This is a genomic window from Pseudomonas sp. B33.4 (assembly GCF_034555375.1).
Taxonomy (GTDB): Bacteria; Pseudomonadota; Gammaproteobacteria; order Pseudomonadales; family Pseudomonadaceae; genus Aquipseudomonas.
Genome location: NZ_CP140706.1, coordinates 5353674 through 5550000, shown reverse-complemented (window position 1 = coordinate 5550000; position 196327 = coordinate 5353674). Strand labels below are relative to the sequence as shown.

Below are 196327 nucleotides of genomic sequence, written 5' to 3'. Positions count from 1 at the left end.
CGCTGGGAATAGACCCGAAACCGGGCGATCTATCCATGGGCAGGTTGAAGGTTGGGTAACACTAACTGGAGGACCGAACCGACTACCGTTGAAAAGTTAGCGGATGACCTGTGGATCGGAGTGAAAGGCTAATCAAGCTCGGAGATAGCTGGTTCTCCTCGAAAGCTATTTAGGTAGCGCCTCATGTATCACTGTAGGGGGTAGAGCACTGTTTCGGCTAGGGGGTCATCCCGACTTACCAAACCGATGCAAACTCCGAATACCTACAAGTGCCGAGCATGGGAGACACACGGCGGGTGCTAACGTCCGTCGTGAAAAGGGAAACAACCCAGACCGTCAGCTAAGGTCCCAAAGTTATGGTTAAGTGGGAAACGATGTGGGAAGGCTTAGACAGCTAGGAGGTTGGCTTAGAAGCAGCCACCCTTTAAAGAAAGCGTAATAGCTCACTAGTCGAGTCGGCCTGCGCGGAAGATGTAACGGGGCTCAAACCATACACCGAAGCTACGGGTATCACCTTCGGGTGATGCGGTAGAGGAGCGTTCTGTAAGCCTGTGAAGGTGAGTTGAGAAGCTTGCTGGAGGTATCAGAAGTGCGAATGCTGACATGAGTAACGACAATGGGTGTGAAAAACACCCACGCCGAAAGACCAAGGTTTCCTGCGCAACGTTAATCGACGCAGGGTTAGTCGGTCCCTAAGGCGAGGCTGAAAAGCGTAGTCGATGGAAAACAGGTTAATATTCCTGTACTTCTGGTTATTGCGATGGAGGGACGGAGAAGGCTAGGCCAGCTTGGCGTTGGTTGTCCAAGTTTAAGGTGGTAGGCTGAGATCTTAGGTAAATCCGGGATCTTAAGGCCGAGAGCTGATGACGAGTGTTCTTTTAGAACACGAAGTGGTTGATGCCATGCTTCCAAGAAAAGCTTCTAAGCTTCAGGTAACCAGGAACCGTACCCCAAACCGACACAGGTGGTTGGGTAGAGAATACCAAGGCGCTTGAGAGAACTCGGGTGAAGGAACTAGGCAAAATGGCACCGTAACTTCGGGAGAAGGTGCGCCGGTGAGGGTGAAGGACTTGCTCCGTAAGCTCATGCCGGTCGAAGATACCAGGCCGCTGCGACTGTTTATTAAAAACACAGCACTCTGCAAACACGAAAGTGGACGTATAGGGTGTGACGCCTGCCCGGTGCCGGAAGGTTAATTGATGGGGTTAGCTAACGCGAAGCTCTTGATCGAAGCCCCGGTAAACGGCGGCCGTAACTATAACGGTCCTAAGGTAGCGAAATTCCTTGTCGGGTAAGTTCCGACCTGCACGAATGGCGTAACGATGGCGGCGCTGTCTCCACCCGAGACTCAGTGAAATTGAAATCGCTGTGAAGATGCAGTGTATCCGCGGCTAGACGGAAAGACCCCGTGAACCTTTACTATAGCTTTGCACTGGACTTTGAATTTGCTTGTGTAGGATAGGTGGGAGGCTTTGAAGCGTGGACGCCAGTTCGCGTGGAGCCATCCTTGAAATACCACCCTGGCAACTTTGAGGTTCTAACTCAGGTCCGTTATCCGGATCGAGGACAGTGTATGGTGGGTAGTTTGACTGGGGCGGTCTCCTCCTAAAGAGTAACGGAGGAGTACGAAGGTGCGCTCAGACCGGTCGGAAATCGGTCGTAGAGTATAAAGGCAAAAGCGCGCTTGACTGCGAGACAGACACGTCGAGCAGGTACGAAAGTAGGTCTTAGTGATCCGGTGGTTCTGTATGGAAGGGCCATCGCTCAACGGATAAAAGGTACTCCGGGGATAACAGGCTGATACCGCCCAAGAGTTCATATCGACGGCGGTGTTTGGCACCTCGATGTCGGCTCATCACATCCTGGGGCTGAAGCCGGTCCCAAGGGTATGGCTGTTCGCCATTTAAAGTGGTACGCGAGCTGGGTTTAGAACGTCGTGAGACAGTTCGGTCCCTATCTGCCGTGGACGTTTGAGATTTGAGAGGGGCTGCTCCTAGTACGAGAGGACCGGAGTGGACGAACCTCTGGTGTTCCGGTTGTCACGCCAGTGGCATTGCCGGGTAGCTATGTTCGGGAAAGATAACCGCTGAAAGCATCTAAGCGGGAAACTTGCCTCAAGATGAGATCTCACTGGAACCTTGAGTTCCCTGAAGGGCCGTCGAAGACTACGACGTTGATAGGTTGGGTGTGTAAGCGCTGTGAGGCGTTGAGCTAACCAATACTAATTGCCCGTGAGGCTTGACCATATAACACCCAAGCAATTTGCGTCGAAGAGACCAGATTGCGGTGTGTGAAGACGAAACGAACCGAAAGTTCGACTGCACCTAAAAAGGCAGCACAAGACACCGAAAGCTATCACGTACCCAATTTGCTGAAGCGAGGCCATAAGGTCACGACTCAGTACCCGAATTTCTTGACGACCATAGAGCGTTGGAACCACCTGATCCCATCCCGAACTCAGCAGTGAAACGATGCATCGCCGATGGTAGTGTGGGGTTTCCCCATGTGAGAGTAGGTCATCGTCAAGATTAAATTCCGAAACCTCAATTGCGAAAGCAGTTGGGGTTTTGTTTTGTCCGCAGGAAAGTTTTTTGCTCGCGACAGCGAACAAATTTGCACAGTTATTTTCGAATCAGAACACTAGAATAGCCCCACCTTATTCGGAGCCAGAGCTTGTATGTCAGAGTCGGTTGACGCCCCCGGGCTGTCAGATTTACCGCTGGAAGACTTGGTGGCCTGTCACGAGTGCGACCTGCTGATGCGCAAGCCCACACTTGCCCATGGCGAGAAAGCGCTCTGCCCACGCTGCGGTTACGAACTGTACGCTCACCGTCATAACGTGGTGCAGCGCAGCCTTGCCTTGGTGATTGCAGCGTTATTGTTGTACATCCCGGCAAACTTTTTGCCCATCATGCAGCTCAATATCCTCGGGCAGTCTTCGCAGGACACGGTCTGGAGTGGCGTGCTCGGTCTGTTCAACACCGACATGCAAGGCGTGTCGATTGTCGTCTTCCTGTGCAGCATGGCCATACCGTTGCTCAAGCTGCTGTGCCAGTTGTTCGTTTTACTGACGATTCGTTTCAACGTCGGCCGCAGCTACGGTCTGCTGCTCTATCGCATCTACCACCACCTCAAAGACTGGGGAATGCTTGAGGTCTACCTCATGGGCGTACTGGTGGCGATCGTCAAACTGGCGGACATGGCCGCCATTGCCGTAGGTCTGGGCCTAGCGTGCTTCATCGGTTTGTTATTGGTGCAGGTCTGGCTGGAAGTGGTGATGTCACCGCACCAGATCTGGCAGGCGTTATCAGGAGAGGACGCTCATGCGGGCGATTGATGCGGGCATTCTGGTGTGTACCGAATGTCATGAGTTGAACAAACAGGAAGCGGACGCCGACGAGCAAACCTGCACCCGCTGCGGTGCGCTGGTTCACGCTCGCCGTCCGAACAGCCTCGTACGCACCTGGGCACTGCTGATCACCGCCGCGATTATCTATATCCCGGCCAATGTCTTGCCGATCATGACTGTGAGTTCTTTGGGCCAGGGTGATCCGAGCACCATCATGTCCGGCGTGATCCAGTTGGTACAGCACGGCATGATCCCGATTGCCGCCGTGGTGTTCATTGCCAGTATCCTGGTGCCGACCTTCAAACTGGTCGGCATCGCGCTGCTGCTGTTTTCAGTGCAACGACGTCAGCCGTTGTCTGCCCGTCAGCGTATCTGGATGTACCGCTTCATCGAGTTCATTGGTCGCTGGTCGATGCTCGATATTTTTGTGATCGCCATTCTCGTGGCGGTCGTCAACTTCGGCCGGCTTGCCAGTGTCGAAGCCAATCTTGGCGCCATCGCCTTCGCCAGTGTGGTGATTCTGACGATGCTCGCTGCAGTAACTTTCGATCCCCGACTGATTTGGGATAACACGGAGTCGGACGACGACCATGACTGATTTGCCCGTAGCGAAAACCCGACCGGCCTCGAACTGGTCTGCCATTTGGGTACTGCCTCTGATCGCGCTGATCATCGGCGGCTGGCTCGGCTGGCGTGCCTATTCCGAAACCGGTATCGAAATTCAGATCCGCTTCGAGAGTGGCGAAGGCATCCAGGCCAACAAGACCGAGGTCATGTACAAAGGCATGTCGGTCGGTAAGGTCAAGGCGCTCAAGCTCGACGATGAGGGCAACTCCAAAGGCGTGATTGCCACCGTCGAGATGAATAAAGACGTTGAGCAATACCTCAAGACCAGCACGCGTTTCTGGCTGGTCAAACCAAGCGTGACCCTGGCCGGTATCACCGGTCTGGAAACCCTGGTGTCGGGTAACTACGTGGCCATCAGTCCTGGCGAAGGCGAGCCGGTGCGCAAGTTCAAGGCGCTCTCCGAAGAACCGCCGTTGTCCGACGCCAAGCCAGGTCTGCACCTGACCATCAAGGCTGATCGTCTCGGTTCACTGAGCCGAGGCAGCCCGGTGTTCTACAAGCAGATCAAGGTGGGCCAGATCAAAAGCTACGTGCTCTCGGAAGATCAAAGTACCGTCGAGCTCAAAGTCTTCATTGAGCCGACCTACGCCAAACTGGTGCGCAAACACACGCGCTTCTGGAACGCCAGCGGCATCAGCATCGACGCCAACCTGTCCGGTGTGAAAGTACGCAGCGAATCGCTGGCGAGCATCGTCGCCGGCGGCATCGCCTTCGCCACACCAGAAAACCGCAAGGACAGCCCGCCGACCGATCCGAGCCTGCCGTTCCGTCTCTATGAGGACTTCGACGCTGCCGCTGCCGGGATCCGCGTAAAGGTCAAACTCAGCGACTTCGAAGGACTGCAGGCTGGCCGCACACCGGTGATGTACAAAGGCATTCAAGTCGGCAACATGAAGGCGCTGAAGGTTGATCCTGACCTGAACAGTGCCACAGCCGAGCTCACCCTCGATCCATTGGCTGAGGACTATCTGGTCGATGGCACGCAGTTCTGGGTAGTCAAACCGTCGATTTCTCTGGCGGGGATCACCGGTCTGGAAGCTTTGGTGAAAGGTAACTACATCGCCGTACGCCCGGGCGATAAAGGTGCGGCACCGAAACGCGAATTCGAGGCCCGACCAAAGGCGCCGCCGCTGGATCTGCGCTCACCGGGCTTGCACCTGGTGCTGTTCACCGATGTCCTCGGCTCAATCGATGTCGGCAGTCCAATTCTGTACAAACAGGTCAAGGTCGGTTCGGTGCAGAGCTATCAGTTCTCCAAGACCAAGAAGCAATTGGTCATTGGCGTGCACATCGATAAGGAATACGAAAACCTGGTCAACGCCTCGACGCGTTTCTGGAATGTCAGTGGCATCACGTTGACCGGCGGACTGACCGGTGGCATTCAGGTGAAAAGTGAGTCGCTGCAGACCCTGATGGCCGGTGGTATCGCCTTCGAGACACCGCAAGCCAAGGCGCCGCTGCAGAAACGTATTCCGCGTTTCCGCCTGTTCGCCAACCATGATGAGGCGAATCAGAAAGGCGCGGTGGTTACGATCAAAGTCGATCGCGCTGATGGTCTGCGTAGTGGCACCCCGGTGCGCTTCAAGGGACTGGATGTCGGCAAGATTGAAAGTGTCGATCTGACTGACGATCTGCAATCGGTCATCCTCACGGCGCGCATCACCGAAGTGCCAGAGAAGATCGCCCGAGTCGGCAGTCAGTTCTGGGTGGTCAAACCGGAGCTGGGCCTGATCAAAACTGCCAATCTGGAAACCCTGGTGACCGGGCAGTACATCGAAGTGCAACCGGCGGCCAAGAACCTTGGCCCGCAGAAGAACTTCGTTGCCCTGGCCAACGCGCCGGAAGTCACCAAGCAAGAGGCGGGTCTGAGTCTGGTACTGAGCGCTGCCCGTCGTGGATCGCTGAAACCGGGTGTGCCAGTTACCTACCGCGAAATTACTGTGGGTAAGGTCACCGGTTATGAACTGGGCCAGACCGCTGATCGCGTGTTGGTGCACATTTTGATCGAGCCGAAATACGCGCCACTGGTGCGCAGTGGCAGTCGCTTCTGGAACACCAGCGGTGTCGGTTTTGATATCGGTCTGTTCAACGGGCTGACGGTGCGTACCGAGTCGTTGGAGACGGCGATTCAGGGTGGCATCGCCTTCGCCACGCCGGATGGCGAGCGCATGGGCAACCCGGCGCGTGCGGAGCAGACATTCCCGTTGTTCGACAAGTTTGAGGATGAGTGGCTGACGTGGGCGCCGAAGATTTCGCTCGGTAAGTGATTCTGTGGTGTCTGAAGTGGCGCCATCGCGAGCAGGCTCACTCCTACAGGGGAACGCATTCCAACTGTAGGAGTGAGCCTGCTCGCGATAGGGCCCGCAAAATCAACACAAATCCCAAGCCATAAAAAGGGCCGCGATCCAAACAGATCGCGGCCCTTTTTTATCTTCAGTTAACGCCGATCAAACCGCATCCAGCTCCGGTTCATCTGCTGCAACATTGACCGTAGCCTTCACCACATCATGGCGACGGATGTACTTCCAGTCCGCCTCATCAATGTAGATCCCCGCCGGGCCGCTGCCACCTTCCAGGTCGATCGCGACACTGGCGCAGACCTGCGGCTTCACACTCGCCAGAATCGGCACGAAGCCCAGTTGCAGACTGGTTTCCAGCAACGCTGCCTGGTTCTTCTCGTCGATGTCCGCTGCTTCATCGAGGTAGTACGGCAGACGCACGCGACCGGCCTGATCGCGATCCATCAAGTGCAGCAACAAATACATGTTGGTCAGCGCCTTGATGGTCATCGTCGTACCGTTGGACGCCGCACCATCGATGTCGGTGTGGATAACCGGTTGGCCGTTGACCTTGGTGATCTCGAACGCCAGCTCAAACAAGTCCTTGAGACCGAGCTGGTTGTGGTTCGCCGCCACCAACCGCGCCAGATACTCCTTGGCCTCTTCGTTCTTGTTGTCCTGCTCGGCGCTTTGGCTGAGATCGAACACCGACAGGGTTTCGCCTTCTTCGTACTGACCAGCGCTGTGGATGATCTGGTCGATGTGCTTGAGCGCTTCCTTGTTCGGCGCGAGGACGATGCGGAAGCTCTGCAGGTTGGACACCTGACGCTTGTTGATCTCGCGGTTGAACAGCGCCAGTTGATGCTCGAGGCTGTCGTAGTCGCTGCGGATGTTGCGCAGAGTCCGGGCGATGTCGGTGACCGCCGCACGACGGGCCTTGCCCAGCGTCAGCGCTTCATCGGTACGGTGCGCGTAAGCGTTGATCAGCAAGGACAGACGGCGCTCCATGTCGTCTTCGCTGTCGAACTTGGCCACGCCTTTGAGGCGCACTTGCGCGTACAGCGCTTCGATCTGGCCATCGGCGCGCAGCAGGCCTTGCCAGCTGTCCTGATAGTCGTTGAGCAGCGGCAGCAGGTTGTCCATCGAATCGTCGACCGGATCCATGAACGGCGTACCGAACGGCAGATCCGCCGGCAGCAACTGACGACGGCGCAGCGCATCGTCGAGGGTGCGTTGCTTGGCTTCCATGTCAGCGATCTGGCGGCCGACCAGTTGCAGCTTGGCCGACAGTTGCTGGACGCGCTCGGTGAAGGCGTCGCTGGAGCGCTTGAGTTCGTCCTGCGCGCCTTCCATCTGGGCCAATTGCTCGAGCTTGTCGCCTTCTTCAGCGCTCAGGGTCTGCGTGCGGCGGAAGTCCTCCAGGGCTTTCTGCGCGTCCAGCACTTGCTGGTACAGCGCTTCGGTCTGGGTCTTGCTCGCGGCGCGGTCGGCGGCTACAGCCTGCTGGGTTTTCAGTTGCTTGAGTTCTTTTTCCAGACGCTCTTTCTGGTCGCGCAACGCGGCACGGTCAGCCAGGGCTTGCAGGGCCGGCGGCTCGATGTGCGAGATGTCGATCGACAGGCCCGGCACCTCGAAGCGCTCGCCTTTGAAGCCATCGAGAATCAGCTCGACCGATTTGACCCACGCGCCGTCGTCGTCGAGGGTAATACCGTGTTCGCCCAGCGGCAGGCTGAACAGCGCGCTGTTGAACAGACGCATCAGACGCTCGACGTCCTGCTGCGAGAACTCTTCGCGCAGACGGGCGTAGCTGTTGTTGTCGGCGTGATCGAGTTGCAGTTTCACCGACTTCAGGCGTTTTTCCAGATCGCGCACGCGCTCTTCCAGATCTTCCGCGCTGAACTGACGCGATTGCGCCAGAGCACCGGCCAGTTCGTCGTGGGCGTCTTTGGCCGCGAGCAGTTGTTGCTCCAGCACTTTGACGTCATCGACCAGAGCGAAGCGATTCTTCAACACCGACAGCTCGCCGAGCCAGCGCTGGATGCCGGAAATTTCCCGCTCCAGACGCATCAGTTCCTGAGTGCCACCGCGCTGATCGTTTTGCAGACTGTCCTGCTCGCCACGGTAGTGGTCGGCCTGGATGGTCAGCTCTTCCTTGCGCGCACTGGCGTAGTCCGACCAGGTGCCGAGCAACGAGTCGAGCAGCGGAGACAGGCGATGCAGTTTGCCGCGCAGCACGTCGCGCTGTTTTACGCCGTTGGCCAAGGCTTCCACCAACGGGCCGGCAGCGACCAGCGAGTTGTAGTCCTGTTCCATCCGGCGCACGTCGCGGAAAGCTTCTTCGCACGCGGCGATGTAATCGACACTGCCGGAACGCAGGCTGTGTTCAAAGGCATCGAGGAACAACTGCTTCAACTTGGCCGCAGTGATTTCGCGCATGTGCAGCAGGTTGATAAACAACGCGCGGAAGGTCTTCAGGCTCTGTTCGCTGGTGGAGCGCAGCGGGATCAGCGTCAGGTCGAGCGGGATCGACGTGTGACCACCCACCAGCAGACGGCGCAACTCATCCGGCTTCAGTTCGTAGGCTTTCAGGCCTTCTTTCTCAAGGTTGCTGAACAGCTCTTTCTGACGCAGGCAGGTGTCGTTCTTCTGGTAATGCGCCAGGTCGAGCTTGCCGGCGTAGGCGAAGAACTGGTGACCGAAACCACCGCCCGGGCCACGACCGACCACACCAATCACGTGCGGGCCGTGCGGCAGGTTCACTTCGACGAGGATGTAGCTGGTGTCGGAAGCGAAGTAGAAGCGCCGCGATTGTTCGAGGCTGTACTTGCCGAAGCTCATGTCCGACATGCGCGCCAGAATCGGGAACTGCAAGGCGTTGATCGACGCCGATTTACCGAGGTTGTTCGCGCCGTAAACCGACAACGGTTCTTCCAGCGGGAACAGGCCGAGGCTGTAACCGGCGGTGTTCAAAAGGGCAAAGCGGCGGATGCCGTAGCGTTCCTGGCTCATGCGTCGGACTCCTGTTCTTCGGCAATGGCGCGGGCCAGTGCGTCTTCTTCGCTCTCTTCTTCAAATTCGGAGAGATCGAGCGGGTCGTCGGTTTCGAGGAATTTGGCTTCAGCCGCCTCGTCGATCAGCACCGGCGCCGGCAGCGGCAATACGCTGTGCACGCTGGCCGCCAGATCGCGATCCTGCTGCACCGACAGGCACACGTCGAGGAAACGGTGCATCGGCGGCAGGAAGCGATACACGCCGTTTTCTTCGCCGGCGAAACCGAGCTGAGTCATGCGGCGCATGATCTTTTCTTCGAGTTCTTCTACGGTCTGCACTTCGGCCTGAATAAACAGGTCGCGGTATTTCTCCAGCAGCGACGGCAGCTCTTCGCGGCCGAGACTGCCGCCATCGAGCACGGCGATCGGATCGCGGCCCTGATCGGCCAGATGCTCGACGAGAATGAAAGTGAACAGCGCCAGACGTTGCGCAGTCTTGTTCACCGCCGCAGCGGCCATGTCCGGCACAAAGTAGTAGAAACCACGGGTATCGCAGACCAGTTCAAAGCCCAGCGCCTTGAACAGCGTGCGGTACTGATCCTGGAAGTTCGACAGTTGCGCGTACAGCTCCGGGTCGCGGCGGCTGACGTGGTAACCCTTGAACAGCTCGCGGAAAATCGGCGCCAGCTGGGACAGTTCGGAAAGATCAAGATGCATTGGGGATGCTCGCAGAATTCTCGGAGGCAGAGTCGCTGGCCGAGAGCAGGGCGAAGGAGCGCAGGCTGACCTGGTGCTCGTGAGTGTGGTATTCGCGGCGTTCCAGACGCTCGCGCTTGAAGCGTTTTTCCCGCGACAGGCGCGAGAACCAGTAGAGCAATTCGTCAGTGGCGCCGTCCGGTTCCTGCTCCAGCAGCCAGGTCATCAGATCCGGCATTGGCAGAGCTTCTTCGCAACGGTCGACCATCTCGCGCACGGTGCGCGGGGCACGTGGCGCTTCGCCTTTCTGGGTCTTGTGCGCTTTCGGGAAGCGTGCCGGTTTTGGCTCGAAACGCGCCAACGCATAAACGTAGGCTTCGACCTGGCTGGCGCTGCCGAGGAAGGTGCTTTGCGGGCGGGTGAACAGTGGCATCGCCGCTTGCGGCACAGCGTCGATGCCTTTGCGGCGGATCGCCGCCAGTGCGAGTGCGGCACCACGGGTCACGGCGTTGTGCCGACGCGCTTCCTCACGCAGCGGCAGCAACAGTTCGCGGGCATGACGCAGGGTCAATTGCGCGCTGGTCTGCATTTCGAGGATGCGCGCGTGGGTGCGCAGCAGCATGTCGTCGTCAACCAGATGGCCGAGACGTTGCTGTTCGCTGAGCATCTTCAGCAGCACGGTTTCGACCTTGCGCACGCCTTGCTCGAAGGCGCCGTCGGCGTTCACCAGATCGATCATCGGCTCGACGTATTCGTCCCACGTCGCCAAGACTTCGGCGTAACGCTGACGCAGCGGAATCTGCCGGTCGCTGGTCTTCGCCCGTTCAGCGACGGCCACTAGCGCCTGTTCGTCGTTGTCGAGTTTCTTCAGCACGTCGCGCACACGCATGTCGAGCAGGCGCAACTGGCGGGCCAGGTCGTGGCCGTCACGGACTTCGAACGCGTCCTGGATGTAACCGGCCAGGCGCTCGAGGTGGCGCAGATAGGCTTCGATTTCCAGGCACAGGCCCAAGCGGTGTTCACGACGCAAGTAAGCGAGGAAGTCGTGAATCTGTGCGTTCAGCTCGAAACGGTTCGGGCTTTTTGCCACCGGAATCAGAATGTCGAGGCGAATCCACACGTCGAGCAGGCTGGTGATGTCCTGCGGCGTGCTGTCCAGTTGTTGGGCGGCCAGTTGCGTGCGCAGTTCGTTGAGGCTCAGTGTGCCTTGGTCGAAGTGCTCGCACAGTGGCTCCAGAAGTGCCCAGTGTTCAGCGAGGGCGCGCAAGACGCGCTTGGGTTCGATCATCGGAATGGCCGGCTGGTTGACGATTAAAAGCCGCGATTGTACTGCATCACGAAGGATGCGATTCACTCTCGGGACGGGCTGTCGCATTTTCCAAGGGAGCGAGCTTAGGTAAAGGCTATCGATCAACAGCAAGCGATCTTGAACGAAGGGCGGTAGAATCAGCCCACTTCAGTTATCCACAAGTGGCCGACCCTTGCTAATCGAGTCCCGCCGCCGCGCCTATTTGAACGCCATGCAGGTGGTCAACTGGCTGCCGCGCACCGAATTGCCCTTCGCCGCGCCTTCACGGCCCGAGCTGCTGGACATGCCCGAGCCCGAGGTAGAGGCTCCGGTGGCGCCTGCACCGCAGGTCGAAACGCCCGCGCAACCTGCCGTTCGTCCGGCCGAACGACCAAAGATCGAAGTGCCCCGCCCTTCGTTGGCCAGCACCCGGACCAACGCCAAACCGGCGGAAGAGGCCGACGACACGCCAGTGGTCGCCAAACCGGCACCCGTGCCGCCGCCGCGTTTCTCCCTGCAATTGCTGCGCGCCGGGCGTTGCTTGCTGCTGGTCGAGTTACCCACAGGTGAACCGTTCCAGAGCCGCGATCCGGCGTATTTGCTGCTCAAAGACATGCTGCGTGCCGCCGGTCTGCCGGATGCGCCGCAAATTGTCGGCGAGCCGGTACGTTGGCCATGGCTCAATCGCGGCACCATGGATCAAGGCCCGGAAGCGGCGCGTGACTTTGTGCAGGGTTTCCTTTCCGTGCAAATGGAAGCCGCACCGTGCGCCTGCCTGTGGCTGATTGGCCTGCCGGCGGTGCGTTTTGCCGGCGAAGCGGACGCCGAAGCGTTCAATCGTGAGTTGCAGATCGAAGGTCTGGGCTCGGCCTGGGCCATTCCCGGTCTGGAATTGTTAATGGAAGAGCCACAGCGCAAGGCCGCTGTGTGGCAAGCCATGCGTCGGCTGATGGCGCGCTGGAAAGAATCGAATGAGTGACGCTGTATCGTTCCGCCCGATGACCGAGGCGGATCTGGAAACCGTGCTGAAAATCGAGTACGCCGCTTACAGCCATCCGTGGACTCGCGGAATCTTTCTCGACGGGCTGGGCAAGTACCAGATCTGGCTGATGTTTGAAGGTGAGCAACAGGTCGGGCATGGGGTGGTGCAGATCATTCTGGATGAAGCGCATCTGCTCAACATCACGGTCAAACCGGAGAATCAAGGGCGCGGGCTGGGGCTGACGTTGCTTGAGCATCTGATGTCGCGGGCGTATGCGGCTTCGGCGCGGGAATGTTTTCTGGAAGTGCGTGACAGCAATACGGGCGCGTTCAAGCTATATGAGCGTTATGGCTTCAACGAAATTGGCCGGCGTCGGGATTATTATCCGGCAGTGGGCGGGCGTGAAGATGCCGTGGTGATGGCCTGCACCCTGGTTGACTGATGACCTGTAGGAGCTGCCGAAGGCTGCGATCTTTTGATTTTGATGTTACGACCAAGATCAAAAGATCGCAGCCTTCGGCAGCTCCTACAAGAAGGCGCGTCTATTAGCGGTTGCCATCCAGCGGATCCCGCCGCGCCAGCTCTGCCTCATCCAGGCCATTACCGCCGCCGATGTCATCCTCATCGACAATGCTCAAATCCCAATCCGCCTGATTGCCTTGGCCCGCTTCTTCGGCATCCCGCGCACCGTCTTCATGAATCAGCGTTTCCGGGCTCAAGTCATCGTCCGTCGGCTCATGATCACTGACCGAAGCCCCGGTCATACCCGCCTCACGCACCCGTTCACGCGGCATCAACTGCTCACGTTCACGTTGCGGAATCTCATCACCGATCTTCGCGCTCGGCTCGTCTTCGTCGAAATCCAGCTCATGCACCGAACCCATGCGGTCTTCGTTATCATCGATGGGTTCCGGTTGCACGGCATCGTAAGGGCGTCGTGAATCAGTCATGGCAATTCCTCATACTGTGGGCCTTACTTAGGTGGACTCACCGGGCACACGAGAATTCCAATGAAATCACTTGCGCTGGTGGCGTGACCCCGACGGGCGGTCGTCTGTCATACCAGCGCATCTTTCTTGAGGCCTTACAGCATGCACGACTTACAAGACCTGATTGATAACAACGAGCGTTGGGCTGACGCGATCACCAAGGAAGACCCGGATTTCTTCGCCAAACTGGCGCGCCAGCAAACCCCTGAATACCTGTGGATCGGTTGTTCCGACGCACGCGTACCGGCCAACGAAATCGTCGGCATGTTGCCGGGCGATCTGTTCGTACACCGCAACGTCGCCAACGTCGTACTGCACACCGACCTCAACTGTCTGTCGGTGATCCAGTACGCGGTCGACGTGCTCAAGGTCAAACATATCCTCGTCACCGGCCACTACGGCTGCGGCGGTGTGCGCGCGTCGATGCAGGACCGTCAGTTCGGTCTGATCGACGGCTGGCTGCGATCGATCCGCGATCTGTACTACGAAAAACGCGAAGAACTGGCCAAGCTGCCGACCGAAGAAGAGCAGGTTGATCGCATGTGCGAACTCAACGTGATCCAGCAAGTGGCCAATGTCGCCCACACCAGCATCATCCAGAACGCCTGGCATCGCGGGCAGAGCCTGTCGATCCACGGGTGCATTTACGGCATCAAGGATGGCCGCTGGAAAAGTCTGAACACCACCATCAGTGGGTTCGAGCAACTACCGCCGCAGTATCGTTTGCGTCCGGTTGGCGCGGTGTAACTCACCTTTCAGCGCAAGCCGGAATGCCGCCAGCGCTGCAGGAAGTGATGGCCTTCCAGGCTGGGTGGTTCGTTGTAGCCGGTGATCCAGCCTCGGCAACGCGGCGAACCGCAACCGCAGGCGAACTGATGCAGCAGTTTGTCTTCGGTGGCGGTGTAATCCATGGTCAGGCGTTCGCCGCTGTGGATATCTTTCAAAGCCCACAGCCACAATTCGCTCATGTCGAGAAACACGTTGGGATCGCAGGCGTGTTCGATCAATCCGCAAAAGCGTGGGTCATAGAGGTGAATGCCCGTCAGCAGTTGGCGGGTCTGGCGGCAGCGATAGGGCAACAGCTGGCCTGAAAACCTGCACATCCGCCGGTTTTGCAGAAACTCACTACGCGCCACGACCCCCGTTGGGGTGCAATAGGCATCCTGAACGATTTCGTAATCGCTGCTGGAGGGGAACCCGAGGCGCACGGGCAGGCCGGCGAAGGGATAAATCCCTTCGCTGTCGCGTGGTGCAGGTTGCGCCATGACGTGGGTATTCATTGCGATCCTTGTCGCCGGGAGGCGACTTTCCTTGGAGTGACGTCCTGTCATTACTGCAATGTGGTTGCTTGGATCCAATCCTCTGCTATTAGGTATAGCCGGTCTACTGTCAGATCTGACAGGCGATTTAGACGCTTTCCCGCGTCAGCCTTGGCTGACACGGGAAGGCTTCAGCGATTACAGGTGCGGGGCGGGGATTGCGGTGGCTGGCAGCGGTGCCTGCAATTGTTTCAGTTGCGCCTTGATCGGGGTGGTCGCGCACTTGGCGGTGGCTTGTTCCGGGGTCAGGTTGCGGATCGAGGTATAGAACAGCTCGCAGGTTTTGACTTTCTGCGTGACCTGCCACGTCTGCGTGCAACTGTTGAGCGTTGTCTGCGCATCGCTGCCCGGTTTACTGCCCATTCCGGCCTGCCAGCAGGCGGCGCTCAAATCCTGCCCCATGACTTTCAGACCCGCCGCATCGGCCTTGGCTTGCGCATCGTCGCCGGTGTAGCTCTTCGGGTCGGCGGCGTACCAGATGTAACTCGGGTGGTTGGAGCCCAGCACCGGCACTTTCACGCCTTCGCTCGGGCTGATGATCGCCAGCCCCAAGACATTCACGGTTGGCCCGTATTGTTGCTTGATCCAGTTACGCACCGGCGCGCCGAACGCGACCATCGGCAGCGTAGTGCCGCTGGCGGTCTGGCTGAACTGTTTGACCAGCGTGGTCTGGTAGTCCTTGAAGTAGTCATACACGCCTTCCAGATCGCTGCCGGCATTGGACGGCGCGGCAATCGGGGCGATGTCGATGATGGTTTGATAAGCAGGGGTTTGCCCGGCCGGAATGCCGTTGTCAGTCAGCAACGTCGCCCAGCGATCGGTGGTGTTGGAGCGCAGATAATCCTGTGCCTGGGTCAGCGAGTAATCCGGCGGAAAGTGCAGCAATTCGACACTTTTACGGTTTTCCAGGGCCATGCCCAGTGGCAGGAAGAGATACCAGCTATAGGCCCATTTGCCATCGGCATTGAGCTTGCTGGCGCCGGTGTAGGCCAGATCTCCTGCGTCCAGCAGCGCCGACAGCGGTTTGTCGTAATCCTTCGGCACGCCGGTGATTTCGGCGTAGAGCTGACCGTTGTCGGTTTTCACCAGCACCTTGGCATCGGCATAACCATCGCGTTGCACGCTCTGGCTCAGGTAATGGGCGACGGTCTGTTCCAGCGTCCAGTTGCGGAAGCAGATCACGCTGCAGTTGTTGGGGTAAGCGAAGAGGCGGGTCACGCGTTCGGTGCTGCCCAGTTTCAGATCGACATCGGCGTGGACGGTCGCGCTCAGCGTGAGCGCGGCGACGGCCAGTGTCAGGGCGGTTAGTCCTGCGAGTTTGAACATGCTCAGATCCTTTTCAGCGTGGGTTCCCCGCGTGTCGGGGGCGGCTCATAGTGGATCAGTCGCGTTTGCCAGAGAAGCCGTCATCGGCAGATTTTTGCGCAAACTCGCAGGGCTGGTTTTCAGGCCTGAAAATGCAGGGCGTTGGTCAAATCGCCCATGGGTTTCTGGCCCCGGGCAATCATCGCGTCGTCCCGTTGTTTGAGGCCGTCAAGGGTCTCCAACTGGAAGACACGGGTGATCAGCCGCAGGATCGACGCGGTGTCGTAGACCGTGTGATCCACCGTGCCTTTGCGCGCGAATGGCGACACCACCAGCGCCGGCACGCGTGACCCAGGACCCCAGCGGTCGCCCTTGGGCGGGGCGACGTGATCCCACCAGCCGCCGTTTTCGTCGACCGTAACGATCACTACCATGTTTTGCCATTGCGGGCTTTCGCGCAGCACTTTCAGCGCGCGGAAGATGTGCCGATCCCCGGACGCCACGTCGGCATAACCGGCGTGCATGTTCAGGTTGCCTTGGGGTTTGTAGAAACTCACCGCCGGCAACTTGCCCGCTTCGGCATCGGCGAAGAATTTGTTGCTGCTCGACTCATCGCCCAAACCGGCATCGCGCATGCGTTTATTGCGCTCTTGCGGGTTTTCCGGGCCTTGCTGCTTGAAGTAGTTGAACGGCTGGTGGTGATACTGAAAATTGGGAATCTTCGGAATGCCGCCGGAATCCTTGTATTGATCCAGCGTCGCCTGCCACGCGCCGGCGTACCAGGCCCAATCGATGTGCTTTTTCGACAGCTTGTCGCCGATGTGTTCGTGGGTCTGCGGCACCATGACGTTGGGCAGATCCGCTTTGGCGTACGCCGGGCGCTCCGGATCGCGAATCCACGTGGGCCAGTAGGGTGGGGCGAGAGTATTGACGCCGAAGCCATCCGGGGTCAGTGCACTTGGGCCGAACTGCGGCGGGCCGGTCATGGCGCTGGCCGGCGATGCGTCCAGCGGCTTGAGGCGCGGATCGGCCGGATCGTCGCTTTGCAGCGCGGCGATCTGTGATTTGGCCACCGAGTTGGCAACGTCCGGATAGAACGGCGCGGTGGCGCTGATCAGGTACTGGTGGTTGAGGAACGAGCCACCGAAGGCGCCCTGGAAGAAGTTGTCGCACAGCACGAATTCCTGCGCGACGTCCCACAGGCGCAGGGAATAACGGCTCTGGGCGTAGTGGCCCATGGTCAAGCCACCGGAGTCGGCCCAGGCGACAAAACAGTCGTTCTTGCCACCGTTGATCTGCATCTGGTTCTGATAGAACACATGCCACAAATCGCGGGTGACCAGGCCAAGTGGCAAATCTTCAGCGTTCGGGCCTTTGAGGGCGAACGGTGCGTTGGCCAGGTTTTCCTGGAACTGCGTGGCGCTGGGGTAGGTCACGCCATCGAGGGTTTGCGGGCCGATCTGCAGGATGCCACCCCAAACCGGCGGCAGGGTTTGCAGCAGCGAGCCGTCGCGATCACGTTGTTGATAGTCGGCGGGCTTGAGCGCTGCCAGCGGTTTTTCGACACCGGGGAAATCACCGAACAGGTTGTTGAAGCTGCGGTTCTCGGCGTAGATCACCACCACGGTTTTCACCTGATCGCGCAAGGCCTTGTCCAGCTCGGCGGGCGCCAGCGGGCGTTCGGTCGGTTTGCCCGGTTGATCAGCGGCGCTGCCGCATCCGGCCAGCGAGGCGCCGACACCCAGTACCGCCACGCCGCCAAGGAAGCGGCGGCGGCTGGTATCGGTCGGGTTATCGGATTCAGGTGCGTCAGTGCTGTCTGTTTCGTCTTTCATCTGTCAGCCCGTTTTGCTTAATTGTTTCAGTATGTTTCGGGCGGACGCTAGCAAGTGAATGTGACGGTTGGGTGACAGGCGGCACTGGCGCTGCATGCCTAGCCGGGCATGAGTTGACTGAGCGAAAAGCCCAGTCTGCTGGCCGCCGTGATCGCGGTCATGACCACCAGAAACAGCAATTGCAGCGGACTGAAGTGCGCCCAATGCAGCGCGGTCAGCCAAGGGCGGCGGCTGCTCAGCTCCGGATCGAGCGAACCGATACGGCGTTTGTGCACCAGCCCGATCAGCAGCGTGCCGACATAAGTGAGCGCCCCCAGCGGGCCAAGCATCAGCGAAAACAGCAGCACCATCACCCCTTGCGGTACTCCGTGGCGTATCACCAGCCAGCGCGTGTCAGGGTTCCATTTGCGCGGAATCAGGCTTTCGGTGAGCCACAGGTCCGGGACGATGACATGGGCCGAGAGCACCCACCCACCAGCTCAGTGCGAAGCGGAAAAACCATACCGGTACGCAGGCAAATATCATTGGAATGAAGATAAGGTCTGCGGAATTTCTTTTCCCAAGGCCCAGATAGATCAGGCACAGCGCCAAGGCAATCGCCGTCCATACCCGCACCCAGGTTTCGGCGGCGATGGGCCGCGGAAGGAAACGCCGCCAGTAAAAAACGTCGGCATAAGGTAATCGCGCGAGCAGCTCGGGGAAGCGCCATTTGAGCTTTTCCGACAAGTCATGGCAGGCCTGCCATTCGTTCTGGCCAAAACCGTCGATGATCTTCTTCTGCTGCAGGGGCTTGAGCGGATTGATCAGCAGATGCGCCGCTTGTACGTCGGCCGCCCAGGTGCGGTCGCTTTCAGCCTTGGCGCGCAGATTGTCATAAAAACTTTCCTGATCGCAGCGTTCGATCAGCGTGTCCCAAAGCCAGACCGGTTGCGGGTGCAGGCCTTTGCTGTGATCCCAGCCGAACAGCTGGCCGATGCGGTCAAACAGCGGCACGCTCCATTCGCTGTCATTGAGCAAGTGCAGCAGGGTTTGCTGCCATTGTTCGCGGCGATCGAAAACCTGCAGCCACGGTTGGGCGCTGTAGCGTTTGAGCACGTTGAGGAATTCGCGTTCGCTCTGACTTTCGAGCAGCGCTTGCAGGGTGTTGCGATAGTCGGACATCAAGCTCTCGGCGAGCCTGTCGCGCTGATGATCATTGATCAGGACCTCTTGCCACGGCCCCAACCATCCGAGTTGCACTACGGCCCAGTGCAGCACCGGAGCGCGCAGGTGTGGCTGTTCAAAACACAGTTGCAGCAACAGCCTTTCGACGGCCTTGGCGCAGCCTTGTTGTTGCGCCTGATCCCAACGCTCGTCGAGGTTTTCGGGCGATAGCCCCTCAAGCAGTTGCCGTGCAGCCTGCGCTTCAAGCGCATACGCCTCTGTGTCCGGGGCCGCCGTCACTGGCTCGACAGGCAAAACATCATCCTTCGCCAGCGGTGCAAAAGGCTCAGGGGCTGCCGGGTTGACGGGCGGAAAGTCGAGACCGGCAAAATCCCACGCCGGGTTTTGCGCGTGGCTGTGTTTGTTTGCCAGCGCAGCATCGAATGCCAGTGCGGCAAAGGTGCTGGATGTCGTGGCCACGGCGACGTCGTCTCCGTCGGCAGGCTCAGCGTTTTCAAGGCGCCACTGGGCAATCGCCAGCGCCTGTTCGTAGGCTTCGCGCAAGCGCTGGAACCCTTCGGCATCCTCATCGGGGCGGAAGGTTTTCAACAGGCGCGCATAGGCGCGCTTGATGTCGCGGGTTTCAGCGTCATCGTGCAGGTGCAGCACCGACCAGCAATCCATGGCCAGGCTCCTTATTGCCACGGGGTGCGATCAAGTTCGCTCAGGCGGCGGCTCAAGTCAGTGCGCACTTCGCGGATCTGGCGCTCGTCCTGAGAGTCGAGGGCGATCTGGAATTGCTTGGCCCAATCGCCCATCAGATCACGCAGATCGCCCAGGCTTTCCTGATAGAGGCGTTCCAGACGTGCAGTCAGCAGCGTATTGACCTGCTGCTCGCGTGGATGAATTTTCAGCTGTGCCAGGTTTTGCAGGCGTTGCTGGATTTCCTCGGGGGAGAGCACGCCCGGGTTGTTCTCGATGACCAGCGAATGCTGTTGCCCGGTCAGGGGAATCTTTACCTGGGCTTCCAGCAAACCGTTGTTGTCGTAGGTGAAACGCACATCGAGGGCCACTTCGCCGGCCTTGCGTTTCGGCACCTTGATGTCCAGTTCGCCGAGCGCCACGTTGTCTTTGACCAGACGGCTTTCGCCCTGAAAGATCCGCACAACCACGTGTTCCTGATTGTCGTGCAGTGTGTACACGGTTTTCACCCGACTGACCGGCACGATGCTGTTGCGCTCAATGATCGGCAGGTAATGACCGCTCTCATAATTGCGGCCGACCTGCGTGGAAGTCTCGATGCCCAGCGTGTAGGAGCAGACGTCGGTCAGCACCACTTCTTCCAGCGCGGCGGCGCGGGCCTTGAGTGCCGCCTGAATGGCCGCGCCCTGTGCCACCACCTGATCAGGATCGAGGGTGATCGACGGGAACCGGCCGAACAGCCCGGCGGCGAGTTTGCGTACCAGCGGCATGCGCGTGGTGCCGCCGACCAGCAGAATTTCGTCGAGGTCGCTGACGCGGATGCGCGCATCGCGCAGCGCCCGTTCAATCGGCGCGCGCAGGCGTTCGAGCAGCGGCATGTACAGCGTCGCCAACTGTTGCTGGGTGATGGTTTGCGTCCACTGCCGCTCACCGAGTTGCAAGCGGAATTCGGCGCTGTCGTCCTGCCCCAGCGCCTTGCGCACGCGCTCGGCCTCGCGACGCAGGGGCTGGATGACGCTGCTGCGCTCCGGGAAGTCTGCGGCCGAGCGGTGCTGGCTGATGAAGTGCTCAAGCAGTACGGTGTCGAAATCTTCGCCGCCGAGGAAGTTGTCACCGGCGCTGGCGCGCACCTCCATGACCCCTTCGAACAGCTCCAGAATCGACACGTCGAACGTGCCGCCACCAAGGTCGAAAACCAGAAACGAAGTTTCCTTGTCCCGTTGGTGCAGTCCATAGGCGAGGGCGGCGGCGGTCGGTTCGTTGATCAGCTTCTCGACCTTCAGCCCGGCCAGTTCGCCGGCGATCCGTGTAGCCTTGCGCTGGGCATCACTGAAGTAGGCCGGGACGCTGATCACGGCTTCGGTGACTGTTTCGCCAAATGCGCGCTCGACGTCTTCTTTCAGACTCTTGAGCACCAGCGCGGAGAGTTCTTCCGGGCGAAACGCCTTGTCGGCCAGATAAACTTCCGTGGCGCTGCCCATGTGGCGCTTGAACAGCGATGCGGTCAGGCGCGGATGCGTGTGCAAACGCTCACGCGCCGCCTGGCCGACCAGAATCCGGCCTTGGTCATCCAGCCCGACAACGCTCGGTGTCAGGAACTGACCCAGGGCATTGGGCACCAACTCGGTGGCATCACCACGCCAGACGGCGACCAGGCTGTTGGTGGTTCCCAGGTCAATCCCTACGATCATTGCAACGAACTCCCTTTGCGCTTGGTAAAAAAATGAAACATTTATGGGCGCGCAGAATATTACTGAGGGTGCGATGCGGTAAAGCAGGATGATGGCTCTGAGCCATTATTTGCGACAGGCAGCCCGATACAGGGCTGTTTCAGGAGCAAAGTGCGGGGCGCGGCCACATGACTGCGCCCCGTTTGGGTTTACGGCATGACCGGCGGCGTATACGCCAGTGTCGTCCCCAGCGCCCACAGCAACAGCAGCACCAGCGGCGTATGCACCAGTAACTGCACGAACGAGAAGCCGATCAGATCCCGTGCCTTCAGTCCGAGTACGCCGAGCAGTGGCAGCATGTAGAACGGGTTGATCAGGTTCGGCAGCGCTTCGGCGGCGTTGTAGATCTGCACCGCCCAGCCAAGGTGATATTGCAGATCATTGGCGACCTGCATCACGTACGGCGCTTCGATAATCCACTTGCCGCCGCCCGACGGAATGAAGAAGCCCAGTATTGCCGAGTACACGCCCATCAGCAGCGCATAGGTATCGTGGGAGGCGATGCTGACGAAGAACGTCGAGATGTGGTGCGCCAGGGTTTGCGCATCGGTGCCTTTGACCGTGGTCATCAGCGCGGCAATCGAGCCGTACAGCGGGAACTGGATCAACACGCCAGTGGTGGTCGGCACCGCACGAGCCACGGCATCGAGGAAGCTGCGCGGACGCCAGTGCAGCAGCGCGCCGAGCATGATGAACAGGAAGTTGTAGGTGTTCAGCCCGGAAATCGCGGTGATCGCCGGTTTGGTCGAAAACTCGTGGAACAGCCATCCCGCCGCCAGCAGCACCAGCACAATGATCAGCAGCGGACTGTGTTCCAGCCATTCGCCCGGTCGTGTGCGCGGTTGCAGCGGTGGCAGGTTGAAGGCCGGGTCGATGCCGCAGGCCTTGGCGTCGCGCGCCGAATTCGGCCCGGGAGCGGTGGCGTAGGCGATGATGATCGAGATCACGATCAGCGCCAGCAGCATCACACCCGACTGCCAGAGGAAAATCGTTTCGGTGAACGGAATCACCCCGGTGATCGACAGGATCGACGGCGGCAGACTGGCCGGGTTGGCTTGCAACTGTGCGGCCGACGACGACAGACCCAGCGCCCACACCGCCCCAAGGCCCAGATAGGCGGCGGCGCCGGCGGCGCGGTAATCCATTTTCAGATCGGTGCGGCGTGCCAGGGCGCGGACCAGCAAACCGCCGAACACCAGCGACAGGCCCCAGTTGAGCAGGGACGCGACCATCGAGATCAGCGCCACCCAGGCCACGGCGGAACGGCCGTTTTTCGGGATCCGCGCCAGGCGATCTATCAGTTTTACAGCGGGTGGCGAGCTGGCGACCACGTAGCCGCCGATCACCACGAAGGCCATCTGCATGGTGAACGGAATCAGGCTCCAGAACCCGTCACCGAAGGCCATCGCCGCATCGGTGGGTTTGGCGCCCATGGCCAGCGTGGCCAGGGCGACGATGATCACGGCCAGCGCAGCGAATACCCAGGAGTCGGGAAACCAGCGTTCGGCGAAACTTGAACAGCGCAGGGCAAAGCGTGCGGAGCGGCTATCTTCGATATCAACGGCCACAGGGAGTACCTCGGATTTTTTATGGTTATTGTGGTCCGCGGGTTTCCGATTTCTCCAAACATACCCTGCCTGTGGGAGCGAGCTTGCTCGCGAAGGCGGTCGGTCAGTCGACATCGATTCTGAATGTCCCGGCCTCTTCGCGAGCAAGCTCGCTCCCACAGGTTTTTCTTCGGTTGTCGGAGACAGGGACTAATCCGCTGGACAGGCTTTAACAGTAATTCAACTGCCAATGCTTTGTGAGCAGCTTTTGCAAAACCGGGACTATGGTCTAACGGGTTGTCCATCCGCGCATTTGCGTAGACCATGGGCGCCTTGGTTTTTTGCCTGTTTCCGAGTTCTTTGCCATGACTGCCCAATCCCCGGCCAAACCTGCGCCGTTCAGCCGCTCCGACTACAAGACCCTCGGCCTTGCGGCCCTTGGCGGCGCGCTGGAAATTTACGATTTCATCATCTTCGTCTTCTTCGCCCTGACCCTCAGCCAGTTGTTCTTCCCGCCGGAAATGCCCGAGTGGCTGCGCTTGCTGCAAAGCTTCGGGATTTTCGTCACCGGTTATCTGGCGCGGCCGCTGGGCGGGATTCTGATGGCGCATTTCGCCGACAGACTCGGGCGCAAGAAAGTCTTCAGCCTCAGCATCCTGATGATGGCGCTGCCGTGTCTGCTGATCGGGATCATGCCGACCTATGCGCAGATTGGTTACTTCGCGCCGCTGCTGTTGCTGGCGCTGCGCATTCTGCAAGGTGCGGCGGTCGGCGGCGAAGTGCCGAGCGCGTGGGTGTTTGTCGCCGAACACGCGCCGGCCGGCCATCGCGGTTATGCCTTGGGTTTTTTGCAGGCCGGGCTGACCTTCGGTTACTTGATCGGCGCATTGACTGCGACCTTTCTCGCGCAAGTCTTCACACCTGCTGAAATCCTCGATTACGCCTGGCGCTATCCCTTCCTGCTCGGCGGCGTATTCGGTGTGATCGGCGTCTATCTGCGTCGCTGGTTGAGCGAAACTCCGGTGTTCATGGCGATGGAAGCGCAGCGCGAGGCACGCGTTGAATTGCCGCTGCGCACGGTGCTGCGCGAGCATCGGCTGGCGATGCTGCCGGCGATGCTGCTGACTTGCGTGCTGACCTCGGCGGTGGTGGTGTTCGTCGTCATCACCCCGACCATGATGCAGAAAACCTTCGGCATGACCGCCAGCCACACCTTCGCCCTCAGCGCCTTGGGTATCGTCTTTCTCAACATCGGTTGCGTGATCGCCGGCCTGCTGGTCGACCGCATCGGCGCGTGGCGCACGGTCATGCTGTATAGCCTGCTGCTACCGCTGGGTATCGGTGTGCTTTACGGCTGCCTGATCAGCGGTGGCGAGTGGATTGGTATCGCGTACGCCATTGCCGGTCTGGCGTGCGGTGTGGTCGGTGCGGTGCCGTCGGTGATGGTCGGCCTGTTCCCGGCGCGTATTCGCGTGTCAGGCATTTCCTTTACCTACAACATCGCCTACGCCGCCTGGGCAAGCATCACACCGCTGCTGCTGATCGGTCTGATGCCGTGGAGCCCGTGGATTTGTGTGATGTTCTGCGCGGTGATGGGCATGGTCGGCATCGTCAGCGCGGCGTATTTTGGCTCGCGCACGCCGCGAGTCGGCAGCCAATCCGTGGCGCCTTGTTCCTGAAGGCGAGTTAACGGCCTCAGCGAAAACCCGCCGAGGCCGTTACGTCAGCCAGTGCCACCACAGCAACGTCCCGATCAAGCCCACCACCGAGACGATGGTTTGCAGGATCGACCAGACCCAGATCGTCTGTTTCAGCTGCAAGCCAAAATACTCGCGAACCATCCAGAAGCCGGCATCGTTAACGTGGCAGAAGAACACGGAGCCAGCGCCTATCGCCAACGCCACCAACGAACTCTGCGTTGCGGCGAGCCCCGCCATCATCGGCGCCAGAATCCCTGCCGTCGTCGTTGTGGCCACCGTCGCCGAGCCTGTGGCCTGACGCAATGCCACGGCAATCAGCCAAGCGAGCAGCAGGTACGGCATGTGCGCGCCTTCAGCGACTTTGCTGATGGTCTGACTGACGCCAGCATCCAGCAAGGTCTGCTTCAAGCCGCCGCCAGCACCGATGGTCAGCAACAGCACGGCAATCGGCGCGAGGCTTTTGCGCAGGGTGCCACCGACGTCTTCACGGGGCATGCCATTGGCCCAGCCGAGGCAGATCACCGCCGCCATCACCGCAATGCTCAACGCCACCAACGGTTCGCCGAGGAACTTCAGGCTCAGGGCGACGCTGCTTTCCGGACTCATCGCGACTTTCGCCAGGGTGCTACCGAGCATCAGCAGCACCGGCAACAGAATGATCAGCAGCGACATGCCGAAACTCGGCTGGCGCGGCGCTTTCGGCGGCGCACTGAACAAAGCGCCGAGCTCTGCCGGCTCATCGACATGCATGCGTTTCGACAGCCAGTTGCCGTACAGCGGCCCAGCCAGAATCACCGCCGGGATGGCGATACTGAAACCGAGCAACATGGTCAGCCCGAGGTCGGCATGTAACGCACTGACCGCAATCAGCGGCCCCGGGTGCGGTGGCATCAGCGCATGCAGCGTGGTCATCCCGGCCAGCGCCGGAATCGCGATTTTCAACAGCGGCTGACCCGAACGCCGGGCCATGACGAAGATGATCGGCACCATCATCACCAGACCCACTTCAAAGAACAGCGGCAGGCCAATCACCATCGCCACCAGCGCCATTACCCATGGCAGCGACTTGCCTTTGCCCAGCCCGAGCAAGGTCGAGGCAATGCGGTCGGCGGCGCCGGATTCGGCCATCAGCGCACCGAGCATCGAACCCAGCGCAATGATGATCCCCGCTTCGCCGAGAATCGCCCCGGCGCCTTTGCTGAAGGCCTTGGCCACGTCTTCGGGCGGTAAACCGGCACCGACACCGGCGATGAAAGTGCCAATCAGGATCGATAGAAACGGCGGCAGTTTGGTGGCGCTGATCAACACGATGATCGTCGCAATGGCCAGCAGGCAGCAGAGAATCAGGCGGGTGTCATGCACCATCCAGGCAGCGGTCGATAAATCCAAAACGGAACTCCTTATCGGGCGAAAACCGGCAACATGTTGTTGCAATTTATCTTGAGAATACCTGATGTGGCCGGGCCAGAGCGCTGGGGTTTGTATCCGGCTTGTGGAGGACAGAGCAGTTCGATGGCCTGTCGAGATTATTTTTGACTGACCGGTCGCAAGTGCTCTTCAGAAAAGATTTTCAAGGCCGATGGCTAGGCTGCATCCCGCTTTCTATCCTGCCCATCGGTACTTTCCCATGTTCAACAAACGCCTGAAGCAAGAGCTGGCCGCTCTTCGTGAAGAACTCTCCAGCCTCGTGCAGGTGAAGGAAAGCCTGGAAAGCGAGATGCTGGTGCTGAACCTTGAGCCCGACGGGCGCATTCAATCGGTCAACCAGAACTTCCTCACCGAGATGCTCTACAAGAGCCAGGACCTGATCGGTCGGGCGATTGAAGACATCGTCCCGGCACATGTGAAGACTGACGAATTCCATCACCGCTTCAAAAACGCCATGACGCGCGGCGAGCATTTCGCCGGTGCCGTGCGCCTGCTGCGTGGCAATGGTGAAGAAGCGTGGCTGCGTTCGATCGTGCAACCGGTGCGTTCCTCGGATGGGCGCATCAAGCACATTTCGCTGTTCGCCAGCGACCTGACTCGCACCATTGAAGCCTCCCGTGAGCACGAAAACCTGATTGGTGCGTTGGTGCGTTCGACCGCCGTGATTGAGTTCGACCTCAACGGCAATGTGCTGAACGCCAACGATCGTTTTCTCAGTGGCATGGGTTACAGCCTGGCGCAGATCAAGGGCAAACATCACCGCACGTTCTGCGCTCCGGAGGAATACAACAGCGCCGAGTATCAGAACTTCTGGCGGCGTCTGAACAACGGCGAGTTCGTCGCTGACCGCTTCAAGCGTGTCGACAGCCATGGTCGTACGGTGTGGCTGGAGGCGTCCTACAACCCGGTGGTCGATGCCAACGACAAACTGTACAAAGTGGTGAAGTTCGCCACGGTGATCACCGATCAGGTCAACCGCGAGCAAGCAGTAGCCGACGCGGCCAGCATTGCCTACAGCACTTCGCAGCAAACCGACAGCACCGCGCAACGTGGCACCACCGTGGTCACCGAGGCGGTGAACGTGATGCGTGATCTGTCGCGACACATGCAAGCTGCCGGTGAGGGTATCGAGGCACTGAACGAGCAGTCGCAGGTGATCGGCACGATCGTCAAAACCATCAGCGGGATTGCCGAGCAGACCAACCTTCTGGCGCTCAACGCTGCTATCGAGGCGGCGCGCGCCGGTGAGCAGGGCCGTGGCTTTGCGGTGGTGGCCGACGAAGTGCGGCAACTGGCCTCGCGCACCAGTCAGGCGACCGAAGAGATTGTCACCGTGGTGCGGCAGAACCAGGAAATGGCGCGCAACGCCGTGGCGCTGATGACCGACGGCAAGCTTCAGGCCGAACAAGGGCTGGCGCTGGCGGCAGAGGCGGGTACGGTGATTGTCGAGATTCAGGACGGTGCGCAGAAGGTCGTCAACGCCGTGGGCCAGTTCGCCAATCAGCTCTCCCACTGACCCGCACTAAACCCTGTAGGAGTGAGCCTGCTCGCGATAGCGGTGTATCAATCAGCACAAATGTTGAATGTCAGACCCTGATCGCGAGCAGGCTCACTCCTACAAATGTGCGTTGGCGCTACAATCGGCTTCTTTTTTCCCCGGAGCTGACTCCATGAGCGATTCCCACCGCCGCCCGGTGCCCCTGAACAAAGCCTACCGTTTGCTCAACCACGGGCCGACCGTACTGGTCAGCGCCGCCCACGATGGCCAACGCAACATCATGGCTGCCGCTTGGGCGATGCCTTTGGACTTCGAACCGCCGAAAGTCGCCGTCGTCCTCGATAAATCCACCTGGACCCGCCAGTTGCTCGAAGCGTCCGGCACTTTCGTGCTCAACGTGCCGTGCGTCAATCAGGCTGACATCGTGCAAACCGTCGGCAATACCTCGGGCCTGGAGATCACTCAAACCCAAGGGCAAGACAAGTTTCAGGCGTACGGCTTGCAGACGTTTGCCGGCGAACAAGTCCAAGCCCCTCTGCTCGACGGCTGCGTGGCCTGGCTCGAATGCCGTTTGCTCCCGGAGCCGCGCAATCACGAGCAGTACGACCTGTTTCTCGCCGAAGTCATTGCCGCCCAGGCCGATGAGCGCGTGTTCAGCGACGGGCGCTGGCATTTCGAAGGGCACGATGGTTTGCGCACCTTGCACCACGTGGCGGGCGGGCATTTCCTGAAGATTGGCGATGCGGTGGATGGCAAGACGCTAGCGGTCTGAATGACGGCTGATGGCAAAACATTGCGGGATGTTGCAAGGTAGAGGGCATCGTCGAACCAATCAGGCGCATGCCCCATGGATCTTTCCCTTTCGAGTTATCTGGCGCCGCTGCTGTCGTTGGCCCTGCTATGGACGGTGGCCGTGGTCACGCCCGGCCCGAACTTCTTCAACATCGCGCAACTGGCGGTCAGCCGTTCCCGCCGACACGGTGTCGTCGCGGCGCTCGGCGTGGCCAGCGGAACCGTGTTGTGGGGGCTGGCGGGTGGCCTGGGCATTCAGTCGCTGTTCAGCGCCGCACCAGCGCTGTACTTGAGCTTCAAGATTGCCGGTGGCTGCTACCTGATCTACCTCGGGCTCAAGCAGTTCAAGCGCAAGGCGCCGATCGTCCCTGGCACGCTCGATACCTCGGAGCAAACGTTGCTCGGCGCTTATGGCCGCGGCTTTTTGGGCAACATGACCAATCCCAAATCGGCATTGTTTGTCGCGACCATTTTCGCCACCGCCATGCCGGCTCACATCCCGCCGCTGTTGCTGGCGCTGGCAGTCATGACCATGGCGACGCTGTCGTTCAGCTGGTATTGCTGCGTGGCGCTGTTCTTCGCCAGTCGCCGGATTGCCGGTGTGTATGAGCGTTCGCGACAATGGCTGGATCGCTTCGCGGGCGGTTGCTATCTGTTGTTTGGTGCGCATCTGGTGGCTAATCGCTGAGCCATAGATCTTGGATGTGAAAGCTGTGTGGCCTCGTAGGCTTCGATAAGGCTGATCATGATGTCGAAGTGATCGCCTTCAGGAGTACCCGGTACTGGCTCGTTGTCGAAAAGTGCAGACACGTTTTTGAGCGCCGCACGATAGTCGTCTTCGTTATGAATTGGGCTTACGTTCACGGATTACTCCACTTCAAAGGAGTCCGCCTCATAGGGCAATAAGAGAGGCCAGGTTTATTCCGGGCAACGCCAGGAAATAAGAATCCGATGCCTTCACGGCATCGGATTTTTTATGCATTACGAAAACTACGTAACCGGCTGAACGTTATCCAGCGCCTGATTCACCGCCAACTCACTCAGCATGACGATTTGTGCGATACCCAGCGCGGTCTTGCGGTGCGCGGTATCCAGCACGGCGGCGAAATTGTTGAGCATCTCGGTGACCGAACCCAAGGACTCACTGGCATTGGCCTGCAGCGATTCGGTGTCGTAACCGGGTTGGCGAGGTACATGGGTTCAGCTACGCGGGCGGACGCCATGATTTGAATGGTCGGTTTGAGGTAGTGGTCGAGGGCGCGGTCGGCCGCTTCGTTGAGTTTTTTGCTGTCGATCGTTGCGTACGGGGATGTTGGGTCGGTGTTTGTTTCGGGGGGATTGGGTGTTGGTTTTTTCATGGTGTTCTCCGATCAGGATAGGAGCTGGCCGATTCGGTTTCCGAACGAATAGGTGGCAGCTGTACGCAGGTTGGAAACCCGGGGAACGGAGAACCCGGTTGACCCGAAGGTCTCCCGCGCACAGCCGCCATAACGGAGTGCACACCATGAAGGTGCGCAAGGATACGTTATGAAAGGCGCTTGTGCGCTCGGTTCTACTCGGGGTTTCCAATCCCGGTCACTGAATTGGCAGCGACGAGTACAGGCTAGAGAGCTGACGTCCGACGGACAACCTGAAAACCTTGTGGGACGGTTCTCTGTTTACCTCGCAGCTTTTAAACATCCCGATTTGAAATACGCGGTGTGCTAAGCAAAAGGCCTACCTCACGGTAAGCCTTTTCTCTTTGCGTCCTAGCCTCAATCCCCCAACGCTTCGCCTTCACGCCGTGGATCCGCGCCACCCTCCAGCGACGCCTTCCCCTGCGCATCCTTGACCCGCACGATGGCCTGGGTGCCGCTGGTCATGTCGATTTCATTCACCGCATGCCCTTTGTCTTTCAGTGCCTGAATCAGCGCCGGGCTGAATTGGCCTTGTTCCAGTTCGGTCGGGCCATTGCGGCTGCCGAAGTTGGGCAGGCTGATGGCGCTTTGCGGGTCGAGGTTCCAGTCGAGCAGGCCGACGGTGGTTTTCGCCACGTACTCGATGATTTGCGAACCGCCCGGCGAGCCGACCGTAGCGACGAATTCGCCGCTGGCGCGATCGAAGATCAGCGTTGGCGCCATCGACGAGCGCGGGCGTTTGCCGGGTTCGACGCGGTTGGCGACTTTCTGGCCGTTCTCTTCGGGGATGAACGAGAAGTCGGTCATCTGGTTGTTGAGCAGAAAACCCTGAACCATCAGGTGCGAGCCGAATGCGGCCTCGATGGTGGTGGTCATCGACACGGCGCCGCCGAGGTCATCCACCGCGACCACTTGCGAGGTGGAGATGCGCAGCGGCGAACGGTCCGGGGCGTAGGCGACCTGCACGCCCGGCGGTGTGCCCGGTTTGGCGCTGCCCATGCTGCGCTCGCCGATCAGGCTGGCGCGGCTGGCGAGATAACCCGGGTCGACCAGGCCTTTGACCGGCACCGGCACGAAGTCGGTGTCGGCGACGTATTGCGCACGGTCGGCGTAGGCCAGACGTTCGGCTTCGGCGATCAGATGCACGGCTTGCGGATCCGGTTCAATCCCGGCCGGTTTGTCGGTCTTCACCGGTTTGAGCGGCGTCAGTGACAAGCGTGGATCGCGGGTTTCCAGCGCCTGCAATGTGCCGAGAATCTGCGCCACGGCGATCCCGCCCGACGACGGTGGTGGCATGCCGCAAACCTGCCAGCGCTTGTAATCGGTGCACAGCGGCGCACGCTCCTTGGCCTGATAGCGCTGCAGATCGTTCAGCGACAGGCTGCCGGGGTTGGCGTGGCCCTGAACCTTGGCGACGATTTCTTCAGCGATCGGGCCTTTGTACAGCGCGTCCGCGCCTTCATTGGCAATGCGTTTGAGCACTGCGGCCAGCGCCGGGTTTTGCAGGCGCGTGCCGACGGCTTTGACGCTGCCATCGGCATTGAGGAAGTACTTGGCCATGTCAGGCGACTTGCGGATGACAGGATCTGATTCCAGCAGCGAGTGCAGACGCGCAGAGATCGCAAAGCCTTGCTCGGACAGTTTGATCGCAGGTTCAAATAGCTTCGCCCACGGCAGGCGACCGTGTTGTTTATGCGCCATCTCCAGCGCGCGCAACACGCCCGGCGTACCGACCGAGCGACCGCCGATCTGCGCCTGCGGGAACGACATCGGCTGGCCATCGGCACGCAAGAACAGCTTCTCGGTGGCGCCGGCCGGTGCGGTTTCGCGGCCGTCATACGTGCGCACCTGTTTACCGTCCCACAACACGATCATCGCGCCGCCACCGATCCCGGACGATTGCGGCTCAACCAGGGTCAGCACCGCTTGCATCGCAATCGCCGCATCAATCGCCGAACCGCCCTGACGCAGCATCTCCCGACCGGCTTCAGCAGCCAAGGGATTGGCAGCGGCGGCCATGTGTTTGCTGGCGTGGCGGGTTTGCAGATCGGTGCGGAAACCGGACGCAGCTTCCGGTGCCAGCGGCAAGGTCGAGGAGGGCGGGGCGTTGCACGCGGTGAGGGTCAGGGCGCTGATGATCAGCGTCAGGGCAGGCAGGCGAAAGCGGCTCAAGGGCAAGGCTGAAAACACGCGGGCTCTCCGTCCGTGGGATAAAAGTCTGAGGGACTTTATCGACCGCTCGGTCGCGACGCAAACCGGTGGGCATTTTTGTCTTTCTTTTCGGGGCGGATGTTCGCTAGGGTCAACCGCAAATCTATTGAACTGAGACAAAGCCCCTGTGGGAGCGAGCCTGCTCGCGAATGCGGCGTGTCAGGCAACCAAAATGTTGGATGCACCGCGCCTTCGCGAGCAGGCTCGCTCCCACAAATACAAAACCAACAAGAGGCCAAGAATGCACAGCGAGTTCCCCACCGAATCCAGCTACCGCGATCAACGCGAACAGTTCATCACCGCCGCCAATGCCGCCGGAGCCGCGCTCACTTCCTACGTACATCCGCGTTGCGGGCCATTCGGTGAGCCCCTGAGCACCGACGTCGCCGTGCTCGGTGATCCACAGGCCAAACGTCGGCTGGTAGCGCTCAGCGGCACGCACGGGGTCGAGGGCTATTACGGCTCGGATTGTCAGATCGATTGGCTGAAAAACTTCGTACCGGGTTCGCTGCCCAGGGATGTCGCGGTGGTCATGGTTCACCTGATCAACCCATGGGGCACCGCATGGCTGCGTCGGGTCAACGAAGACAACATCGACCTCAACCGCAATCACCTCGATTTCGCCGGACCGTTGCCGGACAACCGCGCTTACGCTGCACTGCATGAAATCTACGCCTGCACCGATTTGCACGGCCCCGAGCGCCAACGCGCCGATGCCTTGCTCGATGCACAAATCAACGAACATGGCTGGCCGGCAGTGATGTCGATTGTCGAGGGCGGTCAGCACAGTCATCCCGATGGACTGTTTTACGGTGGCCGTGCGCCGAGTTGGTCGAACCGCACGCTGCATCAAATCATCGAAACGCATCTGGCTGGCGCTGAAACCGTGATGTGTTTTGATTTGCACACCGGCGCTGGCGAATACGGCCATCCGATGTTGCTGACCATCACCCGGGCGCCTTATCCGGCACTGGCGCAAGCCCAGGCGATTTATGGCCCATGGCTTTACACGCTGCACACCGGCGCCGATACCTTGAGCGAAACCGGAGTGGCTGCGACGGCTACGGGGTACACCTCGCAGGCGTTGCTCAATGCTTTACCGGGCGTGCAGTTGATGCCGTTCGTGATCGAGTGCGGGACGTATCCGGGGCCGGATGTGCATCGGCATTTGCGCGATGACCATTGGTTGCATCTGCATGGTGATCCGCTGGATGCGACAGGGAGGGGGATCAAAGTGAATTTGTTGGAGCAGTTTTATCCGGCTGATCCGGATTGGCGGGCGATAGTGGGGCTGCGGACTCGGCAGATCTGGGCGAAGGGGTTGTTAGCTCTGTCGTGAGTAGGTCAGACATAGCCTTGTGGTGAGGAGCTTTATCCCCTCGCCACAAGTTCGGTGATCATCTCGAGGTGTAAATTAGTACTTATTGCTTAAACCCAGGCAGTCCATTCGCGGCGCGCCATTCTTTTACGGTCGCCGTTATGCCTTCAGGGGAGCATTGCGCCCCATCCTCTGGCCAATAGATCAAGTCAGTGCCCGCGGGATGTTCGGCCAGCTCACTGAAGTTATCTAACATATCCGCCAGCACTGTCTCTGACGTACCGTCCGTGTTGGATATGAATATTTGCTGCAGCAGATAAATAAATTGCTCTTCCCTATAGTCAGAAATTTTCTTGGCCAAGTTGTCACCTCTGCTAAAAATAAGTAAGTTCTTGGCGTGCTAACCCGTAATTTATCGAAGTCCTGGAAACCTGCTCAGGTCCCGGCTGTTGATCGGGCGACGCGTCTCTATGAAGCGGCGAGTTGTCAAGCACCCTTGAACCCTGGCAATCCCTGCGCCGCTCGCCAGTCTTTCACAATTCGCATTACACCCTCGGGGGAGTTATCCGCTCCAGACTCTGGATAGTAGATCAGGTCCGAACCTGCTGGGTGCTCATTGATTTTCTCGAAGTGCAACAGCAGCATGTCAGCACGATCATCGTTTTCAGCTTCTTCATCTTCTTTGGCGAGCTCTTCCAGCAGCGCGACGAACTCGCCCTCGGTGTACTCCGAAATACTGCTTTTGGTAAAAGGAGAGAGCATATTTTGCGTTCGATACCTATTGCTTGAAACCCGGAAGTCCATTGGCGGTGCGCCACTCTTTCACGGTTTCGGTGATGCCTTTCGCAGAGTCATCGGCATCCTCGGCCGGATAGAAAATCAAATCGGATCCTTCGGGATGTCCGCAAATAGAATTAAAGTGAAATACGAGTCTGCTTTCTTCCTCCTCGGTTTCATCGTTTCCCATGATGCGCTCAAGCAGCTCAATGAACTCTTGTTCCGTGTAATCCGAAAAATTCTCTCTAGTAGCCATTTCTATCTTCCCTGTGGACATTTACATCTTGCTTCGGGGTCATTAGAGCCCGGTGCTTATTGCTTGAAGCCCGGAAGTCCATTCGCTGCTCGCCACTTTTTCACGGTTTCGATGATTGCTTCGTTGGAGTTATCTGCCCCATCTTCTGGGTAGTAGATCAAGTCCGTTCCATCTGGATGTTCGGTGATGCTGCAAAAGTGATCTAACATCGGGTCAAGCACATCGTCAGAAGCATTTTTATTGGCTGTTCGAATCTCCTGCATAAAACGCAGAAATTCTGCCTCGGTGTACTCCGAAATACTGTTTTTGGTAAAAGGAGAGATCATATTTTGCGATCGATACCTATTGCTTGAAACCAGGCAGTCCGTTGGCTGCACGCCATGCTGCGACTGTACGAGCTATACCAGCGGACGACGTGTCAGCTCCGGGTTCTGGATAGTAAATAAGGTCCATCCCGCTTGGATGTCCAACAATAGAGTTGAAGTGCCGCACTAAAACATCTGCACGCTCATCAGTGGGCGCCTTATCTTCTTTTCTAATCTCGTCCACGAATTCAACGAAGTCATGTTCGGTGTAGTCCGAAAAGCTGCGCTTGATGAATGGATCGCTCATGCTGTTCCCTATTCTTGGTGTAATTCGACGTGATTTTTTGGCGTGTGGATCCGCAGGTTATCAACGTTATAGACCTCGCCGCCTTCGGATATCAGTTCCACATGGTGAATCTCGTGAGAGATCCTCTTGCCCGCCGTATCCATCAAGCGAGCTCGCGGTGCCTTCCCGTTGCGCATACGTTCCAAGCTGTCATCGCTAAACTGCCCGGCTACCGCACCATCTCTCGAGACCGCGGTCCAGAAGGCTCGTCTGAATGAATCAAAAGTAGAGTATTCGCGCCCTCTCAGTGAGTCGGCAATAGTGGTTGGGATTGGTGCGCCAGATCCAGTCCGGGCATGTTCCAACCATACCCCGGATACATCCTCACCAACCCCCGTCACCGTACCCGGCGTCAGTCTGGCCGGTTTCGAAAACACCACATACAGCGACTTAAGCCCCGTGTCCGCCGGGAACACCAGAATACAATCCTCGGCAGTAATGTCCTTGCCGGGCAGGCCTTCTATCTGGGTATCAGTGTTTTCTGGAATCGGATGAACAAGGATCGTGTTCAGTTGCTCGCCGTGTTCGGGATAAACCAGCGGCGGCATTGAACCGAGTGGCCCGCGCTGCGGCGTCCACAAAATGGTAATGCCGTTGAGCTTGGCCTCCATCGCAGTCTTGTCGGTATTCCACTCGACTTTGACAGTACGCACCGAGTCATCGCCCGAGGCGCCGGAGTGGATGCCGTAAACCTGCATGACCCCTTCGGCATCACGCCGAAACTGGAAGCGCACACGAGTGGCGGCGCGGCTCATGCGGCGCAGTTGTTCGTCGGTGTGCAGCGTGCCGTCGCCCATGCGGGTCGGCAGCATCCCGAGGACGAACACGCTGGCCGGCCCAGCAGCGCCGCGAATTGCCCAGTTGAGGCGCTGTTGCAGAATCCCGCCGCCCGCCACACGCCCCAAGGCCAGATCGGCGCCTATCGCTGTCGCGACAGCGGTGCTGGCAGAGGGCAAGAGCATGGCGCCGGCGACCATGACCTTGCCGAAGTTGCTGGCGGGTTCGGGTGCCGTACCGGCGTCCGTTCGGCACCAGTTATCCACAGTGCAGGACTTGGCGAATACCTGATCTTCGCGGGGCTTGGGCGTTGGCCATTCATCCTTTTCGACGTACACCGGCTCCGGCGGGGGAGGCGGATTCCAAGCGGCCCACGAGCCGTTCCATCTCGGACGTTCCCAAGGCCAATCTTCATCGAAGAGAGATTTGAATCGAGCCATGCCAACTCCCTGTATGGCTTTGAATCGAGCCAGGGAAGCTTGTCGGTCAATGGGGGATTCGGGCAAACCGATGGGGTGAGTTTCAGGCGGGTGGTTTTACAAAAAATCCAATTCGTACCTGAATCGGACTCGTTTCCTACAGCGCTCTCTCAGACTGTTGATTGGCGATTGGTTCAGATGAGCCAACGGTGTTTCGTGCTTGTAGTCTTTCGCTTTGGATGGAGGGCGCGTCTGAATTTTTCCTACAGATTTTTCAGGTCGACAACTTACGCGCCTTTACCTGAGGATGTTTTCTGTTGTTTTTCCAGGATGGATTTCAGATGAAAAGGATGAGTCCGTTGCCAATCAACTCTATTTTCAGTCGGCCATTGTCATGAGTGTTTCCAATGAGGATCGCGATTTTCTGGTGGCGATGGGCAGTCGCATTGCTCACTTACGCACAGTGCACGAGATCACACAGACTCGGTTTGCACGGGCTTTAGGTCTTTCCCGGCAAACCTTTCAGGGCTACGAGGAGGGCACGCGCAGCATGCCGGTCACGACGCTGGTGAAGATGGCATTTGCGCTTCGCGTGCCTGTTGAAGACCTGCTCGGCGTTCCCTCTTACACGGAGACGCCCAGACGCAGCTTGACCTCGACGTGGTATCGACGGCTGCAGTCCATCAATGAGCTTTCGAAGGTCCAGCAGAAGGTCATTGCGCAGATGCTCGACGCCCTGATCGCACAGGCAGCGACCAAAGCGAGCAACGAAGAAAAAGAAGTTTGAAGTAACCCAAAGAACGCGGAACCAAGGTGCGACAACACCCTGGCCCCGCTAACCACAAGCAGCTAAGAAGGAGCTAATCATGGCTAAAACCAATCATACGTCATCAACCCCCATCACTGAACGCCGGTTGAAAATCGCCGCTGATTTTTACCCGGTTCACACCAAGGAAAAAACCTACAGCCCCGCCAAACCGGTGCCCTGGATCAGGCTTCGCGGACTGTGGTTGAGGCAAGCGGGATTCGAGGTGAACGAGAACGTCAAAGTGCGTGTGATGAAAGGGTGTCTGGTGATTACAGCGGAATAACAGATCACCGAGACTTTTTTCGAGGCATAAAAAAACGGCCTACCTTTCGGTAAGCCGTTTTTAGTACTTGGTGGCTACACAGGGACTTGAACCCCGGACCCCAGCATTATGAATGCTATGCTCTAACCAACTGAGCTATGTAGCCAAGTGGCGCGCATTATTCCCCTGAAATGGAAAAGCGTCAAGCGTAAATTTAAAATTTTTTCTACGCTTTCAACCGTTTATCAAAATCACTGCCTCAACAGCGGCGAAGGGCAGCGTTGGAACCAGCGACTGGCCTGTTCATACGCGTGCGCCAATTGCAGGACAGCGAAGTCAGCCTGGTGCTTGCCGATGATTTGCAGCCCCATCGGTAAACCCTGCGCATTGAACCCCGCCTGGACGTTGGCGACCGGGCAACCCGATAGCGTGCCGGGGATGACCACCTCCATCCAGCGGTGATACGTGTCCATCGCCACGCCTTCGATAGACGTTGGCCACGGCTGGGTTTTATCGAACGGGAACACCTGGGCGCTTGGCAACAACAGATAGTCGTAGCGTTCGAACAACTTCGAGATTGCCCGATACCAATCGCTGCGCACCACCGAGGCCGCGAACACTTCGCTGGCCGACAGCTTCAAGCCGTTTTCCACTTCCCAGATCGCTTCCGGTTTCAACAACGCGCGTTTCTGCGGATCGGCATACGTCGCGCCCAACGATCCCGCGACCATCCAGTGCCGCAATGTCCGCCAACTGCTCCACAGCCGCTCAGGCGCGAAACCCGGCTGAACCGACTCAACGTGGCAGCCAAGGCTCTCAAAGTCGGCAAAAGTCTTCTCACACAAAGACAGCACGCCTTGCTCCATCGGCAGATAACCACCGAAGTTACCCAGCCAACCCAACCGCGTGCCTTTGAAGTCACGCTCCAGCGGTGCCGCAAACGCCTCACCGGATTCAGCAATGGACAGCGGCGCCCGCGCATCGCCCCCGGCCTGCACCGACAACAGCAACGCCGCATCCTTCACGCTGCGCGCCATCGGCCCCTCATAACCGAGCTGATCAAAAAACAGATCCGCGCTGTCATCAAACGGCACACGCCCCTGCGACGGACGAAACCCAAAGATGTTGTTAAACGCCGCCGGATTGCGCAGCGAACCCATCATGTCGCTGCCATCCGCCACCGGCACCAGATGCATCGCCAGCGCCGCCGCCGCGCCACCGCTACTGCCGCCTGCGGTTTTGCTCGGGTCATACGCGCAAGCAGTTGCACCAAACAACGGGTTGTAGCTTTGTGAACCGAGGCCGAATTCCGGGGTGTTGGTCTTGCCGATAATGATCGCCCCAGCAGCCTTGATCCGCTCGACCATGATGCCGTCGCGCTCAGGCACAAAGTCCTTGTACAGCGGCGACCCCAGCGTGGTGCGGATGCCTTGGGTCAGCGACAGATCCTTGATCGCATGAGGCAAGCCATGCATCCAGCCACGGTATTGGCCACGCGCCAGTTCGGCGTCGCGTTCATCGGCCTGAGCTAGCAGATGTTCCGGTGATTGCAGGCTGATCAACGCATTGACCAACGGGTTGAAGCGTTCGATATGGGCAAGGTAAGTCTGCATCACTTCCCGGCAGGAAACCTGACGCAGGCGGATGCGTTCGGCGAGTTCATGGGCCTGCAACAGGACCAGTTCGCTGATGTTATTAGAGTTCATTGCAAGCGGCCTTTCAGACGGCTGGAAAAGCGCCCCGCCAGTGCGACGGGGCGGTAGCGATCAACGCATCAGGTTGGTCCAGAGACGGTCAGCGAGGCGGATCGCGCCTTCGCCGCAAGTCTTGCTGAACACCACATTCGTCCCTTCGGGAATGTGCAATTCCGGGGCATCCTTGAGCGCTGCGTCGAGGAACGGTTCGACGCCTTTGATCGGGCTCTGGTGCTTGAGGAAATTCTGCGTCATCGCCGAGTTTTCCGGTTGGCTGAGGAAGGCGATGAACGCCTTGGCATTCGCCGGATTTTTGCTGCCGGCAGGGATGACCATGTTGTCGACCCAGGCCAGCACGCCTTCTTTCGGGTAGAGGTATTTCAGCGTCGGTTTCATCTCACGAGCACGCATCGACGAACCGCCCCAGAACATCGACATGTCGATTTCACCCGAGGCGAGGTTCTCGCGAATCGAGCCGGCCTTGGAGCTGTAGGTTTTCACGAATGGCTTCTGCGCCTTGAGCAGCGTCAGCACCTGCTGCATCTGTTTCGGGTCTTCGCTGCACAGCGGAATGTTCAGATAGAGGCTGGCCATGTCGACCATGTCGCTGACCGAATCGAACATGTTGATGCGCCCCTGCAACTCGGCTGGCGGCTCATACAAAACCTTGTAGCTGTCGGCCGGACCTTTGTAGCGCGCGGAATCGAGCACGACGCTGGTGGTGCCCCAGATGAACGGCACCGAATACGCGCCTTCCGGGTCCCAGCTCGGTTTTTTCAGGTTATCCACAACGCTGGCGTAGTAAGGCTCTTTGACCGGGTCGAAGCGTTCCAGCAGGTTTTCCTTGATCAGGATCGGCACGAACTGGTGCGACGGAATCGCCACGTCATAACCGGCGCCGCCCTGTTTCAGTTTCGCCAATAAGGTCTCGTTGGAATCATAGGAATCGACGGTGACTTCGATGCCGGTCTGCTTCTGGAACTTGGCAAGAATCTCCGGCGAAAAGTAGCCGCTCCAGCTCACCACGTTGAGTTTCTCGGCGGCCTGAACACTGCCCATCATCGCCAGCGGCACAGTCAGAAACAACGAAGTGCCAACGCTTTTTATCCACTTGCTCATGCTATTTCCCCACAGGTCGTAGAAGGTTCAGGCGTTCTTTTTGCCCAACAGGTAAGAGAGGCTGACGAACAGCACCGAGACGCCGAGGATCAGCGTCGACACGGCGTTGACGTCGGGTGTCACACCCATCCGTAGCAGGCCGAAAATGAAGATCGGCAGGGTGGTGGTGCCGGCCTGCGAGACCATCATCGAGATCACGAAGTTATCCAGCGAGACGATGAAGGCCAGCATCAGCCCGGAGAAAATCCCCGGCATCAGCAGCGGCAAAGTCACTTTGCGAAAGGTTCGCCATGGGCCGGCGTAGAGGTCGGCCGAGGCTTGTTCCAGCGACAGGTCCATATCGTTCAGCCGTGCACGAATCGGCAGGTAGGCGAAGGGAATGCAGAACACCGTGTGCGCGATGATCAGGTTGCCGTAGCCCAGCGACAGACCGATGGTCGAGAACAGCGCCAGCGTCGCCACACCGACGACAATTTCCGGCAACACCAGCGGCAACATGATCGCGCCCATCGACAATTGCAGGCCCTTGAACTTGGCGCCGCGCGAGGTGCCGAGGGCGGCGAGAGTGGCAATCGCGGTGGCGATCATGCTCGCGCAAACGGCGATCAACAGGCTGTTGCCGGCTGCCTGGCGCAAGGCCTGATTGGCGAACGCGGCGCGATACCAATCGAAGCTGAAACCGGTCCACACCGTCGCCGATTGATTGGCGTTGAACGAGAACACCACCAGCACCACGATCGGCGCATACAGGTACAGATAGAACAGAAAACTGAAGCCGCCGAAGCCGGGGAAGTCCTGCACACCCAGCCCTTTGCGTTTGAATAGGCCGATCATCACGCACCTCCTTTGGCGATGCGCTGGCGCTCGGCGCGCAGGGCATACACGGTCAGTACCAGCATCACCGCAGCCATCAGCACCAGCGACAGCGCTGCACCAAACGGCCAGTTACGCGCATCGCTGAACTGCCGGAAGATCAGATTGCCGAGCATCATCCGCGTGCCGCCACCGAGCAATTCCGGGGCGATCATCGCGCCCAGGCACGGTACGAAAGTGAGGATGGCGCCGGCGAGAATTCCCGGTTTGGCGATCGGTAACACCACTTTGCGTAAGGTGCGCACGCGGCCGGCGTAGAGATCCTGCGCGGCTTCGAGCAGGCGGATATCCATCTTTTCCAGCGTCGCGTAGATCGGCAACACCACGAACGGCGCGTAGGTGTAAACCAGGCCCAGCAGCACCGCGCCGTCGGTGTACAACAGCTGCAACGGTTCGTGGATCACGCCCATGCCCATCAGGCTGTTGTTGATCACACCGGTGTTACGCAGCAGCAGAATCCACGCGTAAGTGCGGATCAGCAGGTTGGCCCAGAACGGCACGGTGATCAGAAAGATCAGCAAACCGCGTCGGTGCGCTGGCTGCATCGCCAGCCACACCGCCACCGGAAAACCGATCAGCAAGGTGATGATGGTGGTCAGCGCGGCGATGCCGATCGAACGCAGGGCGATGATCAGATACGAGTCGGCAAACGCGAGGCTGTCGTCCAGTTGCCGTTCGAACAGCAGCGAGGTGTAGGCGTCGCTGCTGAAGACTTTGTTGACCCCGCCGTAGGGGTTGGCTTCCATCAGCGAATAGCCGATGACGATCAGAATCGGCACCAGCAGAAACAGGCCGATGGCGATCAGCGCCGGGCTGACCCCGAGGAAACTCTGGAAGGCCTTGCGGCGTTCCAGCGTATTGGTAATCGGTAAGACGTGCATGGCAATTCCTCCGGCTCAATCGTGCAGGACGCTGGCGCTGCCCTGGTCGAACAACAGACCGGCCTGACTGCCGACGGCAAAGCGCAGGCTCTGGTCGACGCAATTGGGCGTACGCACAGTGAGGCGCGAACCGTCGCTGAGGCTGACCTGATATTGCAGATCAGTCCCCAGATAAATCTGCGCTTCGATCCGGCACGGCAGCGCGGTTTCGGTAGCCGCTGGCACCAGATGCAGACGCTCAGGTCGCACCGACAGGCTGACGTTGGCGCCGACCTGCACATCGCTGCACGGTTGCGCCGGCAGTGGATGCCCCGCCGGCCCGGCGAACCACGCCTTCCCGTCCTCAACGCGAGTGACGGTGCCTTCGATGAAATTGGTTTCGCCGATGAAGTCAGCAACGAAGCGATTACGCGGGCGTTCGTAGATATCTTCAGGCCGCCCGACCTGTTGCACTTCGCCTTCGGAGAGCACGGCGATGCGGTCGGACATGGTCAGCGCTTCTTCCTGGTCGTGGGTGACGAAAATGAAGGTAATGCCGGTCTTGGCCTGGATGGTTTTCAACTCTTCGCGCATCGCCTGACGCAGCTTGAGATCGAGTGCCGACAGCGGCTCATCGAGCAGCAGCACTTTCGGATGCGGTGCCAAGGCGCGGGCGAGAGCGACGCGTTGCTGCTGACCGCCCGACAGTTGCGCCGGTTTGCGATTGGCGAAGCGTTCCATCTGCACCAACGCCAACATCTCGCGCACACGCTCGGCGATTTGCGCCTTGGTCAGAACTTTGCCCATTGGGTGCGATTCAAGCCCGAAGGCGAGGTTCTCGGCGATGGTCATGTGCGGGAACAGCGCGTAATGCTGGAACACCGTGTTGACCGGCCGCTGGAACGGCGGGCGATCAGCGATGTTTTCGCCGTAGAGCAGGATCTCGCCTTCGGTGGGAAATTCGAAACCGGCGATCATCCGCAGCAACGTGGTCTTGCCGCAGCCGGATGGGCCGAGAAGGGTGAAGAATTCGTTGTCGCGGATGTCCAGGTCGATGCTTTTCAGCGCCACCGGACCGGTCTGCGGATCACCGTAAACCTTGCGCACTGAGCGGATCGAGACCGCCAGCGTTTGCAGCGAATGCAGGGCATTCATGCGTTACCTCCGATTCCCCCATCGCCTGCGACTCGCTTTGCAAAGCGTTGCCGTCGGGCCATGGATATTATTTTTTTGGGCAGGATCGAGATTGCGTTCGGGTGTGAAACCAGCTGTTTTTTTGTTCTGCTGTGGCTCGATTATCAGCCAGGGCTTGCGCGGCGCGACACTTCAATTTAAACATGGCAGGTGTTAGTTAATTTAACAGCCGAAGGCGCCAGGAATCATGCCCGACCACCGTTTGCCGCCGCTCAACGCGGTGCGCGCCTTTGATGCCGCCGCCCGTTTGGGCAGCTACGTCGAAGCCTCGAAAGCCCTGCACGTGACCCAGCCCGCGATTGGCCGCCACGTGAAGTTGCTCGAGGACTGGTTGGGTATTCAACTGTTCGAGCGCACCTCACGCGGGGTCAACCTGACCCCGGCGGGGGACAAGTACCACCGCAAGATCAGCGCCGCTTTGCAGTTGATCATCGAGGCGGGCAAGGAAGCGCAGCCGAAAGATGCCGAGCGCTGGTTGCGGATCATGGTGGTGCCGGGTTTTGCCAAGCGCTGGCTAATGCCTAGGATCGAAGCGCTGCGGCATCTGCGCCCGGGATTGAAACTGGCGATCGAGCCGAACTCGACCTTCACCGAAGTGGATGGCAAAAGCGCAGATCTGGGCATCGTCTACGGTCTCGACGGGCAATATGCCGACTCACGGGAGGCGCTGATTTGTCCTCGGGTTTTCCCGATCTGCACACCGGCGTATCTGGCCAGCATCGCACCGATCAACAGCCCGGCCGATCTGGTCAGAAACGAACTGATCCACGTCGATGACGGCGAATGGTGGAACCTGTGGTTCGCCGCCCACGACCTCGATATTCATCTCAATTCCGACATGCTCTACGTCAACAACGATCACGCGCTGTCCGTGGCCGAGAGCGGGCAGGGCATCGCGCTGGCCAATGAGGTGCTGGTGCGCCATGAACTCGCCAGCGGCAAACTGGTGCGTGCGGTCGACGCTCAGGTGAAGCTTGAGAGCTATCGGGTGCTGACGCCGTCCGCCGAACTTTCGGCGGACGTGGCGTGGTTTATTCAATGGCTCAAGGCTGAGCTGGAAACGGACTTTCCTGAGGCCGTGATCAACTGAGGCGGAAACGCGCGGTGTTGTCGCTCAGCGCTTTACTGCCCTGGCTGAGGGTGTCTGCGGCAAGGTTTACCGCCCGTGCGCCTTCAAGCAAACGCACGGCCGCCTGATCGACCTGCTGAATATTGCCGCTGACTTCATCGGCGGTACTCGCTTGTTCTTCAACGGCTGTGGCGATCTGCGCGAGGGTATCGGTGACGCTCTGCACGGCGCTGGCGATTTCGCCCAGGCGTTCACCGAGACCGGTGACCGACTCGGCATCGGTTTGCGCCTGGCCGCACGCCGCTTCCATCAAGCTCACGGCTTCATTGACCGTCGCGCGCAGGCTGTCGACGGTGCCGGCGATCTGCGCTGTCGAAGATTGTGTGCGCTGTGACAGGCTGCGCACTTCATCGGCGACTACGGCGAAACCGCGACCCTGCTCACCGGCTCGCGCAGCTTCGATAGCGGCGTTGAGCGCGAGCAGATTGGTCTGTTCGGCGACGCCACGAATGGTGTCGACCACCAATTGAATCTGCTGGCCTTGCTCGCTGACCCGGCCCAGCGCTGCAGCGGTGTCGTTCAAGCGTTGATTGAGTTGTTGAATACTCGCGGTGGTGCGCAGGCTGTCGCGGCTGCTGTCGGCGGCAATGCGCCGGGTGTGTTGGGCGCTGCCGGAAGCCTGTTCGCAGCTTTGCGCCACGCCTTGCGAGGTCGCGGCCAATTGCGTAGCGGCGGCGGCGATCTGGCTGATCTGCAATTGTTGCGCTTCGACTTCGCCGAGAGCGCCACTGGAGTGTTCGTTGAGGCTGCGTACGGCGTGGCTCAGTTGTGAGGTTTCGTGATCAACGCCGAGCATGCTCGTGCGCAGTTGCACCACGGCAACGTTGAGTGCGGTGCTGATCGCCGCCAATTCATCTCGGCCCACGACGGGCACTTGCAGACTGAGGTTGCCATCGCGCAGGGCTTCGGCGAGCAGGGTGATGCCGCTGGCGCTGCGGCGGATCGAGGCTTGCAGGCAGACAAACAGATACAGCGCCGCGAGCAGCAGGCAGCCGAAAATGGCTGCGACGATAATGAACTGACGGATCGCCGAGCGGTGGTAGGCATCCAGTCGTTGGTCCAGCGACACCAGCGACTGCTGGCGCAGGGCGGCGAGGTCGGTCAGCAGGGCATCGAGGTTGCGTTCAAATTCGTCCGGTTTGAGCGTGATGCTGCCGCCGAACACGCCGTCATCCAGCACCTTCAGGCCGCTATCAAGGCGTTTCAGGCTGTCATGGTATTGGCTGGCCCAGCTCTGTTGATCTTTCGGCAGGCGTGCTTCGAGCAGCGTGGCGGTTTTGACCAGTTGCTCGCGGGCATCGCCGATGCGGCTGCGCAGATCGCGCAACTGCAAACGGCTTTGCAGGGTGAATTGGCCAGAGACGACCGAGGCCTGGCCGACCGCAGCAAGGCGTCCGACCCGTTCGATCAGGTCCGGCGCGTGTTGCGTGGATATCTGCGTGAGCAGATAGGTTTCCAGCCACGGCGCGAGGGTCAGGCGGTTGTCCATGACGATCTGCTCGCGCAACGCTTGCAGGGCGCTGAGGGCGTTGGTGAAACGGTCGTAACCGTCTGGCCACCAGCCGACGCTGCTGAGGCTTTTCGAATCCAGACTGTTCAATGCAGTTTGCAGCGCTTGATAGCGAGTGAGGGTTTCGCCTTCCGCGCCTTCGTTTTTCAACGCGTTGCCCAAATCTGTGGTGGCTTGCAGAACTGCCGGTTGCACTGCGTCAAACGCGCCCATCGCGGCGAGGGTAGCGGGCGTCGGTTGGCGATTGGTTTCGGTGGCGCGCCAACGGGCGGCGCGGTCACGTTGCGCGGCGAGCAGGTTGTCCAGCGCATCCAGCGCGAGCAACTGCCGCACGCCGGCACGTTCGCCGGAAATCAGGTTGAGTTTGTCGCGATAGTCCTGGCCGATCATCAACAGGCTGCCGGCCAACGGCAGAATGAACAGCAGAAACAACAACTGGAATTTACCTGCGAAGCCAAACCGCCCCAGCAATTTGATCCCCGGTGAAAGGAAAGCCTGCATGCCCCATGACTCCTCTGGACACCACGCACCAATGGCGTGCATCGCGGTCGTGCGACCTGGATGTTGTGCCCTGCTAAAAGGCCTCGAAAGTTCACTCTCGCCCGCTCTGTAGGCCGGCTCTGTAGCGAAACTTCCCATTGTCGGGCGCCTTTGTAAGGCGCTCGCGTTCAAGGGGAGAAGCAAGGCAAGATTCAGACCATGGCGTTGTGCAATCACGCATCCCCTGTAGGAGCTGCCGAAGGCTGCGATCTTTTGATCTGTTTTTTAACGGCAAGATCAGAAGATCGCAGCCTGCGGCAGCTCCAACATGATTCGGGTAGGTCAGTTAGTTAGCTGGCTAAGGGGATGGCGCTGACGCACTGAAAAATGGCACATTGACGCACCTGCCTGTGTGCACTCATCTGCTGTCCGGAAATTCCCATGGCTATCAGCAACGTTCAGACCGCCGCTGCCTCGGCGCCCGCTGCTCCCCAGAGCAGTCCTTTGGTGATGCGTATCATCGGCGCAGTGGCGCTGGCGCATTTGATCAACGACCTGATCCAGTCGGTTTTGCCTTCTATCTATCCGATGCTCAAGGCCAATTACGGCCTGACGTTTACTCAGGTCGGCCTGATCACCCTGACCTTTCAACTGACCGCTTCGCTGTTGCAGCCGTGGGTCGGTTATCACACCGATCGGCATCCGAAACCGTGGCTGTTGCCGGCCGGTTCGATCTGTACGCTGATCGGCATTGTGATGATGTCGATGGTCGGCAGTTTTCCGTTGATTCTGCTGGCGGCGGCGCTGATCGGTATTGGTTCCTCGACGTTCCACCCTGAAGCCTCGCGGATTGCCCGGCTGGCCTCGGGCGGACGTTTTGGTCTGGCGCAATCGACCTTCCAGGTTGGCGGCAACGCCGGTTCCGCGTTCGGCCCGTTGCTCGCGGCGGCGATCATCATTCCGTTCGGTCAGGCCAATGTGGCGTGGTTCGGTTTGTTCGCAGTGTTTGCGCTGTTCGTGCTGTACCGCATCAGCCGCTGGTATGCCCATCACTTGAATCTGTTCAAGCTCAAGGCCGGTCAGGCAGCGACTCACGGGCTGTCGAAGGGCAGGGTGACCAGTGCGTTGGTGGTGTTGGGGCTGTTGGTGTTTTCGAAGTATTTCTACATGGCCAGTCTGACCAGTTACTTCACGTTCTACCTGATCGAGAAGTTCGACCTGTCGGTGGCCAGTTCGCAGTTGCACCTGTTCCTGTTCCTCGGTGCAGTGGCGGCGGGGACGTTCTTCGGCGGGCCGATTGGCGACAAGATCGGCCGTAAAGCGGTGATCTGGTTTTCGATCCTCGGTGTGGCGCCGTTCACGTTGCTGATGCCTCACGTCGATCTGTTCTGGACCACCGTCCTCAGCGTGGTGATCGGCTTCATTCTGGCGTCGGCGTTTTCAGCGATTGTGGTGTACGCGCAGGAACTGGTGCCGGGCAATGTCGGGATGATTGCCGGGGTGTTCTTTGGTTTGATGTTCGGGTTTGGCGGGATCGGCGCTGCGCTGCTGGGGCATCTGGCGGATATTCACGGGATCGAGTACGTGTATTTCCTGTGCTCGTTCCTGCCGTTGTTTGGCGTGTTGGCGATCTTTTTGCCGCGTACCAAAAAGGCCTGATTCACACATTACCCATTGTAGGAGTGAGCCTGCTCGCGATAGCGGTGTGTCAGTCAGCACATCTGTAGCTGATAAAACGCTATCGCGAGCAGGCTCACTCCTACAGGGGATTGGTGGTGTGGCGGACAATGTCTCAGGCACAAAAAAGCCGCGTATCAAACGCGGCTTTTTCTTGGGCGTAACGCTTACACGTTGAAGCGGAAGTGCATCACGTCGCCGTCCTTGACGATGTAATCCTTGCCTTCCAGACGCCATTTACCGGCTTCTTTGGTACCGGCTTCGCCCTTGTACTGGATGAAGTCGTTGTAGGCGATCACTTCGGCGCGGATGAAGCCTTTCTCGAAGTCGGTGTGGATCACGCCAGCAGCTTGTGGTGCGGTGGCACCGACTTTGACGGTCCAGGCGCGGACTTCTTCAACACCGGCGGTGAAGTAGGTCTGCAGGTGCAGCATTTCGTAGCCAGCGCGGATCACGCGGTTCAGGCCAGGCTCTTCCAGGCCCAGAGCCTCAAGGAACATGTCCTTCTCTTCGCCGTCATCGAGTTCGGCGATTTCTGCTTCGATCTTGTTGCAGACCGGAACGACCATGGCGCCTTCTTCTTCGGCAATGGCGCGAACCACGTCCAGGTGCGGGTTGTTCTCGAAACCGTCTTCAGCGACGTTGGCGATGTACATGACCGGTTTGGTGGTCAGCAGGTGGAAGCCCTTGATCACCGCTTTTTCGTCAGCGCTCATGTTCTTCATCAGGCTGCGCGCCGGCTTGGCTTCGGTGAAGTGCGCGATCAGTTGCTCAAGCAATGCTTTCTGAACCACAGCGTCCTTGTCACCACCCTTGGCGTTACGCGCAACTTTCTGCAGTTGCTTCTCGCAGCTGTCGAGGTCGGCGAAGATCAGTTCCAGGTCGATGATTTCGATGTCGCGCTTCGGGTCAACGCTGTTGGAAACGTGGATCACGTTTTCGTCTTCGAAGCAGCGCACCACGTGAGCGATCGCGTCAGTCTCACGGATGTTGGCGAGGAACTTGTTGCCCAGGCCTTCACCTTTCGAGGCGCCGGCCACCAGGCCTGCGATGTCGACGAATTCCATGGTGGTCGGCAGGATGCGCTTCGGATTGACGATGGCCGCCAGGGCTTCCAGACGCGGATCCGGCATCGGCACGATGCCGCTGTTCGGCTCGATGGTGCAGAAGGGGAAGTTCTCGGCCGCGATACCGGATTTGGTCAGGGCGTTGAACAGGGTGGACTTGCCGACGTTAGGCAGGCCGACGATGCCGCAATTGAATCCCATGGTGTTTCCCCTCGGAGTAGAGTCAGGCCTTCTGGCTGTGCAGGTTTTTCATCGCGCGGTTCCATTCACCGGCGAGGATATCCGGCAGCACGCCGAGGGCAAAGTCGATGCTGGCATCGAGTTTTTCCTGTTCGGCGCGTGGCGCACGACCCAGGACGAAATTTGAAACCATACTGGCGACGCCCGGGTGGCCAATGCCAAGCCGCAGGCGGTAGAACGTATTCTGATTGCCCAGTTGCGCAATGATGTCGCGCAACCCGTTGTGACCGCCATGGCCGCCGCCCTGCTTGAGCTTGGCAACGCCCGGAGGCAAGTCGAGTTCGTCATGCGCCACGAGGATTTCTTCAGGCTTGATGCGGAAGAAACCGGCGAGTGCCGCCACGGCCTGGCCGCTGCGGTTCATGTAGGTGGTGGGAATCAGCAGACGAACATCCTGACCCTGGTGCGAATAGCGCCCGGTCAGGCCGAAATATTTGCGATCGGCCACAAGATTCACATTCTGTGCGTGGGCGATGCGCTCAACAAAAAGGGCCCCTGCGTTATGCCGGGTCTGGTCGTATTCAGCGCCTGGATTTCCCAGGCCAACGATCAGTTTGATGGCAGTCACGATAGGGGCCCTTCCTTTGAGTGGTGAGTAACATCGCCGCGATCAGGCAAAGCGGCGAAAGTGGACGAAAAATGCTCATTTACCATGGATGTAAACTCCGCGTTCTCGCCCGCTTTCTCGCTACGTTCCAGTCCGCGATGTTACTTGCTCACTCAGGCTAAACAGAGTGAATTACTCTGCTGCGCCTTCTTCGGTAGCTTCTGGAGCAACGCGTGGAGCGTGTACGTTTGCAACAGCTTTGTCGTCACCGTGAGCCAGTGCAACGAACTCAACGCCTTTAGGGGCTTTGATGTCGGACAGGTGGACGATTGCGCCGATTTCCAGAGCCGACAGGTCGACTTCGATGAACTCAGGCAGATCTTTCGGCAGGCAAGTTACTTCGATTTCGTTCAGGACGTGCGAGATCTCGCCGCCTTTCTTGATCGGAGCTTCTTCACCAACAAAGTGCACAGGCACGATAGCGGTCAGTTTCTGACCGGCTACGACGCGTACGAAGTCAGCGTGCAGAACGTGACCCTTGGACGGGTGACGTTGCAGAGCTTTGATGATGACGTTCTGCTTTTTGCCGCCAACGTTCAGTTCGATAACGTGGCTGTAGGCAGCTTCGTTTTCGAGCAGTTTGGCAACTTCTTTGGCCAGCATGCTGATGGATTCAGGGGCTTTTTCGCCACCGTAAACAACAGCTGGAACCAGCGCGGCGAGACGACGCAGGCGGCGGCTCGCACCTTTCCCCAGGTCGGAACGCACTTCAGCATTCAGAGTAAAATCGTTCATTTTGTATCTCCAAAATAGCCATGACCGAGTGGCGTTTGCGACCAGCGCCAAACACGGTATGGGCAAAAAAGCCCCGCCCCGGCAGGAATGCCGGGGCGGGGCGCTTTTCGTCAACGAGACATTTCGCGAAGGGCAGGGCCCTTAACGGAACATCGCGCTGATCGATTCTTCATTGCTGATGCGGCGAACCGCTTCGGCAACAACCGGTGCGATATCCAGTTGACGGATACGTGCACAGGCTTGTGCTGCAGCGGACAGCGGGATGGTGTTGGTCACCACCAGCTCGTCCAGCACGGAATTTTCGATATTCTCGATGGCCCGACCCGACAGCACAGGGTGTGTGCAGTAGGCAAAGACCTTGGCTGCGCCATGCTCTTTCAGGGCCTTTGCCGCGTGGCACAGAGTGCCGGCGGTATCGACCATGTCATCGACCAGAATACAGGTACGCCCTTCGACATCACCGATGATATGCATCACTTCAGAGTGATTGGCTTTCTCACGGCGTTTGTCGATGATCCCGAGATCCACGCCCAGAGATTTGGCAACAGCACGTGCACGCACGACGCCGCCAATGTCCGGGGAAACGATCATCAGGTTTTCGAAGCGCTGATCTTCAATGTCATCCACCAGAACCGGGGAGCCGTAGATGTTATCTACCGGAATATCGAAGAAACCCTGAATCTGGTCAGCATGCAGGTCAACCGTGAGAACACGGTCGATGCCGACTACGGTAAGCATGTCAGCAACGACTTTCGCGCTGATAGCCACACGTGCGGAACGCGGACGGCGATCCTGACGGGCATAACCAAAATAAGGAATAACAGCAGTGATACGAGTAGCCGAGGAGCGGCGGAAGGCATCAGCCATCACTACCAGTTCCATCAGGTTATCGTTGGTCGGAGCGCAAGTCGGCTGAATAATGAAAACGTCTTTACCGCGAACGTTTTCATTGATCTCGGCAGTAATTTCGCCGTCGGAGAACTTACCGACAGAGATGTCACCGAGAGGGATATGCAGCTGACGTACAACACGCCGAGCCAGATCGGGGTTAGCGTTCCCCGTAAAGACCATCATCTTGGACACGCGCAGTACCTAGAGGCTGAGGGTAACCTGGATGAGTATGGAAAATGGCAGGGGCGGCTGGATTCGAACCAACGCATGGCAGGATCAAAACCTGCTGCCTTACCGCTTGGCGACGCCCCTGTATCTGTTGCATCAAGTGCCGAGCACCTGGTTCCTTTAGAGCAGACTTTGCAGCTTGCGGTGCAACATCGAAACGTTGCTGCCTTTGGCTACAAACCCTGTAAGGGTCTCTGTCAGAAGGGCCGAGACTTTATCAGCTTCAGCTTTGCTTGGGAAGCCCCCAAACACACAACTTCCAGTTCCGGTGAGTTTTGCTTCGGTAAATTTACCTAACAAATCCAATGCGTTACGTACTTCTGGATAACGCCTTGCAACCACCGGCAAGCAGTCATTTCGACTGTTTCCCTCGGGAACGGGGCGCACTTTAATGGGCGGCGTGTTACGTGTCAACAAAGGATCGGAAAAAATTTCTGCCGTACTAACAGAGACTTGCGGCACGAGCACCAGATACCAAGGTTCTTCGGGATCCACCGGGGTTAGTTTTTCGCCCACGCCTTCGGCAAAAGCCGCATGACCACGAACGAAAACCGGCACGTCGGCACCCAGTGACAAACCCAGTGCGGCCAGACGATCTTCGTCCCAACCCAGCTGCCACAAATGATTCAGGCCGAGCAACGTCGTCGCCGCGTTCGAGCTGCCGCCACCGATACCGCCGCCCATAGGCAGCACTTTATCAATCCAGATATCGATGCCGAGCGAAGAGCCGGACTGTTGCTTAAGCATTTTCGCTGCACGCACGATCAGATTACTGTCATGCGGCACGCCGGCAAATTCGGTGTGCAACTGAATCACCCCGTCGTCACGCATGGCAAAGGTGATTTCGTCGCCGTAATCGACAAACTGAAACAGCGTCTGCAATTCGTGATAGCCGTCTTCACGGCGACCGAGAATGTGCAGCATCAGGTTGAGTTTGGCTGGCGAAGGCAGGGTCAGGCGTGCAGCGGTCATGCTTTATTGCCCCAACTTGCGCGGTTGCCAGGTCTTGATCACCAGCGTTACGTCCAGGTCAGTGCCATGCAGCTTGATGCGTTCCGGCAACCAGTAACCGTTTTGTTCGGTGTAAGCGGTGTATTCGACTTTCCAGCCATCCTGTTCCAGGTTGGCCAGACGGCTGTTGGCGTCCAGATTCAGGCGACTTTTACTGTCCGGAGCCGGCAGACCACGCACCCACCAGGCCAGATTCGACACCGGCAGTTTCCAGCCGAGCTGTTCTTCGAGCAGGGCTTCCGGGGACTGCGATTCATAGCGGCCCTGGTTGGCGACTTCCAGCGAGACCTTGCCCGGACGCCCGGTCAGGCGTGCGGCGCCACGACCCAGCGGCCCGGACAAACGGATGTCGTAGTAATCCTGACGCTGCAGCCAGAACAGCGTGCCGCTACCGGAATCTTTTGGTGCGCGGATGCCGATCTTGCCGTCGATCTGCCAGCCATCGAGGCCGGTCAGCTGTTGTTTGTTCGCGGCCCATTGTGCCGGGCTGCCGTGGCCCTCGACCGATTCGCGGGTACCAAAACCCGAGCAGCCGGCGAGCAGGGCGATGAAGCTGAAAACAATAACGTGGCGCAAAAACATGGGTTAAAGAGTCTCGGATCCGGTCAGGCGCTTGATGGTGCTGCGCAGAATGGTGCTGTCGGGCTGATCCTTGAGGAATTTGCCCCAGATTTGTTTGGCTTCGCGCTGCTTGCCCTTGGTCCACAACACTTCACCGAGGTGCGCGGCGACTTCGTGATCGGGGAAACGCTCCAGCGCCTGACGCAGATATTTCTCGGCGTCATCCAGATTGCCCATCCGGTAATTCACCCAGCCGAGGCTGTCGAGAACCGCCGGGTCTTCCGGATTGATCTGGTGCGCCTGCTCGATCAGCGCCTTGGCTTCAGCATAGCGGGTGGTGCGGTCGGACAGGGTGTAGCCCAAAGCATTGAGTGCCATGGCGTTGTCCGGATCGCGCTTGATGATCAGGCGCAGGTCTTTTTCCATCTGCGCCAGGTCATTGCGTTTTTCCGCGAGCATCGCCCGGGTGTACAGCAGATTCAGATCATCCGGGTACTGCTGCAAGGCTGTCTGCAAGACTTTCCAGGCCTTGTCGTCCTGTTTGTTGGCCGACAGGGTTTCCGATTCGATCAGATACAGCTGAATCGCGTAGTCCGGTTGCTCGTCGCGCTGGGCGGCGAGTTTGCTTTGCGCTTCAGCGGTCTTGCCGTTGTTCATCAGGATGTCGGCCTGACGCAATTGCGCCGGCAGATAATCGTTGCCCGGGCCGACCTGGGCGTACTCGATGAGTGCGCCTTGCGGGTCGCTGCGTTCTTCGGCGATGCGGCCGAGGTTCAGGTGCGCTGAATCGACGTGGCTTTCACGGGCGATCAGGTCTTCCAGATAACCCTTGGCCTCGTCCCAGGCTTTGGCTTCCAGGCAGACCAGGGCCAGCGAGTAACGCAGTTCGTCATCTTCCGGATATTGCTGAACCAGGCTGGAGAACTCGGCCTTGGCGTCGTCCATCCGGTCTTGTTCGACCAGCATGCGCGCATAAGTCAGGCGCAGACGTTTGTCGTCCGGGTACTTCTTGATGCTTTTTTGCAGCAATGGCAGCGCTTCGTCGCCACGGTTCATCACTTGCAGCAGGCGTGCACGCAGCAGAATCGGGGCGATTTCGCCTTCTTCCGGCGGATGGTCTTCGAGCAGGCTCAGTGCGGCTTTGTTGTCGCCGTCCTGTTGCAGGAGCAGGGCCTTGCCGAAAATCAGCTGACTGTTGTTCGGATGGCGCTGCAACAAACGGTCAAAACTTTTCATCAGGCCGTTGCGGGTTTCCTGATCAGTGTCAGCCGCCGACAGCGCGAGGAAGTCGAAGTGGGTGTCGCCTTTACCCTGCAGGACTTTCTCCATATAAACCATGGAGTCGTCATAGCGTCCGGCGCGGGCCAGTTGCACGGCGGCGGCGCGTTGCGCTTCGAGATCGTCCGGGGCGTTTTTCGCCCAGATCAGCGCGGTATCGAGGGCCGGTTGATCGGCGCCCAGATATTCGGCGATGCGGAAGGCGCGTTCGGAGACGCCCGGATCCTGAGTGTTGATGGCCTGGGTCACGTAGTTATCCAGGGCAATGTCGAAACGATTGCGCTGGCCGGCGAGTTCGGCGCTCAACAGGCTGAAAACGGTTTCCTCGCTGAACGAGCTGTAAACCTTGGGCTTTTCAGGTGCGGGCGTGGTGTCTTCAACCGACGGCGTACCGTCCGGCGACACGGGAGCCAAGGCCTGGCAGCCGCTGAGGAAGACAAAAGCGAGGAGCAACGCGGAAGATCTATTCATATAGGAAGAGGACGACTAACCTGCGGTCGGATCATCATGACACAAGCCTTCGGCCAAACATAACCGAGTCTCAATTGTGCCCATTATAGGGGCTGACGATTGGGACAATAGTCAGCGGTAGTTGTTCTGAATCTTTCGAAGTAGGACAATTGCCGGCTTCACGTCACCATCAGCGACCTTGAATGGCCTTCCTTGCACTCGGTATCAACCACAAGACTGCGTCAGTAGACGTCCGCGAGCGCGTGGCCTTTACTCCTGAACAGCTGGTGGAGGCCTTGCAGCAGCTCTGCCGACTGACCGACAGCCGCGAAGCTGCGATCCTCTCCACCTGCAATCGCAGTGAGCTTTATATAGAACAGGATCAGCTTTCTGCCGATATCGTGCTGCGCTGGCTGGCCGACTATCACCATTTAAGCCTCGATGAGCTGCGCGCGAGTGCTTATGTGCATGAAGATGATGCGGCAGTTCGTCACATGATGCGCGTCGCCTCCGGGCTCGACTCGCTGGTGCTGGGCGAACCGCAGATTCTCGGTCAGATGAAATCGGCCTACGCCGTGGCCCGCGAGGCCGGCACCATCGGCCCGCTGCTGGGGCGACTGTTTCAAGCGACATTCAATGCGGCCAAGCAGGTGCGCACCGACACGGCGATCGGGGAAAACCCGGTGTCGGTGGCGTTTGCCGCGGTCAGTCTGGCCAAACAGATTTTCAGTGATTTGCAGCGTAGTCAGGCGTTGCTGATCGGCGCCGGCGAGACCATTACTCTGGTTGCCCGCCATTTGCACGAGCTGGGCGTCAAGCGCATTGTCGTCGCCAACCGCACGCTGGAGCGCGCCAGTCTGCTCGCCGAGCAGTTTGGCGCTCACGCGGTGTTGCTGTCGGACATCCCGGCAGAACTGGTACGCAGCGACATCGTCATCAGCTCGACCGCCAGTCAGTTGCCAATTCTTGGCAAGGGTGCGGTGGAAAGCGCGCTGAAGCTGCGCAAGCACAAACCGATCTTCATGGTCGACATCGCCGTTCCCCGGGATATCGAGCCGGAAGTCGGCGAGCTGGACGACGTTTACCTGTACAGCGTCGATGATCTTCACGAAGTGGTTGCCGAGAACCTCAAGAGTCGTCAGGGCGCAGCCCAGGCGGCGGAAGAGATGGTCTCGGTCGGCGCCGACGATTTCATGGTGCGCCTGCGCGAGCTGGCGGCGGTCGATGTGCTCAAGGCCTATCGTCAACAGAGCGAACGCCTGCGTGATGAGGAGCTGCAAAAAGCCCTGCGCCTGCTCGCCAACGGTGGCAACGCCGAAGAGGTGCTCGGGCAACTGGCCCGTGGCCTGACCAATAAACTGTTGCATGCGCCTAGCGTGCAGCTGAAAAAGCTTTCTGCCGAAGGCCGCCTCGATGCGCTGGCCATGGCCCAGGAACTCTTTGCCCTTGAGGGCTCACCGGATAGCTTTTCGGATAAAAAACCGCAATGAAAGCGTCACTGCTCAACAAGCTGGATGTCCTCCAGGACCGTTTCGAGGAACTGACCGCGCTGCTCGGCGACGGCGAAGTCATTGCCGATCAGGCCAAATTCCGTGCTTATTCCAAGGAATACGCCGAACTCGAGCCGGTCGTGCAGGCCTATAAAAAGCTGCTCAGCGTACAAAGCGATCTTGAAGGCGCCCAGGCGCTGCTCAAGGATAGCGACCCGGACATGCGCGAAATGGCCGTGGAAGAGGTCCGCGAAGCCAAGGAATTGCTGATCACTCTGGAAGACGATCTGCAGCGCATGTTGCTGCCCAAGGATCCGAATGACGGGCGCAACGTCTATCTCGAAATCCGTGCTGGCACCGGTGGCGACGAGGCGGCGATTTTTTCCGGCGACCTGTTCCGCATGTACTCGCGTTACGCCGAACGTCGTGGCTGGCGTGTGGAGATCCTTTCGGCAAACGAAGGCGAACACGGTGGCTATAAAGAAGTCATCGCGCGCATTGAAGGCGACAATGTTTACGGCAAGCTGAAATTCGAATCCGGCGCGCACCGCGTACAGCGTGTACCCGCCACCGAATCCCAGGGCCGTATACACACGTCGGCCTGCACCGTGGCGGTGTTGCCCGAGCCGGACGAGCGCGAAGCCATCGAGATCAATCCGGCGGATTTGCGCGTCGACACTTACCGCTCCTCCGGGGCTGGTGGTCAGCACGTTAACACCACCGACTCGGCAATCCGCATCACGCACATACCGACCGGCACCGTCGTCGAGTGCCAGGAAGAACGTTCCCAGCACAAGAACCGCGCCCGGGCGATGGCCTGGCTGTCGGCCAAGCTCAACGATCAGCAAACCGCAGCGGCGGCGAATGCCATCGCCAGCGAGCGTAAATTGCTGGTCGGTTCCGGCGATCGTTCCGAGCGGATTCGCACCTACAACTATGCCCAGGGCCGGGTCACTGACCATCGCGTCAACCTGACCCTGTATTCCCTTGATGAAATTCTCGCCGGTGGCGTTGAAGCGGTGATCGAGCCGTTGCTGGCTGAATACCAGGCTGACCAGCTTGCAGCGATAGGTGAATAAATGACCATCATCGCCAGCCTGTTGCGTGCCGCCGAACTGCCGGATTCGCCCACCGCGCGTCTGGACGCCGAATTGCTCCTGGCCGCCGCGCTGGGCAAGTCGCGCAGCTTTCTGCACACCTGGCCCGAGCGCATCGTGCCGAGTGAAGCGGCGTTGACGTTTGCCGAGTACCTGCAACGTCGTCGTGGCGGTGAGCCGGTGGCCTACATTCTCGGTCAGCAGGGTTTCTGGAAACTCGATCTGGAAGTCGCGCCACACACGCTGATCCCGCGCCCGGACACCGAACTGCTGGTGGAAGCGGCGCTGGAACTGCTGCCCGCGACCCCGGCGAAAGTGCTTGACCTGGGCACTGGCAGTGGCGCGATTGCCCTGGCCTTGGCCAGCGAGCGTCCGGCATGGAAAGTCACGGCGGTGGATCGCGTGCTGGAAGCTGTGGCGCTCGCTGAACGTAATCGTCAGCGTCTGCATTTGAACAACGCCACGGTGCTGAGCAGCCATTGGTTCAGCGCGCTTGAAGGTCAGCGTTTCCAGTTGATTATCAGCAATCCGCCGTACATTGCCGCCGCCGATCCGCATCTGGTCGAGGGCGATGTGCGCTTCGAACCGGCCAGCGCGCTGGTTGCCGGTGAGGACGGGCTCGACGATCTGCGCTTGATCGTCGATCAGGCCCCGGATCATCTGGAGTCCGCTGGCTGGCTGATGCTCGAGCACGGCTATGATCAAGCCGAAGCCGTACGCGACTTGCTGCTGACGCGCGGTTTTGAAGAAGTCCACAGCCGCACCGATCTGGGCGGTCATCAACGCATCAGTCTGGGGCGCCTGCCGTGCTGAATGATCAGGAATTGCTGCGCTACAGCCGGCAGATTCTGCTGCAACACATCGACATCGACGGGCAACTGAAGCTCAAGGACAGTCGCGTGCTGATCGTCGGCCTCGGCGGTCTCGGTGCGCCGGTTGCCTTGTATCTGGCGGCGGCGGGTGTCGGTGAGTTGCACTTGGCGGATTTCGACACGGTCGATCTGACCAACCTGCAACGCCAGATCATCCATGACACCGACAGCGTCGGCATGACCAAAGTTGACTCGGCGCTCAAGCGTCTGGGTGCGATCAATCCCGAGATCCAACTGATCGCCCATCGTCAGGCGCTGGACGAGGATTCCCTCGCGGCTGCTGTGGCAGCGGTGGATCTGGTGCTCGACTGCTCCGATAATTTCTCTACGCGCGAAGCGGTCAACGCCGCGTGTGTGGCGGCGTGCAAACCGTTGGTCAGCGGTGCGGCGATTCGTCTGGAAGGGCAGTTGTCGGTGTTCGACCCGCGCCGGGCTGAAAGTCCGTGTTATCACTGTTTATACGGGCACGGCAGCGAAGCCGAACTGACCTGCAGCGAAGCGGGTGTGGTCGGGCCGCTGGTCGGTCTGGTCGGCAGTCTTCAGGCGTTGGAAGCCTTGAAAGTGTTGGTTGGTTTTGGTGAACCGCTGGTGGGCCGTTTGCTGTTGATCGATGCCCTCGGTTCGCGCTTCCGCGAGTTGCGCGTCAAGCGCGATCCGGGTTGCAGCGTCTGTGGTTCGCGCCATGCGTGAAGCGCCGATCGGCGTGTTCGACTCCGGTGTCGGCGGCTTGTCGGTGCTGGCGGAAATCCAGCGTTTGCTGCCCAATGAAACGTTGCTCTATGTCGCCGATTGCGGGCACATTCCCTACGGTGAGAAAACCCCGGAATTCATTCGTCAGCGTTGCAGCGTGATGGCTGGGTTTTTCCGTGAGCAAGGCGCCAAGGCGTTGGTGCTGGCCTGCAATACGGCCACGGTTGCCGGCGTTGCCGATTTGCGTCGCGACTTTCCCGACTGGCCGATTGTCGGTATGGAGCCTGCGGTCAAACCAGCGGCGGCTGCGACCCGCAGCGGTGTCGTCGGCGTGCTCGCGACCACCGGCACGTTGCAGAGCGCCAAGTTCGCCGCATTGCTCGATCGCTTCGCCACTGACGTGCGGGTAATCACCCAGCCATGCCCCGGCCTGGTCGAGCTGATTGAAAGCGGCGATCTGCACAGCGCCGCGTTGCGCCAACTGCTGCAAGGTTATGTCGAGCCACTGTTGGCCAGCGGTTGCGACACGATCATTTTGGGCTGCACCCACTATCCCTTTCTCAAGCCGATGCTCAGGTCGATGATCCCCGAGGACATCAGCCTGATCGATACTGGCGCAGCTGTAGCGCGGCAACTTCAGCGGCTTTTGGCGGAGCGCGATTTGCTCGCTGCCGGCCCGAACCAGGCGGTCAGATTCTGGACCAGCGCCGATCCTGCGTACTTGAAAAAAATCCTGCCGCTATTGGGCCAGAGTGCCGGCGAAGTGCAAAACTTCAGCTTGTAAAAAAATCGTGAAATAACTAAAACTTCAGCTGAACTTCTGAGCAGGCGCTAGCTTCTATAGCGAAGAGTTATCTAGAAAACCAAACGATCGTTCCGGAAAAGGAAGTTTCAACGTGAAGCGACTATTCTGCTTGGCCGCGATTGCGGCCGCACTGATGGGGCAAAGTATTACTGCGCAAGCGGCCGGTGTTGAGTTCGCGGTGGGGGCCACCAGCGATTCGACCATGACGTACCGCCTGGGCATGAATTTCGACTGGGACAAGAGCTGGCTGCAGAGCGACGTCGGTCGCCTGACCGGTTACTGGAGCGGTGCTTATACCTATTGGGAAGGTGACAAGACGTCGAGCAATAACAGCTTGTCGTTCTCGCCGGTGTTTGTTTATGAGTTTGCCGGTCAGTCGGTCAAACCGTATATCGAAGCGGGGATCGGTGTGGCGGCCTTCTCTAACACCAAGTACGAATCCAACAATCTCGGCGGCTCTTTCCAGTTTGAAGACCGCCTCGGTTTTGGTCTGCGTTTCAATGGCGGGCATGAAGTCGGGATTCGTGCGACGCACTATTCCAACGCCGGCCTGGCCAGCAGCAACGACGGTGTAGAAAGTTACTCGCTGCATTACACGATGCCGTTGTAAGCCGAACGCATAACCCCTGTAGGAGTGAGCCTGCTCGCGATAGCGGTGTGTCAGTCACACATATATTGACTGACACACCGCTATCGCGAGCAGGCTCACTCCTACATTTGTTTTGGGGTGTTCTTGGGATCAGCGGTAGGCAGTGGTGATGCCTTTGCGTTCTTCAATGCATTCCGGCGCGCCCATCTCGAACTCGCGGCAGATCAACGGCCGTTTCTCATAGATCGTGCACATCATCGTGTCGCGATCCAGCGCCGCGCACCAGCCGTCGTCCAGCCGCAGCATGACTTCGCCGCCCCACTCATCGGTATCGATAAAGCGATCTGGCACGCCGGTGTCGGTGATCAGCATCACTTCGAGCTGGCAGCAGCACGCCGCGCAGGTCGAGCAGGTGACCGCAGGCTCGGTGATTTGCTGGTGGGGTATGGTTTTCATGGCGGCAGTGTAAGGCAGTCGCCGCTGTGCGTGTGAAAGGTCTGACAGACGCTCAGTGCGCCAGCCGTCGCGCCATCGCATGCAGCAGCGGAAACAGCAGTGCCCAGAGCAGGCCGATGCCGAGCAGGGTCGGCAGTTCGCCGTAGGGAAATTGCACTCCGGCCAGTCGCCCGCCAGCGTAATACGACAACGCGCCGCCGACTGCGCCTAGTACGCTGGCCAGCCACCACGGCCGCGCGCTCCATTGCAGGCAATGGCGCAACGTGGTCGCCAGCAGCGCCCAGAGCAGCATCAACCACAGTGGAATCAGCGGCGACTGATCCTGAAATTCGAACACGCCGACACCGCGCAACAGACTGTCCACAGCGGTGCCGACAATTACCACGCTCAAAATCAAACGGCCTTCAGCCGCCCAACTGCTGATCCAGCGCAGATGGATCACCAGCACCGCCAACGCCAGCAACAACCACAAGCTGTTGCCGCTGAGTACACAGGTCAGCCAGCCGAGCTGGAACAACACGGCATTGGCGACACGCTCAAGCATCGAAGCGTCCGAGCAGCGGCGCCGTCATCGCGGCCGGTTTGGCCAGCAACAATTGCGCAGTGCCGATGGTGCGTTCGAGGAAGCCGCCCTCGCAGTAACACAGGTAAAACTCCCACAGCCGCAGGAAGTAATCGTCATAACCCAACTCGCTCAAACGACCATGGGCACGGCGAAAGTTTTCGTGCCACAGGCGCAGGGTCTTGGCGTAATGCAGGCCGAAATCTTCCATGTGCAGCAGGTTCATGTCGGTGTCGCGGCTGACCACTTCGAGCATTTTCTGCACGCAGGGCAGGGCACCGCCGGGGAAGATGTAGCGCTGGATGAAATCGACGCCGCGTTTGGCCTGCTCGTAGCGCTGCTCGCGGATGGTGATCGCCTGGATCAGCATCAGGCCGTTGCTCTTGAGCAAGTGCGCGCACTGTTTGAAGTAGGTCGGCAGGAAACGGTGACCGACTGCTTCGATCATCTCGATCGACACCAGTTTGTCGTATTCGCCAGTGAGGTCGCGGTAGTCTTTGAGCAGCAGCGTGACCCGATCCTGCAAGCCCAGTTGCTCAATGCGCTTTGCGGTAAATGCGTACTGCTCTTTCGACAGGGTCGTGGTGGTTACGCGGCAACCGTAATTTTGTGCGGCGTAGAGCGCCATGCTGCCCCAACCGGTGCCAATCTCCAGCAAATGGTCGCCGGGTTGCAGCGCGAGTTTCTGGCAGATCCGCTCCAGCTTGTTCAGCTGCGCCTGTTCGAGGCTGTCTTCGGGCGTAAGGAACTGCGCCGCCGAATACATCATGGTTGGATCGAGAAACTGCTCGAACAGATCGTTGCCGAGGTCATAGTGCGCGGCGATGTTCTTCTGCGAACCCTTGCGCGTATTGCGATTGAGCCAATGCAGGCCTTGCACCAACGGCCTACCGAGGCGGGCCAGCCCGCCCTCCATCGCATCAAGCACCTCCAGGTTACTGACGAACACGCGCACCACCGCTGTCAGATCCGGCGAACTCCAATAGCCGTGGATAAAGGCCTCACCGGCACCAATCGAACCGTTGCCGGCGACCATGCCCCAGACGGCCGAGTCGAGCACATGGATTTCCCCGAGCAAGGCACTGCCCGGCGTGCCGAACATCAGCCGTTCGCCATCCTCGACCACCATCAATTGCCCGTGTTTGAGCTGAGACAATTGACGCAATACGCCGCGACGCAGCAACGACCCGGTCAAACCGTTGGTGCTGAGCCGACTGACCGACAGGCTAGAGGATTTCATGGCGGTGCTCCTTGGGAGGCACAGTGGCGGTTTGAAAGCTGCCGTCGGCAGCCTGATGAGCAAAGATCGGTGCGCGTTTGAGCAACAGCCGCAGCGCCTGCCAGTAAATCGCCAGGGCAGTTTTCGCGGTCATCCACGGAAAGCGCCGCAAGTACCGGTGCAAGCTGCGGCGATCAAGGATTTCGCGTTGCAGATTGAGTGTCGCGTCGAACAATTTGTGCTCGCCCTGCCAGTCGGCCATGTGCACGCCGAGGGTTTGCGCGGCGGGGCTGAAGCTCATGCGGTATTCAAGATCGCGCGGCAAAAACGGTGAGACGTGAAAGGCTTTGGCCACGGCGAAGTGCTGATGAAAATCCTGCAGGTCGGCGGGCGGGCGTGCCGGTAGCACATAGTGATAACGCTCGCGCCACGGCGTGTTGGTGACTTCGCAGACGATTGCGGCGAGTTGCCCGTCCGCCTCATGGCAGTAAAAGAAACTCACCGGGTTGAACGACAACCCCCAACTGCGCGCCTGGGTCAGCAGGCAGATCGAGCCTTGCGGTTCGTGGCCGATGGCAATGCCGACCTGCTGGCGTACGGCATCGATCAGGCGTATGCCACGGCCGGTAAAGGTCTTCAGGTAGTCAGTCTCACGAAATGAAAACGGCGCAAATCGGCTGCGTCCGGCCAGCGGCGACAGTGCAAGCACCGCATCCTGTTCGCTGAGGTCGAGGTAGAGCAAACCGATCCGGTAGCGGAATTCATGGCGGCGCGGTGAGAAGCGCCGATGACCGATCCAGCCACTGTAAAGGGCGCTGTTCATAGGGTTTCCCCGAATGCGGCAGCCACGCGCAAGGCGCTGACCACACCATCCTCATGAAAACCATTGGCCCAATAGGCGCCGCAATAATGCGTGTGTTGCGCGCCATCCAGTTCGCCCCAGCGTTGCTGTGCGGCCGCCGCCGCGAGGCTGAATTGTGGGTGGGCGTAGGTGTAACGGGCGAGCACTTTGTCGGGGCTGATGCCGGCGCTCTGATTGAGGCTTACGCAGAACGTGGTGTCGCTCTGAATGCCCTGCAGAATGTTCATGTCGTAGGTGACGGCGGCGTGGGTGTGGCCGGCGCCGCTGAGCCGATAGTTCCAGCTCGCCCAGGCCAGTTTGCGTGTCGGCAGCAAACGCGTGTCGGTGTGCAGCACCACTTCATTGTCGGCGTAGGGCAGGGCACCGAGGATCGCGCGTTCGGCATCGCTCGGGACCGCCAGCAGTTGCAACGCTTGATCGCTGTGGCAGGCGAACACCACCTGATCGAAGTGTTCGAGCCCCGCCGGGCTGTGGATAACCACGCCATGCGCATCGCGATCAACCCGTGTCACCGGGCAATTGAGACGAATCCTGTCCTTGAACCCAGCTGTTAGCGGCGTGATATAGGCGCTGGAACCACCTTCGATAACTTGCCATTGCGGCCGATCGCTGACCGACAACAGCCCATGGTTCTTGAAGAACCGCACAAAAAACTGCAGCGGGAAATTGAGCATTTCCGCCATCGGCATCGACCAGATCGCCGAGCCCATCGGCACGATGTAATGCAGGATAAAGCGTTCGCCGTAACCACCAGCCTTGAGGTAGTCGTCGAGGGTGGTGTCAGCGGCGATGCGCAGTTCGACGAGGTCGCGCTGGGCTTCTTTGTTGAAGCGCAGAATGTCGCGCAACATGCCCCAGAACCCCGGCGAAAACAGATTGCTGCGCTGGGCGAAGAGGCTGTTGAGGTTGTTGCCGTTGTATTCCAGGCCCGTGTCCGGGTCGGTCACCGAGAAACTCATCTCCGTCGGCTTGAACGCCACGCCGAGCTGGCCGAGCAAGCGGATGAAGTTCGGGTAGGTCCAGTCGTTGAACACGATGAAGCCGGTGTCCACCGCATATTGGCGGCCATCGACGGTCACCGGCACAGTGTGCGTGTGGCCACCGACCCAGTCGCCCGCCTCGAACACCGTCACTTCATGGCGGCGATTGAGCAGGTAGGCGCAGGTCAGCCCGGCGATGCCGCTGCCGACGATGGCGATTTTCATGTCGGATCCGTCAGCGGAGGTGACTTGCGCACCATGCGCTTGCCGATTGCCAGTTGGACCCGTGACGGCAGTTTCGACAGCGGCCAAAGCGCGGCCATGAACAACGCCGGAAAGGCGATTTCCAATGGCCGGTCCTTGAGTTTGGCGAAAATGTGCCGCGCGGCTTTATCCACAGGCCAGCTCAAGGGCATGGGGAAATCATTTTTGGCGGTCAGCGGTGTCTCGACAAAGCCCGGGCTGACCACGGTGACTTCGATGCCTTCGTCGGCAAGATCGATGCGCAGCGATTCGAACAGGTAACGCAAACCGGCCTTCGAGGCGCCGTAGGCTTCGGCCCGTGGCAGCGGCAGATAGGTCACCGAGCTGGCCACGCCGATCAGATGCGGCGCGGTGCCTTTACGCAACAGCGGCAGGGCGGCCTCGATGCAATAACTGCTGGCGAGCAGGTTGGTGCGCACCACGTGCTCGATGATCGAAGAATCAAACTGCTTGGCATCCACGTATTCGCAGGTGCCGGCATTGAGAATTACCGAGTCCAGCGAACCCCAGTCCTCGGCGATCTGCTCGCCGATTTCGCGCACTGTCTGGCTGTTGGTCAGATCCCCCGGCACTACTAAAACCTGCCCTGGATAGCGTTGCGACAAGACTTTGAGCGGCGCGGTCTGACGGGAACTGACCGCCAGGTGTGCGCCGGTTTTCAGAATTTCCTCAGCCAGAGCCGCGCCGATGCCACTGCTGGCACCGGTCAGCCAATAACGCCGTGGAGGTGTACGACTCATCCCATTCTCCTTTTCAGCCAGGCGATGACCCGGCCCAATACTGGCAAATGTTCATACAGCAGCGCCCCGGCATCGAAATAATCCCGGTGGCGATAAACCTTGTCGTGCCACAGCAAGTGCGAGCAACCGCTGACGCGAATCACACGGCCGCCCGCCAGGCGCGGATGGCGATAACTCATGACCCAGCGCAAGTAGCCTTCGCAGTCGCCGATCTGGTCGAAACCATGAAAGTCGAAGCGCAGTTCACTGACGTTGGCGTACAACTCGCCGAAATAGTCGCGTAGCTGCGCCAGCCCCTGAACCTCGTGCAACGGGTCGGTGAAGTGAATGTCATCGCTGTACAGCTTGCCCAGGCTTTGCAGGTTGTCTTTGTTCAACGCTGAAAACTGCCGGGCGAAGCGGCGCAGGAATTCACTCATCATCGCCTCCTGAAGACGTACGCGCAGGCAGGTTCTTGAAGGCTGCCAGTGCCCGTTGGCGTGAGTCACTGAGGTTGACGATCGGCGACGGATAATCCACCGCACCGAACAAACCACCGAGGTTGGCCGGGTTGTGCAATTCTTTTTTGTTGAGGTCGGCCAGTTCCGGCAACCAGTGCTTGATGAACAGGCCTTCGCTGTCGAATTTTTCCGACTGGCTCAGTGGATTGAAGATGCGGAAATAAGGCGCCGAGTCGGTGCCGGTCGAAGAGCTCCACTGCCAGCCACCGTTGTTCGCCGCAAGATCCCCGTCGATCAGGTGACGCATGAAAAAGCGTTCGCCTTCGCGCCAGTCGATCAACAGGTTTTTCGTCAGGAACATCGCCACGACCATGCGCAGGCGATTGTGCATCCAGCCGGTTTCCAACAATTGGCGCATGGCCGCGTCAATGATCGGCAGACCGGTGCGCGCCTCTTGCCAGGCGGCGAGTTCGTCCGGCGCATCACGCCAGGCCAGCGCTTCGGTTTCCGGGCGAAAGGCGCGGTGCCGGGAGACCCGTGGATAGCCGACCAGAATATGTTTATAGAACTCGCGCCACAGCAACTCGTTGATCCAGGTGACCGCACCGACCTTGCCGCTTTCGAACTCGCCTTGATTGCTTTGCAGGGCGGCGTGCAGGCACTGGCGCGGCGAAATCACACCCGCCGCCAGATACGCCGAGAGCTGGCTGGTGCCAGGTTTGGCCGGGAAGTCGCGTTCGCTCTGGTAGTAGTCGATCTGCGCGTCGGTGAAGGTGTCGAGACGGCGCCGGGCTTCCTGTTCGCCGGCGGGCCACAGATCGCGCAGGGATTGGCTCGGTGTGGCGAAGCCTTTGACGGAGTCGGGAATCGGGTCGCTGTCGATCTGCAATGCGCTTTGTTTGCCGGGCGCCTTGATCAGGGCGGGCATCGAGCGGTGCAGACGTTCGTAACAGACTTTGCGGAACTGGCTGAACACCTTGAAATAGCTGTCGGTCTTGGTCAGCACAGTGCCGGGTTTGAACAGCAACTGGTCGAGATGGCTGTGAAAGGTGATGCCCTCGGCCTTCAGTGTTTCGGCCACCGCTGCGTCGCGACGGCTTTCGTGGACGCCGTACTCTTCGTTGACGTGCACGGCTTCGATGTTCAATTGCCGACACAGTTCGAGCAGCTCCGCCGGGGCCTGATCCCAGTGCGCTGCGGTGCGGATCAACAACGGAATGTTCAACGCGGCGAGGCTGTTGCTCAGTTCACTGAGATTGCGCAGCCAGAAATCGACCTTGCAGGGGGCGTCGTCATGTTCCAGCCACTGTTGCGGGCTCAACAGGTACACCGCGACCGTCGGGCCGCGCGCTGCGGCGGCCGCGAGGGCGGTGTTGTCATGTAGGCGCAAGTCGCTGCGCAGCCAGATCAATTGCATGTCGGAACTCACTGCGTCCATTAAATCAGCCCACGCTGAACGAGTACCTGGTGCGCCATCAGCGGATCTTCAGCCAGGAACAAATCAACAATCTCGGAAGTTCTTACGGACAACTCGGCGTGGTGGATGCATACCGTTGGTCCGACCAGCATTTTTGGGCAACTGACTCCGTTCAATAGTTTCGGCAACTGCGCAAGGTTCATGGCTTTGCTGGAATACAGCAGTACGCCACGGGCTTGCAGGTGTTCCACGGCCAGTGCCAATTCACCGGCCGGCAACGGCCAGTCCAATACTTGCACCGGGCAATCGGCGCTGCTGATCAGCCACGCGCATAGCCACAGGTGAGGTTCCAGTGGCAGGTCGGAATGATTGATCAACAACAGCGGGGCAGCATTTAACTGACGATTGTTATGGTAGATGCGTGCGCCGAATTTGCTGCGTAACCACGAGTAAAAAAACACCCGCTCCATCTGCGCGCCGAATTGGCCCTGCCAGCGCTGCTCCAGTTCAGCCAGCAGCGGCATCAGCAATTGCTCGCACAACGTGCGTGGCGGATAGAGGGCCATGGCCTGATTGACGCTGTCATCGAGGCTGCGTTCACTGAGTTGCGTGACGGCGGTCAGCAACGTCTGGCGCAAGCGTTGCCAGTCGTTTTCCACCGATTCGCTGAACGCCAGTGGCGTGTCGAGCAGTGGTTTGACCTGACTGACTGCCACGCCACGGTTGAGCCAGGTGAGGATGGTCAGAATTCGCTGCACATGTTCGGCCGAGTAGAGCCGGTGCCCCTTCGGCGTGCGTTGCGGGACCACTAGCCCGTAGCGGCGTTCCCATGCCCGCAGGGTGATGGCGTTGACGCCAGTCTGCCGCGCGACTTCGCGAATCGGCAGCCAGCCTTCGTCGAGGGCTTTTTTAAAATCAGCGCCAAGGTCTTCCTGGGCACTGCTATCGAGTTTGTCGTTCATTAGATGGCGTTTCGCAGACTGAGGTTTTCCGGGTGCGGTTGCAGGTAAACCTGTTGCGCGATGTACGGGTCCGGATGGAGGCGAAAGTGATGCTTGAGCAGCGTCAACGGCACCACCAAGGGCACAATGCCGAGGCGGTATTGGCTGATGACGTGGACCATTTCCTGTTTGTCTTCGGCGCTGATCACTTGTTTCAGATAACCGCTGATATGCAGCAGCACGTTGCAGTGGGTGCCGCGCGTGGCGCATTTTTTCAACGCCGCCATCAGTTCGCTGAAGTAGTGCGGGCCGAGTTCGGCGGGATCGCTGTGCGCCATGTTGCCGAGCAGTTTGCCCAGTGTTTTGTATTGCAGCGGGTTGTGCGCCATCAGCAAGTATTTGTAGCGCGAATGGAATTCGGTGAGCGTGCGGCGGCTCAAGCCTCGGGCGATGACTTGTTGCCATTCGCTATAGGCGAATACGCGGGTGATGAAATTCTCGCGCAACACTGGATCGTTGAGGCGACCGGCTTCTTCCACGGGCAGATCCGGATGACGGGCGCAGAACTCCTGGGCGTAGATCCCGCGTCCGCCGCCGTTCACCGGGGCGCCGTTGGCGTGGTAGACCTTGACCCGTTCCAGACCACAGGACGGCGATTGCTGCATGAAGATGTAGCCGCAGATGTCATCCAGTTCGGCGGCCATTTGCTCGCCATATTCGGCCAATGGCCGGGTGACGTTGATCGCCGGATTTACCGTGCCGATGGCTTCAGGATGTTCTGGATCACCGACGAGGCGGATCGGCTCGCGGGGAATGCCCAGGCCGATTGCGACCTCCGGACACACCGGGACGAAATCGAAATGCTCGGTGAGGGTGCGGCTGCACAGCCGAGATTCCTTGTGCCCACCGTTGTAGCGCACCTCGGCACCGAGCAGACAGGCGCTGATGGCGATTTTTGGTTTGGCTACGCAAGGATCAGACATGGGCACCTCGGATCTATACCTATACAGAGGTTTATCTCTGTACAACTTTCTTCAGCATAGATTCATGGGTGTACAAGTCAAATCATTTGTATAACTTTTTTGATTGAACGCAGTTCACTGTAGGAGTGAGCCTGCTCGCGATTGCGGTATGTCAGCAACATTGATGCTGACTGATACGACGCTATCGCGAGCAGGCTCACTCCTACAGGATCTTTATTTCCAACCTAATAACCAGTGATCCTTGTTCCTGAGGACTTGCCAATCGAGGCGTTCGGCACGCTTGGTCAGCACGGCCTGCAACTCGACTTCCAGCACTGTGCCTTCCTCGTCGCGAAACAACTCGGTCACCAGAAAATGTTTTTCACGATTCAGCGGGTGAGCTGCTGTCCATTTCGACAGCAGCAATTTACGCGGATTGATGCGGTTCATTGCAGGTGTTCGTGCAAGCGTCGCGCAGCTTCCTGGCCACTGAGCCAGGCGCCTTCGACACGCCCGGACAGGCACCAGTCGCCGCAGGCGTACAGGCCCAGATCGGCATCGGCCAGTGTGCCCCATTCGTGTCCCGTCGCCGGGCGCGCATAGAGCCAGCGGTGGGCGAGGCTGAAGCTCGGCGCGGGCATGGCGCTGTGCAGCAACTCAGCGAACGCGCCGTGCAACTGTTCGATCACCGCTTCCTTGGACAAATCAATGTGTTGCCGACTCCATGCACTGGTGGCATGCAGCACCCAAGTGTCGAGGGTGTTGTCGCGCCCCGGTTTGCTGCGGTTGCGCGCCAGCCAGTCGAGCGGGCTGTCCTGCACGAAGCAACCTTCGATGGGCGTATCCAGCGGTGTGTCGAAGGCGAGGGCGACGGCCCAGGTCGGCTCCATTTTCACTCCGGCAGCCGCTCCGGCAAGCTTCGGTGCAGCGGCCAGCAATGCCGTCGCTTGCGGTGCTGGCGTGGCGATCACCACGTGGCTGAAGGGGCCGTGGGTGAAGCCTTCGGCGTCCTGCAGGTGCCAGTGTTCCTCGCCGCGATAGACCTCGGTGATCCTGCAGGCGAAGTGCACTTCCAAGCCATCAAGCAAGCCACGGGTGATGGCGCTCATGCGCGGCGTGCCGACCCAGCGGGTCTGCTCGTCCGGCGACAGATTCAACTGTCCACCCTGATAGGTGTAGAGCTGCGGCGCCCATTCGGCGACCCAGCCCAGGCTTTGCCAGCGTTGCACTTCGGTGACGAAGCGGCGGTCGCGCGCGGTGAAATATTGCGTGCCCAGATCCAGCGAGCCAGCGTCGCTGCGCTTGCTCGACATGCGCCCGCCGCTGCCGCGACTTTTATCGAACAATTGCACGGTATGCCCGGTCTCTGTCAGAGCCTGGGCGGCGGAGAGCCCGGCGATGCCGGTGCCGATGATTGCGATAGGTACAGTCATAGGGGCCTCGTTTACCTTTCTGTACAGACTACGCCGTGGATGAAACCTGTACAATTTTGTTTTTTGGTATAACTTCTAGCGTTCTCGTTCTGACAGCTTGGCCTATGGTTAAACAATAGAGCCTGCCCGATAGAAAAGATCCCTGCTTATAAAAATAGACTAGTGATCCGGGTTAAACGCCACGCGAGGAAGATGTCATGCACATATTGCTGACCGGCGGTACTGGTTTGATAGGACGTCAGCTCTGCCGACACTGGTTGGGGCAGGGCCATCGCCTGACGGTGTGGAGCCGCAAACCGGAAAAAGTCGCGAACATCTGTGGTGCGCAGGTGCGTGGCATTGCGCGTCTGGAAGATATTGGCGAAGAGCCTGTCGACGCGATCGTCAATCTGGCCGGCGCGCCGATTGCCGATCGGCCGTGGACCCATCGACGCAAAGCGTTGCTGTGGAGCAGCCGCATCAAGCTCACCGAAACCCTGTTGGCGTGGCTCGACACCCGCACACAGAAACCGGCGCTGCTGATTTCCGGATCGGCGATCGGCTGGTATGGCGACGGCGGTGAGCGCGAGTTGACCGAAGAATCGCCGCCAGTGATCGACGACTTCGCCAGCCAGTTGTGCATCGCCTGGGAAGAAACCGCATTGCGTGCCGAATCGCTGGGTATCCGCGTGGTGCTGGTGCGAACCGGTCTGGTGCTGTCGGCCGAGGGCGGCTTTTTGTCGCGGTTGTTGCTGCCGTTCAAGCTTGGGCTGGGCGGGCCTTTGGGCAATGGCCGGCAGTGGATGCCGTGGATTCATATCAACGATCAAATCGCCCTGATTGATTTTCTTCTGCACCGCGAGCAGGCCACTGGTCCTTATAATGCCTGCGCGCCGCAACCGGTGCGCAATCGCGAATTTGCCAAGACGCTGGGCAGCGTTTTACACCGCCCTGCGTTCATGCCGATGCCTACGCTGGCACTGAAGGTCGGCCTCGGCGAGATGTCTTTGTTGTTGCTCGGCGGCCAGAAGGCTCTGCCGGCACGCTTGCTGGAAGCGGGTTTCACTTTCCAGTTCACGGATTTACGCGCGGCCCTGGACGATCTCTCCGGCCGCCTCTGAAATAGGACGTTGCATGACCGATCACGCTTTGCTTCTGGTCAACCTGGGTTCCCCGGCCTCGACTTCTGTGGCCGATGTGCGCAGCTACCTCAATCAATTCCTGATGGACCCTTACGTGATCGACCTGCCATGGCCGGTGCGGCGTCTGCTGGTGTCGCTGATCCTGATCAAGCGCCCGGAGCAATCGGCCCACGCCTATGCGTCGATCTGGTGGGATGAGGGTTCGCCGCTGGTGGTGCTCAGCCGTCGCCTGCAACAGCAGATGACCGCGCAGTGGACCCACGGCCCGGTGGAACTGGCGATGCGCTACGGCGAACCGTCGATAGAAACCTGTTTGCTGAAACTGGTCGCGGCAGGTCACCAACGCATCACGCTGGCGCCGCTGTATCCACAGTTCGCCGACAGCACCACCACGACGGTGATTGAAGAAGCCAAGCGGGTGATCCGCGAAAAGAAACTCAACGTGCAACTGTCGGTGCTGCAGCCGTTCTACGATCAGCCGGAATACCTCGACGCGCTGGTCGTAAGCGCCAGGCCGCATCTGCAACAGGATTACGACCACTTGCTGCTGAGCTTCCACGGTTTGCCTGAGCGGCACCTGACCAAACTCGATCCGACCGGTAATCATTGCTTCAAGAATGAAGACTGCTGCAAGAACGCCTCGCCTGCGGTATTGGCCACCTGTTATCGCGCGCAATGTCTGCGTACCGCAGCGTTGTTCGCCGAGCGCATGGGCCTGCCGGATGGCAAATGGTCGGTGTCGTTTCAGTCGCGTCTGGGCCGGGCGAAGTGGATCGAACCGTACACTGAGGCGCGCCTGGATGAGCTGGCGAAAAGTGGCGTGAAGAAGATTCTAGTGATGTGCCCGGCGTTTGTCGCCGATTGCATCGAGACGCTGGAAGAGATTGGTGATCGCGGCAAGGAGCAGTTCCGCGAAGCGGGGGGCGAGGAGTTGGTGCTGGTGCCGTGCCTGAATGATGACCGGCAATGGGCGAAGGCGTTGGCGACCCTCTGCGAAAGAGCGCCGCTGGCCCTTTAAAAAGCCAAAAGCTTCGTCGGAACGCCGCCCGGAGCAGGCTCGCTCCCACATTTGAATGCATTCCAATGTGGGAGCGAGCCTGCTCGCGAAAGCTATCTTTCAGGCAGCGACGATCTGAAGGTTCAGATCAGCGGCTCATCCGCCTTCTTGTTCTTCCAGCCATCATTGCCCGGCAGAATCAGGTTCAGCGCAATCGCCACCACCGCGCACAGCGCGATGCCTTTGAGGCCGAAGTCGTCCGGACCGGTACCGGTGCCGACCAGCACACCGCCAATCCCGAACACCAACGTCACCGAGACAATCACCAGATTGCGCGCCTCGCCCAGATCGATCTTGTGACGGATCAGGGTGTTCATGCCCACCGCCGCGATCGAACCGAACAACAGGCACAGAATCCCGCCCATCACCGGCACCGGAATGCTTTGCAGCAGCGCGCCGAACTTGCCGATGAACGCTAGGCTGATGGCGAAGATCGCCGCCCAGGTCATGATTTTCGGGTTGTAGTTCTTGGTCAGCATGACTGCGCCAGTCACTTCGGCGTAGGTGGTGTTTGGCGGGCCACCGAACATGCCGGCAGCGGTGGTGGCAATGCCGTCACCGAGCAGGGTGCGATGCAGGCCCGGCTTCTTCAGGTAATCGCGACCGGTCACGCTACCCACAGCAATCACGCCGCCGATGTGCTCAATGGCCGGGGCCAGCGCCACCGGAACGATGAACAGAATCGCCTGCCAGTTGAACTCCGGCGCGGTGAAATGCGGAATCGCAAACCATGGCGCCGCGGCAATCTTTGCGGTGTCGACCACGCCGAAATAGAACGCCATGGCAAAACCGACCAGTACGCCGGAAATGATCGGCACCAGACGGAAGATGCCTTTGCCGAACACCGCCACGATCAGCGTGGTCAGCAATGCTGGCATCGAGATCATCATCGCGGTCTGGTAATGGATCAGTTCAGAACCGTCACCGGCCTTGCCCATCGCCATGTTCGCGGCAATCGGCGCCATGGCCAGGCCGATGGAAATGATCACCGGACCAATCACCACCGGTGGCAGCAAGCGGTCGATAAAACCCGTACCTTTGATCTTCACGGCAAGGCCGAGGAAGGTGTAGACGAAACCGGCCGCCATCACGCCGCCCATGGTCGCGGCGAGGCCGAACTGGCCCTTGGCGAGAATGATCGGGGTGATGAAAGCGAAGCTCGACGCCAGAAACACCGGCACCTGACGCCCGGTGACGATCTGGAACAGGATCGTCCCTAAACCTGCGGTAAACAGTGCCACGTTCGGGTCCAGGCCCGTGATCAGCGGCATCAGCACCAAAGCGCCGAAAGCCACGAACAGCATCTGGGCGCCGGACAGCACCGTGCGCCAGAGCGGATCGTTGAACTCTTGCTGCATGGTCACGCGTCCTTCTGCTTGGTGCCGAAGATCTTGTCACCGGCGTCGCCAAGTCCAGGGATGATGTAACCGTGCTCGTTCAAGCGCTCATCGATGGACGCGGTGTAGATGGTCACGTCCGGGTGAGCTTTTTCTACTGCAGCAATGCCTTCCGGCGCGGCCACCAGCACCATCGCGCGGATGTCTTTGCAGCCGGCTTTCTTCAGCAGGTCAATGGTCGCAACCATCGAACTGCCGGTGGCGAGCATCGGGTCGATGATCATCGCCAACCGTTCGTCGATTTCCGGAACCAGTTTTTCCAGATAGGTGTGCGCTTGCAGGGTTTCTTCGTTGCGGGCGACACCCACAGCGGAAACCTTGGCACCCGGGATCAGGCTCAGCACGCCTTCAAGCATGCCGATGCCGGCGCGCAGGATCGGCACGACGGTGATCTTTTTGCCGGCGATCTTCTCGACCGACACGGTGCCGCACCAGCCTGCAATATCGTAGGACTCCAGCGGCAAATCTTTTGTAGCTTCATAGGTCAACAGGGCGCCGACTTCCTGAGCAAGCTCACGGAAGTTCTTGGTGCTGATATCGGCGCGGCGCATCAGGCCGAGTTTATGACGGATCAGCGGATGGCGGATCTCGAGGATGGGCATGGAAAAACTCCGGCGGCGGGCAAAAAAACCGGCCTAGATTAATCTATCCGAGGGTGATGTCCTATAGGACATTCTGTACGTTAGTCCATAAAGGCTTGATTCGGCCTCGCGAGATGCGTACCTTTGCCCGCTTTTCGCAGCCATACCCCCCCACATTCCCCCCTGGAGAGCGCCATGTCCGCTGATCTCGAGCATATCCGTCAAATCATGCGAGAGGCTGACTGCCTGTACACCGAATCTGAAGTCGAGGCCGCCATTGCCCGCGTCGGTGCACAAATCAACGAACAACTGGCCGACAGCAACCCGGTAGTGTTCTGCGTGATGAACGGCGGGCTGATTTTCTCCGGCAAACTGCTGACGCATCTGCAATTCCCGCTGGAAGCGTCCTACCTGCACGCGACCCGTTATCGCAACGAAACCAGCGGCGGCGACCTGTTCTGGAAGGCCAAGCCGGAAGTCTCGTTCATCGACCGCGACGTGCTGATCATCGACGACATCCTCGACGAAGGTCACACCCTCGGCGCGATCATCGACTTCTGCAAACACGCTGGCGCGCGCAAAGTGCACACCGCCGTGCTGATCGACAAGGATCACGACCGCAAAGCGCGTCCTGACCTCAAAGCCGATTTCGTCGGCCTGCCGTGCATCGACCGTTACATCTTCGGTTATGGCATGGATTACAAAGGCTACTGGCGCAACGCCAACGGGATTTTTGCCGTTAAAGGCATGTAAGACCCTGCACCATCCCCTGTAGGAGTGAGCCTGCTCGCGATAGCGTCGTATCAGCCAACATCAACGTTGCTGACAGACCGCAATCGCGAGCAGGCTCACTCCTACATTTGTTTGCGTGATACCCATGCTAGAGTGCTCGGCCCCGCCCCCCCGGAGCTTGTCATGCGCCTCTTGATCCGCAGCCTCGCCGCGCTTTTACTGATCCTCAGTCTGCCGCTGTCCGCCGCGCCGATGCACAGCCAGTTCCTGCCGCCGGACGATCTGACCGTGCGCGATGCCGAACCCGAGCAGCAGCAACTCATGCAAGTCACCGACTATGCCGTAGTGGTGGGCGCGCAACGTCAGTCCAACCAGCAACCGATTCCTGTCACCTCGCCGCTGATGATCCGCCTCAAAGGCAAATCCCTGAACAAGGGCGCGACGATCACCCAAGTGCTGGTCAATTTCGACGGCGAAAGCAAAAGCCTGAAAAAGCCGGTCTACGACGACAAGAGCAAGACCCTGACGCTGTTTTATCCGCTGGCCCAATACCGCGTGATCATCGATCTGCTGCGCAACGACACTGTGTATGTGCAGTTCCTCAGTTACGCCAATGGCCACATCTGGGCCGATTTGCACACCGGCGCTGTGCGATCGCGTTGAGCCGGGCGGCCGGGCAGGGGTAAACTGCCCGCCCCGTGTAATGTCTGCGAGCTGGAGTCGGCAATGCGTAAAGATAAGAAACAAGTGATTGGTGACGAGATCGGCGATGAGCAGATCAAGCTGTTCCTCGATTTCGAGCCGGTCGACGCCACTTCGCCGTCGCTGCACAAACTGATCAAGGCCTACCGTGGCCTGCGCATCGACGACTTCGGACGCTTTCTGGGTTTCTTCGTTGCGGCGGGTTACGACGTCGATGGCAAGGACGAGCAGGGCAAGACCTTCGTTGACCTGATCGCCGATCAGCGCAACGCCCCGGACTACATCGAACTGATCGAAAAGTCCCGCACCTGAGACTTTTCCCAAGCATAAAAAAACGCCCCGCACTCACTGAGTACGGGGCGTTTTTTATGCGGCAAGATCAAGCGTAGCTTGGGGTCTCGCTGCTTTCTTCAACCAGCTCCAGCGCGATGTTGTTCTGCGTGTTGATCTTGCGATACAGCGCAGCATCGCTTTCCAGCACCTTTTCACGGGCCGGGAAGATTTCCGCCAGTTTGCCTGCCCACTCACCCTTGGCCTTGGCCGGGAAGCACTTCTCGATCAGTTCCAGCATGATCGACACGGTCACCGACGCGCCTGGCGAAGCACCGAGCAGGGCGGCGAGGGAACCGTCCTTGGCCGCGACCAGTTCGGTACCGAATTGCAGGATGCCGCCCTTTTTCGGGTCTTTCTTGATGATCTGCACGCGTTGGCCGGCCACTTCCAGGCGCCAGTCTTCGGCTTTCGCTTGCGGGTAGAAACGGCGCAGGGAATCCAGACGCTGCTCCATCGATTGCATCACTTCGCTGACCAGGTACTTGGTCAGGTCCATGTTGTTTTTCGCCACCGCCAGCATCGGCCCGATGTTGCCGGCGCGAACCGACAGCGGCAGGTCCATGAAGGAGCCGTGCTTGAGGAACTTGGTGGTGAAACCGGCGTATGGTCCGAACAGCAGGGATTTCTTGCCGTCGACTACGCGGGTGTCCAGGTGCGGCACCGACATCGGTGGCGAACCTACAGCGGCCTGGCTGTAAACCTTGGCCTGGTGCTGCTTGACCACTTCCGGGTTGTCGCAACGCAGCCACTGGCCGCTGATCGGGAAGCCGCCGAAGCCTTTGCTTTCTTCGATGCCCGAAGCCTGCAGCAACGGCAACGCCGCGCCGCCCGCGCCGAGGAAGACGAATTTGGCGTCGACTTCACGGGTGTTGCCGCTGTTGACGTCCTTGATGCTGACGGTCCAGCCACTGCCGTTACGCTTGAGGCCGGTCACGCGCTTGCAGTATTTGACTTGAGCATCGGGAGCGCTGGTCAGGTGCTTGAGCAACTGATTGGTCAGGGCGCCAAAGTTGACGTCGGTGCCGTTCATCACGCGGGTCGCCGCGAGAACTTCGTCCGGCGAGCGGCCCGGCATCATCAGCGGCATCCACTCGGCCATCTTCGCCTTGTCTTCGGTGTACTCCATGTCGGAGAACGCGTGATGCTTGTGCAGCACATCGAACCGGGACTTGAGGAAGGACACACCAGTGTCGCCCTGGACGAAACTCAGGTGCGGCACCGGGCTGATGAACGACTTGCACGAGCCGAACGTGCCTTTCTTGGTCAGGTACGACCAGAACTGCTTCGACACCTCGAACTGGGTGTTGATGTGCACGGCTTTCTTGATGTCGACGGTGCCATCGGCGGCCTGCGGCGTGTAATTCAACTCGCAAAGACCAGCGTGACCGGTACCGGCGTTGTTCCACGGGTTGGAACTCTCCGCCGCACCGGAATCCATCAGCTCGACGACTTCCAGCTTGATCGCGGGGTCGAGCTCTTTGAGCAGTACGGCGAGGGTGGCACTCATGATGCCGGCCCCAACCAGTACTACGTCGACTGCTTCGTTATGCGCCATTTAACGCGTCTCCAAAATCTGCAGCACCAAATTGTCGGCATGGCTGCCAGGCATTCCAGGACAGGTCATTGATGTCCGGGCTATCCGTGGTCAGGTTCGCCATGTCCGAATCTTCGCAATTTTTCGCAACTTCGACGGATGTATGCGGCTTGGCTTTCAAGAGCTCCATGAACTCATTTCAGCACGCAGCTGGCAATTCGACTTATGGTCGAGACATCCGTTTTTGTGCAACCAAATCCGTAGCGGACAGGCTTCAGGCTCCGATATTCGAGGTATACCCGGTCCTGTGTCGTTGGGCTGTTTCAGACGCTAATGGTGCATGTTCAGACGCAAAACTTTTCATTTGCTCGCCACACTCTTGTGAAGTTGTGAAAACCCGTTTTTTTCACGCTCTTTTGAAGACGTGAACCTCAAAAAAGGGCTGTCCAGGCCTGGCACCTTGCCCGCAAAGGCAAAACAACGCGGTGGCCGAGCGTCGTGACAGCTCTGCAGATTCGCGAAAAGCGGGTTTTTGCCGGAAGAACAGGCAAGCGCGCCAACTTCACTCGATCTGTGTGGGCGGCTCTCTGTGGGCGATTTTGATGTCAAATGCATGCGCATTGACGCTGTTGCGGGGCCCGATCAGGAGACGTCCTTATAATCGGGGGGAGATTGTATCGAAGAAATGCGGGGAGTTGGTCGTGTTTAATGACTTTTATTAGGCATCCGGTCAGATGCTCAACATCGCTTGCACCCGCGCACGGGGCTGCGACGCTATGACGCGGGCGCTGGCGGGCAGTGGCTGGTGCAACCAGTTGAGGCGGATTTCTTCGATTTCCACCCAGCCGTCACCCATCGGCTGCAGGCTGCACTGCTTGAAAGCCTGGCAATGGCCGTTGCGATCGAGCAGGGCGAAGCTGCGGTGCAGGGGGCGTGGCGCGAACAACGAGATCAGATAACGCATGATTGAGTACCTTGTGGGGACTGATTGGAAGGTTGTCAAAGCGCCGTGACGTGAACGTGTATGGCGGGTGAATAATCTGTGACAGGAACCGCTTTCCCACGGGTTTGTCAGACATTTCAGTATTCACTGTGCGGTGCTGGTGACCCACAGTGGCCCACCGCTATACTGCCGGCCTGTTTGTGCCTGATTCTGGAGAGAAGAGCATGTTGCAACGCCTGTTGTTCGGTTTGATCACTGTGGCCGGTTTGACCCTGGCCGGCTGCGCCCACAGCCCGCAACAACTGAACCCGGAGCCGAAGCTGACCACCCAGCTGCCAGCGGTCGGCCGTGGCCAGCCTGTTGTCGTGCGTGTAGTAGACGGTCGTCCGTCGCCAACTTTGGGCACCCGTGGCGGTCTGTACCCGGAAACCAGCGCCATCACCGTGCAGCGCGAGCAGATCCTGCCGAAGCTGCAGGCTCAGGCTGAAGCCGCCGTGCGTCTGTTGGGCTTTACCCCGACCAACAACGCGCCGAATGCTCCGCAGCTGACCGTGACGCTGGCCGAGCTGAAGTATCAGTCGCCGAAAGAGGGCATGTACGTGACTGAAGCGACCATCGGCGCGACCTTCCGCTCCGACGTGCAGAACGCCAACCGCCGTTACAGCGGCCGTTACGGCGCTTCGCTGGACCAGCGTTTCGGCATGGCGCCGAACCAGGAAACCAACACCAAACTGGTCAGCGATGTGTTGAGTGATGCGTTGACGCGTCTGTTCAAGGATCCGACCGTGGGTCAGGTTCTCGCCGAGTAAGTTTTCGGCGGATGTTAAAAAGCCCGGGGCCAGTGATGGTTCCGGGCTTTTTTGTGGGTGTCAGGTTTGAAATTTGTGTCGTATGGGAGATCGATCCCCCTCACCCCAGCCCTCTCCCCCAAGGGGGCGAGGGGGAAAGGGAGCCGATCTGTGTTGTTCTTGAGACCTGCATTCATCTCGGGGTTTCAGGTCGATTTGCGTTGTTCTTGAGATCTACATTCATCTCGGAGCTTCAGGTCGATGGACCTCGAATAAACAACTCGGTCGGTTCCCTCTCCCTCCGGGAGAGGGTTAGGGTGAGGGTGCTTTTGTTTTTTAGGCAGCCTGCGAGTAAAAGTCGAGCACGCTAACGCCCGTCAACAAATCCGTCTCGGGCAAATCCGCATGCTGATGCCCGCCCAGTGCGCAATACACCAGCCAGTGGCGATCCTGAACATTGAAGGCGAGGCTGCCGACGAGGCTCTGTTGTTCGTCGTAAGGCGTGATGAGGTACAGACGATCCTGGTTTTCAGCGTGAAGCATGTCGCGTTCCATGTGCGTTTCGAGGCGCGCATCTTGGTGCATCCACATGACGAAGCCGTGACACAGGACAGCCATCGGTCGATTGTCAGGTAATTTGTCGCAAAGGCTGGGGCAGGGCGACAAGGTTTCGGTAGAATCCGCGCCGCGGTCGTCGGTCTGGCGTCTGCCATACCGGTTCAGATAGAGGTCTGTGATGTCGCTGCACTTGATGACGCTGTTTACCGCCCATCCCGCCAAGTTGATCAACTTGCTGGCGCTGTTGTTGGCGTTTCCCGGCAGTTGGCTGCTGCATGCGACCCGCCGCCGTGAACAGCGCGCGATGGCCAGCATTGCCGCCCAGCGTCAGGCGCAGCCGAATGCCGAGCCGATCCTGGATTGGGCGACCTTGCGCATGAACCGGTTTTTCTATCGATTTGGTTTTGCTTGTCTGGGGCTGGCTCTGATCGTCTCGTGGATCAGCACGCGTTACTAAAAGCAAAAGATCGCAGCCTTCGGCAGCTCCTACATGAATCCACTGTAGGAGCTGCCGCAGGCTGCGATCTTTTGATCTTGCTCTGAAAATTTACAGCGCCAACCCAGCCTTCACCCGGTACTGATTGCGCACCGGCGTCGCATATTGCAGGACCAGATACGGACGGTGCTCTTCAGGGCACGCATCCAGCCGTTCCTGCCATTCTTCCTGCGCCTTGGCCAGCTCATCCGCCGGGAACACCTCGGCAGCCTTCGGCACATTCAATTGCGGATCCGCATCGGCCCACTGCGCGTACGCCAGGTAATGCACCGGGAATAACCGGTAACCGCCAAGAATCTGCTTGTCCATCTCGACCGCCAATTGCTTGGTGTCCTCGAACAGCTCGGTGATCGGCGCGGCAAAGTTCACGTGCACCCGGCCCTTGTAGCCGGTGATGCCCTTGGCAATGCTCACGTCATCCTCGCCCGGCGCTTTCGCGTAAGTGCCGGTGGTGGCGCGGATGTACAGCTCGCGGGCCTTGGCCTGGTCGCACGGGTCGTATTCGTAGCTGATCGACACCGGGGTGACGTTCAGCGAGCGAATAACTTCGCCGAACGGCTCGTCCTTGCGGCTCATGTGGAACATCTTGAGGATCGCCGACTCGGTGCGGTCGTCGCCGTCCTTCGCCCGGCCTTCAGCCTGAGCGATCCAGATCGAGGCGCAATCGTTGCGGATCGAGTGGTTGATGTACGCCGACAGCAGTTGATACGCAGCCATTTTCTCGCGACGGCCGGTGATCGAACGGTGGACGATAAAGCTCTTGTTCAAACGCATCAGATCGCTGACAAACGGCTTTTGCAGCAGGTTGTCGCCAATCGCGATGCGCGGCGTCGGCAGGCCGGCGTGGTACACGGCGTAGTTGACGAAGGCCGGGTCCATCACGATGTCGCGGTGGTTGGCGATGAACAGATAAGCGCTGCCGGACTTGAATTGCTCGACACCGGTGTAGGTCACGCCGTCAGTGGCGCGCTCGATGGTGTGGTCGACGTAGGACTCGACCTTGTCCTGCAACGTCGCTACCGAGGTCACGTCGGCGAACTCACGACGCAGCCGATGGGCTATAAGTGGTTTGAGCATCCAGCCGAAGGCACCGGCAAAGCGCGGGAAGCGGAAGTGGGTGAGGATATCTAGAAACGCCTTGTCGCCGAGCAGTCTTGCCAGTACCACAGGTACTTCGCTGTCGTCGTAAGGTCGGATGGCATCGAATTCGCCCATCATGCTCTCTTGTTGGAAACGGCTAGGGTAAGTAAAGGTTTTGATCGAAAACCCGCGGGGCACGGTCTGAAAAAGTAGCCAGACAAAAATAGCCCTGCAAATAGACCGGCGATTATACGCACAAGTCACTTGGGAGACCGCGATGCTGGAAACCGCTCAGTATGATTGTCCTTATTGTGGGGAGGTTGTTGAGACGACGGTAGACCTGTCTGGCGGCGATCAGACCTATATCGAAGACTGTCAGGTGTGTTGTCGGCCGATCACGTTTGTATTGCAGGTTCATGGAGAGGAATGGCATCTGGAAGTCTTCAGCGAAAACGAGTGAGGCGCGCCCATGCAGCGAATCTACGAGCCGGAAAACCTGATGGAAGGCGAAATGCTCAAGGGCATGCTCGCCAGCGAAGGCATCGAGGCGCACCTGATTGGCCGCGATTTGCTTGGCGGTACGGGCGAATTGCCGATCTTCGGTCTGTTGGGGTTATCTGTGGATAACGATCAGGCCGAATACGCCCGCGAGCTGATCACCGCGTACAATGCCGCGCTGCCGCTGCCCGGCGATGAACCGGAGAGCTTCCCCGGCACGCTGGTCTGTTAGGCTGAGCTTCGTTTTATTCAGAGTCGTGTTGCCCCATGTGTGGACGTTATGCCCTGTTTCGCTGGAACCGCGACTTCGCGGCCCTGCCAGGTTTTCCCGCCGATCAGCAGGCGCAATGGAACATTTCCCCCAATGATTCGGTGTTGATGCTGCGTGCCGGAGAAGACGGCGAGCGCACACTGGCCCGTGCCCGTTGGGGGTTGACGCCGCCGTGGCTGACCGATCTGTCGAAGACGCCGGCGCATGCTCGTGCGGAAACGGTTGCCGAGCAGCCGATGTTTCGTGAGGCGCTGCGCCAGCGTCGCTGCCTGCTGCCAGCCAATGGTTTTTACGAATGGCGCGGCACCCAGCGCAAGCGCCCATACTGGCTGACGCCTGGGGAGGGCTCGTCGCTGTTTTTCGCGGCAATCTGGGAGGCGTACCCGGTGCAGGAGCAGGTCTGGTTGAGCACGGCGGTGATTACTCAACCGGCGTCGAGTCAGCGGCGGCCGCTGATTCTTGATGAGGCGGGGCAGGCGGCGTGGCTCGATCCCGAGACGCCGTTGCATGTGCTGCAGGGGTTGCTGGCCAGTGAACCCGCTGCATTGCGTGAGCGGGTGTTGGCGAATCTGATCAATGATCCGAAACTCAATGGGCCGGAGTGTTTGACCCCGGGTTAAAGCATTTAGATCAAAAGCCCCTCACCCTAGCCCTCTCCCGGAGGGAGAGGGGACTGATTGGGGGATATTGAAGTGATACACCGACTTGAACGCTTTTCACCGAATCCATAATCGACCGGTTATTTCAGGTCGATGCATGACGGGAGACAACTCGGTCGGCCCCCTCTCCTGGAAGGAGAGGGGGCTGATTGGGGGATATTGACGGAATACACCGACTTGAACGCTCCGCTTTGAATCCATAATCGACCGGTTATTTCAGGTCGATGCATGACGGTAGAAACCTCGGTCGGCCCCCTCTCCCTCCGGGAGAGGGCTGGGGTGAGGGTGTCTTAACCTCAGACCTTGAACTGATTGATCAACCGCCGCTGCTGCTCAGCCAATTTGGTCAGATCCGCACTCGCCGAACTCGATTCATCCGCACCGCCCGCCACTTCATTGGCCACTTGCCCGATATTGATCACATTGCGGTTGATGTCATCCGCCACCGCGCTCTGTTCTTCGGCCGCACTGGCAATCTGAGTGTTCATGTCGTTGATCACCGATACTGCCTGAGTAATCGTTTCCAGCGCTTGAGCCGCTTTCGCCGCATGCTGCACGCTTTCATCTGTACGGTTCTGGCTGTCTTCCATGACCCGCACGACATCGCGTGTGCCCTGCTGCAGTTGCTGGATCATGCTCTGGATTTCTTCAGTGGCTTTCTGGGTTTTCTGCGCCAGATTGCGCACCTCGTCGGCCACCACGGCAAAGCCGCGACCTTGCTCCCCGGCGCGCGCTGCTTCGATCGCCGCGTTCAGCGCCAGCAGGTTGGTCTGCTCGGCAATCCCGCGAATCGCCGTGAGAATCGCATTGATGTTCTCGCTGTCCTTGGCCAGCGTCTGCACCACGTCTACGGCCTTGCCGATTTCCACCGCCAGCACGCCAATCGAGTTCGAGGTGTCACGAACAATCTGCATGCCCTGACTCGCCGCCTGATCGGCATGGCTGGCCGCTTGCGCAGCCTGAGTCGCATTACGCGCGACATCCTGAGCGGTGGCGGTCATTTCCTGCACCGCCGTGGCCACCTGATCGATCTCGGCCATTTGCTTCTGGATACCGATATTGGTGCGAATCGCGATGTCGGCCGTGTGTTCCGAAGAATCGCTGACGCTCTGCACCGAGGTCACTACCTGGGTGATCATCGCCTGCAATTTCGCCAGGAAGGTGTTGAAACCCTTGGCGATCGAGCCCAGTTCATCACTGCGATCGCTGCTCAAGCGTCGGGTCAGATCACCTTCGCCCTGAGCGATGTCATTGAGCATCGCGACCATCTGCTTCAGTGGTCGGGCGATGCCGTGGCCAACCAGCCAGATCACTAGCAGGCCGAGGCCGGCGATGAGCAGACCAACCATGGCCATGCCGAATGTGTCGGACTTGCGTTGCGCATCGAGGTCGGCCTGCAGTTTTTGCAGATCCGCCATCACGGCGTTGAGCGGCAGTTGCAGCATCAGTGTCCAGCGCGCGTCGGTCTGGCCGATGCCGAACGGCAGGTACAACTCGATGCGACCCTTATCCTTGTTAACCGAGTAATTCACTTCGCCGCGCTTGAGATTGGCCATGTTGGCAATCTGCTCGGCGTCGAGGATGTCGCTGACTTTTTCGCCGAATTTGCTGGCGTCTTTGGTGTAGGCAACGATGCGGCCATTGCCGCCGATCAGGGCCATTTGCCCGGCGCCGCTGTAGAGCTTCTGGTTGGCAGCGAGGAGCATTTCCTGGATGAAGTTCACCGACAGGTCAGCACCGACGATGCCCTGGAAGGCGCCGTTGAGCATGATCGGTTCAATAAAGGAGGCGAGCATGACGATCTTGTCGCCGACTTTGTACGGCGCCGGATCGATCACGCAGGCTTTTTTGCTCTCTTTCGAGCACAGGTAGTACTCGCTGGCACGCACACCGGTGGACAGGGTTTTCTGGTCGTCGACGTCGACCAGTTTGTCCAGGCCGAGGGTGCCGTCATCGTTGCGGAACCACCACGGCAGAAAACGCCCGTTGGCCGCGTCGATGCCAACCACGCTGGTGCCGACGTAGGCTGCGTCATTGTGGTCGAGGGCGTTTTTTTCCCAGCCGATGTAGGTGCCGAGAATCTTCGGGTTCTTTTCCACGTTCTCTTTGATCAGGCTGATCAGTTGCTCGCGGCTGACGCTCAGGCGCGGTTGGCCATCGGCGTCCGGCGTACCGAGCAGGGCATTGACCCGTACCAGCCCGCCGGCAATCAACAGCGGCGCTTCGAGTTCGCGCTGAATCTGGCTGACCTGGGTTTGTGCCAGCGAAGTCAGGCGCTGTTCGATGACTTGCTCGAACTGGGCCTGGGTGCGCTGTTGCACCATTTCTTGCGTGCGTGCACCGGAGAACAGCGCGTACAGCACCAGCGCGGCCACCACGCTGAGCACGATGGCGCCGGCCAGGGCGGCAACGGAAAACTGGATCGACTTGAACTTCATGGGAGCTCCGCACGCAAGAGGACGTCTGCGGTGATGTATCGGCAGGCGGCATTGGGCCATGAGCGCGAGCCGGTGCAATTACAAGCCGATGTCGCAAATGGATCTGTGCGCGACGCAGTAGCACGGGACTTGGCAGTCGCTGTGAATTTTTTACGACAGCTCTGGTGGGAAACGTCTGAAAGTCGTTGCAGCACGTCCGTTGTATCTGGCGTCGATACAATTACCCGCCTAGGATACGCGCAGGTTTTCAGGGAGCTTTTGAATGAACAAGACATTGGTTGTAAGTGCACTGAGCGCAGCGCTGTTGCTGGCCGGTTGTCAGTCGGTCAACACCACCAGCGGCGGTGCCGTGGGTGTGGAGCGCAAGCAGTACATGTTCAGCATGCTGTCCTCGCAAGAGGTCGACCAGATGTATGCCCAGTCGTATCAGAAGACTGTCGGTGAAGCCTCCAGCAAGGGTGTGCTGGACAAGACCAGCCCTGAGGCCAAGCGGGTTCAGGCGATTGCCAACCGCCTGATCGCCCAGGCGCCGAACTTCCGCCCGGATGCGGCGCAATGGCAGTGGGAAGTCAATCTGATCAAGAGCGATGAGCTCAATGCCAACTGTGGGCCTGGCGGCAAGATCATTTTCTACACCGGGCTGATCGACAGTCTGAAACTGACCGACGATGAAATCGCCGCGGTCATGGGCCATGAAATCGCCCACGCCCTGCGCGAGCACGGTCGTGAAGCGATGTCCAAGGCCTACGGGATTGAAATGGCCAAGCAGGGCGCGGGTGCATTGCTGGGTCTGGGTCAGGACAGTCTGGCGCTGGCCGACACCGTGGCCAACTACGGCATGACCCTGCCGAACAGCCGCGCCAACGAAAACGAAGCCGATCTGATCGGTCTGGAGCTGGCTGCACGCGCCGGTTACAACCCGAACGCCGCGATCACTTTGTGGAACAAGATGAGCAAGGCGTCGGAAGGTTCGCCGCCAGAGTTCATGAGTACTCACCCAGCCTCGGCCAGCCGGATTGCCTCGTTGCAGGCGGCGATTCCGAAGGTCATGCCGCTTTACAACAGCAGCAAGCAGTAAGCTGCAAGCTGCAAGTCAAAGCAGACTCGCTTGGCTTGCAGCTCGTTGCTTGAAGCTTGAAGCTGCTTTAAATCCAGCCACTGCTCTGCATCGCCTTGTACACCGCAACGATCGCCAGAATCATGAATGCCGACGCCGCGAGGCGACGGATCAAGGTCAGTGGCAATTTGTCTGCGGCGAAGTTACCTGCCAGCACCACCGGCACGTTGGCAATCAACATGCCCGCCGTGGTACCGATAATTACCAGCCACAGATCCGGGTATTGCGCGGCGAGCATTACCGTGGCGACCTGAGTCTTGTCGCCCATTTCCGCCAGGAAGAACGCAATCAGCGTGGTCAGGAACGGCCCGAACTTGCGCGCGGTGCTGGTTTCATCGTCGTCCATTTTGTCCGGGACCAGCGTCCACAGCGCCGTGGCCGTGAAGCTCGCGGCGAGGATCCAGTGCAGTGTCGCATTCGAGAAGAAACTGCCGAACCAGGCGCCTACCGCACCGGCTGCTGCGTGGTTGGCCAGGGTCGCAGCGACAATGCCGGCAATGATCGGCCAGGGTTTGCGGAAGCGAGCGGCGAGAATCAGCGCGAGCAGTTGCGTCTTGTCGCCGATTTCGGCCAAGGCAACGATTGCGGTGGGAACGAGTAACGAGTCCAGCATCAGGATTTCCTAAGGGGCGGGTCGACACGGCTATGACACGTACAGCCTTCCCGCCCCGGGTAAGGTGTGCGTGTCATAGGTCTTGTCAAACCCTGCGATCCGTCTGCTGCGGACGCTTGGGTCGCATACGCCATGATCTGAGGATCAAGTATGTTGACGTATGCCGGACGAGCATGGCGCTCGTGGGAGACTACTCCCCTAGGACGGAGCGGATTCTGCCTAGGCAAATCCGATTGAGCAAGCCTCTTTTTTAAAAGAGGTTTCAGCCGCGCTTGGCTCGGTAAATCCGGAAACCATTGCCCTCGGCCTTGATCGCGCAGATACCCAGATGCTCTTCGATCAGCGGTTGATACTTGAGGAAGCTGTTCGCGACCAAGCGTAGTTCGCCGCCGTTTTTCAGATGTTTCGCCGCTTTTCGCAGCAAATTCTCAGTGGCGAAGTAATCGGTGTGCACGCCGACATGGAACGGCGGGTTGCTCAGAATCGCGTTCAAACCCATCGGCGCAGCGTCGATCCCGTCCCCGGTCAACACTTCGGCTTCCAGACCGTTTGCAGCCAGGGTCAGACGGCTGCTGGCAGCAGCGAAAGCATCCACGTCCAGCAACGTCACTTGATTGTGCGGATAGCGACGTTTTACCGCAGCCCCCAACACGCCAGCGCCGCAACCAAAGTCGAGCAAATGGCCGCTCGGCAATTTGTCCAGATGCTCCAGCAACAGGGCGCTGCCGCGATCCAGGCGACCATGGCTGAACACGCCCGGCAGGCTGATGACTTTCAACGGGCCTTCAGCCAGTGGCAGTTCGTAAGTCTGCGCCAGGCTTTCCAGGGATTTCGCTTCCGGGGCGTTGGCCACAGTCACTTGCCAGAGCTGGCAGTGGCGCGCGCTGTCGAGCTTGCGCGGTTTGCCGAACGGGTTGAGCTGCTTGGATGCGCCCTCGATGCCACTGCGTTTTTCCCCGACCAGAAACACTTCACGCCCGGCCAGACGTGAGGCCACGGCGTTGAGGATGTAATCAGTCAGGTCCTTGGACTTGGGCAGGAACACCACGGCGCTGTCGAACTCGCGCTCCGGGACGTTCACGCCGAAATGGCTGCGACCTTCGAAACGGGCGTCCAGCGCGGCCTGGTCGCCAGCATGCCAGCACCAGCCGAACGCGTTGGGCAGGCGCCCAAGCAAATCGTCGGCGGGCAAACCGGCCAGCAACAGCGAACCTTGAAACAACTCGGGCTGACGAAGCAGTACTTCACTGCGCGGATCCATAACTGCTCCTCAAAAAAAAGTGCCGCAGTTTATCAACTGACGACCCGCAGCGCCTTACCGCTGAAGAACGCCTGAGCGTTTTCGGTCAATTGGCCGACGATGCGCTGGCGTGCCTCGCGGCTGCCCCAAGCGTTGTGTGGCGTAACGATGAGGCGTGGAATGTCTGCCGCGAGCAACGGATTGCCCTGAGTCGGCGGCTCGACACTCAATACATCGGTGGCCGCACCGCCAAGATGACCACTGCGCAGGGCCTCGGCCAACGCCTGTTCATCGATCAGACCGCCACGGGCGGTGTTGACCACGAACGCACCGGACTTCATCGAGGCCAGTTCGCGGGCGCCGATGAAGTGGCGCGTGTGCTCGTTGAGAGGGCAATGCAGAGTGAGGGCATCGATTTGTGGCAGCAGTTCATCCAGCGGCAGACGATCCGGGCGAGCAGGGCGCCCGGGAATCTGCCCGAGCAATACGCGCATGCCGAAGGCTTCGGCCAGTCGCGCCACAGCGCCGCCGAGTTCGCCATGCCCAAGCAGGCCAAGGGTTTTGCCTTCCAGTTCGACGATCGGGTAGTCGAGCAGACAGAACTGTTTGGCCTGCTGCCAGCGGCCTTCGCTGACGGCTTTCTGGTAATCGGCCAGGCGGGTGGCGAGGTTGAGCAGCAGCATGATCGTGTGCTGCGCCACTGACGGCGTGCCGTAACCCTGGCAGTTGCACACGGTGATGCCCTGAGCGCGGGCGGCGGCGAGGTCGACGTTGTTGGTGCCGGTGGCGGTGATCAGGATCAGTTTCAGATCGGGATTGGCGGCCATCGCGGCGGCGTCGATCAGGATCTTGTTGCTGATCGCCACGGTGGCGCCCTGCAGGCGCTCGGCAACTTGCTCGGGCAAAGTCTGTGCGAACAATTGCAGATCGCCGAAACAATCACGCAATGGACTGAGGTCCAGATCGCCGAGATCCAGCGAAGGGTGATCAAGGAATACCGCGCGGCGCGTGTTCGTCATCAACTGTACCTTTTGTGCTGTGAGCGTAGGGCGTAATCTTCCGAGCCTACCAGATGAAACAAATTGATACGCTTGTCCGAAAGGAGCCCCCATGTACTGGACCGAGTTCTTGACCGTTGCACTGATCCATCTGTTGGCCGTGGCCAGCCCCGGCCCGGACTTTGCCGTGGTGGTGCGCGAGAGCGTGGCCCACGGTCGCCGCGCCGGCACCTGGACCGCACTGGGTGTGGGCACGGCGATTTTCCTGCACGTCGGATATTCGCTGCTCGGTATCGGCCTGATCGTGTCGCAGTCGATCGTGCTGTTCAACGCCTTGAAATGGGCCGCTGCGGCTTATCTGCTGTACATCGGTTTCAAAGCCTTGCGTGCGCAACCGGCAAAAACCGTGACCGATGATCTGCACAAAGAGGCCGGTGTGCGCACCGCTCGCGGCGCGTTCACCTCGGGCTTTGTGACCAACGGTCTGAATCCGAAAGCCACGCTGTTCTTCCTGTCACTGTTCACGGTGGTGATCAACCCGCACACGCCGCTGGCGGTGCAGGCCGGTTACGGTATTTACCTGGCGGTCGCAACGGCCCTGTGGTTTTGCCTCGTCGCGATGCTGTTCAGCCAGCAACGCGTGCGCGCCGGTTTCGCCCGCATGGGCCACTGGTTCGACCGCACCATGGGCGCGGTGCTGATTGCTCTCGGCGTGAAAATCGCGTTTACCGAGATGCATTGATCCTGCTAGGTAGGAGCTGCCGAAGGCTGCGATCTTTTGATCTTTTTTCAGGATCAAGATCAATAGATCGCAGCCTTCGGCAGCTCCTACACGAGTGCGCTGAGCTTGCTCAGGGTATTCAGGTAATCGCGGGGATTCTCCCCAAGCAGACGCCGAAACATCGCGCTGAACGCCCGCGCGCTGCCGTAACCCAGATCCCGTGCCACACGCTGCACGCTGTCCCCGGCGAGCAGGCGCGGCAGGGCTTCCATCAGGCGCAATTGCTGGCGCCAGGCGTTGAAACTCATCTGCAATTGTTGCTGGAACAGCCGCGCCAATGTTCGTGAGCTGGCACCGACCTGCTGCGCCCAGTCTTCCAGGGTGTTCGGGTGATCCGGGGTGTGCAGCAGCGCCAGACAGATGTTCTGCAGGCGCCGGTCAGTGGGCATCGGGATATGCAGCGGCAGGTTTTCCAGGCTGGCCAGTTCTTCGAGCATCAATTGCTGAATCAACGGATTGTCGGCGTGCGGCGGGCCTTGCACCGCGCGCAGGATCAGCTCGCGCAACAACGGCGTCACCGCCAGCACGCAACACTGTTGCAGGCTGGCCGGTGACAGCTCGGGAGCGATGAACAACGAACGCATTTGCACATCGCCACTCATGAAAATCTCGTGCGCCACCTCTGGCGGAATCCATACCGCGCGGCTCGGCGGAATCACCCAGGCCCCGCGTTCGGTGACCACCCGCATGATGCCACTGACGGCATACAGCAACTGCGCTTCGCGATGCAGGTGCAGCGGCTGGTGCGCGCCGTCCAGATAATCCCGGGGGTAGGCACTCACCGGGCCGTGTTCGAAATGGCTAATCAACATGTCGGATTCAATGACTTGTTTGGCAGGAATGCGCTTTTTCGCCAACTTAGCATAAGCGGCACACAACAACGTAAAGCGTGCAGCCATGAATCAATCGAGAAACGTCATCCGCTACATCAATGCCGCACATGTGATCGATCACATGTTCATGCTGATTTTTCCCGCCGCCGTGCTCGGCATGACCCAGGTTTTTGGTCTCGACTATGCCGCGCTGATCGGCCTGTCACTGGGGGGCTTTATCGCCTTCGGTGCCTGCTCGCTACCCGCCGGTTGGCTCGGCGATCACTGGAGTCGGCGGCAGATGATGCTGGTGTTTTTCTTCGGCATCGGTGCTTCGGCGATTTTCACCGGCCTGAGCAACAGCCCGACCATGCTGGTGACCGGCCTGACCCTGATCGGCATTTTCGCGGCGATTTACCACCCGGTGGGCACGGCGATGCTGGTGGCTTATGCGCAAAACCGTGGCCGTGAAATTGGCATCAACGGCATGTGGGGCAATCTGGGCGTGGCGTTTTCGGCGCTGATCACTGGCTTGCTGGTGGCGCAGTTCGGCTGGCGTTGGGCGTTTCTGTTACCGGGCGCGGTGGCGATTGTGTTGGGCATCGGTTTCGCCTTGCAGGTGCGAGAAGAACCGATCCCGGAACGCCCGCACACGCCGCTCAAAGGCGCCGCTGGTCAGCGCATTTCGATGGTCATGGTGTTCGGCGTGCTGGCGCTGGCCACCGCCACTGGCGGTGTGGTGTTCAACGCCACCACCATGACTTATCCGAAACTTTTTCAGGAGCGTTTGCATGACCTGTTCGCTTCGCCGCAGACCCTCGGTGTGGTGGTCAGTCTGGCTTATGCCTTTGGCGCGGTGGCGCAGTTGAGCATTGGCCGGGTGTTGCACCGCTTCAGTCTGAAGTGGCCGTTCATTGTCCTGACGCTGTGCCAGGCGCCGCTGCTGTTCGCGCTGGCTTATGCCGACGGCTGGACAGTCATCGCCCTCGGTGCGGCGTTCATGTTCGTGGTGTTCGGTCAGGTAACAGTGAACGATGCGATGGTTGCCAACTTCGTCGCCCCGCAATGGCAATCGCGAATCTTCGCCCTGCGTTACTGTTTATCGTTCGGTGCCAGTGCGACAGCGATTCCGCTGATTTCCTATGTCGAACCGCGCCAAGGTTTCGTAGGCCTGTATTTGATTCTCGCGGGCTTCGGCGCGTTGACCTTCCTCGCTGCGGTGGTTTTCCCACGCACGCCTTCTGAGGAGGCTGTAGGACAAACCGCCTGACAGATGATGAAAACCGGCAAATGCTGGCGCAAAGCTAGCATTTGTACGGCTTTGCAAATCATTCCTTTGGCTGATTTGGCTGGCGTATAAGGGTTCTAGAGTACCAATCTCTACGCCAACACCGTGCAGTCAGAAAAGGGATTCTTATGTTGCAGACTCGCGTCATTCCCCCGGCCGATGGGGCCTACCAGTATCCATTGCTGATCAAACGGCTGCTGATGTCCGGGGCCCGTTACGAGAAAACCCGCGAGATCATCTACCGTGACCAGTTGCGCTACAGCTACCCGACGCTGATCGAACGGGTGGCACGCCTGGCCAATGTGCTGACGGCGGCCGGTGTGAAGGCCGGTGATACGGTGGCGGTGATGGACTGGGACAGCCACCGTTATCTGGAGTGCATGTTCGCGATACCGATGATTGGCGCGGTGATCCACACCATCAACGTGCGCCTGTCGCCGGAACAGATCCTCTACACCATGAACCACGCCGAGGACCGCTTTGTGCTGGTCAACAGCGAGTTCGTCGGTCTGTACCAAGCGATTGCACCGCACCTGACCACGGTCGAGAAAACCCTGCTGCTGACCGATCTGCCGGAAAAAACTGCCGACTTGCCGAATCTGGTCGGCGAGTACGAGCAACTGTTGGCTGCCGCCAGTGCGCAGTACGATTTCCAGGACTTCGACGAAAACTCGGTCGCCACCACGTTCTACACCACCGGCACCACTGGCAACCCGAAAGGCGTGTATTTCACCCATCGGCAACTGGTGCTGCACACCATGGGCGTGTCGACGATCATGGGCTCGATCGACAGTGTGCGCCTGCTTGGCACCAACGATGTGTACATGCCGATCACGCCGATGTTCCACGTCCACGCCTGGGGTCTGCCGTACGTGGCGACCATGCTTGGCCTTAAACAGGTTTATCCAGGGCGCTACGAACCGGAGTTTCTCGTCGAGTTGTGGCGCAAGGAAAAGGTCACCTTCTCTCACTGCGTGCCGACCATCCTGCAAATGCTGCTCAACGCCAAAGGCGCGCAGAACACCGATTTCGGCGGCTGGAAAATCGTCATTGGCGGCAGCGCACTCAACCGCACCTTGTATGAAACCGCCAAGGCCCGTGGCATTCAGCTCACCGCCGCCTACGGCATGTCGGAAACCGGTCCGCTGGTGTCTTGCGCGCACCTCAATGATGAATTGATGGCCGGCACTGAAGACGAACGCACGACTTACCGGATCAAGGCTGGCGTACCGGGGCCGCTGGTGGAAGCGGCGATTGTCGACGGCGAGGGTAAATTTCTCCCCGCCGACGGCGAGACCCAAGGCGAATTGGTGCTGCGCGCGCCGTGGCTCACCGAGGGTTATTTCAACGAGCCGCAGAAGGGCGCCGAGCTCTGGGCCGGCGGCTGGCTGCACACTGGCGACGTCGCCACGCTTGACAGCATGGGCGTGATCGATATCCGCGACCGCATCAAGGACGTGATCAAGACCGGAGGCGAATGGATCTCCTCGCTGGACCTCGAAGACTTGATCAGCCGTCATGTCGCGGTACGCGAAGTAGCAGTGGTGGGCATCGCCGATCCGCAGTGGGGCGAGCGTCCGTTTGCTCTGCTGGTGATCCGCGAAGGGCACGTGATCGGGGCGCGCGAGCTCAAGGAACACCTCAAGCCGTTCGTGGAGTTGGGCCACTTGAGCAAGTGGGCGATTCCGAGTCAGATCGCCCTTGTTACCGAAATTCCCAAGACCAGCGTCGGCAAGCTCGACAAGAAGCGCATCCGCCTCGATATCACCGAATGGCAGGCCAACAACAGCACCTTCCTCTCGACACTTTAAGTGTCTGCTGGCGCGCCGAAACCGGCGCGCCAGACCCACCAAGCAAGCGCTTGGCTTGTGAAATCGAAAAATTAGGCCATCCTTGCCGTGCCGACATCTGTCGGACTGGCGAAAGGACTGTTCCAGAGTGGTTGGCAGCTGCAAATCACACTTTAGAGGGATCAAGCAGTACCACCTGCTGGCTATAGTCCGCTCAAGGATTTTTAAGAACGGGGCAAACGCACAAAACGGGGCGATGCATCTTTGGAGTGACTTCGGGCTGTCTCTGGCACCCGGTCCTTCAGGCGTTTTTAAAAGTACTCACTGCCATAACAATAATGCACATGGAGTAGCGTCGATGACCTCAGTAAACCAGTTCTGGCGCCGGGCGAAACTGCCTCTGGCGGTCAGTCTTGCCTCTTCGCTCGCCGGGCCCGCATTCGGCGTCAGTTTCAACGTCGGTGAAATCGAAGGCCAGTTCGACTCATCCCTGTCGATCGGTGCCAGTTGGTCTACTCAGAGCCCGAACAAGAACCTCATCGGCGTCAACAATGGCGGCCACGGCCTGTCGCAGACGTCCGACGACGGTCACGCCAACTTCAAAAGCGGTGAAACCTTCTCGAAGATCTTCAAGGGTATCCATGACCTTGAACTGAAGTACGGCGACACCGGCGTGTTCGTCCGTGGCAAATACTGGTACGACTTCGAACTCAAGGATGAAAGCCGCGAGTTCAAGGACATCAGCGATTCGGGCCGTAAAGAGGGCGCCAAGTCGTCCGGCGGGCAGATCCTCGACGCCTTCGTCTACCACAACTATGCGATTGCCGATCAGCCGGGCTCCGTGCGACTGGGCAAGCAGGTAGTGAGCTGGGGTGAAAGTACCTTCATCGGCGGAGGCATCAACTCGATCAACCCGATCGACGTTTCCGCGTTCCGTCGTCCGGGTGCCGAGATCAAGGAAGGCCTGATCCCGGTCAACATGTTCTACGTCTCGCAGAGCCTGACCGAAAATCTCTCGGCCGAAGCGTTCTATCAACTGGAATGGGACCAGACCGTCGTCGATAACTGCGGCACGTTCTTCTCGCAGCCGGATATCGTCGCCGACGGTTGCAACGACAACCTGCGCGTCTTGAACAAACGTTCGCAAATCCCGGCCATCGCCCTGGGGCCATTGGCCGCCAACGGTGTCAACGTCAACGAAGAAGGCGTTCTGGTGCGCCGTGGTCCGGACCGCGATGCCCGTGACAGCGGCCAGTGGGGCGCGTCCTTCAAGTACATGTACGAGCCGCTCGACACTGAGTTCGGCGCCTACTTCATGAACTACCACAGCCGTGCGCCGATCTTCAGCGCCACCGGTGCGCCACAATCGGTCTACAACACGGCGCGCGCGCTGCCAGGACCTTTTGCGGCACTCGCCCCATTGCTGGTCGCGGGCAACTCGAATTACTTCATTGAATACCCAGAAGACATTCGCCTCTACGGTCTGAGCTTCTCCACCACTCTGCCTACCGGTACGGCGTGGAGCGGTGAGATCAGCTACCGTCCGAACGCGCCGGTACAACTGAACTCCACCGACATCCTGTTCGCCGGTGTGCGTCCGATCGGCGGCGCACTGACCAACGCTTCGATACTGAACGGCGTGCCGGGTCAGGATCTGCACGGTTACGAGCGCAAGGAAATCACCCAGATTCAGACAACGTTCACGCACTTCTTCGATCAGGTCATGGGCGCCAGCCGTCTGACCCTCGTTGGTGAAGTCGGCGCGACCTACGTCGGCGGGCTGGAAAGCCGTTCCGACAAGCGTTATGGCCGCGATCCGGTGTATGGCCCGGGTGAGTTGCCGGCCACTGGCGGTGTGAATACCTGCGCCAACATTCTCAACGCCAGCACCATCAATGGTGCAGGGGCAGGTTCACCGCAGAACAACCGCAGCCGCAATTGCGACAACGACGGCTTCACCACATCGATGTCGTGGGGCTACCGCGGTCGTGCCATCTGGGAATACAACGACGTCTTCGCCGGTGTGAACCTCAAGCCGAACGTGGCCTGGTCCCACGACGTCAGCGGTTACTCGCCAGGCCCTGGCGGTAACTTCGAGGAAGGTCGCAAAGCGGTCAGCCTGGGCGTCGATGCCGAATACCAGAACACCTACACCGCGAGCCTGGCTTACACCAACTTCTTCGATGGCAAGTACACCACTGTGGATGACCGCGACTTCGTTGCGCTCAGCTTCGGCGTGAACTTCTAAGCACTGCATTTCAGGACGAACGAATTTATGAAAATAACAAAGAGTCTGTTCCACGCCGGTGTTCTGGGTCTGTCGCTGCTGGCGACCGGGGTCATGGCTGCGGTGCCTGCTGCAGAAGCCGACAAACTGGGCAAGAGCCTGACGCCGATGGGCGCTGAAATGGCCGGTAACGCCGATGGTTCGATCCCGGCGTGGAAGCCGCTGCCGAAGAATGCCGGCAGCGTCGACGCGCGTGGCTTCCTGTCCAACCCTTATGCCAGTGAACAACCGCTGTTCACCATCACCGCCAAGGATGTCGACAAGTACAAGGACAAGCTGGCGCCGGGCCAATACGCGATGTTCAAGCGCTACCCGGACACCTTCAAGATGCCGGTTTACCCGTCCCATCGCGGTGCGACCGTGCCGGATGACGTGTTCGCCGCCATCAAGAAAAACGCCACCAGCACCAACCTGGTGTCCGGCGGCAACGGTCTGGAGAACTTCGACACAGCGGTGCCGTTTCCGATTCCGAAAACCGGTGTGGAAGTCATCTGGAACCACATCACCCGCTATCGCGGCGGCAGCGTGACTCGTCTGGTCACTCAGGCCACGCCGCAACCGAACGGCTCGTATAGCCTGGTGTACTTCCAGGATCAGTTCGTGTTCCGCGACAAGATGAAGGACTACGACCCGAAAAACCCGGGCAACATCCTGTTCTACTTCAAGCAGAAAGTAACCGCGCCGGCGCGTCTGGCCGGTGGTGTGCTGCTGGTGCACGAAACCCTCGACCAAGTGAAAGAGCCACGTTCGGCGTGGGTCTACAACGCCGGTCAGCGTCGTGTGCGTCGTGCGCCACAAGTGTCCTATGACGGCCCGGGGACTGCGGCAGATGGCCTGCGGACTTCCGACAACCTCGACATGTTCAACGGTGCGCCGGATCGCTACGACTGGAAGCTTGAAGGCAAGAAAGAGATGTACATCGCCTCCGACAGCTACAAGCTCGACGATCCGAAGTTGAAATACGCCGACATCATCAAGGCCGGTCACATCAATCAGGATCTGGCGCGTTACGAGCTGCGCCGCGTCTGGCATGTGGTTGCTACCCTGAAGGAAGGTCAGCGCCACATCTACGCCAAACGTGACTTCTACATCGACGAAGACACCTGGCAAGCAGCGGTGATCGACCATTACGACGGTCGTGGCCAACTGTGGCGCGTTGCCGAAGCGCATGCCGAGAACTACTACGACAAGCAAGTGCCGTGGTATGCCCTGGAAACCCTCTACGACCTGCAGTCCGGCCGCTACCTGGCACTGGGCATGAAGAACGAAGAGAAGCAGGCGTATGACTTCGGTTTCACCGCCACCACCAGCGACTTCACCCCGGCCGCACTGCGTCAGGATGGTGTTCGCTAACTCGCTGTAACCCGAGGCCGCATCCTCGTGAAAAACGCCCCGACTGGTTCGGGGCGTTTTTTTTGCGCGGCCTCCGCGCCTTCGAACCGCTTTTGTAGGAGTTGCCGAAGGCTGCGATCTTTTGATCTTTTGTTTGGACCGTGGGTTTTGGGGGCATATCCGTTGTTGCGGTTGGGGCCTATGGCGGTTTCGCTCTTACAGCGAGTCCCTTTTTCAAACGCCAAAAAGGAACCAAAAGGCTTGGCCCCCGGCGTACGGCACTTCGCTTAGGCTCAGTGTTCCCTCGCTTCGGTGTTCATCCGGGGGCATCGCCTACGGTTTGCTTCGCTGCACCTCCTCTCGATGTATGCGGCTACGCCGCACGGCGCTGCGCGCCTGCCCCGGATGAACGCCTTCGCTCGGCCTGCCGATGGGGGCGAAAATCAAAAGCCAGATCAAAAGCAGGAGCCAAAGCAGATCAAAAGATCGCAGCCTTCGGCAGCTCCTACAGGTCGAAATGGGGGGGAATGGCGCATTCTGGAAAGACTTTTGTAGCCATTTGTAGCAGCAACCTTCATTCCCGGTACGTTTAAGGCTAGTCTGCGGACATCTGCAACGCCGCCAACAGCAATTCGAACAAGAGCCGGCCATGACTGATCTGTCCCCACTTCCGGGTCCCGCAAGCGTTGCCGTCGCGGCACTGGACGGGCGTTTTTTTCGCCCGCCGTTGCCCGACGGCTACGTTTTGCGACCACGTCTTTGCGAGCGCCTGCAGGCCGGGCTCGGTGGGCGGCTGTTGCTGGTCAGCGCCCCTGCCGGGTTCGGCAAGAGTTCGCTGGCGGTGGAGTTCTGTCAGAGTCTGCCGGCGCACTGGCAAAGTCTCTGGCTGGGCCTCAGTCCTCGTGACAGCGATCCCGGACGCTTTCTCGAACGGTTGCTCGAAGGCTTGCAAGACTACTTCCCGCAACTAGGCAGTCGCGCACTCGGCCTGCTGAAAATGCGCCAACGCCATCAGCCATTTGCCTTCGAAGAATGGCTCGACGGCTTGCTCGATGAACTGACATTGCACCTCGATCCCGCCAAGCCGTTGCTGCTGGTTCTCGACGATTATCATCTTGCACAAGGTCCGGTGCTCGACCGTTGCCTGCAATTTTTCCTCAATCATCTGCCCGACGGCTTGCTGGTGATGGTCACCAGCCGGCAGCGCCCCGATTGGCATCTGGCGCGCTTGCGTCTGTCGCGGCAATTGCTCGAATTGCACGAGCAGGATCTGCGTCTGACCCACGACGAAGCCCTGGCCTTGCTTGATCGCCACAGCAGTTCTCTGCGCGGTGAAGCGCTGGAAAGTCTTATCCAGCGCAGTGAAGGCTGGGTCGCCGGGCTGCGTTTCTGGCTGTTGGCGGTGTCCGAAGCGGGCAACGATGCGGCGTTGCCGCAATCGCTGAACGGCGGGGAAGGGCTGATCCGCGATTATCTGCTCGAAGAAGTCATCGATTGCCTGCCGGCCGAAGTGCAGGCCTTTCTCTACGACACTGCACCTCAGGAGCGCTTTTGCAGCGAGTTGTGCGACGCCGTTCGCGAGGCCCACGACAGCGCCGAGATCCTGCGTTTCCTGTTGGCACATCAGGTCTTTCTGGTGCCGCTGGACGAGCACGGTCACTGGTATCGCTATCACCATTTATTCTCTGATTTATTGCGCAGCCGGCCGATTGCGCAAGCGATGGTGCCGACCGCCACGTTGCACTTGCGTGCGTGTCGCTGGTTCAACGCGCAAGGGCTGCTGGATGAGGCGGTCGAGCAGGCGTTGCGAGCCGGCCATCTCGATGTGGCGGCGAATCTGGTGCAGAACCTTTCCGAGGAACAACTACTGGCCGAGCAAAATGTCGGCATGCTGCTGCGCTGGAAAATGGACTTGCCCGACAGTTTGCTGATCAGCACGCCGCGCTTGATCGTGCTTTACAGCTGGGCGTTGGGGCTGGCCTGTCAGCTCGATGCCGCCGAAGAGTTGTCCAGCCACTTGAGCCGCTTCCTGCCGGCGCCTTCCGCTACCGCGCAGAAATCGATGCTGGCGCAATGGCTGGCACTGAGCGGAATCATTGCCCGTGGTCGCGGCCATCGGGAGCTGACGCTCAGGTATTGCAGCGAAGCCCTGGAAAGTCTGCCGGCCAAACGTTATGGCCAGCGCCTGATGTGTTTATCGACCTTGTCCAATCTGGCCATTGCCGACGGCGATCTGTGGCGCGCACGCGGTCTTAACCGAGAGTCCCTGGAGCTGGCGCAGCGTGTTGGCAATCCGTTGTTCGAAGCACTGGCGCATTACGACCGTGCGCGGGTGTTGCAGGCTCGCGGCGAAATCCTGCGCGCCTTCGATGAAGTCCAGCAGGGCCTGGAGCGTTTGCGCGGCTTGTCGCCACAACGCCTGTACGCGGTGCGCGCGCGGCTGACGCTGTACGAGGGCTTCCTGTTGGCGATGCGCTTGCAGCCGCAGGCCGCGCGCGTGCGTTTGTTGGCCGGCATCGGCGAAGCACGCGCCTGTCGCGATATCAGCGTGTTGATCGGCCACTGCGTCATCGCGCGTCTGGACGGTGCGGCCGGCGAGTTCGCCAAAGCCTTCGCTGAACTGGCCGAAGCCGAACGCCTGATGCACATCTGGGACGTACCGCCGATCTACTATCTGGCGATGATCACGTTGGTCAAATGCGAGCTGTGGCTGGCGCAGGGACGTACCGATCTTGCCGAGGCGTGGCTCGCGCGGCTGGGTCAGACTTACACGGGCGAGCGCGCCGCTGCGCCGCCGGAATTTCACCCGCAGTTACCGTTGCATGTGGAACTGCAGCAAGCACTGCTCGACATGATTCAGGGGCAACCGATGCTCGCCGAAGGGCGGTTGAACGTGTTGCATGAAAACGGCCAGCAAACCGGCAGGCAGTTGCTCAGTGTGATGGCGTTGACCCAGAAGGTGGCGCTGTTGCTGGCGGGTGGGCGTGAACCTGAGGCCAGAAAAGCACTGAGTCAGGCGCTGGAGGCGGCTGCCGGGGGCGTGCTGCAGCCGTTCGATGCCTTGGTGAAAGGGCACGCTGACTGGTTGCGTGGGCAGTTGCAGAATTCGCCCGCGCTGGCAGGACAGCAGTTGCTTGAACACGTTCCGCCAGCGGCGCCTCGCCCTGTTATGGATTGTGGCGTGACCGAACAACTCAGTAGCCGCGAACTGTCGGTACTGCGCCTGATCGCCCAAGGCTGTTCGAATCAGGAAATCAGCGAAAAGTTGTTCATCTCACTGCACACGGTGAAAACTCACGCCAGCCACATCAACAGCAAGTTGGGTGTTGAGCGACGCACGCAGGCAGTGGCACGGGCCAAAGAGCTGGGGTTAATGATCTAGCGACGGTAAAATTGCGGATCGGCCGTTTCGAGCCACTGCCCAGGATTTCCCATGACCGTCACAAGCCCAGTGCTCATCCGCGAAACCTTCCCCGTCGGCCCGCTCCAGTGCAACTGCACCATCATCGGCGACCCGATCACAAAGAAAGCCATTGTCGTCGACCCGGGCGGCAATCCTGACCTGATCATGGCGCGTCTCGATGCGCATGGCCTGAAAGTCGTCAGCATCATCCACACCCACGCGCATCTCGATCACTTCCTCGCTTCCGGCCAGATGAAAGAGAAGACCGGAGCGACCCTGCATTTGCACAAGGAAGACCAATTCCTCTGGGACAACCTCGAAATGCAATGCCAGATGTTCGGCGTGCCGTATACACCGGTGCCGTCACCGGATCGCTGGTTGAGCGATGATGAAGAACTGGCCTGTGGTTGCGGCGTGGCCCTGCATACGCCGGGACATACACCCGGTTCCATGAGCTTTTGGTTTTCCGAGGCTAAGCTGTTGATTGCCGGCGACACGTTGTTTCGTCGCGGCGTAGGGCGCACGGATTTGTGGGGCGGCGATCAGGCGACCATCGTGCGTTCGATCAAGCAGCGGCTGTACACGCTGGACGAGGACGCGACAGTGGTGACCGGGCATGGGCCGGATACGCGTCTGGGTGACGAGATGCGCGAAAACCCGTTTGTACGTGCCTAAATATTTTGTCACGAGTGCCCGGCGGAATTTTTGTGCATTGTCATGATCCAACGCCCGCGCAGGTCCATTTAACCCAGTGGCCGCTGCACCACAGAATGCGAAAAACCAGGAGCTCTCCATGTTCACCAAGCGTCGTTTGATTATTGTCGCTACTGCCGTGGCCTTGCTGTCCGGCTGCGCCTCGCCTAACCCGTATGACAATCAAGGCCAGGCTGACAGCGGCTCGCAAGGCATGAGCAAAACCGCCAAATACGGCGGCCTCGGCGCTCTGGCCGGTGCGCTCGCCGGTGCTGCCATCGACCACAACAACCGCGGCAAGGGTGCCTTGATCGGCGCCGCAGTGGTGGGTGCTTCCGCTGCCGGTTACGGTTACTACGCCGACCAGCAAGAAAAGAAACTGCGCGCGAGCATGGCCAACACTGGCGTTGAAGTGCAGCGTCAGGGCGACCAGATCAAGCTGATCATGCCAGGCAATATCACGTTCGCCACCGATTCGGCGAACATCGCCTCCAGCTTCTACCAGCCGCTGAACAACCTCGCGGGCTCGTTGAAAGAGTTCAGCCAGAACCAGATCGAAATCGTCGGCTACACCGACAGCACCGGCAGCCGCCAGCACAACATGGACCTGTCGCAGCGTCGTGCGCAGAGCGTGGCGACCTACCTGACCTCGCAAGGTGTCAGCGGTGCCAACCTGTCGGCCCGTGGCGCCGGTCCGGATAACCCGATTGCCAGCAATGGCGATGTGAATGGCCGGGCGCAAAACCGTCGGGTCGAGGTCAACCTGAAGGCGATACCGGGCCAGCAGTATGGTGGTCAGCAGCAACAGCAGCCGGGCACGGTTCAGCAGTATCCGTAATCGATTGCCCGAATGAAGAAATGCCCGATCCAGTGATCGGGCATTTTTTTGTGTCGCCTGTGCCGGCCTCATCGCGAGCAGGCTCACTCCCACATTTGAAATGCATTCCCCTGTGGGAGCGAGCCTGCTCGCGAAGGGGCCATAACGATCACCCACAAATCTTCGGACACAAAAAAGCCCCCGGACACATCGCTGTCCGGGGGCTTTTTGTTTGTCAGCGAAGACTGATTACTTCTTCAACCCGTAATGCTCATCGAGCATGCCCGGCGAGTTCGGGGTCTTCGGTGCGTAGTCGCGCGGCGGCTCCTGATCGCGCGGTGGCGTCAGTCGTTCGCGTGGCGCGACGGCCGCGTCAGCGTGCAGGGCGGCGATCAGGCGCTGGCGGGTCTGCTCGTCCAGGGCCAGACGATTGGCGCCCTCGGCGAGATGATCCTGCACTTCCTGATAGCTCTGGGTCAGTTTCTTGACCAGCATCGCGGTGCTGTTGAAGTGGGTGACCACCTCGTTTTGATAACTGTCGAAACGCTCCTGGATATCATCCAGTTGACGCTGCGTACGGCTCGGCGCGGCGTTCGGCGCAACGCGCGCGATCAGGAATCCAATGGCGACACCCACAACCAGGGCAAGAGTCGGTAACAACCAAACTAAGAGCGAGTGTTCCACGAGTCCTTCCTCTATAAACGGCTTTGCTTTACGTTAACGGCTCGAACCTGCGCTGTATACCGCGATTCACTCGCAATAGATTGGCACAGACAATTTGCTAGACGAGTCGACCCGATTCGAGGTCACGGAGTTCCTTCCTTGCTGATGCGTGAAACCCCTGTAGTGATTGACGGCCCGGTGGGCCAATTAGAGAGCTTGTACCTGGACAACGAGCAGCCGCGCGGCATTGCGCTGATCTGCCATCCGAACCCGGTGCAGGGCGGCACCATGCTCAACAAGGTCGTCTCGACCCTGCAGCGCACCGCGCGCGACGCGGGCTTGATCACCTTGCGCTTCAACTATCGCGGCGTCGGCGCCAGCGAAGGTTCCCACGACATGGGCACCGGCGAGGTCGACGATGCTCAGGCTGCCGCTGCATGGCTGCGCGAGAAACACCCGGATCTGCCACTGACCCTGTTCGGTTTCTCCTTCGGCGGATTTGTTGCAGCAAGTCTCGGCGGCCGTCTTGAAGCGCAAGGCGTGCAGCTCAAGCACCTGTTCATGGTCGCGCCAGCGGTGATGCGTCTGAGCGAGCAGGATCAATTGCCAGAACATGGCGAACTCACCGTGATCCAGCCGGAAACCGACGAAGTCATCGATCCGCAACTGGTCTACGCCTGGTCGGAAAAACTCCAGCGCCCCCATGAGCTGCTGAAAGTGGCAGAATGCGGACACTTTTTTCATGGCAAGCTGACTGATCTCAAGGATCTGCTCCTGCCGCGTCTCTCGAATTGATTGCAGTCTGACAAGCGATTACCCATGACGAACCGTACCCGCATCCTCACCGGCATCACTACCACCGGCACGCCGCACCTGGGCAACTACGCCGGCGCTATCCGCCCGGCGATCCTCGCCAGCCGCGACAGCAATGCCGATTCGTTCTACTTCCTGGCCGACTACCACGCCCTGATCAAATGCGATGACCCGCTGCGCATCCAGCGCTCGCGTCTGGAAATCGCCGCGACCTGGCTGGCCGGTGGCCTCGATGTCGACCGTGTGACCTTCTACCGCCAGTCCGACATCCCGGAAATCCCTGAGCTGACCTGGCTGCTGACCTGCGTTGCTGCCAAGGGCCTGCTCAACCGCGCGCACGCCTACAAGGCTTCGGTGGACAAGAACGTCGAAACCGGTGAAGACCCGGATGCCGGCATCACCATGGGCCTCTACAGCTACCCGGTGCTGATGGCCGCAGACATTCTGATGTTCAACGCACACAAGGTGCCAGTCGGTCGTGATCAGATCCAGCACGTGGAAATGGCACGCGATATCGGCCAGCGTTTCAACCACCTCTTCGGTCAGGGTAAAGAATTCTTCACCATGCCCGAAGCGCTGATCGAAGAGAGCGTGGCGACGTTGCCAGGCCTCGACGGTCGCAAGATGTCGAAGAGCTATGACAACACCATTCCGCTGTTCTCCAGCGCCAAAGAGATGAAGGATGCGATCTCGCGGATCGTCACCGACTCCAAAGCGCCAGGCGAAGCCAAGGATCCGGACAACTCGCACCTGTTCACCCTGTTCCAGGCCTTCGCCACGCCGGCGCAGGCTGACGAGTTCCGCAGCGAACTGCTCGGTGGTCTGGGTTGGGGCGAGGCGAAGAACCGTCTGTTCCAGTTGCTCGACAACGATCTAGGCGAAGCGCGCGACAAGTATCACCAGTTGATCGAGCGCCCGGCAGACCTGGAAGACATCCTGCAAATCGGCGCGAAGAAGGCCCGTGCCGTGGCGACGCCGTTCCTCAATGAATTGCGTGAAGCGGTTGGCCTGCGTTCTTTCGTCAATCAGGTGCAAGTCGCTGCAACCACCAAGAAGAAAACCGCGAAAGCTGCGCGTTTCGTCAGTTTCCGCGAAGACGACGGCAGCTTCCGTTTCCGTCTGCTGGCGGCCGATGGCGAGCAATTGCTGCTGTCGCGCAACTTTGCTGACGGCAAAGCCGCAGGGCAGGTGACCAAACAGCTGCAATCCGGCCAGCCGCTGGACGTGCGCAGCGAAGACCTGAGCTTCAGCGTCTGGCTGGAAGGCGAGTGCGTTGGCGACAGCCCGGCGTTCGCCGACGCTGCTGCCCGCGACGCCGCTATTGAGGCTTTGCGCGTTGCGCTGACCCCGGTTCAGGACTAATCGGCGGCACGGTCCGACCAAGGGCCGATTGCCATTCCCACGGGCCGTCGCTACAGTGACGGCCCGTTTTTGTTGCCTTGCTAACGAATTATGACGCCCCTAGAACGATACCAAGCTGATCTGAAACGCCCGGACTTCTTCCATGACGCCGCGCAGGAGACTGCTGTGCGTCATTTGCAGCGTCTGTACGACGATCTGATCGCCGCCGATCAAAACAAGCCGGGTCTGCTGAGCAAGCTGTTCGGCAAGAAGGATCAGACGCCGGTCAAGGGCCTGTATTTCTGGGGTGGCGTGGGTCGCGGCAAAACTTACCTGGTCGACACCTTCTTCGAAGCGCTGCCGTTCAAGGAAAAGACCCGCACCCACTTCCACCGCTTCATGAAGCGTGTGCACGAAGAGATGAAGACCCTCGGCGGCGAGAAAAATCCGCTGACCATCATCGCCAAGCGTTTTTCCGACGAGTCGCGGGTGATCTGCTTCGATGAATTCTTCGTTTCCGACATCACCGACGCGATGATCCTCGGCACGTTGATGGAAGAACTGTTCAAGAATGGCGTGACCCTGGTCGCGACCTCGAACATCGTCCCGGACGGTCTGTACAAGGACGGGCTACAACGGGCGCGCTTCCTGCCGGCCATCGCGCTGATCAAGCAGAACACCGAGATCGTCAACGTCGACAGCGGCGTCGACTACCGTCTGCGCCACCTCGAACAAGCGGAGCTGTTCCACTATCCGCTCGACGAAGCCGCCCACGAAAGCCTGCGCAAGAGCTTCAAGGCACTGACGCCGGAATGCACGGCTGCGGTCGAGAACGATGTGCTGATCATCGAAAATCGCGAGATCCGCGCCCTGCGCACTTGCGACGACGTGGCCTGGTTCGATTTCCGCGAACTGTGCGACGGTCCGCGTAGCCAGAACGACTACATCGAGCTGGGCAAAATCTTCCACGCCGTGCTGCTCAGCGGCGTCGAGCAGATGAGCGTGACCACCGACGACATCGCCCGTCGCTTCATCAACATGGTCGACGAGTTCTACGACCGTAACGTGAAGCTGATCATTTCGGCTGAAGTCGAGCTGAAAGATCTGTACACCGGCGGCCGCTTGAATTTTGAATTCCAGCGCACGCTGAGCCGTCTGCTGGAGATGCAATCGCACGAATTCCTGTCGCGGGCGCACAAGCCTTAAACAGATTCGGCAAATAAAAAGGGCCTGCAATTGCAGGCCCTCTTTTTATATCCAGAATTCACCGCAATACCCTGTAGGAGTGAGCCTGCTCGCGATAGCGGTGGATCAGTCACATAAGTACTGCATGGACGGACGCAATCGCGAGCAGGCTCACTCCTACATGGGTTTGTGTATGGGCAGAGGGCTAAGCAGCCTGCTGAAACTGCTGCCGATACTGATTCGGCGACAATTCAGTGTGCTGACGGAACAACCGCGCAAAGAAGCTCGCATCGTCGTAACCGACCTCATAACTGATGGTCTTGATGCTCTTGCGGCTGCCCGACAACAAGCCCTTCGCCGTCTCGATACGCAGGCGTTGCAGATAGTGCAGCGGCTTGTCACCGGTGGCTGTCTGGAAGCGCCGCATGAAATTGCGGATGCTCATGCCATGCTCGCGGGCCACGTCTTCGAAGCGGAATTTGTCGGCGAAATGCTCTTCGAGCCAGTGCTGAATCTGCAGGATGATCACGTCCTGGTGCAGCTTCTGTCCACCGAAGCCAATACGTCCCGGCGCATAGCTGCGCTGCACTTCGTAGAGAATGTCGCGGGCCACGGCTTGCGCGACGTTGGCCCCACAGAAACGCTCGATCAAGTAGATGTAAAGGTCGCACGCCGAGGTGGTGCCGCCGGCGCAATACAAGTTGTCGGCATCGGTCAGGTGCTTGTCCTGATTGAGATAGACCTTTGGAAAGCGCTCGGCAAAGGCATTGAAGAAACGCCAGTAGGTGGTCGCTTCCTTGCCGTTGAGCAGGCCGGCCTCGGCCAGCCAGAACACCCCGGTGGCTTCGCCGCACAACACGGCGCCGCGCGAGTGTTGTTCGCGCAACCATGGCAGGACTTGTGGATAACGACCGCACAGCGTATCGAAATCGTCCCAGAACGCCGGGAGGATGATGACGTCGGCGTTTTCCAGGCCGCCGTCAACCGGCATCACGACGTCACTGAAGCTGTTCACCGGTTTGCCGTCGGGGCTGACCAGGCGTGTTTCGAATGCCGGTGTCAGGCCGTGGCCCAGTTGTTTGCCATACCGCAGGCTGGCCAGATGGAAGAAATCCTTGGCTTGCATGAGAGTGGAGGCGAAAACCCGGTCGATTGCCAGGATGCTGACGCGCCGCAAGGGCGTGGAGACTTGCTTGGACATAATTCAACTTTTGTTTTGTTTTTATAAGGGAAAGTGGTCACCAGACGGCTGGATCGTCTTATTTTTTGTCGGATGTGTCCAGTGTCCTGTGTCAGAGGGGAGGCTTAGTCTCTGAAGGTCATCTCCCGCCAACAACAAAGAAAGGTGCCGCATGATCCCCAGAACCTTGTTCAGCTCCGAGCACGAATTGTTTCGCGACAGCGTACGAACCTTCCTCGAAAAAGAGGCCGTGCCGTTCCATGCGCAATGGGAGAAACAAGGCTATATCGACCGCAAACTCTGGAACAAGGCAGGCGATGCGGGGATGCTCTGCTCGCACCTGCCGGAAGAGTACGGCGGGCTGGGGGCGGACTTTCTCTACAGCGCAGTGGTGATCGAAGAGGTCGGTCGATTGGGTTTGACCGGTATTGGTTTCTCGCTGCATTCGGACATTGTCGCGCCGTACATCCTGCATTACGGCAGTGAAGCGCTGAAACACAAATACCTGCCGAAACTGGTCTCGGGCGAGATGGTCACGGCCATTGCCATGACCGAGCCGGGCGCCGGTTCCGATCTGCAAGGTGTGAAGACCACGGCCGTGCTGGACGGTGACGAGTATGTGATCAACGGTTCGAAAACCTTTATCACCAACGGCTTTCTGGCGGATCTGGTGATCGTGGTCGCCAAGACCGATCCGAAGGCCGGCGCCAAGGGCACCAGCCTGTTTCTGGTGGAAGCGAACACGCCGGGGTTCGAAAAGGGCAAGCGCCTGGAGAAGGTCGGCATGAAGGCCCAGGACACCTCGGAATTGTTTTTCCAGGATGTGCGCGTGCCCAAGGAAAATCTCTTGGGGCAGGCCGGTGCCGGGTTTGCCTATCTGATGCAGGAGTTGCCGCAAGAACGTCTGACGGTGGCAATTGGTGGCCTGGCCTCAGCCGAAGCGGCGTTGCAGTGGACGTTGGACTACACCCGCGATCGCAAGGCCTTCGGCAAAGCGATTGCCGACTTCCAGAACACCCGTTTCAAGCTGGCAGAGATGGCCACCGAGATTCAGATCGGCCGAGTGTTCGTCGACAAATGTCTGGAACTGCACCTGCAAGGCAAACTGGATGTGCCCACTGCGGCGATGGCGAAATACTGGGGCACTGACCTGCAATGCAAGGTGCTCGACGAGTGCGTGCAGTTGCATGGCGGTTACGGCTTCATGTGGGAGTACCCGGTGGCCCGGGCGTGGGCGGATGCGCGCGTGCAGCGCATTTATGCCGGCACCAATGAAATCATGAAGGAGATCATTGCGCGCTCGCTTTGATCTTCGCTGCATTGGCTGGCCTCTTCGCGAGCAGGCTCGCTCCCACAGGGGATCACGGTACCTGTGGGAGCGAGCCTGCTCGCGAAGCTTTTAACGGTCGATCAAGGTGCAGGATTCGGATGATCCTTGTGAATCGCCTCGATCCCTGCCAGCACTTCATCGGAAAGCTTCAGATCGAAACTGGCAATGTTGCTGTCCAGTTGCTCAAGCGTCGTCGCCCCAATGATATTGCTGGTGACAAACGGTTGCTGAGTCACAAAAGCCAAGGCCATCTGCGCCGGATCCAGACCGTGTTCACGAGCCAGCGCCACGTATCGGCTGCACGCCGCTTCCGATTGCGCGTTGAAATAGCGGCTGAAGCGGCTGTAGAGGCTCAGGCGACCTTTCGGCGGCCGCGCGCCACCTTCGTACTTGCCTGACAGGAAACCAAACGCCAGCGGCGAATAAGCGAGCAGGCCGCACTGTTCGCGGATGGCGATTTCCGCCAGGCCCACTTCAAAACTGCGGTTGAGCAGGTTGTAGGGGTTCTGGATTGATACTGCACGCGGCCAGCCACGGGCTTCGGCCAAGGCCAGAAAGCGCATGGTGCCCCATGGCGTTTCATTGGACAGGCCGATGTGGCGGATCTTGCCGGCCTTCACCTGTTCGTCGAGTGCTTCGAGGGTGTCTTCGAGCGGCGTCAGGTTGGCTTCGATCTTGTGTTTGTAGCCCAGCTGTCCGAAAAAGTTGGTGCTGCGCTCCGGCCAGTGCAATTGATACAGGTCGATGTAGTCGGTCTGCAGGCGCTCCAGGCTGGCATCCACCGCGGCGGTAATGTGCTGGCGGTTGTGGCGCAGGTTTTTGTCGCGGATGTAGTCGATGGTGTTGCCGGGGCCGGCGATCTTGCTGGCCAGAATCCAGTCGGCACGGTCGCCGCGACTTTTGAAGTAATTGCCGATGTAGCGCTCGGTGGTGGCGTAGGTTTCGGCTTTCGGCGGCACCGGGTACATCTCGGCGGTGTCGATGAAATTGATCCCGGCCTCTTTGGCCCGTTCGATCTGGGCGAAGGCTTCAGCTTCAGTGTTTTGCTCGCCCCAGGTCATGGTGCCGAGGCAGATTGCACTCACGTTCAGGTCGGTACGGCCTAGCTGGCGATAGTCCATCGGGTGCTCCTTGGGCAAAACAATCATAAAAGCAGGTTGAAATATTTTTCGCAATCTGCATAATTGCCGACCTCTTTCTGCAGTGGAAGTGATGCGCCGCCGCCGAAGAATCTTGCCGTTGAACGGACGCGCCGACCCGAGCCCCCGAAAGCGTCTGTATCCGGCTGCCTTTGACTTGTCAAAGTACGCACTATTCAGTAAGATCCGCCGTCTAATTTACAGGGCGGCCCCTGAGGCTATAAAGAATGAAAACTTTTACTGCTAAACCGGAAACAGTAAAGCGCGACTGGTTTGTCGTCGACGCTGCTGGTCAGACCCTGGGTCGTCTGGCCACCGAAATCGCGAGCCGTCTGCGTGGCAAGCACAAGCCTGAGTACACTCCTCACGTTGACACCGGCGACTACATCGTCGTAATCAACGCTGAGCAGATTCGTGTTACCGGTGCTAAAACCACTGACAAAATGTACTACTCCCACTCCGGTTTCCCGGGCGGCATCAAGTCGATCAACTTTGAAAAGCTGATCGCTAAAGCCCCTGAGCGCGTGATCGAGACCGCGGTTAAAGGCATGCTGCCTAAAAACCCACTGGGTCGCGACATGTACCGTAAGCTGAAAGTCTATGCGGGCGCTGCACACCCACATACTGCTCAGCAGCCCCAAGAACTGAAGTTTTAACGGAATAGTACATTATGTCGGCGACTCAAAATTACGGCACTGGCCGTCGCAAGACCGCAACCGCACGCGTTTTCCTGCGTCCGGGTACTGGTAACATCTCCATCAACAACCGTTCGCTGGAAAACTTCTTCGGCCGCGAAACTGCCCGCATGGTAGTTCGCCAGCCGCTGGAGCTGACTGAGACTGTCGAGAAGTTCGACATCTACGTCACCGTGATCGGCGGTGGTGTAAGTGGTCAAGCTGGCGCAATCCGCCACGGCATCACTCGCGCTCTGATGGACTACGACGAAACCCTGCGTGGCGCTCTGCGCAAAGCTGGCTTCGTTACTCGCGACGCCCGTGAAGTTGAACGTAAGAAAGTTGGTCTGCGTAAAGCGCGTAAGCGTCCGCAGTACTCGAAGCGTTAATTTCGCTTTCGCGTTCAAAAAGAACGCCCGCCTCCTCACGGAAGCGGGCGTTTTTTTATGCCTGTGATTTATTAAAGAATTGCGCTGCGACAACTTGCCACTTCCGTAGACCCCCTATACTGCAAGGCTTGAGGGTACGAGCTCCGGGTAATTCCCTTGTCAGAATTGGGGCTTTTCATTACCATCTCGGCAAAATTTTTATAAGTAACATTGATTTATTTAGTAGATGCCTGATTTAACAGGCCACAAAAGCTGATGGGAGAGGACTGAATGAGCAATGACGGCGTGAATGCAGGCCGGCGTCGCTTCTTGGTAGCAGCCACATCCGTGGTGGGTGCTGCAGGAGCGGTGGGGGCTGCGGTCCCGTTCGTGGGGTCATGGTTTCCCAGTGCCAAGGCGAAAGCCGCTGGTGCACCGGTGAAAGTGAATGTCAGCAAAATCGAGCCAGGACAGCAGATGATTGCTGAGTGGCGCGGCCAGCCGGTGTTCATTGTTCGTCGTACCGAGGAAATCCTGGGGAATCTCAAGAAGATCGAGGGCCAGCTCTCCGATCCAACCTCCAAAAACTCCACGCAACCCACCTATGTCGACCCTGAAGTGCGTTCGATCAAGCCGGAAATTCTGCTGCTGATCGGGATCTGCACACACCTGGGTTGCTCACCAACTTTCCGTCCCGAAGTGGCACCTGCGGATCTTGGCAAAGACTGGGTCGGTGGCTATTTCTGCCCTTGCCACGGTTCTCACTACGATCTGGCTGGCCGCGTCTACAAGTCGCAACCTGCGCCTTTGAACCTGCCAGTTCCCCCGCATTCCTATGAGACCGATGACCTGATTGTCATTGGCGTCGATACGGAGAAAGCGTGATGAGCAAGTTCATGGATTGGGTTGATGCGCGCTTCCCTGCGACCAAAATGTGGGAAGACCATCTCAGCAAGTATTACGCTCCAAAAAACTTCAACTTCTTCTACTTCTTCGGCTCCCTGGCGCTGCTGGTTCTGGTGAATCAAATCGTCACCGGTGTCTGGCTGACGATGAGCTACACGCCGTCGGCAGAAGAAGCCTTCGCTTCCGTCGAATACATCATGCGTGACGTCGAGTACGGCTCGATCCTGCGTCTGCTGCACTCGACCGGTGCTTCGGCGTTCTTCATCGTGGTTTATCTGCACATGTTCCGTGGTCTGCTCTACGGCTCCTATCAGAAGCCGCGTGAGCTGGTCTGGGTCTTCGGCATGCTGATTTATCTGGCGCTGATGGCCGAAGCGTTCATGGGTTACCTGCTGCCATGGGGTCAGATGTCCTACTGGGGTGCCCAGGTAATCATCTCGCTGTTCGGTGCGATTCCGGTCATCGGCAACGACCTGACTCAGTGGATTCGTGGTGACTACCTGATCTCGGGGATTACCCTGAACCGCTTCTTCGCCTTGCACGTTGTCGCGCTGCCGATCGTGATTCTCGGTCTGGTGGTGCTGCACATTCTGGCGTTGCACGAAGTGGGTTCGAACAACCCTGATGGCGTCGATATCAAGAAGCACAAAGACGAAAACGGCATCCCGCTGGATGGCATTGCCTTCCACCCGTACTACACCGTGAAAGACATTGTCGGTGTTGTAGTGTTCCTGTTTATCTTCTGCTTCATTGTGTTCTTCTTCCCGGAAATGGGCGGTTACTTCCTCGAAAAACCAAACTTTGAGCAAGCCAACCCGTTCAAGACGCCAGAGCACATTGCCCCGGTTTGGTACTTCACGCCGTTCTACGCAATCCTGCGTGCAATCCCGGACAAACTCATGGGCGTTATCGCCATGGGTGCGGCGATTGCGGTGCTGTTCGTGCTGCCGTGGCTCGATCGCAGTCCGGTCAAATCGATGCGCTATAAAGGCTGGATGAGCAAAATCTGGCTGCTGGTGTTCTGCATTTCGTTCGTGATTCTCGGCATTCTCGGTGTGCTTGCGCCGACGCCGGAGCGAACCCTGCTGTCGCAGGTCTGCACCTTCCTGTACTTCGCCTACTTCATTCTGATGCCGTTCTACACCAGGCTCGAGAAGACCAAACCGGTTCCGGAAAGGGTGACTGGCTGATGAAAAAGTTATTTTTTGCTCTGATTTTTGCTGCGTTGCCTGTGCTGTCTTTCGCCGCTGAACACGGTGGTCCGGAGCTGGAAAAAGTCGACATCGATGTCTCCGATAAAGCTGCCCTGCAGGACGGTGCGCGCACCTTCGCCAACTATTGCATGGGCTGCCACAGTGCCAAGTTCCAGCGTTATGAGCGCGTCGCCGATGACCTCGGTGTGCCGCACGAGCTGATGCTGGAGAAGCTGGTGTTCACCGGCGCCAAGATCGGTGATCACATGAACATCGGCATGCAACCGGCGGACGCCAAGACCTGGTTTGGCGCAGCGCCGCCGGACCTGACCCTGGTGGCTCGCGTGCGTGGCACTGATTGGCTTTACGGTTACCTGCGTTCGTTCTACGAGGATCCTGCACGTCCATGGGGTGTGAACAACAAGGTCTTCCCGAACGTCGGCATGCCTAACGTGCTGGTCGGCCTTCAGGGTCGTCAGGTCGTGGGCTGCAAGCAGGTGCAGATCGTCGAAGACGGCAAGAAGCAATATGATCCGCTGACCGGTACGCCTCTGACACATGAGGCGTGCGATCAACTGACCATCGTGCCGAAATCCGGTGCTCTGAACGAAGAGCAGTTCGATGAGAAGGTCAAGAATCTGGTAACCTTCCTGGCTTACTCGGCTAACCCGGTTAAGCTGCAACATCAGCGCATCGGTACTTACGTCTTGCTGTACCTGGCGTTCTTCTTTGTGTTCGCCTACCTGCTCAAGCGTGAATACTGGAAAGACGTGCACTGATACGCTTCAAGCATTGCTGTTAATCGCGCGCGCCCAAGGGCGCCTCCGATAACGCAACGTCTGGTCAGCCAGAGGTTGCGGGAGGCGCCCTCTGGGCGCGCGCGTTTTTCCGGTTCCGATAATTTCAACAAGCGAGGAGGATCGCCATGGGCGTGACCAATCGGTTGGCCTGTTACTCCGACCCCGCCGACCACTATTCCCACCGAGTGCGCATTGTGCTTGCAGAGAAGGGTGTCAGCGCCGAGATCATTTATGTGGAAGCTGGTCGCCAGCCGCCTAAACTGATTGAGGTAAACCCTTACGGCAGTCTGCCGACGCTGGTCGATCGTGACCTGGCGTTGTGGGAGTCGACCGTGGTGATGGAATATCTGGATGAGCGTTACCCGCATCCGCCATTGATGCCGGTTTACCCGGTGGCGCGTGCCAACAGCCGTTTGCTGATTCATCGTATTCAGCGCGACTGGTGTGGTCTGGTGGATCTGATTCTGGATCCCAAGTCCAAGGAGGCCGCGCGAGTCGTGGCGCGCAAGGAATTGCGTGAAAGCCTGACGGGCGTGTCGCCATTGTTTGCCGACAAGCCGTTTTTCCTCAGTGAGGAACAAAGTCTGGTGGATTGCTGCCTATTGCCAATACTCTGGCGTTTGCCGATTCTGGGTATTGAACTGCCGCGGCCAGCCAAGCCGCTGCTTGATTATATGGAGCGCTCGTTTGCGCGTGAGGCTTTCCAGGCGAGTCTGTCTGGTGTCGAACGCGATATGCGCTAAGGCTTAAGGAGCCGCTATGAACTCCAGTCGACCTTATCTGGTCCGCGCGCTCTATGAGTGGATTGTTGATAACGATTGCACCCCGCACATGCTGGTCAACTCTGAATACCCGGCAGTGCAGGTGCCGCAGGGTTTCGCCAGTGACGGCCAGATCGTCCTGAACATCTCGCCGAGTGCTGTGCGTCATCTGCACATGGACAATGACGTGGTGACCTTCGAGGGTCGCTTCGGTGGCGTTCCGCACAGCTTGTACGTGCCGATCAGTGCGATTCTGGGTATCTATGCCCGGGAGAACGGTCAAGGCATGGTGTTCGATCTCGAGTCGCCGATGGATGACGAGGAAGAGATCGAGGCGGATGACGACTTGCCGCCACCGGACAGCGAGCCGCCGCGCCCTAGCGGCCGGCCAAGCCTGAAGGTGGTGAAGTAATAAAAAAGGCGATCCGGATGGATCGCCTTTTTTATTACGTAGGAGCTGCCGAAGGCTGCGATCTTTTGATCTTGCTTTAAAAGATCAGGATCAAAAGATCGTCCGATCGCGGCCCGAGCCTTCGGCAGCTCCTACACAAGGTTGTGCGTCAGTCTATGTATTCGAACAGCTTGACGATTTTCTGTACGCCGGAAACACCCTGCACCAGGTTGGTTGCCTGAGTGGCTTCCTGTTTGGTCAGCAGGCCCAGCAGGTAGACGATACCGTTCTCGGTCACGACCTTGATGCGCGAGCCAGGAATGCTGGCGTCGGTAAGCATTTGGGTCTTGATCTTGGACGTCAGCCAGGTGTCGTTCTGGCGCGCCAGGAAGCCGGACGGCGGTATGACCTGCAGTTCGTTGTGAACGGTTTTAACTCGCTGGACGGCGGCAGCTGCTTGTTCAGCCTTGGCTTTCAAATCTGCGCGAGGCGTTTGACCGGCCAGCAATACCACGCCGTTGAAACTGGTGACGACGATGTGCGAATCGTTGTCCAGGGCCGGGTCGGCTTTGGCCACGTTTACGCCCACTTTGGTTTCGATCAACGAGTCGTCGATCTTGCTGCCGAAGGTGCGGGTACCGCGGTCGTCATCGATCGGCGCTTCACGGCTGGCGTTCACCACCGAGGTGCAGCCGCTGATGCCGAGGCACAGGGTCAAGGCCAGAAGGCCAAGGCGATTAGGGGTCATTCTTCACTCCCGAACAGTTGGCTGTCGATCAGATCGCAAAGGCAATGGATCGCCAGCAAGTGGACTTCTTGAATACGTGCAGTGACATTGGCCGGTACGCGAATCTCGACGTCCTCGGGCAACAGCAGCGACGCCATGCCGCCGCCATCGCGTCCGGTCAAAGCTACGACAATCATTTCGCGATCATGTGCGGCCTGGATCGCTTGAATAATGTTCGCCGAGTTACCGCTGGTCGAAATCGCCAGCAAGACGTCGCCAGGCTGACCGAGCGCGCGGATCTGTTTGGAGAACACTTCGTTGTAGCTGTAGTCGTTGGCGATCGAGGTGATCGTCGAGGTGTCGGTGGTCAGGGCGATAGCCGGCAGGCTCGGGCGCTCGCGCTCGAAGCGGTTGAGCAGCTCCGAAGAGAAGTGCTGGGCATCACCGGCCGAGCCGCCATTGCCGCACGAAAGCATTTTGCCCTCGTTGAGCAGGGCGTTGACCATGACCTGGCTGGCTTGCTCGATGTGCGGTGCAAGTACGTCCATCGCCTGTTGCTTGGTGTCGATACTGGCCTGGAAAAGCTGGCGAATTCGGGATTGCATGTCCATCTGTGTGACCTTAAGTAGCGCGGCTGTCCGGCACATGAATGTGCAGCCCGCAAAGCAAAGAGCAAAATTTGTCGGTGGGATTGTCCGGGTCGCAACGCCAACGATCAACTGTCGAAAGCATTCTGCAACCAGTTCAGCTGATCCGGATGGCTGTCGATAGCCACCACGTCGAAGCGGCAAGGGGAATTGGCCCAACGCGACTCGCGCTGAAGAAAATACTGCGCAGCGAAAATCAGCTTCTGCTGCTTGCGCTCATCGATGCTAGCGAGCGCGCCACCCCATTGAGTGTTTTTTCTGTAGCGAACTTCAACGAATACTACTGTATCGCCATCAAGCATGACCAGATCAAGCTCGCCGCGTTTACAAAACCAGTTCTGCGCCAGCAGGCGCAGACCTTGTTGTTGCAGATGCTCGAGCGCCTGGCGCTCGGCATCTTTGCCGCTTTGCGAGCGTGACCTGTCGGGCATCAGCGCGGGGTGTCCGGCAGGCGTTGAACCTGACCGCTGACGAACTGCGCCCAAGGCAACTGACGCACAACACGTTGGGTCTGGGTCATGCCGAGGCTGCCCGATTCACCATCAATGCGGCTGTCCGGCAGGGCTTTGAGTTGGCCCAGGCGCGGCGCCAGACGATAGGCATCGACACCCATTGCATACAGGCGGCCGAGGCTGCCGGCGGCTTGCGGCCATTGTGCAACCACCTGCTGACGCAGTGGATCGCTGTTGTCCAGCAGCCACGGCGTTTCGCAGAAGCGAATGCCGGTCATGTCGTTGTACTGGTTGACGTCGCCGCTGGCACTGTAAACGTGCGAGGTCGCGTAAACCGGAACATCGCCTGCGTATTGGAAGTTCAGGGTCGGCTTGATCTGCTGCGCCTGTTGCGGCGTGGCGGCCAGGAAGATGAATTCGATGTCCTGACGACGCGACGGCTGCGCTGCTACGTTGGTGCCAGCCGCATTCTGCAGGCTCTTGGCGCGGGCTTCGCTCTGACGCAGCTGGAACATGTCGGCGATCTGCTGTGCCAGTTGCACCGGCTGATCAACGCGCTCGGTGGCGACGATGCTGCCACCGTTGGCCTGCCAGTCCTGGCTGAATGCGCGCAGGACGCGGTCGCCCCATTCGCCTTTCGGTACCATGATCGCAGCGCGGTGCAGACCATCGGCACGGGCACGGCGCGAGACTTCGCGGGCTTCGTCTTCGGCGGCCAGACCAAACTGGAACAGCTGCGCCGGGCCTTGATCGCCTTCGCTGTAGTTCAGCGCGAGGGTGGTGATCGGCAGTTGCGGACGGGTGCTCAGTTGTTTGACCAGTGGTTTTTCCAGCGGTCCGACGACCAGTTGCACGCCGTCAGCCTGAGCCTTGCGGTAGAACTCGTCCATCGAAGTCAGTTTCGAGCTGTCGTAGAACTCGATCGCTGGCGGCTTCTGTCCGGCCTGTTGCGCCTGATAGTGCGCAGCCATGAAGCCTTCACGCAGTGCCTTGCCAACGGCGGCCAGTGGACCGTCTTGTGGCAGCAGCAGGGCGATCTTGCTCAGCGGCTGGCTGGCCAGTTCCTTGAGTTTGGTCAGCGGCAGCGGCAGGTTGATTGCGGCCGGGTGCTTTGGATTCTGCGCGCGCCAGGTGTCGATTGCGGCTTGCTGTTGTTCCAGCGTGCCGGCGGATTTCACGGCTAGCGCCAGACCCATCCAGCCGCCGAGATCGTCGGTGGTGTTGGGTTGCAGCTGGTCAGTCGGCAGCGAGCCAATCAGTGTCCAGATGGCTTCGTGGTTCTTGCTCGCGGCTTCGCCTTGCAGCATCGGCGCGATGAACACGCGTTCGCGCGCGGCGGCCAGGGTCTGACCGTCGGCTTCAAGGGCGCGGGCGTGAACGGTGCCGGTGCGCACTTGCTGCTCTTCAGGCATCTCGCCCAAATGCTGCAGGCTTGGGTGGCTGAGGGCAGTCAGCGCGGCTTTCGGCTGATTGCGAGTCATCGCCAGTTCAGCGTTCAAGGTGCTGGCGAAAATCTGCTGGCCTGGCTTGAGTTGCTCCATCGGTACTTGTTGCAGGATTTGCGCGGACTGTCCGGCATTGCCCTGGCGGTAAGCCAGATCCGCAGCGCTGAGGCGCAACAGAGCGGCTTTTTCCGGGGTTTTCGCCTGGGTCGCCTGTTCGAGCAGTTGCTCGATGCTGGCATCCGGGGTCCGTGGAAGTTCGCCAAGGCTGGAGGAAGGGGAGCTGGCGCAAGCCGCCAACAGGGCAGCGAGGCAGAGGGCAGTGAACAGCCGCAGGCAAGCGATCATGTAAGTGTTCCTGATACTCGATCAAATTAGCGTCGAATTGTACCCAAGCACTGGCCGGGGCGCGATGTTAGTGGCGTGAAACGGACAATTTAGCTGGAGTAAATGTTGCGGCGGCGCACAACTGCGTACAAAACCGGGCTCGGCTTGAACGCATCGCAAGTCTCGTGACGCGCTACAATGGTTGCTTTTACCGATCACGAGGTGTGCGCTTTGACTGCTCCAGGTTCCCTGAATTCCGCTGCTGGCTCGCTTTTTGTGGTGGCGACGCCCATCGGCAACCTGGACGACATCAGCGCCCGGGCCCTGAAAATCCTTCGCGAAGTGGCACTGATCGCTGCCGAAGACACTCGCCATTCGGCGCGCCTGATGCAGCACTTCGGGATTGCCACGCCGCTGGCCGCCTGTCACGAACATAACGAAAGAGATGAAGGTAGCCGCTTTATTACTCGTTTGTTGGCCGGTGACAACGTGGCGCTGATTTCCGATGCGGGGACGCCGCTGATTTCCGATCCGGGTTATCACCTGGTCCGTCAGGCCCGTGCGGCCGGGATCAATGTGGTGCCGGTGCCGGGCGCCTGTGCCTTGATCGCAGCGCTGTCAGCAGCCGGTCTGCCGTCTGACCGCTTCATCTTTGAAGGCTTCCTTCCAGCCAAATCGGTTGGGCGCAAGGCGCGTCTGGAAGCAGTTAAAGAAGAGCCGCGCACGCTGATTTTTTATGAAGCTCCGCACCGCATTCTTGAATGCCTGCAGGATATGGAGGCAGTGTTTGGTGGTGAGCGTCAGGCATTGCTCGCCCGTGAAATCACCAAAACCTTTGAAACGCTCAAGGGGTTGCCATTGACCGAGTTGCGCACGTTCGTCGAGTCGGACAGCAATCAGCAGCGCGGCGAATGCGTGGTGCTGGTAGCTGGCTGGACCGCGCCGGAGTCTGAAGACGCAGTGAGTAGCGAGGCGATGCGCATCCTCGATCTGCTCCTCGAAGAAATGCCGCTCAAGCGAGCTGCTGCGTTGGCAGCGCAGATCACCGGCGAGCGCAAAAACGTGCTGTATCAGGTCGCGCTGGATAAACAGAAAGGCGTGTAAGCCGTCGCCCATAGCGGTCTTGAGGCTTTTAGCGCTTGTTCTTCAGGCGCTCTGCCGTTAACCTTCGCGGCGGAGAGTCGATCGGACAGTCGCTGCCCTCTATGAAAATTAGGGGGGGGAGGAAAGTCCGGGCTCCATAGGGCGAAGTGCCAGGTAATGCCTGGGAGGCGTGAGCCTACGGAAAGTGCCACAGAAAATAACCGCCTAAGCGCTTCGGCGCCGGTAAGGGTGAAAAGGTGCGGTAAGAGCGCACCGCACGTCTGGCAACAGTTCGTGGCTAGGTAAACCCCACTTGGAGCAAGACCAAATAGGGTCCCAAGGCGTGGCCCGCGCTGGGACCGGGTAGGTTGCTAAAGATGTCCAGTGATGGCCATCGTAGACGAATGACTGTTCAAGACAGAACCCGGCTTACAGATCGACTCTCCACCTTTTTCTTTCCCTGCTTGAATCAAAGATGACAGGGCTGTGTAATATCAGCAGGCCTGCTCTGAAAGTCCGGCAGCGGCAAACGCAGTAATAGCCATTTCCCACCTTGCTTCAATCATCAGCAGAAGCGCTTTTGTAATACCGAAAAAATCTTACTCTTAACAAATCACTTTAACTTTCGAGCGCAGCTATCAGTGCTGCATCAAGTTATGGGTCGAAACGCTCCGCCAGATTGTCGTTACTCCTCCTTTTAAGCTCCTAAATCTCCGTTCTGTAAGGGTTTTCCTTTAATCCGCGCCTTGACGGTGTGGTGGGCGCATTCCTATAGTGTGCGCAAGTGGCGGAAAGTGGCATGAAGTGGGTTTTTTGAGCTCAAAACGATAAAAATTGGAGAAACGCAGACGTGTTTCGCGGAGCTAACGCTATCAGTCTCGATGCAAAGGGCCGTCTCGCTATGCCGAGCCGGTACCGTGACGAGCTCGATTCGCGTAGTTCCGGCCAATTGATCGTCACCATTGATGCCGTTGATCCATGTCTGTGCGTCTATCCGCTCGACGAGTGGGAAATTATTGAAACCAAGTTGCGCGCACTCCCTTCGCTTCGCGAAGAGAACCGTCGCCTGCAGCGTTTATTGATCGGCAACGCCGTCGACCTCGAGCTCGATGGCAGTGGTCGTTTTCTGGTTCCACCGCGTCTGCGCGAATACGCCAAGCTCGATAAGCGCGCGATGCTGGTAGGCCAACTGAACAAGTTCCAATTGTGGGACGAGGATGCATGGAACGCGGTATCTGCCGCTGACCTTGCTGCTATTCAACAACCGGGCGCGATGCCTGATGAACTGCGTGATTTGATCCTGTGACTATTGATAGCGGCTTTAACCACATCACCGTACTGCTTGACGAAGCCGTCGAGGCTCTCGCCGTACGTCCTGATGGCTGCTATCTGGACGGTACGTTCGGGCGCGGCGGCCATAGCCGGCTGATCCTCAGCCAGCTCGGCACGGACGGTCGGCTCATCGGCTTCGACAAAGATCCACAAGCGATTGCCACTGGGCAAACGCTAGCGGCCGAAGACGGCCGCTTTGTCGTTGTGCAGCGCAGCTTTGCCGAGCTCGGTTCGGTGGTCGCCGAGCAAGGTCTGAGCGGCAAGGTCAGCGGCATTCTGCTTGACCTCGGCGTGTCTTCGCCGCAGCTCGACGACGCTGAACGCGGCTTCAGTTTCCTCAACGACGGTCCGCTGGACATGCGCATGGACCCGTCCCGTGGCATCAGCGCTGCCGAATTCGTCAACACCGCGCCGGCTGAGGAAATCGCCCGGGTGTTCAAGGAATACGGCGAAGAACGTTTTTCGGGTCGTATGGCTCGCGCTGTCGCCGAGCGTCGCGATATCAAGCCCTTCGAGCGCACCGCCGATCTGGCCGAAGTATTGAAAGTCGCTAACCCGGCATGGGAAAAGGGCAAGAACCCGGCCACCCGTGCATTTCAGGGTTTGCGCATTCACGTCAACAACGAACTGGGCGATCTGGAAGCCGGCCTCGAAGCTGCACTGGACGCTCTGGAAATTGGTGGCCGTCTGGTGGTGATCAGCTTCCACTCGCTGGAAGACCGCATCGTCAAACTGTTCATGCGCAAGCTGGTGAAAGGCGAAGCCGACAACCTGCCGCGCAACCTGCCGGTTCGCCACGTCGCGTTCGAACCGAAAATCAAAGTCCATGGCAAAGCTCAGACGGCCTCCGACGCCGAACTCAAAGCCAACCCACGTTCCCGTAGCGCTGTCATGCGCGTCGCGGAGAAGCTGCGGTGAGCAAGCTTTTCGCCAAGCCACTGCCCGGCGGCAGCTTTCTGATGCTGCTGCTGTTTATCGGCGTGCTCGTCTCGGCCATCGCCGTGTCGTACAGCGCGCACTGGAACCGGCAGTTGCTCAACACCCTTTATAACGAACTCAGCGTGCGCGACAAGGCGCAGGCCGAGTGGGGCCGTTTGATTCTCGAGCAAAGCACCTGGACTGCGCACAGCCGCATCGAAGTGCTGGCCACCGAACAACTGAAAATGCACATTCCCGGCGCGGCTGACGTGAAGATGGTGGCGCCATGATGAAACTCGAAGGCGCACTGTTCCCATGGCGCTTCCGCCTGATGGTGGCGCTGCTCGGCGTGATGGTCGCGGCGATCTGCTGGCGCATCATCGACCTGCAAGTGGTTGACCGTGACTTCCTCAAAGGTCAGGGCGACGCGCGCAGTCTGCGTCATATTCCGATTCCGGCTCACCGTGGTCTGATCACCGACCGTAACGGCGAGCCTTTGGCCGTAAGTACCCCAGTGACCACGCTGTGGGCCAACGCCAAGGAAATGCAAACGGCCAAAGAGAAATGGCCGGCACTCGCCGCCGCGCTGGGTCAGGACCCTAAAGCCCTGACCGAACGCCTGGAAGCCCAGGCCAACAAAGAATTCATTTACCTGGTGCGCGGATTGACCCCCGAGCAGGGCCAGGCTGTGCTCGACCTGAAAGTGCCGGGCGTTTATGGCATCGAAGAATTCCGCCGGTTCTATCCGGCCGGTGAAGTCACCGCGCACATGGTCGGGTTTACCGACATCGATGACCACGGTCGCGAAGGTGTCGAACTTGCTTATGACGAATGGCTCGCCGGGGTACCCGGCAAGCGGCAGGTCATCAAGGATCGGCGCGGACGGCTGATCAAGGATGTCCAGGTCACCAAAAACGCCAAGGCCGGCAAGCCCTTGGCGTTGTCCATTGACCTGCGTCTGCAATATCTGGCCAACCGCGAACTGCGTAACGCGATCATCGAGAACGGCGCCAAGGCCGGCAGCCTGGTGATCATGGACGTCAAGACCGGCGAGATTCTGGCCATGGTCAACCAGCCGACCTACAACCCGAACAACCGTCGCAATCTGCAACCGGCGATGATGCGTAACCGCGCGATGATCGACGTGTTCGAACCGGGTTCGACCATGAAAGCCATCTCGATGAGCGCGGCGATCGAAACCGGCCGCTGGAAGCCGAGCGACACCGTCGAGGTGTATCCGGGTTCCCTGCAGATCGGCAAGTACACGATCAAAGACGTTTCCAGAACTGAAGGCCCGGTGCTCGATCTGACCGGCATTCTGATCAATTCCAGTAACGTCGGCATGAGCAAGGTCGCCTTCGATATTGGCGGCGAAACGATTTTCCGCCTCGCACAGAAAGTCGGTCTCGGCCAGGACACTGGTCTCGGCTTCCCGGGCGAGCGTGTCGGCAACCTGCCGAACTATCGCGAGTGGCGCAAGGCTGAAACCGCGACGCTGTCCTACGGCTACGGTATTTCCGTAACCGCGATTCAGCTGGTTCACGCGTTCTCGGCGCTGGCCAACAACGGTCGCCTCGCACCGCTGACCCTGATCAAAACCGACAAGATGCCGCAGACCACCCAAGTGCTGCCGGAAGCCGTGGCGAAAACCATGCAAGGCATGCTGACCCAAGTGATCGAAGCACCGCGCGGCGTATTCCGTGCGCAGGTGCCGGCGTATCACGTGGCGGGCAAATCGGGTACTGCGCGCAAGACTTCGGTGGGCACCAAGGGCTATGCGGAAAACTCTTACCGCTCGCTGTTCGCCGGTTTCGGCCCGATGAGCGATCCGCGTTACGCGATTGTGGTGGTGATCGATGAACCATCCAAGGCCGGTTACTTCGGTGGTCTGGTTTCCGCGCCGGTGTTCAGCCGCGTGATGTCCGGCACCCTGCGCCTGATGAACGTCACGCCGGACAACTTGCCGACGACGCAACAAGCCAACGCTACCCCGGTCGTTCCGCTGAAAGCCAATGGAGGGCGCGGCTGATGTCATTAAGTCTGAACAAGATATTCCCCCACGCCGGCCACGATCTATTGATCCGTGAATTGGCGCTGGACAGCCGCAACGTACGCGCGGGCGATCTGTTCCTCGCCGTGCCCGGCGGCAAATTCGATGGCCGTGCGCACATTGCCGATGCACTGCAACGTGGCGCGGCAGCGGTGGCGTATGAAGTGGAAGGCGCCACCGTGCTGCCAATCACCGACGTACCGCTGATTCCGGTCAAAGGTCTGGCAGCGCAGCTGTCGGATATCGCCGGGCGTTTTTACGGTGAGCCAAGTCATCACCTGAATCTGATCGGCGTCACCGGCACCAACGGCAAGACCAGCGTGACCCAATTGGTTGCGCAGGCAATGGATCTGCTCGGCCAGCACTGCGGTATCGTCGGCACCTTGGGTTCCGGCTTCTATGGCGCGCTGGAAAGCGGCCTGCACACCACGCCGAATCCGATTGCCGTGCAAGCAACGTTGGGCGACCTGAAAAAGGCCGGCGCCAAAGCCGTGGCCATGGAAGTCTCGTCCCACGGTCTGGATCAGGGCCGCGTCACGGCGCTGGCCTTCGACGTCGCGGTGATGACCAACTTGTCCCGCGATCATCTGGATTACCACGGCAGCATGGAGGCGTACGCCGAAGCCAAGGCCAAGCTGTTCGCCTGGAATGATCTGAAGTGCCGCGTGGTCAACCTCGACGACGATTTCGGCCGGCAACTGGCCGCTGAAAAACGTGAGTCGCGCTTGATCACCTACAGCCTGCTCGACAGCAGTGCCTACCTGTTCTGCCGCGAAGCGCAGTTCGATGACCACGGCGTGCGCGCCACACTGGTCACGCCGCAGGGCGAGCATCATCTGCGCAGCACGCTGCTCGGTCGTTTCAATCTCAGCAACGTGCTGGCAGCGGTCGGTGCACTGTTGGGGCTGGATTACGCGCTCGACGAAATTCTCAAAGTACTGCCGAAACTTGAAGGCCCGGCCGGTCGCATGCAGCGTCTCGGTGGCGGCACGCAGCCATTGGTGGTGGTCGATTACGCGCACACCCCGGACGCGTTGGAAAAAGTTCTGACCGCGTTGCGCCCGCACGTCAAAGGGCGGTTGCTGTGCCTGTTCGGCTGCGGCGGTGACCGTGATCGCGGCAAGCGTCCGTTGATGGCCGAAGTGGTCGAGCGCTTGGCCGATCAGGTGCTGGTCACCGACGACAACCCGCGCACTGAAGATCCTGCAGTGATTTTCGATGACATCCGCGCCGGTTTCACGGCTGTGGATAAAGTCACCTTCGTCGCCGGCCGTGGCCAGGCGATTGCACAACTGATTGCCGGCGCCACCGCCGATGACGTGATTGTTCTGGCCGGTAAAGGTCATGAGGACTATCAGGAAATCAACGGCGTGCGCCATGCCTTCTCGGATCTGGTCGAAGCCGATCACGCCCTGACCGCATGGGAGGTGGCGCATGCTTAAGGCCCTGAAACTCAGCGAACTGACCAACGCGCTCGACGCACGTTTGATCGCCGGCGATGCCAGCTTCGACGGCGTCAGCATCGACAGCCGTGCGATCCAGCCAGGCCAACTGTTTATTGCGTTGACCGGCCCGCGCTTCGACGGTCATGACTATTTGAATGACGTCGCCGCCAAAGGCGCGGTGGCTGCGCTGGTCGAACGCGAAGTCGCCGACAGCACGCTGCCGCAACTGCTGGTCAAAGACACCCGTCAGGCCCTCGGCCAATTGGGCGCGCTGAACCGTGCTGCTTTCACTCAACCAGTTGCAGCGATCACCGGTTCCAGCGGCAAGACCACGGTCAAGGAGATGCTCGCGAGCATCCTGCGCACGCGCGGTCCGGTGCTGGCGACTCGTGGCAACTTGAATAATGACCTCGGCGCGCCGCTGACCCTGCTCGAACTGGCCCCGGAGCACACTTCGGCGGTGATCGAACTGGGCGCTTCGCGTCTCGGCGAAATCGCTTACACCGTGGGTTTGACCAAGCCGCACGTGGCGATCCTGAACAATGCCGGCACTGCTCACGTCGGTGAGTTTGGCGGGCCGGAAAAAATCGTTGAAGCCAAAGGTGAAATCATCGATGGGCTGGCAGCCGACGGCATCGCTGTGCTCAACCTCGATGACAAAGCCTTCGGCATCTGGAAGACCCGAGCCGGCGCGCGCAAAGTACTGACTTTCGCCCTGAGCAACACTCAGGCGGATTTCCATGCGAGCGATTTGACCACTGATGCCCGTGGTTGCCCGGCCTTCAATCTGCACACACCTGAAGGTGTCGAGCGCGTTCAACTGAATCTGCTCGGCACCCACAACGTCGCCAATTCCATGGCTGCCGCCGCTGCCGCGCACGCCTTGGGCGTGTCGCTGTTCGGCATCGCCACCGGGCTTGGCGCCGTGCAACCGGTCAAGGGTCGCACTGTCGCGCAACTGGCGAAAAACGGCATGCGCGTGATCGATGACACTTACAACGCAAACCCCACCTCGATGTGCGCGGCCGTTGATATACTCGCCGGCTTTTCCGGCCGCACCGTCCTGGTGCTCGGAGATATCGGCGAGTTGGGCGATTGGGCGGAGCAGGGGCACCGCGACGTGGGCGAGTACGCCCGGGGCAAGGTTTCCGCGCTTTATGCCGTCGGGCCAAACATGGTTCACGCCGTAAACGCTTTCGGTGAACAGGCGCATCACTTCGGCACGCAAGCCGAACTGATTCAGGCCCTCGACGCCGAGCAGGACACAAACACCACCATTTTGATCAAGGGTTCGCGCAGTGCAGCGATGGAAAACATCGTTGCGGCTCTGTGCGGGTCCAGTCTGGAGAAACATTAATGCTGCTGCTGCTAGCGGAGTATCTGCAACAGTTCTACAAAGGCTTCGCGGTCTTTCAGTACCTGACCCTGCGCGGGATTCTCGGTGTACTGACCGCGCTGGTTTTGTCGCTGTGCTATGGCCCGTGGATGATCCGCACCCTGCAGAACCGTCAGATCGGCCAATCCGTGCGTAACGATGGTCCGCAATCGCACCTGTCCAAGTCGGGTACACCGACCATGGGCGGCGCACTGATTCTGTCCTCGATCGGCGTCAGCACCTTACTTTGGGCTGACCTGAGCAACCGCTACGTCTGGACTGTTCTGCTGGTGACCCTGTTGTTCGGCGCCATCGGCTGGGTCGACGATTACCGCAAAGTCATCGAGAAGAACTCGCGTGGCTTGCCAAGCCGCTGGAAGTATTTCTGGCAGTCGGTGTTTGGCCTCGGCGCGGCGATCTTCCTTTATATGACCGCTTCCACCCCGGTGGAAACCACGCTGATTCTGCCGATGCTCAAGGACTACAGCATTCCGCTGGGCCTCGGTTTCATCGTGCTGACCTACTTTGTGATCGTCGGTTCGAGCAACGCAGTCAACCTGACTGACGGCCTCGACGGTCTGGCGATCATGCCAACCGTGATGGTCGGCGGTGGCCTCGGTATTTTCTGCTACCTGTCGGGTAACGTGAAATTCGCTGAGTACCTGCTGATTCCTTACGTGCCGGGCGCGGGCGAACTGATCGTGTTCTGCGGCGCGCTGATCGGTGCCGGTCTCGGCTTCCTGTGGTTCAACACCTATCCGGCGCAAGTGTTCATGGGCGACGTCGGTGCACTGGCACTCGGCGCGGCACTGGGCACCATCGCGGTGATCGTCCGTCAGGAAATCGTCCTGTTCATCATGGGCGGCGTGTTTGTGATGGAAACCCTGTCAGTCGTCATTCAGGTTGCGTCCTTTAAGCTGACCGGTCGCCGTGTGTTCCGCATGGCACCGATCCACCACCATTTTGAACTCAAGGGCTGGCCCGAGCCGCGCGTGATCGTCCGTTTCTGGATCATCACCGTGATTCTCGTGCTGATCGGCCTTGCCACCCTGAAGCTGAGGTAGAACGAGTGTCTCTGATCGCTTCTGACCACTTCCGCATCGTTGTCGGCCTCGGCAAGAGCGGCATGTCCCTGGTTCGCTTCCTGGCGAACCGGGGCACGTCGTTTGCCGTGGCGGACACGCGGGAAAATCCACCGGAACTGGCCACGCTCAAGCGTGACTATCCGCACGTGGAAGTGCGTTGTGGCGAGCTGGACGTCGAATTCCTGTGCCGTGCCGACGAGCTCTACGTGAGCCCCGGCCTGGCGCTGGCGACCCCGGCCCTGCAAGCCGCTGCGGCCCGTGGCGTGAAACTGTCCGGCGACATCGAGCTGTTCGCGCGTAACGCGCGGGCGCCGATCGTGGCCATCAGCGGTTCCAACGCGAAAAGCACCGTCACCACCCTGGTCGGCGAGATGGCGGCTGCGGCGGGCAAACGCGTCGCCGTCGGCGGCAACCTCGGCACCCCGGCGCTGGATCTGCTCAGCGATGACGTCGAGTTGTACGTGATGGAGCTGTCGAGCTTCCAGCTGGAAACCACCGATCAGCTCAATGCTGAAGTGGCCACCGTGCTGAACATCAGCGAAGACCACATGGATCGCTACAGCGGTCTGCCGGCATACCACCTGGCCAAGCACCGGATCTTCCGTGGTGCCAAGCAGTTCGTGGTTAACCGTCAGGACGCCTTGACCCGTCCGTTGATGGGCGAGGGTCAGCCATGCTGGACCTTCGGTCTGAGCAAACCGGACTTCAAGGCGTTCGGTATTCGTGAAGAAGATGGCGAGAAATACCTGGCCTTCGAATTCCAGAACCTGATGCCGGTGCGTGAACTGAAGATTCGCGGCGCCCATAACCAGTCCAACGCCCTCGCGGCATTGGCGCTGGGGCATGCCGTGGGCCTGCCGTTCGATGCCATGCTTTCGGCCCTGCGCACGTTCGCCGGCCTCGAACATCGCTGCCAGTGGGTGCGTGATCTCGACGGCGTGGCGTACTACAACGATTCCAAAGCCACCAACGTCGGCGCCGCACTGGCCGCCATCGAAGGCTTGGGCGCGGACATCGACGGCAAGGTCATCCTGATCGCCGGTGGCGATGGCAAGGGTGCCGAGTTCAACGACCTGCGTGATCCGGTGGCGGCCAACTGCCGCGCCGTGATCCTGATGGGCCGCGACTCCGACAAGATTGGCGAAGCGATTGGCGATGCCGTGCCATTGATTCGTGCGACCTCGCTGGTCGACGCCGTTGCGCAATGCCGCGCCGCCGCCCAACCGGGTGACGTGGTGCTGCTGTCGCCGGCCTGCGCCAGTTTCGACATGTTCAAGAATTACGAAGACCGTGGTCACCAGTTCGTCCGCGCTGTGGAGGAACTGGCATGAGTCTGTTCAATATTATCAAGCCGTACCCGTCGCCGATCATTACCGGGCGCGGCATCGATCTCGACTTCCCGATGCTCGCCGGTTGCCTGGCGCTGCTCGGTCTCGGTTTGATCATGATCGCCTCGGCATCCACTGAAGTGGCGGCGGCGCAATCGGGCAGTCCGCTGTACTACATGATTCGCCACCTTATTTATGTGGTGCTGGGTCTGGGCGCGTGCATCGTCACCATGATGATTCCGATCGCCACCTGGCAACGCCTCGGCTGGCTGATGCTGATCGGTGCGTTCGGCTTGCTGGTGATGGTGATCATTCCCGGTATCGGCCGCGAAGTGAACGGTTCGATGCGCTGGATCGGTTTCAGCTTCTTCAACGTGCAGCCGTCCGAGATCGCCAAAGTGTTCGTGGTGATCTACCTCGCCGGCTATCTGGTGCGGCGTCAGAAGGAAGTGCGCGAGAGCTGGATGGGCTTCTTCAAGCCGTTCATCGTGCTGCTGCCGATGGCCGGTCTGTTGCTGATGGAGCCGGACTTCGGTGCCACCGTCGTGATGATGGGCGCTGCGGCGGCGATGCTGTTCCTCGGCGGGGTCGGACTGTTCCGCTTCTCGCTGATGGTGGTGTTGGCGGTCGGGGCCGTGGTCCTGCTGATTCAGATGCAGCCATATCGTATGGCGCGTCTGACCAACTTCGCCGATCCGTGGGCTGACCAGTTCGGCGCCGGCTATCAGTTGTCGCAAGCGTTGATCGCCTTCGGTCGCGGTGAATGGCTGGGAGTCGGTCTGGGCAACAGCGTGCAGAAGCAGTTCTACCTGCCGGAAGCGCACACCGACTTCGTGTTCTCGGTGCTGGCTGAAGAATTGGGCGCCGTCGGTTCGCTGTGCACCGTCGCGCTGTTCGTGTTCGTGTGTATTCGCGGCATGTACATCGGCCTGTGGGCGGAGAAAGCCAAACAGTTCTTCGCCGCGTATGTGGCTTACGGTCTGTCGTTCCTGTGGATTGGTCAGTTCCTGATCAACATCGGGGTGAACGTCGGCCTGCTGCCCACCAAAGGTCTGACCTTGCCGTTCCTCAGTTACGGCGGCAGCTCGTTGGTGATCTGCTGTGCCTGCCTTGGCTTGTTGCTGCGGATCGAGTGGGAGAGTCGAACCCATCTGGGCAGTGAAGAGATGGAATTCCATGAGAGCGACTTCGCCGAGGAGCCGAATCATGGGCGCTAACGTATTGATCATGGCCGGCGGCACCGGCGGCCACGTGTTCCCGGCGCTGGCCTGTGCCCGCGAGTTCCAGGCGCGCGGCTACACCGTGCACTGGCTCGGCACACCGCGCGGGATCGAGAACGAACTGGTCCCGGCCGCAGGGCTGGAACTGCACCGCATCAACGCTACCGGCCTGCGCGGCAAGGGCAAGCTGTCGCTGCTCAAGGCGCCGTTCATGCTGTTGAAGTCGGTGTGGCAGGCGCGGGCGATCATTCGTCGCTTGAAGCCAGTGTGTGTGGTCGGCTTCGGTGGTTATGTGACTGGTCCCGGTGGTCTTGCCGCGAAACTGGCCGGCGTGCCGGTGATCGTTCACGAGCAGAACGCTGTGGCCGGCACCGCCAATCGGTTGCTGGTGCCGTTCGCCGCCCGGGTGTGTGAAGCGTTCCCCGACACCTTTACTCTGTCGGACACCCGCCGTACCACCGGAAACCCGGTGCGCAGCGAGCTGTTCCTCGACACATCGCGACCAGCCCTGGCCGGTCGCAAAGCGCGTTTGCTGATCCTCGGCGGAAGCCTTGGCGCAGAACCGTTGAACAAGTTGCTGCCTGAAGCCCTGGCCCAAGTCGCTGCCGATTTGCGCCCGGAAGTGTTTCATCAGGCCGGCAAAAACCACGATGAAGTGACTGCAGAGCGCTACCGCGCCGCCGGCGTCGATGCGCAGGTGCAGCCGTTCATCAAAGACATGGCCCAGGCCTATGGCTGGGCTGACCTGGTGGTGTGCCGTGCAGGCGCATTGACCATCAGTGAGCTGGCTGCCGCCGGTCTGCCCTCGATGCTGGTGCCTTTGCCCCACGCGATCGACGATCACCAGACCCGCAACGCCGATTATTTGGCCCGTGAAGGCGCTGCCTTCCTGATGCCGCAGAGAACGACTGGTGCCGCGGACCTTGCCGCGCGCCTGACAGAGGTCTTGATGCAACCGCAACGACTCGAAGATATGGCCCAAGCGGCCCGCCGTCTGGCGAAACCCGATGCCACCCGTAGCGTGGTCGATACCTGTCTGGAGGTGGCCCATGGTTGAGAATCAGAAAGCCATGCCACAACCGGAAATGCGCCGCATCCGTCGCATCCACTTCGTCGGCATCGGCGGCGTGGGCATGTGCGGGATTGCTGAAGTGTTGTTGAACCTGGGCTATGAAGTCTCCGGTTCCGACCTGAAAGCTTCGCCGGTGACCGAACGTCTGGAATCGTTCGGCGCGCACATCTACATCGGCCACCGTGCAGAGAACGCCGCGACTGCCGATGTGCTGGTGGTGTCGAGCGCTGTGAACACTTCCAATCCGGAAGTCGCGACCGCCCTTGAGCGTCGTATTCCGGTAGTGCCGCGTGCCGAAATGCTCGCCGAACTGATGCGCTATCGCCACGGCATCGCCGTCGCCGGTACACATGGCAAAACCACCACCACCAGCCTGATCGCTTCGGTGTTCGCTGCCGGTGGTCTGGACCCGACGTTCGTTATCGGTGGTCGTCTGAATGCCGCGGGCACCAATGCCCAGCTCGGCACCAGCCGCTACCTGATCGCCGAAGCCGATGAAAGCGATGCGAGTTTCCTGCACCTGCAACCGCTGGTGGCCGTGGTCACCAACATCGACGCCGACCACATGGCGACCTACGACGGTGACTTCAACAAGCTGAAGAAAACCTTCGTCGAGTTCCTGCACAACCTGCCGTTCTACGGTTTGGCGGTGATGTGCCTGGACGATCCGGTGGTGCGCGAAATCCTCCCGCTGGTGAAACGTCCGACCGTGACTTACGGCTTCAGCGAAGACGCTGACGTCCGCGCGATCAATATTCGCCAGCAAGGCATGCAGACCTTCTTCACCGTGCTGCGCCCGGATCGCGAGCCGCTGGACGTGTCGGTGAACATGCCCGGCAACCACAACGTCCTCAACTCGCTGGCGACCATTTGCATCGCCACCGACGAAGGCGTCAGCGATGAAGCCATCGTTCAGGGCCTCTCGGGTTTCCAGGGTGTTGGTCGACGCTTCCAGGTCTACGGCGAACTGCCAGTGGACGGCGGCAACGTGATGCTGGTCGATGACTACGGTCACCACCCGACCGAAGTCGCTGCGGTGATTAAAGCTGTACGCGGTGGCTGGCCGGAGCGCCGTCTGGTGATGGTCTACCAGCCGCACCGTTACAGCCGCACCCGCGATCTGTACGACGATTTCGTCAATGTCCTGGCCGACGCCAACGTGCTGCTGTTGATGGAAGTTTATCCGGCCGGCGAAGAGCCGATCCCGGGCGCCGACAGCCGCAAGCTGTGCAACAGCATCCGCCAGCGCGGCCAGCTCGACCCGATCTACATCGAGCGTGGCGTCGATCTGGCGCCGCTGGTCAAACCGCTGCTGCGCGCGGGCGACATCCTGCTGTGCCAGGGCGCGGGTGATATCGGCGGTCTCGCGCCGAAGCTGTTGAAAAGTGAATTGTTCGCTGGCGCCGTGGCGGCGCCGGTCGAGGGGAAGTTGAAATGACTGCTGCCTACGCCAAGCTGTTTTCCACCATCGCGCCGAAAGACTTCGGCCGCGTCGCCGTGCTCTTCGGCGGCCTGAGTGCCGAGCGTGAGGTTTCGCTGAAATCCGGTAACGCCGTGCTCGACGCACTGCAAAGTGCTGGCGTGGACGCGTTCGGCATCGACGTTGGCGATGACATTCTGCAACGTCTGCTCAGCGAAAAGATTGATCGCGCGTTCATCATTCTTCACGGCCGTGGCGGTGAAGACGGCTCCATGCAGGGCTTGCTCGAAGTGGCGGGCATTCCGTACACCGGCAGCGGCATTCTGGCTTCGGCACTGGCGATGGACAAACTGCGCACCAAGCAGGTCTGGCACAGCCTCGGGATTCCGACGCCGCGTCACGCCGTGCTGTGCAGCGAAGCCGATTGTATTTCGGCAGCGACGGAACTGGGCTTCCCTTTGATCGTCAAACCGGCGCATGAAGGTTCAAGTATCGGGATGGCCAAAGTGAGTTCTGCGTCCGAGTTGATCGACGCATGGAAAGCGGCCAGTACCTACGATTCGCAAGTCTTGGTTGAGCAATGGATTCAAGGTCCGGAGTTCACCATCGCCACCCTGCGTGACCAGGTGTTGCCTCCTATCGCCCTGGGTACACCGCACACGTTCTACGACTACGACGCCAAGTACATCGCCAACGATACCCAGTACCGCATTCCGTGCGGGCTGGATGCCGCCAAGGAACAGGAGCTCATGGATCTCACGGCCAAGGCCAGTGAGGCGCTGGGTATTGCCGGTTGGGGCCGGGCGGACGTGATGCAGGACGCCGACGGGCAGTTCTGGTTCCTGGAAGTGAACACCGCTCCGGGCATGACCGATCACAGTCTGGTGCCGATGGCCGCGCGTGCGGCCGGCCTGGATTTCCAGCAACTGGTTCTGGCCATTCTGGCCGCCAGTGTTGAAGACGCTCGAGGTTAAGACGATGCAAGGCGCTCAGCTCCGACATCAGCCTCCCGCACCCGGCCGCAAGCCGGTGCCGCGGGGTGCCAGCCGCATGGTGGCGAAAGAGCCGATGTCCGCGCGCCTGCCGAAAGCCAATTTCGGTTTTCTGCGAAGTCTGTTCTGGCCGGTGCTGTTGGTCGCGCTGGGCTTTGGTACATACGAAGGGGCAACGCGTCTGCTGCCCTACGCCGACCGGCCGATCACCAAGATCGCCGTGCAGGGCGACCTGAGCTACATCAGTCAGCAAGCGGTGCAGCAGCGGATCGCGCCGTACGTGGCGTCGAGCTTCTTCACCATCGACCTGGCCGGCATGCGCACCGAGCTTGAGCAGATGCCGTGGATCGCCCACGCCGAAGTACGTCGTGTGTGGCCGGACCAGGTGGTGATCCGCCTCGAAGAGCAACTGCCGGTGGCGCGTTGGGGCGACGAGTCGTTGCTGAACAACCAGGGCCAGGCGTTTACGCCCAAGGAACTGGCGAACTACGAACATCTGCCACAGCTGTTCGGTCCACAACGGGCCCAGCAGCAAGTCATGCAGCAGTATCAGGTGCTGAGCCAGATGCTGCGGCCATTGGGCTTCTCGATTGCGCGCCTGGAATTGCGTGAACGCGGGAGTTGGTTCCTTACTACCGGTGCTGGCAGTTCCGGCCCCGGCATCGAGTTGCTGCTGGGACGCGGCAACCTGGTGGAAAAGATGCGCCGCTTCATCGCCATCTATGACAAGACGCTTAAAGACCAGATTACGAACATTGCGCGCATCGATCTGCGCTACGCCAACGGCCTCGCTGTTGGCTGGCGGGAACCAGTAGCGCCGACGACAGCCCAACCCGCTGTCGCAAAGAATTAAGAAGAGGCAGGACCCATGGCAAACGTGCAAAGCGGCAAAATGATCGTCGGTCTCGATATCGGCACCTCCAAGGTGGTGGCGCTGGTCGGCGAGGTCTCCGACGACGGCTCGCTGGAAATCGTCGGGATCGGTACCCATCCGTCCCGTGGCCTGAAGAAGGGCGTGGTGGTCAACATCGAGTCCACCGTGCAATCGATCCAGCGCGCGATCGAAGAAGCCCAACTGATGGCGGGCTGCCGCATTCACTCGGCGTTCGTCGGCGTGGCGGGCAATCACATCCGCAGCCTGAACTCCCACGGCATCGTCGCGATCCGTGATCGCGAAGTCAGCTCGGCCGACCTTGAGCGCGTTCTTGACGCCGCTCAGGCCGTGGCGATCCCGGCTGACCAGCGTGTGCTGCACACCTTGCCGCAGGATTACGTGATCGATAACCAGGAAGGCGTTCGCGAACCACTGGGCATGTCCGGCGTACGTCTGGAAGCCAAGGTTCACGTGGTCACCTGCGCCGTCAACGCCGCACAGAACATTGAAAAATGCGTGCGTCGCTGCGGTCTGGAAATCGACGACATCATTCTCGAGCAACTGGCCTCGGCTTACTCGGTCCTGACCGACGACGAGAAAGAACTGGGCGTGTGCCTGGTCGACATCGGCGGCGGCACCACCGACATCGCGATCTTCACCGAAGGCGCGATCCGCCACACCGCGGTGATCCCGATTGCCGGTGATCAGGTGACCAACGACATCGCCATGGCGTTGCGCACCCCGACCCAGTACGCCGAAGAAATCAAAATCCGCTACGCCTGCGCCCTGGCCAAACTGGCCGGTGCCGGTGAAACCATCAAGGTGCCGAGCGTCGGCGACCGTCCACCGCGCGAACTGTCGCGTCAGGCCCTGGCCGAAGTGGTCGAGCCGCGTTACGACGAACTGTTCACGCTGATTCAGGCCGAGCTGCGTCGCAGCGGCTACGAAGACCTGATCCCGGCCGGCATCGTCCTCACCGGCGGTACGTCGAAGATGGAAGGCGCCACTGAACTGGCCGAAGAGATCTTCCACATGCCGGTCCGTCTGGGCGTGCCGCATGGCGTGAAAGGCCTGGATGACGTGGTGCGCAACCCGATTTATTCCACTGGCGTTGGCTTGTTGATGTACGGCCTGCAAAAGCAGTCCGACGGGGTTTCGTTCTCCGGCATCGGCAGCCGCGACAGCTACAGCAACGAAGAGCCACAGGCGCCGTTGCTGGACCGATTGAAGAAGTGGGTTCAAGGCAACTTTTAAAAGCAGCTCGAAGCGTCAAGCTTCAAGCGGCAAGCAGTAGCAGTAGATGCACCGCGACAAAAATGCAGTAGGCGAAAAAACTAGAGAATGTAAGGAGAGGGAAAATGTTCGAACTCGTAGACAACATCCCCGCAAGCCCGGTAATCAAAGTTATCGGTGTTGGCGGTGGCGGCGGCAACGCTGTCAATCACATGGTCAAGAGCAACATCGAAGGCGTTGAGTTCATCTGCGCCAACACTGATGCTCAAGCGCTGAAAAACATCGGCGCGCGCACCATTCTGCAACTGGGCACCGGCGTGACCAAAGGTCTGGGCGCCGGCGCCAACCCTGAAGTAGGTCGTCAGGCCGCTCTCGAAGATCGTGAGCGCATTGCCGAAGTCCTGCAGGGCACCAATATGGTGTTCATCACCACTGGCATGGGTGGCGGTACCGGTACCGGTGCTGCGCCGATCATCGCCGAAGTGGCCAAGGAAATGGGCATTCTGACCGTTGCTGTAGTAACGCGTCCGTTCCCGTTCGAAGGCCGCAAGCGTATGCAGATCGCCGACGAAGGCATCCGCATGCTTTCGGAAAGCGTCGACTCGTTGATCACCATTCCCAACGAGAAGCTGCTGACCATCCTCGGTAAAGACGCCAGCCTGCTGTCGGCTTTCGCCAAGGCAGACGATGTACTGGCCGGTGCCGTTCGCGGTATCTCCGACATCATCAAGCGTCCGGGCATGATCAACGTCGACTTCGCCGACGTGCGTACCGTGATGAGCGAAATGGGCATGGCGATGATGGGCACTGGCTGCGCCAGCGGTCCGAACCGTGCACGTGAAGCCACCGAAGCGGCGATCCGCAACCCGCTGCTGGAAGACGTGAACCTGCAAGGCGCACGCGGCATCCTGGTGAACATCACCGCCGGTCCTGACCTGTCCCTGGGTGAGTACTCCGACGTGGGTAGCATCATCGAAGCCTTTGCTTCCGAGCACGCAATGGTCAAGGTCGGTACCGTTATCGATCCGGACATGCGTGACGAACTGCACGTAACCGTGGTTGCCACTGGTCTGGGCGCGAAAATCGAGAAGCCTGTAAAGGTCATCGACAACACCGTTCATACCTCCATGGCTTCTGCTCAGGTACAACAACCGGCTGCGGCCCGTCAGGAAGCGCCAGCGGTGAACTACCGTGATCTGGACCGTCCGACCGTCATGCGCAACCAGGCTCAGGCCGGTGCTGCGGCTGCCGCGAAGATGAATCCGCAAGATGATCTGGACTATCTGGACATCCCGGCTTTCCTGCGTCGTCAGGCCGATTGATGGAATGTATCAGGGCTATGAAGGTGATTGGTGTTCAGCAAAGGCTCGGTCTGCTATTATCGCCAGCCTTTGTTGATACCAGTTCGCAATTTGCGCTGAAGCGGCCCAAGCCATGATTAAACAACGCACACTGAAAAATATTATCCGTGCCACAGGTGTAGGCCTGCACTCCGGTGAGAAGGTCTATCTGACCCTCAAGCCTGCGCCTGTCGACACTGGCATTGTGTTTTGTCGCGCTGACCTCGACCCTGTGGTGCAGATTCCTGCCCGCGCGGAAAACGTCGGTGAAACCACTATGTCGACGACGCTGATCAATGGCGACGTCAAAGTGGACACGGTAGAGCACTTGCTCTCGGCCATGGCTGGCCTGGGCATCGATAACGCCTACGTCGAGCTCTCCGCGTCCGAAGTCCCGATCATGGATGGCAGCGCTGGACCCTTCGTATTCCTGATTCAATCGGCAGGCCTGGAAGAACAGGACGCCGCCAAGAAATTCATCCGCATCCTGCGTGAAGTGACAGTGGAAGACGGCGACAAGCGCGCCACTTTCGTCCCTTTCGAAGGGTTCAAGGTGAGCTTCGAGATCGATTTCGATCACCCGGTATTCCGGGACCGCACCCAAAGTGCAAGCGTGGATTTTTCCAGCACTTCGTTCGTAAAAGAAGTCAGCCGCGCCCGTACCTTTGGTTTCATGAGTGATATCGAGTACCTGCGCAAGCACAACCTCGCACTCGGCGGCAGCGTTGAAAACGCAATCGTGGTCGATGCTGATGGCGTGTTGAACGAAGACGGCCTTCGCTATGAAGACGAATTCGTGAAGCACAAGATCCTCGATGCCATTGGCGACCTGTACCTGCTGGGTAACAGCCTGATTGGTGAGTTCAAAGGCTTCAAGTCCGGTCATGCACTGAACAACCAGCTGTTGCGCAAGTTGATTGAGCAGACAGACGCTTGGGAAGTGGTGACGTTCGAAGACGCCAGTACTGCACCAATCTCTTACATGCGCCCGGTTGCGGCGGTGTAAGTAAAAAACCTCTCTAGTTTTTTGAAGGCCATCCTCGGATGGCCTTTTTTTATGCCCTTGGTTTTTGTGTTGCCTGGGCCGGCCTCATCGCGAGCAGGCTCACTCCTACATTTGGAATGCATTCCCCTGTAGGAGTGAGCCTGCTCGCGATAGGGCCGGTGAAGCCAATACATCTATCAGGCCGCCACCACCACCCGATTCCGCCCACCTTCCTTGGCCTGATACAACGCCTTGTCCGCCGCAAACAGCAACTGTTCCAGCGTCATCTCACTCGCCGCCGTCCCCGTCGCGATGCCAATACTCACCGTCATCGGCCGCTCGGCCCCGTCGACCAATGGCAACTGCTCCACCGCCTGACGAATATGCTCGGCAATCTGCTGCGCGCCATGACCGTCGGTCTCGGCGAGAATCACCGAAAACTCCTCACCGCCATAGCGCGCGACCAGATCTGCCGGTCGCCGTACGTTCGTCGTGATCACCTTGGCCAGTTCGCGCAACGCTTGATCCCCGGCCTGATGCCCATGTCGATCATTGAAGGCCTTGAAGTGATCGGCATCGATCATCATCACCGACATCGGTTTGCCCGAGCGTTGGGCGCGGAACCACTCATGACGCAGTGCCTGATCGAGCATTCGCCGATTGGCCACGCCAGTCAGCGCATCGGTAGCAGCCAGTTGCGCCAGCTCCCGCTCGGCACGCTGGCGCAAACGCAACTCGCGGGCCAGTAGCCAGGTCAGCCATAGCAAGCCCACGCACAGCACCCCCGTGGCGCCGCTGATCAACATCGCGGTGCGCCGCCAGGTGCCGAACACTTCATCGCTGGACAGTGCAACCATCACCGTCAGCGGCAAATTGCCGACCCGCGAATAGGTATAGAGGCGCTGCTGCTGGTCCATGCTCGAGGTACTGGTGAAACTGCCATTGCCATCCTTGTCGCGCAGGATCCGTATCACGTTGGGCCGGTTGCCGAAGCTCTTTCCGATCGAATCGCTTTGCAGATAGGGCTTTTGCGCCAGCAGAACACCGTCGTTGTCGATAATGTTCAACGTGCTGTCCTTGCCGATGTCGAGGCTGTTGAACAACTGATCGAAGTAATCGAGCTTCATCGACGCCACGGCCACTCCGGCGAACTCACCGGTGTCCGAGGAAATCCGTCGGCTGAAGCTGATGCGCCACTGATTGGCTTCATCGCAGTCGCAACGGGTCTTGAACGGGCGGCTGATAAACATGCCGACATCGCGATTGAACGCGTGGGCGAGGAAATAATCGCGGTCGGCAAAGTTGCCCGGTTTCGGCTCGACTCGCGAGGAATCGGCAATTACATCCCCATGCTTGTCGAGCAACAGAATATCGCCCTTGAATCGCGCCGTGGTTGAGCGGTCAAACAGCGCCAGATGGCGGATCTGCGGCGAAACATCTTGCAGGTCATCGCGCTGGGCGGCGGCGATCAGGCCTTGCAGGGTCAAGTCGTACAACTCGACCGTGCGTAGCACATCGGCATCAATCAATTGAGCGATGGTGGTGGCGCTGCGGGTTGCCGATTCCCGAGCGTTGGCGTGCTCGCGGATCAGCAGGAAAGTGACAATGCACACAATCGCGATCACGGTCAGCAAACTGCCGCAGATCAGCAGCAGCTCGGGGCGTCCGGTCTTGCCCGCAACGGGTGGGGTACGGCTCGCGATCATGATTGGGCTGTCGGTTGGGGGGAGTCTTATAAGCGTAGTAGGCGAAACACTGCAGCCGAAGCCAGAAACCATTCCCAATGTGGGAGCGAGCCCGCTCGCGAAAGCGCTGTGTCATTCAACATAGATGTTGAATGGTAGACCGCTTTCTCGAGCAGGCTCGCTCCCACAGGGTGCATCACTGAAATCAGGACGGTGTTATGGCGCCGATCTTAGAAGACGTTGATCGGGTAGTCGATGATCACGCGGTACTCATCTGTATCTGAATCAATCACGCCGTAACCGTTGCCGCCACGGTTGGTCGCCCATTGCAGGTGCACCGCCAGATCCTTGGCCTGACCGCTCTGCACGACGTATTTCAGATCGAGATCGCGTTCCCAGTGTTTGGCGTTGCGGCCGTCGGCGCTGTACCAGTTGGAATAGCCTTTGCTGTCGGTGTCGACCTTGCTCAGGTCTACTGTTCCGCGCGAGTAGGAGACCGACGAGGTCAGTCCCGGCATGCCGACACCGGCGAAGTCATAAGCGTATTTGAGCTTCCACGAGCGCTCGTTCGGGCCGTTGAAGTCGGAATACTGCTGCGAGTTGTCGAGGTAAACGCTGTCGCCCTGGCTGATGTAGTCGAACGGCGTGTTGCCATTGACCCGCTGATACGCAGCAGTGACGCTGTGGTTACCGATACCCACGGTTAAATGCAGGCTGTAGGTGTTGTTGTCGATGTTGCCCAACAGCGCATCACCGGTGTCTTGCGTGTGATAGAAGTGCAAACCCGGATTGAGGCTGACCAGATCGCTCAACTGCCAGGTGTAGTCGAGGTCGTAGTAGTACTGGTTCCAGATGTCCTTGAGCTCAGAAGCGTAGAGGCTGCTGGTCAGACCTTCGACGCCGCTCCACGCCGCACCGGCCCAGTTCAGGTGCTGGCTCTCGTCGCCGTCAGCCAAGGTGCCGTAGGAAGTGCCAATGCGCGTGTGGCCGCTTTGGTTGTACGGCTTGGTGAAACTGGCCTGACCGCCTTCGATCAACCAGCCATCAAAGCTGTGGTTGGTCAGGCTCACACCACGAAACGTCTGCGGCAGCATGCGCGTGTCACCGCCAGCGATGACCGGGTTGGTGAGGAACAGGTCTCCGGCCTTCAACTCGGTATCGAACGCACGTATTTTCAGCGTGCCACCTGCGGTGGAAAAAGCCCCCGGCGCTTTGCCGCCATTCTCTCTGACCGGCAGGATGCTCGAACCGTCCGTGCCGCCACCACCATCGAGCTTCAGCCCGAGCATGGCGTGGGCATCAATACCGAAACCGACCGTGCCTTCGGTGTAACCCGACTTGAAAATGCCAAGAAAGCCCTGGCCCCACTCGATGTTGTCGTCCGCTTTCTGCAAGCGGTTGCGATTCATGTAGTAGTTGCGGGCGTTGAGGTTGAGGCTCGAACCTTCGACGAAACCTTCTTTGGCAGGCTCGTCGGCGTGAGCGGCAGGGGCAATCGTTGCGGCAATTGCAATGAACAACGGAGAGAAGCGGACTGGGTAACGCACTTGCGATGGAGCTCCTTGGGTCAACTGGCCCCTCAATGTCCTGAGGGGCGTGATGTTTCTTGTTGTTACAGACGAACCAAACGGCTTTCAGACCACAACGAAAAAAGGCCGCTGAAAGGCAGCGGCCTGGAATGACGACGGTTGAACGGGAAGAGCCAAACAACCGCGTCGAGGGAAACGTTGGCGCGGTGCGCGACTCAGCTGTCTTTCTCGGCCGCTTGGGCCTGGGAAGTGGCAGCCTGCGGGGCTTGCGAGGCGTTTTGTGCCTTGGCCATCACTTCGGCCTGATACTGATCGTAGGCCTGAGCGCGAGCGACGTTGTGCGCCACGAACGACTGCGATTCTTCGGCCATCGCCATTGGCGACAGGATCAATGAGGACAAAACGAACGCGCTGGCAATACCCATACTGTTGGACATCTTGAAAACCTTCTCGCTTGGCGAGTGCTGTTTGGTGCGGGCAAAGATAAGGTTGCCGGGCGTTGGGAAACAGCGTGATTTTCATAAATGACTGTTACAGCAAGAGCAAAAATCACCCCCTCACCCCAGCCCTCTCCCGGAGGGAGAGGGAGCTGACCGAGGTGTCTGGCGCTGTACATCGACCTGAAAGATCGAGTCGATTATGGATTCGGTGAATCAAGATCAGGTCGGTGCACATTTGCAGCATCCCCCAATCAGTCCCCTCTCCCTCTGGGAGAGGGTTAGGGTGAGGGGCTTTTCAGACCGGCAAATAAATCCCGAAGGTATTCATCCCCCGATCACTGCGCACAAACACATCCCCGCCATGCATCAGCGCAATCGCCTTGACGATCGCCAACCCCAACCCATGGTTATTACCACTGTTGCTACGCGACGCATCCACCCGATAAAACCGTTCGAACAAGCGTGGCAAATGCTCGCTGGCAATCGGCGATCCCGGGTTGGCCACACCAATACTCACCTGGTGCGCTTCAACCTCAATGCGCACCTCGATCACCTGACCCGCGCCGGTGTGCTGCACCGCATTACTCAACAAATTGATCAACGCCCGGCGCAAATGCGCGACCTCGATCTGCACCAGCGCATCACCGCTGACCTGCACTTCAACCTGCGCATCTTCAAGAATGAAATCCAGATATTCCAGCGTCGTCGCCACTTCATCGGCCAGCGACGTCGAAGTCAGTTTAGTCGCCTTGTTACCCTGATCGGCACTGGCCAGAAACAGCATGTCATTGATGATCGAACGCAGCCGTTCCAGCTCTTCAAGATTGGATTGCAGCACCTCGAAATAGTGTTCGGCAGAGCGCCCACGGGTCAGCGCCACTTGCGTCTGGCCAATCAGATTGGTCAGCGGCGAACGCAGCTCATGGGCGACGTCGGCGTTGAACGACTCCAGTCGCGAATAGGCCTGTTCAACCCGTTCCAGCGTCGAATTGAACGAGTCGACAAACTGCTCAAGCTCCGGTGGCAGCGGTGACAAACGCAAGCGCCCGGCGCGTAGTGGTGGCGCCAATCGCTGAGCCTCGTGGGACAGTTTGATCAGTGGCTTGAGACCAATCCGCGCCACCCAATAACCCAGCGCCGAGGCCATCAACACACCGACAATCGCCAGCCCGATCAGCGCGATCAACAGATTGTGCTGAGTCTCATGAAACGTCTCGGTATCGATGCCGATCATGAAGCGCAGCGGCGGACGTTGATCCTTGGCCGGCAGCTCGGTGAGCAACACTTTCAGCGGATAGGGATGGTCGGGTAACTGCAGGTCATGCATGCCCAACGGGCCTTGAGCGAACGCGCGAATCGCCGCATCGGGCTGACCATACTCGTAACCCGGATCGCCACTCACCACCCAGAACCGAATGCGTTTGTCTTCCTCGCCAAGCAGCTTCAACTTGGCGTTGATCTTCACCCAGTGCTCTGGCGTGCCGAAGCGATTGAGCGCCGATTCGAGCACGCTGTAACGCGCATCCAGCTCGGCTTCCGGGAGCAATCCCAAGCCTTTGTCGACCTGCTGGTACAACGCGCCGCCGATCAACAGAAACACCAGCAGCGCCACCAGCGTGAACATGCCGCTTAAACGTAGGGCAATCGAGTTACTGGACACCACGGCTCTCCAGCACATAACCCATGCCGCGAATGGTGTGCAGCAGTTTCTCGTCGAACGGCCCGTCGAGCTTGGCGCGCAGGCGTTTGATCGCGACTTCGACGACGTTGGCATCGCTGTCGAAATTGATGTCCCAGACCATCTCGGCAATCGCGGTTTTCGAGAGGATTTCACCCTGGCGGCGGGCGAGGACACTGAGCAGCGAAAATTCCTTGGCCGTCAGATCCAGACGCGTGCCGGCGCGGGTGGCCTTGCGGCTGATCAAATCGATCCACAGGTCGGCGATGCTCACTTGCACCGGTTCATGCCCGCCGCTGCGCCGGGTCAGCGCTTGCAAACGTGCGACCAGTTCGAGGAAGGAGAACGGTTTGCCGAGGTAATCGTCGGCGCCGTCGCGCAGGCCTTTGATGCGGTCTTCGACGCGCTCGCGGGCGGTGAGCATGATCACCGGGGTCTGCTTGCGCGCACGCAATGCGCGCAGCACGCCGAAGCCATCGAGGCCCGGCAACATGACGTCGAGGACGATCACCGCGTAGTCGCTTTCCAGCGCCAGATGCAGACCCTCGACGCCGTCGCGGGCCAGATCCACGGTGTAACCCTGTTCCGTCAGACCGCGGTGCAGATAGTCCGCGGTTTTTTCCTCGTCTTCGATAATCAGAACGCGCATGACCCTGCCTCAGTCTGTGGTCGCCAACGCCGGCAGGGGCGCAGGTTTGGGTCTATGGAAAAGTCGCTCAAGCCACAAGTATATGACCGGAGTGGTAAACAACGTCAGCATCTGGCTGACCAGCAAACCGCCCACCACCGCGATCCCCAACGGCTGGCGCAGTTCGGCGCCAGTGCCGTAACCGAGCATCAGCGGCAGGGCGCCGAGCAGGGCGGCGAGGGTGGTCATGATGATCGGTCGGAACCGCGTGATGCACGCCTCGAAAATCGCCTCCTGCGGTGACAGGCCTCGGTGTCGCTGGGCTTCGAGGGCGAAGTCGATCATCAGGATGCCGTTCTTCTTGACGATACCGATCAGCAGCACCAGCCCGATCAAGGCCATGATCGAAAAGTCCTGGCCGCAGATCCACAGCATGATTACTGCGCCCAAACCTGCCGCCGGCAGCGTCGAAATAATTGTCAGCGGGTGCACGAAGCTTTCATAAAGCACGCCAAGAATGATGTACACCGCCACCAGCGCCGCCAGAATCAGCCACGGCTGACTGGCCAGCGAACTCTGGAACGCCTGCGCCGCGCCCTGGAAATTGCCGCTGATCGCGGTGGGCATGCCGATCTCGGCCTTGGCCTGATTGAGCAGAATTACCGCATCACCCAACGCCACGCCGGGCGCGAGGTTGAACGACAGGTTGGCGGCCGGGAACATGCCATCGTGGGCAATCGACAACGGACCAATGGTCGGCGCGTCGAATTTGGCCAGCGCCGACAGCGGCACCATCTCGCCACTCAGCGGCGAACGCAGGTAAAAGTAGTTGAGGCTTTCGGCCTTGCCGCGCTGTTTGGTGTCCAGCTCCAGAATCACGTTGTACTGGTTGACCTGGGTCTGGAATTCATTGATCTGCCGTTGGCCGAAGGCGTCATACAGCGCCTCGTCGACATCGCTCGCGGTCAGGCCGAAACGTGCGGCAGCGCTGCGGTCGATGCTGATGTGGGTGATGCTGCCGCCCAGTTGCAGGTCGTTGGAAATGTCGCGGAACGCCGGGTTACTGCGCAGTTTTTCCGTGAGGCGTTGCGTCCATGTCGCGAGGGTTGCGCCGTCGTTACTCTTCAGCACGTATTGATACTGCGCGCGGCTCGGGCCGGAGCTGAGGTTGATGTCTTGCCCTGCGCGCAGATAGAGGACGATGCCGGGGACTTTCATCAGTTGTGGACGGATACGGTCGATGAACTGGCTGGCGCTGACGTCACGGTCGCCACGTTTTTTCAGGGCGATCCAGAAACGGCCGTTGGCAATGGTCTGGTTGCTGCCGGATACGCCGACCGAGTGTGAGAACGCCTGCACCGCCGGATCGGCGGCGACGATTTCGGCCATGGCCAAGTGTTTTTTCACCATGTCGCCGTAGGAAATATCCGCAGCCGCTTCGGTGGTGCCGAGGACGAAACCGGTGTCCTGCACCGGGAAGAAACCTTTCGGGATAAAGATGTAACCACCGATGGCCAGCGCCAGTGACAAACCGAATACGCCGATCATCAATTTCTGATGGGCGAGGGCACGGCGCAAACCTTTCTCGTACCAGCCGAGCAGGCGTTCGCTGAAGCCCGGTTTGTCGTGGGCGTGATGCACCGGTTTGCGCATGAACAATGCAGCGAGAGTCGGCGCCAGGGTCAGCGACACCACCACGGAAATCATGATGGTCGAGGTCGCGGTCAGGGCGAACTCCTTGAACAGTCGCCCGACCACACCGCCCATGAACAGCAGCGGAATAAACGCCGCCACCAGCGAGAAACTGATCGAAACCACGGTGAAACCGATCTCGCCGGCGCCTTTGATGGCAGCCTCGCGCATATCGTCGCCGGCCTCCAGATGCCGGTGGATGTTTTCCACCACGACGATGGCATCGTCGACCACAAATCCCACGGCGACGACGATCGCCACCAATGTCAGGTTGTTCAGGCTGAAACCGAGGATGTACATCAGGGCGAAACTGGCGATCAACGACACACCGAGTACCGCCGACACAATCAAGGTCGCCGACAATTGGCGCAGGAACAGCGCCATCACCGCGACCACCAGCAGGATAGCGATCAATAAAGTGATCTCGACTTCATGCAACGAGGCCCGAATGGTCTGCGTACGGTCGATCAGGGTTTTCACCTGCACCGACGCCGGTAACATCGCTTCGAGGCCGGGCAGGGCGGCTTGAATGCGGTCGACGGTTTCGACGATGTTGGCGCCGGGCTGGCGCGAGATCACCAGGTTCACACCGGGTTGATCGCCAGCCCACGCTTGCACGTAGGCATCTTCCGAACCGTTGACGACTTTGGCGACATCGCGCAGGTGAACCGGGGCGCCATCCTTGTAGGAAACGATGAGTTGGCTGTAGTCCTCGGGGTGGAACAACTGGTCGTTGGTCGACAGCGTCGAGATGCTTGACTCGCCGTACAGCGCACCTTTGGCCAGGTTGAGGCTGGTCTGCTGGATCGCCAGACGAATGTCGGCGAGGGTCAGGCCGATCGCCGCAAGTTTGTCTGCCGAGGCTTGCACGCGAATCGCCGGACGTTGCTGACCGGTGATGTTGATTTGGCCTACGCCGTCGATCTGACTGATCTGACGCGAGAGCAGGGTTTCCACCAGGTCGCTGAGTTCGGTGCCGGGCATTTGCGTCGAGCTGACGCTGAGGATCAGCACCGGGCTGTCGGCCGGGTTGACCTTCTTCCAGGTGGGCAGCGTCGGCATGTCCTTAGGCAGCTTGCCGGCGGCGGTGTTGATCGCCGCTTGGACTTCCTGCGCAGCAGTGTCGATGCTTTTATCGAGGGTGAATTGCAGGGTCAGCAGGCTGGAGCCCAGCGCACTGCTTGAGGTCATCTGAGTCATGCCGGGGATGGCGCTGAACTGCACTTCCAGTGGCGTGGCCACGGACGAGGCCATGGTGTCGGGGCTGGCGCCGGGCAACTGCGCGGACACCTGAATTGTCGGAAATTCCGCTTCCGGCAGTGGGGCGATTGGCAAGCGCGGGAAGGCAATCAAACCGACCAGCACCAAAGCGATGGTCAGCAGGATTGTGGCGACCGGGTGATCGATGCACCACGTGGAGACGCCTTTGTGCGCCTTCATGGCTTCGGCTCCGCTTGCACCACCTGCGGCGGCTCGCTCATGACCTGTACGGTCGAGCCGGGTTTAAGCCGCGACTGGCCATCGGTGACCAGCACGTCACCGGCCTTTACGCCTTTGATGATGTCCTGACCGCTGCCTTGGTAAATCATCTGTACTTGCACGGCTTCGACCTTGTCGCCGTTGACCCGATAAACGAAGTGTTGGTCGAGGCCACGTTGTACGACGGTGGGCGGAACCACCAGCGCATCTTTGTCTAGGGCTGTCTGAATTTTTACCGTGACCAGCAGGCCGGGCCAGAGCTTCTGGCTGGCGTTGGCGAATTCGGCTTTGGCGCGGATGGTGCCGGTGTTGGCGTTGATCTGGTTGTCGATCAGGGTCAGATGACCTTCGCCGAGCAGGTTGCCGGTTTCGCCGTCGGTGTCGGCGCCGATGTAGGCCTTGACCGGTGCGCGCTGCGGATCGTTGATCAGGCCTTGCAGGGTCGGCAGCATTTGCTGCGGCAACGAGAATTCGACGGCGATCGGGTCGATCTGGGTGACGGTGAACAGGCCGGCGGTGTCGGTCATGCGCAGGAAGTTGCCTTCGTCGACTGTGCGAATACCGACGCGGCCGGTGACCGGGGAGCGGATTTGCGTGTAGGAAAGTTGTACTTGCGCTGCATCGATGGAAGCTTGGTTGCCTTGGGCGGTGGCTTTGAGTTGGTTGACCAGGGCTTGTTGCTGGTCGTAGGTCTGCTTCGAGATGCCGTCGTCGACGGTGAGCAGTTTGTAGCGCTTGAGGTTGACCAGGGCGACTTGCAGTTGCGCCTGGCTTTCGCCCAGTTGGGCGCGGGCCTGGTCGAGGCTGGCGCGGATGGAGCGGTCGTCGATGGTGGCCAGCAGGTCGCCGGTTTTGACGAGTTGGCCTTCTTTGACGAGGATTTTGGTGAGGATGCCGTCTATTTGTGGGCGCACCACGACGCTGTGCAGGGAGAGGACGGAGCCGATGCCGCTGGTGTAGCGGGGGACGTCTTTTGCGCTGACCGCGATGACTCGCACGGGGATGGCGGTGGGGGTGGCGAGTTTGGTCGGGGCGGGTTTCAGGGCGTACCACAGACCTGCGCCTGCGAGGACGATCAATAGGGTGGCGAGCAGGGCTTTGTTCTTTTGGATTCGCATGCGGGGTGGGCGCCGGAGGTTTGGAGTTTGGGCAGGTTGGGTAGTTATAAACTTGTTTGGGGGTCAGGAGGGTGACGGCTAGCTGTCGGCGCTGTCAGTTTCACTGGGTACATATCCGTTGTTGCGGGTGTTGCTGATTACGGTTCCGCCCTTACGGCGGGTCACCTTTTCCAAACGCCGAAAAGGTAACCCAAAAGGCTTGCTCCTGCGTGCGGCCCGCTCGCTGGGGCTCGGGGTTCCTTCGCTGCGGGATCGATCCGGGCGCAGCGCCTACGGTTTGCTTCGCTGCACCTCCTCTCGCTGTGTTTGGCTGCGCCAAACGGTCGCTGCGCTCCCACGCCCGGATCAATCCCTCCACTCAGCCTTCCGACGTCGCCCGTGGATCAAGATCAAGATCAAGAGCAGGCGAGCTGACACTCGGCCTATTGAGTGGTGAAGAGCACGGCGCGTACGGCTTTGGTTTTTGTGGTGGATTTTCCCCTCACCCCAGCCCTCTCCCGGGGGAGAGGGGGCCGATTTGTGTGCTTTTCAGAATCTGAGTTCGGCTCGGTATTTCACGTCGGCGTAGCTCGCCCAAACACCTTGGTCAGTCCCCTCTCCCTCTGGGAGAGAGCTAGGGTGAGGGGCTTTTGATCTGTTTCAGAATCTGCGTTCAGCTCGGTATTTCACGTCGGCGTACTTCGCCCAAACACCACGGTTAGTCCCCTCTCCCTACGGGCGGTCCGACGTTTCGGGAGGGCTAGGGTGAGGGTTGGCTTTTGGCTGTTTAAATTTGTGTCAAATAACCAGAACCTTCCCACAAGGTTTTCAGGTTGTCCGTCGGGCGTGCGCTCTCTAGTCTTTGGTTGTCGCCGAAAACTCGGCGATCGGGTGTGAGAGCCCGTAGGAACTGTTAATCCAACACCAGTACCACCATAATTGCCGCCGGCTATTTGCTGCCCTGCAATTTTTATGGCGGCTGTGTGCGGGCGAACTTCGGTTCGGCCGGGCTTGTTCCTACCGGTTTCTCACTCCGCACATAGCTGCCACCACTCCGCCGCGTGAGAAACGGCATGTGTTGGCCTTGATTAGGAACATTCCATGACTAAGCCCGTACCCGATCCGCCCATCGAAACAACCCCACTCGAAGACGCCATCCGCGCCGACGACCAGCTCAAAACCCGCGAAGCCATCAAGCGCGCTCTCGATTTCTACCTCTGCCCCGAACCGGTTAAACCGCGTCAGCCCAGCACGATGTTCCTCATCCATCCGAACATCGACACCGAAAGCCTGCTCGCCCACGCCTGTGAATCGCTGGCTTCAGCCAATGTCATGGCCGGTGATCTGGCTGATCAGCTCAGTCGTCCGCAGCGCAGTACGGCGCTGGCGATCCAGCAGATCGTCATGCTTGCCGAGCTCGCGGTAAACCGGGCGCTGGACCGGGTTGATCCACAAACGTAATCCGTCTTAACACCGCGTCATCGTTCTTCGCGAGCAGGCTCGCTCCCACCGTTTGAAACGCAGTCCCCCTGTGGGAGCGAGCCTGCTCGCGAAGGCGTCTGATTGGGCACCCCATCTCTAACGGCCATTTTTGTTGAGCAGTCCCAAAAAGGGACCGATCAGTCCCAATCAGGGACTTATTTACCCACTACGCTTCTCAAGATCCGTCCCTGCACGCGGATAAATAATGTGTAGCCCAGACCTTCTCTGGGCCTCACTCCGGGAGTGTCTTGAAATGAAGCTGAAAACCGTACTGCCCTGCGTACTTCTCTTGCTTCCACTCACTACGTTTGCAGCGCCTGCCAGTCAATCCGGCGAGATCCGCTTCACCGGTCAAATCGTTGACTCGGGCTGTCAGGTCGGACCGGTCGGGGCGTTTGCGTCTCGTGAGTCTCGCCAGATCGAAATCAAGCCCGGTGTGAAAGTCGATGTCGACACCGATCGCAACGCTTGCAGTCATCAGTCGATGCCGATTTCCATGCGCTACGAAGCACTCAAGACCTCGACCGACAAAGGCATCGTCACCATCAGTTACCTGTAAACCGTTCGGCGTGCGCTGCAAATCTTCAGGTGCCCAACCTTGGCGCACAGGTATACTGCGCGCCTTCGCGGCTCACTGATCGGGCCCGACTTTTTGCTTTCCGGAGCTTTTATGACTTCCCCGACCCTGCCGCCGGTTGACGACGCTGTGAGCGATGTCTCGGCTGAACTGGCCGATACCAGCGATACCAAAGCCGATATCCCGGCGTTCAAATTTCCGTTCAAGCCGGGCGAACTGGCTTCTGCCAAAGGCTCGAATCAGCCGTGGTACAAGAACGGCGCCAAGAATGGCCACACCAAGACCCCGGGCATGGTGCCGCCGGGTACCCGTCGTTCGATGGGCAAGCGCTGAGTTTTAATCCCGCCTGCGGCCATCGCTGTGATTTTCAGTCACAGTGATGGCTAAGTGCTCAGACCCTGAGCCAGATCAACGTTTCACCATTTGGTGCGCTTAGAGTCAGCAGCCCTGCCGACTCTTTCCAATAAAACGAGCGCGCTATCCCATGAAGATCAATCTCCCGGTGACCGGTCGCAACGTCGATGTGGCGCTGGACGCGAACATTCTCTCGACCACCGATCTGACCAGCGCGATCACCTACGCCAACGACGATTTCATCAGGATCAGCGGTTATAGCCGCGACGAGTTGCTCGGTACGCCGCACAACTTGCTGCGTCATCCGGACATGCCGGCGCAGGCGTTTGCGCATATGTGGCAGACGCTCAAACGCGGACGGTCGTGGATGGGGCTGGTGAAGAATCGTTGCAAGAACGGTGATCATTACTGGGTCAGTGCCTATGTCACGCCGGTGACGCAGAACGGCGTGGCGGTGGAGTATCAGTCGGTGCGGACCCGGCCGGATGCACGGTTGGTCGCGGCGGCAGAGCGGGCCTATGCGCAATTGCGTGGTGAGCGAAGGCCACAACGGCCGGGGCCAAAAATCAGTGTGCGGGCGAAGATCACGGCGTTGACCAGTGCGTTGATTGGCGTTGCGTTGGCAGGCGAAGCCTGGTTGCGGCCGGAATCGGCTTGGCTGCATGGCGTGGCATTTGTCGTTGGCAGTGGCCTGTGCGCAGTGGCTCTGCGCTGGATTCTGCGACCGCTGGAGCAATTGAGCGAACGTGCGCGCACCGTGGCAGACAACCCCTTGAGCCAAGCCATCTACACCGGCCGGAGCGACGAATTCGGGCAGATCGAGTTTGCCTTGCAGATGCTTGAGGCGCAGGTCGGCGCGGTCGTCGGGCGCATCGGTGATGCCTCACAACAATTGGCCGGACATGCCGCGCAACTGGTCGATCATTTGCACAGCAGTCACACCAGTTCATTGGCGCAGCAGGCGGAAACCGATCAGGTCGCGGCGGCGATTCATCAGATGGCGGCCAGTGTTGCGCAGGTTGCCAGCCATGCCCAGCAGGCCTCGGTGGCGGCGGACATGGCCGGCACGGAAACCCGCGAAGGGCATTTGCTGGTGGGCGAAAGTCGCAGTGCGGTGTTGCGTCTGGCAGAAGAGTTGCACCGGGCGACTGAAGTAATCCATCAGCTTGAAGGCCACAGCAGCGAAATTTCCGGCGTGCTCGAGGTGATCCGCAGCATCGCCGAGCAGACCAATCTGCTGGCGCTCAATGCGGCGATTGAAGCCGCAAGAGCTGGCGATGCCGGGCGCGGTTTTGCAGTGGTCGCCGATGAGGTGCGCGGGCTGGCGCAACGTACGCAGCAATCGACCAACGAGATTCAGCGGATGATCAGCACCCTGCAAAACGGTGCACGCGATGCGGTGATGGTGATGCAACAGAGCAGCGAGCATGTCGATAACAGTGTCGAGCAGGCGCAACGCGCGGCGCGGGCGCTGAGCGGGATCAGTGAGCGGGTCGAGCAGATCACCGAGATGAGCCTGCAGATTGCGGCGGCGGTGGAGCAGCAGAGTGCGGTGAGCGAAGACATCAATCGCAATATCGTCAGCATCCGCACGGCGTGCGAGGTGACGGTGGATGAAGGGCGGCAGAGTCAGCGCAATTCCGAGGATGTGGCGGGGCTGGCGGGGGATTTAAGGTTGTTGGCGCGAGAGTTCTGGGGGCGGCGGCAGGTTCGGGATTGATACTGGGCTTGCTGGCCCTATCGCGAGCAGGCTCACTCCTACAAGGGAACGCATTTCAAATGTAGGAGTGAGCCTGCTCGCGATGAGGCCGGTTCGGTCGCTTAAAAAGGATCAGGCCGCCCGCAGCGAAATGAACGCATACGTCTGCGCCGGCTCAGTCACCACCTGCGCCCCGGCCGCCAACACTTGCCCGGCTACATCATCCCCGGACAAATGAAACACCCACTCACTCGGCGCAGTTGTCAGCGGTTGCGCGGTGACCTGATCAATCACCGCCGCAAACGCATCCATATTCGGCAAGTACGCAGTAAACCCGTCACCCTTGAGCGCCGTGGTGCGAATCCCGAGCATCGCGCAAATCGCGTCCTTGATGCCGATGTCATCCCGATCCGCCTGGCGCGAACGCTGAATCAACTCCACCAGTTCCCGATCCACCAACTCACCGCCGGCAATCAACACTGGCCCCTGCTCCCAAGACTCCGGCGGGCAATCCTTGGCGGCAGGGTTGAGCGGGATATGCGGGTTGATTTCCGCCGGATAAATGCGACACACCAGTGGCCGCCGCTCGTAGATCCGGCACAATTTGTCTTCGTCAAGATTCCGGCAGGGGCCGACGTTGTACGCGGCAAAGGTGATTGCCACATGGGCGTCTGTCGCGCCGCTGCGAACCACCGCTGAGCGACGTTCGGCATGTTCTCGCTGCTGCGCCGGCAAACCCAGGCCATTACCAAGAAAGGCCTCGACCAGCACGATCACCTGACCACCATCCGCCGCCCACATGCGGGCTTCGGCCAAGGTCAACGGGACATGGTGGTCGGTGCAGCATTTGCCGCAGCCTACGCAGGAAAACGTCGTATTCATTGAGCGATCTGTCTTCAATCAGGGCGTGAAACGGTGGCGGAAAACCACCGCACAGAACTGGATCGAAGCAAGTTATGCGCCATTCACTTGGTTTTAACGGGCGTGCGGATCGAATCCCACTCGGTGACGAAGGCGGTTTTCGACTGTTTGTTGTACAGACACAGTTCGGTGCCTTGCTGACCTTTCATGTGTTTTTGCGGGTATTGGCCTTGCAGCAACACGGCGGTGTAGCCGACGCGGTCGTCGAATTGTGCGGGTGTGCCGACCGGTTTGGCGTTTTTCAGGCCACTGGCCTTGCTGCAACTGGCGAGCACGGTTTTGTCGTAAGCGGCCCAGGCGTCGGGGCTGGAGGCGTGGGCCTGGGAGGCGAGGGCGGTGAGGCAGAGCAGGCTTAAGGTGATGGCTTTCATGGTGGGTGTCCTTGGTCTTGGGTGGCCAAGGTTGGAGTCTGCCTAAAGAGTTTTGTTGCCTGGAACACCGCTAAAAGATCGCAGCCTTCGGCAGCTCCTACATGGATATGCGGTTCCCTGTAGGAGCTGCCGAAGGCTGCGATCTTTTGACTTTGATCAGTCCGGCACCAGTTCCCGGCGGACTACGTACATCCCGGCACTTTCATACAATCGCTGCGCCCGCCGGTTGTCTTCCAGCACCTTCAGATCAACAAACCCTTCGCGGCGTTGCTGAAACACCTTGAATGCATTGAGCAACAACGCCCGGCCCAATCCGCGGCCCTGCATGCGCGGATGCACCACCAGATTCTTGATATATGAGCTGGTCCAGCATTGCGCCACGCCGACCACGCCTTCGGCATCACGCGCAATAAAGCAAAGGGTCGGATCGTATTCAGGATCGCTTTCGAACTGCTGCTGCCAGGCGTCCAGCGCCGGAACCCGGCCGCCGCCTTCGCGATAACCCAGTTGCATCAAATGATGCACGTCCGCCGCCAGTTCGACGGAGTACGTGCACAGTTCAATGCCTTGTGGCCAAGGCACATCCGGCGCCTCCTTACCGAGGTCGCGCCGCATCAAAAAACAATACGTATCGGCCAAGACTCAGTGACCGTGCGCCGCGACATGTTTGGCCGCTTCGATCAGGCAGTGGGTCAGTTCTGGCGAGGAGAACTTGGTCAACACGCCGTTCGCCCCGGCCAGGCGAGCTTTCTCGCTGTTCATCGCGCTGTCGAGCGAGGTGTGCAGCAGCACATACAGATGGGCGAAGTCCGGTGTTTCACGCAGGGTGCGGGTGAAGGCGTAGCCGTCCATCTCGGACATTTCGATGTCGGAGACGATCAGATTGATCTGCTGCGCCGTGCCTTGCAGGTCGAGCAGGCAGTCGATGGCTTCTTTGGCGCTGCGTGCGGTATGGCATTGCAGGCCGAGGTTGCGCAGGGTGTGCACCGATTGTTGCAGCGCCACCTGGCTGTCGTCGACCACCAGAATCCGCGCATTGCCGAGCACATCAGCGTCTTCCATGCTCAGGTCGGTCGGGGCCATTTCGATCTGCGCCGGGGCGATGCTGTGGATAACCTTTTCGATGTCGAGCACTTGCACCAGCGTGCCGTCCACCGAGGTCACGCCAGTGATGTAGGCGCGCGAGCCGCCGGAACCGAATGGCGGCGGTTTGATGTCGGTGGTCAGGCAGTGGACGATTTTGCTCACAGCCTGAACGTGCAGGCCCTGCTTCGAGCGGCTGACGTCGGTGACGATCAGGCAGCCGCCGTTCGGGTCTTCCAGCGGCCGCTCGCCGATGGCGCGGCTGAGATCAATGACCGACAGCGAAGCACCGCGCAAGGTGGCGATGCCTTTCACGTGCGGGTGCGACTCTGGCAGTTTGGTCAGCGGCGGGCAGGGGATGATTTCACTGACTTTCAGCAGGTTGATCGCCATCAACTTGCCGCTGCGCAAGGTAAACAGCAGAAGCGAAAGTGAGTCTGCGCGGGCTTTGGTGGAGGACATATGAACCTTCTGTGGAAAGGTGGTGGGCGAGGGTGCAAATCGCCAGAAACTATTGATGCCGGGTTATCGGCGTTAAAGGGGTGGGCTTTAGGTTAGTTGTCGGGTTGTGTTTCGATCAAAAGCCAAAGCCAAAGCCAAAGCCAAAGCCCCTCACCCCAACCCTCTCCCAGAGGGAGAGGGGGCCGATTGGGGGATATTGTAGTAATTCACCGACCTGAACCTGCTCTGCCGAATCCATAATCGACTCGATTTTTCAGGTCGGCGTATGGCGCAAGACACCTCGGTCAGTCCCCTCTCCCTCCGGGAGAGGGCTAGGGTGAGGGTGCTTTTAGCCTTTCATACCCAGACGTTTAGCCATGCGGCCCAAATTCGCCCGATCCAGCCCCAACTCCCGCGCCGCACTCGCCCAGTTATCCTGATTACGCTCCAGCGCCGCACTGATCAAACGCCGCTGATACTGCTCGGTCGCACTGCGCAGATCCCCGCTGACCAGCGGTATCTCGGCCACCACACCGGCAACAGCCTCAACCGAGTTATCCACAACCTCTCTCGGCAAATCCAGATCCGCCGCGCTCAAACTGAGGATCTTCGGCCGCACCTTGCAGTTGCCCAGCGCCTTCAACGCACTGCGTCCGATCAAGTGCTCCAGCTCGCGCACATTGCCCGGCCAGGTGTAGGCGAGCAGCGCTTCCTGGGCGTCGCTGTGCAGGCGCAGGCTGTTGAGGCCCATGCGCGAGCGATTCTGTTCAAGGAAGAAGCCGCTGAGCAACAACACGTCGCGGCCGCGATCACGCAGCGCCGGTACCCGCAACGGGTACACGCTGAGGCGATGGTAGAAGTCGGCACGATAGCGACCGCTGCGCACCTCTTCGGCCAGGTCGCGGTTGGTCGCGGCAATCAGGCGCACATCGACCTGATGCTCCTTGTCCGACCCCAGACGCTGCAGTTGTCCGCTCTGCAACACGCGCAACAACTTGGCCTGCACGGTCAGCGACAACTCACCGACTTCATCGAGAAACAGTGTGCCGCCATTGGCCAGTTCGAACTTGCCGCGACGGTCGCTGGTGGCGCCGGTGAAGGCGCCGCGCACGTGGCCGAACAGTTCGCTTTCTACCAGCGTGTCGGGCAACGCGGCGCAGTTGAGGCTGATGATCGGTTTGTCGGCGCGGGGAGAAGCGGCGTGAATGGCCTGGGCGACCAGCTCTTTGCCGACCCCGGTTTCGCCGGTGATCAACACGGTCAGATCGCTGCCGCCGACCAGATTGATTTCTTCTACGAGCTTCTTCAGCGCCTTGCTCTGGCCGATCATTTCGCGATTCTGCTGGCCGCTGGCCTGACGATAGACCTCGGCGCGCTGGTGTTCATCTTCTGCGCGATTGGCCAGGCGTTGAATGCGTTCGGCGGCGTTGACCGTGGCCGAGGCGAGGCTGGCGAAAGCTTGCAAGGCATCGAGTTCGATCGGCTCGAACCGCTCGGGATCGAGAGCATCGAGGGTGATCAGGCCCCAGAGCTTTTCATCGACGAATAGAGGACAGCCGAGGCAATCGTGGACTTCGAGGTGTTCGTCGAGGCCGTCGACTAAACCGTCGTAAGGATCGGGCAAGTCACTGTCGGCGGCGAACCGCGTGGGTCCGGCGCCGCTGAGGAGTATTTCGAAGCGTGGGTGCTCGCTGACCTTGAAGCGCCGGCCGAGGGTGTCAGTGCTCAAACCGTCCACCGCCAGCGGCACCAGCGCTTCGCCGTCGAGGCGCAGTAACGCCGCAGCATCGCAGGGCAGCAGGGCGCGCATGGCTTCGAGCAGGCGTCGGTAACGTTCGCCTTCGGGAAGTTCGCGGGACAGGTCAGAGACGAGGGGCAGCAGGGCAGTGAGCAGGGATTTGGCGGTCATGGTCTGTAGTCAAAGAGACAAGATGTAGTCGGGATGACTATAGCGGCCTTTGGGTCTTTATGACTATATTGTATTCAACATGTTGATTTATATAGATAAATAAGTTGGCACGGAACCTGATAACCCTAAGGTAACTTTTCAAGAAAGCTCAGGAGTCATTCTTATGCTTAGCGTCCAGGATCGTGCCATCGTCAAATCCACCGTGCCTCTGCTGGAAAGCGGCGGTGAAGCGCTGATCACTCACTTCTATCGCATGATGCTCTCTGAATACCCGGAAGTCCGGCCGCTGTTTAACCAGGCGCACCAGGCCAGCGGTGATCAGCCGCGCGCCTTGGCCAACGGCGTATTGATGTATGCGCGGCACATCGATCAGCTCGACCAGTTGGGCGATCTGGTGGCGAAGATCATCAACAAGCACGTCGCCCTGCAGATCCTCCCGGAGCACTACCCGATTGTCGGTGCCTGCCTGTTGCGTGCGATTTCTGAAGTGCTTGGCGAAGAGATCGCTACGCCCGAAGTAATGAGCGCCTGGGGTGCAGCGTACGGGCAACTGGCTGACATCCTGATCGGCGCCGAAACCGCCATCTACGACCAGAAAGAACAAGCTGTCGGCGGCTGGCGCGGGGCGCGGGAGTTCATCGTTGCGGCCAAGGTCGAGGAGAGCGCGGAAATCATTTCGTTCTACTTCGAACCGGCAGACAAAGGCCCGATTCTCGCAGCCGAGCCGGGGCAGTACATTGGCATGAAGCTGATCCTCGATGGTGAAGAAATCCGCCGCAACTACTCACTGTCGGCACTGGCGAACAACGGTCAGTACCGCATCAGCGTCAAACGCGAACCGGGTGGTCGTGCGTCCAACCACTTGCACGATCAACTGCACGTCGGCGCGAGCATTCAGCTGTTCCCGCCATCGGGTGAGTTCACCTTGACCGCGAGCGACAAGCCGTTAGTGCTGATCAGCGGCGGCGTCGGTATTACGCCAACTCTGGCGATGCTTGAAGCGGCGCTGGAAACCGAGCGGCCGGTGCACTTTATCCACTGCGCGCGCAATGGCAGTGTGCATGCCTTCCGTGACTGGATTGATGATTTGGCTGAGCGTCATCCGCAACTCAAGCGTTTTTACTGCTACGCCGAAGATGACGGTGTCAGCCCGGCAGCGGACAAGGTCGGGATGCTGGATCAGGCACTGCTTGGCGAATGGCTGCCGCAGCAGCGTGATGTCGATGCGTACTTCCTTGGGCCGAAGGGCTTCATGGGCGCGATCAAGCGGCATCTGAAGGCGCTGGGTGTGCCGGAGCAGCAGAGCCGTTATGAGTTCTTCGGGCCGGCTGCTGCGCTGGAATAATCCACAACCGAGTTGTCGTCATTCGCGAGCAGGCTCGCTCCCACAGGATTTGTGTCCGACGCCGATCCAATGTGGGAGCGAGCCTGCTCGCGAAGGCCGTTACGCGGTCTCGATTGTTAAATTCTGTTTAAAGGTTAATCGTTTCTTAACCGGTTTATCGTTTATTCCCCGATGCTGATGATAGGCGCTCGTTCGTTTACATGATCAGGATCGCCCCATGTCGCACTTCACCTTCGCCCGTCGTTTCAGTTTGGCTGCCATCGGTCTTTCGGCCGCGTTGCTGGCCAGCCCGTTTGTCTTTGCCGAATCTGCTCTGATAAAACCGCAGACCCTGATCGTCGATCAGAGCCTGCCCAAGGCGCAAGTTGAAGCCATGCAACTGGCCGCGCGGCGGTATGGCAGTTTCTGGAATTCCGGTGAGGAGGCGTTGGCCACGGCGGCGTTGTCGCCGCAGTTTGTCGACCAGACTCCACCTGAAGGTCGGGTGCAGGGGCCGACCGGGTCGTTGCTGGCGTCGAAGTTCTTGCCCGACTTGAGTTGCGACATCGAGCAAATGATCATCGCCGGGGATCGCGTGGTGGTGCATCTGCACTTTCGCGGGCACTTCAGCGGTACGTTCAAGGCTCTCAAAGGGCAGGGCCAGCGTGTAGACTTCCGGGCAACCGATATCTATCAGATTGATAACGGTCGCATCGCGGCCAATTGGCATATCGAAGACAACATCAGCTTGATGGCGCAACTGCAAGCGCAGCCGCCGGCCAGCTGAACCATGGACATATAAAGGAAACGCGATGAGCGAGGAAACGATTCGACTGGGACGTGAGCGGCGCTTTCTGGTGCTGCTGGGCATTATCTGCCTGGCACTGATCGGCGGTGCGCTGTACATGCAGATCGTACTTGGCGAGGCGCCGTGCCCGCTGTGCATTCTGCAGCGTTATGCGTTGCTGCTGATCGCGCTGTTTGCGTTCGTCGGCGCGGCCATGCGCAGCCGTCGCAGCATCACTGTGTTCGAGGTGCTGGTGGTGATTTGCGCGCTTGCCGGGGCGGCTGTGGCCGGGCATCACGTGTACACCCAGTTCTATCCGGCGGTGAGCTGTGGCATCGATGTGCTGCAGCCGATTGTCGATGATCTGCCGCTGGCGAAGATCTTCCCGCTGGGCTTCCAGGTCGACGGTTTCTGCTCGACGCCGTACCCGCCGATCCTCGGTCTGTCGTTGGCACAATGGGCACTGGTGGCGTTCGTGCTGGTGGTGATCCTGGTGCCGCTGCTGACCTCGCGTAACCGAAAAGCACTGCGCTGAATCAACTAATCGGCAGTCTGGCCGATACAGAAAACGCCTCGATTTGCGGATCAGCCAATCGGGGCGTTTTGCATTTTCAGAGTGTTTGTGAAAACACCGTGACGGACGGCAATGGAGGGTGTGGCAGGTGTGCGACATGTTGTCACACACGCCGTGTCGCAGGGCGCTTCGGTGACGCGGAATCGACCGTTGTTACAAAAAAGGATTGGTCTGTTTCGGGGTTTTTCGGCTTTAGCACGCGAGTGCCAGAGCAGGCAGTTTTAACAAGCGCCGGCATAGGGCCAAAAGCCTTGGGTTATCGGGCTTTGCGCTGTTCAGGTGTTCGGAAAAAGCCTTCAGAGCTGTCTGAACTGACGCGGGTACACCTACAATTTTTGGTGTTTTTGTTGAGAATCGATTTCGATAACATGCGGCACTTTTGCAAAAATGGTGATGGATTGTTGCTTGAACGGATAAAAATTATTTCGGGATAAGACATGGTGTATAGGGCGCTACCTATCTACAATCGCCCGCACTGAATTCCCGGCACTGTTCAGCCTTTATTAAGGAACTGATCAGAAAGTCGGGTGTCGAGCGAGTCGAAAGGCTTTCAAGACACCCAGGTGTCGGTGCCTTCCAACTTTCCGCACCAAATGGAATTGGTCTGTAACAAGGCCTTTGACCACGAATTCGAATAAGAACTGACCGCTGTCCCAGGTTTTGTCGAGCGTCTGACGCGCGACGGGCGGCCCTTATTCAATCCAAAGAAAATGCCAACCCTTGGCAGGGTGAAGTGTTGGCGATCAAAACCCAACTGCATTGCGCAAGCTGCTTTAGAGGTCGTGAGATGAGTAAAAACAGGTACCCCAGATTACTAGGCCTAGTGCCGCTGCTCGGCACGTTGTTGCTGGGAGGCTGCAACATGACCTTGCTCAATCCAACGGGCCAGGTTGGCCTGGAACAGCGAAACCTGATCATCACCGCGACCCTGCTGATGCTGTTGGTCGTCGTGCCGGTTATCGTCATGACCTTCCTGTTCGCCTGGAAGTACCGCGCGTCGAACAAGAACGCCGTCTACACCCCGAAATGGTCGCACTCGACCAAAATCGAAGTGGCAGTCTGGACCATCCCGGTCCTGATCATCATTGCCCTGGGTTACATCACCTACATTTCGACCCACGAACTGGACCCGTATCGTCCGATCCAGTCCGACGTCAAGCCTGTGACCATCGAAGTGGTCGCGCTGGACTGGAAGTGGCTGTTCATCTACCCGGAACAAGGCATTGCTACGGTCAACAAGATCGTGTTCCCGGCGCACACGCCAATCAACTTCAAGATCACCTCTGACGCTGTGATGAACTCGTTCTTCATCCCGGGTCTGGGCGGCCAGATCTATGCGATGGCGGGCATGCAGACCAAGCTGCACCTGATCGCTGACCGTAACGCTGAAATGGACGGTATCTCCGCCAACTACAGCGGCGCGGGTTTCACCGGCATGAAGTTCAAAGCTATCTCCACCACTCAGGAAGATTTCGACGCCTGGGTAAGTGAAGTCAAGAAGTCACCTAAACAGCTTGATCAAGCTGAATACGCGGCCCTTGCCAAACCGAGCCAGAACAACCCAGTCGAGCTCTACTCCTCGGTCACGCCGAACCAGTTCCAGATCATCGTCGACAAGTACGAAGGTATGAAGCCGGGCAAGCCGCTGAAGCACGAGAAGAAAGAGAAAGAAGTGGCGGCCACGGAAATTGACTCGAGTTCGCATTCAGCTGCCGGGGCAGAGGAGTAAACGATGTTTGGTAAATTAAGTTGGGAAGCAGTCCCATTCCACGAGCCGATCGTGATGGTGACCATCGCCATGATCGCCCTCGGTGGTCTGGCGCTGTTCGCTGCAATCACCTACTTCAAGAAGTGGACGTACTTGTGGACCGAGTGGCTGACTTCGGTCGACCACAAGAAAATCGGCGTGATGTACATCATCGTTGCCATGGTCATGCTGCTGCGCGGTTTTGCCGACGCCATCATGATGCGTACCCAGTTGGCCATGGCCACCGAGGGTTCGCCTGGCTACCTGCCACCTGAACACTATGACCAGATCTTCACCGCTCACGGTGTGATCATGATCATCTTCATGGCGATGCCATTCTTCACCGGCCTGATGAACCTTGCAGTGCCGCTGCAGATCGGCGCGCGTGACGTTGCGTTCCCGTTCCTGAACTCCCTGAGCTTCTGGCTGCTGGTTTCCGGCGTAGTGCTGATCAACCTGTCCCTGGGCGTCGGCGAATTCGCCAAGACCGGTTGGGTTGCGTATCCACCGCTGTCGGGTCTGCAATACAGCCCTGGCGTGGGTATGGACTACTACATCTGGGCGCTACAGCTATCCGGGTTAGGTACGACGCTAACGGGGGTCAACTTCCTCGCGACCGTACTGAAAATGCGTACCCCTGGCATGAAACTGATGGACATGCCGATCTTCACCTGGACCTGCACCTGGGCAAACGTTCTGATCGTGGCTTCGTTCCCGATCCTGACCGCTACCCTGGCACTGCTGACCCTTGACCGTTACATGGATTTCCACATTTTCACCAATGAACTTGGTGGCAATCCAATGATGTACGTCAACCTGTTCTGGGCGTGGGGCCACCCTGAGGTTTACATCCTGATCCTGCCGGCATTCGGCATCTTCTCGGAAGTGATCTCGGCCTTCACCGGCAAGAAACTGTTCGGCCACCACTCGATGATCTACGCCTCGGGCGCGATCTCGGTACTGGGCTTCATGGTTTGGCTGCACCACTTCTTCACCATGGGTTCGGGTGCCAGCGTCAACGCCTTCTTCGGTCTGGCGACGATGCTGATTTCCATCCCGACGGGTGTGAAGCTATTCAACTGGCTGTTCACCATCTACCAGGGCCGTCTGCGCTTCACCAGCCAGGTTCTGTGGACTCTGGGCTTCATGGTGACCTTCGCCATCGGCGGCATGACCGGCGTACTGCTGGCCATCCCGGGTGCTGACTTCGTTCTGCACAACAGCCTGTTCGTGATCGCGCACTTCCACAACGTGATCATCGGCGGTGCGGTATTCGGTTACATCGCTGGTTTCGCGTTCTACTTCCCGAAAGCGTTCGGCTTCAAGCTGCACGAAGGCTGGGGTAAAGCAGCGTTCTGGTTCTGGATCTCGGGCTTCTTCGTCGCGTTCATGCCGCTCTATGCACTGGGCTTCATGGGCATGACCCGTCGTCTGAACGCCACCACCAACCCTGAGTGGGTACCGTACCTGTACGTTGCCATGTTCGGTGCGGTGATGATCGCTGTGGGTATTGCCTGCCAGCTGATCCAGCTCTATGTGAGCGTGCGTGACCGTAACAAGCCAGAGAACGTTTGCGATCACGGTGACCCGTGGAATGCACACACCCTGGAATGGTCGACCTCGTCGCCACCTCCGTTCTACAACTTTGCTGTGCTGCCAAAGGCTGACTGCATCGACCCGTTCACCGAAGCTAAGGAAAACGGTACTGCGTACCAGCGTCCGGCCAAGTACGAGCCGATCCACATGCCGAACAACACCGCCACTGGCGTGGTGATGGGCGCACTGTTGACCGTCTTCGGTTTCGCAATGATCTGGCACATCTGGTGGTTGGCGATCGCCAGCCTGGCCGGCACCGTCATCTACTTCGTGATCCACGCTGCACGTGACGACCAGGGCTATATGGTTCCGGTTGAAACGATCGAGCGTATCGAAGCCGAGCAGCACAAGCGTCTGGTTGCGGCAGGGAAAATCCTGGCCGGTGCCACCCGTGTTGAAACCTCGTTGGAACAGGCTTAAACCATGTCGAACTTAGTGACCAATGTTGGACACGCCCATGGTGACCATGGGCACGATGACCATCACCACGACTCGGGCGAGATGACCGTATACGGTTTCTGGCTCTACCTGATGACCGACTGCATTCTGTTTGCGTCGATCTTCGCGGTGTACGCAGTACTGGTAAACAACGTTGCCGGTGGCCCGTCGGGCCACGACATCTTCGAACTGCCATACGTGCTGGGCGAAACCGCTCTGCTGTTGTTCAGTTCGATCACCTACGGCTTCGCCATGCTGGCGTTGTTCAAAGGCAAGAAGCAGCAGGTTCTGGGTTGGTTGTTCATGACCTTCCTGCTGGGCGCAGGCTTTATCGCCATGGAGATCAACGAGTTCCACCTGCTGATCTCCGAGGGCTTCGGTCCTAGCCGTTCGGGCTTCCTGTCGGCGTTCTTCACCCTGGTCGGTACCCACGGTCTGCACGTATCTGCGGGTCTGATCTGGATGGGCATCATGATGTACCAGGTCAACAAGCACGGCCTGACGGCGACCAACAAGACCCGTCTGAGCTGCCTGAGCCTGTTCTGGCACTTCCTGGACGTGGTGTGGATCTGCGTATTCACCGTTGTTTACCTGATGGGGACTCTGTAATGGCTAATGCACACTCCCATGACAGCCATGATGCTGGCCACGGCAGCGTAAAGTCGTACGCCATTGGCTTCATCCTGTCGGTGATCCTGACCGTGATTCCTTTCGGTCTGGTGATGTACCCGAGCCTGCCGAAAGCCACCACGCTGGCAATCGTTCTGTTGTTCGCAGTGATCCAGGTGATCGTTCACCTGTATTACTTCCTGCACCTGGACCGTTCCATTGCTCAGCGTAACAACGTGATTGCATTCGTCTTTACGGCGATCGTAATCGTGCTGCTGGTTGGCCTGTCGTTGTGGATCATGTTCAGCATCCACACCTACATGATGGCGAAGTGAGGTAAGACCCGATGTCGCTCAAGCACTTTATCCAAATCACCAAACCGGGGATCATTTTCGGTAACGTGCTTTCTGTGGCAGGCGGGTTCTTCCTGGCCTCGAAAGGGCATGTGGATCTGGCGGTGTTTCTGGCTGCCATGATCGGTACATCCCTGGTTGTCGCTTCCGGTTGCGTGTTCAACAACTGCATCGACCGCGACATCGACCTGAAGATGGAACGCACCAAGAACCGGGTGCTGGTGCAGGGCTTGATCTCCCTGAAACTGGCCCTGGTCTACGCGACCATCCTTGGTGTTCTCGGCGTTGCGTTGTTGTACAAGGTGGCCAATCCGTTGGCCGCTTTGTTCGCGGTAATCGGCTTCATCATCTACGTCGGCTTCTACAGCCTGTACCTCAAGCGCAAGTCGGTTCACGGCACGCTGGTGGGCAGTCTGTCGGGCGCCATGCCGCCAGTGATCGGTTACGTTGCCGTAACCAACAGCTTCGACATGGCCGCGCTGACGTTGCTGGTGATGTTCAGCCTGTGGCAGATGCCGCATTCCTACGCCATCGCGATCTTCCGCTTCAACGATTACCTGGCTGCATCGATTCCGGTGCTGCCAGTGAAGCGCGGGATTCAAGTGGCCAAGAAGCACATCCTGCTCTACATCCTGGCGTTCCTCGTAGCGACCTTGATGCTGACCTTCAGCGGTTACGCCGGCATGAGCTACCTCGCCGTCGCCGCGGCCATGGGCATGTACTGGTTGTACATGGCCTGGACCGGCTACAAAGCGGTGGATGACACGGTCTGGGCACGCAAGCTGTTCGTGTTCTCGATCTTCACCATCACTGCGTTGAGCGTCATGATGTCCCTGGACTTCAAGGTGCCCGCAGAGCTGCTGCTGACGTACGCGCCGTAAGGCTCAAAGGCTTGAAGAAAAACCCCGCACATTGAGAGATGTGCGGGGTTTTTTGTTGGGTGGATTATGCTGATTTGATGTGCTGCCCTTCGCGAGCAGGCTCGCTTCCACAGGGGATATGTGATCGACGCAGATCAAATGTGGGAGCGAGCCTGCTCGCGAATCGCAACGTCATAGAATTTGCTGGGTTGGCGGTTGCAGACTTCCGGTAAACCCCCTAGATTTGGATCCAACATGACAGTGATAGCTCCTTGCCATTTGCGGTTGCCCATCTGTCTTAACCTGCGGTTCTTCATGCACTGATCAAAAGGCTGGGCGAAATGACTGAGAGGATGACCTGCGACGAGCGTTTTATTGCCCTGGCCCAAGAGCTGAACTACGACATTTATGGTGAGAACACCGCCGGCGGCAATTACGCGCCGCTGATCCGTCATCATGACGAGCTGTACATCAGCGGTATGGTGCCGCGCACTAACGGCAAGATTCAGTACCCCGGTCGGGTCGGGCTGGAGCTGACCCTCAAGGATGCGCAAGCCGCTGCGAGTATCAGTGCGATGCGTTGTCTGGCGTTGATCGTCGATGCGGTGGGTTCGCTGGACAAGATCAAGGCGTTGTTGCGGGTCACTGTTTATGTGAAGTCGACGCCGGACTTCGTTGACCTGAGCGAAGTGGCCAACGGTGCGTCGGACGTGTTCAGTCATGTGCTCGGCGATGCCGGCCGGCACACGCGCACCACGGTTGGTGTGTATCAGTTGCCGAAGAACGCAGCGATTGAGGTGGACATGATTGTAGCGTTGCATCCTTCGGCTTGAGGGTGACTTCACGGCTTGCCCTCACCCTAGCCCTCTCCCAGAGGGAGAGGGGACTGACCGAGGGGCTCTCAAGGTGCACGCCGACCTGAAGTATCGAGACGAACTCAGGTTTGAAAATCACACAAATCGGCTCCCTCTCCCTCGGGAGAGGGCTGGGGTGAGGGGCGAGGATTTTCGCCTTCTCACAAATCCCAAGCCGGACAACAGAAAGCCCCGCCTGAATATCAGAGCGGGGCTTTTTCATACAGCGGCTGCGCTATTACTGCGCGGCGATGCTATAGCCATCAAACGCAGTCTGCTGTTGCAGCGCGGTGATGATGTTCTTGCGGTTTACTGCCTGCTCGGTGCCGGCGTTGTCGACGAAGACTTCGCTTTCCAGCTCCGCTTCCTCGCCTTCACCAATGAAGGTGAAACCGAGGAACTCCAGCGCTGCACGGTCAACGTTCAGGCGCGAGCGTGGCGTGCGCAGCGGCAGGGTCACGCTGATGCCGTCCTTGCTGATGGTGAAGATTTCGACTTCTTTCTTCTTCGCAGCCTTGCTCTTGCCGCCGCTCGGATTGCTGATCGCCTGGTGGGTCTGGTTCAGCACTTTCAGCGCGAGGCCGTAAACGATTTCCTGGAACGCCGGATCGTCCTTGAAACTGGACAGGATGCGGCCGATCGAGAACTTGCTGCTGAGGTCTTCAAGGGCGGCGAGGTCGGCGGCTTCGGCGTCTTTCAGTGCCTTGAGTTCGCCCATCAGCTCGTAGGCCTTGTCATCATCGAAGCTGTCGTGAGCCTGACGGATCGCCGCGCGCAGCTCGCGGATCTGGTCGCTTTCGCGGGTCGACTGGAACGCGTCCAGGACCATTTCGCTGATGATTTTGGCTTGTGGCAGGTGTTGTGAAAGATTGATGGAGTTTTCGTATTCCGCTTTGGACGATTCGGTGACTACGGATTCAGCGGTGTTGAAATCGGACATTGAAATTTCACTACTTTTTAACTGGAGTGGAGATGAGAAAACCGAGGGCTTTTTCAGGCCGACTAATTTAGGGGAGCGCGACGGCGTTGTCACGGAGCAACGGTCTGCCGGTCGAGTTTTTTCCCGGCGTGAACTATTTCAGGCGCGGCCGTTCCATGGCAATCACCGAGGTCTCAAAACCCAGGCTGGCAAAAAAAGCCTCTGCGCCCTCGCGTCCGGCGCGCAGCACCCAGGTGATTTCGGGGTTGTCGCCCATGATGTGCTCGACCAGTGCGCGGCCAATCCCCTCACGCCGATGCTGGTCGTCGACTACCACCATCGACAGGTAACCATTGGACAAACCATCGGTGATCCCGCGAGCGAAGCCGATGATCTGCTCACCCTGGACGGCGACGGCGGTGCGCTGAGAGTTGTCGATCAACTGGGCGAAGTGTTCAGCTGAGCCGGTGCGATGGCCCCAGCCATGCTGCCCGAGAAACTGCCTCACCGATTGCGTTTCGGCGGGCAATAAATCGCGTACGTTGAATGTGTTGTTCATCTGCTTTTCGGGTCCTTGTCAGCGATTCTTCATGGGTGGCCGGTGCAGGCGACGTCAGGATTTCCCCCACCGCTGCATGACAAACTCTACGAAACGACGCAGTTTCGGCAAGCGATAGCGATCCGGCGCGTAGAGCAGATGCATCGGTCGGCTGGGTGGCTGGAAATCGGCGATCACTTTCACCAGTCGGCCTTCGCGCAGGTCTTGTTCCACCAGCGCATCCGGCAGCATCACGATGCCCATGCCGGTGCGGGCAGCCTGATGCAGCCCGGCGGAGCTGTTGATCAGCATAGGCCCGCTGACGTCGACCATGATTTCCCCGTCGGGGCCGCTGAGGCGCCAACGCTTTTCCACCGATTGCCAGTCGTCCCCGGCGGGATAGGCAAACGACAGGCAATCGTGATGCTGCAAGTCTTCCGGCGTTTTCGGCATGCCGCGCCGCGCGACGTATTGCGGCGAGGCGCACGCGGTCAGGGTGTAGTCGATCAAGGGCCGGGCGATCAGGTTGGACTGATCGAAATTGCCCAGCCGAAACGCCACATCCAGGCCGCTTTCCAGTAGATCGGGACGGCTGTTGGTCAGCACCACATCGAGTTTGACCTGCGGGTACAGCAGGGAAAACTCACTGAGCGCCGGGGCCAGCCGTTCGACGCCGAACGTCAGCGGCGCGGTGAGGCGCAGCATGCCCCTGGGTTGATCGAGGGTCTGCTCGGCGAGGCGTTCGGAATCGGCGACCAATCCCAACACTTCCAGACAACGCTGATAGTAAACGCTGCCGAATTCGGTGAGCCGTTGACGTCGAGTGGTGCGTTGCAGCAGTTGCACGCCCAGCCGTTTTTCCAGCGCGCGCAGGTGATTGCCAACCATGGTCGTCGACATATCACACTGCAGCGCGGCCGCCGTCATGCTCCCGGTTTCGACGACTTTGACGTACACGCTCATCGATTGGAACAGGTCCATTATCAAGCTCGGCTTTTAAATGAATGAAGTTTTGCCGAGTTTATCCAGTTTCGGTGGCTAACCATACTGCCAGCACACCGACCTGCACTGGAGTTTGAAATCATGACCGCCGCCCTGATGAACACCTACCAACCGCTGGCCCTGAGTTTCACGAAGGGCCTGGGCACTCGCCTGTGGGATCAGGCCGGTCGCGAGTATCTGGATGCGGTGGCCGGTGTCGCGGTGACCAATGTCGGCCACTCACACCCGCGGATCGTTTCGGCGATCAGCGATCAGGCGGGATTGCTGCTGCACACGTCGAATCTGTACAGCATCGACTGGCAGCAACAACTGGCCAAGCGGCTGACCGAGCTGTCGGGGATGGAGCGGGCGTTCTTCAATAATTCCGGTGCCGAGGCCAATGAAACGGCGCTGAAACTGGCGCGTCTGTACGGCTGGCGCAAGGGCATCGAACAGCCGCTGGTGGTGGTCATGGCCAACGCGTTCCACGGCCGCACACTTGGTACCTTGTCAGCCAGCGATGGCCCGGCAGTACGCCTGGGTTTCAACGAATTGCCGGGGGATTTCCTCAAAGTGCCGTTCGGCGATCTCGCTGCGCTGGAGCAGGTGCAGCAAAAGCACGGCGAGCGCATCGTCGCGATTCTGGTCGAGCCAATCCAGGGCGAAAGCGGTGTGCAGCTCGCGCCGCCGGGTTACCTGAAAGCCCTGCGTGAACTGTGCAATCGCCATGCGTGGTTATTGATGCTCGATGAAATCCAGACCGGCATTGGCCGCACCGGGCGTTGGTTCGCGTTTCAACATGAAGGCATCGTCCCGGATGTCATGACCCTGGCAAAAGGACTGGGCAATGGCGTACCGATCGGCGCGTGCCTGGCCCGAGGCAAGGCTGCGGACCTGTTCACACCCGGCAGCCACGGCAGCACTTTCGGCGGCAATCCGCTGGCCTGCCGGGTCGCTTGCACGGTGCTGGATATCATCGAAGAACAGGGCCTGCTGGAAAACGCCCGGGTTCAGGGTGAACGCCTTTTGACTCGTCTGCGTGCAGAGCTGGCGGACAATCCCAATGTGCTGGCGATTCGCGGGCAGGGCTTGATGATCGGTATCGAGCTGAAACAACCGGTGCGGGATCTGACCCTGATCGCCGCGCGGGATCATGGACTGTTGATCAACGTCACGCGGGGCAAGACGATACGGCTGCTGCCACCGTTGACGATTGATGAGCGTGAGGTGGAGATGATTGTCAGAGGTGTGGGGCGAGCGCTGATTGCGCATTGATCGCTGGCAAGTAGCACTGTGGGAGCGAGCCTGCTCGCGAAGGCGGACTATCGGTCGACATCTCTGCTGGATCGACTGCTTTCGCGAGCAGGCTCGCTCCCACATTTTCGGTGTAGGCCTTAGTCCGGATAATCCGCCAGATCCGGCGCCAGCATCCGTGTCTTCGCCTTGCCATTCGAATTGTGCTGAATGATCTCTCGCGGCTGCCCCTGCGCATTGAAAAACACCTGACCGATCCCCGCCGAATTCCACAACCGTTCGCCCGCCTCAGCATGCTCAGGCGTATACGGCACGATGCGCATGCGTCGGCGTTTGGTGAACCAGTTCAGCGGTGAGCGTGGCGAGTAGAGCCAGCGGTTGAGGCGGTCGAACCATTCCAGCAGGCTTTTTGGAAACTCGTTCTTGATCCCGCTGCTGGTGATCTGCCAGATCCGCGGCCCGGCCTTGCGGTGGCGGATAAGCACTTCGTATACGAAGGAATAATGCACGTCGCCCGACAGAACCACGTAGTTACCCGGTGTGCGCGAGTGGCGGAAAATATTCAGGATCACCTGCGCCGCACCGCGATGGGCCATCCAGTTTTCCGCGTCGACCAGCAGCGGATAACCGCACCAACTGAAGACCTTCTGCACCGTTTCAATCAGCTTCACGCCGAAGATCGGCGCCGGAGAAACGATGATCGCTGACGGATGATCAAGCAGCTCCTGTTGCAGTTCGCTCAGCGCCTCCCAATCGAGCAGGCCCGAGGGTTGCTTGAGTGCCATCTCACTGCGCCAGCGTCGGGTGCGCGTGTCGATAACCACCAGCGCAGGGCTGCTCGGCAGGACGAAATGCCATTGTTGAAAGCGCAGCAAATCATCGATCAGAGCATCCTGCACCGGGCTGTCGAGATACTGGTCATCACCGCTGGCGCTCAGCCCCAGGGTTTTCTCCAAGACATCCTTGAAGGCATCGGGATTGTTGCCCCAGCCCTGACACAACATATAGGCGATCAGCGCATTGCCGATGATGCGTTTGGAGAACGGATGGCCGTAGGCCGTTTCCTCCCATTGCGCGGACAGGTTCCAGTCGTCGGTGATGTCGTGATCGTCGAAAATCATCAGGCTCGGCAGATGCGCCAGCGCGCGGGCGACTTTGCCCAATCCGGCCTTGAAGGCATCGATGCGAGTCTGTTCGAGGGTGTAGCGCTTGAGGCGTTCGGGCGTCAGTTCGGGTGCTTGCGGATCGATCAGTGACCAGGCCGTCGGCGACCACACCAGCAGATACATCGCCATGACTTCAGCGAACGTCACCAGGTGATTGTCAGCACTGCTGCTGGTGAAAATCGGCTTACGTGCTCCGCCGAAAAATCGCTCGCGCAATGTCTCGTTGCTTTCCAGCGCGGGTAACAAATCCGCACGGTGGTAATAACTGGCCGGGTGTTCATAGAGCTTCGCGCTGTCGCTGACCACGGCACCTTCGAGGTGTTCGTCGAACAGGCCGAGGCGTTCGATCAATGCATGAATCGCCCGCAGCATCGGGCCAGCCACATCGTCGGCGTAGACCTGATCACCGCTCATCATCAACAGGGCGGGGCGTTGTTGCGGATCGGTTTCCGTCGCCAGCAATTGGTCGACGCAAAGCAAGCCATCCGTCGCCGGGTGATGCGGCTTGCGGCAAGAACCGTGCAGCAGTTGATCGATCCGCGCGCGCAGGACGAAGCTCGGGCTGGTTGCATCGCCGTACAGCAAATGCGCCGCCCAGTCGGCGATGCCGGATGTGCTATCGATCAGCAGGTCATAGTCGATCCGCGTATCGCAGGGCAGGGCGCTGTCGAGAGCAACATCGATGAGATGAACAAACGCCTGACGACCTACGGGAATGACCGTGCATTTCCCGGCGTCGAGAGGAATGTCTCCTACACCTTGCAGGCGCAAGGTCAGCGCCAGTGGCCGCGTGCCGACCAGCCACATGACCACGCGCGTCGGCTCCAGCCGTCGCAGCAGCGGGCCGGCAAGGACAGGAGGCAGTGGGATCAGGTCAGCGGGTGTCGGAGACATCGGAGGGCAAAGCTCAAGGCGCACAGGCCGGCGATGATAGCGCAGCCGGCGCCTTGAACCCTTAAATCAGCCTTAAGAGTCGGCTTTTTGCAGTTTCAGACTCAACAGGCGCCATTGCGCAGGTGTCGCGTCAACTCGCGGCTGCTCTTGCACGGAGCAATCGAAGCGGTAGGTGACATCGTCACCGTTCATGTTGCGCGCGGTGACGGTGTTGTTGAAGGTGTAGACCTGATCCTTGAAGCGGTGGCTGACCAGCGCCTTGCTGTCAGCAAAACGCGCCGACGCGGGAAAACGCAACGTACTGGTCACAAACGGGCTGCACATGACATACGCGATCATCGACTTGTCGGCCTGGGCGTCGCCGCGCAATTTCTTGTTCAGCGCTGCCAGAGCCATGCGACCGTCATAGTCGCTTTGATCCAGCACGGTCTGTAACCCGATAGATTTCGGCGCCCGGCTGGCGTAGTTCGGCAACAGCGCGGAGTCGGCGGGAGAGGGCTTGTCGTCCGGCTCGATGGCAGCAAAAACCGGCGCATCCTTCAGATCGGCAGCGGGTGTGACTGCCTCGGCCTCAGGCAATAGAGAGGTCGGCTCGGTGACTGGCGTGTTTTCGGCCCGCGCCGGCTCGTAGTCATGCGACGACGGAAACAACGACAACGTGATCGATAGCACCACCATCGCCACAATGAAGCCGCCCGCTGCGCCAACGATGTTGCCGTAGAAAATATTCCAGCTGCCACGGTTCTGCACCACCCAGCGCCACATGAACCCCCAAACCGCGACAATCGCCAGAAAACGCAGAAACTCCATTTGATCCTTTCCTTAAACCTTCAAAACCCTGAAATCAACGCACGCCCAAGGTGAACGCCGACGATGGGCGGCAAGATAACAAAACAAGCACGTAATGCCAGTGGCGATAGCGGCGCTCAGTGAAAATTGAGTGCGAAAAACGCCAGCGTCGTCACACCCGCAGCCAGCCCGCAGATGCCAGCGAAAAGTCGACGGGCCAACAGATGTTCCGGCTGAGGGCGTCTGACCAGCCACATCCAAACGCCCGCCAGCACGCCGAACGTTGTCATCACTTGCAGCACGCTACTGGCCAGATTCTCGGGTGAGGGAGGCACGTGCGCCGGGAAAAGGCCTGAACAGACCACCGAAAAAATCATTGCGACGATGAAGCCGCTGGCGGCACCCGCCAGGTTGGCAAGGATCAGGTTCCAGGCACCACGGGTCTGCACGACCCAAGCCCAAACGGCAGCCCAGACGAAAAAGTACAACACGGCCATCAAGGTGTTTCTCCCTCTGAAAATTGCCTCCATCGAGGCGCTGGCGACCTCGTTACTGGCAGTGGACGGCAAGATAGCAAAATAGTAGCGTCGCGCCACTGCCCATCTCTGTAACGGACTACCTATGCCAGTCAGTACCCATTGTTTGCGCCTGCTCTGCGCAATCACACTCGCCGCTGCAATGACCCCGACATTCGCCGCCGTGCAAGAACACCCGGAAAACAGCTGGAAGTATTACGCCGGCAACTGCCAGCGCGTGCTGGAAAAAATGGCCGACGTACAGAGCGGCCGCACCACCGCCTACGACGTGATGTTCGCCCTGGAAAGCAACCTGCAGACCATGAATGAACACCGCTCCAACCTGACGCCCAATCACCTGGGCTCGCGAGAATTCGCCGAATGCGAAAACTTCGCGGGCCAGGCTGAATCAATCATTGCCCAAGGCAAAGCCGAGTTCGCCGCGAAGATGCAAGGTGCTGCGGAGGAAGGCCGCATCGCCCACCAGAACTCCCCCGCCTACCAACGCGCCCGCTCTCTGGGCTACAGCGACGTCGGTGATATATCTTTCCTGAAACTGCACGAAGACACCGACGGCGAAGCACGCCTGAAAACCATGTTGATCACCGTCGACGAAATCTGCGGCCAATACTTCCGCGCCACGCAATACGTGAAGCCGTATGTGATCTACACCGTCAGGCCTTCGGATGGTGGATGCGGCGAAGTGAAGCGCGTCGCGGTGGTTGGCGGCCGAGCGGTGGAGAAGGGCGATTACATTGATGAGAAGGGCGAGTTTCAGTATTTGGGCTGGAAAAAGCTTGTTGGCGCGGATGGTTTCCCAACCGATATCCGCGTGCTGAAAGCCCGTCGTTGAAACTAAGAAATACCGGGATGTTTTCTTGAAGATGAGGATGGACAGATGATCGACTTCAACAACAAAGGCTTCTTCAAACTCAAGCAGAACGATGAGTACGCCGAGCGCGTAAGCGCGTTGTTGCTGGACGGTGAAGAAGTGATCGACTCTTACAAGGCCATGCGTGATGGCGTGGTGTTTACCAACAAACGCATCATCGCAGTCAACGTTCAGGGCATTACCGGCAGCAAGAAGGATTTCACTTCCTTGCCGTACAAGAACATCGTCGCCTACTCCGTGGAAACCTCGGGCACCTTCGATCTGGACTCGGAGCTGGAGATTTACTTCTCGTCACTGGGGAAAGTGAAGTTCGAATTCACCGGGAAGACGTCAATGGTGGAGATTTCCAAGTACATCTCGAAGCATCTGCTGTAACGGCAGGACCGATCACAAGATGTCTTTCAAATAACCCTTGAGCGCGAGGAGCGGCTGATCCAGCTGCTCCAGCGAACGCGCTTCGCTGAACTCAGCGGACAACTTGTGCAACTCACGCCCCAGCGGTTTCTCGACACCGCCCAACGCGTCCATCGCCAAACTCAGGCATTCATTCATCTTGAACTGAATGGTCTCGACATCCCCGCGCCGCACCAATAGTTCGAAAATGTCTTTCTGGTAATCGCCCATGACCATGTCGTCCCGTAGGATCGGGCTCAGGCCTTCTTCCTCGTAAGCGAGTTTGAGGGAGAACAGGGCGACTGTTTCCAGTGACGTTTCCATGGTGTGACCTTTGTGGGATCTCGCCGGACGGCCAGCGGCACTTTCCAGCAGACGAAAAAAAAGGCCTTGCTAAGCAAGACCTTTCTTAATTTTGGTGCCCGAGGGAGACTCGATTGATCTATATATTCCGTGGCCTGTAGATCGATTTCTTGATCTGGGATACAGGTAGGGATACAAGCTGAAGGCTGCTACTCAGCGATCAATCGACAGGAGCTTGGTCTATAAGTCAGATTGTTCAACCAAAAAGGGTGGGATATCAAGCAGTTCCGCTACGGCGTCGATTTTCTTCTTTGAAAAATTCCATGCACAGCTTCCGTCACGAGTTTTAATCCATTTCCCGCCCAGCTCCTTCAGCTCATCCTTTTTGGTCTTGGTGTCACCAGTAACGATAAATGACCTATCTGAATATTCACGTAGCTCAATGGCAACTACTTCCGCTTGCACCTTTGAGGAGGAAGCTCTCTTTACGACTGACTCTTTTGTGGCTTCCTTAGCCGCCTTTACGACTGACGCGTCCACGATGGTTCCAACCGAGAGGCCTCTGGTGATGATTGTAAGGTGTCGCGATAGGTGCACCTTGAGCTGTTCGACAGAAGAGTACTGCTCTTGGATTCCTTTGTTTCGGATGGTTTTTTTGAATTGTTCAAGTCGATCGAGCTGATCTTTGTCGATCTTGCTCGGTTGAACCGGAGCATCTGAGTAGTACAGCATCACCGGCTTGTCTTGCTTCAGAAACCACTTTATCTCTTCCACTGTACCGCTATCTTCTACGCCAGTAGGTGAGCCAAGCCTGGTCCAGAAAGCACCAATCAGCATGTCGCATGATTTGACGACTAGATCGTTGATTACACCCTGCGGACGGTCCGCCATGCTAGGTGCGCTATGGGACTCCCACATGACAGGCAAAAGAACTTTCCCTGTGCTTTGGGAGTGCAGCGCATTCCATTCGTGAAGGCTCTCAGCAATCGCCTGCCTCTCACAGGGTACGTCGGATGGTGACGCGATCAGTACGTTGAAGACACTAGCCGAATAGGGCATGTTTCCTTTCCTTGGCTTTATTTTTATTGGTGGAGAGGCAAGCATCTGTGCTCCCTCCAAACTGGTTGTACAGAAAGCAAGGGCGATGCGCCACTACGAAAAGGCGAGAGCTCGTAGTTGATCTTAGTATGAAATTTTCCAAGGACGCTGGACTGGTAGGTGATGACTCGGTTCAGCTGAAATAACTGCCGGGGACCCTGAGGACTTTCAAGGGATACGGGGTCGGAAACCCGCAGGACTGTGTTAGTGGGAGGATTTCAAAGTTACTGAAATTTCAGGCGTTGAAATCGACAGAATTCTGCTGAAAAAAGGCCATCGTTACCGCAGCGGTAACGATGGCCTTTTGTGTTGATGATTATGGACACCTTGGGCCGTCAACCAAGTCAACCTGTCAACCAATGTACAAAAATCAGCCACTGCCAAGATCACGCGGGTTTTATGCCCCGTGTCATTCGGAAACGCGCAGGGTCCCCGGAGATCTCCCATCATCTGTGCAACTGCACTGGTGAACTGTGTGTTCACCCGGTTCACCTGTTCACTAAGCTGGGCACCTGTCCGCTAACAAAGCCCCGCGGGTTTCCGACCCCGTATCTGTGTCTTTTGCCCAGGGGCCCCAGGTTTTCCGCTGGAATCTCTTCGCTGAAGGAATCATTGCTAGTGGGGGGCGGGGTAGACATGTAGAAAACAGCGTGTAACTGGTGTTACAGGTGTTACAGGTGTAACTCTGCTGGGCAACTAATTGATTTTATTGAATAAATAGCGCGCTACACTGACCGGGGTTTCTTCAGTTATGAGGTGTATCAATTACGAATGGTGTAACGTTTTCTGTCGTTGAATCAAAACAGAGCGCGCTGCCCGAAGGATAGAGCGGTGCAACAAAAGCTTGTGAAAGCCATAGTTACCACCCAGGAACGTCTGCTTACGGCCAGATGCGGACGTTCACAAGCGACCACACAAGAACAGACCACCATACGCATGCTCGCGTACGGACTTAAAGTCGTACCTTGAATAAACAGTCTAAGCTGTTCGTAGTTTTTACGTTTTCGCTTTCCCCAACGTAACCAGACTATTGTAAATCCCTAGTGTGGCGGGTACGGGTTGGACAGCGGTGGAGGCTCGTGTTGAACACTATTGGCTGAGCACACCGCGAAGCGAAGTTCAGGACAAGGCGGATATACAATGAGAGAAGTATGTGTCGACCTAAAAAATTGCTACGGAATCAAGTCATTAGATTATAAATTTGATTTTGGCAATCCTGCTGAGCACAAAAAATCTTTCGCAATTTACGCCCCTAATGGGTTGATGAAAACATCATTCACCAAAACATTTGAAAATCTGGCCGCGGGCGGGGTCCCGAAAGAAGAACGTTTTAACAGAATCGCCAAAGCCGTGGTACGCATCGATAATGCCGCCATCACATCCCAGTGCATTCATGTACTAAAGTCAGAAATCGATTTATCTCAAGAAAGCCCAGAGATGTCGAATATCCTAGTTAATCCTGATAAAAAAACTAGATACGACTCGCTGGTTCTTGATATCGAAAAGCAAAAGATTAAATGCATTAGCTCGTTGCAGAAGCTATCAGGCGTACCTAAAAAAGATATTGAAGTAAAGATCCTAAAAGATATTGGCCAGAGCGATTTCTTCGAATGCCTTTCCAAACTATCTGAGGATCAACTAAAAATATCAAGTACGCCTCCTTATAATTATGCAGCTATATTTGATGATAAAGTTACTGAGCTTTTAAGTAGTAAAGATTTTCTAATTAATGCCAAGGAGTTTAGTGAGAGGTATCAGCAAGTTTTTACGCAAGATGGAACTATCTTTAAGAAGGATATATTCAATCCAATAAAGGCTGAGCGCTCATTCGCAACTTTAAAAAGCCAAGGGTATTTTGAGGGCGGCCATCTCTTATATCTAAGAGGTGACTGCTCACCTGTAGGGATTGATGAGGTTGAAGAGAGGGTGAAAGTTCTCCTTGCAAAAATTGAAGAAGACGAGCGTTTGAAATCCATTAAGGATAATATTTCTAATAACACACAAACGCAAGCTATAGCAAGTTTGTTTGAAAGTCTTCCAATGAGTGATATAGAAATATTGTTAGACGGTTTGAAGCCAGAGAATCAAGGAGTATTTAAGTCAATTCTCTGGAGATTTTATTTAGAAAATAGCCCCGAGACTATTACCTACCTTAGCTTGTATTCAGCCGCAAAAGAAGAGATCGACTCAATAGAAAAAGAGGCAGCAGTCTTAGCGCCAGAATGGAGCGCTGCCGTGAACCTGTTCAATGATCGGTTCACTGATATGCCCTTCAGACTTTTAGTAGAAAATCATGTCCAAGCCGCCCTAGGGAAAGAACGGGCCAAATTGGCCTATATGTTCAAGGATGACGATGGAAAGGAAGTTAAGCTAGGGCGCAACGAACTGAAAACTCTCAGCCAAGGCGAGAAGAGAGCACTCTATCTTCTAAACTTTATCTTTGAGGTTGAAGCAAAAACAAAACTAAATAACGAAACTATTTTTATAATAGATGACGTTGCAGACTCATTTGACTATAAAAACAAACACGCTATCATCCAATATCTTGAGGATATTGAAGGCAAAGCCAACGTCTATCAGATAATTCTAACTCATAATTATGATTTTTTTAGAAGCCTAACAAAATTCGTGCATCGAAAAAGATGTTTAATGGCAAATAAACATCCCGACAGGATCGAGTTGGTAACTGCTGAAGGTGTGGAGAATTACTTTATTGGCATTCTGAAGAGAGACTTTCACAAGAATTTACGTGCGATGTGCGCTGCGATTCCGTTTACTAGAAACATTATCGAATATACCAAAGGTGATAAACACCCTGAATATCTCAAGCTAACAAGCCTGCTACATCAAAAAGATGATACCGACGCCATAACTCACAAAGATTTTGTCGATATTTACAACTCAACATTTTGTTGCCAGCATCCCGGGATTGAAAGGTCCATAAAAGACATAATTTTTGAACAAGCCGAGGCTATCTCAGGTAGTCCTTTACAGACAGGCCTAAATCTTGAAGATAAGGTTGTGATGTCGATGGCAATACGGCTTAAAGCAGAATTTTATATGTTAGAGAAGATCAGGGGCGCGCTGAATAATCCGAACTACTGGTGCACTGATCATGGCCAGTTTGGAAAGTTGCTCGGGCAATATATCGGTCACTACCCAAAAAGCCTATCCATTCCAGCATTAAGAAAAGTAAGCGTGACCGTCAGTTCGAATATACATCTAAACTCATTTATGTATGAGCCCATATTAGACTTGTCTATAGGGCATCTATCTGAGCTGTATAAAGATGTGAAATCGCTATAATGCGAGAGAGTGAGCAAATCTACTTACGAGCTCGGCCGGCTGTTTCTGGCCGAAGGCGATCACTCCTACGTGGCCGCTTCCGGCCATAAGTGGTAATTCGCGAGAAACTTAGGTCAACCTGGAGGCAGGTGCTTGCGAGAGATAGCCTTCTTCAAATAGTCGTAACTATAATACAGTTTCGCCGACAGATTGAAGCATGGGCAGTGGGCGGTCCAAAGATCATGGAAATCACGACAAACAAAATCTACGAATTAGTGATTCTACGTAATTTAGGGTGCCATCATTACGCAAAAAATGGGCATCGTAGCAGCTGCTATTGTTCCGCATTTCAACGTGCTCATCCTCGTTTGTAATTTTTCCTTCCGAAAAGGAAAGCAAAGTCATTGATCGGTGCTGACAATGTCAATCAACTAGCATACCCTGCACAGTGGCGATTGGCCATTTCTATCAATATTTATACCGTATATGCCCCCAATACATCGGAGCGCTATTAACAACATGGAAAACTATCAGCAGTCACCGCTTTGGTTTCAGGCGTTCAATGAGGCGCACGACGGGTTCGACAAGCAGCGGACCATGCTTGCGTCTGCGTTCATGGATTTTCGCGATCGAGTGTCGATGCTGGTAGCGCAGATTCATAAAGATATGCCTTCACTTACTGTCCATGACATCACTCATATCGATGCGCTGTGGTGGACCGCCTCTGAGATTGCAGGGCCTGATTATTGTCTCAATCCTGCAGAAGCCTTTGTCTTGGGCGGGGCATTTTTACTTCACGACTCTGCGCACTGCATAGCGGCTTATCCTGGTGGTATAGAGGAGATAATGGCGCTGCCTGAATGGGAAATGTACTGCTCTGTACTTGGCTATAACAGCAATGCTCTCATTAAAGGTACTGATCAGTTTCAACAAGTTTTATTTGAAGTTCTTCGTGCGCTGCATCCAAAGCAGGCTAGGGTGCTTGCCCGTCAATCATGGAGCGTATCAAATGGAAAAGAATCGATTTACCTGCTTCCCCAAGATGATCTCCGCAGAGCATATGCTGAAGTAATAGGAGAGATTGCAGAGAGTCATTGGCATTCGCATCATCAGTTAGAAAATTTACATCAAAAAAAAATAATGCCGCCCGCTTACCTAGGGCCGGCTCCATGGACGATTGATGTTTTAAAGCTTGCCCTGCTGTTACGGACGGCGGATGCAGCGCATATAGACTCTCAACGAGCTCCACGCTTTCTTCAAGCGCTAGTCAATCCGACTGGAGTTTCACTCGCACACTGGAACTTCCAGACTAAGCTTAATAGTCCAAAAAGAGATCCGGATATAATGCGAGCTGAGCTTTGCTATTCTGGCTCAAGTTTCCCCATTGATGAGCAAGATGCTTGGTGGCTCGCTTACGATACAGCGAAAATGGTCGATAAAGAGCTGAGAATGGCGGATAGGTTGCTTGTAGAGTTTCATCGGCCGAGATTTGCGGTAAAGTCTGTTGCGAACTCACACAGCCCGGAAAATTTTGCTAGAAATGTTGCAACGGAAGGTTGGCATCCTGTCGATACAAGTATAAAAATTACTAATATAAACGATATGGTGGAAAGGTTTGGAGGTGAGAAGCTCTATGGCCAACACCCATCTTCCGCCCTGAGAGAGTTGATTCAAAATTCTGTGGATTCAATCCGAGCCTGTAGGAGCCTCGGGGGGCTGGGCGAGGACGAAGGAGAACTAGTAATCGGACTTGAAGACTCTCCCCAGGGACAGTGGTTACATGTGACTGATACAGGCGTAGGAATGAGTAGATACGTGCTTACGGAAGTCCTTCTCGATTTTGGGAAGTCTCTGTGGCGTAGCGCAGATCTTCAAAGTGAATGGAAAGATCTATTATCAAAAAAATTCGAGGCGGTAGGAAAGTTTGGGATAGGCTTCTTTTCGATATTTATGCTTGGCGAAAACATTAAGATTACTACCCGCCGCTTTGAACCTAAGGAAAGTGAAAGCGCTCAATGGCTACTTGAGTTCTCCCATGGAACACATCAGCGGCCTACATTACGCCCTCCACTCGAATACGAAAAAATGAAACGTCATGGGACTCGTGTATCGGTATTGCTATTTGATGGTAAGTTGCAAGAGTTGTGTGTGAAAAAGCATCCTAATCGCCGCGCGGAAATTACTTTTCCTGAAGTTTGTGCTCAGCTGGCACCAGCATTAGACATAAACTTCTTTGTGCAAACCCCGGGTGAGGCGCGACATAGAATAGTTACTGCAAATGATTGGACGAAAATTGGCGCCTTGGATTTACTCCGCCGTATCGCTCCAGGTGAATTTGGAAATGCAGACATTACGAAGGGTGGGCCTTGGAAAAGCATAACAGACATTGAAAGCACTTCCGGCAAAGTTTTAGGAAGGGCGACTGTTTCTTATCCAAGTTATGCAAGCAGTTCAACCGGCATAGGTGTCTATAACGGAATATTTGCTGGTTTTATACCTGGCCTTGTCGGTCTTGTGAACGTTCGTCCACAAGACGACTTGGCAAGGCAGTCTGCTATCCCTAGCCTGTCTGCACTTGAACTTAAGAAGTGGGCAAATCATCAGTCTTCTTTGTTAGGAAGTTTGAATAAGGGAGTTATCTCAATTAAGGATTCCGTAATGCTGGCAGTTTATGGGGCAGAACATGAACCGCTGACATTAGGAACGTTAGCAGGTAATCCTTGCACATATGTGGAACTTCAACAGTACTGCCTTAATTCCGACATCCTTATACTACATGATGGAACGATTACGCACGACGATGATGATGAGGTGCTTTATCGTGATTTTTATAGTTTTTTTGAAAGAGATGATAAAATTCTAGAAATCGATATGTCCAGCGGGGTGTTTTGGGTTACTAAAATAGAACAGGACGGTCCCGAAAGAGCTGCCTGTTCAGTCCTTAACGCAGTACAGTATTTGTTGAACCAATCATGGGGTGGCTTTGATGTCGATGAGGACACGCAGGCTTTAGTAGGTGAAGTGCTTGGTGCAAATATTTATAGAGACTGCAATATATATACGCGGCCTAAATAAGCCTCGCCCACAAGCAATGTCAGGCGCGCCTACCTTTTCGTAAAAAGGTAGGCGTAGGTGGGAGTTAAATCTCATCATGACATTTACACCTACTAGTAAATGGACCAGTGGCCCTGCATTTGTTAGGGAGGGAAGTTGAATAGTTTTTTATGTATGACTAGTTTTTTCGAAAACGTGCCCGCCCATCAGCAAAAAGGGCCCTGAGTGGGGCCCCTTTCAGGTAAAGCTTCTTTTACTTCTGAAGCCATCCCTCGACGACGTCGGCGCCGTATTTGGCTTTCCACTCCTTCAGGACTTTGTTGTTCCCACCTTTGGTTTCGACCATTTCAGCGGTGCTCGGGTTTTTGTAAACCTTCAGTTCGCGAGGTTTGCGCTTGCCCGCTATCGGAGCAGAGGTTTGCAGGCGCGCCGAGGCTAGAGGGTCGAGCAGATTGATGATGTGTTTCAAGCTGAACCCATAATTTTCGAGCAGCTTGCGCAGCTTCGTTTCGAACTCGATTTCTTTCTTCAGTCCGTCATCACCTTTCAGTGCTTCCAGTGCCTTGAGCTGCTCGGCGAGGTGTTTTTCCAACTGACGGTATTCTGCGAGTTTGGACATGTTATTTCCTTTGTTTAGTTGGGTCCCAGGTGCTCATTTGGATGTTAGTGTAAGTAACAAGTTCAGCACAATTTCCGGCGATTCAGTTGGCTTTCGATATGCGCCATTTCCGATTTAATCGCGTTGATGGTTAGCGTTTGTATCGGACTGGTTTTGCCCGCTCCTGCGTTGATGGTCTTCAGCAGGGTATTGAGATGGGCTTTCCGAGTTTTGAGTGTGTCAGACCAGTTCGCGCTGTTCTGTATTGGTTTGTTCATTACGTTCATCCCTGCATTGTTCTGGATTGTTCATATCTGCTGGCTGTTGCGGTATTGGCAAGGTGTCGAGTTGGATTAAGTCCCGGGCGTGGTATTGGCGCGAGCGAGTTGATAGCTCTTCCCACGTCCACTTTCCAAAGTTTTCACCTTGCTCTGGAACGGCAAGCTTCATGAGCCCGATCTGGTCTCGGCCAAGCAAGTTGTAACTCGCCCATAGCTTTCCACCCGCCTCGAACAACGCTTTAGCGGCCTCATTCCATTTTTCTTCGAGTACCGTGTGCGACAGCAACAGAGCTGTTCGCTCAATATCTTTATGCGTTACCTGTGCTTCTGAGATGTATTTATCTACGGTGAGCAACTCCTGCTCCAACGCGGCTATGATCAAGAGCTGCCGACGGTTATGTTCAGCGGCGGTCGTCAGGTTCTTCGCGGCCTTTTGTGCGTCGGCGTTGGCAGTCTTCTCGCCTTCGGTGTCACCCCAAGCAACGGCCTGCGCATACGCAGTGGCAGCGTCCGTTTCAGCCTGACGGGCTTTGGTCATGTCCTCTACCGCCTGTTGTTGGATCTGTTCCAAGCGGGTACTCAGGCTGTGGCGCTTTTCTTGAAGCTCCAGCTCATCAGCCTTCCAGTTATCCATGGCCTCGATGTAACCCGTCATCAGGGAATCGCAATTGGCGAGGTTTTCTAGGCGATTGATTCGCCGGTCCAACAGATCGGCATTGAGATTGCGCGAGTCGAATTTGCCTTTCAATTCGTTGTACTTGTCCCGCAGTTCGCGCTCGCGTTCCGGTTCGATGGCGTCGTCGCTTTCCAGTATCGTCTCGAGGGGCAGCATGTCGGCGTGCAGCTGTTCTGCCTCGCTGCGCAATTGGTCGCGGCGGTCTTGCAGTTCTTGAATTTCGTTCATGGTCTGGTCTCTTTCAATTCGGTTGTGGGTTGGTTGAGTGGCTGGCGAGGCCGGGAATAAGCCGGCGCTACCTCGATCAGCAGAGATGCCTTCAGGCAGCCCGAGCCTCGCTCTCATCCATTCCCGGAATCGTCTTCACGACGTAGCAGCGTTGTGTGCCAAGACCGGGCAACCGGATCAAACTCGATGCCCTGCCATCACCTCCGGGCTCCAGAACACCTCGCTGTAGCAGTTCCTTGTTCACGGCAGTGATGTTCATGCCTCGGAAGATCTCCGAGCGCCATAACTCGGGGAGCACGTAATAGGTGTTAGTGGTGTGCAGGGAGTCGCCCAAGCCGTGCTCCAGCGTCTTGCGAAAGCCGAGGCGGTCGATGGTGCGCGGGCCGTGTTCGTCGATCTTCGCCGCCGCCGATTCCCAGCGGGTGAACCGACTTTCGCCAAAGCGCTCAATGATCTGGCGCAGCCGCGCCAAGATCGCATCCCCCTCTAAGTTCCCGGCTCCGCCTCGCTCGTTCATCCATGCGTTCAAACACACGCGAGCGGCGGTAGTGGCAGTCCCATCCGGCCAACCGGTGATGCCCATCGCGGTGGCCAGCTCACCCGCTGCAGCCGCGAGGCCGAAGCGAGCGGCTGCACGGTGTGCCTGTCCGCTGGCCGAGGCTGGTAGCGACTGAGCGATAAACCCTTCCAGCGTGCGGCGCAGGATGGCGGACCAACCGTGGCGCTTGCCCGGTTCGCACAGCGCCGTGAGAAAGGCCGTAAGCGGTGTGCCGTAATACTTCGCTACCCGTGCCTTCAGCGAGTCGGCCAGTGCCGCCGCATCCTCAAAACCGTTGAGTGTGTCGAACATGCCGAGGCCTTTGCTCGCATCGGCCGGGACCGCAAGCATGCGCACCTCCATGCCCGCTTTCAGTTCTTTGTTGGCTTCGGCCATGTGCTGAGCCAGCGTTTTCTCGCCGGTGGAGAGAAACAGTAAACGCCACTCCTGTACCTGTCGGCCTGCTTGCCCTCGATCGTTGGCGCGGGCCTTGCCGGTGCCATTGCCTAGCATGTACACGGTCTCACCGATGATGCGCGGATCGCACATGCCGATTTCGTCCAGCACCAGGAGCCCGTCGGAGTGCGCTGCAGCGATGGATTCCAGCGCGTTGTCGGTGGAGCGCCACGAACGCACCAGGCGCGGCCCGCCGTAGATCGAGGCGGCAACTTGCAGGTGCGTGGTCTTGCCGCCAGAACTGTCGCCGTACAAGTGAAAGCCACCCGATTCATGGCCAAGCATGTGTAGCAGTGGTCCCGCAAAAGCCACGCCGACGACAAACGCCAAGCGATGGTTGCCGACGCATAGCGCGCCGATCTGCTCCTGCCACTGCTCAAGCGTGCCCGCTTCGCTGATCGGAGGAAGTTGAGAGCCGGCCTCGTAGAAGTGCAGGTGTTCGCTGTGCGCGCCGACCTGCTTCTCGGGCAGAAGAAAGGCGCTGTCGTGCCAACCCAAACGCGTAACCAGTCGTGCCCGTTGCGCGCTGTCGAAGCCACCGAGATAGCTCTGCAGGTCGTTGCGTGCATTGCGTCCGGACCGGCTACCTGCCAGACGCAGCCCCATGTCTACCAATGGGCCAAGTACGTCCTTGCCGAAGTCGCCGGTCATGGTGCGCGCTGGGATGTTCCAGCGTTTTTTGGCACCGTCGGGATCGTCGAACTCGACCAGCAGGCCCCAGTTCTGGCCTTTGTCGTCGCGAGTGCGGGCAAGGATTTCCAGAGGCGAACACACTGGCCGTGCTTCGCCGTCGTCGCCCGCATAAAAGACGCCTTCGGACGTGAGGCGAAAACCACCGGGCATCAGGTCATTCTTTGGCTTCGAGGGACGCTTGGCTGCTGCTTTTGCCTTCGGTTCCGGATTAGCCTTGGCCTGCTCAGGCTCCGACTTTTCCACAACCAAACCGAACAGTTCACCGCTGCTTTCCAGCTTGGTGAGGTGGGGGGCTGTCCAGCCTTTGGCAAGCGCATCGGCTGCATCGTCGCCGTCGTCCCATTGACCACCTTTGGCGAAGTCAGCGGCGCCGTTTTTCAGCGTGGGCTTGCGCTTGAACACCTCCAGCGCGATGACTCGCACCGACGCGGCGCCGATCTCGCGCAGCTTGTCGGCTACGGTTTCCATGCAGGCTGTGCCGCTGACGTCATTGTCTGGCCACAACAAAATATCCCGACCTTTCAGCGGTGTCAGGTCGGCTTTGTGCCAGGAGTTGGACCCGTTCGGCCAGCAGGTGGCCACGTGGCCCGGCATCAGTTCGGCGGCGGCATCGGCAGCTTTCTCGCCTTCACAGAGAACAACCGGTGCGTCAGCGCGTTGGACGAGTTCATCAAGGCGCAGCAGTGGACGCGGATCGGGCAGACCCTGCCAGCGCCATTGCTTGGTTTGACCATCGGTGCGCTGACACCATGTCAGGGGTGCAAAGACCTTCTTCGGTTTGCCGTCCTCGTCAGGGGCAAGGTCGAAGCGGTAGAGCGCCATTAGGGGCTGGCCCTGAGCATCACGGTAGATCCACACCTTGGACGGCACGCCGTGCTGTCGATGCTTGGTCGGGCACTTGTTCATGGCCTCGGCCGGGATCGGCTGAATGGAACTCCACTCAGGCGCTTTTGCCTTAACGGGCGCTGGCTTCGCGTTGGCGGCGCCGGGCAATACGTTGAGCAGGTCTGCCAGTTTATTGCAGGCTTCGACGTCAGTGCCGCCGTCCAGATAGCGCACCAGATCGATCAGGTCGCCGCCCTTATCACCGGTAGCGAAGTCGGCCCATGTGCCCTTGCTCAAACTGATCTTGAGGGAACCGGAGCGCTTATCGCTGCGGGTTGGATTCGGAGCGGTGTATTCCTTGCCGCCGTCGACGCGCTTACCTTTGGGCAGCCACTGCGACAGGACCCGATCAATGTCTTTTAGTGCGGCGGCTTTCACGTCGGCGAAGCTTGGGCGTTTTGTGTTGCTGTTCGGGTGCTGGCTCATGTGTCAGCCCTCGGCAGAAACAGTGCGTCGTTGATGTCATCGATCAAGGCTTTGGCCATCTCTCCAAGGTACAAAGCAGGCCAACTGAAACGCTCACCGCTCTCACTCATGGCAGCGTCGAAGTTGAGTTGGTTGGCGTGATGCTGCAGCAGGGAAACCATCTCCAGTGCATCCTCGACCGGTACTCCGGCATTGACCCGGAACAACTTCAAGTCGGAGGCATTCACGCGAGTAAATGTAGCGTGACCGAGCGTGGTGGAGGTGTTCATAGCGCACCGCCTTTTTGCATGGCGGGCGTCGAGGTGGTGTCACCGTGCAAGGCGAGGGTTTTGATCAGGCCGAGGGTGCCGCGCACGTCCCAAAGGATGGCTGCAATAACGTGGTTTGCGAGGCGGGGTGACTCGCTGTCGAAGTGATCTTCAAGCAGCGTCAGCACCGAGTCGGCTCGCGTAATAGCGCAGGTGATGGCGTCGATGGGCACACCGGCTTCTGCTTTTGGATTCACACAAAGCAAGTCTTCAGGCAGCGAGAAACTCAGGGCATTGTTCATTGGGCACCGCCTGCGGTTTCGAGTGCGCGGGCTTTGGCCATATGGCTGTTGTAGCGGGAGAGACGTGTTGCGAGACTGGAATTGGCGTGTAAAGCGGCGAGAGCCATTGCACGGTGTGCAGCGGCGCGAATTTTGGACGGATTGAGGGCGTGCATCTGGCGAAGCTCCTATTGTTGAGGAGCTGCCACGTTCGTTACCAAGCGAATGGGTGGCAGCTGTGCGCAGGTTGGTAAACCGGGACAATAGGAACCCGGCAGACCCGAAGGTCTCCCACGCACAGCCGCCATAAAACGGATTTGCGGGCGCAAAAAAAGCGCCTGCAAAAGAGATATGGGCGCTGTTGCGCCTATTGTTCAACGGGTTACCAAGCCCGGTCGCTGAGTTTGCAGCGACGGCCAAAGAGTAACGTTCGTTTTTCGAAAGTGCAACTGCGCTGATCGCTTGCGGTTTTTTCAGGTGCGGCATAAATTGTTCGTGCATGTAGATTGACCTCTACGCCTCCGGATCGCCCCCGGAGGCGTTTTCGTTTCAGGCGTGGGCTTCCCAGCGCAGAGATAAGAGGGGCAGAAAACCGCCGCTGAGCATTGAGCGGGCGTCTTCGTAGGCTTGGGTTTGCTGGCCTTCGTCGACGATCACTGCGCCGGTTTTTTCGCAGTGGAGAGAGAGGGCACACCAGGTGCCGTCGGCCCAGCTCAGTACGCTGACCACGCGACCTCGCTTTTCCTGTTGGCTGCGGTGGCGTTCTAGACGCTGCATGAGGCGAGGCGAAAACCCGATCCGGCGGAGCACAGAAAACGGATGCATCAAGGCGTTATCAGCGATCTTCCGATTCATGCGGCCTCCTGGGCTCGGGCAAAAAGTGGCGCTGGTGTTTCGCCTTTGAGCCAAGCCAAGATCTTGCTGTCCTCAACACAGCGACGACGGTGCTCAACGGCCATTTGCTCGCGGCGTTGTGCGACACACTCTTCGACGTAACTATCCACGTCGGAGGTCAAGCGCATATCTTGGTGAGCACGCTCGCTTGTCGTCTTCTCAACGGCAAGATCCTCGTCCGTGATGAGTTGCCATACCGCAGAATCGTTCGCGAATCCCGCCGATTGATCCACTAGCCAGTAGGTGACCCAATCAGTCATGCCGTGCGACTTCAGCGAGGCGAGACGGCTTTCGCTCATGGCGAAATAGCCGGAGCCGTGAACGCTCGAAAACTCTCTACTCACCGCATTTTTGCGGATCAGTTCGGGCAGTTCCCAAGGATTTGCTTTGAGTGGAAGTACGAGACCGTCAGGGCTGAAAAAGAACGCTTCTTGCTCTTCGCCGTTCCAGCTCACGCCCGCGATGGTGCGGTGACGCCAGTTGACCGCGCCGGGCTGATAGAGGCGGAATCCGATGCTGTACGAGTCGAGAAACGGCCCTTTGATTGGGCAGTAGTTATGCTTCATGCTGCCACCAGATCACGGGCGGCGATACGCGCTCGTGTCCACGCCTGTACCTCTCCCAATACCCATGCAACTGGAGCACTTCGGGCGTTGCTGTTACTTAGCTTCACTGGGAGTGGAAATCCACTCTCAGGTTGGCGCATGAGCTTGTAGATGGTCGGGCGGGCAAGCCCGACGATTGATACCACCTCGGGCATACGGATGAGAGTCGTGGCGGGGTCGTGTGAAGCAAGGTGTTTTACTGCGGTAGTCATAGCGATCCAAACCTGCGTTTATTGAGACGACAGGCCATACGCTACGGAGAGGGAGGGGAACGGACTGTGTCCGTTCCCTTTTTTATTTGAGTGGTCGAAGACCTAGCGCGGTCAAATGATCGCGGATGGTTTTTTTGGTGCCGTGAACGGCCTGGTCGAACAGTAGGTTGGTTAGCTCTGCATCTGTCAGGTTTCGTTTCTCGATTCGCCGGCCTGCAATAATTTGCTCTGCGGCTGCCTTTATGTTTGAGCGCCGATCCATCGTTTCTATTTGTGTTTTAGAGCCTGCCTCTTGATTACCTTTGCCAGCCTCTTGCCCGCGTTTAGATGCCTTCGCTGAGAAGGCTTCGTCAAGTAGTCGAAGCATCAGACTCGATGTATTGAAGCCATTTTTGGATACATCGATGCTCTCAACCTGGCGATAGAGGCTTGCCATCAACAATGTCTGATTAGCCTCACCTTTCAAGACTGCAAACTGCTCCCTCGCTTCTATTTCAAAGCCGGCGCGGCGATTTCGTTCTTTATCGATAAGAGCCGCGTACTGGCGGGGTGAGTCCTTTCTTAGTCCCTCTATCAGATCCGCATCTATATCGTAGGTAGCGACCTCGAGCTCGAAGAGCCAATTTGAGAGTATTTCCACAGCTTGTACGCCGAGTACCAGGGCAAAAGCTGCAGCGAGTTGTGAATCTGTAGCTGGATGATCGACCCCGAGAAAGCCTCGAATGACGTTAGGCAGTGAAGCTGCTTCCCCATAGCTTGCATGTTCACCGATGGCATCCCGGAGTCGAAACAAGGTTCTTGTGACTGATTCTGCACTGGTCGCGTAGGAACCATCCTCAAGCCAGAACGAAGTTGCAACGCCGATGAGGTCGAAAGCTTCTCGGAAATGCTCGTGGAAATGGGGATACAACGCTAACTCACGCACTGCTAGTTCGGCGTCATCCATGTCCCAAATCAGACACTTCACGTCGGTTCCTGCGATTTCTAATTCTTCAGGTTCAATACCTAGCTCGATATCCATTTAGGCCGCCCCTCGCCCCGAGACAGGCGCGCTGTTCCAGCGTCGTGGATTGGATAAAGACGCTGCCGACAGGAAGGACTCGGGGATATTTCTGTTACACGACTTCGTGTCGTTACACTTGAGGCATTTGTTGTGAAAAAAACGTGTAACCGATGAATAATTCATTTTTATCAATGAGTTATATGAGTTCGTTACACCTGTAACACGCGTTACACCGATTTTTGAGTGGGGGCGATTACGTGCGCTCATACCGCCTTCCCAAACTGTCCCTGTACCACATTACCCGCTGCCATTTGCTCAAGGTGGTCGGCATACCACTGCATCATCACTACACGCTGTTCTAGGTACTGAGCCTTGTTATATACCCCTGAAATACCCTCCTCTTTGTGGGCAAGCTGCGCCTCAACGTGTTCTTTAGGCCAGCCATGTTCTCGAAGCAATGTGCTCGCTGTGTGGCGAGTCCCGTGTCCAACGAGACGACCTTTGTAGCCTATGGTGGCGAAGACCTTGTTGATTGTGTTTTCACTGATAGTCGGATTTTTTGCTCCTACTCCTGGGAAGAGCCAGCGGCTGCGACCGGTTAAGCAATACAGCTCTTTCAGTGCCGCAACGGCTTGGTGGGGAAGGGGGCATACAAAGTCCCGGCGCATCTTCATCTTGGCAGCAGGTGTAGTCCAAATGGATTTTTCAAGGTCGAATTCTTTCCATTCAGCCAATCGAACCATGCCGGGGCGTGATGCTGTCCAGACACAAAGCCATGCAGCAGTGCGGGCTGTCAGTCTGCTCGGTGTGTTTCTGAGCGCTTGGAGGAATTCAGCCAGCTCAGGCTCCAGCAAGTGTGGATGCTGCTGAGTCTTAGGAGCTTGTGCTGCAATGTCACGCAGGCGGCTGCCTGGATCATTTTCGGTGAGTCCTAGGCCGATGGCTCGGCCGAAAATCTGATTGATCCACGTGCGGCACTTTTCCGCCACGTTGTGTGCGTTTCGCGCCTCGAGGGATGCCTGGAGTTCTGCGCAGTCGGTACGGGTGATTTCGTCGAGGGGCTTATCTCCCAATGCGGGGAGGATGTCTTTGTCGAGGTAAGTACGGATTTTGTTGAGAGTGGAGGGAGCGAGGCCCTTTTCTTCTTTGGCCTTGAGCCAAGCTTCAGCAGCAGCTCGGAAGGTCCGAGTCCTGGCAGCGTCAATGGCAGCTTTGGCGGAGCGTTTTTGTTCGAGAGGATCGGCGCCGCTGCTAACTACCTTGCGTAGTTCAGCAGCTTTGTCCCGTGCCAATGCACCGCTTACTTCCGGGTAACCCCCGAGCCCCATCCAGGCCCAATTGCCCGCCGGACGTTTGTAGCGGAGCTGCCAGGATTTCCCACCATCAGGTTTGACCCTGAAGTAGAGGCCGTTTCCGTCCAGCTCTCTATATTCCTTTAATTCTGGCTCCAGCCCCGCAAGCGTTGTGTCTGCGAGAGGGCGGCGCTTGATATCTGCGCGCTTCATCCTTGTATCCCAAAGTTAGGCATTTTTCTCAGGATACAAGCAGGGATACAGGGATACAACGGATAAGGGGATACAGAGGTAGATAGACAGACACAAAAAAACCGGCTCAAGTGGCCGGTTTCTCTGGGTCTGAGAGTCTGGTAGAGACTTTCAGATACTGCTATATGGTGCCCCGAGGGAGACTCGAACTCCCACTCCTTTCGAAAACGGATTTTGAATCCGCCGCGTCTACCAATTCCGCCATCAGGGCTCAATGGCGGCGAAGTATAGAGATGAGATTACCGTCGGTCAATCAGGTACATAGAGAATTTTCGATATTTCCGCTAGACTTTCCGGCCCTGCTAGACGAACCCCATCATGCGCGTTGCTGACTTTACTTTCGAGCTCCCTGATTCGCTGATCGCCCGCCACCCTTTGGCCGAGCGTCGCGGTAGCCGCCTGCTGACCCTTGACGGGCCGAGCGGCGCCCTCGCACACCGTCAATTCACTGATTTGCTTGAGCATTTGCGCCCGGGCGATTTGATGGTGTTCAACAATACCCGGGTGATTCCGGCGCGGCTGTTCGGGCAGAAAGCCTCGGGCGGCAAGCTGGAAATCCTTGTTGAGCGGGTGCTCGATACGCACCGCGTGCTGGCCCATGTGCGTTCCAGCAAGTCGCCGAAGCCGGGTTCGAAGATTCTTATCGATGGCGGTGGCGAGGCAGAAATGCTCGCGCGTCACGATGCGTTGTTCGAGCTGGGCTTCGCTGAAGAAGTGTTGCCGCTGCTTGATCGCGTCGGGCACATGCCGTTGCCTCCTTATATAGACCGCCCGGACGAAGGCTCGGATCGCGAGCGTTATCAGACCGTGTACGCCGAGAAACTCGGTGCGGTGGCGGCGCCGACGGCGGGGCTGCATTTCGATCAGTCGCTGATGGAAGCGATTGCTGCGAAGGGCGTCGAGACCACATTCGTCACGCTGCACGTGGGCGCGGGGACGTTCCAGCCAGTGCGCGTCGAGAAGCTTGAAGATCACCACATGCACACCGAGTGGCTGGAAGTCGGCCAGGATGTGGTCGATGCAGTCGCAGCGTGCCGTGCGCGCGGTGGTCGGGTGATTGCTGTCGGCACCACCAGCGTGCGTTCGCTGGAAAGTGCCGCGCGCGATGGCGTGCTCAAGCCGTTCAGTGGCGACACCGATATCTTTATCTTCCCGGGCCGGCCGTTCCATGTGGTCGATGCCCTGGTGACCAATTTCCATTTGCCGGAATCCACGCTGTTGATGCTGGTTTCGGCATTTGCCGGTTATCCCGAGACCATGGCGGCCTACAAGGCTGCCGTCGACAACGGTTACCGCTTTTTCAGCTACGGTGATGCGATGTTCATCACCCGTAATCCCGCACCTACTGCCCCTAAAGAAACCGGCCCAGAGGAAACAGAATGAGTCGCGAATGTCGCATGTCCTTTGAACTTCTGGCCACCGATGGCAAGGCCCGTCGTGGTCGTCTGACCTTCCCGCGTGGCACCGTCGAGACCCCGGCGTTCATGCCGGTGGGCACTTACGGCACGGTCAAGGGCATGTTGCCGCGTGACATCGTTGCCACCGGCGCAGAAATCATTCTGGGCAACACCTTCCACCTGTGGCTGCGTCCTGGCACCCAAGTGATCAAGGAACACGGCGACCTGCACGATTTCATGCAGTGGAAAGGCCCGATCCTCACTGACTCCGGTGGCTTCCAGGTGTTCAGCCTCGGCGCGATGCGTAAGATCAAGGAGGAGGGCGTGACCTTCGCCTCCCCGGTCGACGGCGCCAAAGTGTTCATGGGTCCGGAAGAATCGATGCAGGTGCAGCGCGATCTCGGCTCCGACATCGTGATGATTTTCGACGAATGCACGCCGTACCCGGCTGACGAAGACGTTGCGCGCGTTTCGATGGAATTGTCGCTGCGCTGGGCCCAGCGCTCTAAAAATGCCCACGGTGAAAACACCGCGGCGCTGTTCGGCATCGTTCAGGGTGGCATGCACCAGGATCTGCGCATGCGCTCGCTCGAAGGCCTCGACAAGATCGGCTTTGATGGCCTGGCCATTGGCGGTCTGTCGGTGGGCGAGCCGAAGCACGAAATGATCAAAGTGCTGGATTATCTGCCGGGTATGATGCCGGCTGACAAACCTCGTTACCTTATGGGCGTTGGCAAACCGGAAGATCTGGTTGAGGGTGTGCGCCGCGGTGTGGACATGTTCGATTGCGTGATGCCAACCCGTAATGCCCGCAATGGGCATCTGTTCATTGATACAGGCGTGCTGAAGATCCGTAACGCGTTCCATCGCCATGATGAATCGCCGCTGGATCCGACCTGCGATTGCTATACCTGCCAGAACTTCTCCCGCGCTTATCTGCATCACCTGGACAAGTGCGGCGAAATGCTGGGAAGCATGCTCAATACCATCCATAACTTGCGCCATTATCAGGTGCTGATGGCTGGTTTGCGCGAGGCTATTCAACAGGGTACATTGGCCGCCTTTGTCGATGCCTTCTACGCCAAACGCGGGCTCCCCGTTCCGCCTTTGGACTGAGTTTTCTGACCCCAAGATTCAACATTTGCAACTGGAGTGCTAAATGAGCTTTTTTATCTCTAACGCCATGGCTGACGCGGCTGCACCGGCTGCTGCCGGCCCAATGGGCGGCGGTTTCGAGTGGATTTTCCTGGTCGGCTTCCTGGTCATTTTCTACCTGATGATCTGGCGTCCACAGGCCAAGCGCGCCAAAGAGCAGAAGAACCTGCTGAGCAGCCTGCAGAAGGGCGACGAAGTGGTCACCACCGGCGGCATCGCTGGCAAGATCACCAAAGTAGCCGATGACTTCGTGGTTCTGGAAGTTTCCGACACCGTGGAAATGAAGTTCCAGAAAGGCGCCATCGCCGCCACGCTGCCAAAAGGCACGCTGAAAGCGATCTGAAGCAACAACTTCTACTCAATCGACGGGGCGCGCAAGGCGCCCCGCGTTCATAACGGGCGGCGTGATGCTGAACAAATATCCTCTGTGGAAATACATTCTGATCCTGGCGGTGCTGGCGGTCGGTCTGATTTATTCCGCTCCCAATCTTTATCCTGATGACCCGGCCATTCAGGTCAGCGGTGCAAGCACTGCGCTGCAAGTCAATCAGGCTGACCTGGACCGTGTGAGCACTGCGCTCAAGGAATCCGGGATCAACGTCAAGGCAGCCACGCTGGCGGCAAACGGCAAGGGCGGTCTGATCCGTCTGAGCAAGGCTGAAGACCAGCTGCCGGCCAAAGACGTTGTGCGCAAGGCGTTGGGTGATGACTACGTCGTCGCGCTGAACCTGGCACAGACCACCCCGCAATGGCTGCGCAATCTGGGCGCGCACCCGATGAAGCTGGGTCTGGACTTGTCCGGTGGTGTGCACTTCCTGCTGGAAGTGGACATGGACAAAGCCCTCGATGCACGCCTGAAAGTCTACGAAGGCGACGTCAAGAGCCTGCTGCGTAAAGAAAAGCTGCGCTATCGCAGTCTGCCGCAACTGGGCGGTGCCATTCAGTTGGGCTTCAGCGATGAAGATTCCCGC

183 protein-coding genes, 3 tRNA genes, 2 rRNA genes, 1 other RNA gene, 5 pseudogenes and 1 riboswitch (2 of these 195 only partly in view) are annotated in these 196327 nt (G+C 58.6%); of the genes and pseudogenes, 95 read left to right on the top strand and 99 right to left on the bottom strand.

Features of this window, described 5'->3' with window-relative positions:
- The 5 genes from U6037_RS24475 to U6037_RS24455 all read left to right on the top strand — a co-directional run.
- Positions 1–2246 (top strand): 23S ribosomal RNA (locus tag U6037_RS24475) (it extends 648 nt beyond the left edge of the window).
- 166 nt (positions 2247–2412) lie between these two features.
- Positions 2413–2528 (top strand): 5S ribosomal RNA (gene rrf / locus U6037_RS24470).
- A 149-nt stretch (positions 2529–2677) separates the two neighbouring features.
- Entirely contained in the window at positions 2678–3337 is a 660-nt protein-coding gene (locus U6037_RS24465; protein WP_322844813.1) for a paraquat-inducible protein A, read from the top strand.
- A complete protein-coding gene (locus tag U6037_RS24460; RefSeq protein ID WP_160059432.1) occupies positions 3324–3947 on the top strand; it encodes a paraquat-inducible protein A in 624 nt (207 codons plus the stop codon). The genes U6037_RS24465 and U6037_RS24460 overlap by 14 nt, the downstream gene beginning before the upstream one ends.
- Positions 3940–6243, top strand: a complete 2304-nt coding sequence (locus U6037_RS24455) for a PqiB family protein (protein WP_322844812.1) — start codon at positions 3940–3942, stop codon at positions 6241–6243. Before U6037_RS24460 ends, U6037_RS24455 begins: the two co-directional genes overlap by 8 nt.
- Positions 6244–6423: 180 nt before the next feature.
- On the opposite strand, the gene mksF is transcribed toward U6037_RS24455, so the two are convergent.
- From mksF to mksB, 3 genes are read right to left on the bottom strand one after another with little or no spacing between them, the layout of a single operon-like run.
- Positions 6424–9264 (bottom strand): Mks condensin complex protein MksF, encoded by a 2841-nt coding sequence (mksF, locus tag U6037_RS24450; protein ID WP_322844811.1) that lies wholly within the window; start codon positions 9262–9264, stop codon positions 6424–6426.
- Positions 9261–9962: an Mks condensin complex protein MksE gene (gene mksE, locus U6037_RS24445; protein ID WP_166221109.1), complete on the bottom strand. Its 702-nt coding sequence runs from the start codon at positions 9960–9962 to the stop codon at positions 9261–9263. The genes mksF and mksE overlap by 4 nt, the downstream gene beginning before the upstream one ends.
- Complete coding sequence (gene mksB / locus U6037_RS24440; protein ID WP_171057284.1) at positions 9952–11229, bottom strand: Mks condensin complex protein MksB; 1278 nt, start codon at positions 11227–11229, stop codon at positions 9952–9954. The genes mksE and mksB overlap by 11 nt, the downstream gene beginning before the upstream one ends.
- Before the next feature lie 232 nt (positions 11230–11461).
- On the opposite strand from mksB, the gene U6037_RS24435 reads away from it, so the two are divergent.
- Positions 11462–12208, top strand: a complete 747-nt coding sequence (locus tag U6037_RS24435) for an energy transducer TonB (protein ID WP_322847358.1) — start codon at positions 11462–11464, stop codon at positions 12206–12208.
- Positions 12201–12653 (top strand): ribosomal protein S18-alanine N-acetyltransferase, encoded by a 453-nt coding sequence (gene rimI / locus U6037_RS24430; RefSeq protein WP_007912963.1) that lies wholly within the window; start codon positions 12201–12203, stop codon positions 12651–12653. Before U6037_RS24435 ends, rimI begins: the two co-directional genes overlap by 8 nt.
- Positions 12654–12756: 103 nt before the next feature.
- Here the strand turns inward: rimI and U6037_RS24425 are convergent, their stop codons facing one another.
- A complete protein-coding gene (locus U6037_RS24425) occupies positions 12757–13161 on the bottom strand; it encodes a serine kinase/phosphatase (protein WP_322844810.1) in 405 nt (134 codons plus the stop codon).
- Between the two features lie 141 nt (positions 13162–13302).
- Here U6037_RS24425 and can point away from each other — a divergent pair, with 141 nt between their 5' ends.
- Positions 13303–13947: a carbonate dehydratase gene (can, locus tag U6037_RS24420; protein ID WP_064120416.1), complete on the top strand. Its 645-nt coding sequence runs from the start codon at positions 13303–13305 to the stop codon at positions 13945–13947.
- 8 nt (positions 13948–13955) lie between these two features.
- Here the strand turns inward: can and U6037_RS24415 are convergent, their stop codons facing one another.
- The 7 genes from U6037_RS24415 to U6037_RS24390 all read right to left on the bottom strand — a co-directional run bounded on the left by U6037_RS24415 (position 13956) and on the right by U6037_RS24390 (position 22802).
- Positions 13956–14480, bottom strand: coding sequence for an SET domain-containing protein-lysine N-methyltransferase (locus tag U6037_RS24415; protein ID WP_322844809.1), 525 nt, complete (start codon positions 14478–14480; stop codon positions 13956–13958).
- 177 nt (positions 14481–14657) lie between these two features.
- A complete protein-coding gene (locus U6037_RS24410; protein ID WP_322844808.1) occupies positions 14658–15845 on the bottom strand; it encodes a hypothetical protein in 1188 nt (395 codons plus the stop codon).
- A gap of 119 nt (positions 15846–15964) precedes the next feature.
- Complete coding sequence (acpA, locus tag U6037_RS24405; protein WP_322844807.1) at positions 15965–17659, bottom strand: acid phosphatase; 1695 nt, start codon at positions 17657–17659, stop codon at positions 15965–15967.
- A 98-nt stretch (positions 17660–17757) separates the two neighbouring features.
- Positions 17758–18126 carry a hypothetical protein gene (locus U6037_RS29575; RefSeq protein ID WP_416221690.1) on the bottom strand — a complete coding sequence of 123 codons (369 nt, stop codon included), beginning with the start codon at positions 18124–18126 and terminating at the stop codon, positions 17758–17760.
- Positions 18053–19486: a J domain-containing protein gene (locus tag U6037_RS24400; RefSeq protein ID WP_416221689.1), complete on the bottom strand. Its 1434-nt coding sequence runs from the start codon at positions 19484–19486 to the stop codon at positions 18053–18055. Before U6037_RS24400 ends, U6037_RS29575 begins: the two co-directional genes overlap by 74 nt.
- 11 nt (positions 19487–19497) lie before the next feature.
- Positions 19498–21195, bottom strand: coding sequence for a molecular chaperone HscC (locus U6037_RS24395; RefSeq protein WP_322844806.1), 1698 nt, complete (start codon positions 21193–21195; stop codon positions 19498–19500).
- A 188-nt stretch (positions 21196–21383) separates the two neighbouring features.
- Complete coding sequence (locus U6037_RS24390) at positions 21384–22802, bottom strand: short-chain fatty acid transporter (protein WP_007912940.1); 1419 nt, start codon at positions 22800–22802, stop codon at positions 21384–21386.
- 344 nt (positions 22803–23146) lie between these two features.
- Between U6037_RS24390 and U6037_RS24385 the strand changes: the two genes are divergently transcribed.
- Positions 23147–24460, top strand: a complete 1314-nt coding sequence (locus tag U6037_RS24385; protein WP_322844805.1) for an MFS transporter — start codon at positions 23147–23149, stop codon at positions 24458–24460.
- Between the two features lie 39 nt (positions 24461–24499).
- Here the strand turns inward: U6037_RS24385 and U6037_RS24380 are convergent, their stop codons facing one another.
- The gene (locus tag U6037_RS24380; RefSeq protein WP_322844804.1) at positions 24500–25870 is read right to left on the bottom strand and encodes a gluconate:H+ symporter; all 1371 of its coding nucleotides are present in this window, start codon (positions 25868–25870) and stop codon (positions 24500–24502) included.
- A 190-nt stretch (positions 25871–26060) separates the two neighbouring features.
- On the opposite strand from U6037_RS24380, the pseudogene U6037_RS29570 reads away from it, so the two are divergent.
- The 4 genes and pseudogenes from U6037_RS29570 to U6037_RS24365 all read left to right on the top strand — a co-directional run.
- A pseudogene (locus U6037_RS29570) lies at positions 26061–26837 on the top strand (PAS domain-containing protein); the annotation flags it as partial.
- On the top strand, positions 26817–27425 hold the full coding sequence (locus tag U6037_RS29565) for a methyl-accepting chemotaxis protein (protein ID WP_416221731.1): 609 nt from the start codon (positions 26817–26819) through the stop codon (positions 27423–27425). The pseudogene U6037_RS29570 and the gene U6037_RS29565, both read left to right, overlap by 21 nt.
- A gap of 154 nt (positions 27426–27579) precedes the next feature.
- Positions 27580–28179: a flavin reductase family protein gene (locus tag U6037_RS24370; RefSeq protein ID WP_322844802.1), complete on the top strand. Its 600-nt coding sequence runs from the start codon at positions 27580–27582 to the stop codon at positions 28177–28179.
- A gap of 75 nt (positions 28180–28254) precedes the next feature.
- Entirely contained in the window at positions 28255–28887 is a 633-nt protein-coding gene (locus U6037_RS24365) for a LysE family translocator (RefSeq protein ID WP_322844801.1), read from the top strand.
- Between the two features lie 23 nt (positions 28888–28910).
- On the opposite strand, the pseudogene U6037_RS24360 reads toward U6037_RS24365, so the two are convergent.
- From U6037_RS24360 to ggt, 3 genes and pseudogenes are all read right to left on the bottom strand, one after another.
- Positions 28911–29063, bottom strand: a pseudogene (locus U6037_RS24360) (transcriptional regulator); the annotation flags it as partial.
- A gap of 126 nt (positions 29064–29189) precedes the next feature.
- Positions 29190–29557 (bottom strand): annotated as a pseudogene (locus U6037_RS24355) (DUF6124 family protein).
- 396 nt (positions 29558–29953) lie between these two features.
- Positions 29954–31786, bottom strand: coding sequence for a gamma-glutamyltransferase (ggt, locus tag U6037_RS24350; RefSeq protein WP_322844800.1), 1833 nt, complete (start codon positions 31784–31786; stop codon positions 29954–29956).
- Between the two features lie 262 nt (positions 31787–32048).
- Here ggt and U6037_RS24345 point away from each other — a divergent pair, with 262 nt between their 5' ends.
- On the top strand, positions 32049–33146 hold the full coding sequence (locus U6037_RS24345) for a DUF2817 domain-containing protein (RefSeq protein ID WP_322844799.1): 1098 nt from the start codon (positions 32049–32051) through the stop codon (positions 33144–33146).
- Between the two features lie 82 nt (positions 33147–33228).
- Here U6037_RS24345 and U6037_RS24340 read toward each other — a convergent pair whose 3' ends face one another.
- From U6037_RS24340 to U6037_RS24315, 6 genes are all read right to left on the bottom strand, one after another.
- On the bottom strand, positions 33229–33486 hold the full coding sequence (locus tag U6037_RS24340; RefSeq protein WP_102901119.1) for a bacteriocin immunity protein: 258 nt from the start codon (positions 33484–33486) through the stop codon (positions 33229–33231).
- Positions 33487–33611: 125 nt separating this feature from the next.
- On the bottom strand, positions 33612–33887 hold the full coding sequence (locus tag U6037_RS24335) for a bacteriocin immunity protein (RefSeq protein WP_322844798.1): 276 nt from the start codon (positions 33885–33887) through the stop codon (positions 33612–33614).
- Positions 33888–33903: 16 nt separating this feature from the next.
- Entirely contained in the window at positions 33904–34158 is a 255-nt protein-coding gene (locus U6037_RS24330; protein WP_322844797.1) for a bacteriocin immunity protein, read from the bottom strand.
- Positions 34159–34214: 56 nt separating this feature from the next.
- Positions 34215–34484 carry a bacteriocin immunity protein gene (locus tag U6037_RS24325; RefSeq protein WP_034156050.1) on the bottom strand — a complete coding sequence of 90 codons (270 nt, stop codon included), beginning with the start codon at positions 34482–34484 and terminating at the stop codon, positions 34215–34217.
- A gap of 16 nt (positions 34485–34500) precedes the next feature.
- On the bottom strand, positions 34501–34770 hold the full coding sequence (locus tag U6037_RS24320; RefSeq protein ID WP_102901122.1) for a bacteriocin immunity protein: 270 nt from the start codon (positions 34768–34770) through the stop codon (positions 34501–34503).
- 8 nt (positions 34771–34778) lie between these two features.
- Complete coding sequence (locus U6037_RS24315) at positions 34779–36026, bottom strand: S-type pyocin domain-containing protein (protein ID WP_322844796.1); 1248 nt, start codon at positions 36024–36026, stop codon at positions 34779–34781.
- Between the two features lie 286 nt (positions 36027–36312).
- Between U6037_RS24315 and U6037_RS24310 the strand changes: the two genes are divergently transcribed.
- Together U6037_RS24310 and U6037_RS24305 are read left to right on the top strand one after the other, a co-directional pair.
- Positions 36313–36792 (top strand): helix-turn-helix transcriptional regulator, encoded by a 480-nt coding sequence (locus U6037_RS24310; RefSeq protein WP_322844795.1) that lies wholly within the window; start codon positions 36313–36315, stop codon positions 36790–36792.
- Positions 36793–36871: 79 nt separating this feature from the next.
- Positions 36872–37096, top strand: a complete 225-nt coding sequence (locus tag U6037_RS24305) for a SymE family type I addiction module toxin (protein ID WP_123535560.1) — start codon at positions 36872–36874, stop codon at positions 37094–37096.
- A gap of 68 nt (positions 37097–37164) precedes the next feature.
- Here U6037_RS24305 and U6037_RS24300 read toward each other — a convergent pair.
- The 6 genes from U6037_RS24300 to U6037_RS24275 all read right to left on the bottom strand — a co-directional run bounded on the left by U6037_RS24300 (position 37165) and on the right by U6037_RS24275 (position 42776).
- Positions 37165–37241: transfer RNA gene (locus tag U6037_RS24300), tRNA-Met, on the bottom strand.
- Positions 37242–37326: 85 nt separating this feature from the next.
- On the bottom strand, positions 37327–38781 hold the full coding sequence (locus U6037_RS24295) for an amidase (protein ID WP_322844794.1): 1455 nt from the start codon (positions 38779–38781) through the stop codon (positions 37327–37329).
- Positions 38782–38841: 60 nt separating this feature from the next.
- Entirely contained in the window at positions 38842–39888 is a 1047-nt protein-coding gene (locus U6037_RS24290) for an extracellular solute-binding protein (RefSeq protein WP_108226010.1), read from the bottom strand.
- A 27-nt stretch (positions 39889–39915) separates the two neighbouring features.
- Positions 39916–40722, bottom strand: coding sequence for an ABC transporter permease (locus tag U6037_RS24285; RefSeq protein ID WP_322844793.1), 807 nt, complete (start codon positions 40720–40722; stop codon positions 39916–39918).
- Positions 40722–41642 carry an ABC transporter permease gene (locus U6037_RS24280; RefSeq protein WP_322844792.1) on the bottom strand — a complete coding sequence of 307 codons (921 nt, stop codon included), beginning with the start codon at positions 41640–41642 and terminating at the stop codon, positions 40722–40724. The genes U6037_RS24285 and U6037_RS24280 overlap by 1 nt, the downstream gene beginning before the upstream one ends.
- Positions 41643–41657: 15 nt before the next feature.
- On the bottom strand, positions 41658–42776 hold the full coding sequence (locus tag U6037_RS24275; protein WP_322844791.1) for an ABC transporter ATP-binding protein: 1119 nt from the start codon (positions 42774–42776) through the stop codon (positions 41658–41660).
- Positions 42777–43002: 226 nt separating this feature from the next.
- Here U6037_RS24275 and U6037_RS24270 point away from each other — a divergent pair, with 226 nt between their 5' ends.
- Entirely contained in the window at positions 43003–43905 is a 903-nt protein-coding gene (locus tag U6037_RS24270; RefSeq protein WP_322844790.1) for a LysR substrate-binding domain-containing protein, read from the top strand.
- On the opposite strand, the gene U6037_RS24265 is transcribed toward U6037_RS24270, so the two are convergent.
- Complete coding sequence (locus U6037_RS24265) at positions 43898–45955, bottom strand: methyl-accepting chemotaxis protein (RefSeq protein ID WP_322844789.1); 2058 nt, start codon at positions 45953–45955, stop codon at positions 43898–43900. The two genes, U6037_RS24270 and U6037_RS24265, sit on opposite strands and share 8 nt — an antisense overlap.
- Before the next feature lie 420 nt (positions 45956–46375).
- Here U6037_RS24265 and U6037_RS24260 point away from each other — a divergent pair, with 420 nt between their 5' ends.
- Positions 46376–47593, top strand: a complete 1218-nt coding sequence (locus U6037_RS24260; protein WP_095050601.1) for an MFS transporter — start codon at positions 46376–46378, stop codon at positions 47591–47593.
- Between the two features lie 185 nt (positions 47594–47778).
- On the opposite strand, the gene ychF is transcribed toward U6037_RS24260, so the two are convergent.
- The 8 genes from ychF to U6037_RS24220 form a co-directional block, all read right to left on the bottom strand.
- Positions 47779–48879, bottom strand: coding sequence for a redox-regulated ATPase YchF (gene ychF / locus U6037_RS24255; RefSeq protein ID WP_007912904.1), 1101 nt, complete (start codon positions 48877–48879; stop codon positions 47779–47781).
- Between the two features lie 22 nt (positions 48880–48901).
- A complete protein-coding gene (pth, locus tag U6037_RS24250) occupies positions 48902–49486 on the bottom strand; it encodes an aminoacyl-tRNA hydrolase (RefSeq protein ID WP_008079560.1) in 585 nt (194 codons plus the stop codon).
- A gap of 171 nt (positions 49487–49657) precedes the next feature.
- Positions 49658–50260, bottom strand: coding sequence for a 50S ribosomal protein L25/general stress protein Ctc (locus U6037_RS24245; protein WP_093441442.1), 603 nt, complete (start codon positions 50258–50260; stop codon positions 49658–49660).
- A 141-nt stretch (positions 50261–50401) separates the two neighbouring features.
- Positions 50402–51343, bottom strand: coding sequence for a ribose-phosphate pyrophosphokinase (locus U6037_RS24240; RefSeq protein WP_003171603.1), 942 nt, complete (start codon positions 51341–51343; stop codon positions 50402–50404).
- A gap of 45 nt (positions 51344–51388) precedes the next feature.
- A tRNA-Gln gene (locus U6037_RS24235) sits at positions 51389–51463 on the bottom strand.
- Between the two features lie 36 nt (positions 51464–51499).
- Positions 51500–52351 carry a 4-(cytidine 5'-diphospho)-2-C-methyl-D-erythritol kinase gene (ispE, locus tag U6037_RS24230; RefSeq protein WP_322844788.1) on the bottom strand — a complete coding sequence of 284 codons (852 nt, stop codon included), beginning with the start codon at positions 52349–52351 and terminating at the stop codon, positions 51500–51502.
- Positions 52352–52354: 3 nt separating this feature from the next.
- On the bottom strand, positions 52355–52972 hold the full coding sequence (lolB, locus tag U6037_RS24225; RefSeq protein WP_038360912.1) for a lipoprotein insertase outer membrane protein LolB: 618 nt from the start codon (positions 52970–52972) through the stop codon (positions 52355–52357).
- 3 nt (positions 52973–52975) lie between these two features.
- Positions 52976–54700 carry a tetratricopeptide repeat protein gene (locus U6037_RS24220; RefSeq protein ID WP_322844787.1) on the bottom strand — a complete coding sequence of 575 codons (1725 nt, stop codon included), beginning with the start codon at positions 54698–54700 and terminating at the stop codon, positions 52976–52978.
- 182 nt (positions 54701–54882) lie between these two features.
- Here U6037_RS24220 and hemA point away from each other — a divergent pair, with 182 nt between their 5' ends.
- The 6 genes from hemA to U6037_RS24190 all read left to right on the top strand — a co-directional run bounded on the left by hemA (position 54883) and on the right by U6037_RS24190 (position 60243).
- Entirely contained in the window at positions 54883–56169 is a 1287-nt protein-coding gene (hemA, locus tag U6037_RS24215; RefSeq protein WP_064120441.1) for a glutamyl-tRNA reductase, read from the top strand.
- Complete coding sequence (prfA, locus tag U6037_RS24210) at positions 56166–57248, top strand: peptide chain release factor 1 (RefSeq protein ID WP_322844786.1); 1083 nt, start codon at positions 56166–56168, stop codon at positions 57246–57248. Before hemA ends, prfA begins: the two co-directional genes overlap by 4 nt.
- Positions 57249–58079 carry a peptide chain release factor N(5)-glutamine methyltransferase gene (gene prmC / locus U6037_RS24205; RefSeq protein ID WP_322844785.1) on the top strand — a complete coding sequence of 277 codons (831 nt, stop codon included), beginning with the start codon at positions 57249–57251 and terminating at the stop codon, positions 58077–58079.
- Positions 58073–58828 carry a molybdopterin-synthase adenylyltransferase MoeB gene (locus tag U6037_RS24200; protein WP_322844784.1) on the top strand — a complete coding sequence of 252 codons (756 nt, stop codon included), beginning with the start codon at positions 58073–58075 and terminating at the stop codon, positions 58826–58828. The genes prmC and U6037_RS24200 overlap by 7 nt, the downstream gene beginning before the upstream one ends.
- Complete coding sequence (murI, locus tag U6037_RS24195; protein WP_322844783.1) at positions 58821–59612, top strand: glutamate racemase; 792 nt, start codon at positions 58821–58823, stop codon at positions 59610–59612. The genes U6037_RS24200 and murI overlap by 8 nt, the downstream gene beginning before the upstream one ends.
- Positions 59613–59724: 112 nt before the next feature.
- Complete coding sequence (locus U6037_RS24190) at positions 59725–60243, top strand: acyloxyacyl hydrolase (RefSeq protein WP_322844782.1); 519 nt, start codon at positions 59725–59727, stop codon at positions 60241–60243.
- Between the two features lie 129 nt (positions 60244–60372).
- Here the strand turns inward: U6037_RS24190 and U6037_RS24185 are convergent, their stop codons facing one another.
- The 12 genes from U6037_RS24185 to U6037_RS24130 all read right to left on the bottom strand — a co-directional run bounded on the left by U6037_RS24185 (position 60373) and on the right by U6037_RS24130 (position 70498).
- Positions 60373–60678, bottom strand: coding sequence for a YkgJ family cysteine cluster protein (locus U6037_RS24185; RefSeq protein ID WP_077574517.1), 306 nt, complete (start codon positions 60676–60678; stop codon positions 60373–60375).
- 52 nt (positions 60679–60730) lie between these two features.
- Positions 60731–61222, bottom strand: a complete 492-nt coding sequence (locus U6037_RS24180) for a DUF2878 domain-containing protein (RefSeq protein ID WP_322844781.1) — start codon at positions 61220–61222, stop codon at positions 60731–60733.
- The gene (locus U6037_RS24175) at positions 61215–62480 is read right to left on the bottom strand and encodes a cyclopropane-fatty-acyl-phospholipid synthase family protein (protein WP_322844780.1); all 1266 of its coding nucleotides are present in this window, start codon (positions 62478–62480) and stop codon (positions 61215–61217) included. Before U6037_RS24175 ends, U6037_RS24180 begins: the two co-directional genes overlap by 8 nt.
- Positions 62467–63282 carry a DUF1365 domain-containing protein gene (locus U6037_RS24170; RefSeq protein ID WP_322844779.1) on the bottom strand — a complete coding sequence of 272 codons (816 nt, stop codon included), beginning with the start codon at positions 63280–63282 and terminating at the stop codon, positions 62467–62469. Before U6037_RS24170 ends, U6037_RS24175 begins: the two co-directional genes overlap by 14 nt.
- The gene (locus U6037_RS24165; protein WP_322844778.1) at positions 63279–64526 is read right to left on the bottom strand and encodes an NAD(P)/FAD-dependent oxidoreductase; all 1248 of its coding nucleotides are present in this window, start codon (positions 64524–64526) and stop codon (positions 63279–63281) included. Before U6037_RS24165 ends, U6037_RS24170 begins: the two co-directional genes overlap by 4 nt.
- Positions 64523–65305 (bottom strand): SDR family NAD(P)-dependent oxidoreductase, encoded by a 783-nt coding sequence (locus tag U6037_RS24160; protein ID WP_322844777.1) that lies wholly within the window; start codon positions 65303–65305, stop codon positions 64523–64525. The genes U6037_RS24165 and U6037_RS24160 overlap by 4 nt, the downstream gene beginning before the upstream one ends.
- Entirely contained in the window at positions 65302–65724 is a 423-nt protein-coding gene (locus tag U6037_RS24155; RefSeq protein ID WP_322844776.1) for a nuclear transport factor 2 family protein, read from the bottom strand. The genes U6037_RS24160 and U6037_RS24155 overlap by 4 nt, the downstream gene beginning before the upstream one ends.
- The gene (phrB, locus tag U6037_RS24150; protein ID WP_322844775.1) at positions 65717–67162 is read right to left on the bottom strand and encodes a deoxyribodipyrimidine photo-lyase; all 1446 of its coding nucleotides are present in this window, start codon (positions 67160–67162) and stop codon (positions 65717–65719) included. The genes U6037_RS24155 and phrB overlap by 8 nt, the downstream gene beginning before the upstream one ends.
- Before the next feature lie 20 nt (positions 67163–67182).
- Entirely contained in the window at positions 67183–68124 is a 942-nt protein-coding gene (locus tag U6037_RS24145) for a MerR family transcriptional regulator (protein WP_322844774.1), read from the bottom strand.
- Positions 68124–69086, bottom strand: coding sequence for a DUF523 and DUF1722 domain-containing protein (locus tag U6037_RS24140; protein WP_322844773.1), 963 nt, complete (start codon positions 69084–69086; stop codon positions 68124–68126). Before U6037_RS24140 ends, U6037_RS24145 begins: the two co-directional genes overlap by 1 nt.
- Positions 69087–69299: 213 nt before the next feature.
- The gene (locus U6037_RS24135) at positions 69300–69515 is read right to left on the bottom strand and encodes a TIGR02450 family Trp-rich protein (protein ID WP_322844772.1); all 216 of its coding nucleotides are present in this window, start codon (positions 69513–69515) and stop codon (positions 69300–69302) included.
- Positions 69512–70498, bottom strand: coding sequence for an NAD(P)/FAD-dependent oxidoreductase (locus U6037_RS24130; protein ID WP_322844771.1), 987 nt, complete (start codon positions 70496–70498; stop codon positions 69512–69514). The genes U6037_RS24135 and U6037_RS24130 overlap by 4 nt, the downstream gene beginning before the upstream one ends.
- A gap of 197 nt (positions 70499–70695) precedes the next feature.
- Here U6037_RS24130 and U6037_RS24125 point away from each other — a divergent pair, with 197 nt between their 5' ends.
- Entirely contained in the window at positions 70696–71598 is a 903-nt protein-coding gene (locus U6037_RS24125; RefSeq protein ID WP_322844770.1) for a TIGR01777 family oxidoreductase, read from the top strand.
- Positions 71599–71611: 13 nt separating this feature from the next.
- A complete protein-coding gene (gene hemH / locus U6037_RS24120) occupies positions 71612–72637 on the top strand; it encodes a ferrochelatase (protein WP_322844769.1) in 1026 nt (341 codons plus the stop codon).
- Positions 72638–72759: 122 nt separating this feature from the next.
- Here the strand turns inward: hemH and U6037_RS24115 are convergent, their stop codons facing one another.
- Positions 72760–74034, bottom strand: coding sequence for a uracil-xanthine permease family protein (locus tag U6037_RS24115; protein ID WP_105708784.1), 1275 nt, complete (start codon positions 74032–74034; stop codon positions 72760–72762).
- A gap of 2 nt (positions 74035–74036) precedes the next feature.
- Entirely contained in the window at positions 74037–74675 is a 639-nt protein-coding gene (upp, locus tag U6037_RS24110; protein WP_007912842.1) for a uracil phosphoribosyltransferase, read from the bottom strand.
- A 174-nt stretch (positions 74676–74849) separates the two neighbouring features.
- Between upp and U6037_RS24105 the strand changes: the two genes are divergently transcribed.
- The 3 genes from U6037_RS24105 (at position 74850) to U6037_RS24095 (ending at position 76400) form a co-directional block, all read left to right on the top strand.
- A complete protein-coding gene (locus U6037_RS24105; RefSeq protein ID WP_016987197.1) occupies positions 74850–75407 on the top strand; it encodes a hypoxanthine-guanine phosphoribosyltransferase in 558 nt (185 codons plus the stop codon).
- 162 nt (positions 75408–75569) lie between these two features.
- On the top strand, positions 75570–76049 hold the full coding sequence (locus tag U6037_RS24100; protein ID WP_127929738.1) for a hypothetical protein: 480 nt from the start codon (positions 75570–75572) through the stop codon (positions 76047–76049).
- Between the two features lie 63 nt (positions 76050–76112).
- Entirely contained in the window at positions 76113–76400 is a 288-nt protein-coding gene (locus tag U6037_RS24095) for a PA4642 family protein (RefSeq protein WP_322844768.1), read from the top strand.
- 67 nt (positions 76401–76467) lie between these two features.
- On the opposite strand, the gene mqo is transcribed toward U6037_RS24095, so the two are convergent.
- From mqo to U6037_RS24080, 3 genes are all read right to left on the bottom strand, one after another.
- The gene (mqo, locus tag U6037_RS24090; protein ID WP_322844767.1) at positions 76468–77976 is read right to left on the bottom strand and encodes a malate dehydrogenase (quinone); all 1509 of its coding nucleotides are present in this window, start codon (positions 77974–77976) and stop codon (positions 76468–76470) included.
- Positions 77966–78145: a hypothetical protein gene (locus U6037_RS24085; protein ID WP_322844766.1), complete on the bottom strand. Its 180-nt coding sequence runs from the start codon at positions 78143–78145 to the stop codon at positions 77966–77968. The genes mqo and U6037_RS24085 overlap by 11 nt, the downstream gene beginning before the upstream one ends.
- Before the next feature lie 540 nt (positions 78146–78685).
- Positions 78686–78919 (bottom strand): hypothetical protein, encoded by a 234-nt coding sequence (locus tag U6037_RS24080; protein WP_007912834.1) that lies wholly within the window; start codon positions 78917–78919, stop codon positions 78686–78688.
- A 203-nt stretch (positions 78920–79122) separates the two neighbouring features.
- On the opposite strand from U6037_RS24080, the gene U6037_RS24075 reads away from it, so the two are divergent.
- Positions 79123–79707, top strand: coding sequence for a YajG family lipoprotein (locus tag U6037_RS24075; protein ID WP_008086137.1), 585 nt, complete (start codon positions 79123–79125; stop codon positions 79705–79707).
- 315 nt (positions 79708–80022) lie between these two features.
- On the opposite strand, the gene U6037_RS24070 is transcribed toward U6037_RS24075, so the two are convergent.
- Positions 80023–80229, bottom strand: coding sequence for a hypothetical protein (locus tag U6037_RS24070; RefSeq protein ID WP_008083982.1), 207 nt, complete (start codon positions 80227–80229; stop codon positions 80023–80025).
- Positions 80230–80422: 193 nt separating this feature from the next.
- Here U6037_RS24070 and U6037_RS24065 point away from each other — a divergent pair, with 193 nt between their 5' ends.
- Positions 80423–80701 (top strand): hypothetical protein, encoded by a 279-nt coding sequence (locus tag U6037_RS24065; protein WP_093441332.1) that lies wholly within the window; start codon positions 80423–80425, stop codon positions 80699–80701.
- A gap of 90 nt (positions 80702–80791) precedes the next feature.
- Here the strand turns inward: U6037_RS24065 and U6037_RS24060 are convergent, their stop codons facing one another.
- Complete coding sequence (locus U6037_RS24060; RefSeq protein WP_322844765.1) at positions 80792–81955, bottom strand: 1-acyl-sn-glycerol-3-phosphate acyltransferase; 1164 nt, start codon at positions 81953–81955, stop codon at positions 80792–80794.
- 142 nt (positions 81956–82097) lie between these two features.
- Between U6037_RS24060 and U6037_RS24055 the strand changes: the two genes are divergently transcribed.
- Genes U6037_RS24055 through U6037_RS24045 form a run of 3 tightly spaced genes read left to right on the top strand, consistent with a single transcriptional unit; the run spans position 82098 to position 83209 of the window.
- The gene (locus U6037_RS24055; RefSeq protein ID WP_322844764.1) at positions 82098–82280 is read left to right on the top strand and encodes a CPXCG motif-containing cysteine-rich protein; all 183 of its coding nucleotides are present in this window, start codon (positions 82098–82100) and stop codon (positions 82278–82280) included.
- A 9-nt stretch (positions 82281–82289) separates the two neighbouring features.
- Positions 82290–82550, top strand: a complete 261-nt coding sequence (locus U6037_RS24050) for a putative signal transducing protein (RefSeq protein WP_007912819.1) — start codon at positions 82290–82292, stop codon at positions 82548–82550.
- Between the two features lie 35 nt (positions 82551–82585).
- Positions 82586–83209 carry an SOS response-associated peptidase gene (locus tag U6037_RS24045; protein WP_150750487.1) on the top strand — a complete coding sequence of 208 codons (624 nt, stop codon included), beginning with the start codon at positions 82586–82588 and terminating at the stop codon, positions 83207–83209.
- A 335-nt stretch (positions 83210–83544) separates the two neighbouring features.
- Here the strand turns inward: U6037_RS24045 and U6037_RS29560 are convergent, their stop codons facing one another.
- Together U6037_RS29560 and U6037_RS29555 are read right to left on the bottom strand one after the other, a co-directional pair.
- Positions 83545–84249 carry a methyl-accepting chemotaxis protein gene (locus U6037_RS29560; protein ID WP_416221730.1) on the bottom strand — a complete coding sequence of 235 codons (705 nt, stop codon included), beginning with the start codon at positions 84247–84249 and terminating at the stop codon, positions 83545–83547.
- Positions 84250–84447: 198 nt separating this feature from the next.
- Positions 84448–84507, bottom strand: a pseudogene (locus tag U6037_RS29555) (hypothetical protein); the annotation flags it as partial.
- 1441 nt (positions 84508–85948) lie between these two features.
- Between U6037_RS29555 and U6037_RS24035 the strand changes: the two are divergent.
- Positions 85949–86764 (top strand): M48 family metallopeptidase, encoded by an 816-nt coding sequence (locus U6037_RS24035; RefSeq protein ID WP_322844762.1) that lies wholly within the window; start codon positions 85949–85951, stop codon positions 86762–86764.
- Between the two features lie 67 nt (positions 86765–86831).
- Here the strand turns inward: U6037_RS24035 and U6037_RS24030 are convergent, their stop codons facing one another.
- From U6037_RS24030 to U6037_RS24020, 3 genes are all read right to left on the bottom strand, one after another.
- Positions 86832–87416, bottom strand: a complete 585-nt coding sequence (locus tag U6037_RS24030; protein WP_102901152.1) for a TMEM165/GDT1 family protein — start codon at positions 87414–87416, stop codon at positions 86832–86834.
- A gap of 88 nt (positions 87417–87504) precedes the next feature.
- Positions 87505–87627: riboswitch (yybP-ykoY riboswitch) on the bottom strand.
- A 51-nt stretch (positions 87628–87678) separates the two neighbouring features.
- Positions 87679–88677 (bottom strand): class I SAM-dependent methyltransferase, encoded by a 999-nt coding sequence (locus U6037_RS24025; RefSeq protein ID WP_322844761.1) that lies wholly within the window; start codon positions 88675–88677, stop codon positions 87679–87681.
- A 32-nt stretch (positions 88678–88709) separates the two neighbouring features.
- Entirely contained in the window at positions 88710–89675 is a 966-nt protein-coding gene (locus U6037_RS24020) for a 2-hydroxyacid dehydrogenase (RefSeq protein WP_322844760.1), read from the bottom strand.
- Between the two features lie 91 nt (positions 89676–89766).
- Between U6037_RS24020 and U6037_RS24015 the strand changes: the two genes are divergently transcribed.
- Complete coding sequence (locus U6037_RS24015; RefSeq protein WP_322844759.1) at positions 89767–90396, top strand: LysE family translocator; 630 nt, start codon at positions 89767–89769, stop codon at positions 90394–90396.
- 86 nt (positions 90397–90482) lie between these two features.
- On the opposite strand, the gene U6037_RS24010 is transcribed toward U6037_RS24015, so the two are convergent.
- The gene (locus U6037_RS24010) at positions 90483–91247 is read right to left on the bottom strand and encodes a helix-turn-helix transcriptional regulator (RefSeq protein WP_322844758.1); all 765 of its coding nucleotides are present in this window, start codon (positions 91245–91247) and stop codon (positions 90483–90485) included.
- An 85-nt stretch (positions 91248–91332) separates the two neighbouring features.
- Between U6037_RS24010 and U6037_RS24005 the strand changes: the two genes are divergently transcribed.
- The 7 genes from U6037_RS24005 to U6037_RS23975 all read left to right on the top strand — a co-directional run bounded on the left by U6037_RS24005 (position 91333) and on the right by U6037_RS23975 (position 102878).
- Positions 91333–92517, top strand: coding sequence for an MFS transporter (locus tag U6037_RS24005; protein ID WP_322844757.1), 1185 nt, complete (start codon positions 91333–91335; stop codon positions 92515–92517).
- A 146-nt stretch (positions 92518–92663) separates the two neighbouring features.
- Positions 92664–94346, top strand: coding sequence for a fatty acid--CoA ligase (locus tag U6037_RS24000; RefSeq protein ID WP_322844756.1), 1683 nt, complete (start codon positions 92664–92666; stop codon positions 94344–94346).
- Between the two features lie 337 nt (positions 94347–94683).
- Positions 94684–96573, top strand: a complete 1890-nt coding sequence (locus U6037_RS23995) for a DUF1302 domain-containing protein (protein ID WP_322844755.1) — start codon at positions 94684–94686, stop codon at positions 96571–96573.
- Between the two features lie 27 nt (positions 96574–96600).
- A complete protein-coding gene (locus U6037_RS23990; RefSeq protein WP_322844754.1) occupies positions 96601–97965 on the top strand; it encodes a DUF1329 domain-containing protein in 1365 nt (454 codons plus the stop codon).
- A 628-nt stretch (positions 97966–98593) separates the two neighbouring features.
- Positions 98594–101326 (top strand): LuxR C-terminal-related transcriptional regulator, encoded by a 2733-nt coding sequence (locus U6037_RS23985; protein ID WP_322844753.1) that lies wholly within the window; start codon positions 98594–98596, stop codon positions 101324–101326.
- A 51-nt stretch (positions 101327–101377) separates the two neighbouring features.
- On the top strand, positions 101378–102022 hold the full coding sequence (locus U6037_RS23980; RefSeq protein WP_322844752.1) for an MBL fold metallo-hydrolase: 645 nt from the start codon (positions 101378–101380) through the stop codon (positions 102020–102022).
- 118 nt (positions 102023–102140) lie between these two features.
- Positions 102141–102878: an OmpA family protein gene (locus U6037_RS23975; protein ID WP_127929722.1), complete on the top strand. Its 738-nt coding sequence runs from the start codon at positions 102141–102143 to the stop codon at positions 102876–102878.
- A 228-nt stretch (positions 102879–103106) separates the two neighbouring features.
- Here U6037_RS23975 and U6037_RS23970 read toward each other — a convergent pair whose 3' ends face one another.
- The gene (locus tag U6037_RS23970; RefSeq protein ID WP_007917055.1) at positions 103107–103541 is read right to left on the bottom strand and encodes a YhcB family protein; all 435 of its coding nucleotides are present in this window, start codon (positions 103539–103541) and stop codon (positions 103107–103109) included.
- A gap of 144 nt (positions 103542–103685) precedes the next feature.
- Between U6037_RS23970 and U6037_RS23965 the strand changes: the two genes are divergently transcribed.
- The 3 genes from U6037_RS23965 (at position 103686) to zapE (ending at position 106880) form a co-directional block, all read left to right on the top strand.
- The gene (locus U6037_RS23965; RefSeq protein WP_322844751.1) at positions 103686–104315 is read left to right on the top strand and encodes an alpha/beta hydrolase; all 630 of its coding nucleotides are present in this window, start codon (positions 103686–103688) and stop codon (positions 104313–104315) included.
- 24 nt (positions 104316–104339) lie between these two features.
- Positions 104340–105695: a tryptophan--tRNA ligase gene (locus U6037_RS23960; protein WP_322844750.1), complete on the top strand. Its 1356-nt coding sequence runs from the start codon at positions 104340–104342 to the stop codon at positions 105693–105695.
- A gap of 90 nt (positions 105696–105785) precedes the next feature.
- Positions 105786–106880: a cell division protein ZapE gene (zapE, locus tag U6037_RS23955; RefSeq protein WP_242206801.1), complete on the top strand. Its 1095-nt coding sequence runs from the start codon at positions 105786–105788 to the stop codon at positions 106878–106880.
- Between the two features lie 184 nt (positions 106881–107064).
- Here the strand turns inward: zapE and U6037_RS23950 are convergent, their stop codons facing one another.
- On the bottom strand, positions 107065–107961 hold the full coding sequence (locus U6037_RS23950) for a GlxA family transcriptional regulator (RefSeq protein ID WP_322847357.1): 897 nt from the start codon (positions 107959–107961) through the stop codon (positions 107065–107067).
- Positions 107962–108211: 250 nt separating this feature from the next.
- Here U6037_RS23950 and U6037_RS23945 point away from each other — a divergent pair, with 250 nt between their 5' ends.
- A complete protein-coding gene (locus U6037_RS23945) occupies positions 108212–109348 on the top strand; it encodes an acyl-CoA dehydrogenase family protein (protein ID WP_322844749.1) in 1137 nt (378 codons plus the stop codon).
- Between the two features lie 101 nt (positions 109349–109449).
- Here the strand turns inward: U6037_RS23945 and U6037_RS23940 are convergent, their stop codons facing one another.
- A complete protein-coding gene (locus U6037_RS23940; protein WP_007917033.1) occupies positions 109450–110490 on the bottom strand; it encodes an NADP(H)-dependent aldo-keto reductase in 1041 nt (346 codons plus the stop codon).
- A 245-nt stretch (positions 110491–110735) separates the two neighbouring features.
- Here U6037_RS23940 and rplM point away from each other — a divergent pair, with 245 nt between their 5' ends.
- The 7 genes from rplM to U6037_RS23905 all read left to right on the top strand — a co-directional run bounded on the left by rplM (position 110736) and on the right by U6037_RS23905 (position 115622).
- Entirely contained in the window at positions 110736–111164 is a 429-nt protein-coding gene (rplM, locus tag U6037_RS23935; RefSeq protein WP_007917032.1) for a 50S ribosomal protein L13, read from the top strand.
- 14 nt (positions 111165–111178) lie between these two features.
- Positions 111179–111571 (top strand): 30S ribosomal protein S9, encoded by a 393-nt coding sequence (gene rpsI / locus U6037_RS23930; protein WP_008080273.1) that lies wholly within the window; start codon positions 111179–111181, stop codon positions 111569–111571.
- A 270-nt stretch (positions 111572–111841) separates the two neighbouring features.
- Complete coding sequence (gene petA, locus U6037_RS23925; RefSeq protein WP_007917031.1) at positions 111842–112435, top strand: ubiquinol-cytochrome c reductase iron-sulfur subunit; 594 nt, start codon at positions 111842–111844, stop codon at positions 112433–112435.
- A complete protein-coding gene (locus U6037_RS23920; RefSeq protein ID WP_007917029.1) occupies positions 112435–113646 on the top strand; it encodes a cytochrome b in 1212 nt (403 codons plus the stop codon). Before petA ends, U6037_RS23920 begins: the two co-directional genes overlap by 1 nt.
- Positions 113646–114428 carry a cytochrome c1 gene (locus U6037_RS23915; RefSeq protein ID WP_123595751.1) on the top strand — a complete coding sequence of 261 codons (783 nt, stop codon included), beginning with the start codon at positions 113646–113648 and terminating at the stop codon, positions 114426–114428. The genes U6037_RS23920 and U6037_RS23915 overlap by 1 nt, the downstream gene beginning before the upstream one ends.
- A 146-nt stretch (positions 114429–114574) precedes the next feature.
- The gene (locus U6037_RS23910; protein WP_007917025.1) at positions 114575–115192 is read left to right on the top strand and encodes a glutathione S-transferase N-terminal domain-containing protein; all 618 of its coding nucleotides are present in this window, start codon (positions 114575–114577) and stop codon (positions 115190–115192) included.
- Between the two features lie 16 nt (positions 115193–115208).
- On the top strand, positions 115209–115622 hold the full coding sequence (locus U6037_RS23905; RefSeq protein ID WP_064120489.1) for a ClpXP protease specificity-enhancing factor: 414 nt from the start codon (positions 115209–115211) through the stop codon (positions 115620–115622).
- 148 nt (positions 115623–115770) lie between these two features.
- Here the strand turns inward: U6037_RS23905 and U6037_RS23900 are convergent, their stop codons facing one another.
- The 4 genes from U6037_RS23900 to U6037_RS23885 all read right to left on the bottom strand — a co-directional run bounded on the left by U6037_RS23900 (position 115771) and on the right by U6037_RS23885 (position 119217).
- Positions 115771–116349: a BON domain-containing protein gene (locus U6037_RS23900; RefSeq protein WP_007917023.1), complete on the bottom strand. Its 579-nt coding sequence runs from the start codon at positions 116347–116349 to the stop codon at positions 115771–115773.
- On the bottom strand, positions 116346–116939 hold the full coding sequence (locus U6037_RS23895) for a phosphoheptose isomerase (protein ID WP_236484915.1): 594 nt from the start codon (positions 116937–116939) through the stop codon (positions 116346–116348). The genes U6037_RS23900 and U6037_RS23895 overlap by 4 nt, the downstream gene beginning before the upstream one ends.
- Positions 116940–117043: 104 nt before the next feature.
- Positions 117044–117406: a YraN family protein gene (locus tag U6037_RS23890; protein WP_127929715.1), complete on the bottom strand. Its 363-nt coding sequence runs from the start codon at positions 117404–117406 to the stop codon at positions 117044–117046.
- Positions 117406–119217 (bottom strand): penicillin-binding protein activator, encoded by a 1812-nt coding sequence (locus U6037_RS23885; RefSeq protein ID WP_322844748.1) that lies wholly within the window; start codon positions 119215–119217, stop codon positions 117406–117408. The genes U6037_RS23890 and U6037_RS23885 overlap by 1 nt, the downstream gene beginning before the upstream one ends.
- A 177-nt stretch (positions 119218–119394) precedes the next feature.
- Here U6037_RS23885 and rsmI point away from each other — a divergent pair, with 177 nt between their 5' ends.
- The 18 genes from rsmI to lpxC all read left to right on the top strand — a co-directional run bounded on the left by rsmI (position 119395) and on the right by lpxC (position 138969).
- Positions 119395–120300, top strand: coding sequence for a 16S rRNA (cytidine(1402)-2'-O)-methyltransferase (gene rsmI, locus U6037_RS23880; protein WP_322844747.1), 906 nt, complete (start codon positions 119395–119397; stop codon positions 120298–120300).
- Between the two features lie 73 nt (positions 120301–120373).
- An RNA gene (gene rnpB / locus U6037_RS23875) (RNase P RNA component class A) lies at positions 120374–120727 on the top strand.
- Between the two features lie 402 nt (positions 120728–121129).
- Positions 121130–121585, top strand: coding sequence for a division/cell wall cluster transcriptional repressor MraZ (gene mraZ / locus U6037_RS23870; RefSeq protein ID WP_007917012.1), 456 nt, complete (start codon positions 121130–121132; stop codon positions 121583–121585).
- Positions 121582–122529, top strand: a complete 948-nt coding sequence (gene rsmH / locus U6037_RS23865; RefSeq protein WP_008082779.1) for a 16S rRNA (cytosine(1402)-N(4))-methyltransferase RsmH — start codon at positions 121582–121584, stop codon at positions 122527–122529. The genes mraZ and rsmH overlap by 4 nt, the downstream gene beginning before the upstream one ends.
- Positions 122526–122819 (top strand): cell division protein FtsL, encoded by a 294-nt coding sequence (gene ftsL, locus U6037_RS23860; RefSeq protein ID WP_007917008.1) that lies wholly within the window; start codon positions 122526–122528, stop codon positions 122817–122819. Before rsmH ends, ftsL begins: the two co-directional genes overlap by 4 nt.
- Complete coding sequence (locus U6037_RS23855; protein ID WP_242206863.1) at positions 122819–124558, top strand: peptidoglycan D,D-transpeptidase FtsI family protein; 1740 nt, start codon at positions 122819–122821, stop codon at positions 124556–124558. The genes ftsL and U6037_RS23855 overlap by 1 nt, the downstream gene beginning before the upstream one ends.
- Positions 124558–126021, top strand: coding sequence for a UDP-N-acetylmuramoyl-L-alanyl-D-glutamate--2,6-diaminopimelate ligase (locus U6037_RS23850; protein ID WP_322844746.1), 1464 nt, complete (start codon positions 124558–124560; stop codon positions 126019–126021). The genes U6037_RS23855 and U6037_RS23850 overlap by 1 nt, the downstream gene beginning before the upstream one ends.
- Positions 126014–127381: a UDP-N-acetylmuramoyl-tripeptide--D-alanyl-D-alanine ligase gene (locus tag U6037_RS23845; RefSeq protein ID WP_322844745.1), complete on the top strand. Its 1368-nt coding sequence runs from the start codon at positions 126014–126016 to the stop codon at positions 127379–127381. Before U6037_RS23850 ends, U6037_RS23845 begins: the two co-directional genes overlap by 8 nt.
- Positions 127381–128463: a phospho-N-acetylmuramoyl-pentapeptide-transferase gene (gene mraY / locus U6037_RS23840; RefSeq protein ID WP_007917000.1), complete on the top strand. Its 1083-nt coding sequence runs from the start codon at positions 127381–127383 to the stop codon at positions 128461–128463. The genes U6037_RS23845 and mraY overlap by 1 nt, the downstream gene beginning before the upstream one ends.
- Before the next feature lie 5 nt (positions 128464–128468).
- A complete protein-coding gene (gene murD / locus U6037_RS23835) occupies positions 128469–129815 on the top strand; it encodes a UDP-N-acetylmuramoyl-L-alanine--D-glutamate ligase (protein ID WP_322844744.1) in 1347 nt (448 codons plus the stop codon).
- Entirely contained in the window at positions 129812–131029 is a 1218-nt protein-coding gene (gene ftsW, locus U6037_RS23830; protein WP_016987575.1) for a putative lipid II flippase FtsW, read from the top strand. Before murD ends, ftsW begins: the two co-directional genes overlap by 4 nt.
- The gene (gene murG, locus U6037_RS23825) at positions 131019–132089 is read left to right on the top strand and encodes an undecaprenyldiphospho-muramoylpentapeptide beta-N-acetylglucosaminyltransferase (protein WP_064392864.1); all 1071 of its coding nucleotides are present in this window, start codon (positions 131019–131021) and stop codon (positions 132087–132089) included. Before ftsW ends, murG begins: the two co-directional genes overlap by 11 nt.
- Complete coding sequence (murC, locus tag U6037_RS23820) at positions 132082–133542, top strand: UDP-N-acetylmuramate--L-alanine ligase (protein WP_150795708.1); 1461 nt, start codon at positions 132082–132084, stop codon at positions 133540–133542. The genes murG and murC overlap by 8 nt, the downstream gene beginning before the upstream one ends.
- Positions 133539–134498, top strand: a complete 960-nt coding sequence (locus tag U6037_RS23815; RefSeq protein WP_242206793.1) for a D-alanine--D-alanine ligase — start codon at positions 133539–133541, stop codon at positions 134496–134498. The genes murC and U6037_RS23815 overlap by 4 nt, the downstream gene beginning before the upstream one ends.
- 4 nt (positions 134499–134502) lie before the next feature.
- Positions 134503–135369 carry a cell division protein FtsQ/DivIB gene (locus U6037_RS23810; protein WP_322844743.1) on the top strand — a complete coding sequence of 289 codons (867 nt, stop codon included), beginning with the start codon at positions 134503–134505 and terminating at the stop codon, positions 135367–135369.
- A 15-nt stretch (positions 135370–135384) separates the two neighbouring features.
- Positions 135385–136644 carry a cell division protein FtsA gene (ftsA, locus tag U6037_RS23805; protein WP_007916987.1) on the top strand — a complete coding sequence of 420 codons (1260 nt, stop codon included), beginning with the start codon at positions 135385–135387 and terminating at the stop codon, positions 136642–136644.
- Between the two features lie 104 nt (positions 136645–136748).
- Entirely contained in the window at positions 136749–137945 is a 1197-nt protein-coding gene (ftsZ, locus tag U6037_RS23800) for a cell division protein FtsZ (protein WP_007916986.1), read from the top strand.
- A 112-nt stretch (positions 137946–138057) separates the two neighbouring features.
- Positions 138058–138969, top strand: a complete 912-nt coding sequence (lpxC, locus tag U6037_RS23795) for a UDP-3-O-acyl-N-acetylglucosamine deacetylase (RefSeq protein WP_007916984.1) — start codon at positions 138058–138060, stop codon at positions 138967–138969.
- Between the two features lie 176 nt (positions 138970–139145).
- On the opposite strand, the gene U6037_RS23790 is transcribed toward lpxC, so the two are convergent.
- The 7 genes from U6037_RS23790 to U6037_RS23760 form a co-directional block, all read right to left on the bottom strand.
- Positions 139146–140654 (bottom strand): sensor domain-containing diguanylate cyclase, encoded by a 1509-nt coding sequence (locus U6037_RS23790; protein ID WP_322844742.1) that lies wholly within the window; start codon positions 140652–140654, stop codon positions 139146–139148.
- 209 nt (positions 140655–140863) lie between these two features.
- Entirely contained in the window at positions 140864–142180 is a 1317-nt protein-coding gene (locus U6037_RS23785; RefSeq protein WP_322844741.1) for an OprD family porin, read from the bottom strand.
- Positions 142181–142377: 197 nt separating this feature from the next.
- Entirely contained in the window at positions 142378–142599 is a 222-nt protein-coding gene (locus U6037_RS23780; RefSeq protein ID WP_322844740.1) for a hypothetical protein, read from the bottom strand.
- Between the two features lie 298 nt (positions 142600–142897).
- The gene (locus U6037_RS23775; protein WP_064120504.1) at positions 142898–144262 is read right to left on the bottom strand and encodes a heavy metal sensor histidine kinase; all 1365 of its coding nucleotides are present in this window, start codon (positions 144260–144262) and stop codon (positions 142898–142900) included.
- Positions 144252–144929 carry a heavy metal response regulator transcription factor gene (locus U6037_RS23770; protein ID WP_007916978.1) on the bottom strand — a complete coding sequence of 226 codons (678 nt, stop codon included), beginning with the start codon at positions 144927–144929 and terminating at the stop codon, positions 144252–144254. Before U6037_RS23770 ends, U6037_RS23775 begins: the two co-directional genes overlap by 11 nt.
- 9 nt (positions 144930–144938) lie before the next feature.
- On the bottom strand, positions 144939–148040 hold the full coding sequence (locus U6037_RS23765) for a multidrug efflux RND transporter permease subunit (RefSeq protein ID WP_322844739.1): 3102 nt from the start codon (positions 148038–148040) through the stop codon (positions 144939–144941).
- On the bottom strand, positions 148037–149197 hold the full coding sequence (locus U6037_RS23760) for an efflux RND transporter periplasmic adaptor subunit (RefSeq protein WP_322844738.1): 1161 nt from the start codon (positions 149195–149197) through the stop codon (positions 148037–148039). The genes U6037_RS23765 and U6037_RS23760 overlap by 4 nt, the downstream gene beginning before the upstream one ends.
- Before the next feature lie 1080 nt (positions 149198–150277).
- Between U6037_RS23760 and U6037_RS23755 the strand changes: the two genes are divergently transcribed.
- The 5 genes and pseudogenes from U6037_RS23755 (at position 150278) to U6037_RS23740 (ending at position 153309) form a co-directional block, all read left to right on the top strand.
- On the top strand, positions 150278–150637 hold the full coding sequence (locus U6037_RS23755; RefSeq protein WP_322844737.1) for a DUF6124 family protein: 360 nt from the start codon (positions 150278–150280) through the stop codon (positions 150635–150637).
- Between the two features lie 274 nt (positions 150638–150911).
- Complete coding sequence (locus tag U6037_RS23750; RefSeq protein WP_322844736.1) at positions 150912–151217, top strand: type 1 fimbrial protein; 306 nt, start codon at positions 150912–150914, stop codon at positions 151215–151217.
- Positions 151218–151328: 111 nt separating this feature from the next.
- Positions 151329–151568: a hypothetical protein gene (locus tag U6037_RS23745; protein ID WP_322844735.1), complete on the top strand. Its 240-nt coding sequence runs from the start codon at positions 151329–151331 to the stop codon at positions 151566–151568.
- A gap of 151 nt (positions 151569–151719) precedes the next feature.
- Positions 151720–152001 (top strand): annotated as a pseudogene (locus U6037_RS29550) (PAS domain-containing protein); the annotation flags it as partial.
- 207 nt (positions 152002–152208) lie between these two features.
- Entirely contained in the window at positions 152209–153309 is a 1101-nt protein-coding gene (locus U6037_RS23740) for a methyl-accepting chemotaxis protein (protein ID WP_416221729.1), read from the top strand.
- A 111-nt stretch (positions 153310–153420) separates the two neighbouring features.
- Here the strand turns inward: U6037_RS23740 and U6037_RS23735 are convergent, their stop codons facing one another.
- From U6037_RS23735 to norR, 5 genes are all read right to left on the bottom strand, one after another.
- On the bottom strand, positions 153421–154170 hold the full coding sequence (locus U6037_RS23735; protein ID WP_322844733.1) for a YkgJ family cysteine cluster protein: 750 nt from the start codon (positions 154168–154170) through the stop codon (positions 153421–153423).
- A gap of 83 nt (positions 154171–154253) precedes the next feature.
- Positions 154254–154580 (bottom strand): hypothetical protein, encoded by a 327-nt coding sequence (locus U6037_RS23730; RefSeq protein WP_322844732.1) that lies wholly within the window; start codon positions 154578–154580, stop codon positions 154254–154256.
- 156 nt (positions 154581–154736) lie between these two features.
- Positions 154737–155195, bottom strand: a complete 459-nt coding sequence (locus tag U6037_RS23725) for an N-acetyltransferase (protein WP_322844731.1) — start codon at positions 155193–155195, stop codon at positions 154737–154739.
- A 27-nt stretch (positions 155196–155222) separates the two neighbouring features.
- Positions 155223–156125, bottom strand: a complete 903-nt coding sequence (locus U6037_RS23720) for a chemotaxis protein CheV (RefSeq protein ID WP_007916955.1) — start codon at positions 156123–156125, stop codon at positions 155223–155225.
- Between the two features lie 328 nt (positions 156126–156453).
- The gene (gene norR / locus U6037_RS23715) at positions 156454–158013 is read right to left on the bottom strand and encodes a nitric oxide reductase transcriptional regulator NorR (RefSeq protein WP_322844730.1); all 1560 of its coding nucleotides are present in this window, start codon (positions 158011–158013) and stop codon (positions 156454–156456) included.
- A gap of 163 nt (positions 158014–158176) precedes the next feature.
- Between norR and hmpA the strand changes: the two genes are divergently transcribed.
- From hmpA to U6037_RS23670, 9 genes are all read left to right on the top strand, one after another.
- Entirely contained in the window at positions 158177–159358 is a 1182-nt protein-coding gene (hmpA, locus tag U6037_RS23710) for an NO-inducible flavohemoprotein (protein WP_322844729.1), read from the top strand.
- 217 nt (positions 159359–159575) lie between these two features.
- A complete protein-coding gene (locus tag U6037_RS23705; protein ID WP_322844728.1) occupies positions 159576–160124 on the top strand; it encodes an ester cyclase in 549 nt (182 codons plus the stop codon).
- Between the two features lie 25 nt (positions 160125–160149).
- A complete protein-coding gene (locus tag U6037_RS23700; protein WP_322844727.1) occupies positions 160150–160659 on the top strand; it encodes a disulfide bond formation protein B in 510 nt (169 codons plus the stop codon).
- Positions 160660–161485: 826 nt separating this feature from the next.
- Positions 161486–162427 (top strand): ubiquinol oxidase subunit II, encoded by a 942-nt coding sequence (cyoA, locus tag U6037_RS23695; protein ID WP_007916947.1) that lies wholly within the window; start codon positions 161486–161488, stop codon positions 162425–162427.
- A 3-nt stretch (positions 162428–162430) separates the two neighbouring features.
- Positions 162431–164461, top strand: coding sequence for a cytochrome o ubiquinol oxidase subunit I (cyoB, locus tag U6037_RS23690; RefSeq protein WP_322844726.1), 2031 nt, complete (start codon positions 162431–162433; stop codon positions 164459–164461).
- 3 nt (positions 164462–164464) lie between these two features.
- A complete protein-coding gene (gene cyoC, locus U6037_RS23685; RefSeq protein WP_034156084.1) occupies positions 164465–165088 on the top strand; it encodes a cytochrome o ubiquinol oxidase subunit III in 624 nt (207 codons plus the stop codon).
- On the top strand, positions 165088–165423 hold the full coding sequence (gene cyoD, locus U6037_RS23680) for a cytochrome o ubiquinol oxidase subunit IV (protein WP_007916940.1): 336 nt from the start codon (positions 165088–165090) through the stop codon (positions 165421–165423). The genes cyoC and cyoD overlap by 1 nt, the downstream gene beginning before the upstream one ends.
- A gap of 11 nt (positions 165424–165434) precedes the next feature.
- Positions 165435–166322: a heme o synthase gene (gene cyoE / locus U6037_RS23675; protein ID WP_007916939.1), complete on the top strand. Its 888-nt coding sequence runs from the start codon at positions 165435–165437 to the stop codon at positions 166320–166322.
- Between the two features lie 320 nt (positions 166323–166642).
- Positions 166643–167134: a RidA family protein gene (locus tag U6037_RS23670; RefSeq protein WP_007916938.1), complete on the top strand. Its 492-nt coding sequence runs from the start codon at positions 166643–166645 to the stop codon at positions 167132–167134.
- Positions 167135–167393: 259 nt separating this feature from the next.
- Here the strand turns inward: U6037_RS23670 and U6037_RS23665 are convergent, their stop codons facing one another.
- The 3 genes from U6037_RS23665 to U6037_RS23655 form a co-directional block, all read right to left on the bottom strand.
- Positions 167394–168095, bottom strand: a complete 702-nt coding sequence (locus U6037_RS23665; protein ID WP_034156087.1) for a hypothetical protein — start codon at positions 168093–168095, stop codon at positions 167394–167396.
- A 133-nt stretch (positions 168096–168228) separates the two neighbouring features.
- Positions 168229–168633, bottom strand: a complete 405-nt coding sequence (locus tag U6037_RS23660) for a GNAT family N-acetyltransferase (RefSeq protein ID WP_322844725.1) — start codon at positions 168631–168633, stop codon at positions 168229–168231.
- A gap of 54 nt (positions 168634–168687) precedes the next feature.
- Complete coding sequence (locus U6037_RS23655; protein ID WP_127929684.1) at positions 168688–169593, bottom strand: LysR family transcriptional regulator; 906 nt, start codon at positions 169591–169593, stop codon at positions 168688–168690.
- 102 nt (positions 169594–169695) lie between these two features.
- On the opposite strand from U6037_RS23655, the gene U6037_RS23650 reads away from it, so the two are divergent.
- Positions 169696–170868, top strand: coding sequence for an aspartate aminotransferase family protein (locus U6037_RS23650; RefSeq protein WP_322844724.1), 1173 nt, complete (start codon positions 169696–169698; stop codon positions 170866–170868).
- 119 nt (positions 170869–170987) lie between these two features.
- On the opposite strand, the gene U6037_RS23645 is transcribed toward U6037_RS23650, so the two are convergent.
- The 3 genes from U6037_RS23645 to U6037_RS23635 all read right to left on the bottom strand — a co-directional run bounded on the left by U6037_RS23645 (position 170988) and on the right by U6037_RS23635 (position 174292).
- On the bottom strand, positions 170988–172907 hold the full coding sequence (locus U6037_RS23645) for an alkaline phosphatase D family protein (protein WP_322844723.1): 1920 nt from the start codon (positions 172905–172907) through the stop codon (positions 170988–170990).
- 72 nt (positions 172908–172979) lie between these two features.
- Positions 172980–173717, bottom strand: coding sequence for a hypothetical protein (locus U6037_RS23640; protein ID WP_322844722.1), 738 nt, complete (start codon positions 173715–173717; stop codon positions 172980–172982).
- 116 nt (positions 173718–173833) lie between these two features.
- On the bottom strand, positions 173834–174292 hold the full coding sequence (locus U6037_RS23635) for a hypothetical protein (RefSeq protein WP_322844721.1): 459 nt from the start codon (positions 174290–174292) through the stop codon (positions 173834–173836).
- A gap of 25 nt (positions 174293–174317) precedes the next feature.
- Here U6037_RS23635 and U6037_RS23630 point away from each other — a divergent pair, with 25 nt between their 5' ends.
- Entirely contained in the window at positions 174318–175064 is a 747-nt protein-coding gene (locus tag U6037_RS23630; protein ID WP_322844720.1) for a hypothetical protein, read from the top strand.
- A 45-nt stretch (positions 175065–175109) separates the two neighbouring features.
- Positions 175110–175478 carry a PH domain-containing protein gene (locus tag U6037_RS23625; protein ID WP_034156100.1) on the top strand — a complete coding sequence of 123 codons (369 nt, stop codon included), beginning with the start codon at positions 175110–175112 and terminating at the stop codon, positions 175476–175478.
- Positions 175479–175490: 12 nt separating this feature from the next.
- Here the strand turns inward: U6037_RS23625 and U6037_RS23620 are convergent, their stop codons facing one another.
- Positions 175491–175820, bottom strand: a complete 330-nt coding sequence (locus U6037_RS23620; RefSeq protein WP_220558895.1) for a hypothetical protein — start codon at positions 175818–175820, stop codon at positions 175491–175493.
- Positions 175821–176039: 219 nt separating this feature from the next.
- Entirely contained in the window at positions 176040–176858 is an 819-nt protein-coding gene (locus U6037_RS23615; RefSeq protein WP_322844719.1) for a hypothetical protein, read from the bottom strand.
- Positions 176859–178037: 1179 nt separating this feature from the next.
- Between U6037_RS23615 and U6037_RS23610 the strand changes: the two genes are divergently transcribed.
- Both U6037_RS23610 and U6037_RS23605 read left to right on the top strand, forming a co-directional pair.
- Positions 178038–180203 carry an AAA family ATPase gene (locus U6037_RS23610; protein ID WP_322844718.1) on the top strand — a complete coding sequence of 722 codons (2166 nt, stop codon included), beginning with the start codon at positions 178038–178040 and terminating at the stop codon, positions 180201–180203.
- A gap of 576 nt (positions 180204–180779) precedes the next feature.
- Entirely contained in the window at positions 180780–183257 is a 2478-nt protein-coding gene (locus tag U6037_RS23605; protein WP_322844717.1) for an ATP-binding protein, read from the top strand.
- A 232-nt stretch (positions 183258–183489) separates the two neighbouring features.
- On the opposite strand, the gene U6037_RS23600 is transcribed toward U6037_RS23605, so the two are convergent.
- From U6037_RS23600 to U6037_RS23550, 11 genes are all read right to left on the bottom strand, one after another.
- Positions 183490–183855 (bottom strand): histone-like nucleoid-structuring protein, MvaT/MvaU family, encoded by a 366-nt coding sequence (locus U6037_RS23600; protein WP_322844716.1) that lies wholly within the window; start codon positions 183853–183855, stop codon positions 183490–183492.
- A 219-nt stretch (positions 183856–184074) separates the two neighbouring features.
- A complete protein-coding gene (locus U6037_RS23595; protein ID WP_322844715.1) occupies positions 184075–185019 on the bottom strand; it encodes a chromosome segregation protein SMC in 945 nt (314 codons plus the stop codon).
- A gap of 91 nt (positions 185020–185110) precedes the next feature.
- Entirely contained in the window at positions 185111–188017 is a 2907-nt protein-coding gene (locus U6037_RS23590) for a DUF927 domain-containing protein (RefSeq protein ID WP_322844714.1), read from the bottom strand.
- Complete coding sequence (locus U6037_RS23585) at positions 188014–188286, bottom strand: DUF3077 domain-containing protein (protein ID WP_322844713.1); 273 nt, start codon at positions 188284–188286, stop codon at positions 188014–188016. The genes U6037_RS23590 and U6037_RS23585 overlap by 4 nt, the downstream gene beginning before the upstream one ends.
- Positions 188283–188567: a hypothetical protein gene (locus tag U6037_RS23580; RefSeq protein ID WP_252868243.1), complete on the bottom strand. Its 285-nt coding sequence runs from the start codon at positions 188565–188567 to the stop codon at positions 188283–188285. Before U6037_RS23580 ends, U6037_RS23585 begins: the two co-directional genes overlap by 4 nt.
- A 528-nt stretch (positions 188568–189095) precedes the next feature.
- The gene (locus tag U6037_RS23575) at positions 189096–189401 is read right to left on the bottom strand and encodes a hypothetical protein (RefSeq protein ID WP_322844712.1); all 306 of its coding nucleotides are present in this window, start codon (positions 189399–189401) and stop codon (positions 189096–189098) included.
- Positions 189398–190006, bottom strand: a complete 609-nt coding sequence (locus U6037_RS23570; RefSeq protein ID WP_322844711.1) for a hypothetical protein — start codon at positions 190004–190006, stop codon at positions 189398–189400. The genes U6037_RS23575 and U6037_RS23570 overlap by 4 nt, the downstream gene beginning before the upstream one ends.
- Positions 190003–190257: a helix-turn-helix transcriptional regulator gene (locus tag U6037_RS23565; protein WP_322844710.1), complete on the bottom strand. Its 255-nt coding sequence runs from the start codon at positions 190255–190257 to the stop codon at positions 190003–190005. The genes U6037_RS23570 and U6037_RS23565 overlap by 4 nt, the downstream gene beginning before the upstream one ends.
- An 82-nt stretch (positions 190258–190339) precedes the next feature.
- Positions 190340–191278, bottom strand: coding sequence for a hypothetical protein (locus U6037_RS23560; RefSeq protein WP_322844709.1), 939 nt, complete (start codon positions 191276–191278; stop codon positions 190340–190342).
- 245 nt (positions 191279–191523) lie between these two features.
- On the bottom strand, positions 191524–192765 hold the full coding sequence (locus tag U6037_RS23555) for a tyrosine-type recombinase/integrase (RefSeq protein ID WP_322844708.1): 1242 nt from the start codon (positions 192763–192765) through the stop codon (positions 191524–191526).
- Between the two features lie 165 nt (positions 192766–192930).
- Positions 192931–193015 (bottom strand) — tRNA-Leu (locus U6037_RS23550).
- A 107-nt stretch (positions 193016–193122) separates the two neighbouring features.
- Here U6037_RS23550 and queA point away from each other — a divergent pair.
- The 4 genes from queA to secD all read left to right on the top strand — a co-directional run.
- The gene (gene queA, locus U6037_RS23545; protein WP_007916915.1) at positions 193123–194187 is read left to right on the top strand and encodes a tRNA preQ1(34) S-adenosylmethionine ribosyltransferase-isomerase QueA; all 1065 of its coding nucleotides are present in this window, start codon (positions 193123–193125) and stop codon (positions 194185–194187) included.
- A gap of 14 nt (positions 194188–194201) precedes the next feature.
- On the top strand, positions 194202–195317 hold the full coding sequence (tgt, locus tag U6037_RS23540) for a tRNA guanosine(34) transglycosylase Tgt (protein ID WP_163004798.1): 1116 nt from the start codon (positions 194202–194204) through the stop codon (positions 195315–195317).
- Positions 195318–195360: 43 nt separating this feature from the next.
- Complete coding sequence (yajC, locus tag U6037_RS23535) at positions 195361–195699, top strand: preprotein translocase subunit YajC (RefSeq protein ID WP_007916913.1); 339 nt, start codon at positions 195361–195363, stop codon at positions 195697–195699.
- 64 nt (positions 195700–195763) lie between these two features.
- Positions 195764–196327, top strand: partial view of a protein translocase subunit SecD gene (secD, locus tag U6037_RS23530; protein WP_322844707.1) — the 5' portion only. 1305 nt of this gene lie beyond the right edge of the window; only the first 564 of its 1869 coding nucleotides appear in the window; the start codon lies at positions 195764–195766; its stop codon lies off the right edge, out of view.

Bases quoted from the DNA above. Each gene is read 5' to 3' on its own strand.
- U6037_RS23620 (WP_220558895.1), bottom strand. From the start codon at position 175,820: ATGGAAACGTCACTGGAAACAGTCGCCCTGTTCTCCCTCAAACTCGCT.
- U6037_RS23725 (WP_322844731.1), bottom strand. From the start codon at position 155,195: ATGCGGCGCGACCTCGGTAAGGAGGCGCCGGATGTGCCTTGGCCACAA.
- U6037_RS23750 (WP_322844736.1), top strand. From the start codon at position 150,912: ATGAAGCTGAAAACCGTACTGCCCTGCGTACTTCTCTTGCTTCCACTC.
- U6037_RS24045 (WP_150750487.1), top strand. From the start codon at position 82,586: ATGTGTGGACGTTATGCCCTGTTTCGCTGGAACCGCGACTTCGCGGCC.
- U6037_RS23615 (WP_322844719.1), bottom strand. From the start codon at position 176,858: ATGCCCTATTCGGCTAGTGTCTTCAACGTACTGATCGCGTCACCATCC.
- U6037_RS24080 (WP_007912834.1), bottom strand. From the start codon at position 78,919: ATGCGTTATCTGATCTCGTTGTTCGCGCCACGCCCCCTGCACCGCAGC.
- U6037_RS23670 (WP_007916938.1), top strand. From the start codon at position 166,643: ATGACTGAGAGGATGACCTGCGACGAGCGTTTTATTGCCCTGGCCCAA.
- ftsW (WP_016987575.1), top strand. From the start codon at position 129,812: ATGAGTCTGTTCAATATTATCAAGCCGTACCCGTCGCCGATCATTACC.
- rsmI (WP_322844747.1), top strand. From the start codon at position 119,395: ATGGTTGCTTTTACCGATCACGAGGTGTGCGCTTTGACTGCTCCAGGT.
- U6037_RS24115 (WP_105708784.1), bottom strand. From the start codon at position 74,034: ATGCAGCAAGAGTTCAACGATCCGCTCTGGCGCACGGTGCTGTCCGGC.
- U6037_RS23640 (WP_322844722.1), bottom strand. From the start codon at position 173,717: ATGGAGTTTCTGCGTTTTCTGGCGATTGTCGCGGTTTGGGGGTTCATG.
- cyoA (WP_007916947.1), top strand. From the start codon at position 161,486: ATGAGTAAAAACAGGTACCCCAGATTACTAGGCCTAGTGCCGCTGCTC.
- U6037_RS23890 (WP_127929715.1), bottom strand. From the start codon at position 117,406: ATGCCCGACAGGTCACGCTCGCAAAGCGGCAAAGATGCCGAGCGCCAG.
- U6037_RS23770 (WP_007916978.1), bottom strand. From the start codon at position 144,929: ATGCGCGTTCTGATTATCGAAGACGAGGAAAAAACCGCGGACTATCTG.
- U6037_RS24395 (WP_322844806.1), bottom strand. From the start codon at position 21,195: ATGATCGTAGGGATTGACCTGGGAACCACCAACAGCCTGGTCGCCGTC.
- U6037_RS24180 (WP_322844781.1), bottom strand. From the start codon at position 61,222: ATGCTTGAGCGTGTCGCCAATGCCGTGTTGTTCCAGCTCGGCTGGCTG.
- U6037_RS23850 (WP_322844746.1), top strand. From the start codon at position 124,558: ATGTCATTAAGTCTGAACAAGATATTCCCCCACGCCGGCCACGATCTA.
- tgt (WP_163004798.1), top strand. From the start codon at position 194,202: ATGTCCTTTGAACTTCTGGCCACCGATGGCAAGGCCCGTCGTGGTCGT.
- U6037_RS23920 (WP_007917029.1), top strand. From the start codon at position 112,435: ATGAGCAAGTTCATGGATTGGGTTGATGCGCGCTTCCCTGCGACCAAA.
- cyoB (WP_322844726.1), top strand. From the start codon at position 162,431: ATGTTTGGTAAATTAAGTTGGGAAGCAGTCCCATTCCACGAGCCGATC.
- U6037_RS24145 (WP_322844774.1), bottom strand. From the start codon at position 68,124: ATGAACGACAAACTCGATAGCAGTGCCCAGGAAGACCTTGGCGCTGAT.
- ftsZ (WP_007916986.1), top strand. From the start codon at position 136,749: ATGTTCGAACTCGTAGACAACATCCCCGCAAGCCCGGTAATCAAAGTT.
- U6037_RS24320 (WP_102901122.1), bottom strand. From the start codon at position 34,770: ATGAGCGATCCATTCATCAAGCGCAGCTTTTCGGACTACACCGAACAT.
- U6037_RS23625 (WP_034156100.1), top strand. From the start codon at position 175,110: ATGATCGACTTCAACAACAAAGGCTTCTTCAAACTCAAGCAGAACGAT.
- U6037_RS23990 (WP_322844754.1), top strand. From the start codon at position 96,601: ATGAAAATAACAAAGAGTCTGTTCCACGCCGGTGTTCTGGGTCTGTCG.
- U6037_RS24100 (WP_127929738.1), top strand. From the start codon at position 75,570: ATGCGCCTCTTGATCCGCAGCCTCGCCGCGCTTTTACTGATCCTCAGT.
- U6037_RS23585 (WP_322844713.1), bottom strand. From the start codon at position 188,286: ATGAACACCTCCACCACGCTCGGTCACGCTACATTTACTCGCGTGAAT.
- yajC (WP_007916913.1), top strand. From the start codon at position 195,361: ATGAGCTTTTTTATCTCTAACGCCATGGCTGACGCGGCTGCACCGGCT.
- ftsA (WP_007916987.1), top strand. From the start codon at position 135,385: ATGGCAAACGTGCAAAGCGGCAAAATGATCGTCGGTCTCGATATCGGC.
- U6037_RS23660 (WP_322844725.1), bottom strand. From the start codon at position 168,633: ATGAACAACACATTCAACGTACGCGATTTATTGCCCGCCGAAACGCAA.
- U6037_RS23555 (WP_322844708.1), bottom strand. From the start codon at position 192,765: ATGAAGCGCGCAGATATCAAGCGCCGCCCTCTCGCAGACACAACGCTT.
- lpxC (WP_007916984.1), top strand. From the start codon at position 138,058: ATGATTAAACAACGCACACTGAAAAATATTATCCGTGCCACAGGTGTA.
- U6037_RS24305 (WP_123535560.1), top strand. From the start codon at position 36,872: ATGGCTAAAACCAATCATACGTCATCAACCCCCATCACTGAACGCCGG.
- U6037_RS24070 (WP_008083982.1), bottom strand. From the start codon at position 80,229: ATGCTTCACGCTGAAAACCAGGATCGTCTGTACCTCATCACGCCTTAC.
- hmpA (WP_322844729.1), top strand. From the start codon at position 158,177: ATGCTTAGCGTCCAGGATCGTGCCATCGTCAAATCCACCGTGCCTCTG.
- U6037_RS24015 (WP_322844759.1), top strand. From the start codon at position 89,767: ATGTACTGGACCGAGTTCTTGACCGTTGCACTGATCCATCTGTTGGCC.
- U6037_RS24140 (WP_322844773.1), bottom strand. From the start codon at position 69,086: ATGTCTGATCCTTGCGTAGCCAAACCAAAAATCGCCATCAGCGCCTGT.
- U6037_RS23730 (WP_322844732.1), bottom strand. From the start codon at position 154,580: ATGAAAGCCATCACCTTAAGCCTGCTCTGCCTCACCGCCCTCGCCTCC.
- U6037_RS23985 (WP_322844753.1), top strand. From the start codon at position 98,594: ATGACTGATCTGTCCCCACTTCCGGGTCCCGCAAGCGTTGCCGTCGCG.
- U6037_RS24025 (WP_322844761.1), bottom strand. From the start codon at position 88,677: ATGGATCCGCGCAGTGAAGTACTGCTTCGTCAGCCCGAGTTGTTTCAA.
- U6037_RS24125 (WP_322844770.1), top strand. From the start codon at position 70,696: ATGCACATATTGCTGACCGGCGGTACTGGTTTGATAGGACGTCAGCTC.
- mraY (WP_007917000.1), top strand. From the start codon at position 127,381: ATGCTGCTGCTGCTAGCGGAGTATCTGCAACAGTTCTACAAAGGCTTC.
- U6037_RS23760 (WP_322844738.1), bottom strand. From the start codon at position 149,197: ATGCGAATCCAAAAGAACAAAGCCCTGCTCGCCACCCTATTGATCGTC.
- U6037_RS23910 (WP_007917025.1), top strand. From the start codon at position 114,575: ATGGGCGTGACCAATCGGTTGGCCTGTTACTCCGACCCCGCCGACCAC.
- U6037_RS23720 (WP_007916955.1), bottom strand. From the start codon at position 156,125: ATGTCCTCCACCAAAGCCCGCGCAGACTCACTTTCGCTTCTGCTGTTT.
- cyoE (WP_007916939.1), top strand. From the start codon at position 165,435: ATGTCGCTCAAGCACTTTATCCAAATCACCAAACCGGGGATCATTTTC.
- U6037_RS23735 (WP_322844733.1), bottom strand. From the start codon at position 154,170: ATGAATACGACGTTTTCCTGCGTAGGCTGCGGCAAATGCTGCACCGAC.
- U6037_RS29560 (WP_416221730.1), bottom strand. From the start codon at position 84,249: ATGACCGCCACCGCTCAGGATGTCGCGCGTAATGCGACTCAGGCTGCG.
- U6037_RS23595 (WP_322844715.1), bottom strand. From the start codon at position 185,019: ATGAACGAAATTCAAGAACTGCAAGACCGCCGCGACCAATTGCGCAGC.
- U6037_RS24130 (WP_322844771.1), bottom strand. From the start codon at position 70,498: ATGACTGTACCTATCGCAATCATCGGCACCGGCATCGCCGGGCTCTCC.
- U6037_RS23905 (WP_064120489.1), top strand. From the start codon at position 115,209: ATGAACTCCAGTCGACCTTATCTGGTCCGCGCGCTCTATGAGTGGATT.
- U6037_RS24290 (WP_108226010.1), bottom strand. From the start codon at position 39,888: ATGAGCAAGTGGATAAAAAGCGTTGGCACTTCGTTGTTTCTGACTGTG.
- U6037_RS24425 (WP_322844810.1), bottom strand. From the start codon at position 13,161: ATGACTGATTCACGACGCCCTTACGATGCCGTGCAACCGGAACCCATC.
- U6037_RS23665 (WP_034156087.1), bottom strand. From the start codon at position 168,095: ATGTCCGATTTCAACACCGCTGAATCCGTAGTCACCGAATCGTCCAAA.
- cyoD (WP_007916940.1), top strand. From the start codon at position 165,088: ATGGCTAATGCACACTCCCATGACAGCCATGATGCTGGCCACGGCAGC.
- U6037_RS23790 (WP_322844742.1), bottom strand. From the start codon at position 140,654: ATGATCGCGAGCCGTACCCCACCCGTTGCGGGCAAGACCGGACGCCCC.
- U6037_RS24245 (WP_093441442.1), bottom strand. From the start codon at position 50,260: ATGAACGATTTTACTCTGAATGCTGAAGTGCGTTCCGACCTGGGGAAA.
- queA (WP_007916915.1), top strand. From the start codon at position 193,123: ATGCGCGTTGCTGACTTTACTTTCGAGCTCCCTGATTCGCTGATCGCC.
- U6037_RS23645 (WP_322844723.1), bottom strand. From the start codon at position 172,907: ATGTCTCCGACACCCGCTGACCTGATCCCACTGCCTCCTGTCCTTGCC.
- U6037_RS24055 (WP_322844764.1), top strand. From the start codon at position 82,098: ATGCTGGAAACCGCTCAGTATGATTGTCCTTATTGTGGGGAGGTTGTT.
- norR (WP_322844730.1), bottom strand. From the start codon at position 158,013: ATGACCGCCAAATCCCTGCTCACTGCCCTGCTGCCCCTCGTCTCTGAC.
- U6037_RS23755 (WP_322844737.1), top strand. From the start codon at position 150,278: ATGACTAAGCCCGTACCCGATCCGCCCATCGAAACAACCCCACTCGAA.
- U6037_RS23980 (WP_322844752.1), top strand. From the start codon at position 101,378: ATGACCGTCACAAGCCCAGTGCTCATCCGCGAAACCTTCCCCGTCGGC.
- U6037_RS23960 (WP_322844750.1), top strand. From the start codon at position 104,340: ATGACGAACCGTACCCGCATCCTCACCGGCATCACTACCACCGGCACG.
- U6037_RS24385 (WP_322844805.1), top strand. From the start codon at position 23,147: ATGACTGCCCAATCCCCGGCCAAACCTGCGCCGTTCAGCCGCTCCGAC.
- U6037_RS23580 (WP_252868243.1), bottom strand. From the start codon at position 188,567: ATGAACAATGCCCTGAGTTTCTCGCTGCCTGAAGACTTGCTTTGTGTG.
- lolB (WP_038360912.1), bottom strand. From the start codon at position 52,972: ATGTTTTTGCGCCACGTTATTGTTTTCAGCTTCATCGCCCTGCTCGCC.
- U6037_RS23900 (WP_007917023.1), bottom strand. From the start codon at position 116,349: ATGACCCCTAATCGCCTTGGCCTTCTGGCCTTGACCCTGTGCCTCGGC.
- zapE (WP_242206801.1), top strand. From the start codon at position 105,786: ATGACGCCCCTAGAACGATACCAAGCTGATCTGAAACGCCCGGACTTC.
- mksB (WP_171057284.1), bottom strand. From the start codon at position 11,229: ATGATCGAACCCAAGCGCGTCTTGCGCGCCCTCGCTGAACACTGGGCA.
- U6037_RS23995 (WP_322844755.1), top strand. From the start codon at position 94,684: ATGACCTCAGTAAACCAGTTCTGGCGCCGGGCGAAACTGCCTCTGGCG.
- U6037_RS24220 (WP_322844787.1), bottom strand. From the start codon at position 54,700: ATGAATAGATCTTCCGCGTTGCTCCTCGCTTTTGTCTTCCTCAGCGGC.
- rimI (WP_007912963.1), top strand. From the start codon at position 12,201: ATGAGTGACGCTGTATCGTTCCGCCCGATGACCGAGGCGGATCTGGAA.
- U6037_RS24265 (WP_322844789.1), bottom strand. From the start codon at position 45,955: ATGCAGGCTTTCCTTTCACCGGGGATCAAATTGCTGGGGCGGTTTGGC.
- U6037_RS24260 (WP_095050601.1), top strand. From the start codon at position 46,376: ATGGCTATCAGCAACGTTCAGACCGCCGCTGCCTCGGCGCCCGCTGCT.
- U6037_RS24170 (WP_322844779.1), bottom strand. From the start codon at position 63,282: ATGAACAGCGCCCTTTACAGTGGCTGGATCGGTCATCGGCGCTTCTCA.
- acpA (WP_322844807.1), bottom strand. From the start codon at position 17,659: ATGAAAGACGAAACAGACAGCACTGACGCACCTGAATCCGATAACCCG.
- U6037_RS23575 (WP_322844712.1), bottom strand. From the start codon at position 189,401: ATGAATCGGAAGATCGCTGATAACGCCTTGATGCATCCGTTTTCTGTG.
- U6037_RS24085 (WP_322844766.1), bottom strand. From the start codon at position 78,145: ATGGAGCTCTTGAAAGCCAAGCCGCATACATCCGTCGAAGTTGCGAAA.
- U6037_RS24465 (WP_322844813.1), top strand. From the start codon at position 2,678: ATGTCAGAGTCGGTTGACGCCCCCGGGCTGTCAGATTTACCGCTGGAA.
- phrB (WP_322844775.1), bottom strand. From the start codon at position 67,162: ATGCAATTGATCTGGCTGCGCAGCGACTTGCGCCTACATGACAACACC.
- U6037_RS24400 (WP_416221689.1), bottom strand. From the start codon at position 19,486: ATGGATTGCTGGTCGGTGCTGCACCTGCACGATGACGCTGAAACCCGC.
- U6037_RS24065 (WP_093441332.1), top strand. From the start codon at position 80,423: ATGTCGCTGCACTTGATGACGCTGTTTACCGCCCATCCCGCCAAGTTG.
- mksF (WP_322844811.1), bottom strand. From the start codon at position 9,264: ATGAGCCAGGAACGCTACGGCATCCGCCGCTTTGCCCTTTTGAACACC.
- rpsI (WP_008080273.1), top strand. From the start codon at position 111,179: ATGTCGGCGACTCAAAATTACGGCACTGGCCGTCGCAAGACCGCAACC.
- U6037_RS23855 (WP_242206863.1), top strand. From the start codon at position 122,819: ATGAAACTCGAAGGCGCACTGTTCCCATGGCGCTTCCGCCTGATGGTG.
- U6037_RS24095 (WP_322844768.1), top strand. From the start codon at position 76,113: ATGCGTAAAGATAAGAAACAAGTGATTGGTGACGAGATCGGCGATGAG.
- U6037_RS24020 (WP_322844760.1), bottom strand. From the start codon at position 89,675: ATGACGAACACGCGCCGCGCGGTATTCCTTGATCACCCTTCGCTGGAT.
- U6037_RS24435 (WP_322847358.1), top strand. From the start codon at position 11,462: ATGCAGGTGGTCAACTGGCTGCCGCGCACCGAATTGCCCTTCGCCGCG.
- U6037_RS23940 (WP_007917033.1), bottom strand. From the start codon at position 110,490: ATGGACTATCGCCAGCTAGGCCGTACCGACCTGAACGTGAGTGCAATC.
- U6037_RS24000 (WP_322844756.1), top strand. From the start codon at position 92,664: ATGTTGCAGACTCGCGTCATTCCCCCGGCCGATGGGGCCTACCAGTAT.
- U6037_RS23570 (WP_322844711.1), bottom strand. From the start codon at position 190,006: ATGAAGCATAACTACTGCCCAATCAAAGGGCCGTTTCTCGACTCGTAC.
- mqo (WP_322844767.1), bottom strand. From the start codon at position 77,976: ATGGCGCATAACGAAGCAGTCGACGTAGTACTGGTTGGGGCCGGCATC.
- U6037_RS24275 (WP_322844791.1), bottom strand. From the start codon at position 42,776: ATGAATGCCCTGCATTCGCTGCAAACGCTGGCGGTCTCGATCCGCTCA.
- U6037_RS24165 (WP_322844778.1), bottom strand. From the start codon at position 64,526: ATGAAAATCGCCATCGTCGGCAGCGGCATCGCCGGGCTGACCTGCGCC.
- U6037_RS24345 (WP_322844799.1), top strand. From the start codon at position 32,049: ATGCACAGCGAGTTCCCCACCGAATCCAGCTACCGCGATCAACGCGAA.
- U6037_RS24295 (WP_322844794.1), bottom strand. From the start codon at position 38,781: ATGAACTCTAATAACATCAGCGAACTGGTCCTGTTGCAGGCCCATGAA.
- U6037_RS23765 (WP_322844739.1), bottom strand. From the start codon at position 148,040: ATGAAGGCGCACAAAGGCGTCTCCACGTGGTGCATCGATCACCCGGTC.
- U6037_RS24010 (WP_322844758.1), bottom strand. From the start codon at position 91,247: ATGTTGATTAGCCATTTCGAACACGGCCCGGTGAGTGCCTACCCCCGG.
- U6037_RS24005 (WP_322844757.1), top strand. From the start codon at position 91,333: ATGAATCAATCGAGAAACGTCATCCGCTACATCAATGCCGCACATGTG.
- cyoC (WP_034156084.1), top strand. From the start codon at position 164,465: ATGTCGAACTTAGTGACCAATGTTGGACACGCCCATGGTGACCATGGG.
- ychF (WP_007912904.1), bottom strand. From the start codon at position 48,879: ATGGGATTCAATTGCGGCATCGTCGGCCTGCCTAACGTCGGCAAGTCC.
- U6037_RS24050 (WP_007912819.1), top strand. From the start codon at position 82,290: ATGCAGCGAATCTACGAGCCGGAAAACCTGATGGAAGGCGAAATGCTC.
- U6037_RS24030 (WP_102901152.1), bottom strand. From the start codon at position 87,416: ATGCTGGACTCGTTACTCGTTCCCACCGCAATCGTTGCCTTGGCCGAA.
- U6037_RS23975 (WP_127929722.1), top strand. From the start codon at position 102,141: ATGTTCACCAAGCGTCGTTTGATTATTGTCGCTACTGCCGTGGCCTTG.
- hemH (WP_322844769.1), top strand. From the start codon at position 71,612: ATGACCGATCACGCTTTGCTTCTGGTCAACCTGGGTTCCCCGGCCTCG.
- U6037_RS23605 (WP_322844717.1), top strand. From the start codon at position 180,780: ATGCTTGCGTCTGCGTTCATGGATTTTCGCGATCGAGTGTCGATGCTG.
- U6037_RS23895 (WP_236484915.1), bottom strand. From the start codon at position 116,939: ATGGACATGCAATCCCGAATTCGCCAGCTTTTCCAGGCCAGTATCGAC.
- U6037_RS23590 (WP_322844714.1), bottom strand. From the start codon at position 188,017: ATGAGCCAGCACCCGAACAGCAACACAAAACGCCCAAGCTTCGCCGAC.
- hemA (WP_064120441.1), top strand. From the start codon at position 54,883: ATGGCCTTCCTTGCACTCGGTATCAACCACAAGACTGCGTCAGTAGAC.
- upp (WP_007912842.1), bottom strand. From the start codon at position 74,675: ATGCCCATCCTCGAGATCCGCCATCCGCTGATCCGTCATAAACTCGGC.
- U6037_RS24270 (WP_322844790.1), top strand. From the start codon at position 43,003: ATGCCCGACCACCGTTTGCCGCCGCTCAACGCGGTGCGCGCCTTTGAT.
- U6037_RS24155 (WP_322844776.1), bottom strand. From the start codon at position 65,724: ATGAGTGAATTCCTGCGCCGCTTCGCCCGGCAGTTTTCAGCGTTGAAC.
- mksE (WP_166221109.1), bottom strand. From the start codon at position 9,962: ATGCATCTTGATCTTTCCGAACTGTCCCAGCTGGCGCCGATTTTCCGC.
- prmC (WP_322844785.1), top strand. From the start codon at position 57,249: ATGACCATCATCGCCAGCCTGTTGCGTGCCGCCGAACTGCCGGATTCG.
- U6037_RS23600 (WP_322844716.1), bottom strand. From the start codon at position 183,855: ATGTCCAAACTCGCAGAATACCGTCAGTTGGAAAAACACCTCGCCGAG.
- U6037_RS24185 (WP_077574517.1), bottom strand. From the start codon at position 60,678: ATGAAAACCATACCCCACCAGCAAATCACCGAGCCTGCGGTCACCTGC.
- U6037_RS23655 (WP_127929684.1), bottom strand. From the start codon at position 169,593: ATGGACCTGTTCCAATCGATGAGCGTGTACGTCAAAGTCGTCGAAACC.
- can (WP_064120416.1), top strand. From the start codon at position 13,303: ATGCACGACTTACAAGACCTGATTGATAACAACGAGCGTTGGGCTGAC.
- murC (WP_150795708.1), top strand. From the start codon at position 132,082: ATGGTTGAGAATCAGAAAGCCATGCCACAACCGGAAATGCGCCGCATC.
- U6037_RS23650 (WP_322844724.1), top strand. From the start codon at position 169,696: ATGACCGCCGCCCTGATGAACACCTACCAACCGCTGGCCCTGAGTTTC.
- U6037_RS23885 (WP_322844748.1), bottom strand. From the start codon at position 119,217: ATGATCGCTTGCCTGCGGCTGTTCACTGCCCTCTGCCTCGCTGCCCTG.
- U6037_RS24415 (WP_322844809.1), bottom strand. From the start codon at position 14,480: ATGAATACCCACGTCATGGCGCAACCTGCACCACGCGACAGCGAAGGG.
- prfA (WP_322844786.1), top strand. From the start codon at position 56,166: ATGAAAGCGTCACTGCTCAACAAGCTGGATGTCCTCCAGGACCGTTTC.
- U6037_RS24325 (WP_034156050.1), bottom strand. From the start codon at position 34,484: ATGATCTCTCCTTTTACCAAAAACAGTATTTCGGAGTACACCGAGGCA.
- U6037_RS24175 (WP_322844780.1), bottom strand. From the start codon at position 62,480: ATGAAATCCTCTAGCCTGTCGGTCAGTCGGCTCAGCACCAACGGTTTG.
- U6037_RS24315 (WP_322844796.1), bottom strand. From the start codon at position 36,026: ATGGCTCGATTCAAATCTCTCTTCGATGAAGATTGGCCTTGGGAACGT.
- U6037_RS23810 (WP_322844743.1), top strand. From the start codon at position 134,503: ATGCAAGGCGCTCAGCTCCGACATCAGCCTCCCGCACCCGGCCGCAAG.
- U6037_RS23705 (WP_322844728.1), top strand. From the start codon at position 159,576: ATGTCGCACTTCACCTTCGCCCGTCGTTTCAGTTTGGCTGCCATCGGT.
- U6037_RS23630 (WP_322844720.1), top strand. From the start codon at position 174,318: ATGCCAGTCAGTACCCATTGTTTGCGCCTGCTCTGCGCAATCACACTC.
- U6037_RS23845 (WP_322844745.1), top strand. From the start codon at position 126,014: ATGCTTAAGGCCCTGAAACTCAGCGAACTGACCAACGCGCTCGACGCA.
- U6037_RS24075 (WP_008086137.1), top strand. From the start codon at position 79,123: ATGTTGCAACGCCTGTTGTTCGGTTTGATCACTGTGGCCGGTTTGACC.
- U6037_RS24455 (WP_322844812.1), top strand. From the start codon at position 3,940: ATGACTGATTTGCCCGTAGCGAAAACCCGACCGGCCTCGAACTGGTCT.
- U6037_RS23745 (WP_322844735.1), top strand. From the start codon at position 151,329: ATGACTTCCCCGACCCTGCCGCCGGTTGACGACGCTGTGAGCGATGTC.
- petA (WP_007917031.1), top strand. From the start codon at position 111,842: ATGAGCAATGACGGCGTGAATGCAGGCCGGCGTCGCTTCTTGGTAGCA.
- U6037_RS23700 (WP_322844727.1), top strand. From the start codon at position 160,150: ATGAGCGAGGAAACGATTCGACTGGGACGTGAGCGGCGCTTTCTGGTG.
- U6037_RS23945 (WP_322844749.1), top strand. From the start codon at position 108,212: ATGATCCCCAGAACCTTGTTCAGCTCCGAGCACGAATTGTTTCGCGAC.
- murI (WP_322844783.1), top strand. From the start codon at position 58,821: ATGCGTGAAGCGCCGATCGGCGTGTTCGACTCCGGTGTCGGCGGCTTG.
- U6037_RS24105 (WP_016987197.1), top strand. From the start codon at position 74,850: ATGTCCGCTGATCTCGAGCATATCCGTCAAATCATGCGAGAGGCTGAC.
- U6037_RS24285 (WP_322844793.1), bottom strand. From the start codon at position 40,722: ATGATCGGCCTATTCAAACGCAAAGGGCTGGGTGTGCAGGACTTCCCC.
- ispE (WP_322844788.1), bottom strand. From the start codon at position 52,351: ATGACCGCTGCACGCCTGACCCTGCCTTCGCCAGCCAAACTCAACCTG.
- rplM (WP_007917032.1), top strand. From the start codon at position 110,736: ATGAAAACTTTTACTGCTAAACCGGAAACAGTAAAGCGCGACTGGTTT.
- U6037_RS24060 (WP_322844765.1), bottom strand. From the start codon at position 81,955: ATGGGCGAATTCGATGCCATCCGACCTTACGACGACAGCGAAGTACCT.
- U6037_RS24035 (WP_322844762.1), top strand. From the start codon at position 85,949: ATGAACAAGACATTGGTTGTAAGTGCACTGAGCGCAGCGCTGTTGCTG.
- U6037_RS24280 (WP_322844792.1), bottom strand. From the start codon at position 41,642: ATGCACGTCTTACCGATTACCAATACGCTGGAACGCCGCAAGGCCTTC.
- U6037_RS23965 (WP_322844751.1), top strand. From the start codon at position 103,686: ATGCGTGAAACCCCTGTAGTGATTGACGGCCCGGTGGGCCAATTAGAG.
- U6037_RS23610 (WP_322844718.1), top strand. From the start codon at position 178,038: ATGAGAGAAGTATGTGTCGACCTAAAAAATTGCTACGGAATCAAGTCA.
- U6037_RS24335 (WP_322844798.1), bottom strand. From the start codon at position 33,887: ATGCTCTCTCCTTTTACCAAAAGCAGTATTTCGGAGTACACCGAGGGC.
- U6037_RS23565 (WP_322844710.1), bottom strand. From the start codon at position 190,257: ATGACTACCGCAGTAAAACACCTTGCTTCACACGACCCCGCCACGACT.
- U6037_RS24160 (WP_322844777.1), bottom strand. From the start codon at position 65,305: ATGAGTCGTACACCTCCACGGCGTTATTGGCTGACCGGTGCCAGCAGT.
- U6037_RS23815 (WP_242206793.1), top strand. From the start codon at position 133,539: ATGACTGCTGCCTACGCCAAGCTGTTTTCCACCATCGCGCCGAAAGAC.
- U6037_RS24460 (WP_160059432.1), top strand. From the start codon at position 3,324: ATGCGGGCGATTGATGCGGGCATTCTGGTGTGTACCGAATGTCATGAG.
- murG (WP_064392864.1), top strand. From the start codon at position 131,019: ATGGGCGCTAACGTATTGATCATGGCCGGCGGCACCGGCGGCCACGTG.
- U6037_RS24135 (WP_322844772.1), bottom strand. From the start codon at position 69,515: ATGAACCGCATCAATCCGCGTAAATTGCTGCTGTCGAAATGGACAGCA.
- U6037_RS24365 (WP_322844801.1), top strand. From the start codon at position 28,255: ATGGATCTTTCCCTTTCGAGTTATCTGGCGCCGCTGCTGTCGTTGGCC.
- U6037_RS23780 (WP_322844740.1), bottom strand. From the start codon at position 142,599: ATGTCCAACAGTATGGGTATTGCCAGCGCGTTCGTTTTGTCCTCATTG.
- U6037_RS24330 (WP_322844797.1), bottom strand. From the start codon at position 34,158: ATGGCTACTAGAGAGAATTTTTCGGATTACACGGAACAAGAGTTCATT.
- U6037_RS24370 (WP_322844802.1), top strand. From the start codon at position 27,580: ATGAGCGATTCCCACCGCCGCCCGGTGCCCCTGAACAAAGCCTACCGT.
- U6037_RS23560 (WP_322844709.1), bottom strand. From the start codon at position 191,278: ATGGATATCGAGCTAGGTATTGAACCTGAAGAATTAGAAATCGCAGGA.
- U6037_RS23915 (WP_123595751.1), top strand. From the start codon at position 113,646: ATGAAAAAGTTATTTTTTGCTCTGATTTTTGCTGCGTTGCCTGTGCTG.
- U6037_RS24310 (WP_322844795.1), top strand. From the start codon at position 36,313: ATGTTTTCTGTTGTTTTTCCAGGATGGATTTCAGATGAAAAGGATGAG.
- U6037_RS24410 (WP_322844808.1), bottom strand. From the start codon at position 15,845: ATGTTCAAACTCGCAGGACTAACCGCCCTGACACTGGCCGTCGCCGCG.